This is a genomic window from Gordonia hirsuta DSM 44140 = NBRC 16056, assembly GCF_000333015.1.
GTDB lineage: Bacteria > Actinomycetota > Actinomycetes > Mycobacteriales > Mycobacteriaceae > Gordonia > Gordonia hirsuta.
On sequence record NZ_BANT01000004.1, the window covers coordinates 1 to 228645 of the forward strand.

The window sequence follows — 228645 nt, forward strand, 5'->3', positions numbered from 1 at the left end:
CACCACCGCCCCCACCCCCCTTTTCGGCACTGTGTTCTATATCACCAACATCAGTCTACGCTCATATTCCGATAGCGCAAGTGTTCGAACAAAGAGTTTTCCGTGCTTCCACACCCGAGCAAGACAGGCCTCTGGCATCAGCAAATCCACCGGCCTCGACAGTGGTCTTCAGCGGCTTAAACCTTCAACAGCAAAAGGCCGATCCCCTCCGCTTGATGCGAAGGGGATCGGCCTTGTCTGTAGCCCCGACGGGATTCGAACCCGCGCTACCGCCTTGAGAGGGCGGCGTCCTAGGCCGCTAGACGACGGGGCCCTAGGATCTACCCGCCCCGGACCAGGAGTCCAGGCGGGCAATTCAGTTATGAGGCACGCGGGAATCCCCGGTGTGTCTCGCTGGGGTACCAGGACTCGAACCTAGAATGGCTGAACCAGAATCAGCTGTGTTGCCAATTACACCATACCCCAAGGGTTCTCCGGCCCTCGGCGGCTGATTCTCGGGGAATCCGTCCGCGTCGTTCCGAACCGGAGAGAAGATTACCAACATACTCCCCCCAAACCACAAATCGGCTGGTCAGAGAGCTGGAATCAATGCCTTTTCGCCTCTGCGCGCGCTACTGGGCGGCTGCGGCGGCCTCTGCCGCGACCGCTCGGGCACGGTGCAGCCGGCGCAGGGAGACCTCCCGTCCGAGCACCTCCATGGACTCGAACAGCGGCGGGCTCACCGCCGCCCCGGTGACGCCCACACGCACCGGGCCATACGCCTTGCGCGGCTTGAGCTCCAGACCGTCGATCAAAGCGCCCTGGAGCGCCTCCTCCAGGGCCGGTGTCGCCCACTCCCCGACAGCCTCACAGGCGGCGATCGCGGCGTCCAGGACCGGCACCGCGTCGGCGTTCAGGTTCTTGGCGGCCGACTTCTCGTCGAAAGAGAAATCGGCGTCGGAGACGTAAGCGAACTTGATCAGGTCCCAGGCGTCGCCGAGTACCTGGACGCGTGTCTGGATCAGATCTGCCAGCGGACGGAAGACCGCGTCGTCGATCGGCTCCTGGAGATGCCCGTGCTCCACCAGGTAGTGGCGCAGTCGGCCGGCGAAGTCCGCCGGGGTCAGCCGACGGATGTGTTCGGCGTTGATGGCGTCGGCCTTCTTCTGGTCGAACCGCGCCGGCGCCGATTTCACATCGCGGACGTCGAAGGCCTCGGTCATCTGCTCGAGGCTGAAGATCTCGTCCTCGGTGGGCCCGTTCCAGCCCAGCAGCGCCAGATAGTTGAGCATGCCCTCGGGCAGGAATCCGCGATCGCGATGATGGAACAGGCTCGACTCGGGATCCCGCTTGGACAGCTTCTTATTGCCCTCACCGGTGACGAACGGCAGATGCCCGAATTCGGGAACACCGTCGGCGATACCCAGTGACGTGAGCGCCCGGTACAGCGCGATCTGGCGCGGCGTCGACGAGAGCAGATCCTCGCCCCGCAGGACGTGAGTGATCTTCATCAGGGCGTCGTCGACCGGGTTGACCAAGGTGTACAGCGGGTCGCCGTTGGCGCGAGTGAGTGCGAAGTCCGGCACGGTGCCGGCCTTGATGGTGGTCTCGCCACGGACGAGATCGTTCCAGGTGATGTCTTCGTCGGGCATGCGCAGCCGGATCACCGGCTTCCGCCCCTCCGCCCGGTGCACGGCACGCTGCTCGTCGGTGAGCCCGCGGTCGTAGTTGTCGTAGCCGAGCTTGATGTCGCGGCCGGCCGCCTTGTGCCGCGCCTCGACTTCCTCGGGCGTGGAGTAGGCCTCGTAGGCGTATCCGGCTTCCACCAGACGATCGACGACGTCCAGGTGCTGCTGCTTGCGCTGGGACTGCCGGTACGGCCCGTAGGGTCCGCCGACCTCCGGACCCTCGTCCCAGTCCAGTCCGAGCCACCGCAGGGCATCCAGGATCGCCGCGTAGCTCTCCTCGCTGTCGCGGGCGGCATCGGTGTCTTCGATCCGGAAGACGAAGGTGCCGCCGTCGTGGCGGGCCTGCGCGAAGTTGAACAACGCGGTCCGGGCCAGGCCGACGTGCGGCGTTCCGGTAGGTGACGGGCAGAAACGAACGCGGACAGTCATGCAGGTCAGGGTAGCCGGTAACCGGGTAGGTGCCGCAGTCAGGATCGACGACGCCACTTGCGCATCTTGTTCTAGTTGCACTAGAACTATCCACATGCTGTTGCGCATTCAGCCGTCTGCGTCGACACCGATCTTCCGGCAACTGGCCGACTCGGTGCGCGCCGACGTGGCCACCGGCCGGATCGTCCCGGGCGAACGGCTCCCGGCCGCGCGTCAGGTGGCCGCAGCCCTGGAGGTGAACGTGCACACCGTCCTGCGCGCCTACCAGGAGTTGCGCGACGAGGGTCTGGTGGAACTGCGGCGCGGGCGCGGCGCAGTGATCACCGAAGCCGCCGCCCAGTTGCCGTCTCTTGCCGCCGAGATCCGCGCCCTGGCCGCCAAAGCGTCAGCCTTGAAGCTCAGCCCGGAAACCCTGTCCGCACTCGTACTGGAGGCCGCCCGTGAAGCCTACTGACCAGCCCGCCGCCGATCCGTCGTCATCGCTGCCGCCGGACGAACACGATCGCCGCGCGGCACGCCTGTCGACCCTGGTGGCCCTCATCGTGCCGTTGGTGCTGATCGGCCTCGCCGTCGTGGCGCAACTGGCATTGCTAGGCACCGCGCCCGCGCGGGTCGCGATCCACTGGGACGTGTCCGGCCGCCCAGACGGCTGGGCGCCGGCCTGGAGCGTGCCGATCCTGACCGCCGCGATCGGGGTCTTCGTCATCGCCGTCCTCGGACTCCCGGTGGTCCGGGCGATGCGCAGCGGTGATCGCCGGCCCGGCTATCGGCTGCTGGGCGCGGTAGCCCTCGGCGTCAGTGCGCTGGTCGCGATCCTGTCGACCGGCACCTTCTGGCAGCAGACCGACGGCGAACAGGGCGGGGTTCTGCCGTCACTCATCGCCGCACTGGTGATCGCCGCACTGGCCGGTACAGCCGGCTGGTGGGTGCAACCCGATCTGCCGGCGACGCAGACCCACCGGCCGGTGTCCGCGCTGCCGATCGCCGACGGTGAGCAGGCGGTCTGGCTGCAGAGTGCCGTCGCCGGGCCCGCCGTGGCGATGATTCTGGGTGCGACGGTGCTGCTCACCGTGCTGGCCGGGCTGTTCAGCTGGGCCGGCGGTGCCTCCTGGTCGGTGATCCTCACTCTGGCCGTGGTGACCGCGGTCAGCCTGCTGGTCGCCGCCACCACCCTGGCCTACCAGGTGCGGGTGTCCGCCGACGGCCTGACGATCACCTCGTTCACCGGGCTGCCCCGCTTTCACATCCCGATCGACCAGATCAGCGCGGTCCGGGTGGACGACGATGTGAGCCCGCTCGGCGACTACGGCGGATACGGGATACGGATGCGGCCCGGAACCACGGCGGTGGTCGTCCGCCGCGGAGCGGCGATCGTCGTCGATCGAATCTCCGGACGTTCACTGGCGGTAGTCGTCGACGACGCCGCCACCGGTGCGGCGCTGCTCACCGCCTATCTCGGCGATGCCGTCAGTCGACGCTCCGCAGAAAGTCGATGAGCACCTGGTTGACGGCCTCCGGCTGCTCCAGATAGCCGAAGTGGCCGGCGCGCTCGATCTGCTCGTAGCGGGCACCCGGAATCGCCTCGCCCACTTCGCGGGCCAGGTGCACCGGGAGGGTCCGATCATCGGCGAAGCCGACCACCAGCGCGGGGCGGGCGATACCCCGGTAGTCCGCAAGCCGGTCGTCCTCCCGCTCGTGCAGGGACAGCTGGGCACGCACGCCCGGACTGCGCTGCGGACCGCCGAAGCCGATGATGTCGAGCCAGTCGCGGGCGCTGCGATCATCGGCGAGGGTGTGCGGCGACAGATTCATGTGGGCGGTGACCGCGGCGTAGTACTCGGTCGGCAGCTCGATGTTCTCGTCGTACATGGCGCGCTCACCCCGCGAGAACGCCTCGAGCATCGGCGTCGACCGCCCGTAAGTGGCCAGCATCGCCGCACCGCGCACCAGATCGGGACGGGCCAGCGCCAACTCCTGGGTGATCCGCGCACCGAGCGAGGTCCCCACCACCAGCGCCGGACCAGCCCCCAGGTGCTCGATCAGCGCAGCGGTGTCGGCGACCATATCGGCCATGGTGAAACCGTCGGCGCACTCACTGGACGGTGCGATTCCCCGGTTGTCGAAGGTGACGACGCGGAAGCCGGCGTTGACCAGCGTGGGCTGCTGATGGGCATGCCAGACCCGCCCGGGGCTGCCGGTGCCCATCACCATCACCACCAGCGGCCCCTGGCCGGCATCGGTGTAGGACAGCGTGATCCCGTTGACCTGCGCCGTCTGCGGCTTCGCCGGGACCGGCCGAGTCACTTGTCGACCACCGGATTGCTCAGCGTGCCGATCCCCTCCACGGTGACCGCGACCCGCTGTCCGGCGGTCATCGGCCCGACACCTGCAGGAGTGCCGGTGAGGATCACATCGCCGGGCATCAGCGTCATCACCGACGAGATCCACTCGATGATCTCGCCGATGCTGTGGATCATGAGCGAGGTCCGGCTCGACTGCACCGTCTGCCCGTCCAGGTCGGTCGTGATCGCCAGATCCGCCGGATCCAGGTCGGTGACGATCCACGGGCCCAGCGGGCAGAAGGTGTCGAACCCCTTCCCGCGGGTCCACTGGCCGTCATGCTGCTGGAGATCGCGGGCGGTGACGTCATTGGCGACGGTGTACCCGAGGATCACACTGCCGGCCTGTGCGGCCTTGACGTCCTTGCAGGGCCGGCCGATCACCACGGCCAGCTCACCCTCGTAGTCGACGCGCTGCGACGCCGGCGGCCGGACGATCGGCACGTCCGGACCGATGATGGCGGTGTTCGGCTTGAGGAAGATCACCGGATCGGCCGGCGGCTCCCCACCCATCTCGCGGGCGTGGTCGGCGTAGTTCTTGCCGATCGCGATCACCTTGGACGCCAGGATCGGCGCCAGCAGGCGCGTCTGGTTCAGCGGCCAGCTGCGGCCGGTGAAGGTGGGCTCACCGAAGGGGTGCTCGGCGATCTCGCGGACCACCTCGCCGCCCTGTTCGCCTTCGACTGCCACAAAGGCCATTCCGTCCGGGGTCGCGACACGAGCCAGTTTCATGCCGCCAGATTAGCGCAGGTCCGCAGGTGACCGGAATCGGCCAGTGTATTACACTATGGAATTATGATCTCACCAAATGGGATCCATGGCGATGGAGGCTCCGCTCGGCGCTGGAGTATCCTGCTCTGCGCCCTCGTGGCGGCGATGACAGCCACGGCAGCCACCAGCGGCTTCGCCTATGCGTTGCCCGCCCTGGTGCAGGACGGCATGTCGATGGGCGCGGCCGCGACCCTGGCAGCGGTGCCCACGATCGGGATCACCGCAGCCATCATCGCCTGGGGGTGGGCGCTGGACCGGTTCGGCGAACGGCGGATCCTCCTGCTGTCGCTGCTGATCACCCTGGTCGGCACCCTCGGCGCCGTCGTCGCGGTGGCCACCGATGCCGGGTACCCGGCCCTGAGCGCAGCTCTGCTGGTCGGCGGTATCGGCTCCGGTGCCGCCAACGGCGCCAGCGGGCGGATCGTCGTGGGCTTCTTCCCCGCCAACCAGCGCGGGACCGCGATGGGAATCCGGCAGATGGCTCAACCGCTCGCCATCGCACTCCTGGCATTGACCATGCCCGTGCTGGCCGACCGGTCCGGGGTCGCGGTGGCGCTGGCGATCCCGGTCGCAGTGACCGTCGCCGGTCTGGCCGCGGTATATTTCGGCATCCGCGACCCGCAGCTGCCGCCCTCGGCGTTGACGGCGGCGCCCGACGGCAATCCGTACCGGTCAGGGTCGTACCTGTGGCGGATTCATGCCGCCAGCGTCCTGCTCGTGATCGGGCAGGGTCTGCTGTGGACCTTTGTGCCGGCCTGGCTGATGCTGACTCAGGGCTGGACGCCGCTGGCCACCGGCATGCTGGTGACCGTGACCCAGGTACTGGGCGCACTGGGGCGCCTGGTGGCGGGCCGCGTCAGCGACCTGTGGGGTTCCCGGATGAAGCCGATCCGGGTGATCGCCGCGGCCGCCGCACTCACCCTGGCCGCCCTGGCCCTGGCCGACTGGTTCGGTTCGCCGGTCGCGCCGCTCATGATGGTGTTCGCCTCGATCGCCACGGTCTCCGATAACGGTCTGGCCTTCACTGCGATCGCCGAATCGGCCGGGCCGTCCTGGAGCGGGCGGGCGCTCGGGGTCCAGAACACCGCGCAGTTCATCGCGATCGCCGCGACCACCCCGATCCTCGGCGCGATGATCGAGCGGACCGGCTATCCGGTCGTGTTCGCCGTTTCGGCGCTCGCACCGCTGCTGGCGGTCCCGCTGATCCCGCAGGATCCGCGGCCGCGGGAGCAGCCCGTACTCCCACCACCGGCCCGGTAGCTGCGCGGCACCCCGCTCCGCTACCTGCCGGCGAGCTCGGCCTGCGCCTGGGCGAGCCGGCGGCCGCGACTGCGATACCGGTAGATGAGGAAGCCGATGACTGCGGCCAGCACCGCACCGATGATCACCCCGATCAGCGTGGCACCGCGAAAGGCTGGTGCTTCCACGTCGAGGATCCGCTCCCCGGCATGAGCCGCCTTACTGCTGCCCACCACCACAGACAGGGTCAGCAGATTCGGGATGGAGGCGACCACGCCCAAGACCGCGAGGATCCCCGCGATCACCTTGCGCCGCTGATACAGCGCCAGGGCCGCCAACCCCAGCAAGACCAGGGTCAGGGCGGTACCGAGGATGCCGAACAGCAGTCCGCTGGTGGTGCCCCGGGTGAAGGAGCCGTCCACGTTGGCCCCGACCCGGTTCGCCCACCAGCGCGGCAGGAAGGCCGCGAGAACGAAGTACACGATCACCAGTGCCGCCACACCGGCGAACCAGAGCACCGCAGTGCGCAACCAGTCGCGCATCCGATCACCCAGTTTCGGGCGAGTCTCGGCCGACGGTTCCTGCGCCGGCGCGGGACCGGGCGTCACCGGCAGATCGGCGTTCTGCTGTTCCAGGTTCTGTGGTTGCGGGTTCTGCGGTTCCGGACTCTGCTGTTCCGGACTCTGCTGTTCCATCGCACCTGTCCCCTAACTCTGCACGACCACGCGGGCCGCCTCATGTGGAGTCAGCTTATGCCTTCACTGCGCCGCCGGAATCAGAGCAGCGCCAGGATGCGGTCGCCGACCTCGGCGGTCGCCCCGCGCCGGTCGCCCCGGCTGGCCACATCGCTGGCCACAGCCGCCTCGATGCGCGCGGCACCGGCATCGTCGCCCAGATGGCGCAGCAGCAGGGCCACCGACAGGATCGCGGCGGTGGGGTCGGCCAGGCTCTGTCCGGCGATGTCCGGGGCACTGCCGTGCACCGGCTCGAACATGGACGGATTGGTGCGGGTGGCGTCGATGTTGCCGGACGCCGCCAAGCCGATACCGCCGCTGACGGCGGCGGCCAGGTCGGTGATGATGTCGCCGAACAGATTGTCCGTGACGATCACGTCGAACCGGCCCGGATCGGTGACCATGAAGATGGTCGCCGCATCGATGTGCAGGTAGTCGACGGCCACATCCGGGTACTCGGCGCCGACCTCGTCGACGGTCCGGGCCCACATCGAGCCGGCGAAGGTCAGCACATTGGTCTTGTGCACCAGCGTCAGCTTCTTGCGCCGGCTCTGTGCGCGGACGAAGGCGTCGCGCACCACGCGCTCGATGCCGTACCGGGTGTTGACGCTCACCTCGGTGGCGACCTCGTGCGGGGTACCGACGCGGATCGCGCCGCCGTTGCCGGTGTAGGGCCCCTCGGTGCCCTCGCGGACGACGACGAAATCGATCTGCGGGTCACCGGCCAGCGGCGATGCCACCCCCTCGAACAGCACCGACGGGCGCAGGTTCACGTGATGGTCCAGGATGAACCGCAGCTTCAGCAGGAATCCGCGCTCCAGGACTCCCGAGGGCACCGACGGATCACCGATGGCCCCGAGCAGGATGGCGTCGTGCTCGCGCAGCGAGGCGACGTCGTCGTCGGTGAGCAGCTCACCGGTCGCGTGGTAGCGGCGGGCGCCGAAGTCGTATTCGGTGGTCACCACGTCCGGGTGCAGCACCCGTAGCACGCGCAGGGCCTGATCGACCACCTCCGGGCCGATGCCGTCGCCGGGGATCACTGCCAGCTTCATGAGAAGTCCACCTGCTTGATCAGGGTGGCGTCGACCGATTCGCTGATGGCCTGGAGCACCTCATCGGAGATGTCGCGGTCCACGCGCAGCAGGATCGTGGCGCCACCGCCCTCCAGATCCTGAGCCAGACCGGCGGCGACGATATCGATGCCGGCGTTGCCCAGCAGGGTGCCGATCTTACCCAGCGAACCGGGCTGGTCGGCGTAACTGGCGAGCAGGTTCTTGCCCTCGGCCCGCATATCGAAGTTCCGGCCGTTGATGTTCACGATCTTCTCGACCTCGCGCGGCTCGGTCAGGGTGCCGGCGACGTTGACGTGAGTGCCGTCGGCGAAGACCGCGCGCACATCGACCATGCTGCGGTGGTTGGGGCTCTCGGTGGCGGTGAGCACCTCGTAGGTGACCCCGCGCTCGGCAGCGACCGTGGGCGCATTGACAAAGGTGATCGGCTCGTCGACGACGGCCGAGAACAGGCCGCGCACCGCCGACAGGCCCAGCACGTCGACCGGGCGGGCCGAGAGCTCACCGCGGATCTCGATGGTGATCCCGGTCGGCTGCTGGCCGGCCAGGACGCCCACGAGCCGGCCGAGCTTGCGCGACAGATCCAGCCACGGGGCCACCTCGTCGTCGACCGGTCCACCGGTGATGTTCACCGCGTCCGGGACGAACTGACCCGACAGCGCCAGCTGCACGCTCTTGGCGACATCGGTGCCGGCGCGGTCCTGTGCCTCGGCGGTCGAGGCGCCCAGGTGCGGGGTCACCACGACCTCGTCCAGATCGAACAGCGGCGAATCGGTGCACGGCTCGGTATCGAAGACGTCCAGAGCGGCGGCACGCACGTGACCGGACTTGATGGCCTCGGCCAGGGCGGCCTCGTCGATCAGGCCGCCGCGGGCGGCGTTGACGATGATGACCCCCTTCTTGGTGAGGGCGAGCTCGTCAGCGCCGATCAGACCGGCGGTTTCGGCGGTCTTGGGCAGGTGCACGGTGATGAAGTCCGAGCGCTCGAGCAACTCCTCCAGGCTCACCAGCTCGATGCCCAGCTGCGCGGCGCGTGCAGCCGAGACATAGGGATCGTAGGCCAGCAGGTGGGTTTCGAAGGCGCCCAGCCGCGCGGCGGCCAGCTGACCGATCCGGCCCAGGCCGACCACGCCGACGGTCTTGTCGAACAGCTCGACACCGGTGAACGACGACCGCTTCCAGGTCTTGTCCTTCAGCGTCGCGTCGGCGGCGGGCACCTGGCGGGCGGCGGCCATCATCAGGGCGACGGCGTGCTCGGCGGCCGAATGGATGTTGGAGGTGGGCGCGTTGACCACCATGACGCCGCGCTCGGTGGCCGCGGCCACGTCGACGTTGTCCAGGCCGACGCCGGCGCGAGCGATGATCTTCAGGTTCTTACCGGCGTCGAGCACCTCCGCATCCACGGTGGTCGCCGACCGGACCAGCAGCGCGTCGGCGTCGACCACGGCCTCCAGCAGCTTCGGGCGATCCGGGCCGTCCACCCACTGGACTTCGACGTCGCCGCCGAGGGCCTCGACGGTCGAGGGGGCGAGCTTGTCGGCGATCAGGACAACGGGGCGGCCGGATGCGGTCACTAGGCTTCTCCAGGATTCAGCGGTGCGGCGCACCGGGGGCACGCGCGGGGATACGACGATCACTGTAAGCGCCGAGGCGGCCCGGAGCACACCCGGCCACCTGGCTATGTGGTGCGCAACACGTCTCAACAGGTACATTCAGTAACCGGTGTCTCGATTCGGTCATGGCTTGATTCCGCTATGACTCCTCGCCCCGGGGGACGAGGGATCCGGATTAGAGTCAGACCCGATCCCGGGTCGTCGAACCGAGCAATACGAGCGGAGTTTTTTATATGAAGAAGACAGTCGTGGTTCTGGCGGCGATCGTCGCCACCATCCTGTCCCTCACCGGCATCAGCCAGGGCACCGCCCAGGCCGCGCCCCCCAAGACCGCGCTGGGCGGCGGTTCGGGGATCCTGGTCCTCAAGGGCGGCAACACCGCGTCGGCGTGCACCGTGACCGCCGTGGGCCGTCCCACCTCCGGTCAGCATCGCGGCCGGCTGATCGCCATCACCGCCGGGCACTGCGGGAAGCCCGGCCAGGTGGTGCTCGCCGAGAACGCGCAGAACCGCGGCGCCATCGGCCGGATCGCCTACAGCTGGTCCGACATCGACGTCGCCGTGATCACGCTCGATGAGAGCCGGGTCCGCCCGGTCCGCACCGTCGGCGGCGTGACCATCAACCGGATCAGCACCGCGCCGGTCGGCTTCCCGACGATCGTCTGCAAGGAAGGCCGCACCACCGGTCACACCTGCGGTATCACCTGGTTCTCCGACGGCATGGCGCACTACTCGCAGATGTGCGTGATCGAGGGCGACTCGGGCAGCCCGGTCGTGGTCGGCAACACCCTGGTCGGCATGGTCAACGCCTACTACTTCGTCTCCTGCCTCGGCCCGGAGACCGGCACCAACATGGGCACGATCCTGCGGCGCCTGAGCAGCGTCGGCTACGGCGGCTTCCGCGTCGTCTGACGTCGGCCCCCGCACAACACGGCGGCCCCGGGAGGATGTCCTCCCGGGGCCGCCGTTTCGCTGCTCTGCGGTGCTCCCTGCTCTGCGGTGCTACCGGATCAGCCCAGTGCCGCCTTCTCGGCACCGATCGTGGTGTCCTCGCCGTGTCCGGTGTGCACGATCGTCTCCTCGGGCAGTTCGTAGAGCCGCGAACGGATCGACTCCTCCAAGACCTCGCGGCTGGAGAACGACCGCCCGGTGGCTCCCGGGCCACCGTGGAAGAGGGTGTCCCCGGTGAAGATGCGGCCCAGGTCCGGGGCGTACAGGCAGACCCCGCCCGGGGCGTGCCCCGGGGTGTGGATCACCGTCAGCACGGTGCCGCCGACCTCGATCTGCTGACCGTCGGTCAGATCGGCGTCCCAGGTGCGGCCCGGGTGGGTCAACTCCCACAGCGGCGCATCGTCGGGGTGTAGCCAGATCGGCGCACCGGTGGCCTCGGCCAGCTCCGGTGCGTAGCGCACATGGTCGTCGTGCGCGTGGGTGCAGACGATGGCCTTCACGGTGCGGCCGTCGATCACGGTGAGGATCTCCTCCACCGAATGCGGGGCATCGAGCACAATGCACTCGGTGTCGTCGCCGATCACCCAGACGTTGTTGTCCACCTCGAAGGTCTCACCGTCCAGGCTGAACGTGCCGGAGGTGACGGCGTGGTCGACGCGCGTGCTCATTCGACCACCACCACGCTGCGCAGCACATCGCCTCGGTGCATCTTCTCGAAGGCCTCCTCGACGTCGTCCATCCCGATCTTCTCGGTGACGAAGGCATCCAGATCCAGCCGGCCGTCCCGGTACAGGTCGACCAGCATCGGGAAGTCCTTGCTCGGCAGACAGTCGCCGTACCAGCTGGATTTGAGCTGGCCGCCGCGGCCGAAGACGTCGATCAGTGGGATGTCGGGGATCTTCATATCCGGATTCGGCACACCCACCAGCACCACGGTGCCGGCCAGATCGCGCGCATAGAAGGCCTGCTTCCAGGTCTCCGGACGTCCCACCGCATCGACTACCACATCGGCGCCCTCGGCGCCGGGGTAATACCGGTCGCAGATCTCCGCGATCGCCTCGACCGGATCGACCTTCGAGGAGTCGATGGTGTGCGTGGCCCCCAGCTTCGAGGCGGCGACCAGCTTCTTGGGGTCGATGTCGACGGCGATGATCGGCATCGAACCGGCCAGCGCCGCACCGGCGATCGCCGCCACTCCCACACCGCCGCAGCCGATCACCGCGACGGACTTGCCGCGGTCGGCCTCACCGGTGTTGATCGCTGCACCCAGTCCGGCCATAACGCCGCAGCCGAGCAGACCCACCGCGGCCGGATCGGCCTCCGGGTCGACCTTGGTGCACTGTCCGGCGGCCACCAGCGTCTTCTCGATGAACGCGCCGATACCCAGTGCCGGACTCAGCTCGGTGCCGGCCCCCTCGCCATCGGCGATGGTCATCTTCTGTTCGGCGTTGGCCGAATCGAAGCAGTACTTGGGCTCGCCGCGCAGGCAGGCCCGGCACTGACCGCATACCGCGCGCCAGTTCAGCACGACGAAGTCGCCCGGTGCGATCTCGGTGACCCCTTCGCCGACCGATTCGACGATGCCGGCGGCCTCGTGGCCGAGCAGGAACGGGAATTCGTCGTTGATGCCGCCCTCCCGGTAGTGCAGGTCGGTGTGGCAGACGCCGCAGGTCGCGATCTTCACCACCGCCTCCCCCGGCCCCGGATCGGGGACGACGATGTTCACCGTCTCCACCGGGGCGCCTTTCGCACGGGCGATGACGCCCTGGACGATCTGGCTCATAGTGCTGTCCTCTCGGTTCTGGCAGGCGTCAGTTCTCGCAGGCGGCACGGACCTTGCCATCGGTGTACTTGATGCCCTGGTCGGCGAACGGGCCGATCAGCCCGCCCAATACCTTGCCGGTGATCCCGCCGGGCAGGGTGAAGTCGAACTCCACGTGCATGATCGTGGTGCCCTCCTCATCGCCGTCGCGCATGGACCAGGTGGTGTTGGCGCCCATCCCGGCGATCGACTCGAGTCGGATCTTCTCGTTCTCCACCCACTCGACGCAGCGCACCGTGGACTTGAGCTCCTTGGGGCCCACCTTGATGATCGTCTCGAATTCGGCGCCCAGCCCGTGCACCACATCGGTGGTCGGGCGGAAGCGGCTGATCCCGAACATGTATTCGGGCACGTTCTCGTAGTTGTCGATGTAGGCGAACACCCGCTCGCGCGGGGCTTTGATCACTGCTTCGTGGTTGACTTCGGTCATCGGCCCGTGGACTCCCTCTGGTGGTCTGTTCTGCTGCCCAGACCTTACCGGGTGGCCGAGCACCCCGGGAGCTCCCGGATGCACCGGGCCCCGCACCACTGGCAGGCAGTGGTGCGGGGCCCGGTGACGCGGACCGGATCGGCCCGCACAAGTGAGACTCAGGCGGTCTCGGTGATCGGTCGATCCACCCAGCTCATCAGGTCACGCAGCTTCTGGCCGGTCACCTCGATCGGGTGCTCGGCGTTCTCCTTGCGCAGCGCCTCGAGCTGCTTGTTGCCGCCCTCGACGTTGGCGACCAGCTGCTTGACGAAGGTGCCGTCCTGAATATCGGACAGGATCTCCTGCATGCGCTTCTTGGTGTCGGCGTCGATGACGCGCGGGCCCGACAGGTAGCCGCCGAACTCAGCGGTGTCGGACACCGAGTAGTTCATGCGCGCGATGCCGCCCTCGTACATCAGGTCGACGATCAGCTTGAGCTCGTGCAGGCACTCGAAGTAGGCCATCTCCGGCTCGTAGCCGGCCTCGACCAGCACCTCGAAACCGGTCTTGACCAGTTCCTCGGTGCCGCCGCACAGCACGGCCTGCTCACCGAAGAGGTCGGTCTCGGTCTCTTCCTTGAAGTCGGTCTTGAGCACACCGGCGCGGGTGCCGCCGATCGCCTTGGCGTAGCTCAGGGCCAGTGCCTGGCCGTCGCCGGTCGGATCCTGGTGGACGGCGATGAGCGCCGGAACGCCCTTGCCGTCGACGAACTGGCGGCGGACCAGGTGGCCCGGGCCCTTCGGTGCGACCATGCCGACGGTGACGTTGGCCGGCGGCTTGATCAGACCGAAGTGGATGTTCAGGCCGTGCCCGAAGAACAGGGCGTCGCCCTCGTTCAGGTTCGGCTCGATGTCCTCGGTGAAGATCTGGGCCTGGCTGGTGTCGGGGGCCAGCAGCATGATCACGTCGGCCCACTCGGCGGCCTTGGCCGGGGTCATGACGGTCAGACCCTGCTCCTGAGCCTTCTCGCGGGACTTGGAGCCCTCACGCAGCCCGATCACGACGTCGACGCCCGAGTCGCGCAGCGACAGCGCGTGGGCGTGGCCCTGGCTGCCGTAGCCGATCACGGCGACCTTCTTGCCCTGGATGATCGACAGATCTGCGTCGTCGTCGTAGAACTTCTCGACTGCCACAGTGTTTCCCTTCGAGTGGCGCCGGCGCATCCGTTGCGGCGGCTGGTTGATGGTTGTTGTCGTGCGTTGATTCTTGCGTCAGCGGTTGACGGTCATGCTCTTGGGGCCCCGTCCGAGGGTGACGCCGCCGGACTGGGCGATCTCCCGGATACCGTACGGGTCGAGCATGCGCAGCAGCGCTTCGAGTTTGTCGGCGGTACCGGTGGCCTCCACCGTCACCGACTCCGGGGCGACGTCGATCACCTTGGCGCGGAACAGGTTCACCACGTCGACGATCTCGGCGCGATTGGTCGAATCCGACCGCACCTTGATCAGCATCAGCTCACGGGAGACCGAATGCACCGGATCCTGTTCGACGATCTTGATCACGTTGACCAGCTTGTTGAGCTGCTTGGTGACCTGCTCGAGCGGGAAGTCCTCCACGGAGACCATGATCGTCATCCGCGACATCCCCTTGATCTCGGTCGGCCCCACGGCCAGCGACTCGATGTTGAAGCCGCGCCGGGAGAACAGGCCCGACACCCGGGCGAGCACACCCGGCCGGTCCTCGACCAGAACACTCAGCGTGTGTGTGGTCATCTGCCTCACTCCCCTTCCGGAGCGTCGCCGCGCTCGCGCGCAACGGTCTCGTGGATATCGGCCGGAGTGTCCCCCGCCGACTCGTCGTCGTCGAACAGCGGCCGGATGTCCCGGGCCGCCATGATCTCGTCGTTGCCGCAGCCGGCCGCGACCATCGGCCACACCTGGGCGTCCTTGCCGACGATGAAGTCGATCAGGACCGGGCGATCGTTGATCTCCCGGGCCTTGGCGATCGCCTCGGCGACGTCTTCCTCACGGTCGACCCGCATCGCGACGCAGCCCAGGGCCTCGGCGAGCTTGACGAAGTCCGGGATCATCCGGGAGTGCGTGGCCAGATCGGTGCTGGAGTAACGCTCGTCGTAGAACAGGGTCTGCCACTGGCGGACCATGCCCAGGTTGCCGTTGTTGATCAGGGCGACCTTGATGGGGATGCCCTCGATCGCACAGGTGGCCAGTTCCTGATTGGTCATCTGGAAGCAGCCGTCACCGTCGACCGCCCACACCTCGGACTCCGGGGAGGCGGCCTTGGCGCCCATGGCTGCCGGGATGGCGTAGCCCATGGTGCCCAGACCACCCGAGTTCAGCCAGGTGCGGGGGTTCTCGTACTTGATGAACTGGGCGGCCCACATCTGGTGCTGACCGACGCCGGCACAGTAGACGGCGTCCGGACCGGCGGCCTTGCCGAGCTCCTCGATGACGAATTCCGGCGACAGCGAGCCGTCGGACTGCTTGTCGTAGCTGAGCGGGTAGGTCTTGCGGATCCCGTCCAGGTACTCCCACCACGCGGTCAGATCGGCACGGGTGCCGCCCGCGGCGTCGTCGCTACGCAGCTCCTCGATCAGGTCGATGATCACATTGCGCGCATCCCCGACGATCGGGACGTCGACCGGGCGGTTCTTGCCGATCTCGGCCGGGTCGATATCGGCGTGGATGACCTTCGCACCCGGGGCGAACGAATCGAGCTGTCCGGTGACGCGGTCGTCGAAACGGGCGCCCAGGGTGATCAGCAGATCGCTGCGCTGCAGGGCGGCCACCGCGCCGACCGCACCGTGCATCCCCGGCATGCCCATGTGCAGCTCGTGGCTGTCGGGGAAGGCGCCGCGCGCCATCAGGGTGGTGACGACCGGGATGTTCATCAGTTCGGCGAGCTCGATCAGCTGCGCCGAGGCCTCGGCCTTGATCACACCGCCGCCGACGTACAGCACCGGTCGCTTCGCCTGGGCGATCATCCGGGCGGCCTCGCGGACCTGCTTACCGTGCGGTTTAGTCACCGGCCGGTAGCCCGGCAGCTCGAACTGCGGCGGCCAGGAGAAGGTGGTCTGCGCCTGCAGGATGTCCTTCGGGATGTCGACCAGCACGGCGCCGGGGCGGCCGGACTCGGCGATGTAGAAGGCCTCGGCGATCACCCGCGGGATGTCCGCGGCGGCGCTGACCAGGAAGTTGTGCTTCGTGATCGGCATGGTGATGCCGGAGATGTCGGCTTCCTGGAAGGCGTCCGTGCCGATCAGGGCACGACCGACCTGACCGGTGATCGCGACCACCGGCACCGAGTCCATCTGCGCGTCGGCCAGCGGGGTCACCAGGTTGGTGGCACCCGGACCGGAGGTGGCCATCATGACACCCGCCTTGCCGGCGACCTGCGCGTAGCCGGTCGCGGCGTGGCCGGCACCCTGCTCGTGGCGGACCAGGATGTGCCGGACCTTCTGCGAATCCAGGAGCGGATCGTAGACCGGGAGTACCGCACCGCCGGGGATACCAAAAACGGTCTCGACGCCGAGCTCTTCGAGAGTTCGGACGACGGACTGGGCACCGGTGACGCGCTCGGGGGCCACCGTGTGACCGGAGCGCAGGGATTCGGTGGACGGCGACTGTGGCCGGGCCGACCCGCGGGCTGTTGGAGTGCTCACTGCACGATCCTCATCCTGATAGTCCTGACAAGAAAAAACCCCCGACAGCCATGGCTGTGCGAGGGGCGCGTCGATGAAGTTCGAAAGGTCTGCGAAGTGACCGATCAGGCGTTGACGCGCCGACCGATTACTACGAGAAGATCCGTGTTCATCACGGTCACAAAGTAAAGCAGCAGTCCCCGCCGCGTCAAATCGGACGCGGGTGCCACAATGGCCTTGTGCCCGATCCATCCGTGTCTGATCCTGCCGTGTCTGGTCCCGCTGCATCTGATGCCGCTGTGTCCCGCACCCGGACTCCGGCGTCCTTCACCTTCGCTATCTCGCGCCTGTCGTATCTGACCGTCCTGGTGACCCTGCTGGTGGTGTTCATGATGGTCGGTGTCTGGACGTGGTTCGCCGTGCTGCTGGTCCTGCCGGTCGTGCAGATCTGGTGGATCCGGCGGATCAAGACCGTCGTCGATCACGACGGGCTCACAGCCGTGCACACCTTCGATTCCACCCGCGTGCCGTGGTCGCAGGTCGCCGGTCTGCAGTTCCCGCGCTGGCGCGCGGTGCGGGCGGTGCTGATCGACGGCGGTTACGTCCGGCTGCCGGCGGTGACCTTCGATGATCTGCCGGTGCTGGCACTGATCTCCGACGGCCGGGTGCCCGATCCGTTCGCCGCCGAACGCGCGGCCCGGCTGGCCGCCGAGGCGCGGGACTGATCCTCACCTACCGAGTCTGACCGCCGCCGCGACAAGGCGGCGGCGGTGGGACACAATCGACAGCATGCCCGTCAACACCAGCCGCGCCCTCGATGCCGCCCTGCGCGACGAGCGCCTGTCGGTCGCGTCCGAGATCCTGCACCCGCTCGCGCCGCAGGAAGCTGCCGCTCTTCTGGAGGATCTGCCCGCCAACCTGCGCACCATCGGTTTCCGGTTGCTGCATAAGCACCAGGCACTGGAGGTCTTCGACAACTTCGACACCGACTCCCAGGCCGAACTGATCCACGAACTGGGCAGTTCCGAAGTGGCCCGGGCCTTCGACAACCTCGAACCGGAGGACCGCGCCGAACTGCTCGACGAGTTGCCGTCGTCGGTCGCCAAACAACTGGTGCGCAGCCTGTCCCCCGAGGAACGCGAACTGACCGCGGTGGTGCTCGGTTTCCCGCGAGGTTCCGTCGGCCGCCGGATGAGCCCGGATTTCATCCACGCGTTCTCCGACGACGACGCGGCCACCGTCCTGGACCGGGTCAAGGCGCGCGGGCACCAGGTGCAGTCGATCTACGTGGTTCCCGTCCTCGACCGGTCCCGGCAGTTGGTCGGCGTGGTGAGTCTGCGTGAACTGCTGCTGGCCGCACCCGAGGATCTGGTCGGCTCCTTCTCTCGGCCGCCGATCTTCGCGCACGCCCTCGACGATGCCGAGACCACGGCCGAACGGTGTGTGGACCGCGGGATCTCGGCGATGCCGATCGTCGACGCCGAGGACCGGCTGGTGGGTGTGCTGACCCTCGACGATGCGATCGAGATCGTCGATTCCGCCCGTGATGTGGACGAGGCGCGCGCCGGTGCCCGTGAGCCCCTGCGGGAGTCGTACCTGTACGCCTCGATCTTCGCGATCACCCGCTCCCGCGTGGTGTGGCTGTTCGTGCTGGCCGTTTCGGCCATCCTGACCGTCAACGTGCTGGAGATCTTCGAGGGCACCCTCGAACAGAAGGTGGCCCTGGCGCTGTTCATCCCGCTGCTGACCGGTATCGGCGGCAACACCGGCTCGCAGGCGGCTACCACCGTCACCCGTGCCCTGGCCACCGGCGAGGTGACCCCGCACGATGCCTTACGGGTGGCCGGCAAGGAGGTCCGCGTCGGCTTGACCATGGGTGCGGCCCTGGGTCTGGTCGGCTTCGGTGTCGCCTCGGCGGTCTACGGTCTGGACATCGGCACGGTGATCGGCCTGACCATCGTCTCGGTGTGCACCATGGCCGCCACCGTCGGCGGTCTGATGCCGTTGATCGCCAAGACCATCCATGTGGACCCGGCGGTCTTCTCCACCCCGTTCATCTCCACGTTCTGCGATGCGACGGGCCTGATCATCTATTTCTCGATCGCCAAGGCAATCCTGGGGATCTGACCCGCGTCGCCGCCCCGGATCCACCGTCGCCCCTGATCCCCGCCGTCGCCCCTGATCCCGCCGTCGCCCCTGACTCAGGGTGCCCGGCACCCTGACTTCGTTCTCGCCCCCTCTGCTGAGGGGGCGAGAACGAGATGACGGGCGCCGCGTCGTCCAGTCGCTCCGTCCGGCGCCTACCGCCGGGCGGATCGACGGTGCTCAGGGCCGGGCCGCCTGCTCGGCACGAACGCGTAAACTGGCCGGTAGCCAATATCCGGTCCACCCCGGCCGGCATCGACCACGCACCATCGGTCACCATCAACACCCGTTCACCCACCAACAACGAGGACACCATGCCTGCCTTGCGGTCTCGCACCACCACCGTCGGCCGGGAGGCCGCCGGCGCCCGCGCGCTGTGGCGCGCCACCGGAATGACCGATGACGACTTCGGCAAGCCGATCGTCGCCATCGCGAACTCGTACACCCAGTTCGTGCCCGGTCACGTGCATCTGAAGAACGTCGGCGACATCGTCGCCGAGGCGATCGTCGCCGCCGGTGGCGTGGCCAAGGAGTTCCACACCATAGCCGTCGACGACGGCATCGCGATGGGGCACGGCGGCATGCTCTACTCGCTGCCCAGCCGCGAGATCATCGCCGACTCGGTCGAGTACATGGTGAACGCGCACACCGCCGATGCCCTGGTCTGCATCTCCAACTGCGACAAGATCACCCCCGGCATGCTCAATGCCGCCATGCGGCTGAACATCCCGACCGTCTTCGTCTCCGGCGGCCCGATGGAAGCCGGCACGTCCGTGGTGATCAACGGTGTCGTCCACCCCGGCCTGGACCTGGTCGATGCGATCACCGCCTCGGCCGACGGCTCGGTGAACGAGCAGGAGCTGCTCAAGGTCGAGCAGTCGGCCTGCCCCACCTGCGGCTCGTGCTCGGGCATGTTCACCGCCAACTCGATGAACTGCCTGACCGAGGCGCTGGGACTGTCGCTGCCCGGTAACGGGTCGACGCTGGCCACCCAGGTCGCCCGCCGCGATCTGTTCACCCGGGCCGGCACGCTCATCGTCGAACTGGCCGACCGCTACTACCGGCACGACGACGAGTCGGTGCTGCCTCGCAACGTCGCCACCCGCGAGGCCTTCGAGAACGCGATGGCCCTGGATGTGGCGATGGGTGGATCCACCAACACCGTCCTGCACATCCTGGCCGCCGCCCGGGAAGGCGAGATCGACTTCGATCTGCCGGCGATCGACGAGATCTCCCGCCGCGTGCCGTGCCTGGCGAAGGTCGCCCCGAACTCGCCGAAGTACTACATGGAGCATGTCCACCGGGCCGGTGGCATCCCCGCCATCCTCGGCGAACTGAACCGCGCGGGACTGCTGAACACGAACGTCCATCCGGTGCACGCCCCCTCGCTGGAGGCATACCTGGCCGACTGGGACATCCGCAGCGGCACCGCCACCGACGAGGCCCTCGAGCTCTTCCACGCCGCCCCCGGCGGGGTGCGCACCGTGGAACCGTTCTCCACCAGCAACCGCTGGGAGTCGCTGGACACCGATGCCGCCGACGGCTGCATCCGGGACAAGGAGCACGCCTACACCGTCGAGGGCGGGCTGTGCGTGCTGCACGGCAACCTCGCCGAGGACGGCGCCGTCCTCAAGACCGCGGGCGTCGACGAATCACTGTGGCATTTCCAGGGTCCGGCCCGCGTGGTCGAGAGCCAGGAGGACGCCGTGCACGCCATCTTGTCCAAGGAACTGCAGAAGGGCGAGGTGCTGGTGATCCGCTACGAGGGTCCCGCCGGTGGCCCGGGTATGCAGGAGATGCTGCATCCGACCGCCTTCATGAAGGGCACCGGAATGGGCACGTACTGCGGTCTGGTGACCGACGGCCGCTTCTCCGGCGGCTCGTCGGGGCTGGTGATCGGCCACGCCTCCCCCGAGGCCGCCGCCGGCGGCACCATCGGACTGGTCGAAGACGGGGACCAGATCCTCATCGATGTGGACAGCCGCACGCTCAAGGTGCTGGTCGACGACGAGACGCTCGCGCAGCGCCGCGCCAAGATGGAGGCCTCCGAGCATCCATGGCAGCCCAAGGACCGTCAGCGCCAGGTCTCCCAGGCACTGCGCGCCTACGCCAAGCTCGCGAGCTCGGCCGATAAGGGCGCCGTCCGCGTCGTCGACTGACCTCCTGTCGACTAACCTCCTGTCGACCGAGCGCGTGTCGGCGGAAAGCACCGAGCCCCGGGACCACGCGGTCCCGGGGCTCCGGCCGTTCTTCGTCCGGTACGCAGACCGGCCCGCAGATCAGTGCCCGGCCAGCGGGTTGGCTCCGTTGAAGACCACCCAGATCGCCACGGCCGCGGCGATCGCGATGATCAGCCACGCCGCCGACCCCCAGGCCGGTCGCCACGACCATCCCCAGCGGCGGTCCAGCGAATAGAGTCCGGCCCCGGTCAGGATGATCGCGATACAGGCCGCCGCGATCAGATACTCGTACTCCAGCCCGCCCGAGCCGGCGAAGAAGGAGAAGCCGCCGGCCAGGGTCACCCGGTAGGTGATCGCCACGATCATCACTCCCAGTCCGGCCGCCGCGGCGATCGGGGTGAGCAGCCCCAGAATCAGGAAGACTCCGGCGATGGTCTCGGTGAACCCGCCGGCGATCGCCAGCGCATGGGTGGCATCGGCACTGAACCCCAGGGTGGCGTCCTGCTCGGCGGCATTGTTGGCCAGGAAGCCGGCGAAGCCGTCCACCCCCATCCCGTCGACCCACGACCACTGCGTCAGCTTCTGCAGTCCGTGCATCACGAAGAGGATGCCGACCACCACCCGCAGCACCAGCAGGCCCAGGTCGGCGGTGCCGCGCCGGCCGGGTCCGTCGCTGACCTCCACCGGTCCGGCGGGCGCCGCGACGGGGGTGTCGGCGATGTCGTAAGAGCTGTCGGCGACGATCGGCTCGACGTCGTCGGCGGCCGGCAGCGGCGCCGTGGACTGGGGCTCGATGTAGGGCAGCGGATCGGCGGTGAGGTGTTCGGCGATCCGGCGGCGACGGGCGGCCTCGTCCGCGTCGGTGACATCGTCGTCGGTGTCGGTGAACGGTTCGGTGACCACCGCGGTGGACTCGGTGCGCACATCGGTGCGGGTGACCGGGGCCGAATCGACCCGGTTGATCTCCACCGTGGGCAGGGTGTCGTCGCCGGTGTCGAGGATGACGGTCTCGGGCAGTTCGGTGTCGTCACCGGGTCCGGTCACCACCGGCGCGGGGTTGCGCGCATGTTTGTCGTAGAAGGAATCCCGGTCGGGCTGCGGTCGCCGCGGCGCGCGGGCATCGTCTGGACTACTCACGTCTTCGACTCTAGGTGTGCTCGACAACGGCCCGACCCATCGCCACCCGACGATTTGGTAACGATCGCATACTGTGGGGGCATGCTGCAGCCGCTTCCGGAACGCCGCTCACGCCGGGGATCCCGCGTCACCGTGACCGCCGTCGCCGCCCTCACGGTGCTGTCGGCTTCCGGATGCGCCGACTTCTCCGACCAGGACGCGTCGAGCCGGGCCGGAGCGTTCTCCTCGGTGCCCGAACGGGGCGGTCCGCAGCCGCAGCCGCCCAAGACCCCGGAGCCGGAGGAGACCGATCCGCCCACCGGCCCGTGTGTGGACCCCAATGCCGCGGTGATCGCCACCTGCCTGGGCACCACCGGCGGGGTGCGGCCGGCCGATCCGGAGGGCAAGACCACCTATGTGGCCGAACGCAAGACCGGCAACATCATCATCTCCAAGCGGTACGGACCCCAGCGTGTGGTCGCCACGGTACCGGTCGACGGCGCCGGTGACGGCGGCCTGATCGATTTCGAACTGTCACCGACCTATCTGCAGGACCAGATGATCTATGCGCTGGTTACCACCGGCTCCGACAACCGGATCGTGCGGATCGCCCCCGGCAACTCCGTCAAACCGATCCTCACCGGGATCCCCAAGGGCGCGACCGGAAACATGGGGTCGATCAGCTTCGTCTCCCCGACCGAGCTGCGGGTGGCCACCGGCGATGCCGGCGATGCCCGGGCCGCGAGCGATCCGGGGTCGCTGGCCGGAAAGCTGTTCACCATCGACCCGAATCTGGACTCCCCGCGGCCGACGATCGTGGCCTCGGGATTCGGCTCCAACGTCGCCCTGTGCCCCGACCCGGACACCGGGAGCCTGTTCGTGGCCGACAGCGGACCGGCCGGCGACCGGCTGCAGCAGGTGGAGCCGGGCGGTCTGCGGCTGCTGTGGTCGTGGGCCGACCGCCCCGGCGTGACCGGCTGCGCGGTCGCCGGCGGGGTGATCTCGGTGTCGGTGGCCACCGCCTTCCGCATCGATTCGCTCAAGGCACCGACCAATGCCAGCCCCTCGGCCGGACAGCCGCAGGCGGCCGATGTGAAGAACGACTACGGTGCGGTGGGCCGGATGACCACCTTCGGCGGCGCCATGCAGATCGCCACGATCAACAAGACCGTGAGCGGGGCCCCGGCGACCACCACCAACGACCGGGTCGCCATCTTCTCCGGTTCGGCCAGCGCCGAGGACAACACCTGATCGCCCGGCGCCGCCGCCGGGATCACTGACAGGCGGCCAGCACCAGTTCCTTGACGCGGGCCGGATCGGCCTGTCCGCGGGTGGCCTTCATGACATCGCCGACGATCTTGCCGGCGGCCTGCACCTTGCCGTCGCGGATCTTGTCGGCGATATCGGGGTTGGCGGCCAGCGCCGCGTCGACGGCGGCCTGCAATGCCGAATCGTCGCGCACCACTTCCAGGCCGCGATCGGCGACGATCTGGGCCGGTTCGCCCTCACCGTCGAGCACCGCCACGACCACCTGCTGGGCCAGCTTGTTGGTCAGCTTGCCCTCGTCGACCAGCCCGATCACCTCGGCGACCTGAGCGGGGGTGATGGCCAGTGCGGTCAGCTCGGTGCCGCGGGTGTTGGCCTGCTGGGCCAGGAACGAGACCCACCAGCTGCGGGCGGCATCGGGTGCGGCACCGGCCTCGGCGGTGGCGATGATCAGATCGACCGCCCCCACGTTCACCAGATCGCGCATCACCTCGTCGGACACGCCCCACTCGGCCTGGATGCGGGCCCGTCGCACCCACGGCAGCTCCGGCAGCGTGCCGCGCAGCTGCTCGACCCAGGCCGGTTCGGCGATGACCGGCGGCAGATCCGGCTCGGGGAAGTAGCGGTAGTCCTCGGCGGTCTCCTTGCGGCGGCCGGGCGAGGTGGTGCCGTCGGACTCGTGGAAATGACGGGTCTCCTGGATCACCTCGCCGCCGGCGGCCAGCAGCGCACCCTGACGGCGCATCTCGTAGTCGACGGCCGCTTCGACACTCTTGAGGGAGTTGACGTTCTTGGTCTCGGTGCGGGTGCCGAACTCCGCGGCGTCCTTGGCCATCAGCGACAGGTTCACATCGCAGCGCATGGACCCCTGGTCCATGCGCACATCGGAGACGCCGAGCGAACGCAGCAGATCGCGCAGCGCGGTCACATAGGCCCGCGCCACCTCCGGCGCCCGCTCCCCCGCCCCGGCGATCGGCTTGGAGACGATCTCGACCAGCGGGACGCCTGCCCGGTTGTAGTCGAGCAGGGAATGGCTGGCACCGTGGATACGCCCGGTGGCCCCGCCCACGTGCAATGACTTGCCGGTGTCCTCTTCCATGTGGGCGCGTTCGATCTCCACCCGCCAGGTGACCCCGTCATCGAGCACCACGTCCAGGTAGCCCTCGTAGGCGATCGGCTCGTCGTACTGGCTGATCTGATAATTCTTCGGCTGGTCGGGGTAGAAGTAGTTCTTCCGCGCGAAGACGCTCGACTCGCGGATCGAACAGTTCAGGGCCAGACCGATACGTACCGCCGATTCGATGGCCTCGGCGTTGGCGACCGGCAGGCTGCCGGGCAGGCCGAGGCAGGCCGGGCAGACCTGGGAGTTCGGGTCGCCGCCGAAGGTCGTCGGGCAGCCGCAGAACATCTTGGTCTCGGTGCCCAGTTCCACGTGCACCTCCATACCCATCACGGGATCGAAACGCTCGAGAACCTCGTCGAAGTCCATCAGGTCATCGGTAGCCACACTCATGGTCCTCATCGTATCTGGGGGTCGATCTCGGGGATTCTCCCGATGGCACCGCGGCGCGCAGACCGTAGTTTCAGCAGGGACCGCACACGATAGGAGACACCGATGAGCACCCCCGAGAACCCCCCGTCCACCCGGAAACTACGCCGCTCCCGGCAGGACCGGATGATCGCCGGTATCTGCGGCGGTCTGGCCGAATACTTCGGCGTCGACGCCACCTGGGTGCGCATCGCCTTCGTCGTCTCGATCCTGCTGCCGGGACCGCAGGTGCTGCTCTACCTGCTGTTGTGGCTGATCATCCCGCAGGACTGAGCCGGCCTCAGCCGAACAGCGCGCGGGCGCCGCGGTAGAAGTCCAGCGGCACGTTCTTGGTGTGCCCGACCGCATCGGCGAAGGGCACCCGCTCGATCGCGGTGCCGCGCAGGGCGACCATCTTGCCCCAGTCGCCGTCGGCCAGGACATCGCTGATGGCCTGCCCGAAGCGGGTACCCAGGACGCGATCGAAACCGGTGGGCACACCGCCGCGCTGGATGTGGCCCAGCACGGTGGCGCGCGTGGTGATCCCGGTCCGCTCTTCGATCAGCGGCGCCAGGATCTCCCCGATGCCGCCCAGTCGGGGCCGGTTGAACTCGTCGAGGCCGCGGTCGGAGAAGGCGTCGGTCATATCCGGCAGGGTGAAGCCTTCGGCGACGACGATCAGCGGCGCGCGCCGGCGATCCTTGACCGACTCGACCCACTGGCAGATCTGGTCGAGGGATTCGGGGGCCTCGGGGATCAGGATCGCGTGGGCGCCCGAGGCGATCCCGGCGTACATGGCGATCCAGCCCGCGTGCCGGCCCATCAGCTCGAGCACCATGCAGCGCATATGCGAGTCGCCGGTGGTACGCAGCCGGTCGGCCGATTCGGTCGCGATCTCCACGGCCGTGGAGAAACCGAAGGTGTAGTCGGTGGCCTCCAGGTCGTTGTCGATGGTCTTGGGCACCCCCACCATCGGGATCCCGTCACCCAGCAGTCGGTTGGCCGCGGCCATGGTGCCGTCACCGCCGATGGCGACCACACCGTCGACCTCGAGTTCCTCGAGCACGTTCTTGATCGCGTCCGGGCCGCCGTCCGGTTCGCTGTACGGGCCGAAACGGCTGGTTCCCAGAATCGTTCCGCCGCGGCTGGAGATGCCGCGTACCGCCGAGCGGGTCAGCAGCTTGATATCGCCGTAGACCAGTCCCTTGTAGCCGTCGCGGAAGCCGACGAACTCCTGATCGTGCACCATGTTGCCCTGCAGCACGGCCCCGCGGATCACCGCGTTCAGGCCGGGGCAGTCGCCGCCCGAGGTGAGAATTCCGTATCGAGCCATGGTGCGCGCCTACTCCTTGTGTTCGCCGGGCGGGATCGTCGTGCCCCCATTCGATCAGATGCGGGCAGGGTTGGGAATCGCCCCGGAGAACTCGGCGGCAATCGCCGACCGGCTCAGTCGGCGATCGGCCCGCGGGCAGCCTCGTAGGCCGCGCCCACCCGGTACAGGCGGTCGTCGGCCAACGGCGGCGCCATGATCTGCAGGCCCACCGGCAGTCCGGTGCCGGCACCGCCGTCGTCGGCCAGCCCCGAGGGCACCGACATGGCGGCGTTCCCGGCCAGGTTCGACGGGAGCGTGCACAGATCGAACAGGTACATCGACAGCGGGTCGCCGACCTTCTCCCCCAGCTTGAACGCCGTGGTCGGGGTGGTCGGCGAGATCAGCACATCCACGTCGGCGTAGGCCTTGGCGAAATCGCGGGCGATCAGCGTGCGGATCTTCTGGGCCTGACCGTAGTAGGCGTCGTAGTAGCCGGAGCTGAGCGCATAGGTGCCGATCATGATGCGGCGCTTGACCTCGGGGCCGAAACCGGCGGCCCGCGACAGCGCCATCACCTCGTCGGCGCTGTGGGTGCCGTCGTCGCCGACGCGCAGTCCGTAGCGCATCGCATCGAAGCGCGCCAGGTTGCTGGAGACCTCCGAGGGCATGATCAGGTAGAACGCGCTCAGCGCGTACTCGAAACTGGGGCAGTCGACCTCGACGATCGTGGCACCCAGGCCGCGCAGCACCTCGCAGGCCTGCTGGAACGAGTCGAGCACGCCGGGCTGGTAGCCCTCGCCCTGCAGCTGCTTGACCACACCGATGCGCACACCGGTCAGATCACCGGCGGCGCCGGCGCGGGCGGCGCCGACCACATCGGGGACCGCGACGTCGATCGAGGTGGAGTCGCGCGGGTCGAAACCGGCGATCACCTCGTGCAGCAGCGCGGTGTCGAGGACGGTGCGGCCGCACGGACCGCCCTGGTCCAGCGATGAGGCGCAGGCCACCAGGCCGTACCGGGACACGGTGCCGTAGGTCGGCTTGACGCCGACGGTGGCGGTCACCGCAGCCGGCTGCCGGATGGAGCCGCCGGTGTCGGTGCCGATGGCCAGCGGGGCCTGATAGGAGGCCAGCGCCGCGGCGCTGCCGCCGCCGGAGCCGCCCGGAACCCGCTGGGTGTCCCACGGATTGCGGGTCACCTGGTAGGCGGAGTTCTCGGTGGAGCTGCCCATCGCGAACTCATCCATATTGGTCTTGCCCAGGATCGGCAGACCCGCCTCGCGCAGTTTGCGGGTCAGGGTCGCGTCGTAGGGCGATACCCAGCCCTCGAGCATCTTCGACCCGCAGGTGGTGGGCGCGTCGACGGTGGTGAAGACGTCCTTCAGGGCGATCGGCACACCGGTCAGCGACGAGCCCGCCGTCCCTGCGGCGATGGACTCGTCGGCGGCGCGCGCGGCGGCCAGCGCCTCGTCGACACCCACGTGCAGGAAGGCGCCCAGCTCACCGTCGATCTGCGCGATGCGGTCCAGGTGCGCCTGCGTCACCTCGACCGAGGACAGTTCCCGGCCGGCGATCTTGGCGGCCAGGTCGGCGGCCGACAGGCCGGTGATCTGGTCGGCGGTGCGGGTTCCCATGGTCATTCCTCCCCGAGGATCTGCGGAACGGCGAACCGGTCCTGTTCGACGGCCGGCGCGCCGGAGAGCGCCTCTTCCGGGGTCAGCCCGGGTACGACGACGTCCTCGCGCACCACATGCCGCAGATCGGCCGGGTGGGCGGTGGCCGGAACGTCGTCGGTGGTCACCTCGGAGATCTGGGCGACGTGCCCGAGGATCGAATCGAGTTGGGTGGCGTACTGGTCGAGTTCGTCGTCGGTCAGCGCCAGGCGCGACAGACGGGCCAGATCGGCCACCTCGCCGCGGCTGATGGCCGGCTGGGACTGCGGGGACATCGCGTCATCCTCTCGTACACGTGGACCCGTCCAGGGTAGGCGGTCTTCCGGTTCGCGCGCCCCTCGGCCCCGGCGAGCACCCGCGAACCGCCGGTAGCCTGATGGCATGAGGATCCTCAGCACCGATCGCCGGCCGGGTTCACCGGTCGATCACATCCCCGCCGCGGCACCGTTTCCCCTCGCCGGTGATCGGCAGCAGACTCGTAGCCTGGCGTAACCGCCGCGCAACAAAGGGTGTCGATGATGGGTGGAGTGAGCTTTCTGCTGCGTGTGACGTTGACCGACCGGCCGGGGAGCCTCGGCCTGCTGGCCGTGGCCCTGGGGTCGGTGGGCGCCGATATCCATTCCCTCGAGGTGGTCGAACGCGGTCCCGGCTATGCCGTCGACGATGTGGTCGTGGAGCTGCCCGGCGGCGCGCTGCCGGACACGCTGATCACCGCCGCCGAGAGTGTGGCCGGGGTGCAGGTCGATTCGCTGCGGCCGTTCACCGGGAAGCTGGAGCTGCACCAGGAACTGGAACTGATCGAGGCGGTGGCCGCCGCGCGTGCTGATCGTCTGCAGGTGCTGGCCGACCGGGCCCCGCGCAGCCTGAACGCTTCCTGGGCGATGGTGGTGACCCGCTCCGGGGACGAGGCGATCCGTCTGGCCGCCAGCGGCAGCGCCCCCGAGACACTGCTGACCCGCGCCGACTGGCTGCCGCTGGCCGCGGCGGTCACCTTCGATCCGAACAGCGACTGGATCCCGCAGGGCTGGCGCGAGCACGACACCCTGCTGGCCGCGGCCCCGCTCGGCGACGGCAGCAAGGCGCTGCTGCTGGGGCGGGTCGGCGGACCGGACTTCCGGCGCAGCGAGGTGGCCCGGCTCGGCCATCTGGCCGGGATCGTCTCCGGGCTGATCCACCCGCCCGGGTGACCGGCGCCGGTCAGGCCTGCCCGGTCTCCAGCAGCAGTTTGAAGCCGTCTTCGTCCAGGATGGGCACCCCGAGTTGTTCGGCTTTGGCCGCCTTGCTGCCCGGGGAGGCGCCGATCACCACGTAGTCGGTCTTCTTCGACACCGAGCCCGAGGCCTTGCCGCCGCGAGCCAGGATCGCCTCCTTGGCGCCGTCGCGACTGAAGTCCTCCAGGGAGCCGGTCACCACGATCGTCTTGCCCTCCAGCGTCCGCGGGGTGGACTCATCGGCTTCGTCGGCCATCGACACCCCTGCGGCGCGCCACTTGTCGATGATCTGCCGGTGCCAGTCGACGTCGAACCAGTCGCGGATGCTCGTCGCCAGCGTCTCGCCGATGCCGTCGACCTGGGCCAGTTCTTCGGCGCCGGCCTCCTGGAGCGCATCGAGTGAGCCGAAGGCCCCGGCCAGGGCCCGGGCCGCGGTCGGACCGACGTGCCGGATGGACAGGGCCACCAGGACCCGCCACAGCGGCACGTCCTTGGCGCCGCTCAGGTTCTCCAGGAGTTTGCGTCCGTTGGCCGACAACTCCCCCTTGTTGGTGGTGTAGAAGGCGGTCTTCACCAGATCGTCGGCGGTGAGGGTGAACAGATCGCCCTCATCGGCGATGATCCCGTCGGACAGCAGCGCCACCGCCCCCTCGTAGCCGAGCGCATCGATGTCGAAGGCGCCGCGGCCGGCCAGGTGGAACAGCCGTTCGCGCAGCTGCGCCGGACAGTGGTGGGCGTTCGGGCAGCGGATATCGACATCGCTCTCCTTCTCCGGCCGCAGCGCCGCCCCGCATTCGGGGCAGTGCGTGGGCATGACGAAGGCACGCTGGGTGCCGTCCCGCAGATCCACCACGGGCCCGAGGACCTCGGGGATCACATCGCCGGCCTTGCGGATGGTGACGGTGTCCCCGATCAGCACCCCTTTGCGCACCACCTCGGAGGCGTTGTGCAGGGTGGCCCGCGAGACCGTCGACCCGGCCACCGTGACCGGTTCCATCTCGGCCCACGGGGTCACCCGGCCGGTGCGGCCCACCCCGACCTTGATGTCCAGGAGCATGGTGGTGACCTCCTCGGGCGGGTACTTGTAGGCGATCGCCCAGCGCGGTGCCCGCGAGGTGGATCCGAGCCGGCGCTGCAGGGCCACCTGGTCGACCTTGGTGACCAGGCCGTCGATCTCGTGCTCCACAGAATGCCGGTTGCGGCCCCAGTGATCGATCGCGGCCAGGACGGCGTCGGCGCCGGTGACCTGGGTGGTGTGGGCGCTGACCGGCAGCCCCCAGGCGGCCAGGGCCAGGTAGATCTCGTGCAACGACGACGGCCGCCACGCCGCCTCCAGCGCGCCGACCCCGTGGCAGATCATGTGCAGGCTGCGCTGGGCGGTGATCTGCGGGTTCTTCTGCCGCAGCGAACCGGCGGCACTGTTGCGTGGATTGGCGAACGGCGCCTTGCCCTCAGCGACCAGCGCCGCGTTCAGCTTCTCGAAGTCGTCGAGGCGGAAGTACACCTCGCCGCGCACCTCCAGCAGTTCGGGGACCGGATAGTCCTGGCTGGGGGTCAGCCGGTGCGGGATACCGACGATGGTGCGGGCGTTGAGGGTCACGTCCTCACCGGTGCGGCCGTCGCCGCGGGTCACACCGCGCACCAGGGTGCCGTTCTCGTAGGTGAGCGCCAGGGCGACACCGTCGATCTTCAGTTCGCACAGGAACTCGGTGCCGGCCCCGGTCTCGGCCTCCACCCGCCCGATCCACTCGCGCATCTCCTCGTCGGAGAAGACATTGTCCAGCGACATCATCCGCTCGAGGTGGTCGACCGGGGTGAAGGCCGTGGAGAAGCCGCCGCCGACCAGCTTGGTGGGCGAATCCGGGACCGCCAGTTGCGGATGTTCGTCTTCGAGCCGCTGCAGCCGGCGCAGCATCTCATCGAATTCGGCGTCGGAGATGATCGGCGAATCTTTGACGTAGTAGCGGAACTGGTGGTCGCGGATCTCGTCGGCGAGCAGCGCCCATTCCTGCTCGGGCGCCGCGTCCCGGCTCGGCGGAGACTGGGGTTCGGTCACGCCGCCAAGCCTAGTGGAGCCGCGCCGGCACCCGGCGGCTGCGCGGCGAGCGCACTACGGTGGGGGCTATGCCGCATCCGGTGATGTTCGACGACGCCGATCCGGTGCTGGCCCGCGTGCGGACGATCGCCCTGGGTCTGCCCGAGGCCACCGAGAAGATCGCCCACGGCCGGCCGACCTTCCGGTGCGGCAAGATGTTCGCGGTCTACGGCGGATCCCGGCGGGGCCAGACCGCGACCGTTCTGCCCACCGCGCTGCTGCTGATCCCCGACCCGGCCGAGCGCGCCGCGCTGGAGCAAGACACGCGGTTCTTTGTGCCGGCCTACCTGGGCGCCTACGGATGGCTGGCCCTGGAGCTGAGCGCGGACTGCGATTGGGCCGAGGTGGCCGAGCTCCTCGACGCCAGCTTCCGGCAGGTCGCGCCCGCACGTGCGATAACCCGGCTGCCGGAGTAGACCGGTCAGGCCCGGCGCCGCCATGCCCGCACCGCCAGGATCACCACGATCACCGCGACCAGCGCGGTGACCACCTCCAGGTTCGAGATCGACGAGGCCCAGTCCGCCAGGGCGCCTTGCCAGCGCAGCTGGGTGTCGGCGCCGACCGGTGAACCCAGCGACGCGGTGCCCTCGGTCGCCCAGAGCAGGATCCCGATCACGATCAGAGCCAGTCCCGAGATCAGGGACGTGGTGTGGAAGCTGCGGCCGCCGACGGTGATCTCGCGGCCCCGCAGGACGGCGTTCAGGCGCGGGCCGATCCGTTCCCAGAATAGGGCCAGCAGCAGCAGCGGCGCGGTCATCCCGGCGGCGTAGGCGGCCATCACCGCCGCCCCGTACCACGGGCTGCCACTGACCAGGCCGACCGTGAGCACCGCGCCCAGCAGCGGGCCCGAACAGAATCCGGCGAAGGCGTAGACCGCGCCCAGCAGCACCGTGGACACCGGTCCGGCGACCGAGACCCGGTTCGCCAGCTGCGACAGCGGACCGAAGCCGAAGCCGCTGCCGACGATGATCACCACCCCGAAGGCGATGATCACCAGCGCGCCGACCGCGGTCACCGTGGCGCGGTGGTCGGTGAACAGCGATCCCATCGCCGCCACCCCCGCCCCGATCGGTATCAGCACCGCGGCCAGGCCCAGGAAGAACAGTCCGGTCCGGGACACCAGGGCGCGGGCACCGTCGTAGGTGAAGGCGAACAGCGACGGCAGGAGCAGGGCCGCGCAGGGGCTGAGCAGGGCTAGCAGCCCGCCCAGGAAGGCACCGGCGAGGCCGATCTGTCCGGTCATGATCAGGCTCGCCGGCTCAGCGGGCCGACAGGTGTTCGTCGATGATGCCGGTATAGACCTCCAGCGGGCGGACGCCGATGATCGGTTCGCCGTCGATCACGAAGGCAGGCACCCCGATGATGCCGAACTGCTTGGCCGGTGCGGTGTCCTCGGCGATGTCGGCGGCATGGCGTCCGCTGAGGGTGTCGCGGCGGAACCGGTCCAGATCCGGGACCCCGGCGGCCTTGGCCCGGGCCACCAGTGCCTCGATCGGCAGATCCGGATGCCCGGTGGTGGGCGCATCGCGGTACACCTCGTGCACAAAGGGCCAGAACCGGTCTTGTGCGGCCGCGGCCCAGCCGGCCTGGGCGGCCAGCTCGGACTGCTCGCCGAACAACGGCTGATCGCGCCATTCGATGCGCAGCTGCCCGGAGTCGACGTACCTGTCGATCAGCTTCGGTTCGATTTCGCGCGAGTATTCGGCACAGAACGGGCAGCGGAAGTCGGAGAAGACGACCATCGTGACCGGGGCGTCGACGGGACCGAGGGCGCGGCGATCATCCGGCTCGCGGCGCGACAGGTCTCCCAGCGGGCCGTAGGTCTTGGCCGCATCTGAGGCCCCGGATCGCGCCGGTGCGGCGTGGTCCTGGTCGTCGGAGCCGATCCGGCTGATCACCACCGCGATCACCAGGGCCAGCAGGACCACCGCGGTCCCGCCCAGAAGCCACAGATCCCTGCGTGTGCGGGTGCGCTTCGCGCCGTTCGTCACCTGACCACCTTCACTGCTCGAGCATCGTTTGTGTGTCCGCTGCGGGCCCACCAGAGCACCGGCAGCAACGCCAGCGCCACGACGGCGCCGACATAACCGACCATAGAGAAACCGAAGCCGGCCATCAGAACGCCTGCCAGTGCCCCGGCCGCCGCACCCGACAGGGCGATCAGCACATCGATCGACCCCTGCACTTTGGGCCGCTCCAGGGTGCCGGTGGCGTCGACCACCAGCGCGGTGCCGGAGATCAGACCGAAGTTCCAGCCCAGTCCCAGCAGGATCAGCGCCGTGATCAGCAGCCCGGTCGACTCGGCCGGCGACAGTGCGGCCAGTATCGCGGCCAGCACCAGGGTCGCGCTGGCCGCCACCGCCATCGGCAGCCGCCCGACGCGGTCCACCAGCGGCCCGGTCACCAGGGACGGCAGATACATCGCACCGATGTGCAGGCCGATCACCACCCCGACCGCACCGAGCCCGTGACCGTTGTCGACCATGTGCACCGGCGTCATCGTCATCACCGCCACCATCACGATCTGGGTGGTGACCATCACCGCCGCGCCGATGTAGCGGTCGCTGCGCGGCCGGGTCGCGGCGACTTCGGCGGCGTCGGCGCTGCCGGGATCATCGACGAGCCGCCGGGCCAGCAGGTACGGATCGGGCCGCAGCAGGGCCCAGAAGAACAGTCCGGCGGCACCGAAGGCGACGGCTGCCAGCAGGAACGGTCCGGCCAGGACCGGGATCCCCAGGGCGTCGGCGAGCCGGCCCAGCGGGCTGATCAGATTCGGTCCGGCTACCGCCCCCAGGGTGGTGGCCGCCAGCGAGACGCTGATCGCCTTGCCCCGGCGATTCGGCAGCGCCAGGTCGGTGCCGGCGTAGCGTGCCTGCAGGTTGGTGGCCGTCCCGGCGCCGTAGATCAGCAGGGCGATCAGCAGCAGCGGGATGCTGTCCACGGTGGCCGCCACGACGATGCCCACTGCACCGACCGCACCGGCGCCGAAGCCCAGCGCCAGCCCGGTGCGCCGGCCACGGTGCTGGGCGATGCGGCCCACCCCGAAGGCGGCCAGCGCCGATCCCAGGGTGAACAGGGCCGCCGGGAGCCCGGTGAGCGCGTCGGAGCCGAGCATGTCCTTGGCCAGCAGGGCGCCCACCGAGACGCCGGCCGACAGTCCGGCTCCGCCGAGGATCTGGCTGCCGATGACCACCGACAGGGTGCGCCGCTGCACCCGCTCGATCTCGAGCGGGTGCAGCGGCGCGGCCGGGGTAGTGACGACAGAACGATTCATAGCGTCTAGGATCCTAGTTGTATCCGAGTTTAGCAAACCACTTTCCGAAAGGACCGCACGATGAGCGCCCCGGACACCGCAGGCACCCCGCCGTCCTCGGCCGCCGACCGCGCGCACGCGCATCTGCGCGCGGCTCTGCTGGCCGGGGACCTGGCCCCCGGCACCATGCTCAGCGAATCGGCGCTGGCCGCCGAGCTCGGTGTCAGCCGCACGCCGGTGCGCACCGCGCTGAGCCGGCTGCAGGACGACGGACTGGTGGTGATCTATCCCAAGCGCGGCGCCCTGGTGCGTGAATTGGGCCCCGATGAGATCCGCGAGTGCGCTCAGCTGCGCCACGCCCTGGAGACCGCCGGGGTCCAGTTCGCCGCTCCCGCGGCCCGCGCCCGGTTGCGGGCCCGGCTGACACCGAACCTGCGGGCACAGCAGCAGGCGTTGACCGACGGCGATCCGGCCGCCTTCGCCCGCACCGCGATCGACTTCCACCGCAGTTTCGCCGAGCTGGCCGGCAACGCCCTCATGCTCGACTACTACGATCGCCTGCGCGACCGTCAGCTACTGGCCATCGTCGCCAGCCGGCCCACCTTGTCCGGCGACCCGCAGCAGGTCCTCGACGAGCATCGCCGACTGCTCGACGCCGCCGAGGACGGCGACTGGGTCGAGTTCGCCCGGCAGCTGCGGAACCACCAGGAAGAGCGGGCCCGCCTGCCCTGACAACCGGCCGGCCCGGTCAGAGCCCGTCGGAGTCCGTCCCGGTCAGAGTCCCTCGGCCACGGCGGTGGCCACCACCAGCGCCGTGGCGGCCCACCGGATCCCGGTGCCGGCAAGACCACAGGTCGGGGTGATCAACACCTGCTCGCGCAAGACGCTGCGCGGAAGTCCGATCCGGTCGACCAGCCGATGCAGGCGGGTCACCAGATCCTCGGTCAGCCGACCGGGGTCGACGCCGGGATCGGCGGTGGGCACCACCCCGGCGGCCAGGACCCGCCCGCTGTCCAGCAGCGCACCGAGCTCGTCGTACCCCGACTCGGTCAGCAGCGTCAGATCCAGCGCGCAGCCGAAGGAGGGCAGTCGCCGCACCAGGTCCCAGCGCGGTGGTTCACAGCTGTGCAGCAGCATCGGTCGCCCGAGCCCGGCACCCAAGCGCTCGAGCCCGTCGGCGATCTGCTCGACGGGGATCGGTGCAATCGGGTCCAATCTAGTCAGCGCGGGGACGGTGCCGTCGAGCACCGCACCGATCGCCGGCTCGTCCAGTTGCACCACCACCTGCACACCGAGGCGCCGTTCGAGATCGGCCGCCTGGTCGTGCAGGCCGGCGGTCAGTGATTCGGTGACCGCCCGCACCGCCCCGTGGTCACGCAGAATCTTGTGCCCGCCCCGCAGCTCCACCTGCGCGGCGAAGGTGTACGGCCCGCAGGCCTGGATCTTGAGCACACCGCCCGGGCTCCCGGCCCGCTCCCAGCACTCCTCGATCGCATCGAGGTCCCAGCGCAACAGATCCCGCGCCCGCCGGGTCTCGGCGGTGGGGGCGGCCGACAGGCGGTAGGTCCGGTGGACGAAGTCCACCGGCAGGTCGGTCAGCAGCCCGGCGGTGCGACCCACCAGGTCGGCACCCACTCCGCGGCCGGGCAGCTCCGGCAGAAAAGGCAGCGCCACCTCCCCGAGCGCCACCCGGCCCGCTTCCCGGGGATCGGTGCCGGGCATCGAGCCGATTCCGGTGGCGATCCCGGCCGGAAAGCCTGTGTCTGCGCTGTGGGTCACGGGTTCGAGCCTAACCGGCGGCGCCGGCGGCCTCCCCCTAGGATGAGGCCCATGTCCGCGCCGGAGAACTCTCACCTCGCCGAGGCTTTCCGCCGCGTCTACTACTTTCTCTACGCCAACGGAAAAGCCAGCCGGGCCGAACGGATCGTCGAGGATCTGACCCTGGCGCTGCTGGTGAAACTGGCGACCGAACGATCCGGGCGCACCGGGGCCTGGCAGGCGGTGCTGGCCGGCGACGACGATCCGGCCACCCTGCCGGCACTGGCCCGCGAGGAGTTCCCCGGCGCGATCGGCCCGGCCGAGGCTTTCCACAACGACGCCGCCGTCGTCCGCAGCGCCCTGCAAGCCCTCGACGACGTCGATCTGCGCCACGCCCCCGCCCACATCGTCGGCGAGGCCTTCCAGGCCGTCCTGGGCCCCCGGATCCGGGGCGAGAAGGGCCAGTTCTTCACACCGCGCACCCTGGTCGCGGCGATGACGACCATCCTCGATCCCCGCGAGGGCGAGCATGTGCTCGACCCGTCGGCCGGCTCGGGGGGCTTCCTGGCGCACGCGGTCGCCCACGCCGCCGCGACCGGTGCGACGATCCAGGTGACCGGTGCCGACAAGGACCACGACCTCTATCGCCTGATGACCGCGATGCTGGCCATGGTCGCCGGACAGCACGGGACCGCCCACCACCGCAACTCCCTGGCCCCCGACGCCTGGGTCGACGCGCACGGGCGCCCCGCCCGCTACGACGTGATCCTGACCAATCCGCCGTTCGGCGCACGCATCGGGATCACCGATCCGGAGCTGCTGGCCCGCTACGACTTCGGTTACGGCTGGGTCCGCAGCGCCGACGGACGCTGGTGCCGCACCGACAAGCTCGAATCGGCTCGCGATCCGCAGTTGCTGTTCATCGAACTGTGCGTACGCCTGCTGCGTCCCGGCGGCCGGATGGGCATCGTCCTGCCCGAGGGGGTGTTCGGGAATGTCGGGTCCGGTTTCGTGTGGCCGTGGCTGACCGCACGCGGCACCGTCGACGCCCTGCTGGACTGCCCGCGCACCACCTTTCAGCCCGGCACCGACACCAAGACCAATGTGCTGTTCTTCACCAAGAACGACGACGCCGGCGGAAAGGACGACACCGCCGGGATCACCGGCGAATCGCCCCGGCCCGCCTGGATCGCCTCGGCGCTGTACTGCGGGCACGACCGCCGCGGAAAGTCGGTAACCACCGATGGACGGCCCTACCGCGACGACTTCGCCGACCTGGCCGCCGGCTACCGGCACCGCGCCGACGGCGGCACCGGCTGGACACCGGTGGATCTGACCGGGCACACCTACCTGGTGCCGCGCTACTTCCAGCGGCCCGCCCCGCGCACCGCCGCCGAACAGGAGCTGCTGGCCGGTGCCCACTGGGCCACCCTGGGTCACTTGCGCGATCGGGGGGATCTGGTGATCCGCAAGGGCCGCGAACCCGGTTCGGCGGCCTACGGCACCGGCGACATCCCGTTCATCCGCACCTCGGACCTGAACAACTTCGAGGTCTCCACCGATCCGACCAAATCGGTCAGCGAAGCGGTGTACCTCGAGCATCGGGAGGCGCTGGACCTGCGCATCGGCGATGTGCTGATCGTGGTCGACGGCCGCTACCGGATCGGTACGTGCGGCATGATCACCGCGCGCAATGTGCGCAGTCTGGTGCAGAGCCATCTGCAGATCGTCACCGTGGCGCCCGAGGCCACCGACCTGGATCCGTTCGCCTTCATGTTCGCCCTGACCCTGCCGTCGGTGCGGCTGCGCATCCGGGATCTGGTCTTTGTGCAGAGCACCCTGGGCACCTTGGGCAAGCGACTGTACGAGTTGGAGATCCCGCTGCTCGGCGGCGACGGCCCGTGGGCGGCGCGGGTGGAGGCGTTTCGCCGTACCGTCACCCAGCGGGACCGGCTGCTGGCCGAACTGGAGACCGCCACCCGCGGCGAGGCCTTCGAACTCTAGGTGTGCGAACCCCAGGTGCCCGGCGCGGCCGGCACCGCTGGGCCGGTGGCGACGATGCGGCCCGACCCCAGCACCAGATCGCCGCGGCCGGCATCGGGCAGATACAGTACGGCCGCCTGTCCGCGGGCGACTCCGCGCAGCGGCGCACCCAGCACGATCTCGATACCCGGTCCGTCGGGGCCGTCGATCGGGGTGGCCACCGCCGGGGCCAGACCACCGTGCGCCCGCACCTGCACGACGCACTCGACCGGTCCCTCCGGGGCGGTGCCCGACGACCACACGGCCTTACCGGCCACGATCGAGTGCACATCCAGGTCCGCCGCCCCGCCCACGGTCACCGTGCCGGTGTCCGGGTCGATCGCCGTCACATAGCGCGGACTGCCGTCGGCGGCCGGACCGGCGATTCCCAGTCCCTTGCGCTGGCCGACGGTGAAGCCGTGGACGCCGTCGTGTTCGGCCAGTTGCCGGCCGGTTCCGGCCTCGACCACCGCTCCCGGCCGCACCCCGATGCGGGCGCCGAGGAAGGCCCGGGTGTCCCCGGTCGGGATGAAGCAGATGTCGTGTGACTCGGGCTTGTCGGCGGTCAGCAGTCCGCGGCGCGAGGCCTCGGCCCGGATCTCCGGTTTGGCGGTGTCGCCGATCGGGAACATCGCGCGCCCCAGCTGCTCGCGGTCCAGGACCGCCAGCACATAGGACTGATCCTTGTCGGCGTCGACGGCCCGGCGCAGCTGCCCGTCGGCGAGCCGGGCGTAGTGCCCGGTGGCCAGCGCATCGAAGCCCAGCGCCACCGCGCGTTCGGCCAGGGCCGCGAATTTGATCTTCTCGTTGCAGGTCAGGCATGGGTTCGGGGTCTGTCCCGCGGCGTAGGCGGCGACGAATTCGTCGATCACCTCGTCCTGGAATTCGGCGGCGAAGTCCCACACGTAGAACGGGATGCCCAGGACGTCGGCTACGCGGCGGGCATCGTCGGCATCCTCGCGTGAGCAGCAGCCGCGCGAGCCGGTGCGCAAGGCCCCCGGTGCGGTCGACAGCGCCAGGTGCACCCCGACCACGTCGTGGCCGGCCTCGACGGCGCGGGCGGCGGCGACCGAAGAGTCCACTCCGCCGCTCATGGCCACCAGCACCCGGCGGCGCGGCGGCGTCTGGGCCTGCGCGCCGGTCTTCGTCTGTGCCTGTGCCTGTGTCTGTACGGTCATCAGCGCACCCCCGTCAGTCCGGCCGCCCGCGCCCGGTCCAGGACCTCACCGAGCGCCGTCAGGGCCTGGTCGACGTCGCCGGCGGTGTTGTCCGGGCCCAGCGACAGCCGCAGGGAACCCCGCGCGGCGGCGCGGTCCATGCCCATCGCCAGCAGGACGTGGCTGGCCGAGGCGACTCCGGCGGTACAGGCCGAACCGGTGGAGCACTGCACCCCGCGGGCATCGAGCAGCATCAGCAGCGAGTCGCCCTGACAGCCGGCGAAGCTGACGTGCACCAGCCCGGGCAGACCGTGGTCGCCGGAGTTGACGGTGGCGCCCTCGATGGCGGTCAGACCGGCGACCAGCCGGTCGGCCAGCGCCGTCACCGCGGCGGTGTTGGCGGCCATCGCCTCTACGGCACCGCGCAGGGCGGCGGCCATCCCGGCCACACCGGCCACGTTCTGGGTGCCCGAACGCAGGTCGCGCTCGTGGCCCCCGCCGTGGGCCAGCGACTCGGCCGCCACATCGCGGCCCAGGACCAGGGCGCCCACGCCCTGCGGGCCGCCGAACTTGTGGGCCGACAGACTCATCGCCGACAGTCCGCTGGCCGCGTAGTCGACCGGAACATGACCGACCGCAGCGACGGCGTCCGAATGCATGGGGACATCGTGTTCGCGGGCCAGCGCCGCCAGTTCGGCGATGGGCTGACAGGTGCCGACCTCGTTGTTGGCCCACATCACCGAGATCAGGGCCACCTGGCCGGGGTGGGCCTCCAGTTCGGCGCGCAGATCGGCCGGATCCACCCGGCCGGTGTGGTCGACGGGAAGGATCACCAGTTCGGCGCCCTCGTGGTCGGCGAGCCACTGCGCCGGATCGAGCACCGCGTGATGCTCCACGGCCGAGATCACCAGGCGCCGGCGCCGGTCGTCGGCGGCCCGCCGGGCACGGTAGATACCCTTGACCGCCAGGTTGTCGGCCTCGGTGCCGCCGGAGGTGCAGATCACCTCCGAGGGGCGCGCGCCCACGCAACCGGCGATGGTCTCGCGCGATTCCTCCAGCAGCCGGCGCGACTGGCGTCCGGCATCGTGCAGGGACATCGGGTTTCCGGGGCGGCCCCAGGCATCGGTCATCGCCGCGAGGGCAGCGGGGACCAGCGCGGTGGAGGCGGCGTTGTCGAGGTAGACGGACATGATCGTCGTCCAGGATAACCGCGGGCGGGCCGTGGGGACCAATGCCGGTCCTGCGGCGGTGGCGATCCGATCAGTCGCGCACAGCGGGCCGCCAGCTCCCGCCGCTCCCCGATCGCGGGCACCGGCGCATGCACGGTCACCGTCACGGTCAACCCGCGCATGCCCATCACCCGCCGCAGCGTATCGCCGAGCCCGTCCTCACCCAGATACCCCGGGGCGGTCGCCAGCTGCCCGTGGCGGTGATAGCGCAGCGAGACCGGTTGCACCGGCACGCCGGCATCCAGTGCGGCCTGAAAGAACGCCGGATGGCACCGCCCCGCCGCCCGTCCGCATCGGGTGGTGCCTTCGGGAAAGACGGCCACGGTCCGGCCGCGCCGCAGCAGCTGCGCCGTCCGGTCGACATCGGCGCGCAGGGCGTGCAATCGGCCGCGACGATGCCTCAGCACGCCGAAGCACCGCAGCACGGCCGTCGCCGGCAGCTCGTGTTTGGCGACGAAGCGGGCCGGCAGCACCGCGGCCACCGCCGCGATGTCGAGGTAGGAGATGTGATTGGCCGCCACCAGCACCCCGCGGTCACCACCGGCGCCGCGGGGACGGTGATCGATCACCTCCAGCCGCAGCCCCAGCACCGCCAGCCCGGCCCGGGCGAGGCCGCGCCAGCACCGGTGGCGGGTCCGCCTGCCCAGCAGCACCGTCACCGGTCCGGCACAGACCGAGACCATCAGCACCGCGCCCAGACCCAGCAGCCGACTCAGCCGGCGCAGCGGCTGCGCCCCGGGATCGTCGACCGGCAGACACGAGCTCCCGCACGGGCTGACCGGCAGCCACGGTCCGGGAGCAGCGGGTAGACCCGACACTCAGATCCCGTGGGGATCCGGTGCGGTCAACCGGGTCAGCGCCGCACGCATCCGGGACAGGTAGCGGGTATCGCCGTGTTCGCGGTCCAGGACCGTCAGGAAATCGCCCACATCGAAGACCTCGTCGAACGCCGGTTCCCCACAGACCCGGGCACCCAGGCGCAGATAGCCGCGCAGCAGCGGCGGCAAGACGCTCGAATCGGCCGGGGTCAGCTCGGCCAGGGCCGCGCCGCCGACATGCACGGGCCGGTAGGGGGTCGCCTGCCAGGGCGCGGCGTACTGATCGGTCAGCCGGTCGCAGATACTGCGCAGACGACGGCCGCGCTCGGGTCCGCAGCCCATCGGCACACTGACGCAGCCGATCAGATAGCGATACCCACCGGCGTCGACGTAGCCGAGCACCGCGGTCCACAGCAGCCCGGTCACCGCCCCGCTGCGGTGATCGGGGGCCACGACGACGCGGCCCAGTTCCACCGTCTCCGGGGCGATCGCGGCCAGCTGATCCAGCTGGAATTCGCCGGCGGAGTACCAGCCACCGGCTGCGATGGCCCGGGTCGGCGGCAGCACCCGGGCACACCCTGCCAGCCGGCCGGTCGGCAGGTGACGCACCAGCAGGTGGTCGCAGAAGTCGTCGAAGCGGTCGGCATCGAGACCGGTCTCCTCGTCGCCGATGGCCGCGGAGAAGCCCGGCTCGGTGCGGAAGGTCTGCATGCGCAGCCGCTGGGCGGCGCGCACATCGGCCGGATGGGTGGTGACCACGACGTCGTAGTCGCCCGCCTGCAGCAGTCGGCGACGGGACGGGGAGTCGGACAGGGAACTGTGGATCGGAGTAACCGTCATATCCAGCATGTTCGCCGCCACAGGAGGCGTCGCGAAGACCCGGCGGGAACGCCTGCCGGACCGATGGGTGAACTTCGCGTACTCCCCCGGGACAGACGACGGCCGCCCCGCTGCTCGGTGAGCTGCGGGGCGGCCGGGGTTCTCGCCGGGGCGAGGAGTTCCTCAACGCATCACTTGCGCTTGTTGATCTCCTCGGTCAGCTGCGGGGCGACGTCGAACAGGTCGCCGACCACGCCGAAGTCGCTGATCTCGAAGATCGGCGCTTCCTCGTCCTTGTTGACAGCGACGATGGTCTTACTGGTCTGCATGCCGGCGCGGTGCTGGATGGCGCCGGAGATGCCCAGTGCGATGTACAGCTGCGGCGACACGGTCTTACCGGTCTGACCGACCTGGAACTGGCCCGGGTAGTAGCCCGAGTCGACCGCGGCGCGCGAGGCACCGACGGCAGCGCCGAGCGAATCGGCCAGCGCCTCGACCACCTCGAACTTCTCTGCCGAGCCGACACCGCGGCCACCGGCCACGACGATCGACGCCTCGGTCAGTTCCGGACGGTCGCCGCCGACGTTCGGGGCGAAGCTGGTCACCTTGACGGCGTTCTCGGCCTGCTCCGGAACGGCGACGTCCACGCGGGTGCCCGCGGCGGCGGCCGGAGCGGCCTCCACCGAACCCGGGCGCACGCTGATCACCGCGGTGTCGCCACCGGCCTGCGCGTCGACGGTGAAGGCACCGCCGCGGACCGACTGCACACCAGTGCCGCCCTCGCCGACCGACAGTGCGTCTACCAGCAGACCCGAGCCCAGGCGCACGGCCAGGCGGCCGGCGATCTCCTTGCCCTCGGCGTTGGCGGCGACCAGCACGGCGGCCGGGGAGTTCTCCTCGGCCAGACCAGCGAGCACATCCACCTTGGGGCTCACCAGATAGTTGACGACGTCGTCGGATTCGGCGACGTAGATCTTCTCGGCACCGGCGGCGGCCAGGTCGGCGAGCACGCCGTCTGCCTTGCCCGGGCCGGCGACCACGACGGCCGCCGGGGTGCCCAGACCGCGGGCGGCGGTGATGAGTTCGGAGGTGACCTTCTTCAGCCCACCCTCGGCATCCTGCTCAACGAGCACGAGTACTTCAGCCATGATTTTCTCCTGAATGTCTTTGCTTGTCGGGGTGGGGGTCAGATGATCTTCTGGCCGGCCAGGTACTCGACGACCTTCACGCCGCCGTCACCCTCGTCGGTGATCCGCTCACCCGCAGCGCGCGGCGGCTTCGGGGTCACCGCGGTCACGGTGCTGGCCGAGTTCGCCACGCCGACCACGCCGTCCTCGATGCCCAGCTCGGCAACGGTGAGGACCTCGGGGGTCTTCTTCTTGGCCGCCATGATGCCCTTGAAGGACGGGAAGCGCGGCTCGTTGATCTTCTCGTTGACCGAGACGATGGCCGGCAGCGCCGCCTCGACGGTGAAGATGCCGTCGTCGGTCTCGCGCTCACCGGTCAGGGTGTCACCGCTGACCTCCAGCTTGCGCAGGTGGGTCAGGTGCGGCAGGTCGAGGTATTCGGCGATCATCGCCGGAACTGCACCGGCGCGGCCGTCCGAGGATTCGTTGCCGGCGATGACCAGCTCGACACCCTCGATGGTGCCCAGTGCCGTGGCCAGCAGGTAGGCGGTCTGGATCGCGTCGCTGCCGTGCACCGCGTCGTCCTGAATGTGGATCGCCTTGTCCGCACCCATCGACAGGGCCTTCCGGATGGCGTCGGTGGCCTGGGCCGGACCGGCACACAGGATCGTCACCTCGCCGCCGTTGGCCTCGGTGATCTGCAGCGCGGCCTCCACGGCGCGCTCGTTGATCTCGTCGATGATGCCGTCCACGGCGGCACGATCGAGCGTGAAATCGTCGGCGGACAGCTCCCAGTCGGCAGCGTAATCCGGCACGTGCTTGATCAGAACAACTACGTTCGTCATGGGTCTTCGTCGACCTCCTGCATCGGTTTCGGCGACTTACCAACGGGTAAGGGCCATGGGTCATCGCTTACTTTAACGCCTTACCCGCGTACGGCGTACAGGGGTCCGTCAGTAATACAGGGTCGCCTTACTCAAATCACCGCCCGCCATCGACGCAGCAGCGCGGGGTCCGCGTCGGCCGCGCCATGGCCTACCCTCGTGCGGGTGAGCGATTCTCCTGTCGATCCGGCGCCGTCTCTGAGCGTGGACCAGCACCTGGCCCTCACCGGCGAGCGCACCGTTCCGGGCATCCCCGCCGAGAACTACTGGTTCCGCAGGCACGAGATCGCCTATGAGTTCATGGTGCCGCGCAGTGCCGGTCGCGAGGTGCTCGAGGCCGGCTCCGGCGAGGGGTACGGTGCGGCGCTGTTGGCCCGCCGCGCCGCCTCGGTGACCTGCGTGGACTATGACGCCGCGGCCGTCGAGCACACCCGGCGCCGATATCCGGAGGTGAAAATCCATCAGGGCAATCTGATCGAGCTGCCGCTGGCCGAGGCCTCGGTCGATCAGGTGGTGAACTTCCAGGTGATCGAGCATCTGTGGGATCAGCCCGGCTTCGTCACCGAATGCCACCGGGTGCTGCGCCCGGGCGGGGAGCTGGCGATGAGCACCCCGAACCGGATCACCTTCTCCCCCGGCCTGGACGTGCCGCTCAATCCGTTCCACACCCGCGAACTCAACGCCGCCGAACTGACCGAGCTGCTCGAGAGCGGCGGTTTCGAGGTCACCGAACTGTACGGCGTCTACCACGGCCCGCGGCTGCGTGAACTGGACGCCAAGTGGGGCGGCTCGCTGATCGACGCGCAGATCGAACGCGCGCTGGCCGGGCAGGACTGGCCCGCACAACTGGTCGACGACGTCGCCGCGCTGACGGCCGCCGACTTCGAGATCGTGCCGGCGGCCGACCGGGAGATCGACACCAGCCTGGATCTACTGGCCTTCGCGGTGCGCCGGGATCTGGCATGAGCACCGGCGAGCGCGTTCCGGGCCAGTTCACCCTGGTCTTGCACTCCCACCTGCCCTGGCTGGTCAACCACGGCCGCTGGCCGGTCGGTGAGGAATGGCTTTATCAGTCGTGGGCGCACTGCTATCTGCCGCTGTACGCCATGCTGCGCCGGCTGGCCGCCGACGGCTACACCGACCAGCTCTCCCTGGGGATCACCCCGGTGCTGGCCGCCCAGCTCGACGACCCGGCCGCCACCTCCGCGATGCACGAATGGCTGGCCGACTGGCAGCTGCGGGCGATGGAGGCGGCGATCGACGACGACGCCGACCGGCGGGTCAGCGGCCACCGCGAATACCGGGCCGCCGCCGCTGCGCTGGCCGACTTCGAACAGCACTGGCGCCACGGCGGCAGCCCCCAGATCCGGGCGCTGGCGGCGACCGGGGTGCTGGAGCTGCTGGGCGGTCCGCTGGCCCACCCGTTCCAGCCGCTGGCGCATCCGCGGCTACGGGAGCTGTCCCTGAACGAGGGTCTGGCCGATGCGCATTTACGCTGGGGCACACAGCCTTCGGGCATCTGGGCCCCCGAGTGCGCCTATGCCCCGGGGATGGAGGACCTGTATTCGGCCGCCGGAGTCTCCCACTTCATGGTCGACGGCCCCACCCTGCACGGGGACACCGCGCTGGGCCGGCCGGTCGCCGGTACCGATGTGGTGGCCTTCGGCCGCGATCTGACCGTCAGCTACCGCGTGTGGTCCCCCAAATCCGGCTATCCCGGCCACGGCGCCTACCGCGACTTCCACACCTACGACCACCAGAGCGGCTTCAAACCGTTCCGGGTCACCGGCAAGAACGTGCCCTCGCAGGCCAAGAAGCCCTACGATCCGGCGCTGGTCGACGCGGTGATCGACGCCCACGTCGACGACTTCGTCGACTCGGTCCGCCGGCGGCTGTTCGACGAAGCCGAACGGCTGGGCCGCCCGGCCCTGGTGGTGGCCGCCTTCGACACCGAACTGTACGGCCACTGGTGGCACGAGGGCCCGATCTGGCTCGAGCGGGTCCTGCGCCGGCTGCCCGAAGCCGGGATCACCGTGGGCACCCTGGCCACCGCCCGCCGCGACGGCTATGTGGGCGAACCGGTGGAGCTGGCCGAATCCTCCTGGGGATCGGGGAAGGACTGGCGGGTCTGGGAAGGACCGCAGGTGCAGCATCTGGTGCAGCTCAACAGCGAGGTCACCGATACCGCGCTGGACTGCCTGGACCTGCTGGCCGGCGAGCACCCGGGACCGGCCCGCGACCTGACCGCCGATCAGATCCTGCGCGAGGCGCTGCTGACGATCCAGTCGGACTGGCCGTTCATGGTCTCCAAGGACACCGCCGCCGGGTACGCACAGGACCGCGCCTACAAGCACGCCCACGCCACCCGGGAGATCTGCGGGGCCGCCCGCTCCGGACACCACGATGCCGCCGCGCGTCTGGCCCGCGGCTGGCGGGCCGCCGACAATCTGTTCGGCGCCCTCGATGCGCGACGACTGCCCGGCACCGACGGGAGCGGCCGATGAGAGTCCTGATGGTCTCGTGGGAGTACCCGCCGGTAGTGGTCGGCGGTCTGGGCCGGCACGTGCACCAGCTGGCCGAGGCCCTGGCCGGGCAGGGTGTGGACGTGACCGTCCTGACCCGCCGCCCGCTGGGCACCGACCCGGCCAGTCACCCCACCACCGACACCGTCGTCAACGGGGTCCGGGTGATCGCGGTCGCCGAGGACCCGCCGGAGTTCGACTTCGGCGCCGACATGATGGCCTGGACCCTGGCGATGGGGCACGGGCTGGTCCGCGAGGGGCTGCGGCTGCTGCGCGGCGGATCCGACCCGTGGGAACCGGAGGTGGTGCACGCGCACGACTGGCTGGTGGCTCATCCGTCGATCGCGCTGGCCGACTTCTTCGACGTCCCGCTGGTCGCGACCCTGCACGCCACCGAGGCCGGCCGGCACAGCGGCTGGGTGGCCGGGCAGGTGAACCGTCAGGTGCATTCGGTGGAGTGGTGGCTGGCCAATACCGCCGACGCATTGATCACCTGCTCGACGTCCATGCGCGCCGAGGTCAGCGAGCTGTTCTTTCCCGGTGACGGCGCCACCCCGATCACCGTCATCCACAACGGCATCGATCTGACCGCCTGGGAGTTCGCCGAACGCCCGCCCGCCCACGGGCCCGCCGAACTGCTCTTCGCCGGCCGGCTGGAGTACGAGAAGGGTGTGCAGGATCTGCTGGCCGCCCTGCCGGAGATCCGGCGCACTCATCCGGGGACCACGCTGACGATCGCCGGCGAGGGCACCCAGCTGGACTGGCTCACCGGTCTGGTCGACGAACACGAGCTGGCCGAAGCAGTCACCTTTGCCGGCCGCCAGGACCACGACGGCCTGACCACGCTGATGCACCGCTGCGCCGCGATCGTGCTGCCCAGCCGGTACGAGCCCTTCGGCATCGTCGCCCTGGAAGCGGCCGCCTCGGGGATTCCACTGGTCACCTCGACCGCCGGCGGTCTGGGCGAGGCCGTCGATCACGGCGAGACCGGCTCCACCTTCCCGCCCGCCGATGTAGCCGCGCTGACCGCGGCAGTAGCGCGCACCCTGGACGATCCGGAGGCCGCGGCCGTACGCGCCCGCCGGGCCCGGGCCGTACTCACCGAGGACTTCACCTGGCCGGTGGTCGCCGAGCGCACGGCCGCGGTCTACGCGCTGGCCACCCGGCGCGACCGCCGCCCGCTGGCCCGCCCGCACATCCCACAGCGTCCGCTGCCGCACCGCGACCCGAACAACCCGATCCAGGACGACTCCGCCGGCTGATCATGTCCGGAGCCGGCGGCCGGCCGCTAGTCCGCGGCGGCCTTCTCCCCGCCGGACTGGGCCTTCTTGCGCTCGATATCGGCCAGGGCCCGCTCGAGTTCGGCGCGCTCGTCGGCGCCGGCCTCCCACGCCTCCAGCCGGTTCTTCACCACCCGGGCCGGTGAACCGACCGCGATGGAGTAGTCGGGAATCACCCCGCGGGCCACGGCGTGCGCACCCAGAACGCAGCCGCGGCCGATGATGGTGTTGCGCAGAACCGTCACCTTGGTCGCCACCCAGGTATCCGGGCCGATACGCACCGGGCCTTTGATGATGCCCTGATCCTTGATCGGAATACCGATGTGATCGGTGACGTGGTCGAAGTCGCAGATGTAGCACCAGTCGGCGATCAGCGTGCTGCCGCCGATCTCCAGGTCCAGGTAGGCGTTGACGACGTTGTTGCAGCCGAACACCGTCTTGTCACCGATCTTCAGGTTGCCCTCGTGGCAGCGGATCGAGTTGCCGTCGCCGATGTGCACCCAGCGGCCGATCTCCATCCGCGCCATCTCCGGCGTCGCGTGGATCTCGACGTTCTTGCCCAGGAACACCATGCCGCGCAGCACGATGTGCGGATTGGCCAGCCGGAACCGCGCCAGCCGGTAGTACCGCACCAGGTACCACGGCGTCCACGCCTTGTTCCGTTTGACCCAGCGCAGCGAGTCCAGGGTCAGGAACCGGACCTGGTCGGGGTCCTGGCGGCGCAGCCCGGCCCGCCAGCGGGAGCGGTACGAGGCATTCCACATGGTGGTCATGACCACAAACCCTAATCGACCCGGACCGCCGGGCTTCATCGGACGGGACGGCCCGGCACGATAGAGTCGTGCCCGGACCGCACGAGACCTCCCGTTGCGTCCGGCCTCTGGCCAGAAGTGAAAGGCACGAGCACATGCGGCAGGCAGCGCGAGCACAACGGCCCCGGCGGCGGCTTCTCACGTCGGCTGTGCTGGCCGCGGTCCTCGGTCTGCTGCTCAGCGCCTGCTCCGACGGTCACCAGGAGGTGCGCGCCCTGCCCGGCGCCGGCTGGCCGATGTACGGCGGCGATAACGCCAACGCCAACTACACTCCGCTGACCGCGGCGAACGGACTGGCCCTGTCCTGGTCCCGGGAGACCGGCGGTCCGATCACCACCCCGGTGACCCTGAACCCGCACGGCGAGCTCGGCGTCACCGCCGCCACCGAAGCCGGCTGCAATCTGTTCATTTTCGGCCGCACCGGCGGCCGCAAGAATTGGTGCAAGAAGATGGCTGCGGGGGTCACTCGCAATGCGCCGTCCTTCGACCAGAACAGCCAGCCGTTCATCGGGGAATCGTCGATGCTGCTGGCCTTCAACGGCGGCGGCAACATCCGCTGGCGGATGCCGGTGATCGGTCTGCCGGTGTCGGTCAAGTTCGCCGGGCCCGGCGGGGTCCTGATGGTCACCAACCAGGGACAGATCCTGCTGCTGGATGCGCAGACCAATGTCTTCCGTGCCCCCGAGGTGCGGCTGTGGCCGGACGCCGATCCCGAGCAGCCGCTGGCCGGGATCGCCGAGTGCACCACCGGCGGACCGGGGTGCGCGGTGTCGGCACCGCCGGCGGTCGACGAATCCCGCGAACGCTTCTACCTCAATTTCGTCCCGCCCGGCGCCTCCGCCGCCCGGCTCACTGCGATGAGCTACGGCCGGCCCGACGCTCCCAGCGATTTCGCGCACGAGATCAGCCAGCGCTGGCAGGTCGAGGTCCCCGGCGGCATGATGGGCCCGCCCGCGCTGTCCGCCGACGGCGGCACCGTCTACGCCTTCGGGCGCGACGGCCGGCTACACGCCTTCGACGCCGACGACGGCACCGAGCGCTGGAACCATGATCTGGGCGGTTTCGGATTCGCCACCCTGACCGTCTCCCCCGACGGCGTGATCATCCCGGCCGGCGGGATCGGCGCCCCGCTGACCATCCTGCGCGACCACGGCGATCGCGTCGAAGTGCGCGCGCTGCGCCGGGACCTGAAGACCGTCAGCCTGGCCACCCAGACCGGCGCGGACACCGCCTGGACGGTCGTGCGCACCGGCGGCGCGGCCGATCCGCTGGATCTGATCGAGGTCTCCACCACCGACGGCGCCACCAAACGCACACTGCGTCTGCCCGGGGCCACCGGATTCACCACCGGGGTCGCGGTCTCCCAGTACGGGGACCTGGCGGTGGCCGCCAACAACGGCGAGGTCTTCTACTTCAGTCCGCGCTGACCGGGCCCGGCTGGTTCACTCCGGATCGGCCGGTCCGCGGCGGCCCGGTTCACACAGAAAGGCCACGCCCGAGCGGCCGATGCGGGTCAAGATCAGGGCATAGGGCCGGGTGCCCTTGAGCCGCAGCTTCTTGCGCAACCGGTCCGGGTCCACGTCCAGTCCGCGCACCAGAATCTCCAGGCTGCCGCAGTCGCGCGCGGCGAGCGCACCGCGAAGCACCTTCTCGGTGACCGGAAGCTGTTCGAGGATGCGGAAGCCACGCTCGGCCGCCGGCACCCGGTCACCGGTCAGATAGGCGATGTGCGGATCCAGTTGCCGCAGCCCGTGCCGGTGCGCGTACTGGCGCACCAGTCCGGCGCGGATCACCGCACCGTCGGGATCGATGATCCAGTCGTCGATCCCGGGCGCGGCGAGGTCATCGGGTTCGGCGGAGGTCACCTCGTACAGGTGCGCGCGGCCGTCATCCCCGGTCCGCAGCACACTGGCCCGGTTCGCCGGCTGCCCGGCGGCTTCGGTCCACAGGCAGGCCTCGCGCACACCGCCGTCGAGGGAGACGATCTGCACCTGCCCCTCGAAGCCGAATCGGGTCCGCAGATTCCGGTAGTCCAGACCGGGCGAGCATTTGACCACCAGGGCACGACCTGCGTACACCGCCAGCAGTTCCAGTAGCGGCGGATCGACCTGGGCGATGCCGAACACCCGGCCGCCGGTGCCACGGCGGCCCGGATCGGCGATCACCACATCGGCGGTCGAGGTCGGGGCCAGCGCATCGGCGCGCAGCAGCGTCGGACGGGGTGTGCGGCCGCAGGAGACCTCCAGGTTGTGCTGGGCCATCGCCAGGCGGGCGTGGTCCAGGTCCGAGCCGATCACCCCGGCGATCTCGGGTTCCTCGGCCAGCGCCGCCAGTTCGGTGCCGATCGAGCAGGTGACGTCGTGGACCACGCCGCCGGGATGGCGGGCGGCGATATCGGCGGCCCGCAGCGCGGCCACCGGGGCGGCCGTGGCCTGCTGCACCGAATTCTCGTCGGCGATCAGTTCCGCCGCGAAATCCAGCCGCCCGGCGGCGCGGCGCCGGGCGCGCACCACCTCGGCGACCGCCGCGGCGTGATCGGGATAGCGCGCACGCAACCGGCCGATATCCCCCACCAGCGACGACGGGGTCAGCGTCAGTTCATCGGCCACCTGCAGGGCCCTGTGCCCGTACCGGGTGCGCAGGAAGGCGACATCGTCTTCGCCCAGGTCATAGGTCACCGGGCGAGTCTATCGCGCCGTGCCGAGCTCAGGACTGCGGCTTCACCCCGGTGATGAGCACATTGTAGAAGTACTGCGGCGGCACGATTTTGGACAGCACGTTGTCGTCGAGCCAGGTCATCTTGCGCCAGCCGCCGAAGGCGAACCGCGCCCATCCCCAGCCCAGCTTCTCCGCCGGGACCGCCGCTTCGAAGGTGCGCACCGGCCAGCCCAGCATCGCCGCGGCGAGCTCCTCGCTGGCCGATTCGACCTGCACGGCACCGGCCGCGGTGGACAGCTCCTCCAGATCCTTCGGCGAGAAGGTGTGGATGTCGACGACGGCCTCCAGGGCCGCGGCGCGGGAGGACTCGTCCAGCTCGGCCTGCGGACGCCGCCAGGACTGCAGCGGACCGAATTTGGTCAGGTGGGTGGTGGCCCACCACGTCGCCCGGCTCATCCAGCGGGCGTAGAAGTCACCCAGCGTCGACGGCTCACCGGCGAAGACGAAGCGCCCGCCCGGCTTGAGCACGCGCAGCACCTCCCGCAGCGCCTGCTCGACGTCGGGGATGTGGTGCAGGACCGCGTGTCCGACGACCAGATCGAAGGTGTCGTCGTCGTACGGGATCTTCTCCGCATCGGCGACCCGGCCGTCCACATCCAGGCCCAGGCCCTGCGCATTGCGCAGCGCCACCTTGACCATGCCCGGCGACAGGTCGGTGACCGACCCCTTGGTGGCCACCCCCGCCTGCATCAGGTTGAGCAGGAAGAAGCCGGTGCCGCAGCCCAGCTCCATCGCCCGCTCGTACGGCAGCGGCGCCTCGGGCACGATCCGGTCCAGCCGCCCACGCGCATAGTCGATGCAGCGTTCGTCGAACGAGATGGACCACTTCTCGTCGTAGGTCTCGGCTTCCCAGTCGTGGTAGAGCACCTGCGCCAGTTTGGTGTCGGTGAGCGCGGCCTCCACCTCGGCGGCGGTGGCGTGCGGATTGGGCGCCGGATCCGTGTTCTGGGAATCAGCGGTCTGGGAATCAGCGGTCTGGGGCTCGTCGATCGAGGTCATATGCGTGGTGCTGCTACTTTCCGGTGAATTCGGCCTTGCCCGGGCCGTTCTCGATGAACGACGCCATGCCGATGGCACGGTCGTCGGTGGCGAACAGCGAGGCGAACAGGTGCGCCTCGATCTTCAGCCCGGTCTCCAGGTCGGTGTCCAGACCCTCGTCGATGGCGGCCTTGGCGGCAGCCAGGGCGACGCTGGCACCGCCGGCGAACTTGCCCGCCCAGGCCAGTGCGGCGTTGTACACCTCGTCGGGGGCGACGACCTTGTCGACCAGCCCGATGTTCAGGGCCTCGTCGGCACCGACGAACCGGCCGGTGAAGACCATGTCCTTGGCGCGCGACGGGCCGATCAGGCGGGCCAGCCGCTGGGTTCCGCCGCCGCCGGGGATCACTCCGAGCAGGACCTCGGGCACACCCAGCTTGGCATTGTCCCCGGCGATCCGGCGATCGGCACCCAGAGCGACTTCCAGTCCGCCGCCCAGGGCGTAACCGGTGATCGCGGCCACGGTGGGTTTGGTGATCTCGGCGATCGCCCCCAGTCCGCGCTGCAGCCGCCGGGCGACTTTGGCCATCTCGGCAGCCGACATGTCGACCATCTCTTTGATGTCGGCGCCGGCGGCGAAGACCTTCGGCCCGCCGTAGACCACCACGGCCTTGATGTCGTCGCGGCTGTCGGCCTCCTGCGCCGCAGCCACCAGCTCGTCCTGCACCTGGCGGTTCAGGGCGTTCATCGGCGGACGGTGCAGCATGATGGTGCCGACACCGGGATGGGACTCCGATGTCTCCAGGGTCACGAATTCGGCCATGGGGGCAGGCTACCGGTAACCCGGCCGACCCGCCCAACCGCATCGGTGGGCGCCGGAGGGAAATCTGTTGCCACTCGGCGCCGAGACCGCCATGATGGGAGTCTTCAGAAAGGGGACGATCGTCATGAAGCTGGCCGAAGCGCTGTCGCTGCGGGCCGAGACGTTGCGACGACTCGAGTCGCTGCGCTCACGGATCACCGCCAATGCGCGCTATCAGGAGGGTGAGACGCCTTCCGAGGACGCCGCCGCGCTGCTGACCGAGGCGCAGTCACTGATCGACGAGTGGCAATCGCTGATGCGCCGCATCAACCGGACGAATGCGGCCTCCGACCTGGGCGCCGACGGCACCCTCACCGATGCGCTGGCGCGCCGGGACGCCCTGCGCTTGCATCACCGGCTGCTGACCGGGGCCGCCGATGCAGCCGCCGGCGCCGACCACTCCGGCTTCACCCGGCAGCTGCGTTCGGAGTTGAAGATCCTGGCGGCGCTCCCGGTATCGCAGGTGCGCGCCGAGGCCGATCGGGTCTCCCGCGACCTGCGCGAACTCGATGCGCGGATCCAGCGCGCCAATTGGGAGGTGGATCTGCTCGACTGATCAGGGTGTGCAGGTAGTCGTCACGGAGGCGTGCACAAGCCCCTGACCGGCGGGCCAAGCCGGTCTCCGGCGCGCGGAGAGCAGCGCAGAAGGTTCGATTCCTTCGGTCACACGGCAGCTCCGCATCGCGCACAGGTAATGGTGCAATGCGCACTGTGCATCACCACGTGCAGATCCGGCGACGACGAGGGCGGGCACGGGGCCACACCCGATCGACAGCGCGCTACCGGCCGTCGGCGACGCCGCGCAGCGTATCGAGGCGGCCGTCGCTCAGGGCGTCGAAGTAATCCTGTGAATCGTCGAAACCCAGACCGAGAATGCCCGCACCGTCGGAGACCACCGGCTCGATCGGGGTGATCTCGCGCGGGGCGGCGAGCAGGTCGGCGACGCTGCCGAACCGGGCGATATCGCGCAACTGCGTCCAGGTCGGCGGCAGCAGGAACCGTCGTCCCCGGGTCCAGTCGTCCAGCGCCTGACCGGCGGTCTGCCATTCGGTCGCCTCGGCCTCGGTGGTCGCGCCGTCGGCATCCTGGCCGGACGGCAGCGCGGCCAGAAAGAAGCGGGTGTCGTAGCGGCGCCGCTCGTTCTTCGGCGTGATCCAGTGCGCCATCGGGGCCAGCAGATCGGTGCGCAGCACCAGATCGTGATCGGCCAGGAACTGCGCGAACGAGAGTTCCTTGCTCACCAGCTGCGCGCGCTGGCTGTGGAAGATCGACGGATCCGGGCACACCGCGTCGGTGGTCCCGGCCAACAGCACCCCGCACTCCTCGAAGGTCTCGCGCACCGCCGCCGCGACCAGTGCTCGACCGGTCTCCACATCGGTGGCCAGCTGAGCGGCCCACCATTGCGCATCCGGGCCGGCCCACCGGATCTGGGCATCCCGGTCCCGGTCGTCGACCCCGCCGCCGGGAAAGACCGTCATCCCGCCGGCGAAGGCCATCTGCTGCACCCGGTGCTGGAGGAACACCTCGATCCCCTGCTGGCCGTCGCGCACCAGCACGACGGTCGACGCATCGCGCAGCGGCGCGACTTCGGACGGGAGGTCAGCACTCATGGATCCGACTCTAACCCCGCCGGGTCAGACGCGGCGCCGGTGCCCACCTGCTTGGCGGGCCCGCCGGGCGAAGTACCGCCCGTCGTCGTGGGTCAAGGCGATCGCCTGCCGGAAGGTGGTGGTCAGATTCTGCGCGGTCAGCGTCTGTTCGAGAGCGCCCTGGGCGATCACCTCGCCCTCCGAGAGCAGCATCGCGTTGGTGAACCCGGGCGGCACCTCCTCGACGTGGTGGGTGATCAGCACCATCGCCGGAGCGTCGGGGTCCTGGGCGAGCAGGCTGAGCCGATTCACCAGTTCTTCCCGGCCGCCCAGATCCAGTCCGGCGGCAGGCTCGTCGAGCAGCAGCAGCTCCGGATCGGTCATCAGTCCACGCGCGATCAGGACGCGTTTGCGCTCGCCTTCCGAGAGTGTCCCGAAGGTGCGGTCGGCCAGATGTTCGGCACCCATCGACTCCAGGACGTCGGTGGCGCGGTCCCGATCGAACTGGTCGTATTCTTCGCGCCAGCGACCCAGCACCGAATAGCCGGCCGAGATCACCAGATCGGCGACCACCTCGTCGCCGGGGATGCGGGCGGCCAGCGCCGAACTGACCATCCCGATCCGTGTGGTCAGATCGCGCAGATCGGTGCGTCCGAGCCGTTCACCCAGGACGAACGCCGTCCCCGACGACGGATGCTCCATCGCCGCGGCCATCCGCAGCAGCGAGGTCTTACCCGCACCGTTGGGGCCGATGATCACCCAGCGTTCGTCGAGTTCGACCTGCCAGTCGACCGGACCGACGAGAGTCTTGCCGTCGCGTACCAACGTCACATCGGCGAAGTCGAGGATCAAGTCCGGATCGGTCTGCACATCACTCACCTGTCCCATGATGCCCGATGCGCCGGCCGGGCCCGGCTGCGCAACGCCGGGGAATAGCCGGCCTCGGCGGCGCTGTTGAACACCTGGTGTGAGCGCTGTCAACGATCCCACCCCCGCTGCTTCCACTCCCGCTGCTTCCACCGCCGGTACACCGCCCGGCTACAGCCCGGCCGTCGGCGTCCCGCTGTCTCTGCTCGATCTGGCACAGGTCGGGCCGGGTGAAACCGTCCGCGAATCGCTGGCCCATTCGGTCGCACTGGCCGAGTTCGCCGACACCACCGGCTACCGGCGGCTCTGGTACGCCGAGCACCACAATATGAAGGCCATCGCCTCGGCCGCCCCGGCGGTACTGATCGCCCGCATGGGTGCGGCCACCAGCCGCATCCGGCTCGGTGCCGGCGGGGTGATGCTGCCCAACCATTCCCCGCTGGCCATCGCCGAACAGTTCGGCACCCTGGCCGAGCTGTATCCGGGCCGGATCGACCTGGGGCTGGGCCGTGCCCCCGGCGGTGATCAGGCCACCTTCGCCGCTCTCCGCCGCAGCCCGGCCGCCTCGGACGCCTTTCCCCGCGATGTACTGGAACTGCAGAACTATCTGCGCGGCAACCCGCAGGATTCCGGTGTGACGGCGACCCCCGGCGCCGGCACCGATGTCCCGCTCTACATCCTGGGCTCGTCGCTGTTCGGCGCGCAGCTGGCGGCCTACCTGGGATTGCCCTATGCGTTCGCCTCCCATTTCGCCCCGGCCGCCCTCGAGCAGGCCATCGCCGTCTACCGCAATGAGTTCCGGCCCGCCCAGACCCCGGACGGCGACCTCACCGAGCCCTACCTGATCACCGCCGCCGGGGTCATCGTCGACGACGATCCCGAGCGCGCGGCCCGAGAACTGGAACGGGTCAAACGTCAGCGCGTCAAACTGCTGTTCACCCGCGGCAGGTCGTTGACCGACGACCAACTCGACGAACTACTGGCCGGGGCGGCCGGCGCACAGGTGGAGGAGATGCTGCGCCATAGCGCGGTCGGCACCCCCGCTCAGGCCGCCGCACAACTCAGCGAATTCGCGGCCCACTGCGGAGCCGACGAGCTGATGCTGGCACCGATGGCCGGTGACCGCGAGGTCTGGATGGGGACCGTGCGCGCCCTGGCACCGCCGCTGGGCTAACGCCATTCGGCGATCACGGTGCACGAACCGGGTCTCACCTCAGTGAAGCCGGCGTCGTGCACCGCCACGGCCCGGCCGGCGGCCGCGGCGGCCCGCAGCCGTGACCAATACCCGGTATCGGCCTGGCGCACCGCCAGCGGACACCCGTCCCGATACCAGTCGTCGACCACCTCCGCCGGGAGCAGCGGCACCGCGAGCATCGCCGCATGAGCCACCTGCGCAGCCGCCTTGCCGACGGTCATCGGCAACTCCGGGGCCAGCCACAGGCACAGTCCGGCCTCCGACGGCGCAGTCGGCAGCTCACCGGGAACATCGGTTCCGCCGATCTGCAGCCGGGACAGCCGGCGATCCAGTTCACCGACCGGACCGGGCACATACGCCCGCGCCTGGGCGCCGTCGATACCCACGGTGACCCCCGGCAGGTCCTGCGCCGCCGACCACTGTGCTCCGCGGGCCCGCCGCACCACCTTCCTGATCGCACCTGCGCACCAGGCGTCGAATGCCGGAGCCCACGGCCCGTCCGGTGCCGCCCGCGGGTCCAGGCAGGCTGCTGCGCACGCCCGCGCCGCCGCCTCCAGCAGCCCCTGCCGCGACGGCGGTGCCGATTTCTCGATCCGCAGCACCATCGGCATGGCCCGAACCAGGGCCGGATCGACCGGATCGGGCATCACCGCACCGCGGGCCGACAATCGCGCAATACTCTCCTGGGCAACCACCGCGCTCACGCTAGCGCACGTGCCCGCTGGCTACACTGACTCTCGGCAGTCACGCGGAAGGGACCGATGATGCGGACGATACGGCCCCGGCGGCAGCGTTCTGCGCGCCTGCGCACCCTGCTCGCGGCGACCGCTCTCGCCGCTGCCACCGCCCTGACGATGAGCGCCTGCGCACCGCAGATCGCCGGTGAGCCGCTCCGCGCCACCACCGATGCCCCGGCCGAGCCGCCGGCACCGGTCCGCAAGAGCTCGAATGTGCAGATCGCCCCGCTGGCGCAAGGCCAGAAGCCACCGCAGTTCATCCTCTTCTCGTTCGACGGCGTCGGCGTGAGTAAGAACTGGGATCTGTTCCTCGACACCGCCGATCAGGTCGACGCCCGCTTCACCGCACTGATGACCGGGCTCTACTTCCTGACCGACCAGGCCCGCACCAAGTACCGCGGACCCCGTCACCGGCCGGGTGAGGCGGCGATCGGCTTCGGCGGCACCAAGGCCGACGTCGTCGAACAGATCGAATACCTCAATCGGACCTGGTACGACGGCCATGAGATGGGCACGCACTTCGTCGGGCATTTCTGTGCCGGCACCCGGCATCCGGGCAAGGACTGGACCACCGCGGACTGGAACCACGAATTGGATCAGTTCTTCTCGCTGATGGTCCACTGGCGGCAGAACACCGGAATCACCACCGGCCCGGACCTCGCCTTCGGTCCCGACGTGGTCAAAGGCGGCCGCACCCAATGTCTGGAGGGCACCCCCAAGACCCTGTTTCCGGCACTGCGGCAACACCACATGACCTGGGATTCGTCGATGGATGCCCACAAGCCGGGCATCTTCTGGCCCACCAAGGAGCGCGGGATCTGGGAGTTCCCGATCCCCTATGTGTACTCCCCGGCCCTCAAACATAAGCAGACCGCGCTGGACTACAACTTCTGGTACACCTACAACGGCGCCAAGAACGATCCGAAGGCCGCACCGAAGCTGCGACGCATCGTCAAACAGAGCTACGACTACATGTACCGGCGCGCCTACGAGGGCAACCGCGCACCGCTGGTGATCGCCAATCACTTCAACGATTGGAGCGGTAACGCCTTCAATCCCGGCACGGCCGATTTCATGCGGGAGGCGTGCGTCCGGCCGGAGACCGTCTGCGCCACCTATCTGGACGTGATCGCCTGGATGGAGGCGCAGGATCCAGCGATCCTGGCCGAACTGCAGAAACTACCGGCCGTCGCCGTCGACGCACACACCTGACCGGCACCTCTGATCGGCACGGGTGCGGCCTGTGGACCGCGGCGCCGGCTACGACCCGGCTATTGTTCCGGCGCCGGGTCCAGCGGTACGCGTCGCAGGGTGCCGTCGACGGCGTCGGCGGCCTCCACCTCGTTGCGGGTGACGCCGAGCATGTAGAGCACCGCATCCAGATACGGATAGTTCACGCTCGCATCGGCGACCTCGCGCAGCGCCGGCTTGGCGTTGAAAGCGATTCCGAGCCCGGCCGCGGCGAGCATGTCGATGTCGTTGGCACCGTCGCCGACGGCGACCGTCTGTGACATCGGGACGCCACGCTCGGCGGCGAAGGCGGCCAGCGCACGGGCCTTGCCCTCCCGGTCGACCACCTCACCGGTCACCCGGCCGGTGAGCTTGCCGTCGACAACCTCCAGAGTGTTGGCGCGCACGAAGTCCAGCTCGAGGTCTTCGGCCAGCGGCTCGATCACCTGGCGGAAGCCGCCGGAGACCACACCGCAGTGATAGCCGAGACGGTTCAGCGTCCGGATGGTGGTGCGCGCCCCGGGTGTCAGTTCGATGCGTTCGGCGACCCGATCGATCACCTCGGCGTCCAGGCCCTCCAGCGCCCGCACCCGCTGGTGCAGGGACTCGGCGAAGTCCAGTTCGCCGCGCATGGCTGCCTCGGTCACCGCGGCGACCTCCTCCTCGCGGCCGGCCTCGGCGGCGAGCATCTCGATCACCTCACCCTGGATCAGGGTGGAGTCGACGTCGAAGACGATGACCCGCTTGGCGCGCCGGGCCAGTCCCCCGCGTTCGACCGCCACGTCGATCGGGTAGTCGGCGGCCACGCCGCCCAGGCTCGCACGCAGCGCCGCATCGGCCTTGGGGCCGGGCGCCACCGAGACCATCAGTTCCAGTCCGGTCAGCGGATAGTCGGCGATACCGCGGATCGAGTCGATATTGCCGTCCTGGGCGGCCAGGGCCCCGGCCACCGCACCGAAGGCCGCCGCCGAGACGGGACTGCCCAGAATCACCACCGCATGGGTGGAGGGGGCATGCCCGACCGCGTCGTCCTTGCGGGCGGCCGACACGTCCATCCCGTGTGGGGTCATCGTCTCGGTCACCGCCGCCGCGAGCTCGTCCACGGGACGGTCGCAGGCCACCAGGACGCCCAGGGTCAGATGATCGTTGATCACCACCTGCTCCACATCGAGGAGATCCACTTCGCACTCGGCGAGCACGGCCATCAACGCCGAGGTGACGCCGGGCTTGTCCGGGCCGCTGACGGTGAGCAGGACCGACGGTTCGAGCTTCGCATTTGCCACGTGCGTCATTATGCAAGAGCACCGCGATGCACAAAGCAGCAGGCCCACCCGAGGAGGACTCGGGTGGGCCTGGTGCTTTGTCTCTGCGGGTGTAGCGCCGCGACTACTGCTGGTAGTGCTTGTCGCTACCCCAGCCGACGTGGGCCTCTGCGCGCATGCGCTCGACCATGTGCGGGTAGTGCAGTTCGAACGCCGGGCGCTCCGAACGGATCCGGGGCAGCTCGGTGAAGTTGTGCCGCGGCGGCGGGCAGCTGGTGGCCCACTCGAGCGAGTTGCCGAAGCCCCACGGGTCGTCGACCGTGACGACCTCGCCGTAGCGGTAGCTCTTGAAGATGTTCCACAGGAACGGGAACATCGACAGACCCAGGATGAACGCTCCGACCGTGGAGATCACGTTCAGCGTGGTGAAACCGTCGCTGGCCAGGTAGTCGGCGTAGCGACGCGGCATGCCCTCGTTACCCAGCCAGTGCTGGACCAGGAACGTGGTGTGGAAACCGATGAAGGTCAGCCAGAAGTGCCACTTGCCCAGAGTCTCGTCGAGCATGCGGCCGGTCATCTTCGGGAACCACAGGTAGATACCGGCGTAGGTCGCGAAGACGATCGTGCCGAACAGGACGTAGTGGAAGTGCGCCACGATGAAGTACGTGTCCGAGATGTGCCAGTCCATCGGCGGGCTGGCCATCAGCACACCGGTCAGACCACCGAACAGGAAGGTCACGATGAAACCGATCGAGAACAGCATGGGTGTCTCGAAGGTGATTCGGCCCTTCCACATGGTGCCGATCCAGTTGAAGAACTTCACGCCCGTAGGCACCGCGATCAGGAAGGTCATGAACGAGAAGAACGGCAGCAGGATCGCGCCGGTCACGTACATGTGGTGCGCCCAGACTGCCACCGACAGTGCGGCGATCGCCAGGGTCGCGTAGACCAGGCCCGAGTAGCCGAAGATCGGCTTGCGGGCGAACATCGGGAAGATCTCCGAGACGATGCCGAAGAAAGGCAGGGCGACCACGTAGACCTCGGGGTGACCGAAGAACCAGAACAGGTGCTGCCACAGGATCACGCCGCCGTTAGCCGGGTCGTACAGGTGCGCACCGAACTGGCGGTCCACCTCCAGGCCCATCAGGGCCGCGGTCAGCAGCGGGAAGATCAGCAGGATCAGAACACTGGTGACCAGGATGTTCCAGGTGAAGATCGGCATGCGGAACATCGTCATACCGGGCGCCCGCAGGCAGACCACGGTGGTGATCATGTTGACCGCACCCAGGATGGTGCCCAGACCCGCGGCACCCAGACCCATGATCCACAGGTCGGGACCGAAGCCCGGTGCGTGCACCGCGTCGGCCAGCGGGGTGTAGGCGGTCCAGCCGAAGTCGGCCGCGCCACCCGGAGTCAGGAAGCCGCCCAACGCCACCAGGTTGCCGAACAGGAACAGCCAGAAGCCCATCGCGTTCAGCCGCGGGAAGGCCACGTCCGGGGCGCCGATCTGCAGCGGCAGGACGTAGTTGGCGAAGCCGATGACCACCGGGGTGGCGTACATCAGCAGCATGATCGTGCCGTGCATGGTGAACAGCTGGTTGAACTGCTCATTCGAGAGGAACTGCAGACCAGGCTGAGTCAGTTCGACACGCATGAGCAGTGCCATCAGGCCGCCAACCAGGAAGAACCCGAACGACGCGACCAAGTACATCTGACCGATCAGTTTGTGATCGGTCGTGGTGATCATTTTATGGAAGAACGAACCCTTCGCGCCGTAGCGCTCCGGGTAAGGACGAACCGGAGTCACCACGGTCGTCGGTTGGTCTAGTGCGGTCACAGATCCTCCTCCTGGGCGCCGGCCTGACGCCTGGACTCTAACCCTGCAAGCACCGGCAACGGCCATGATGCCGTCGGTGCCGTCCTCTGATCGTAAACCAGTCACGGCCGGTCTGCCGAGCGGGTCCTACGATCTGTCGTATTCAACCTTACGCTGCAATGATTTTCGCTGGTAGTGGCGTCTGTCTGACCGACGCGCCCACCGCAGAAACGCCACCGCGCTCTGCTAGCGTAGGCGCGTGCTCGACAACTCCCCGACCACCGGCCGCCGCTGGCGCCTGCTCGCGGCCGCTGCGACGGCGTTCATGCTGGCAGCCGGACTGACCGCGTGTGCCGAGTCCGACGATGAGCTGCGCACCCCCGACGGCTCGATCATCTCCACGGTCACCAGCCGGATCGCCCGGGTCGACATCGTCAACGCGGGCCGCGACTACGCGCAGACCTGCCTGGCACCGACCGCCGCGGCCGATCCCGCAGCCGATATCTCGCGGGTCATCGTGACCGATCCGGCCCTGCTGGATGCCTTCTGCGCCCTGGGTGTCGGCCCGAAGGTGCGCGCGGTGACCGCAGCCGACGGCAGCATCCCCGCATACCTGGGCCCCCAGCTGGGCGCAGTGCCCACCCTTGGCCACTCCCCCACCGCCGCCCAGGTGCGCACCGCCGACCCGCAGCTGGTCCTGGCCACTCCCGGTACCGCCGCTGCGGTGGGTGCACTGCACGCCACCGGGGTCCTGGGCTCCACCGAGGTGGTGACCATCGGCGGCGGTGATGACTGGCGCGCCGTCTTCACCGAGGTCGCCAAGGCTCTGGACCGGTCGGCCGCCGCCACCGAGCGGCTGGCCGAATTCGATGCCGAGGCCGCGCGCATCGGCCGGGTGATGGATGCCCCGCACAGTCAGGTCTCCCTGGTGCGTTTCACTCCGGACGCCGAACTGATCGAAGGCACCGGAGGCTTCGCTCCGGCCCTGCTGACGCAGATCGGGGTGGCCCGGCCGGCCGCCCAGCGCACACCCGAACCCACGGTGGTGACCGATGCGAACTTCACCGCCGCCGACGGCGACCTGATCTACGTCAGCGCACAGGGCCAGCGGGGGCTCGACCGCGGCGTCGAGGTGCTCGAGAGCGACCGCTGGCAGGAGATGGGCGCTCCGAGCTGGAGCCGGGTGCTCTGGGTCGACGACGCCGTCTGGTACCAGACCTCCGGTCTGGCCGCGGCCTGGCTGGTGCTCAACGACGTGAAGAGTTCGCTGAACTCCACGTCGTCCTGACCGGACGTTCCGGCCGTGCCCGACCGCCCCGTCCTGGGTCTGCGTGCCCTGTGGCGACCGGGTCTGGGACTGGCGCTGTGGCCCGACACACCAGGGCCCGACACACCAGGGCCCGCCGCCACTTCTCCGGTATCCCCGGCCCGCGCGGCCGGGACACCCACCGCCGCGAGTCCGCCGCCGCTGGAGGATCTGATCGACCTGCCGGCCTCGGTCGCCGATCTGCTGGCGCGCCGCAAACCGCGGCATACCGTCGATCAGCGCGGCCCCGACGGTGTGCGGACGCTGCGCAGCGCCGTCGTGATCGGGGTTCCGACGGCGGTGGAACTGCTCGACCGCTGCGAACATCTCTCGGTCGGCGGTGACCTGGCCTTCTACCGTTATCTCCTGAGCGGCGCACGGGCACTGCGTGATGCCGGGGCCGTCGCACCGGGGGTCCAGGTGACCGCCGAAGAAGCCGTCGTCACCTGGTCGGCGCTGCCCACACCCGCCTGGCGCAGCTGGGAGACGGTGATCGCCGCCTCGGCCCCGCCCGCACTGGTCGCCGACGGTGTCCCCGCCCTGCTGGACTTCGTGGCCCAGATCCTGGACGCCGAATGCCGGCGGATCCTGGCCCCCGAATACGGCCGGTCGCAGATTCCGCTGATCGATGCGCTGGCGGCCCCGGCCGCACTGCCACTGCCCGATCACGCCGGTGCCGCGGCCTCGGCGTGGCGCAGTTGGTGTCAGACCGGGCCCCAGTCCGGGCCGTCACTGGTGCTGCGGCTACACGAACCCGAGGACACCGGCGATACTCGATCCGATCCGGTATCCGCCGAAGCTCAGCTGCCGGCCGAGGCGCAGTTGTGGCGACTGCAGGTGTGCCGCCGGCAGGACGAGATCAGCGAGAATCCCGCGCTGCCCGCCCGGCTGACCGAGGTGGTCCCGCACCGTCTGAGTGCCCACGACCTGGATGAGCTCACCAGCGAACTCGCCGTCGCCTTACAGGCCTACGGCGAACTGTCCCGGGCCCAGACCGATCCCCACAACCTGGATTTCCTGCTCACCACCGAGCAGGTCGCGGACTTCTTCGCCGAGGGCGCCGCGCTGATCGGCCAGGCCGGGATCCCGGTCCTGCTGCCGCGGACGATCGCCGAGGTGACACCGGAGGTCACCCTGCGCGCCGCCCCCGTCCCCGGCGGGCAGAGCCGTCCTGGTCTGGTCGGACTCGACGAGATCTCCGACTTCCAGTGGCGCCTGGCCCTCGGCGACGGCAGCGCACCGTTGAGCCAGGACGACCTCAACGAGCTGGCTCGTCAGCACGGCGACCTGGTCCGGATCCGCGGCCGCTGGGTGCGCGCCGAGGGCGCGGCCCTGACCCGCGCCGCAGCCTTTCTGACCACCCGGGCCGCGACCGACGACGGCGCCGCCGTCGACCTCGCCGAGTTGATGGCACTGATCGGCGGGACCGATGATCGGCTGCCGGTACCGGTGACCGGGGTACAGGGCCTGGACTGGCTCGACGACATCGCCACCGGCGGTGCCCTGCGGCCCGAACCCGTCGCGGTGCCCGGCACTCTGCGAGCCACACTGCGCCCCTATCAGCAGCGCGGCCTGGACTGGCTCGGTGCGCTGGCGTCGATCGGGGCCGGTGGTGTGCTGGCCGACGATATGGGCCTGGGCAAGACCGTCCAGGTGATCGCCCTGATCGCCCGGCGCCGGGCCGACACCGCCCAGGCCCCGCCGGCCCTGGTGGTCTGCCCCATGTCGGTGATCGGCAATTGGCAGCACGAGCTGGCCCGGTTCACCCCGGACCTGCGCGTCGTCGTTCATCACGGTCCGCATCGGCAGGCGGCCCTGCTCTCGGACGCGGCCACCGATGTGGTGGTGACCACCTTCGCGACCCTCACCCGCGATCGGGAGCACTTCGCCGCCGCATCGTGGGATCTGCTGGTGGTCGACGAAGCGCAGCACGTCAAGAATGTGCGCACCGCGGCCGCCAAGGCCCTGCGCTCCCTGCCGGTCCGCCGCCGCATCGCCTTGACCGGCACTCCGGTGGAGAACCGGCTGGAGGATCTGCGTGCGGTGATCGACCTGGTCAACCCCGGTCTGCTGGGCACGGCGTCGTCGTTCCGGGCCCGATTCGCCGAACCGATCGAACGCGACCGTGATCCGGCGGCCTTGGCCCGTCTCAACGCGCTCACCCGGCCGTTCATCCTGCGCCGCCTCAAGACCGATCCGGCGATCGCCCCGGACCTGCCCGAGAAGAGCGAGTTGACGGTGCGCACCAATCTGACCGCCGAACAGGCCGGGCTCTATCAGGCCGTCCTGAACGAGCTGCACGAAGCGCTGGCCGATGCGCAGCACCACGGGCAGCGGCGCAAGACGGTGCTGGCCGCGCTGACCCGGCTCAAGCAGATCTGCAACCATCCGGCGCACTATCTGGGCGACGGGTCGCCGATGCTGCGTCGCGGCCGGCATCGGTCGGGCAAGTTCGAACTGCTCAGCGATATCACCACGACGCTGGTCGACGAGGGTGACCGCGCCCTGATCTTCACCCAGTTCGCCGCCTTCGCCGATCTGCTGAGCCGCTGGCTGAGTCCGCTCGTGGACCGGCCGGTCCCGGTGCTGCACGGCGGGCTGCCGCGCACCCAGCGGGATGCGCTGGTGTCCGGATTCGGCGCCGACGACGGTCCACCGATTCTGGTGGCCACCCTCAAGGCCGGCGGGACGGGACTGAATCTGGTGGCCGCCAACCAGGTGATCCACGCCGACCGCTGGTGGAATCCGGCGGTCGAAGAACAGGCGACCGACCGCGCCTACCGGATCGGCCAGACCCGGGCGGTGCAGGTCCGCAGATTCGTCTGCGTCGGCACCCTCGAGGAGCGGATCGACGAGCTGATCGCGGCCAAACGGGAGCTGTCGTCGCTGACGGTGGCCACCGGCGAGAGCTGGCTGGCCGATCTGGGCGACGATGCCCTGCTGGATCTGCTGTCACTGCGCGATGCGGCGGTGGGCGAATAGTGGCCCGCCGCAGAGGCCCCGCGCCGCCGGTGCGCGGTTACGGACTCACCCCCTGGGGCCGGGCGCTGGCGGCCGTGGTCGAGGCCGGTGCCGATCACCGCCACCTCAGCGGAGCACGCCGCTACTTCCGGGACCGGCACGTGGAGCAACTGAGCATCGCCGACGGCGAGATCACCGCGCTGGTCCGCGGCAGCCAACTCGATCCTTTCGGAGTGACCCTAGTACCGCGCCCGGTGGACCCGGCGACCGTGGTGCAGCTGCTGCGCCGCTCCGGAAAAGTCGAGGCGCTGCTGGCACTGGCCCGCGGGGAGCAGCCCGCGGCCCTCGGGGAACTGCTGGCGCCGACCGAATCGGCCGATCTCGCCTCCGGGTGTTCCTGCCCCGATGAGGCACCGCGCTGCATCCACGTCATGGCTGTCGTCTTCGAGCTGTCCGCCCAGATCGACAAACAGCCGCTGACGCTGCTGCGCGTGCTGGGCACCGATCTGCCCGAGCTGCTGGATCTGGCGCGCGATCGCGCCGAAGCCCCGCCATCCGACCCGGACGACCACACCCCGGCACCGGCGCCCCAGCCCGTGACCGACTTCTACGGCGACGGCGCTCCGCTGCCTCCCGTCCCGGAGTTTCCCCGCATCGATGCACTCGCCGAACTCGATCCGGGCGGCCTGCGGTCGGCGCTGCGCGCCTCCGGCGTCGGGGCGACCGAACTGGCCGAGGCTCTCGACGATCTGGCCGAGCTCTACGCGGTGTTTCGGGAGCATCGCTGAATCAGCCCGACACCGTCCGGCGGGCCGTCAGGATGTCGGCGAGGAGCTCCCGGGCGTCGGCCACGGTCAGATCCCGGGCGATCACCTGTGCTGGACCGGCCACGACCGCCGCACGCACATCGGCGATCCCCAGCAGTCGCTGCACCGGGTTCTGGGACAGTGCCGCACCCTGGACATGGCGCCACGGCACTACCGCATACTGACGGTTCAGCCGCCCCCAGGTCACCGAGATGCCGGTCCGGGAGATGGTCACGCCCTGTTCCTGCCAGTCGATCGGCGAGACCCACTTGGCTGCGGCCGGCGATTGCCGGCTCCGGAGCGGCGTGCGCTCGTCGTCACCGATCCGCCACAGGATCTCGTTCATCGCCCCGACGACATCGTCGGTCTGGCCCACCGCAATGAGCCGGGTGACCCCGGACTGCTCCTGCGCATCCCCGTACCCGGCGATCGACGACTCCAGCTCCGCCCAATCCGGGATCTGCCACAGCAGTGGGCGGCGCAGTCGCAATGCATGGATGCGGCGCAGCGGAACGGTCTGCCGGCGGGTCGAGGCCAGCCCCGCGGTGATCTGCAGGCGTTCGGTGTCGTCGTGCAGGGTCAGCTGCTGATTCCAGAAGCGGTCGAGCGGCACCCAGAGCAGGGCGACCGCACCCACCGCGGCGAACACGGCGCCGAATGCGCCGCCACCGAGGATCCCTACGACGATCACCGCGAGCAGCGCCGCCAGCGCCCCCACACCGAACGTCAGAATCACCATGCCCACCAGCCGCGGCGGTGGAATGGGGCCGGCCAGCACTCGTCCCGGCAGTCCGGGTGCCGCGGTCCGCCTCTCGACGGCTCCGTGCTCGACCGGACCAGGCTCCACCAGACCGGGATCGACAACACCGGGCTCGGGCACCGACTGCGCCCTTCGCCTTCCGGTGGCTGCCAGGACCTCGGCGCGCAGTCGCTCCAGCGTCGGGACATCCAGGTAGCCGATCACCAGTGCCGAATCCGCGCCGCCGGCCGTCTCCACTGTGAGCTCACCGAGCCCGAACAGGCGCGGCAGCAGTGGCTGGCGGATGTCGACGGACTGGATCCGGTCGTAGCGCGCGGTACGACGCTGCCGGAAGAAGATCCCCGATCCGGTGCGGATCTCCTGGGCGTCCAGCTCGTAGAAGCGCTGATGCCAGCTCCAGGCGGCGATCCCGGCGATGATCCCGCCGACGATCACGATCAGCAGCAGCGTCATCAGCGCCGCCAACAGCGGAGCATCCGCCGCGGCACCGCCGACCGCCGCCAGTGCCGCCATTAATACCGCCCCGGCATTGATCACCACGATGACCAGCACCACCACCAGCGTTTTCCAGGCACGCAGCGGCGGGGTGAGCGGATGAACCCGCTGCCGTCCGGCACCGGCGTAGCGAACCGGGATGGTCACAGTCCTTCCATCCGGACTCGTGCCGCCTCCGACAATCGCGCCCGCAGCGACTGAGCGTCCTCGCGGGTCAAACCGTGGAGCACCGCGTCTGAGGTCGCGCTGGCGGTGTGCAGTTTGAGGGTTGCCAGCCCGAACAGCCGCAGAATCGGCCCCTCTTCCAGGTCCACGAACTGAATGCGGCCGTACGGGACGACGGTGACCGAGCGCCACAGCAGCCCGCGGGCCACCACCAGGTCGTCGTCGAGCTCGGCATAGCGGTGCGCATCGGCGCGGCGCAATGAGATCCACACCAGCATGACGAAAGCGACCGCGAGGACTCCCACGACCGGCCACAGCCACCAGCGGCCGACGACGACAGCCGCGACCACCGCCGCCAGCAGCGGCACCCCGGCGGTCACCACTGCCGAGAGCGCCTCGGACAGCCGATAAGCCGGTGCCATGCGCATCAGCGCCGCTGAATGCGGATCGAGGAAATCGGCGGTCTGAGCGGTCATGGGTCCACCCTAGGTGGAACGATGCGGTGACCTGCACGACGGGCCAGGGAGGCAAAGACCCGCCCGCTCGCTGCGTTTCGACGTTCGCATTGCCGATTCGAACATTGCTCACCCCACACGGCGTCCACTCCGCCACGCTCCACCCCCGACCGCTTCGCCTCGACCGGGATTCCACCACTGAGAGATTGTCGGTACCAGCAATTATGCTCGCCCACAGGCAACCACATATGAGGTGGCGCACATCTGGATGGGCGTGTAGTATAGATCATAATCATTTCGAACATAGAAGCGGTCCGGGAACCGAAAGCGGGGGTGGTTCGCATGACGCACGCAGAGTCAGCGCCGCCGCCGAATGCCGACCGCTGGGAGCGAGTCGACTTCTCCCCCGCCGGAATGACCGCCCCCGAGCGCACGGAAGATACAGCCGAGGCTCTCGCCTGGATGGTGTACGCGGCCGGCGCACAGCAGGGTCAGTCCTACCTCTACTGGGTGCAGCTCAAGGCGATCGGCGAGTACCTCGACATCGCCCTGGCGGAGGTGGCCGAGGCGGTGTCCGACGGCCAGGATCAGCGCACACTGTTCGATCCATACACGGTCACGATCGCCGAGATCGGCGCCCTGTTCGCCGTTCCGCAGCGCCGCGCCAGCCAGCTTCTCGCGCAGGCCGAGTCCGCCTCGCAACGTCTGTCCAAAACCGCGGAGCTGTTGCGGAAGGGCTCGATCTCCCCGGAGATCTTCACCACCGTCGTCGACCGCACCGATATCGTCGTCGACCGCGAGCTGATCGATGCGATCGACGACGACCTGAGCGAGGGCCTTTCCGGGGCCGGCCACATCTCGGCTAAGAATGCCGAGAAGATCGCCGACCGCGTCGTCGCCCAGCACGACGCCGACGCCGTCCGGCGGCGCCGGGAAAAGGCCCGCCGGCGCAAGAACGTCACGTATCGGGACTACGCCGAAGGGATGGCCGGCATCTCGATCAGCGGCGATGCCGAGGAGATCCGCCTGGCATATGAGGCGAACGAAGATCTGGCTCGCGCCGTCTGCCCCAATGATCCGCGCACGCTCGGCCAACGCCGTTCGGCGGCAGCTCTGGCCGGGCTGCGCCGACTCCCCTTCACCTGTGGCTGTCCCGATAAGAGCACCTGCACGGCACAGCTCGACGACGCCGCGATCTCCGAGCGCCAGGCCCGCATCGTGGTCCACGCGATCTGCCAGAAGTCGACGCTGGAGGGGCTCGACGAAGAGCCCGCACATCTGGACGGACACGGCCCGATCGACGCCGATCACGTGCGCGATCTGGCACGACGACCCGATGCGATCGTTCGCGACCTGAATCTGGACGATCTGACCGCCACGGCCGACGACCCCGGCGACCGCCAGAATCCCGCCACCCATCAGGGTCCCGCCGCGCACCAAGAGCCTGCTACCGATCATGCCCCCGCTGCAGACCCGGCCCCCGACCAGCAGCAGAAGTCCGAGGCATCCGAGACCGACGGGGACTCTTCACCGCACGGCCGGGCCAAGCCCGCCTGCGAACATCCCCGCCCGGACAACTTCACTGACCCCAGCAACGAACACCCCCGCGAAGACGCCCACCCCGACCAGGCCAACCAGGAAGACCAGGAAGACCAGGAATCCCACCCACGCGAAACCGTCGAACTCGACGCTCAGTCCAATAACCGCCACGCTGAATCCGGCCACCGTCACCCGGCGAAGAAGAGGCTCACCCGCACCGCCCTACCCAGTGACCCCTACCGCCCCACTGCCGCACTCGACGCCCTGATCCGCGGACTGTTCCCCACCTGCACCGTGCCGGGCTGTCCACGCCCGTCCTACCGTTGCGAGCTCGATCACGTCGAGGAGTTCAATCAGATCTGTCCGGCATCCGGCGGCCCGACGTGCATCTGCAATATCAGCCCCAAGTGCAAGTTCCACCATCTCCTGAAAACCCATCTGGGCGCCCGCCGTCCCGAGGACGGCTGGGTCGACGACCAGTGGTGGAACGAGGACGGCGAGCTGTGGACGGGCGTGACCCTGTCGTTCGGCATCACCGTGGAGACGCGTGCCGCCAACCAGTGGCTGTTCCCCCAGTTGGCCGGCCTGTGCTGCAGCCACCAGGGTCCCGCACCGCCGGCGAACCCCGGCCCCGCACCACCGGACCATCCGCAGGCCGGTGGACGATCGGCCGGCGGTGGCCTGCAGGCCACCACCGAGTACAAGCACGCGTGGCGCCGCGCCCAACGTGCCCGATTGGCGGCCGATCGCCGCCGCATCGATCGCGAGGGCGGACCACCACCGTTCTGATCACTCCTCTTCTGCGCACTCCCCTCGCCGTGCTCATCGACGCAGTCGGGCACGGCGAGGAGGTGACCAGAGGTCCTTGCCATCGCCAACCGTTACATTTGCCATTGACAAGGTTCCGGTCGCGGCTTATGGTTCGAGAAAGGAGCCCGCGAGGATCGCTCGGCTGCGCGGGCCCACGATCCCGGAGGTGCCGCCGTGACCACGACAGAGAATCCGCTGACCCGTACCGAACAGGACGAGGCTGTCTACGACCGTGCAGGTCGCCTCGCCGTCGCCGGCCGCCTGCTGAAGGGCTCGTCGAACCGGTCCTACGACCCCATCGTCGACCTCGACTTCGACGCACCCCTTGTCGACGGCAAGTTCTTCTTGCCGCCGAAGGTAGTGACGCTCTACGGCACACCGCTGTGGGAGCAGATGACACAGGAGCAGCGCATCGAGCTGTCACGGCAGGAGATGGCCAACATCCTGTCGGTGGGCATCTGGTTCGAGAACCTGCTGAACCGGGCCCTGCTCATCCGCCTGATGCGGGAGGATCCGGCGGCCGCGACCTCACACTATTCGCTTACCGAGATGGGTGACGAGTGCCGGCACATGACGATGTTCGGCAAGGTGATCGAAAGGACCGGGACTCGCGCCTACGCCATGCGCCGCTGGCAACGCGGCGCCATGCACGTGCTGCCGTTGCTGATGCGCGGCACCATGCTGTGGGTGATCACGCTGGTCGGCGAAGAACTCTTCGACGCCATGCAGCGCGAGATCAAGGACGATCCGGACCTGCAGCCCCTCGTCGCTCAGCTGATGACGATTCACGTCACCGAGGAGGCACGGCACATCGGGTTCGCCCGCGACGGGATCGTCCGTCGCGCGCCGATCCGGTCCCGCTGGGAAACGCTGGTGTCGGCCAACCTGCACGGCCTGGGCGGACCGGTCTTCCGCCGGCTCTTCACCAACCCGGAGATGTACGCCCGTGCTGGGCTGACTGACCCGGCGGAAGCGGCCAAGCTCGCCCGCGCCAACCCGAACTTCCATGCGGTGCAGCTTCAGTCGTTCCTGCCGCTGTCGACCTTCCTGGACAAGAACGGCCTGATGGGACCGCTGGGCAGGCGGCTGTGGCGACGCGCAGGGTTCCTGAAATGACCGTCATCGCACTGACCGGATCGTCCCCGGCGATCGTCGAGTTGCGTCGCCGCCTGACGGCCTCGCCCCTGGGCTTCGAACTGACCGACGACGCGGCCGACGCCGACCTTCGGGTGACCGATGAGGCCGCGCCGACGCCGAATCACCTGGGGGTGGCTGCCGCCGCGATCCCGCACACCTTCTTCGTGCGCGAGGACACCGTCGACTACGTTGCCGCGGCCCTGACCGAGGCGCAACTGGCCGGGGCCTACGGCGCCGCCGTCCGGCTGCCGGTCCAGAATCGGCCCGACCAGCCGGTGATCGGGCTGCGCTCGCGCCTGCGCAAGGCCGTGGTGGCCGCGCTGCACCGCCGCACCGCCTTCGACCCGAGCCACTACGATTGGTTCACCGAGGAATCGGTGGAGGCCGAGGTGTTCGACGACGAGGTCCGGGTGACCGTTCGCGATGAGCAGTTCACCGGCCGGCTGCGCGCCCGCGGGCACATCGACGGCAACGACGGGCGGTTCCACTGGGCTGGAATCCTGCACTCCGACCACGCTGCCGAGCTGAAACGCGATGGCCGTTCACGCGCGCAGATCGCCGTGGGCGACGGGCCGGCGTTCGACGCCAAGCTCGCCGAGCTGACCCCGTGGGGCACCGTCCGGATGACCGGCGTCGACGCCGCACCCTGGATGACCCCCGCCGACCACTGACGGCCGCCAACGGCCACCGGCAGCTGCGGCCCCCGCTCCTGGATGAGGAGATGGGGGCCGCAGTACTGACGGCAGGTTGTCAGAAGTCCCAGTCGTCGTCTTCGGTGTTGACGGCCTTGCCGATCACGTACGAGCTGCCCGAGCCGGAGAAGAAGTCGTGGTTCTCGTCGGCGTTGGGCGACAGCGACGACAGGATCGCCGGGTTCACATCGGTCTCGTCCTTGGGGAACATCGCCTCGTAGCCCAGGTTCATCAGGGCCTTATTGGCGTTGTAGCGCAAGAACTTCTTGACGTCCTCGGTCAGGCCGATCTCGTCGTACAGCGCCTCGGTGTAGTCGGCCTCGTTGTCGTAGAGGTCGTACAGCAGCTCGAAGGTGTACTCCTTCAGCTCGGCACGACGCTCGGGCGTCTGGTCCTCCAGCCCGCGCTGGTACTTGTAGCCGATGTAGTAACCGTGGACGGCCTCGTCACGGATGATCAGCCGGATCAGGTCGGCGGTGTTGGTGAGCTTGGCGCGTGAAGACCAGTACATCGGGGCGTAGAAGCCCGAGTAGAACAGGAACGACTCGAGCAGCGTCGAGGCCACCTTGCGCTTGAGCGGGTCGTCGCCGCGGTAGTAGTCGAGGATGATGTTCGCCTTGCGCTGCAGATGCGGGCTCTCCTCCGACCAGCGGAAGGCGTCGTCGATCTCCTTGGTCGAGCACAGCGTCGAGAAGATGGAGCTGTAGCTCTTGGCGTGCACCGACTCCATGAAGGCGATGTTGGTCAGCACCGCCTCCTCGTGCGGGGTCACCGCGTCCGGGATCAGCGAGACCGCACCGACAGTGCCCTGAATGGTGTCCAGCAGCGTCAGACCGGTGAACACCCGCATCGTCATCAGCTTCTCGGGCTCGGTGAGCGTGCCCCAGGACTGGATGTCGTTGGACAGCGGCACCTTCTCCGGCAGCCAGAAGTTACCGGTGAGGCGATCCCACACCTCGGCGTCCTTCTCATCCGGAATGCGGTTCCAGTTGATGGCGCTGACGCGGTCGATCAGTTTGATCGGCGCGCCTTCGGCAGGACTGTGAGCGGACGCAGACATGGCACCTCTGGTTCATAGGAGTCACGGATGGAGCAACGCCGTCAACACTACCCGTTGGGATCAGCGGCGGGCACGACCACAAGATGGTGTGTCTCCCCCGCACCCGGCGTGTCGCAGACATCCATCCGTCGGGCGTGTCGCGGGTCCGGCGCGGCGCCCCGCTACCCCGGCGCCTCGCCGAGCACCCACCGGAACCCACGAGTAACCGCTGATCGGTGGCAGTCTGACACTGTGACGGTCCTGCCGATGTTCCCGCTGGAGCATCCGCTGCTGCCCGGCGAACCCCTGCATCTGAACGTCTTCGAGCCCCGCTACCGGGCCCTGGTCCGCGATGTCCTCTCCGGCGACGGCGACTTCGGGGTGGTGCTGATCGCCCGGGGCAGCGAGGTCGGCGGCGGCGATGAGCGCCACGATATCGGCACCGTCACCCGCATCGTCGGGCATCGCCAGCGGGCCAGCGGCCAGATCGAACTCGCCTGCCGCGGCATCGACCGGCTGCGGGTGATCCGGTGGCTCGACGACGATCCCTATCCGCGAGCCCAGGTCGAGCCGTGGCCGGACGCGGAGCTACCGGCCGGACAGGCCTGGACGCACGTGCGTGGCCCGTTCCTGTCGATCCTGGCCGAGATCCAGGGGCTCTACGACGACCTGGCCGTCCGCCGCGGCCGGCCGTCGACGACGCTGGGCGCACCCGAGTCGCTCCCGGCGACCGATTACACGTTCCTCACCGCCGCGAACCTGCCGCTGGGTGCGGCCGACCGCTATGCGGCGCTGTGCGCCGCGGGTCCGGCCGAGCGCCTGGACGTGCTGGTCAGGGCGCTCGACGATGTGCAGCCGCTGCTTCAGGACCGGCTCCAGACCTGAGGGGCCGCGCCCACGGCGGCGCAGGCGCGGCACGGACGTCTACATACCGACGGGCCCGTTATCGTTCCGCCACACCGCGACGACCGCCGGTCTCGGCTGGGAGCGGCCGCCGTCGGGCCAATGCGACAGCGGCCGGTCCACGGTGGCGTCGTCGCTCTCGCCCGGGTGCTGGACGCACACCACCACGCGCCGGTCGGTGATGATCGGCCCGCAGGTCTCGGCACCGCGCGGCACCGTGAGGAACTGCCGCGTCTGCCCGCGGCGCGGCCCGTCCAGTGCGACGGCGAACAGTCCGTCGTTGCTGCCCAGCGCATTGCCGTCGGTGGAGATCCACAGGTTGCCGTGCGGATCGAAGGCCACATTGTCCGGGCACGAGATGGGGCTGACCCGGGTCTTGTCGTAGCCGCCGTAATAGGTGTCGGCCGCAGCCGGATCACCGCACACCAGCAGCAGATCCCAGCGGAAGTCCGTCCCGGCGTGCGCATCGGTGATCTCCAGGATCTGGCCGTTCTTGTTCTCGGTGCGGGGGTTCACACCGTCGGTTCCGGGATTGCCGTCGATCCCGCGGGCGTCGTTGTTGGTCAGGGCACAATACACCTTGCCGGTGAACGGATTGGCCTCGATGTCTTCGGGGCGGTCCATCTTGGTGGCCCCGGCCCGGTCGGCCGCGAGCCGGGTGAATACGGCCACCTCCGCCGGGGTCATCCCGGCGATGTGCGAGGTGGCCGAACCGTCGGCGTCGACGGTGAGGAGCTTGTGCCACCGGCCCGATCCGGTGGCACCGGTGACGGTCGGCGGCTCGGCGCTGGCGAAGGACGCGACATAGAGCGTGCCCTCGGCCAGGATCCGCTGATTGTGCCGGCGTGCCTGCGGCGACAGCCCGTCGCGCATCTTCCGGCTGGAGACGAACTTGTAGATGTACTCGAAGCGCTCATCGTCGCCGGTGTAGGCGACCACGGTGCCGGCGTCCACACCGTCGGGCACCACATAGATGTTGGCCGATTCGTGTTTGAGCCGGCCCAGCGCCGAATGTTTAAGCGGCACCGATTCGGGGTCGTGCGGATCGACTTCGACGATGTATCCGAAACGGTTGGCTTCGTTGGGTTCGCGAGCCAGGTCGAAGCGCGATTCGTACAACCCCCACCGGTGATAGTCGGCGTCGTCGCCGAATCCGTACCGTGCCAGACGCTCGGCTGCGGGCGAGCCTGCCACCGCCCGCGCATTCATGAAGTAGTTGTGGAAGTTCTCCTCCCCCGACAGCATGGTGCCCCACGGGGTGATGCCGCCCGAGCAGTTGGCGATCGTGCCCAGCAAGATCCGTCCGTCCGGATCGGCGGAGGTCCGCACCAGATCGCTACCGGCGGCCGGACCCGTCATCCGGAACGGCGAGGCGGCCGTCAGGCGCCGATTGCGCCGCCCGATCACCGGGGTGAGGGAGCCGTCGCCGGTACCGGCCTGCACCTCGAGCACCGTGATGCCGTGCGCGGCCATCGCCACACGCGCCTGCCGCTCGGTGGGCTTCTTCTCCCGATAGTCGCGGAACATCATCGCCTCGGTGGTGTACTCCTGATTGCACACCAGGTAGAAGCGGTCCGGCGCACCGTCGACCGGGATCAGCCCGGCGAAGTCGTTGTTGAAACCGAACTGCTGCGCCTGCGCCTGCGGGGTCTGATTCTCGAAGTCGAACTCCGGTGCGCCCGGCAGCACCGGATCGCCCCAGCGGATCACCACCTGCTGCCGGTAGCCGTCAGGAACGATCAGCGCATCCTCGGTATTGGGGGCCACGGCACCGAAACGCATACCCGGCGGCAGGCCCGGATCGGTCGGGGTGCTGGCGGGACCGGGGTCCCCGCAGCCGGTCAGGACCGCGCCGGCCCCGGCACCGGCCGCCGCGGCCAGCGACCCCTTCAGGACGGCCCTCCGCGACAGCGCGGTGCGGGCGATCTCCCGGAAGTAGGCATTGTCACTGGTGTTTCCGGGCCGGTGCCAGCAGGCTTCACCGCACTTGTACTTGCAGGTCATCCGGGCCCGGGACGATCGGCCGGGCGGACCGCCGGCGGGGGCGAACAACGGTAACGAGATGCGCATGCGAGGGTCTCCAGGAGGTCGGTGGGGCCCGTGTTACGGGCCGATACGCGAGCCAGGTTAGGAAGACCGAAGCAATGGGCGACGACGCCGTCGTGAATCATCGCTGAACGTCCGGCGACACCGTCGTAGACTCCGCAGTCACCGGGTAGACACCCGGCGGACAGGGGTGGGAGGCTATGCGGCGCGAATGGAGCAGTCTGCGGCGCGGCGCCCCGCGCACTCCCGGCGGCCGGCTGGTCCGCCGCCGCGTCGGCTTCTACCGCGCCCTCCTCGGGCTGATCGCGGTGATGTTCGCCGGCGAGATCACGATGCATTTCACCGGCTCGACGTGGTCGCGGTGGATCATCGCCGCGATCGCCCTCGCGGCGACCGGACTGGCCCTGGGGGCCGGGCTGACGCCCGACGATCTGGGGTTGTCCCGATCCAGTCTGCGACGCGGCGCCGGCTGGGCGGGGGTGATCGTTGTCGTGGTGGTGCTGGTGATCGCCGTGGGTCTGGCGGTACCGCCGATCCGCGAGCTGTTCCGCAACGAGGCGTATTCGTCGTTGCCGTGGGCGGTGCTGTCGGCACTCGTGCTGATTCCACTGCAGACGGTGGTCCCCGAGGAGTTACTGTTTCGCGGGATTCTGCTCGGCGCACTCGCCCGCCGGCATCGCGCCTGGGTCGCGGTGCTGGTCCAGGCGCTGCTCTTCGGTCTGTGGCACATCGTCTCCTCGACCGGACTGGCGGCGGGGAATCCGGGCATCGGCAACACCGTCGGCGACGGCACCGCCGGTGTGCTGCTGGGGGTGCTGGGGGCGGTCGTGTTCACCACCGTGGCCGGTGCCTTGTTCGGCTGGCTGCGGATGCGCACCGGCAGTCTGCTGCCGTCGATCGCCATGCACTGGGCCGCCAACGGGGCCGGTGCGATCGCCGCGGCCCTGGCTTGGCAGCTGTCCTGACGCCGTCCGGCACGACGAAGCGGGCCAGGGGATGATTCCCCTGGCCCGCTTCTGTGCCGGACGTGATCGCCCGCGCCTGCCACGCGCAGGCTAGAGCATGCAGGACACGCAGCCCTCGACCTCGGTGCCTTCCAGCGCCATCTGCCGCAGGCGGATGTAGTAGAGCGTCTTGATGCCCTTGCGCCAGGCGTAGATCTGGGCCCGGTTCACATCGCGCGTGGTCGCGGTGTCCTTGAAGAACAGGGTCAGGCTCAGACCCTGGTCGACGTGCTGCGTGGCCGCGGCATAGGTGTCGATGATCTTCTCGTACCCGATCTCGTAGGCGTCCTGGTAGTACTCCAGGTTGTCGTTGGTCAGATACGGCGCCGGGTAGTAGACACGGCCGATCTTGCCTTCCTTGCGGATCTCGATCTTCGCCGCGACCGGGTGGATCGAGCTGGTCGAGTGGTTGATGTAGCTGATCGAACCGGTCGGCGGCACCGCCTGCAGGTTCTGGTTGTAGATCCCGTACTTCTGGATCGAGGCCTTCAGCTCCCGCCAGTCGTCCTGCGTCGGGATCTTGATCCCGGGCGCGTCGAACAGCCCGTTCTCGCCGTCGGAGGCACCGGCGGTGGCGAACAGTTCACGGACCCGCTCGGTGGCCGGCTCCCACTTCTGGTCGATGTACTTGTCGAAGAACTCGCCGCTGGCGTAGGTGCTCTTCTCGAAGCCGACGAACGGCCGGCCCTGCTCCTTGGCGATCTTGTTGGAGGCGCGCAGGGCGTGGAACAGCACCGTGTAGAAGTACATGTTCGTGAAGTCGATGCCCTCCTCGCTGCCGTAGAAGACGCGTTCACGGGCCAGGTAGCCGTGCAGGTTCATCTGGCCCAGCCCGATCGCGTGCCCCTCCTCGTTCGCGCGGCGGATCGACGGCACCGAGTCGATCGAGGTCTGGTCGGCCACGGCGGTCAGACCTCGGATCGCGGTTTCGATGGTCATCCCGAAGTCGGGCGAGTCCATCGCCTTGGCGATGTTCAGCGAACCGAGGTTGCACGAGATGTCCCGACCGATGTGCTTGTAGGACAGGTCCTCGTTGAAGGTCGACGGCGTCGACACCTGCAGGATCTCCGAGCACAGGTTCGAGTGGGTGATCTTGCCTTCGACCGGGTTCGCCCGGTTCACCGTGTCCTCGAACATGATGTACGGGTAGCCGGACTCGAACTGGAGCTCTGCCAGGGTCTGGAAGAACTCGCGCGCCTTGATCTTGGACTTGCGGATCCGCTTGTCCTCGACCATCTCGTGGTACTTCTCGCTGACGTTGACGTCGGCGAACGGCTTACCGTAGACGCGCTCGACGTCGTACGGACTGAACAGGTACATGTCGTCGTTGTTGCGCGCCAGCTCGAAGGTGATGTCCGGGATCACCACACCCAGGCTGAGCGTCTTGATCCGGATCTTCTCGTCGGCGTTCTCCCGCTTGGTGTCCAGGAAGCGGTAGATGTCCGGGTGGTGGGCGTGCAGGTACACCGCACCGGCACCCTGGCGGGCACCGAGCTGGTTGGCGTAGCTGAACGAGTCCTCCAGCAGCTTCATGATCGGGATGACGCCCGAGCTCTGGTTCTCGATCTGCTTGATCGGGGCGCCGTGCTCGCGGACGTTGCTCAGCAGCAGGGCCACACCACCACCGCGCTTGGACAGCTGCAGCGCGGAGTTGATCGAGCGGCCGATCGACTCCATGTTGTCTTCGATACGCAGCAGGAAGCAGGAGACCGGCTCGCCGCGCTGCTTCTTGCCCGAGTTCAGGAAGGTCGGGGTGGCCGGCTGGAAGCGGCCGTCGATGATCTCGTCGACCAGGTTGCGCGCCAGGGCGGTGTCGCCGGCGGCCAGCGTCAGGGCCACCATGCACACGCGATCCTCGAAACGCTCCAGGTAGCGCTTCCCGTCGAAGGTCTTGAGCGTGTAACTGGTGTAGTACTTGAACGCCCCGAGGAAGGTCGGGAAGCGGAACTTCTTGCCGTAGGCGTGGCCGAACAGCAGCTTCACGAACTCGCGGTCGTACTGGTCGAGGACCTCGGGCTCGTAGTAGTTCTCCTTGACCAGGTAGTCGAGCTTCTCGTCCAGGTCATGGAAGAACACGGTGTTCTGGTTGACGTGCTGCAGGAAGTACTGCCGCGCGGCCTGCTCGTCCTTGTCGAACTGGATCTTGCCGTCCGCGTCGTACAGGTTGAGCATCGCGTTGAGCGCGTGGAAGTCGAGCTCACCCGGGTCGTGTCCGGCCGGGTCGGCGTGCACCCCGGAGAGGCTGGCCGAAACGGTCTCCCCGGCGGGCGGGATCTCAGACACGGGAACTGCGGTAGGCGACAAGACGACTCCTGCTGAATAAAAAAGGGATGAAGCTGGTACTGCTGGTGTCAGGACCGGCGGAAAGCCGGGCCTGCGGCGAACTCGGCGAGTCCGCTGCGGACGCGTTCGACGTCGTCCTCGGTGCCCATCAGTTCGAACCGATACAGGTAAGGCACCTGGCATTTGTTGGAGATGATGTCTCCGGCGAGACAGAACTCTTCGCCGAAGTTGGTGTTGCCCGCGGCGATGACTCCGCGGATCAGCGACCGGTTGTGCTCGTTGTTGAGGAACCGGATCACCTGTTTGGGCACATAGCCGCCGCCGGCATGCGCACCCTCGGCCCGGGCGGAGGACTTACCCCCGCCGTAGGTCGGGCTGATCAGAATGTAGGGCTCGTCGACCCGGAACTCGCCGTTTCGGTCGAACAGCGGAATCCGCAGCGATCGCGCACCCGTCTTGTCGACGAATCTGCGCGTGTTCTCCGACACCGACGAGAAGTAGACGATCAGGGGCAGTCCTGCAGCGAGGTCGTCGTGCGAACTCGGTGTGCCCGTCTCCGGCGAAGCGATGACTGACATGACCACGGTCCGTATCGAATCGCTCAGGCGGCCCGTCCGGCGACGGCCTTGATGCGGTCGGGACGGAAACCCGACCAGTGCTCATCGTCGACGACGACGACGGGGGCCTGCAGGTAGCCCAGCGCCATCACGTAGTCACGGGCATCGTCGTCCAGGCTGATGTCGACGACGTTGTAGTCCAGACCGTGCTTGTCGAGCGCCTTGTACGTCGCATTGCACTGCACACAGGCCGGCTTGGTGTAGACGGTGATGGCCATGGGCGGAACTCTCCTTGGGACGCGATCTGGACGGATATGCCCGGCGGGGCGGAGAGGCCTCCGGTGGCGAATCACATCGCTGTGACCCGGCACCTTCGAACGCTTCTCCGGCTGTGGGAAAAATCTCCCGGCCGAACACCATGAACACTACACCTTGTGTCCGACAAGTCGAGCCACCACAAGAACTTGTGAACAACATTCATGGTATTCCCTGGTCGCCGTCGAGTAATCCACAGGCTGATCGGCGTGTCTCGGCGTGTTGGGCGTGTCGCGGCAGACCGGCTCCGGCGACCCATCCGAGCCCCGTGACCACCCTCTTCCGGCGGGCTCGCGATACCCTGGCGATATGCCTGCTGAACCCGCCCCTGCCCTCACTCTGACAGTGGTGGACGGGCCGAGCGGAACCGAGCGCGCCGATGCGGCCCGCAACCGGCAGCTGCTGCTGGCGGCGGCCAAATCACTCATCGATGCCCGGGGCGCCGCCGCGGTGACCATGGAAGCGGTCGCCCGGGAGGCCGGCGTCGGCAAGGGCACCGTCTTCCGCCGCTTCGGCAGTCGCACCGGTCTGATGATGGCGTTGCTGGACCACTCCGAACGGGAACTACAGCAGAGCTTCCTGTCCGGTCCGCCGCCACTGGGACCGGGAGCCGCCCCGCTGGACCGGCTCATCTCCTACGGACGGGCCCGGCTGAAGATGACCGTCGATCACCTGGACATCCTGCTCGAGGCCGGCGCCGACGACCCCGACCGCCTCAGCCACCCGGTATGGGCGATGTCGACCCGGCACGTCGAACACCTCCTGGCCGAGCTGGGCTATCCCGGTTCCCTGGCGTCGGCGGCAGTCGCCATCCAGGCGCCCCTGGAGGCGATCGCCGTGCGCCATCAGCTCGATGTGGTGGGGCTGACCCCGGCCGAACTGGCCGACGACTGGCAGCGTCTGGTCACGATCGTGGCCACCGGCCTGCGCTGAGACTGCCCGCGCGGCCCTTTTCCGGGACGACTCTGCGGTCAGCGGGGCAGGTCGCGAGCCACCAGTGCCGCCTCCCGGGACAGCTGCGGCCCGGCCGGCAGCAGCGCGAACACCGGCCACGGCGCCGACCGGGCGGCCCCCAGCCCCAGAACCGAGGCGATCTGCGCGTCGGCGAGCCGATAGCGCACCCCGGCATCGGTCACGTAGTAGTCACCGCCGCCGGCACTGACCCGCTCCCCCGTCCCGGGCCGCAGATACACCCCGTCCAACCCCGGACCCGCACCGTCGGCGGCGCTGAGCGAGACCACCCGCGCACCCGCCGGCAGCGGCAGCTGCGCACTGACGATCAGCCCCTCGCGCACCGCCCCCGTCCCGGTCTGCACCCATGACCGGCACAGCACCGACTCGGCGGCCACCAGCGCCGGCCGCCGCTGCGGGAAGTGACCCAGCGGCAGCCGATGCACCACCGGAACCGTACTGAGCAGCCCCGGCGCGACGTCTCGCACCACCGCCGGCGCCGACGGATCGGCCCCGCGCAGCGCCTCTGCCGCCGTCGCCGACACCGGCTGCACTCCGTCGCGCAGAACCACGAAGTAGGAGGCCTGCCCGTCTACGCCGAGCGAGCGGATCACCGCGCCGGCACCGAACCCGGCCAGGGGTCCCGGACCGGGTGTCCCGGCCTCCGGCACCGGCGGCACTGCCAGCTGCGGTTCCGCCGGAAAGGCGTTGAGTAGGCCCTGACTGATCGGGCGGACGGCGGCGCCCTCCAGTCCCAGGGCCCGGCGTACCGCCACCGCATCCGGGTCGAGGGCGGCCCGGACCGGACGCGGACGGCCGTCCCGGACATGCTGGTACACCAGCCACTGCCCCGTCGCGGTGCGCACCAGGGCGCCCACCGGCAGCGGTGCCGGGTCCACCGCGGGCAGCCCGGCCAGGACCGCGGTCCCGGCAGCGGGGTCGTCGCACACGCTCCATGCCGCAAGCTGCTCATCGGCCGGTCCCGGCAGCGCCGCCGGGGCGCCGGGGATACCCAGCGCCGGACCGCGCGGATAGGCACTGACCGAGCGCTGGGCCACCGTCTTGGCCGGTAGCGGCTCCCCGACCACCAGCCGCGCCGACGCCAGGTTCGGCACCGGATGCATCACCTCGTCGACCAGGACGAACAGCCCACCCGCATCGGAGACCACGATCCGGGCGTCGGCCACCGACGGCGCGGGCCGGATCAGACCGTAGATCCCCGCACCGGCCACCAGCAGGACCGCCACCACCGCCCCGGCCAGCAGCGCCCGCAGCTGGGCCCGCATCGGATCGTGCAGCATGCGCGTATCGCGCCGGATGAGTGCGTGCTCGGCCCGCGCCACCCCGAAGCGGTACCCGCTCACCTGCGCACGCGTCGTCAACTGTCTGGACATCTCGACCCCCCGATCAAAATCCCGTGAAGAACACGGTTGTCGCAACGACACCGTATTCCCCCGTTAGGGTTGCCCCAGACGCTTTGGGGGAGAAAGCGTCGGCGAACACCGCGGCGCGATGTGTTCGGCAGCCTTCGGGAGGGCGTTCATGAGCAGGTTCGGCACCCGGCGCGACCGGGCGGCGTCGGCGCCCTTCGATGCGCCCTGCGACGACGGCTACCTGGGGGTCCGGCACGAGCACGGCACGCTGCTGACCGTCCTGGCGATCCACCCCGGGCCGGCGCGTCCCACACCGCTGGACCGGCCCTGGCACGGCAACGGCGACCACGGACTGTCGTGGGCGGCACTGACCCAGTGGATGAACCGTCCGGAGTCGGCGGCCACCGATGTGACCGTCCTGACCCACGGCACCTCCGTCGGCGACGACGGACCCGCCGGCCGCGCCTACCGCACACTGCTCGGTCCGCTCTCGGTGGCCGCCGACCGGACGGTGCACGTGGCGATCCGGTTCGCTCCGTTGCGTCACCCCGATCTGGTGGCCCGTCACGGCCACGGATCGGCCGCGGCGCTGCGGGCCGCACTGTCGGCCACCCGGCGCCTGGCCGGGCTGCTGCGCGCCGACGGTCTGGCGGTGACGGGCCTGACCGCCGCCGAACTGAGCGGGATGGCTCAGCGTCTGCATCCGGGCACCACCGCGGTCGACATGTACGCCGTCGAGCCACCCGATCCGGCCGAGCTACCCGAGGCGCTGGAGGCGATCTGGCGGCACTCGGCCGCCGCGTGCACCATGCTGCGCTGGCGTCCCGGCGAGCAGGGTCCGACGGTCCGTGCCGTGGCCAGGATCGACGACGGTCCCGGCGTCTACCTGCGCGGCGACCTGCCCCCGCACTGGACGCCGCTGTCCACCGCCGCCGACAAAGCAGCCGGCACCGGGCCCCGGCGGCACCGGCCTCGGCTCACCGCCGCCGCACCCGGTCTGGCGTCGGCGATGCTGCCGATCTCGGGTGCCGGGGTCATCCTGGGCGCCGACGATGCCGGCCGCCCGGTCGCCGTGCGCCTGACCGGTCCCGACGTCCCGGTGGCCGAGATCTCCGGCGGTCCTCTCACCGCTCAGCGCATAGCTGTCCGGCTGGCCGCACTGGGTCTGACCGCCGCCGTCTTCACCGACCGTCCACAGCAATGGCAGCCGGTGATCGATGCCGTCGACGACCGCAGACTGCTGCACCCGGCGGCCGACGGCGCCGCGCAGATCCTCATCGATGATCGCCCCGACAGCAGATTGGGTCCACTCGCCGAGCACACGGTCCTTCGCGTGCACCGCGGCCAGCGCGAGACCGGCCACGATGCCGGGGTCCCGGGAGTCCACCAGAACCCGGCGAACCCCTCCCGGGCGGTGCTGACCGGGGGTGGCCGACGGCTGGCGGTGGAACTGGTGACCACGCCCGCCGAGAACGCGCTGCTGCACCGGGCCTGAGGCCCGTGGAAGCGCACGATCAAGGGGCGGGACTCTCCAGCGGGACGCGAGTCCGGAAGAAGGTCGCCTGGGAGGAGGCCGCGTACACCGTCACATCGGGGTCGTCGTCGGCCAGCCAAAGCGCTTCCCCGCACTCCACGGTGGTGCGGGTGCCGTCCGGCCCGGCCACCTCGATGCGGCCGGCGGTCACCGCCAGGATCTGCGGTCCCGGCATATCGAAACTGATCGACGAGGCCAGGCGCAGGCCGGTCCCGTCCAGTTCCACCCGCGAGAGCCGGAACTCCGGCGCCGGGGTCAGGTAGATCAACTCGGCGCCCAGCGGCTCCACCGCGGGCACCATCTGTTCCCGGGACACCGGCCGGAAGTCCAGCACCCGCAGCAGCTCGGGAACGTCGATGTGCTTGGGCGTCAGACCGCCGCGCAGCACATTGTCGGAGTTGGCCATCGCCTCCACCGCCGAACCGCGCAGGTACGCGTGCAGATTGCCGGCGTCGAGGAAGATCGCCTCCCCGGCCTGCAGCCGCACGAAGTTCAGCAGCAGTGCCGCCAGCACTCCTGGATCGTTGGGATAGACCTCGCCCAACTCCAGGACCGCGCGCAGCTCGTCGGCGAACGGGGTCTGGCCGCCCTCGAGCAGCCGCACCGCACCGGCCAGCACATCCGGCACCAGTTCGGCGATCACCCGCTCGGGCAGGGTCAGCCAGGTGGTGAACACCGCCCGCAGCCCCGCCTCGTCGGGCGATCCGGCCAGCAGTCCCAGCGCCGAGTCCAGACCCGGCACCTGCAGGCTGCGCAGCAATTCGACGGTCTGCGCGGGGTCGCGGAATCCGGCCAGCGCCTCGAAGTCGGTCAACGCCACCACGATCTCCGGCTTGTGCCAGCGATCCTTGTAGTTGCGGCGCGGGTCGTCGGCGGCCAGACCGGCCTCGTTCTCGGCGGCGAAGCCGGCTCGGGCCTGCTCTTTGCTCGGATGGGCCTGCAGCGACAGCGGCTCGTCGGCCGCCAGGATCTTGATCAGGAACGGCAGCCGTCCCTCGAACGTCTGCACCGTGGCCTCACCCAGCGCCGCGATCGGATCGTCGTCGATCAGGGTCAGCAGATCGCCGGTGCAGTCCGTGCAGATCGCCGGGGAGACCGGATGCGAACCGAACCACAGTTCGGCCTCCGGATGCGCCGACGGGGACGGCCGGCCCTGCATCTCCGCGATCACGGTCCGCGAGCCCCACGCGTAGGGGCGGATGACACCCTTGAGGATCTTCATGGTCACATCATCTCCCGATCACCGCTCAACGCGCAGTAGGCCGCGGCCAATTGGGCGCGTACGACGATGATCAGGTACGCCGCCAGGTCGGTCGGAGTGTCGCCGAACGCCTCCCGGGCGTCCGCGGGCAGGGCCGGCAGCTGCTCGGCGGCGTCGACCTGTTCGGTCAGCACATCGACATCCCGGTCGCCCAGGCGCCGGTGCACCTGCGGACTGCGCGCGGCGGTACTGACCAGGAACACCCGCACCGGATCGGCCGGTGCGGGCCCGTCGAACTCGGGGTCGTAGAAGAGCGGATCGACGCCGCCGGCCGCGGAGCTCTGCTGCAGTGCGGCGATCGCCCGGCTCTCCTCGGTGACGGCACCCCCGAGGCCGGCGATCTCGAAGAAGGCCGCCGCCGCCTGCGCCGCAGCGACCCGCGCGGCCGGGGTGTCTCCGGTCCAGACGGGCCGATGATCGGCGGTGCGCAGAGCCAGCAGTTTGGCCTGATTGTGGAAGCTCTCCTGCCCCGGATGATCGGCGGCGGCTTCGGCGTCGAGCAGATCGGCCAGCTCGGCCAGCCCCGGCGGGGACGGACGCAGGCGTACCGAGGACAGTGCGGTCAGCACCGCGATCACCGCGGCCACCAGGCCGGTGAACCGGAACCGCGGATCCACCGGCAGCCGCGGAGACAGATCCAGCAGCGGCACACCGCCGCGTTCGCCGATCCCGGCGGCCTCGCGCAGCGGCCCTTCCAGCGGCGCGGAGACGACGATCTCGCACCGTCGCAGCGCCGCTCGCGAGAGGGCATCGGCCAGCAAGGGGTCACCGGCATCGCCGCCGGCGATCAGGACCACGTCCAGGGGGCCGATCCAGCCCGGCAGCACGGGCACCGGCACGATCGGCACATCGAGGTCCGCAGCACAGACCGCGATCGCCAGCCGGGCGGCACGATCGGCCAGCAGATCACTGCCGGTCACCACGACCACGGCGCGCGGCCTCGCGGTGGCCAGGGCGTCCAGGACGCCCTCGCGCTGGGCTTCGGCGACCGCCCGGATCTGGGCACCGGCCATTGCGGCACTGCGCAGCAGACCGTCCTGGTCGGCGGCGGACAGGGCCGCCGAGTCGTCGAGGTCGTCGATGGTGACGGGCATGCTCACACGATGCGCGAGGCGCCCCGGTCAGTCAACCGGATCGGGGAGAACCCGCAGGTGGCCGCGGCGCCCGGGCCGGGGTCCGGCCGCCTCAGCACCCGACGGCGGACGGCGATCGGCGCGGTGGCGTCCGGGGGCCGGGGCATCGAAGTCGGCGTCGGCGCGCGCGGCGAACGAGGGCAGCGGCGGCAGTGCCGATCGGCCCGCACCACCGACTTCGCGCACCAGATCCGCCAGTGCGGTCAGCTCCTGGTCTTCGGCCGGCTGCACGAACTCCCGCTCGCTGCGCAACAGCTCCCAGCCGCGCGGCACGGTGATCCGGTCGGCGTGCTCGGAACACAGATCCCACGAATGCGGTTCATCGGCGCCGGCCAGCGGTCCGATCACCGCGGTGGATTCGGCGTACACGAAGGTCAGGGTCGCCACAGCGAGGCGCGAGCACCCGGGACGGCAGCACTGACGGGGAGAGTTCACACCGCTGAGCCTATCGCGCACCCGCCGCCGGGGGCGCATCGACACGCGACGACGGTCGGCCGACGGCTCCCCCTTGCGCCGATCGGCGCCGACCTAGACTTGCCGCTATGGCTAATCGAGCGACCGACCCGCAGCACCTGCTGGCACCGCCCCGGCGCACCCGGGACCGGCGCGGACGCGGTCTGCGAGGACCGCTGCTGCCGCCCGGAGTACCCGCCCGCCGCACCGAGGCCGCGCGGTTCGACCGGGCGGCGATCACCGCCTTCGCCGAGATCGACAGCCGCTGGCACGACCATCTGACCGATCTGGACGTGGCCGTCGACGACATCCCCCGGATGCTCCCGCGGGATGCGGCCACTGTGCAGTGGCCGGACGAGGTGACCGCCGACGGACCGGTGCCGCTGGCCCGGCTGATCCCGGCCGGCGTCGACGCACTCGGCCGGCCGACCCGCGCCCAGCTGATCCTGTTCCGCCGGCCCCTTGAGCTGCGCAGCCACGACGACGCCGACCTGCCGGAGATCCTGCGGGAGGTCCTGATCCAGCAGGTCGCCACCTATCTGGGGCTGGACGAGGAGACGATCGAAAGCGGGCCGGACGATTGAGCGTGCGTCGGCGCGGGCCGATCCGCCGACGACGCACACGCCGCAGACGACTCGTCCCCCGCAGTGGGAGGCTGCAGGGGACGAAAAGAGACTTCGCTGGTGCGGTGCCGGTCGGGTCAGACGATGCCGCGCTTGAGGCGCCGGCGTTCCCGCTCGGACAGTCCGCCCCAGATACCGAAACGCTCGTCATTGCCCAGCGCGTACTCCAGGCATTCGGCCTTCACTTCGCAGCCGTGGCAGATGCGCTTGGCTTCGCGGGTGGAGCCGCCCTTCTCCGGGAAGAACGCCTCCGGATCGGTCTGGGCGCACAGGGCACGGTCTTGCCACTGCTCGTCGGGGTCGTCGAACAGGGCATCGAAATCGTTGGGTACCGCGGACAGGTGACTGCCGTTGCCGGTGAACGCCGACGGCGGTCCCAGTGGGCTCCCGTACTGCGTACCGTTCTCCGCGAACGTCATCCGTCGCCTCCCTGCTCGATGATCAATCCGTCTCGCCGGTGACCCCGCACGGCCCGTCGCCGAGCTCCCCGACCGTGGAATCACACAGTTGTGATTAGACACGCACTCGGTGGCCGGGGTCAAGCGAACGCCGATATTCGCTGATATCACTTCCCCGCCCCCGCAGCCGGACACACCGCATCTCTTGAGTCCCTGCGGCGTGTCGCATCCTCCGCACGCCGCCCCGTCGGCCTCCCGCAGCCGACGTCGCGCACGCGTCGTCGTAGGGTGATCGCTGTGAAGGTGACGGTACTGGTGGGCGGCGTCGGCGGCGCCCGATTCCTGCAAGGTGTGCGCGAGGTCTTCGGACCCACGCCGTTCCCGGCGACCGAGGAGACCGTCGCGGGACCGCACACGGTCACCGCGGTGGTCAACGTCGGTGACGACGCCTGGATCCACGGGGTCCGGATCTGCCCGGACCTGGACACCTGCATGTACACCCTGGGCGACGGCATCGACACCGAGCGCGGCTGGGGCAGGATCGACGAGACCTGGCACGCCAAAGAGGAACTCGCCGCCTACGGCGCCGATCCGGACTGGTTCGGACTGGGCGACCGCGATCTGGCCACCCATCTGATCCGCACCCAGATGCTCGATGCGGGTTTCCGCCTCTCCGACATCACCGCGGCCCTGTCCCGGCGCTGGCAGCCCGGGGTCCGGCTGCTGCCGGTCACCGACGACCGCCACGAGACGCACGTGCTGATCGACAACCCCGGCGGCGAGCCCGGCGAACGCCTGGCCATCCACTTCCAGGAATGGTGGGTCCGCTACCGCGCCCAGGTCACCACCCACGGGTTCGCGCAGGTCGACGCCAATGCCAAGCCGGCGCCGGGGGTCCTCGAGGCCATCGCCGAGGCCGACGTCGTGCTGATCGCGCCGAGCAATCCGGTGGTCAGCATCGGCGCGATCGTCTCGGTGCCGGGGCTGCGCGGGGCGCTGCGCACCACGGACGCACCGGTGGTCGGGATCAGTCCGGTGATCGACGACAAGCCGCTGCGCGGCATGGCCGACGAATGCCTGTCGGTGATCGGGGTGGACACCACCTCCCGGGCCATCGCCGAACACTACGGTGCCCGCAGCGACACCGGGCTGCTCGACGGATGGCTGGTGGCCCCCGGGGACGCGGCCGTCAACGATCCGGTACCCGGGATAACCACTGCCGCCGCTCCCCTGCTGATGACCGATCCGGCCACCACCGCGCAGATGGTGCGCGCCGCCTGCGCGCTGGTCGGTGTGTCCGCCCCATGAACATCCCCGACCACCGGGCGGCCGGCGGCCTGACGGTTCTGCCGGTCACCGGCCTCGGCGAGTTCGGCCCCGGCAGCGATCTGGCCGGCGCGATCCTGGCCGCGGCCCCCTGGCTGGCCGACGACGACATCGTGGTGGTCACCAGCAAGGTGATCTCCAAGATCGAGGACCGGCTGGTGCCGGCCCCCGACGACCCCGAGGAACGCGAGACACTGCGCCGCACGCTGATCGGCGATGAAGCCGTGCGTATCGTCGCCCGGCGCGACCAGTTGATGATCACCGCCAACCGCAACGGGCTGGTGCAGGCCGCCGCCGGTATCGACGGCTCCAATGTGCCCGGCGACCGGCTGGCCCTGCTGCCGCGTGACCCCGATGCGAGTGCGGCGCGCCTGCGCGCGGAGCTGGCCGGCCGCGGCCGCCGGGTGGCCGTGGTGATCACCGATACGATGGGGCGGGCGTGGCGCTCGGGCCAGACCGATGTGGCCATCGGGGCGGCCGGACTCGCGGTGCGCCATTCCTACGACGGCACCGTCGATGAGTACGGGAACCCGTTGCGGGTCACCGATATCGCGGTCGCCGACGAGGTGGCCGCGGCGGCAGATCTGGTCAAGGGCAAGCTCGCCGGGGTACCGGTGGCCGTGGTGCGGGGCCTGGTCCCCGTCGACGACGGCAGCAGTGCCGCCGACCTGGTCCGCGACCCCGCCGACGACCTGTTCCGGCTCGGCACCGACGACGCCCTGGCCCAGGGGCGCGCGCAGGCGCTGCTCACCCGTCGCTCGGTCCGGCGGTTCGCGCCCGGGCGCATCGAGGCCGAGGTGATGCACGCGGCCTTCGCCGAGGCCCTGACCGCCCCGGCCCCGCATCACAGCCACCCGATCCGTTTCCTGTGGCTGCGCGACGACGCCCGGCGGCAGACCCTGCTCGAGGCGATGGCGGCGGACTGGCGCGCCGATCTGGCCGCCGACGGACGCTCGCGCGAGTCCATCGACGCCCGCGTCGCCCGCGGTCAGATCCTGTACGACGCCCCAGAACTGGTGATTCCGGTGCTCACCGGCGACGGCATGCACACCTATCCCGACGAGCGTCGCAACCGGTGCGAGCAGACGATGTTCACCGTCGCCGCCGGCGCCGCGGTGGGCTCGCTGCTGGTGGCGCTGTCGGTGCGCGATGTCGGCAGCTGCTGGGTGGGTTCGACGATCTTCGCCGCGCCGACCGTGCGGCGCGTGCTGGACCTGCCCGAGGACTGGGCGCCGTTGGGGGCGATCGCGATCGGCCGGCCGGCGGCCGAGAGCGGACTCCGTGGGCCCGCCGGCATCGAAGGACTGGTGATGGAGCTGTGACCGCCGCACTGACCGCCTCTGCGCGGCAGATCCTGGGCGCCTGGCAGGCCCCCGATCCCGACCAGGATGCGCTCCGGCACGCGTATCTGGCCTTCGTCGACGCCGCGACCGATCCGTGCGTCCGCGCCTGCGTTCCCGGCCACCTGACCGCCTCGGCGATCGTCTTCGACGCTACCGGCCGGCACGTCCTGCTCACCCTGCACCCGCGGGTGGGCCGCTGGGTCCAGCTGGGCGGACACTGCGAACCCGGCGACACCGGGCTGGACGCGGCTGCGCTGCGCGAGGCCACCGAGGAGTCCGGGCTGGCCGGCCTGGTGCTCTCGCCGTCGCCGGTCCAACTGCACACCCATCCGATCACCTGCTCGCTGGGCGTGCCGACCCGGCACCTGGACGTGCGCTACGGCGCGGTGGCGCCGCCCACCGCCGACGGGACACCGCCCGAACCGGTCTGCAGCGACGAGTCGATCGATCTGGCGTGGTGGCCGGTCGATGCCCTGCCCGAGAACGTCGACGCCGAGTCGGTTCCCGCGCTGATCACCTTGGGCCACGACGCACTGCGCGGCACCGAGCTAATTTCCTAACACCCGCGCCGACGGCAAGGTCCGTTACATCGGGCCGAGTCTTCGGTAGTAGTCAATGTCGCTGTCGAGGCCCTCGCCCACCCAGTTATCGACCTTTGTGTAATGGCCATGACGGAACCGCGGTCCGGTTATCGGAGGTGGACTGCTATCGATGTGCGGCAACAAAGACTGGTCGAATCGCTGATTCATTCTTCCACCCCGTGCCCTAACGTAAATGACGTCCGCCAGCACGATCAGATCCTGGTGGACTCGATACACCATGGTTCGCTCAACGTTAGACCTAATTGCGGCCCATTCAGTGCCGCTGCGCGGTCTTGGCGGAACATGGAGGAGCACAAGCATCTTCACTTTAAGGCCCTGCGCCGCGGCTTCAAGAGCAACGTTCCCCCCGTGGCTGTGGGCATAGATCGCTTCGACTTCGAGTGAACCACGCCGCCGCTGTACCCAATCGAGCAGCATTCGGGCGCCCTGGGCTCGATCAATGTCCGAATAGCCACCGGACCAACGGGGATAGTCGGCGCCGACATAGAGTTCTGGCGAAACGCAGTTACGGATGTGACCGTGGAGTGGCTCACCTGGCCGATACCAGGACGGGATAGTCAGTCGCCTCCACGTTCCGTGCAAAGTGAAACTGACATCTTCCTCACCATCGTCAGCGTCTTCCGCCTCGTCAGGAAGGGGATCTCCACCCGTTCTTCCGCCCGGACTGCCCGGACTGTCAGCATGACCGCTTTCCGGAACCGGTTGGCGATCGCCGACGGAGGACACCTCAGCTAGGAAGCGGATATCGTCGTAAGGGGATCGAATCGCTTGTTCAAGAACCTCGAGCGCCGACGCGTGAGCACCACGTGCCAGTGAGTCGAGGATCTGCGCGCTCGCTACACGCTCGATGGTCGTGGGCCCGAACGCGAGCATATGCTCCAGCAAGGATCTAAAACCCTGAACACTCGCCGAGCGACTGGTTTGCTCCTGCAATGCCACATATTGCGCGCGTGATAGAGCGGTTGGAGGTCTCCGATCTCCAACGAAGTCCCAGGGACCAGTGACCCCAGGCAATTCCCGGCCGTCAGCACCTGTTTCCCCTCGTATTACACCAGCTTCCTGCTGCCAATCTGTTGGCGAGTACCGCCCACGCACTCTCGGCACCGGCTGATAGGCAACCCGCTCTTCGGCGACGGCATCACCAACTTGTTCAAGCGCCTCGAACTCGGCGTCAAGCGGAGCGATCTGAGCCGAGAGTGGATCAGGATCCCTATCCGCTAGAGTTGATCCGAGGAAGTCAGCGGCGATTAACTGGATCGTCTCGATTCGCGAGGCGGCTGCACCCGCCTCGCGCGAGGAGAACGCTGCATCAGAACGCATAGGATCTGTGACGATTCTCAGTTCCATTTTCATACCCCCGTCACCGACCGGAGCCCAGGCACCGGCCGAAAGCTAAAGAGAGACCTTTAGATGACCGTGCTCTTGGCGACGGCGACGATACCGGCGGCGCTGACGGTGAACAGTTCGCGATCGTGTTCCAGGTCCACCCCGACCTGACCCTCCTCGCGGACCACCACGTTCTTGTCCAGGATCGCATTGCGGACCACCGCGTTGCGGCCGATCCGCACGCCCGGCATCAGGACCGAACCCTGCACCACCGCACCCTCCTCGATCACCACATCGGTGGACAGCACCGAGCTGTGCACCATGGCCCCGGAGACGATGCAGCCGGCACCGACCATCGAGTCGTTGGCCGCACCGCCGTGGATGAACTTGGCCGGCGGCAGGTGGGAGGTCTCACCGCGGATCGGCCAGCGGTCGTTGTAGAGGTTGAACGCGGGTTTGGCCGAGACCAGGTCCATGTGTGCCTCGTAGAAAGCGTCGATGGTGCCCACGTCTCGCCAGTAGCCGATGTCCGCGGGTGTGGATCCGGGTACCTCGTTGTCGTTGAAGTCGTAGACGTAGGCCTCCCCGCGTTCGACGAAGGCCGGGATGATGTCGCCGCCCATATCGTGGTCGGAGTCCGGATCGGCGGCGTCGGCGCGGAGCATCTCCACCAGGGCCGCCGTGGTGAAGACGTAGTTGCCCATGGAGGCGTAGGTGACCTCCGGATCGTCCGGGGTCCCCGGGGGATCGCTGGGCTTCTCCACGAAACCGGTGATCAGTCCGTCGGCGTCGGAATCGATGCAGCCGAAGGCCCGGGCCTCGGCCCGCGGAACCCGGATGCCGGCGACCGTCACCGCCGCACCGGTGGCGATGTGCTGCTCCACCATCTGCGACGGATCCATCCGGTAGACGTGGTCGGCGCCGAAGACGACGATGTAGTCGGGTTTCTCGTCCTCGATCAGGTTCATCGACTGGTAGATCGCATCGGCACTGCCGGTGTACCAGCGCGGCCCCAGCCGCTGCTGGGCCGGGACGGGGGTGATGAACTCACCGTGAAAGCCCGACGACCACCAGGTCTGGGAGATGTGTTTGTCCAGCGAATGCGACTTGTACTGCGTCAATACGCAGATGCGCTCGTAGCCGGCGTTGACCAGGTTCGAAAGAACGAAGTCGATGAGGCGGTACGAACTTCCGAAGGGCACCGCAGGTTTGGCGCGGTCCTTCGTCAGCGGATAGAGCCGCTTGCCCTCGCCCCCTGCAAGAACGATTCCGAGAACGTGCGGTTGAGATCTCACCTCTCCAACATATCCGGTAGCCCGGTGCGGTGGGCGCCGGCTGGTTGAGTTCAGGTCCTTAGACCACACCCGGGTCACACCCGAGCACCTCGTCAGCTCCGGCCGGCGACACTCAGGGTCACATCGATGGTCGCGGTGGCGGTCTCCCCCGGCCCGGCCAGCCGCGCAGCGGCGGCGGCCAGTTGTTCTCCGGTCCGGTGGAAACCGGCCGGACCCATACCCGCCAGATCTGCCAGCGACTCGGCGGTCAGCGCGACGCATGCGGTCACGGACCGGCTGCGCCGGACCGCCAGACCGGCGGCGGCCAGGTCCTTGTGCAGCCTGGCGAGTTTGCCCGATCCGATGTCCAGCATGCCCAGCGGCTCACGCACCTGCGCCAGATGCGCGGGATTAGGCGTGATGATGAGCCAGTGTCCGCCGGGTGCCAGAATGCGCGCGGTCTCGGCAGCATTGCGCGGCGCGAACACCGAGAGCACAGTGTCGGTCGACGCCGAGGCGATCGGCAGGGGCGACCAGACATCGGCGACCACCGCCAGCGCCCGCGGATGTGCCCGGGCCAGTGCCCGTGCACAGTATTTGGACAGGTCGGCGCCGATCCCGCCCGCCGTCGGGGCAGCCTCCAGCGCTGCGGCCAGATAGTGACCGGTACCGGCCCCGGCATCGACGATCAGCCTCGCGGCCGGATCGATCTCGCGGGCCAGCGCACCGGAGACGGCGTTGAAGACGCCCGCGTCCAGGATGCGCCGGCGTGCGGCGACCATGGTCGCGGTGTCGCTCAAATGCCGACGCGGCGCGCCGCCGAGCAGCGAGAGGTATCCCTGCCGGGCACGGTCGAACCGATGCCCGGCAGGACAGATGATTCCTCCGCCGACCTCGTCGACGGCTGCGCTGCAGACCGGGCAGCGCAACGCCGCCAACGCGCGCTGCCTCGGCGGCGGTGCGGCCTGGGTCAGGCCACGACCTCGCGCAGCGCTTCGCCCAGAGCCGACGCTTCTTCGTCGTTCAGCTCGACGACCAGACGGCCACCGCCGTCGATCGGAATGCGGACCACGATGCCACGCCCTTCCTTGACCGCCTCCAATGGACCGTCACCCATGCGGGGCTTCATCGCCGCCATTCTCGCGCTCCCTTCACGCCGACACACGTCGAACTAATTCGATGTCATGATACGTGGCGCAGCTCTCGTCAGCGATTCCGGGACTGGTCGACCACGTGCTCGGCGCCGTCACGGACCGACAGGTCGTGCACTGTGGCGCGCAGATCGTCGATCTCCCGGGCCAGCTTCTCCAGCGCCCAGTCGACCTCCTCCGGCTTGTAACCGCGCACGGTCTGCTGGAATACCAGCGCACGCGCATCATCGCCGGTGATCCCGGCCAGCGGCAGCCGGGTCAGGGTGGTGCCGCGCGGCACCGGGGGCAGATCCTCTCCGCGACCGAAGACCACCCAGACCAGTGCGAAGAGCACCGCCACGGCGACCGCCAGGCCGATGACGTACAAACCGATCGTCAACACGCTGTCAGCCTAACCGGCGCGCCGCCTCGGCGACCGGCGGTCGCTCGGCGACGGTCAGTTCGACCGGATGCGGGACAAAGCTGCCGTCGTCCCGTGGCAGATACTGCGTCAGTCCGACCCCCGAATCGGCGATCCCGCAGCGGCCCAGCAGCGTCGCGATGATCTGCCGGCTCATCACCGCCAGTTCGGTCAGCGGCCGGTTGCGGTGCGCCCGCACCCCGAGATTCACCTGGCCGATACCGGCCAGGCCGTAGCGGTCGTAGGTGTCCACCAGCAGGCCGATCTCCACACCGTAACCGGCGGCGAAGGGCACCGACGCCAGCAGTTCCCGGGTGCCGGCGTATTCGCCGCCCAGCGGCTGGATCACCTCGCCCAGTTCGGGTTTGAGCGCGGTCAGCAGCGGGCGCGCCATCAATTCGGTGACCCGGCCGCCGCCGTCGTCCAGCAGCGCCCCCGCCTCTCGCAGCGGGCGGCGGTAGTAGCCCTTGACCAGGTGGATCTGCGGATCCAGCAGCAGTGGACCCAGCAACCGCGGCACGAACATCGGATCGGGATCGACCAGATCGGCATCGACGAAGGCGATCAGATCGCCGGTGGTGGCAGCCACCGAACGCCACAGCGCTTCACCCTTTCCCGGCCGCGGTTCCAGATCGGCGAAGACCTCATCGCGCGCGACCACCCGGGCACCGGCCACGCGGGCACGTTGCGCCGTCCGGTCGGTCGAACCCGAGTCCAGAACCACCAGCTCGTCGACGAGACCGCCCAGGAGCGGACGGATCGAGCCGACCACACCGGCCACCGTCGCCTCCTCGTCCAGAGCCGGCAGCACCACCGAGACGGTGCGGCCGCCCTTGGCGGCGACCAGCTCCTCGACCGTCCAGGCCGGACGGTCCCAGGCGTGGGTATGCGACCACGGCGCCTGCGTACCCAGTGCGGCCGGGTTCGGGTCGGGAATGTTCATGCCAATCCTCTGACGGTGCGGGCAGGCGGTCGCGTGCCGGCGATGGAGGCGACCATGTCCACCACTCGGCGGGTCTCGGCGACCTCGTGCACCCGGAAGACACGGGCACCGGCGGCGGCGGCCAGGGCCGTCGACGCCAGCGTACCGGCCACCCGCTCGGACAGTTCCACGCCCAGGGTCTCGCCGATGAAGTCCTTGTTACTCAGGGCCATCAGCACCGGCCAGCCCGTACCGGTCAGCCGGTCCAGATGCCGCAGCAGTGTCAGCCCGTGGTGGGTGTTCTTCCCGAAGTCGTGCGTCGGATCGATCAGGATGCCGTCGCGACGCACCCCGGCGGCCAGGGCGCGTTCGGCCGCGGCGGTCAGCTCGTCGGTCACCTGTCCGACGATGTCGTCGTAGGCGATGCGGTGCGGCCGGGTCCGTACGACGGCCCCGCCGGTATGCGAGCAGACCAGTCCGGCGCCGACCTGCGCGGCCACGTGGACCAGGTCCGGGTCGGTGCCGGCCCAGGTGTCGTTGATCAGGTCCGCCCCGGCCGCGCAGGCGGCCTCGGCCACCTCGCTGCGCCAGGTGTCGACACTGATCAGGACCTGGGGATACCGCTGCCGGACCCAGCCGATCATCGGGACCACGCGGGCGGCTTCGGTGGCCGCATCCACCTCCTCGCCCGGACCCGCCTTGACCCCGCCGATGTCGACGATGTCGGCGCCGTCGGCGATCACCTGGTCCACCCGCTCCATCGCGGCCGCATCGGTGAAGGTGGCACCGCGGTCGTAGAACGAGTCCGGTGTGCGGTTGACGATCGCCATGATCAGCGCTCGATCGGCGGCCACCGGGCGCCCGCACAGGGTGGTCTCCGACACGGTCAGCGCGGCACCGTCGCCGCGGCCACCTCGGCGGGGTACCCCTCGTAGAACCGGACGTACCCGTCGGTGCGGCCCTGGAGCACCCACACCGGATCGTCGCCGACCTCGGCGAAGGACTCCTCGCGCAGTTCCACCTTCCGGTTCTTGAAGGTGGCGGTCGCCTCGATCTGGCCCACCTCGCGCAGGAACAGCGGTACCGCATATGCGGGCAGCTCCCGGTACAGGTGCGCTGCCAGCGCCTTGCCGTCGATCGCTCCGTCCACGGTCACCGCAGCCATCCCCGCGCGGCCGTCGCAGCCGGGGACCTCGACGCCGTAGACGACCGCCTCGGTGATGGCCGGGTAGCCGCCGAGGGCGCCCTCGACCTCGGTGGTGGCCACGTTCTCCCCCTTCCAGCGGAAGGTGTCGCCGAGCCGGTCGACGAAGGCGATGTGCAGGTATCCCTGCTGCCGGACCAGGTCGCCGGAGTTGAAGTAGGCGTCGCCGTCCTTGAAGGCGTCACGGATGATCTTCTTCTCGGTTTCCGAGCCGTCGGTGTAACCGTCCACCGGCACGCGCTCGGTGATCTGGCTGATCAGCAGGCCCGGCCGGCCCTTGCGGACCTTGCGCAGGCGCCCGTCCGGGTATCGCTTCGGGCTGCCGTCGGCCTCGTATTCGACCACCTTGAACGGCAGCGGGCAGAAGCCGGCGGTGCGCTTGGCGTTGAAGGCGTTGACGAAGACCAGGTTCAGTTCGCTCGAGCCGTAGAACTCGACGACCCGGTCGACTCCGAACCGGTCGGCGAACTCGTCCCAGATCTCCGGACGCAGGCCGTTGCCGACCATGATGCGCACCGCGTGCTGACGGTCGGTCGGCTTCTCCGGCTGAGCGAGCAGATAGCGGCACAGCTCGCCGATGTAGCAGAAGGCGGTGGCCCGGTTGGCGATGATCTCGTCCCAGAACCGGGAGGCCGAGAACTTCCGGCCGATCGCAATGCAGGCGCCGCCGGCGAGCACCGAGCCCAGGGACACCGACAGGGCGTTGTTGTGGTACATCGGCAGCGCCACGTACATGGTGTCGCTGGGCCGCAGCCGCACCGCCAGGCCGCCGATGCCCGAGTAGTTGGCCAGCCAGCGGCTGTGGCTCATCACGCTGGCCTTGGGCAGGCCGGTGGTACCGGAGGTGAAGATGTAGAACGCCAGCGTCGACGCCGGCAGGGTCGCGGTGACCGCCGGATCGGTATCGCGCTGATCGGCCGCCGCGGCATCGAGCTGGGCGAAGTCCAGCACGTGCTCGGGATGGCGCTCCGGGCTCATCGATTCCCAGGCCTGCACGCACTCGGGATCGCGGATGAGCACCTTGGCGTCCAGCAGCGACATGCTGTGGTCGATGGTCGTGCCGTGCTGGTTGTAGTTGAGCATGCCGGCCACCGCCCCGAGCTTGAGTGCGGCCAGGACCACCAGCAGATCGGTGCTGCTGTTCTCGGCGAGGATGCCGACCACATCGCCGGTCACCACGCCCCGGTCTGCCAGCACTCCGGCGTAGCGGTTGACCCGGCGGTTTGCCTCCCCGTACGAGAGCGTCTCGCCCTCGAACCGCACGAACGGGCGATCGGGGTGTTTGGCGGCCAGATCGGCGAAGACGCTGCCGATGGTCTTGCGGTCGTCGTGGGAACGCAGCAGCATGCCCGGGGCGTGGCGCAGCATCGACAGCGCATCGGGGGCCATCTGGAGCACGCCCTTCACCAGATCGCCGATGCCGACGGTGTTCTGCGTGGCCGGCTGGGCTTGCGCGTCCGGGGTGGTCGCGGTCTGGGTCATGATGTGTTCGTCCTTACTCGATCCAGCGAACGGTGCCGCTACCTTACCGCCGAGTCAGCTACCGCGAGCGCGGTACCCACGTCGGTGACCACTTGCAGCCGCTGCAGTGAATGCGGGGTCACGAAGCCGCGGCCGGCCAGATCGTCCAGCCAGCGAAGAATCGGCGTGTAGAAGTCGTCGTGGTTGAGCAGTGCCATCGGTTTGCCGTGCACGCCCAGAAACCCTCCGGTCCAGGTCTCGAACAGTTCCTCCAGCGTGCCGATACCGCCGGGCAAGGTGATGAACCCATCGGAGAGCTCGTCCATCAGCCGTTTACGTTCACGCATGGTGTCGGTGACGATCAGCTCATCGGAGTCGGTGTCGGCGACCTCGGCCTTCATCAGATGCTCGGGGATGATGCCGATGGTGTAGCCGCCGGCCTCGCGCGCACCCCGCACCAGTGCCCCCATCATGCCCACGCGACCGCCGCCGGAGACCAGGGTGTGTCCGGCCTCGGCGATGGCCGCGCCGGTCTGGGCCGCCAGGTCCAGGTAGGAGCGGTCGACCGGACCGGACGCGCAGTAGACGCAGATCGCGCTCACTGCCGGGGACCCGGGATCGCAGGGCTCATCGGACACCGACCGAACGAACGACGTCGACGGCCTCCTCGACCGTGTCCACCAGCGAGATCAAACCCATGTCCTCGGGGCTGATCATGGAGCCGGCCAGTAGGGACTCGCGCATCCAGTCCAGCAGCGGACCCCAGAACTCGCGGCCGACCAGCACGATCGGGAAGCGGGTCACTTTACCGGTCTGCACCAGCGTGACCGCCTCGAACAGCTCGTCGAGGGTGCCCACACCGCCCGGCAGACAGATGAAGGCCTGCGCGTACTTGACGAACATCGTCTTGCGGACGAAGAAGTACCGGAAATTCATTCCGACGGTGAGGTAAGGATTCATGTGCTGCTCGAACGGCAGCTCGATGTTCAGCCCGATCGATTCGCCGCCCGCCTCGAAGGCGCCCCGGTTGGTGGCCTCCATCGCGCCCGGACCTCCGCCGGTGATCACCGAATAGCCGGCCTCCACCAGGGCCCGGCCCAGGTCCACGCCCATCTGATACTCGGGCGATCCTTCCTTTACCCGCGCGGATCCGAAGACGGTGACCGCCTCGGAGACCTGGCTCAGAGCATCGAACCCGGCGACGAACTCGGACTGGATCCGCAGGACCCGCCAGGAGTCCTTGACGGTGGCCTCCAGCGCCAGCTCACGATCGGCGGGATCGACCCAGGCCAGCAGCTTCTCATCGTGGGTGATGTACTCCTGGCCCTCGGGTACCAGGAGTTTGGCGGCGCCGGCATAGCGGACCTCGGTGTCGTCGACGGGACGATCGTCGTCGAGGGGCTCGGGTGTCAGTGCGGTCATGGGCCTCACGCTAGCAACTCGCCGCCGGCGCCCGCCGGGGCGGACAGATAGCCGCGCAGCAGCTCTGTGACCTCACGGATCTGATCGACCGGCACGCGCTCGTCGGCACGGTGGGCCAGACTCGGATCGCCTGGCCCCAGGTTCACCGCAGGCACCCCCAACGCCGAGAACCGCGCCACATCGGTCCAGCCGTACTTGGCGCGGAAGCGTCCGCCGGCGGCGGCGACCAGTGCCGCAGCGGCCGGATGGCGCAGGCCCGGCAGGGCCCCCGGCGCCGAATCGGTGAGCTGTGCGCTCAGGACGCCGTCAGCCAGGTCGGCGGCGAACACCTCGCGCACATGCGCGAAGGCCTGCGCCTGGCTGCGATCGGGAGCGAAACGAAAGTTCACGTCCAGGTGCGCCTGATCGGGAACGACGTTGCCGGCCACTCCCCCGCCGATGCCCACTGCCGTGAGGCCCTCGCGGTACCGGCAGCCGTCGATGTCGACGCTGCGCGGCACGTATTCGCGCAGGGTGGTCAGCGCGTCGGCGAGTTTGTGAACGGCGTTCTCACCCATCCAGGCGCGCGCCGAATGCGCACGTGTCCCCTCGGCGGTCAGCCGGACGCGCAGGGTGCCCTGACAGCCGGCTTCGATCAGGCCGCCGGTGGGCTCGCCGAGAACCGCGACATCCCCGGCCAGCCAGTCCGGCTTCTCCCGCTCGATGAAGCCCAGGCCGTTGTGCTCGGCGGCGATCTCCTCGCAGTCGTAGCAGATCAGCGTCAGATCGTGCACCGGGTCGTCCAGCGTCGCCGCCAGATGCAGAAAGACCGCCAGCCCCGATTTCATGTCCACGGTGCCGCAACCGAGCAGCACGTCGCCTTCGTCGGGGGTGCGGGTCCGCCTCGACGGCACGTTGCCGGCGATCGGCACGGTGTCCAGGTGGCCGGCCAGGACGACCCGGGTGGGCAGGTTCCGGTGGGTGCGTGCCAGCACCCGGTTCCCGAACCGGCTGATCTCGAAGCCGCGGGTCTGGGCCCGCAGCGCCGCTTCGACCGCGTCGGCGATCAGCGACTCGTCGCCGCTGACGCTGCGGATGTCCACCAGTGCGGCGGTCAACTCGACCGGGTCGGCGCGCAGGTTCAGGTCCGGGACGCTCACGAGAACCACTGTAGCCGCGGCGAACTGCGGCGATAAACTCTTCCGGTGACCCCTACAGGTGCTGTTGCCATCGGAATCGCCACCCTCACGCACGACGACGTCGTCCTGGACACCTGGTTCCCCGATCCGGGGCTGACGACCGGCGGCCACCGGCCCGCCGGGACCACCGTCCTGAGCGATGTCGACACGCCGCGCGAGCTGCTCGATGCGGTCGGAGTCGACGGTGCGCGCGGTGTCCGCACGGTCGCGGTGCGCACCGTCGTCGCCGACCTGAACGACGACCCGGTCGACACCTACGACGTCTACCTGCGCCTGCACCTGCTCTCCCATCGCCTGGTCGCCCCGCACGGGCAGAACCTGACCGGCATCTTCGGGCTGCTGGCGACCGTGGTGTGGACCAACTTCGGGCCCTGCGCCGTCGACGGCTTCGAGGCCACCCGGGCACGGCTGCGCCGCCGCGGACAGGTCACCGTGTTCTCGGTCGACAAGTTCCCGCGGATGGTCGACTACGTGGTTCCCGGCGGAGTCCGCATCGGCGATGCCGACCGGGTCCGGCTCGGTGCCCACCTGGCGCCGGGCACCACCGTCATGCACGAGGGCTTCGTCAACTTCAATGCCGGTACTCTGGGCACCTCGATGATCGAGGGCCGTATCTCCTCGGGTGTGGTGGTCGGCGACGGCGCGGACATCGGCGGCGGCGCGTCGACGATGGGCACCCTGTCCGGCGGCGGGACCGAGGTGATCTCCATCGGCCGGCGCTGTCTGCTCGGCGCGAATGCCGGCTGCGGCATCCCGCTGGGCGACGATTGCGTGATCGAGGCCGGCCTCTACATCACCGCCGGAACCAAGGTGACCGATGCGCACGGCGCCGTCGTCAAGGCACGGGAACTGGCCGGGCGCAGCAATCTGCTGTTCCGTCGCAATTCGCGCACCGGCACCATCGAGGTGCGCACCGCCCGCGGCATCGAGCTCAACCAGGCCCTGCACACGAACACCTGAGCAGCCGTCTCGCCAGGCTCGCCTCGCCGGGGACCCGTGGATCTGCGCGCCGACGGTCGTTCGCGGCGCTGGATTCACGTCCGCGGCCCTCGCCCGGCGTTCGCGGCGCTGGATTCACGTTCGCGGCCCTCGTCCGACATTCGCGGCGCTCGGCTACAGGCGCAGCTCTCGCGAAGGCCGCGTTCGGACCGGGCGCCGCGAACACACGACGAGCGCCGCGTCCGCGTCGACGAGCGCCGCGAACACACGCTCAGCGCCGCGAACAGCCGGCCTGCTCAGGTCAGCCGGGCCGCAGCCGCCTCGACGCGTTCGTCGGTCGCCGTGAACGCCATCCGGATGTGCTCGGTGCCGCGCGGGCCGTAGAAGTCGCCGGGGGCCACCAGGATGCCACGGTCGGCCAGCCAGTCCAGGGTGGCCCGGGAGTCCTCGCCGCGGGTGGCCCACAGGTACAGCCCGGCCTCGGAGTGGTCGATCGTGAAGCCGGCCGATTCCAGTGCCGCCCGCAGGACCTCGCGGCGGCGCCCGTAGCGCTCACGCTGCGCATCGACGTGGACGTCGTCGTTCAATGCCGCGATCATCGCGCCCTGCACGGGGAACGGCACCATCAGCCCGGCGTGTTTGCGCACGGTCAGCAGCTCGGTGATCAGCGCCCGGTCACCGGCCAGGAAACCGGCCCGGTACGACGCCAGGTTCGACACCTTCGACAGCGAGTGCACCGCGATCAGTCCGGTGTGGTCGCCGTCGCAGACCGCCGGATCAAGCACCGAAACGGCCGGCTGATCCCAGGCCAGCCCCAGATAACACTCGTCGGAGATCACCACGACGCCGCGCTCGCGCGCCCAGGCGACCACCTTGCGCAGGTGGTCGACCGGCAGCACTTTGCCCGTCGGGTTCGACGGCGAGTTCAGGTACAGCACCACCGGTGTCTCGGGTCCGACCGCGATCGTCGAGTCCGCCCGCAGCACCCGCGCACCGGCCAGCAGCGCACCGACCTCGTAGGTCGGATAGGCGATCTCGGGGATCACCACCAGACCCCCGGCGGGCACCCCGAGCTGACCGGGCAGTCCGGCGATCGCCTCTTTGGTGCCGATGACCGGCAGGATCGACGACTCGTCGAGGCCGCCGACCCCGAACCGGCGAGACAGTGCCCCGGCAGCGGCTTCGCGCAGTGCCGGGGTGCCGGCGGTCGCCGGATATCCGGGGAACTCCGCCGCCTCGGCCAGCGCCGCCTGGATCACCGGATCCACCGGGTCCACCGGCGTGCCGACCGACAGGTCCACGATCCCGCCCGGATGGGCGCGCGCGGTCGCCGTCGCCTCGGCGAGGGTGTCCCAGGGGAATTCCGGAAGGGTGACGCTGACCGGGTTCAACCGAGCGGCGGGCACTTAGCCCTCTTCGCCCATCGGCGGCAGGTTCTTCACGAACGGCGGGTCGTAGTCGGTCTTGCCGACCTTGGCGGCACCGCCCGGCGAACCCAGATCGTCGAAGAAGTCGACGTTGGCGCTGACATACGGCTCCCACTCATCGGGGACGTCGTCCTCGTAGAAGATCGCTTCGACGGGGCACACCGGCTCGCAGGCACCGCAGTCGACGCACTCGTCGGGCTGGATGTACAGCATGCGCCCGCCCTCATAGATGCAGTCGACCGGGCACTCCTCCACGCACGCCCGATCCAGGACATCCACGCAGGGCTCAGCGATGATGTAGGTCACTCTCGGTTCTCCTTCACGTGCCAGGTCCACCGCCACCGGGGCTGATCGCGACGCGGACACCTTGACAGACGGCTACAGCCTATCTGCCCGGCCCCCATGCCGGGGAACTCGACGGGCGGCCCCGGAGTCACTCGTCCTCGCTCACCGGGCTGTATTTATATTCAGCCTGAAGAAAACATCGGAACGACGACGATCTGCGTCACATTCACTTGGAGGAATATATACCCCGAGGGGTATGGTTCATTCCATGAGGAGGCAGGCATGAGAATTGTGGTCGTCGGCGGGGTCGCCGGTGGAATGAGCGCAGCCGCCCGGGCCCGTCGCCTGGACGAGAACGCGGAGATCATCGTGTTCGAGCGCGGGGAACACCCCTCGTTCGCCAACTGCGGTCTGCCCTACTACGTCAGCGGTGAGATCGAGCAGGAGCAGGATCTGCTGGTGCAGACCCCCGAATCGCTGCGCGAGACCCTCGCCATCGACGTGCGCGTCCGGCACGACGTCATCGGCGTCGATCCGGCCGCCAAGACCGTGCTGGTCCGCAACGCCGACGGTGTCTCCACGGTCGCCTACGACGAGTTGATCCTGTCCCCCGGTGCGGTCGCCAACCGGCCCCCGATTCCGGGGCTGGACTCCCCGCGGGTGCAGACGCTGCGCACCGTCGGCGATGCGGTCCGCCTGAAGGACACCGTCACCGACGGCGCCACGCGAGCGGTGGTCCTCGGTGCCGGTTTCATCGGACTGGAAGCGGCCGAGGGGCTGCGCCTGCAGGGCCTGACCGTCGACATCGTCGAACTGGCCGCGCACGTACTGCCCGCACTGGAGACCGAGATCGCCTCCCTGGTCACCGCCGAACTGCGCGACAACCTGGGCATCACCGTCCACGACTGCGTGAGCGCCACAGCCATCGAAACCGGTCCGGTCCGGGACGTGGTGGTCCTGTCCGACGGGACCCGCCTGCCCGCCGATGTGGTGGTGCTCTCGGTCGGGGTCACCCCCGACACCGCGGTCTTCGCCGAGGCCGGTGTCGAGACCGAGCGCGGCGCGATCGTGGTCGACGGGCGCGGTCACACCAACCTCGACGGCATCTGGGCGGTCGGCGATGCCACCGTGAGCACCGATGCGGTGACCGGTCTGCGCCGGCCCGTGCCCCTGGCCGGCCCGGCCAACCGAGCCGGACGCCAGGTGGCCGATCACATCCTGACTCCCGAACGGGCCCGACCCATCCCGGCCACCGTCGGCACGGCGATCGTGCGGGCCGGCGGGCTGACGGCCGCGATGACCGGCGCCAACCGCGCCGCCCTGGCCGGCTCGGACAACGACTACTTCACCGTGCACCTGCATCCGGCCAACCACGCCGGGTACTTCCCCGGCGCCGAGCAGATCCACATGCTGATGCACGTGCGCACGTCCGACGGCCTCATTCTCGGTGCCCAGGCCGTGGGCCTGGACGGCGTGGACAAGCGGATCGACGTGCTCGCCACCGCCATCCGCAACCGGATGACCGCACCCGAGCTGATCGACCTGGACCTGGCCTACGCGCCGCCGTACGGGTCGGCCAAGGATCCGGTGAATCTGGCCGGGATGATCGCCGAGAACGTGCTCGACGGTGAACTGAAGCTCTGGTACGCCGAGCAGCTCGACGCCGACGACGCCGACGACTACCTGATCCTGGATGTGCGCAACCAGGACGAGTACGACCAGGATCATCTCCCCGGCGCCATGCTGGTGCCGGGCACCCAGGTCCGCGAACGTCTGGAGGAGATCCGCGAGGCCGCGGCGGGACGCCCCATCCGGGTGCACTGCGCCAGCGGCAAGCGCAGCTACCTGGCCTGCCGCACCCTGACCGCGGCCGGCCTGGAAGCCGCCAACCTGTCCGGCGGACTGGAGACGCTGCGCGCCCTGATTCCCGGCGAACCGGCGCTCGTCTGAGTCCGGTCCGGCTGTCGGCGGGCCACCGTCGACGACGATGAACCATCCCAACAACCCATCCTCACAAGGAGTACCACCATGTGTTCTCAGGCCACCTGCAAGACCTGCGGAAAGATCACCTGGCGCGGCTGCGGCGCCCACGTCGATCAGGTGATGCGCGGCGTTCCCACCGCCCGTCGCTGCCAGGGGCATCCCAAGGAGCCCAGCCGTCTGGCCAAGATGTTCGGTCTGGGCTGAGCCCGGCCACAGCTTCCCCACCGCTCGGTCCGCCGAGCACTAGAGACGGCGCCGGTCCCGCCACGGGACCGGCGCCGTCTGCCGTCGAAGCGAGGTCTGATCAGTCGACGACGGCCGGCGAGGTGCGGGCCGCCACCGGATCGGACACCGGCCCGTAGTCGGTGGTGCGCTGGCGCGGGATGCGGCCGATGCCGGTGACGATATCGTGCAGTTCGGCGACCGTCTTCTCGCTGCCGTGCTGGGAGCCGGCCATCCGGGAGATCGTCTCCTCCATCAAGGTGCCACCCAGATCGTCGGCACCGCCGCGCAGCATCACCCGGGTGCCCTCGATGCCGAGTTTGACCCACGAGGTCTGGATGTGGTCGATCCGGCCGTGCAGCATGAGCCGGGCCAGCGCGTGCACGGCCCGGTTGTCGCGCCGGGTGGGACCCGGGCGTGCCGCACCGGCCAGGTACAGCGGTGAGGACTGGTGGACGAACGGCAGCGGCACGAATTCGGTGAACCCGCCGGTGCGGTCCTGGATGCCGCGCAGCACATTCAGGTGCGCCACCCAATGGTGCGGCGAGTCGACGTGGCCGTACATCATCGTCGAACTCGAGCGCAGACCGACCTCGTGCGCGGTGGTGACCACCTCGATCCAGGAGGCGGTGGGCAGCTTGCCCTTGGTGAGCACCCAGCGGACCTCGTCGTCGAGGATCTCCGCGGCGGTACCCGGAATCGTGTCCAGGCCCGCCTCTTTGAGTCCGGTCAGCCAGTCCCGGATCGATTCACCGGCGCGGGCGGCACCGTTGACCACCTCCATCGGACTGAAGGCGTGCACGTGCATCTCCGGAACGCGGGCCTTGACCGCGCGCACGATGTCGGCATATCCCGAGGCCGGCAGTTCCGGGTCGATCCCGCCCTGCATGCAGACCTCCGTCGCCCCGGCCAGGTGGGCCTGGAAGGCCCGGTCGGCGACCTCGTCGGTGGACAGGGTGAAGGCGTCCGCATCCCCCTTACGCTGGGCGAAGGCGCAGAACCGGCAGCCGGTGTAGCAAATGTTGGTGAAGTTGATGTTCCGGTTCACCACGTAGGTGACCTCCTCACCGTTGACCTGTGCCCGCACCGCATCGGCCAGGGCGGTCAGCGCCTCCAGACCCTCGCCGTCGGCCGTGGCCAGGGCCAGATACTGCTCGTCGGACAGGCCGCCCGGATCGTTCTCGGCATGCCGCAGCGCCGCACGCACCTCACTGTCCAGGCGCCGCGGGGCACTCTGATCGCCCAGCGCCAGGACCTGTTCGCGGATGGTGTCCCAGTCCCCGAAGGCGCTCGACAGATCGCTGCGCGTCTGCGCATTGCGGCCGTCGACGTCGATTCCGGTGTGCAGATCCACCCGCCCGGAGGAGTCCCACTGCTCGTCGGGCTCCTGCCACGGCAGCCCCACGGGGATCGCCCCCGCGCGGGCCAGGCCGGTGACCGGATCTGCCAGGGCACCCACATGGGCGGCGATGCGCGGATCGATCCACGGCTGCCCGGCCAACACATACCGCGGCTGCGCCGCGATGCGCTCGGTGAGCGTGAAGCCGGCCGAGGCGGTGATCTGCGCCAGATCATCCAGATTCGGCCAGGGCCGCTCGGGGTTGACGTGGTCGGGGGTCAGCGGGGAGACCCCGCCCCAGTCGTCGATGCCGGCGGCGATCAGCGCCCGGCACTCGTGCTCCGAAACCAGATTCGGCGGTGCCTGGATCGGCATCCCGGGGCCCAGCAGCAACCGGGCCACCGCGATCGAGGCGAGGAACTCGCTCATCTCGGCGTCGGGGATCTTGCCCATCGCGGTGTCCGGTTTGGCCCGGAAATTCTGCACGATGACCTCTTGCACATGCCCGAAAGCCTTGTGCACCTTGCGGATCGCCAGAATCGAGTCGACCCGTTCGGCGCGCGTCTCCCCGATGCCGACCAGAATGCCGGTCGTGAACGGTACCGCCAGCCGGCCGGCGTCGACCAGCACCTGCTCGCGGACCACCGGATCCTTGTCGGGGCTGCCGTAGTGGCACTCCCCCTTGTCGGTGAAGAGCCTGCGGGCGGTGGTCTCGAGCATCATGCCCATCGACGGCGCCACCGGCTTGAGCCGGTTGATCTCCTCCCAGCTCATCACCCCCGGATTCAGATGCGGCAGCAGTCCGGTCTCCTCCAGGACCCGGATCGCCGCGGCCCGGACGTAGTCGAGGGTGGAGTCGTAGCCGCGCTCGTCGAGCCACTGGGCGGCCACCTCCCAGCGGTCCTCGGGACGGTCGCCGAGGGTGAACAGCGCCTCCTTGCAGCCGATCTCGGCGCCGCGCCGGGCGATCTCGACCACCTCGTCGAGCTCCAGATAGGCGCCCTGACCGGCGCGCGCGAGTTTGCCCGGCACCGTCACGAAGGTGCAGTAGTGGCAGCGGTCGCGACACAGCCGCGTCAGCGGGATGAACACCTTGCGCGAGTAGCTGATCTGCCCGCTGCGCCCGTCCTCGGCCAGTCCGGCGTCGCGAACCCGGGCGGCGGCGGCGCACAGTTCCTGCAGATCGTCCCCGCGGGCGGCCAGCAGCACCGCCGCCTCGTCGGGATTGAGCGTGACACCGTCGCGGGCACGGCGCAGAGCCCTGCGCATCGCGGACGGCGACGGAACGGTTTCTGGGGTCACGCTCCCACTGTAGACATGCCGCCACCGCACCCGGTCGGCACCGATGCCGCAGGCGTCAGGGGAAGCGGGCGGCGATGGTCGACGGGATCCCCAGCCCCAGCGCCAGGATCAGCAGCAGCGGCAGTCCGCTGATCCACTGTCCGCTGCCGTGCAGGCCCGGAAGCATGGCGAGCACCACCACCAGCGTCCACGCCCCCAGCGGGGCGAAGCGCCAGCCCGATTCGGTGTACTGCCCGGCCAGCCACAGCAGACCCAGATTCCCCACTCCGGCCACCAGGGCGGTGATCGGAAACGGGATCGACCCGAGATAGATCATCAGGAAGCCGCAACACAGGATGCCCAGCAGTGCGCCCGCAACGGTCAGCAGCGCCAGCTCCAGTCGCTCGGTCACGTTCACGGCAGCCCCTGGAACAGATCGGTCTCCAACTCGCCGGGCACCGGTTCCGGGGTGACCCGGCGGAAGTGTTCGACGGCGGAGATCGGCTGCACGACGTTGTTGCTCAACACGAACTCCGTGCCCGATCCGGCCACGGTGATCTGGGTGGCGTGGGCGGCTAGGGCCGCGACCTTGGCCGCGTAGACCGCCGAGACGTCGACGGCGGCGTGCACCTGATCGTCGGGGTAGCTGGGCAGCTCGCCGACGGCCGGTCGGCGCCAGCCGGCCGGGACGTGGTCCACGGCGGCCAGGCCCGCGATCAAGGCGCTGCGCTGGGTCACCACCTCGTAGACCTTGAACCGGTGTCCCAGCTGTTCGGCGGCCACCGGGATCGCCCGCCGGGAGATCTCGTGCACCCGCCGGTGGTCGGGATGGCCGTAGCCGCCGTCGACGTCGTAGGTCACGATCACCTGCGGGTCGAAGGCGACGATCTCCTCGGCCAGCACCGCCGTCAGTTCGGCGGCATCGGCCTGCGCCAGCGCCCGCGGGTGGTCGGCCGAGGGGGTTCCGGCCATCCCCGAGTCCCGCCATCGGCCCGCCCCGCCGAGGAAGCGCGGCACCAGCACGGGCCCGCCGGCCGGGCTCAGAGCCGTCAGTGCCGCCTGCAGCTCCCCGATCCGGAAACCGCCGAGCTGATCGGCTGCGGCGGCGACCAGCTGCGCCCACTGCGCACCGATCACCTCGCCCTCCTCGCCGAGGGTGAAGGTCACCACCTGTACCTGCGCGCCCTCGGCCAGATAGCGGGCGATGGTGCCGCCGGTCAGGATCGACTCGTCGTCCGGATGTGCATGCAGCACCAGCAGCCGGCGGCCGGTCACGGCTGCGACCACCGGGCCGCATCACCGAAGATCGCGACCTGCACCGGCCCGGTCAGCGGTACACCGTCGACCTTCTCGCTGACACCGACGAAGATGCTGTCCTGGAACAGCGGGAGATAGACCGCGCGCGCGGCCAGCACCGATTCGGCTTCGGTGAGGGTGGCCGCCGGATCGGTCTGGGTCATCGCCCGGGCCGCCAGATCCTGCAGCTGCGCATCGCAGAGCCCCGAGGTGTTGCCGATGTAGCTGATGTCCGGGGGCGGTTTGCGCGTGGACGGTGCGGCCGGCCCGGCGGTGCGGGTCGGGGTGGGCAGCACGCTCTTGTCCACGGCCGGATCGGTTTCGGGTTCGACGGTGTGCGCCCCGGACTCGGTGCCCTCCGGCGGCGGCCGGCAGCCCACCTCCGAGGCCAGCGCGGTCGCCGGATCGATACTCGCCGAATTCCAGCCGACGATCAGATCCACGGCGGCGTCCTTGAGCGCCTGTCCGTACAACTCGGTGTTGGTCATTCCGCGCACCGTCGCGCGCACACCCTGCCCGCGCAGCAGGTCGGCGATGCTCTCGGCAGCCGACATCGTGCGCTGATCGGTATCGGTGGCGCCGATCCGGACCACCAGCGGCTGTCCGTTCCGCAGCAGCGGAGCCACTCCCGTGGGCAGCTCCGGCACGTCGTTGACCTCGAGGGTCGGATCGGCGGGCTGCGGCGACGACGGGGACTCGGCCGTACCGGAAGCCGGCGCCGGTTCGGGTCCGCGCGGTGCTCCGCGGGTGTAGCCGGCCTCGGTGAGCCAGGCGTTCACCTGTTCTGCGGACGGACGCGCGCGCTGGACCGGGAAGTAGCCGCTGTCCGACGGCGTGTACACCGTATTGGCGAAGCGGCTGACCACGTCGTCACCGGCCGCGGCAGCGGTGACGATATCGGCGTTGAGCATGCCGAAGACGGCGCGCCGCACCGGCAGTGACGTCATGACCTCGGCCCGGGTGTTCAGATTGATCGCCAGCACCCGGCTCGACGGCACCCGGCCGTGGCGCACCCCGGGGATCGCCGAGACCTCGGCGGCCCGGGCCGCCCCGGCCGACAGGGCGACGATGCCGGTGTCGCCGTTACGCACCGTCTGCGCCATCTGCGGGAGCGTTCCGGCGCGCCGCAGCACCACCTGGTCCAGGACCGGCGGGGTGCTCCAGTAGCGGTCGTTGCGGATCAGCCGCACCTCATCGCGGGCCCGGTCGATCGAATAGATCGCGAACGGGCCGGCCGTGACCGGCTTGCCCTTGTCCATCCCGGTCTGGAATCCCGAGGGGTCCGAGCGCAGTTTGTGGCTGGGCAGCAGATTGTTGAACAACTCCCGCCAGGCGGGGTATTCGGCGTCGAAGACCACCGAGACCACCTTGCCTCCACCGGAGGTCTGCACCTGGGTGATGGCCCGGTACCCGGCCTGCCCGACCACATTCGGCTGGCGGGCCATCTGCTGCCAGAGGTAGGCGAAGTCGTCGCCGGTCACCGGCAGGCCGTCGGACCACTGTGCGTCGTTGACCAGTTTGTAGGTGACGGTGAACGGCGCGGTCGAGGTGACCTCGGCCGAGGTGACCAGCGTCGGGTTCGGCTCCCAGCGGTCCCCCTCGGGGGTGCTCACCGGGACAAAGGGGCTCGGCAGCGTCATCGCCGCGATCGCCGTGGTGACGGTGCCCTGGTCGGCGCCCAGGTGCGGGTTGAATCCGGCCCCGATCGCGTCGGTGGCCAGGTACACGGTCCGCTCATCGGGATACTCGTTGGGCGTGGGTGTGGGCAGCGTCTCACGCACCGGCGGCGGCGGATCGGCCATGCAGGCCGTCGCCGACAGTGCCAGCAGTCCGGCCGCCGCTCCGACGGCCAGTCGCCGGCGCAATCCGCGTCCCATCGAGCTCACTCCTGTCGTCAGGCGTTCGCGTCCCGGGCCTTGGCCCGCGAGCGCTCCCGGGCCCGGGTCGAGCTGTCCAGGTTGACCTTACGCACCCGGCAGACCTCCGGCGTGACCTCCACGCACTCGTCGACGGCGCAGAACTCCATCGAGCTCTCCAGGTCCAGATCCATCGGCTTGGCCAGCGTCTCCATCACATCGGCGGAGGAGGCCCGCATGTTGGTCTGCTTCTTCTCACGGGTGACGTTGATGTCGAGGTCCTCCAGTCGCGGGTTGATCCCGACGACGTGGCCCTCGTAGGTGTCGTCGCCCGGATGGACGAAGAAGGTGCCGCGATCGGCCAGCTGGATCATCGCGAACGGGGTGACGCTGCCGGCCCGGTCGGAGACCAGCGAGCCGGTGTGGCGCGCCCGGATCTCCCCGGCCCACGGCCCGTACTGCAGGAAGACCGCATTGGCGATGCCGGTCCCGCGGGTCTCGGTCATGAAGTCGGTGCGGAAGCCGATCAGACCGCGCGAGGGCACCTCGAACTCCATCCGCACCCAGCCGCTGCCGTGGTTGGTCATCTGCTCCATCCTGCCCTTGCGGGCGGCCAGCAGCTGGGTCACCGATCCCAGGTACTCCTCGGGCACGTCGATGGTCAGGTGCTCGAACGGCTCGTGTACCTTGCCGTCGACCTGCCGGGTCACCACCTGCGGTTTGCCGACGGTCAGCTCGAAGCCTTCGCGGCGCATCTGCTCGACGAGGATGGCCAGGGCCAGCTCACCGCGGCCCTGCACCTCCCAGGCATCGGGGCGGCCGATGTCCAGCACGCGCAGGGAGACGTTGCCGATCAGTTCGCTGTCGAGACGATCCTTGACCATGCGGGCGGTCAGTTTGTGTCCCTTGACCCGGCCGGCCAGCGGCGAGGTGTTGGTCCCGATGACCGCCGAGATGGCGGGCTCGTCGACCTGGATGCGCGGCAGTGCGACGGCATTGTCGGGGTCGGCCAGGGTGTCGCCGATCATGATCTCCGACATCCCCGCCACGGCGACGATGTCGCCGGCGTAAGCGATCTCGGCGGGTTCACGCTCGACGCCCACGGTCTGCAGCAGTTCGGTGATCTTGGCCTTCTCGATCACCGGCTGGCCGTCGACCTCCCGGCACCAGGCCACCTGCTGACCCTTGCGCAGGGTGCCGTTATGGATGCGCACCAGGCCCAGCCGGCCCAGGAACGGCGAGGCGTCGAGGTTGGTCACATGGGCCTGCAGCGGTGCGGACGGATCGCCCTTGGGTGCGGGCACGTTCTTGATCAGGACGTCGAACAGCGGGCCCAGGTCGTCGCCGTCGGGCACCGAGCCGTTGGCCGGCATCTCGGTGCTGGCGATACCGGCGCGGCCGGAGGCGAACAGCACCGGCAGGTCCAGGGCCAGTTCGGCGGCCTCGGCCGCCTCGTCGTCCAGTCCGGAGGCCAGATCCAGCAGCAGATCCTGCGCCTCGGTGACGATCTCGGCGATACGGGCGTCGGGGCGGTCGGTCTTGTTGACCACCAGGATCACCGGCAGCGAGGCGGCCAGCGCCTTGCGCAGCACGAATCGGGTCTGCGGCAGCGGTCCCTCGGAGGAGTCGACCAGCAGCACCACGCCGTCGACCATCGACAGTGCCCGCTCCACCTCGCCGCCGAAGTCGGCGTGGCCGGGGGTGTCGATCACGTTGATGACGTACTCGGTGCCGTCGGGCTGGCGGCGATGGACCGCGGTGTTCTTGGCGAGAATGGTGATGCCCTTCTCGCGCTCGAGGTCGCCGGAGTCCATGACCCGGTCGACCAGTTCGGCGCGCTCGCCGAAGACGCCCGACTGGCGCAGCATCGCATCCACCAGCGTGGTCTTGCCGTGGTCGACGTGCGCCACGATCGCGACGTTGCGGAAGTTGGTGTCAGCGCTCACTGAAGGTCTCTCTCGCTCTCTGTTCCCACCGCCGCGATCCGTGCTCTTGGTGCCGGACCGGTCCGGGGTGAAAATGAACCTCATCAGGGTAGCGGCATCGCCCCCTTCTGCGCGATCTGTGACCGCATCCGGCGATCTTACGGGCGTAACCTCGACGGTATGGGCAAGAAGAAGCCGGACCCGGCCAAGGTCGCGCGCCTGAAGCCGAAGAAGAAGTGCTGCAAGAAGAGCACCCGGTGCCTCAAGTGTCCCGTCGTCGTGCACAAGATGCAGAAGCTCGACTTCGATGCGATGACCAAGAAGCAGGCCCGCAAGGCGTTGGAGGCCGCCCGGGTCAATCCGGCCCGCCGGGGGCAGTGACCTGCACGGACGCTCCGCCGCGGGGATCTGGCGCACGCCGGACGGCGGTCGTGGCCGGCCGCCGCACCGGTGCGGCACCCTGAGCTGGGGTGCCCGGCATCCCGAGTACGTTCTGGCCCCCTCAGCCCAGGGGGCGAGACGAGTTCACGGGCACACAGGCGCCGCCGGGCGGGCGGGCGGTCCGAGCGTGCGGTTCGCACGATCCCGCCGGCGGCACGGTGGCGACGGTCTGCGCGGCTACGACGAATCTCACATCCCCGCCCGCGGCCGGGGTCAGCGAACGTCGAGTGCGACGGTCAGCGAACGTCAAGTGCGACGGTCAGCTCCGGCAACCAGGCGGTGTCGGCCGGGACCAGGGCTCCGCGGGCGGCCAGGGCCGCCAGCTCGGCGGCGTCCACCCAGATCAGATCCTGATGTTCGACGGCGCGCGGGGTGCCGGCCACCAGCTCGGCCCAGTGGGCCACCAGCAGCAGATCCTCGCGCAGACGCACCTGTTCGGTCAGCGGCGCACCGGCCACGACCCTCACGTCCAGTTCTTCGTCCAGTTCCCGTTCCAGAGCGGCGGCGCGCGTCTCGCCGGGACCGCATTTGCCGCCGGGCAGCTCCCACAATCCGGCGACCTCGGGCGGATAGCTGCGCTGGGCCAGCAGCAGTTCGCGGCCACCGCCGGCGCGCTCGCGCAGCAGGGCACCGGCCACCACATACCTCACCGGCCGATCACCGCGATCTGCCGCGGATCCAGGCGCAGCCGCACCGGTTCCCCGGCGGCGTACGGTTCAGCAGCCATCGCCTCCACCTCACCGGCATCGGTGGCCACCCGCAGTCGGGTGCCACCGGGCAGCACCGCGGCGTGGGTGATGGTGCCGTCGGCCCGCCCGGCCTCGGCGGGGGCGGCCCACAGCGACTCCGGGCGCAGCGCCACCCGGCACGGTCCCTGCGCCGGCAGCCCCTCGACGGCCTGCGCCGCGGCCTGCCCGAACGGTGTGTGCAGGACAGATCCGGTCACGGAGGCGTCGACGATCAGGCTCGCGCCCAGGAACCCGGCCACCCAGTCGTCGGCGGGCCGGTGCCACAGTCGCTGCGCCGGAGCGGTCTGCACGATCTCCCCGGCCCGCATCACCGAGATGCTGTCGGCCAGCATCGCCGCCTCGGCCCGGTCGTGGGTGACCACAACGGTCGGGGTCTCGGCGGCGCGGACGATATCGCCGATGGCGAATGCCAGGTCTTCCCGCAGCCGGGCGTCCAGGGCGGCCAGCGGCTCGTCGAGCAGCAGCAGACGCGGGCGCGGGGCCAGCGCCCGGGCCAGGGCGACTCGCTGAGCCTGCCCACCGGACAGAGCGGTCACCCGCCGCTCGCCGATGCCGGGCAGTTGCACCAGCTCGAGCATCTCCTCCACGCGCTGGCTGATCCGGGTGCGCGGCCAGCGGCGGCGCGCCAGCCCGTAGGCGATGTTGGCGGCGACGGTGCGCCCGGAGAACAGCTGGCCGTCCTGGAAGACCACCCCGAAGTCGCGGCGGTGCACCGGGACCGGGGCCAGGTCCACACCGTCCCAGGCGACGGTGCCGGCGGACAGCGAAGTCAGGCCGGCGATGGCACGCAGCAGAGTCGATTTACCGCAGCCGGACGGGCCCAGCAGCGCGCTGACCGGTGCCGTCGCCGCACCGACCGCCCAGTCGAGATCGTCGATCACCGTGGTCGTGCCGTACCGGACGGTGACCCCGCGCAGCGTCAAGATGCCCATATCAGCGGCCTCCGGCGACCTGCCGCGCCGCGCGCGGCGCCGCCAGCTCGACGAAGAAGACCACCACGGCACTCACAGCGACCAACAGTACGGAGGCCGCCATCGCCGCGGCGAGACTGTCGGCACCGGGGCGGCCCATCAGCGTGCCGATCAACACCGGCAGGGTGGTCGTGTTGGGCCGGGCCAGAAAGGTGGTGGCCCCGAACTCGCCGATCGCCATGACGAACGCGAATCCGGCCGCTGCACCCAGGGAGCGGCCGATCACCGGCATGTCGACGGTCCAGAAGACCCGCACCGGCCCGGCGCCCAGAACGGCAGCGGCCTCCCGGCGGCGCTGGGGCACCTCACCGAGGGCCGGCACCAACAGCCCGATCACCACCGGGATGGCGATCAGCGCCTGCACCGCCGGGATCAGCAGCGGCGAGGTGCCTATCTGCCGCGGCAGATAGGTGGTCAAGACGACGAAGCCGAAACCCAGGGTCACCGCGCTGACCCCGAGCGGCAGGATCGCCAGGGCGGCGCCAGACCGGGCCAGGACAGTGCCGCCGAAGCGGGTCACCGCCAGGGCGGCGAGCAAGCCCACCACCACCCCGATCACCATGGCCACCAGTGCGCTGGTCACCGAATACCAGAGTGATCCGGCCACCGAGGTGCCCGAGTCGTTCTCCAGCAGCAGGCGGTAGCCGGCCGCCGACCACCGGCCGCCGGGACGCAGCGAGCGCACCACCAGCGAGGCGATCGGGACCACCAGGACCGCCGTCGTCCAGATCAGGACCGCGATCACCGGCAGCCAGCCGAGCCCGCGAGGGCGCCGCAGCCGCACACCCCGGTCACTGGTCGACGGCGCACCGCGGCGACCCAGGAACCGGGCCAGCACCAGGGCACCGACCACCAGCAGAATCTGCAGGAACGACAGCGCCACCGCCTCGGGGATGCGGAAGTAGCCCACACCCTGCTGATAGATCTCGGTCTCCAGCGTCCGCAACCGGCCGTCGCCCAGGATCACGATGACACCGAAGCTGGTGGAACAGAACAAGAACACCAGTGCCGCGGCGGCCGCGACCGCCGGGGCCAGCCGCACCAGCACCACATCGGCGAACGCCCGCAGCGGGGAGGCGCCCAGACTGCGCGCGGCCTCGATCGCCTGCGGATCGATCTGCTGCCAGACCGCAGAGACCACGCGCACCACCACCGCGACGTTGAGAAAGACATGCGCCAGCAGAATCGCACCGAGCCCGGATTCAACCCCCCATCCGTCGAGCAGTCCGGTGCCCAGCGCACGGAAGGCCACGCCGACCACGACGGTGGGCAGGACGAAGGGCAGGGTCACCACCACTCGCAGCATCAGCGCACCGGGGAAGTCGACGGTGGCCACCAGCCACACGATCGGTGCGGCCACCAGCACCGCCAGCACCGCCGAGGCGGCGGCCTGGCCGACGGTGACGCCCAGCAGAGTCAGCGCCTCGGTCCGCCGCCACGCCTCGATCGGGGAGATCGCATCGGCATCGTCGAACGCCCGCTTGAGCAGGGCGCCCAGCGGCGCCAGGAACAGGGCGCCGACGAACAGCAGCGGGATCAGCGCGGCCAGCCCGCCGAGCATCCGCGGCGCGCGGGCCCGCAGGGTCTGTGTCCGGCTCACCGGCGAACGGTCTCGCGCCACTCCTTGAGCCATTGCTCACGGTTGTCGTTGATGTACTGCGGGGACATGCTGACGGTGTACTGCGGTGCCGGGGCACGACGCTGCCAGTCCTGCGGCAGCGGCGTCCCTTCCTGGACCGGGTAGACGAACATGGAGGTCGGCAGGGCCGTCTGCACCGCCGGGCTGAGCATCCAGTCGATCACCTTGCGGGCGCCGTCGGGATTGGCCGCCCCACGCAGAATGCCCATGTACTCGATCTGCGAGAAGCAGCCGGACAGGATGGCGCTGGTCCCGGGGGTGGCCGCCGGGGAACTGGCGTAGGAGACGACGATCGGCTTGCTGCCGTGCCCCTCCCCCGCACTGAACAGCTGGTTGTAGGCGATCTCCCAGCCGGAGACCACCTGCGCACCGTTGTCCATCAACGCCCGCCAGTAATCGGGCGCCTTGTCCTTGTAGGTGCCGATGGTGGCCAGCAGGAAACTCATCCCCGGCGACGAGGTCGCCGGATCTAGGAGGACCGCCTGATCGGCGTACCGGCTCTCCCGAAGATCCGCCAGACTGGTGGGGGCCGGCAGATTCTCGCGCTCGTACCATTGATCGTCGACGTTGAGGCACACGTCGCCGCGGTCGATGGCGGTCAGCTCGTTCTTCGATTCGGGCACCGCGTACCGGTCGGCACCGCCGGCGGCCAGCGGAGAGAGGTAGGGCTCGAGCGCCTCGGCCTCGATCGGCCGGGCGGCGAAGGTGTTGTCGATCCCGAAGACCGCATCGCCCTTGGGTTTACCGGCGCTGAGCGAGACCACCGACGACAGCTGCCCGGCGTCACCGGAACGGACGAAGTCCACCTTCAGTCCCGATTCTGCGGCGAAATCGTCGATCAGCCGCTGCGGCAGCGAGAACGAGTCGTGCGTCAGGACGGTGACCGTCGTATCCGGGGAGTCGCTAGTGCAGGCGGTCAGCGTGGCGACCAGCGCCCCGACCGCGAGCAGGGATATCGGAAGGCGTCGGAAGTGCTTCTTCACTGGGGCTCCTGCGGAATGTCAGCGGCGGCGGAATGTCAGAGGCGAATGCATCAGCAATGTACCGACCCGCCTGCACCGGCGAGGAGACCGGTGCGAAAACCACAGGCACCAATTGCCCCATTAGATAACAATTTCAACACCAGTCACAGCAGTTTCTTATTCTTCGGGTTAGACTCCCTCATCAACGACTGTTCTCGACTGTTAGGAACCTGCCGTGCGCATTGCACGAACTCGCCGCACCCTGGTGGCCGCTGCTTCTCTGGCCGCCGCGCTCACGGTCGCCGCTCCGATGGCCCATGCCGACCCGGCCGCACCCCAGACCCAGCAGACTCAGGACTTGGGCATTCCCGACGCGGCCAACGCCCCCGATGTGGACAAGCAGGTTCTGGACGCCCTGGGCGCCTTCGCCCCGGCCCTCATCGGCTCGGCCGCCACCAAGGACGAGAACGGCAAGGTCAACACCAAGCTGCTCGCCGAGGCGCGAGCGATGGCCGACAATCCGCTGCTGCCCGCAGAGGCCGCCGCCACCTTCCGCAGCCTGATCGACTTCCTCGGTGAGCCCGGCGCCACCGAGGCGGTCCGCGTCCAGGCCGCCGACGATCTGATCGCCGCCGTGCCGGCCGCCGAGAAGGCCGACTCGGATCCCACGATCCCCAAGGGCCCGAACAAGCCGCGCATTCAGCAGTTCCTCTACCCGACCATCGGCCTGGGCTGCATGCCCGAGGGCGGCAACTCGGTCGGCATGGCACTGATGACCGCCGGCCCGCAGGAGGCTCCGGCCCCCGGCCCCAAGCGCGGTGAGGCCGGCGTGGTCTACACCAGCCTGGGCACCGGTCCGGCCCTGAAGAACACCGCCCGCTCGCTGTGGATCTCCTGGATCAACATCGACAACGGCCGCGAAGGCCGTCAGCGACTGCTGCCGAACCCGAAGATCAATGCCGAGGACGGCCCCGGCACGTTCACGACGATCCTCAAGAGCGGCCGCGGCCGCGTCGTCGCCACCATTCACGGCGACGTCACGACCAAGTCCAAGGGCAAGCGCACCACCTGCACCATCGCCCCGACGATCGGCACCGCGATCATCTGATCGCTCAACCCTTCCCAGACGGACCCCACACTGCCCGCCGGCGGTGCGGGGTCCGTCTGTTTTCCCGCCACCTTCGCCCCTCACTCCCCGGCGAGTGAGAGCCACCACCCTCGGCGGCGGCCAGATTTCCCGAGAGTCGCGATCGGGTCACGAGACGGACTCGGCACCTTGCATTCACGCAACATAAGTGCTGTTCTTTAACTTGAACCTCATTGGTCACATCAGCCCCATGCTTTTCAGGAGTTCCGCCGTGGTCGCCCGTTCCCGTTTCGCTGCCCGCACCGGCCTGGTCGCCCTGGCCCTGGCACTGGCGGCGGCCACCACCGCACCCGCGCCGGTGCACGCCGAACCGACCACCCCCGACCTGGGCGCCCTGACCTCCCTGCTCGGCGGCGCCGGCGGCGACGGCTTCTCGCTGAGCTCGATTCCCGGCGACGCCGAACTGGCCGAGGCACTGCGGACCCTCAAGGCGGTGGGCGCCGAACAGAAGATCGTCGAGGTCTTGCAGGCCATCATGGGCGCCGAGGGCAGCCCCGATCTGGGGACGCTGGTGCCCGGCGGCGATGCCCCCGGCACCACACCGACGGTCCCGGGCACGCCCGATCCGGCCGATCCGGATCAGACCACCGACCCCGAGGCATCCGATCCCCCGGCGAGCAGCTCTCCGGCACCCGAGGATCCCGACGCGAGCACTCCGGCCGCCGCCCCGGTGCGGCGCACGGTCGACGCCCCGGTGACCACCGCGACCGACGGCCTGGCGGTGTTCGAGAAGCTGACCGGCGCCAAGGTGCTCACCCCGGCGTTCGCACCCTTCTGCGCCGCGACCACGGCCGACAATCCGCTGGGACTGGTCAGCGCCCCCGCTGCGGCGCTGCCCGGTCCGTTCCCGAAGGCCGGCAACACGACGGTCAAGGAGGCCCTCACCCAGGCCCTGCAGGCACTCAACATCGGCGTACTGGCCGACATCCTCGCCGAGAACCAGGATATCGACGAACTGACCGCGGCGCTGACCGCCGAACAGACGGCATTCGCCCTGGTTCCGCCGCCGGCCCACACCAACGAGAACTTCCAGGTGGCCTGGTTCAACACCGGCACTCTGCAGGGCGGCATGGCCGAGCTGAAGCCGCTGGCCGAGGTGACCGATTCCCAGCTCCTGTCCGCACTGGCCGGACAGGCCCCGCTGCGGCTGGCCCGGGTAGACACCGGTCAGGGGTCCATCCTGACCGCCGTCTTCGGTACCACCTCCAATGCCGGCCGCACCTGCTACTTCCTGCCCGCGGTGGGCATCGTCGATACCCCGTCGGCCTAGGTCGATACTCCGTCGGCCTAGTCCGCCCGGACCGAAGCGAATCGAGAAACCATGACTCCCCGGCAGCCCCGACTGCGTAAGACCCTGGCCGCAACGACCGCGGCGGCAGCACTGACCGCGGGAATCCTGACCGCGACCCAGGCCTTCGCCGACCCCGAAGCCGCGCGCCCGGCTACCGGCTCACCCGGCCAGACCGCAGGCGCGGTCTTCGCCAATCAGCCGCTGCCGACCGCTGATCTGCCCGCCGCTGCCGTCTCCGGTCAGCGGTACAGCTACTGGACCGAGGGCACCGACGACCGGATGCACCTGGCCGTGGCCACCATGCTCGAACCCAAGGGCAAAGCTCCGGCCGGCGGCTGGCCGGTGGTCGTCAACGCCCCGGCCGGTTACGGCCTGGGCGATGACTGCAACGCCTCCACCAACAGCAAAGCCGGCGATCCCGATACGGCCGGCCGGCTGCTGCGCAACGGCTTCGCGGTGATCACGCCCGATTACGGCATCATCGGCGATCAGCACTCGCCGCAGTACATCAACCATGCCGTGGCCGCCCAGAACATGGTCGACGCCGTGCTGGCCGGAGTCGTCGTCGACGGCTCGGTCTCCCCTCGCTGGGCGGTCCTGGGTGAAGCTCAGGGCGCGGCTGCGGCCATCACCCTGGCCCGCAAGGCGACCGATCAGAAGAACGCCACCGACTTCCGCGGTGCGGCCGCTACCAGCATTCCGGCAGGCGTGGACGTACTGATCAGCAGCCTGAGCCCGACCTCCCCGGCCGCCTCCGAAGCGGTGACCGCCGATGTGGTCTATGCGCTGGCCTCGCTCGAGGCCGACCAGGTCGAGCCGTTGCTGACCAAGAAGGGCCGCGAGCTGGTCGGCAAGGCGGCGACGTTGTGCAAGCCGGACCTGCAGAAACAGGTCCGGGGCGTCGCCCTCGGCGATCTGATGCTCAAGCCGGTGTCGTCGAGCCCGAAACTCCAGGCCAAGCTCAAGCGGTCGCTGGAGCTGCCCCGCAACGGCTACAGTCGTCCGCTGCTGCTGAGTCAGACGCTGCAGGACGATTCGATCCTGCTGCACGAGGCACTGCGTTTCCTGGCCGAAGCCCAACTGTCCAGCAACAAGGTTCAGGCTGTCAGCTACCTGACCGGGGACCCGGTCGATGCGCAGCGGCAGGAGCAGGCGGCGGTCCTGAAGTACCTCGACGGGCTCTTCTAAGACGCCGGGGCGTCTTAGGCGACGGCCGAACCGCGGCAGCTCGAGTACTGCGGATTCACCATCGGCACCAGTGCCAGCACGCCGATCTTCTGCCGGACGGTGAAGTCCACCCGGCCGTGACCGGGATGGATCACCGCCTGCCAGGTGACATGCGAGGCGCGGGTGGGCACCCGCACCACTCCCCGTTTACCGGTGGTCACGTTGCGCCAGTTGACCGTGGTCTCCATCGTGTAGATCCCGGCATTGGGGAAGATCCCCTGCTTCCGGTTGTTGCTCGCGATCAGCGCGATCGCAGGCGCCGGCAGCCCGTCGGACGGATGCTTCATCTTGTTCCACACATCGACGGTGATCCGCAGCGGCGGGCCGGGGAACGGGTCGGGGCTGTCGCAACGCAGGGTCTTGACGTAGTTGCCCTGATCGGCGTGTGCCTGGCCGGCGGCCAAGCCCCCGCCGGTCAGACCGGCGGCCAGAGCCAGCGCGGTGAGGGAACGAGCGGTACGAGACAGACGAGCCATGACAGCAGAGTCTGCCAGGCCCGACCCGACTAGCATGGCGACATGGCCGATCTGCACCTGACGATGGACCCTGCCGCCGACGAACTGCTCTCCCGCGATCCGTTCGCGCTGCTGGTCGGCGGACTGCTCGACCAGCAGTTTCCGATGGAACGCGCCTTCGCCGGTCCGCTGCGGATCCTCGAACGCTTCGGCACCCTGGAGCCGGCGGCCATCGCCGACGCCGACCCGGAGGCCTTCGCCGATCTGTGCTCACAGACCCCGGCGATCCACCGGTACGCCCGGTCGATGGCCGAGCGGATCCAGCAGCTGGCCCGCCTGATCACCGACCGCTACGACGGTCACGCCGAGCGGGTGTGGACCGAGGCCGCTTCGGGCCGCGATCTGGCCAAGCGACTCGAAGAGCTCCCCGGCTACGGAAAAGCCAAGGTCAAGATGTTCGTCGCCCTGCTGGCCAAACAACTCCACTGCCGCCCGCCGGGCTGGGAGGACATCGCCGGCGACTTCGCCCAGGAGGGCTTCCGCTCCATCGCCGATGTCGTCGATCCCGAGTCGCTGCTCAAGGTTCGCGACTACAAGAAGGCCCTCAAGCAGAGCGGGGCCAAGAAGTAGTGGCTGCTGAAATAGTGCCTGCTGGGACGGTAAAGTCCTCTCGCATGAGTGTCCCGAAGAAGGAACTGCGCGTAGTGGAGCCGAAGGATCTGCGCACCGCGGGTCTCAAGTTCACTCCCCGGTCCCTGGCGACGATGCCGATCCGCCTCGGATTCGCCGCGACCGGTATCGCGCTGAGCACCGTCGAATCGGCGATCAACGTCGCCCGGCTGGCCACCAGCAGCGTCGAGAACGAGATCACTCACGCCCTCGGCGTCGACAGCGAGATCGACCGCACCAATGTCGGTGCGCCCCTGGTGCTGCTGGCCCAGGTCGCTGATCTGCTGAGCCCGGACCGGCCGTTCGGCCGGCTGCTGGCGGTCGGCGGACCGTTGGACCGGCTGATTCAGAAGGGCGGGGTGATCGACCGGCTGACCGCGCCCGACGGGCTGTTGGAGAAGCTGACCGCCACCGGCGGCATCCTCGACCAGCTCACCGATGAGCGCAGCGCCCTGATGCGCCTGGCCGCCAAGGACGGCCCGATCGACCGGCTGACGCGCCCCGGCGGCGTGGTCGATCAGTTCACCGAGAACGGCGGCATCCTGGATCGGCTGACCAAACCCGGCGGCGCCATCGACATGCTGACCGACGAGAACGGCGCCCTGATGCGCATGGCCGCCAAAGACGGCCCGCTGGACCGGCTGACGCGCCCCGGCGGGGTGGTGGACCAGATCACCGAAAACGAAGGCATCCTCGAGCGGCTGACCACCGAGGGTGGCGTCGTGGACAAGCTCACCGCACCCGACGGTGTCCTGACCAAGCTCGCCCAGCCCGGCGGCGTTCTGGACCGCGCGGCCACCGATGAGGGTCTGCTCGATCAGCTCGTCGGCGAGGGCGGGGCGCTCGAGCAGCTGATCGCACCGGACGGCCCGCTCGACAAGTTCAACGACCTCGCTCAGACCCTGGCGGCGCTGCCGCCGAACCTGGCTGAAATGCACGAGGCGATCGACCAGCTCAATGAGGTGGTGGTGATGCTCAACAACTCGGTGGCTCCGCTGGGCAACCTGGCCGAGCGGGTGCCCCGGCGGTTCACCCGAGGCGGCGGCCGGTCGGCCACCGCCTCGGATAACTACCAGCCGTAGACCGGCTATCCGCTGACCCGGCTCAGCCGCAGGTTGGCGAATTCGCCCAGGCCCCACGGACCCAGCTCCCGGCCGTAGCCGGAGGCCTTGACGCCGCCGAAGGGCAGACCCGGCAGCGAGGTGCCGTGCTCGTTGACCATCGCCATGCCCACGTCCAGCCGGTCGGCGAGGGCGGTGGCCCGCTCCACATCGGAGCTCCAGACCGAACCGGACAGGCCGTAGTCGACGTCGTTGGCCAGTTCGATGGCCTCGTCGTCGTTGCTGACCGAATAGACCATGGCGACCGGACCGAAGATCTCCTCGCGGTAGGCGGCCATCTCCGGGGTGACCCCGGTCAGCACCGTCGGGGTCATGAAGGCGCCGGGGCCGTCGACGGCCTGCCCGCCGGTATGCAGGGTGGCCCCCTGGGCGACGGCCTCCTTGACCTGTTCGATGACGCGATCGCGGGCCGTGACCGAAGACAGCGGGCCGACGTCGGTGCCCGGATCGGTGGGGTCGCCCACCGTCATCGCCTCCACTGCCGCGGTCAGGTTCGCGACGAAGTCGTCGTAGATGTTCTCGTGCACGATGAACCGTTTGGGTGAGTTGCAGGCCTGGCCGCAGTTCATCATGCGGCCGACGGCTGCGCCCCGGGCGGTGGCCGCGACATCGGGGGTGTCGAGCAGAATGAACGCGTCCGAACCACCCAGTTCCAGCACCGACTTCTTCAGATGCGCCGCGGCGGTCTGGGCCACAGCCGCTCCGGCGCGGCCGCTGCCGGTCAGCGAGACACCCGCGATCCGCTTGTCACCGATCATCGTGGCCGCCTGCTCGTTACTGGCGTAGACGTTGATGTAGGCGTCGGCGGGCACACCGGAGGCATGGGCGATCTCCTCCATCACCGCCGAGGAGGCCGCGCAGATCGGCGCATGCTTGAGCACGATCGTGTTGCCCAGCAGCAGGTTCGGTGCCGCGAAGCGCGCCACCTGGTAGTAGGGGAAGTTCCACGGCATGATGCCCAAGAGCGAGCCGATGGGCTCGCGGGTCACGGTGGAACTGGTCGCACCCTGCGGATCCAGTTCCTGCGTCTCCAGCTGGGCCGGACCGTGTTCGGCGTACCAGTCGTAGATCATCGCCGTCAGCGCCAGCTCGCCGTGGGCCTGCTTGAGCGGTTTACCCATTTCGCGGGCGATCAGCTCGGCCAGTTCGTCGGCGCGCTCGCGGTAGGCGGCCGCGGTCTGGCGCAGCATGCGGACGCGCTCGTCGATGGAGGTGGTGCGCCACTGCCGGTACGCGGCGGCACTGCGGGCCAGTACATCTTCGACGTCCGCATCGCTCATGGTCGCGAACGTCTGCTCGATGGTTCCGGTGGCGGGATTTTCAGTGAGGTAGGCCATATCCTCGACTGTACGACGCACGGCGGCGGCCAGCACCCGGACCAGACGATCTGCGTCGACGGCCGCCGGATCGGTGGTCAACGAGACCGCAACGGTCTGCCCGATCCCGTGCACGCCGAGACTGGCCGCATGCACCGACGACAGCGCCGGGAAGCCGGCGGTGAACAGCACCGGGCCGCCGCCCAGCCGCAGATCGGCCGGTCCGCGGTACACCGAGGAGACCACCAGCGCTCCGGCGACCTCTCCCGGTACCTGCGACGCGGCGGCGGTGAGCCGGGCCGCCAGCGCCCGCAGGACCGGCGGTGCGGCGGTTGCGGCACGACGGCCGGCTCGCGCCGCGGCCGTCCGGTCGGCCCTGTCCGCATCGGCGATCTGTGCGGTGATCGCCGCCGCACGTCGCGCCGGCGGCAGCTGCGGGTGCAGGGCTATGCCGACGTTGTGGAAGCTGTTGCGGGCGGGCCGGCGAGTCCCCTGGGCGGGCCGGGCCATCGTCAGTTCGACCTGCAGAGCCGCATCGCCGCTGCCCAGGTAGGCGGCCAGAGCCGGGCCGAGGCGGGTCAGGACCGAGGCGGTGACCGTGGCACCGTCGACCACCAGATCGGTTTTGTCCACCAGCAGTACGTCGATTCGCCGGTCGGCGCCGGGGGCCGCGTTGAGGGCAGTGGCCGCCGCCGGTCCCGTCGGCCGCCGACCGCTCCCGACCGGATCGGCTGGCTGCCGGTACCACGCCCACAGTCCCAGTCCCAGCGCCGCAGCCAGACGCAGCGGGGTGGCCAGCATTCCGGCGACGGTCCGCACCGGCCCGGGCCGACGCCCGGGGCGCACGGGCCGACCCGGTGGCCGGTCACCGCCGAACAGGAACCGGGCCAGGTCGGCCACCCCGCGCCCGTCGGCCAGTGCATGGGAGACCTGCAGTACCACCACCCACACCCGACCGCTCGTGTGCGGAGCGCCGGTGAGCGGGCCGAACAGATGTACCCGCGTGGTCGCCGTCGTCGGATCCAGTCCGTCGGTGAGCAGTCCGGCCACCGACTGCAGACACTGTTCCCAGGTCGCCGGGCCGCGATGGCAGCGGACCGGTTCGGGTGCAAGATCCGGCTCGGTGCGGCACCAGCGTGGATAGGCCAGATCACCCGGCGCCGGCGCCACCCGAACGGCGAAGTCGTCGAGGCCCCGCATCCGGGCGGCCAGCTCCCGCGCGATCATCTCGGGATCGCTATCTGCTTGGGCCGCAAAGCAATACAGGCCGAACTGGTCGCTGACCCGATGCCGGGAATGCCAGAACATATCGGCATCGGCCGGGGTCAGCGCTGACATGACGACTCCTCGCAGTTCGCGGCGACCGCCACGGTAGGGTCGCGATATCCACCGTACGAGGGAGCTCGCACCATGCCCGAGGGCACCGTCACACAGTCCGTTCCGGTGATCGTGGGGGTCGGCCAGGCCTCCGAACGGATCGACGATCCCGACTATGCCGCCCTGGGCGAGGCCGACCTGGCCGCCGCCGCGGTACGCCAGACCCTAGCCGACACCGGCGCCGATCCGGCGGCCGTGGTCGCAGCGGTCGAGGTGATCGCCGCGGTGCGCTCGTTCGAGAAGTCCAGCCCCGCCGCCCATTCGCCGTTCGGCCGGCCCGACAACTTCCCCCGGGCCGTGGCCGCCCGCACCGGTATGGATCCGGCGCGAGCCGTCGAAGAGGTCACCGGCGGTCAGAGCCCGCAACATCTGGTGACCGAGTTCGCCGCCGAGATCGCCGCCGGCCGCGCCGGCGCGGTGCTGCTGGTCGGCGCCGAGGCGATGTCGACGGTGCGCCAGGCCGCCCGCTCCGACGGCGACAAGCCCGATTTCAGCGAACAGGTCGGCGGACAGCTGGAGGACCGCGGCTACCAGATCGCCGGGATGGTATCGGTGGAAGAGGTCAAACACGGCATCATCGCCCCGCCCACCCAGTACGCACTGCTGGAGAATGCCCGCCGGCACCGGTCGGGCCTCTCGCGCAGCGACTACGTCCGGCAGATGGGCGAGCTGTTCGCCCCGATGACGACGGTGGCCGCCGCCAATCCGCATGCGGCCGCCCCGCGCGCGTACACCGCCGACGAACTCATCGAGGTCTCGTCGAGCAACCGGATGATCGCCGACCCGTATCCGCGGCGGCTGGTGGCTCGCGATCAGGTCAACCAGGCCGCGGCGGTGTTGCTGATGTCGGAGGACGCGGCCGCTGCCGCCGGTATCGACCGCAGCCGATGGGTGTATCTGCACGGGCACGCCGACACCGTCGAACAGCCGCTGCTGGCCCGGCCGGACCTGTCGCAGGCCCCCGCTCAGCCTGCCGCCGTGCGCGAAGCCCTGGAGATGGCCGGCCTGACCATCGACCAGATCGACGCCTTCGACCTGTACAGCTGTTTTCCGGTGGCCGTCTCGGTGATCGCTGATGCCTTCGGGCTGGCCGCCGACGACCCGCGCGGCCTGACCGCCACCGGCGGGCTGCCCTACTTCGGCGGCCCCGGGAACAACTACTCGATGCACGGGATCGCCGAGATCGTGCAGCGCGTGCGCCGCACCCCCGGCTCACACGGTCTGGTCACCGCCAACGGCGGCATGCTGAGCAAACTGTCGGTCGGCATCTACTCGACCGAACCGGTGCCCTGGCGACCGTCCACCTCACCGGCCCTGCAGGCAGGCCTCGATGCCCGCCCGCGGGTGCCCCTGTGCCGTTTCCCCGACGGTCCCGCCACTATCGAGACCTTCACCGTCACCGATCCGGACCGGGATTCGCGCACCGGACTGGTGATCGGACGGATGGCCGACGGCTCGCGCTTCGTCGGTGCCGTCGATCCGCGCGATGAGGCGCTGTTCACCCGGTTGGCCGGCGAAGACGACCCGGTCGGCACCGGCGTGTGGGTGCGCTCGGCACCCGACCGCAACCACGTCACCGTCGACGAGGCGACCATGGACCGGCTCCATCCGCGCCGTCCGGTCGGTTTCCGCGACTCCTACGAGGACGTCCTGGTGCGCCGCGAGGGCCGCGTTCTGGAGATCGTCATCAACCGCCCGCAGTCGCGGAACGCGTTGAGCCCCAAGACAAACGACGAACTCGACGAGATCTTCGACGCCTACTTCGCCGATCCGGAGTTGTGGGTGGCGATCCTCACCGGTGCCGGCGACAAGGCCTTCTCCTCCGGTAACGACCTGGCCGCCAGCGCCGGTACCGGCGCGCTGGCCACTCCGGCGAACGGTTTCGGCGGGCTGACCAGCCGGCGCGACAAGCCCAAGCCGATCATCGCCGCAGTGAACGGCTACGCCCTCGGCGGCGGCCTGGAGGTGGCCCTGGCCTGCCATCTGATCGTGGCCGATCCGGCGGCGACCTTCGGGCTGCCGGAGGTGAAGGTCGGGCTGGTCGCCGCCGCCGGCGGGCTGGTGCGGCTTCCCCGGGCGGTCCCCGAGGCCCTGGCCCGGGACATGATCCTGACCGGCCGGCGGTTGACGGCGCCCGAGGCACTGGCGCACGGGTTGGTCTCCCGGGTCGCCGAACCCGGCGATGTGCTGGCCCTGGCCCGCGAGGTGGCCGCCGAGATCCTGGCCGCGTCCCCCACCTCGGTGCGCGAATCGATCGCGGTGATGGCCGAGTCCGACGGTCAGCCGGATACCGTGACCGCGGTGCGCGAGAGTCTGTCGGTACTCGACCGGGTGCTGGTCAGCTCGGACACCCGCGAGGGAATCCTGGCTTTCGTGCAGAAACGCGCACCCCGCTGGACCGGCCGCTGAGACTGCGCGGACCGGCTGCGCCGCCCGGTGTCCCCTCGGTACCGTCGAGGTTGCCGCGACCCGCGCGGCCCCGGCCGGCGACGGTCGAGCCGAACACCACCAGGAGAAGCACCATGAGTTTCACCGACAAGGCGAAGAACAAGGCCGAAGACCTCAAGGGCCGGGCGACCGAAGCCGCGGGCGCCCTCACCGGAGACGAGGAACTCAAGGAGAAGGGCGAGCAGGAGCAGGTGCTCGCCGAGGCCAACGAGATTGTGACCGACGCCGCCGACAAGGTCAAGGGCGGCGTCGATGCGCTGAAGGACAAGCTTACCGGACGTTAACCGGCCAGTTTCAGACCGATGACCCCGGCGATGATCGCCGCGACGCACAAGATCTTGACCGTCGAGACGGTCTCGGCTCCGGTGGCCATCGCATAGGCGACGGTGCCGATGGCGCCGACGGCCACCCAGACCGCGTACGAGGTACCGGTCGGCAGCTCCCGCATCGCATAGGCCAGTCCGCCCATCGAGATCACCAGGGCGCCGAAGAAGATCAGGGTCGGTCCCAACCGGGTCAGACCGTGGGAGCGGCCCAGGGCCGTCGCCCAGACGGCTTCGAAGGCACCGGAGACCAGCAGCACAAGCCACGACATGATGGATCCCTTTCGAACCACCGTCTTGTCGCGGACCGGGTACGGCGGGCTCGTCCGGGTGCCGGGATGCCCGGCGCACGCTGACGATCCTATCGGTCGCGCGCCGGGATCGGTAGCGTGGTCTCGACGACATCTGCCGCCCGCACCCCAGGAGGTCACATCATGGCTCAGAGCGATCCGTTCGGGCCCGACGACGAGGACTTCGACCGCTTCACCCGCGAGGTGGGCGACGGCCTCAAGGATCTGGTCGGGCGATTCCTGGCCGGACAGGCCGGACAGGCCGCCTGGTCGACGTTCACCGACGCCACCGCCCGCGCCAAGGCGCGCCCGGACCGCGAGGACCGGCCGGCCGAGCGCGAGGTCTCTGCCGACGCCACCAGCGGCGTCTGGGCGGTGATCACCACCACCGCGGGCGGGCCGCGGGTGGACCAGGTGTTTCCCACCGAGCTGGCGGCGCTGCGCGCCAACCAGCACAACACCGAAGCCGACCGACGCGTCCGTTTCCTGCCCTACGGCATCGCCGTGACCGCGCTCGACGGCGAGTGAGCGGGGACCGGGGTGCCCCACTGGTGGCAGCTGAACATCGTCGACGGCGGTAAGGGGCCGCTGCTGCTGGCGTTCTGCGCCTTCGTGGTGACCTTTCTGATCACCCGCACCATCACCCGGCTGATCCGGGCCGGTAAGGGTCCGTTCACCAACGTCTCCGCCGGCGGGGTGCACCTGCATCACTCGACGCCGGGACTGATCCTGCTCATCATCGGGGCCTTCACCGCGGTGGGGGCACCGACTCATTCGGTCTGGCCGTATGTCGCGGCGACTCTGGTCGGTGTCGGCTCGTCTCTGGTGCTGGACGAGTTCGCGATGATCTTCCGACTGCAGAACGTCTACTGGACGCAGGAGGGACAGCTGTCGGTAAATATGGTGACCCTGGCCGGCGCCTGCATCGGGCTGGCGGTGGTGGGCTTCTCACCCGCCCGCGTTCCCGAGCTGAGCGATCGGGTGATCACCACCCGCTGGGCCGTCGCCGCCGCCCTGGTGGTGCACTTCGGGCTGCTCGCGGTCACCGCCCTCAAAGGCAAGTCGGCGACGATGCTGATCGGACTGTTCCTGGCACCGGTGGCCTGGGTCGGTGCGGTGCGACTGGCCCGGCCCGCCCCCCCTGGGCGCGCTGGTTCTACGGCGACGGCGAAGTCGCCGCCGCCGCGCGCCGCGAGGAGCACTTCGACCAGCGCTGGGGTGCGGTGCGCACCCGATGGGACGATTTCATCGGCGGCACCCCCACCCCGCCGGCCACCGGCGCCCAGGGCTGAGCACCGACCGCATCGCCCCGATCCGGCTCAGGCCATCGCGGCCAGCGCAGCCAGCGCCTTGTCGGCATGCACGGTCATGTTGACCTCCGACGAGATGATGCCGGCGACCCGGCCGTCGGCAGTGATGGCGAAGGTGGTGCGTTTGATGGGCAGACCTGCGAGTTTGAGCAGGCCGCTGCGGGAGACGCCGTAGCGCTGAGACACCGCCCCGTCGACATCGGCCAGCAACGGATAATCCAGGCCGTGTTCCTCGGTCCAGCGGCCCTGCTTGGCCACGTCGTCCCGGCTGATCCCGATGCGCTGCACGCCGGCGGCGGCGAACTCGGCGGCCAGATCCCGGAAGTGGCAGGCCTCCTTAGTACAGCCGGGGGTGAACGCCGCCGGATAGAAGAAGAGCACCACGGGGCCGTCGTTCAGCAGTTCCGACAGGGTGCGGACGGCTCCGGTCTGGTCGGGCAGTGCGAAGTCGGGGGCCTGATCACCGATTCTCATACCTTCAGTGTGCCGCACCACAGGCTTGTGTGCTCACCGGTCCCGGCCGTGTGTCCACACCGGGGTGCGCTTGTCCAGGAATGCGCCGATCCCCTCCTGCGCATCGCAGGAGACGGCATTGGCCGCCATCGTCTGCGTCATCAGCCGGTAGGCCTCCGGTTCGGTGACGTCGATCTGCTCGTAGAAGGCGCGTTTGCCGATCGCCAGGGTGTGGCTGCTGGCGTCGGCGATGCGGGTGGCCAGCTCGTGCACGGTCCCGGCCAATTCCCCGGCCGGGACGGCCCGGTTGATCAGGCCCCAGTCCACGGCGGTGGCGGCATCGATCATCTCGCCGGTGAGCAGCATCTCCATGGCGCGTTTACGGCCGATCGCACGGGTCAGCGGCACCATCGGGGTGGAACAGAACAGCCCGATCCGGACGCCGGGTGTACTGAACCGGGCGTCGTCGGCGGCCACCGCGAGATCGCAGGTGGCCACCAACTGGCAGCCCGCCGCCAGCGCCATACCCTGGACCTGCGCGATCACCGGCTGCCCGATCTGGTGGATCACGCTCATCAACTCCGCGCACGCCTGAAAGATCTGGTCCTGGCGTTCGCGGGTGGCACCGTGCACCTCGGCCAGATCGTGTCCGGCGGAGAAGGCCGGCCCTTCGGCGTCGATCACGATCACCCGGACCCGCTCGTCGGCGCTGAGCTCGCGCAGCAGACGGGTCGCCTCACGCATGGTCTGCTCCGACAGCGGATTGCGCCGGCGCGGTTCGGCGAGGGTCACGGTGCCGATCGGCTCCTCGATACGGGCGGTCACGGCGGCAGTCGTCTCGGGCATATCCCCATGGTGTCGCGCCCGGCCCCGGTCCGCAGCCGGATGCCCGGAACACCCCCCGCCGGACCGCTCTCACGGGACCGGTCCGGCTCGAGATTCCGCCGCCGCCGCGTCCCGGCGGCCCCGGGCCGCGGCATGCCTACACTCGGGGTTGTGCCCACCAGAACACGATTCCGCTGGCTGTGGTGGTTGGTCGCGTACCTGTCGCTGGGGCTGGGCCTGATCGGAATCGTGCTGCCGCTGCTGCCGACAGTGCCCTTCCTCCTGCTGTCGGCCTATGCGGCCGCACGCGGTTCGCAGCGGCTGCACGCCCGGCTGCTGTCGGACCCGCGGATCGGCCCGATGATCACCGACTGGCAGCGCAGCGGCGCGATCTCCCGGCAGGCCAAATGGCTGGCCGCCGGGACGATGACCTTCGCGGCGGCCCTGCTGTTTCTTCTTGCCCCGATCATCTGGGTGGCGGTCGGCGCCACGGCCATCATGGCCGTGGTGTGCACCTGGATCTGGCTGCGACCCGAGCCCGACCGGCCATCGTCCGACCCCGAATGAGTGGCCGGGTAGATTCACCCGCATGGCGATCAAGGGACTGGCTGCCGTCGGCGCCACCATCGCCGTTCTGACCGCCGGCTTCGGCGCCACCCTGGGTACCGGCACCGCCGAGGCTGCCCCCAACCCCTCGGTCCGGGTATGCGCAGTGCTGGCCGGCAAGCCGTACCACGGCCCGCTCAACCTGCGCAGCGACGACTGGTGGGATATCTTCGGCCGCACCCAGAACACCGCCGGCAACGGCTGCACCGAATTCCGGAACGTCCAGGCACACAAGGGATACCGCGCCGTGGTCCGGGTGGAGAACATGCCGTGCCAGCACGGACTGCGCCCCGACGGCACCTGGTATCGCTGGGGTGTGCGCGGTGAACGCATCGGCCAGTCCAAGCGCGCGGTGACCAAGTCGACCGGCCGCACCGACCTGGGGCGCATGGTGGTTCGCCAGCACTACACCCAGTGTTTCTGACGCTCCCGGCACCCTGACTTGGGGTGCTCGGCACCCCGAACTCGTTCCTGGGCGACGGAGCGGCGTTCGGCGCGGGCTACCCGGAATCAGCACCCGGCAACGCCGACCGATCGACCGGTGACAGACCACGAGGGCGGCCACCGGGAGATAGTCCCGGTGGCCGCCCTCAGTGTTCCCGTCAGATCGCGTCGTCCATCCGACTCGGGATGTTCGATCCGGTCAGGACGTCATCGACGCCAGATCTGCGTTCAGCGTCCGGCTCGGACACATCGCATCGTGCAGCTTCTGGGTGTCCGGCTTGTAGTAGCCGCCCAGATCCACGGACTTGCCCTGGACCACCGACAGCTCCTCGAGGATCGTGTCCTTGTCGGCGGCGAGCTTCTCGGCGAGCGGAGCAAAGTGCGCGGCCAGTTCCGCGTCCTCGGTCTGCGCGGCCAGTGCCTCCGCCCAGTACAGGGCCAGCCAGAACTGGCTGCCGCGGTTGTCCAGCTCGCCGGTATTGCGCGAGGGCGACTTCCGATTCTCCAGCAGCTTGCCGGTGGCCTCGTCGAGGGTCTCGGCGAGCACCGTCGCCTTGGGATTGTCGTTCTTGCGACCGACGTCGTCCAGGCTAGCGGCCAGGGCAAGGAACTCCCCCAGGGAGTCCCACCGCAGGTGGTTCTCCTCCACCAGCTGTTTGACGTGCTTGGGAGCACTGCCGCCGGCGCCGGTCTCGTACAGTCCACCGCCGGCCATCAGGGGCACGATCGACAGCATCTTGGCGCTGGTGCCCAGTTCCAGGATCGGGAACAGGTCCGTCAGGTAGTCGCGCAGGATGTTGCCGGTCACCGAGATGGTGTCCAGCCCGCGCATCGCACGTTCGAGGGTGTACCGCATGGCCCGGACCTGCGACATGATCTGGATGTCCAGACCCTCGGTGTCGTGGTCGGCCAGGTACTTGTTCACCAGCGTGATCAGGTTGTTCTCGTGCGGGCGGTACGGGTCGAGCCAGAAGACCGCCGGCATCCCGGAGGCCCGGGCGCGCTCCACGGCCAGCTTCACCCAGTCCTGGATCGGGGCATCCTTGACGATGCACATGCGCCAGATATCGCCGGCTTCGACATCCTGGCTCAGCAGCACCTCTCCGGTGGTGGAGTCGACGATGTTGGCCACACCGTCGTAGGGGACCTCGAAGGTCTTGTCGTGCGAGCCGTACTCTTCGGCCTTCTGCGCCATCAGTCCGACATTGGGCACGGTGCCCATCGTGGTCGGGTCGAAGGCGCCGTTGGTCTTACAGAAGTTGATGATCTCCTGGTAGATCCGGGCGAAGGTGGACTCGGGCATGACGGCCTTGGTGTCCTTCTTGCGGCCGTCGGCGCCGTACATCTTGCCGCCGATTCGGATCATCGCCGGCATGGAGGCGTCGACGATCACATCGCTGGGCGAGTGGAAGTTGGAGATGCCGCGGGCCGAGTCGACCATCGCCAGCTCCGGCCGCTGCTCGTGGCAGCGGTGCAGATCCTCGATGACCTCTTCCTTCTTCGACGCCGGCAGGGTGTCGATCTTCTCGTACAGGTCGACCATGCCGTTGTTGACGTTGACGCCCAGTTCCTCGAAGAGTTCCCCGTGCTTGGCGAAGGCGTCCTTGTAGAACACCTTGACCGCGTGACCGAAGACGATCGGGTGACTCACCTTCATCATGGTGGCCTTCACGTGCAGCGAGAACATGACACCGGTGTCGCGGGCGTCGTTGAGCTGCTCCTCGTAGAACTCCAGCAGCGCCTTCTTGCTCATGTACATGCTGTCGATCACGTCGCCGGCGTCCAGCGGAACCGTCTTGAGCAGGTGGACCTCACCGTCGGGGGTCACCACCTCCATACGCGCATCGCAGGCATGGTCCAGGATCATCGACTTCTCACCGGCGTAGAAGTCGCCGTGGGTCATATGGGCGACGTGGCTGCGTGAGGCCATCGACCACTTGCCCATGCTGTGCGGATTGGCGCGGGCGTACTCCTTGACCGCCTTGGGTGCCCGACGGTCGGAGTTGCCTTCGCGCAGAACGGGGTTGACCGCGCTGCCCAGGCAGGTCTGGTAGCGATCGTGGATCTCCTGCTCTTCGGGGGTCTTGGGATCCTCCGGGTAGTCGGGGAGGTCGTAGCCCTTGGCCTGGAGTTCGGCGATGGCGGTGTTCAGCTGCGGCACCGAGGCACTGATGTTGGGCAGCTTGATGATGTTGGTCTCGGGGAACTGCGTCAGGCGACCGAGTTCGGCGAGGTTGTCCGGGACGCGCTGTTCCTCGGTGAGCCGGTCGGGGAAAGCGGCCAGAATGCGGGCGGCGACGGAGATATCACTCGTCTCGACGTCGATTCCGGCGGCCGCGACGAAGGTGCGCACGACCGGAAGGAATGCCTCCGTCGCCAGTCGCGGTGCCTCATCGGTCAGCGTGTAGATCATCGTCTGGTTTTCGGAGGTCATAGGGTATCGACTCTTTTCAGCTCGTGCGGATCGCGTTCTTGTGGAACTCCGTTGTCTCACTGACCTCCATTCTGGCCTCAGAAACACGTTTGTGGGTACCGGCCCGCAGAATGCGAGGTGACCCACACCACGCCACATCGTTGACCTGCATTGCTTGCAGTAGTACGCAGCCGGATCGTTGCTCTGGTAGGGCGACGCCGGGGCGACCGGAAAATGGCCGGGCGATGGACGGGAGGCAAGCATTTGCGCCCCAGCCGACGGGGCGCGAAGCTGTCTGTCGTGACCCGCATCCGGCTGCTCGTCGTCAGCCTCCTCAGCGCCCTGGCTCTCCTCGCCCCGACCGTTCCGGCACTCGTCTCCGCGGCACCGGCCCCCGCCGGTTTCACGCCCGGCCAACTGATCGGTCCGTTCGAATCCGATCTCCCGCCCGGCGGCAGCTACATTCCGGTATTGAACGGATTCACCGTTCTGCGGGACCGGCATCCGCAGGTGATCGCACAGAACCTGAACACCACCGTCGAGATCAACCGGTCGGCGGACCCGGCTCAGCGCCGCGATGCGATCGCAATCAACTACGACGACCGGATCATCTCGCTGTCGTACGCCCTCGGCGACACCGTCGGCGGCGAGTTCCGCACGCTGCTCGCGGCGGGCAAGCTCCCCAAGGTCGCGGCTCTGGTCTCCGGATACACCGCCCGGGCCATGCTGCCGATGGGCACCACGCTGCTGGAGAAGGAATACTTCGACAACCCGCGGCCGTTCGAGGTCGCACCCGGCCGGATCACACGCTACGACCGTCCCGGCGGAACCGCCTACACCGATGTCGCGGGCAGCGGCTCCTACCCCTCCGGTCACACCGCGATGGGCTACTGGCAGGGCGCCCTGCTCGCCTCGTGGCTTCCCGAGCTCGGTCCGCAGATCATCGCTCGCGCCGGCGATATCGGCCGCAGCCGGGTAGTGCTCGGTGTGCACTATCCCCTCGATGTGATGGGTGGACGGATCTTCGGGCAGGACCTCGCGGCCGCACGCCTGGCCGACCCCGGTTTCTCGCCGCTGCTGACCCAAGCCGGGGCGCAGCTGCGCCGGGAACTGTCGGCGGCGCTGGGCACGCCGGTCGCCAAGGCCATCGCAGCCGATCCCACCGTCGGCTCAGCCGACGAGGCCGTGCGGGCCCATCGTGCGGATATGACCTACGGATTCGACCGGATCTTCCCGTCGATGCGCAGCACCATCCCCGCCTCGGCCGCTGCACTGCTGCGCACACGCTTTCCGCAGCTGACCGATGCGCAGCGGCTGGACATCCTGCGTCGCACGGCGCTGCCCGCCGGTTACCCGCTGGACCAGTCCGGGCCCGACGGCGGCTGGGTCCGCATCGATCTGGCCGCCGCCTATGCGGCGATCCCCTGATCCTCCAGCGGGTACAGACGCGTTCGCCGACCCGGCCGGGGACCCCGCCGGCGCCCCCGGCGCCGGGGCCCGGTGCCGTCGACGGTCACGGTGGAACGACGACCCCCTGTCAGGACGGTTCACGCAACACGCTGAAGTGCCGCACCGTACCGGAAACGCCCGGTAGCTCCTGGGGTTCAGACCAGGTCTTCATTCCGTCGGCGCTGTCGGAGTAGAGGTACTTACCGCTCTTGTAGGCGTCGAAGTACAGGCGCCAGTGGCCGTTGGGCAGCGCAGTCACGGAAGGACCTTCCACCAACTCTCCCCAGGGCCCCGGTTCGACGAACGTGTACGGTCCACGCAGCGCCGGAGCGGTCGCGTGTTCGAGTACTTTCTTGGTCTCGTTCTTGACGAAGGCGTGATAGGTGGCGCCGACTTTGACCACCGTGGTGTCGATGCGGTCGGCGCCCAGCCCCTGCAGCGGGATCGGCACGCTCCAGTTCCGCAGCGACGAGTCCCGCGCCGTCAGCAGGTAGGGAACGAAACCGCCACCGGTCGACATAGACATGATGAGGTGGGTTCTGCCTCCGTCGACGACGAACTCGGGCGCCCAGGCTTTGGTGGTGAACGGCGAGAGCGACGGCCCGTCCTGCCACCCCGCAGACCCGGTGATGCCCAGCGGGTTCACCGGTCCCGTGCCGTCACCGGTGCCGGGCAGCAGTGCGCAGCACAGCGGTGTGGGGTGATTACCGAGGAACTCCCAGGTGAGACGGTCGGTGCTGCGGGCGAAGCCGATGTTCGCACCGTCGGCGGTGGTGTAGGTGACGTAGTACTGGCCGTCGGTGTGCCTGAGGAGGCTGGCGTCGCGGACGTAGCCGGCCGGCGGCCGATACGCCGCGCGTTTGAGCAGTCGGAACACCGTGCCGTCGCTGGACTCGTAGACGTCCATATCGCGCGCGCTGGCATTGCTGAACGCCACCATCGTGTACCGCCACTCGGCCGGAGCGTCAGCGGCGGCGACGGCCGGCCGGGACACTGCCCCGCCGACCAGCATCGCCACCACGGCGACCAGAACCACTCTGCCTCGATGACCCCGTTTCACCCCACCAGTATCAACAGAATCACCTGACACAGCGGAATAGGTGGCGGCAAACCGCGTCGAAACCGTGACCAACCCGCGGTCCCCGGCTACTCGGCCACCGCACCCGGCACTAGGGTTGCTGCATGACCACCAGGCCGTATCGTCCGCCCGGGGACGTTCTCGTCGTCTCGGCCACCCGCGCGGAGGCCGCTCACGTCCCCGACGGGACACAGCTGCTGATCGCCGGTCTGGGAAAGGTCCGGTCGGCGACCGCGCTGACCCGCCACCTGGCGGCGATGCCCGGTCGCTACCGGCGCGTGGTGAACATCGGCACCGCCGGAGCGCTGCACGACCATCACGCGGGCCTGTACGTCCCCTCGCGGGCCGTCGAACACGATCTATCGGCGACCGCCCTGGCCGCGCTCGGCTACCCCACCCCCGACAGCTGGGACATCCCGGCCGGCGACGGTTCGGTGCTGGCCACCGGCGACACCTTCGTCAGCGATCCTGCCGCTCGTGAGCGACTGTCCCGGCGGGCAGATCTGGTCGATATGGAAGGCGCCGCCCTGGTGCACGTCTGCACCGAATTCCAGCTGCCCATCCGGTTGGTGAAGGTGGTCAGCGACAACGCCGACGATGCGGCGATGGATTGGCCCAGTGCGATCGACGCAGCCGCCCGCGACCTGCGTGACTGGCTCACCGCGACAGACTTCGGCCGCGAACCGGGCCCGCGTTAGCGGCAACGGCCAGGTCCGGTTCGACACGGGCGCCGCGTTGTGAGTACATGACGGGGTGAACACCTCTGCCTCTGCCGCCCAGCCCGCGGCAGGCCCTCCGGCCCGGGAGATCACGGCTCCGCTGCTGCTGGCACTGGCGCTGCTGTCGGCGGTCGCCCCGTTCGCCATCGACCTCTATCTCCCGGCCTTCCCGGAGATGACCACCGAGCTGGACACCTCCGCCACGGCGGTACAGCTGACCCTGACGGCCTTCCTGCTCGGCGTGATGCTCGGGCAACTGGTCTTCGGGCCGTTATCAGACCGCTTCGGCCGGGTGCCGCCGTTGCTGGCCGGTGCCGTGCTCTGCGTCGGCGCCGGAGCGGTAGCCGTGTTCGCCCCGAACATCACGATCCTGGTGGCCGCACGTTTCGCACAGGGCCTCGGCGGCGCGGCAGGCATGGTGATCGGCCGGGCGATCATCGCCGACCTGGCCTCCGGCAAGGGCGCTGCCCGAGCCTTCAGCCTCATGATGATCGTCGGCGGTATCGCCCCGGTCATCGCACCGACGGTCGGCGGCTTCCTCGTCGACCCCCTCGGCTGGCGCGGATTGCTGGCCGTGGTGCTGGCGATCTCTGTCCTCATGCTGATCACGGTGATCGGCGTGATCCGCGAGACCCACCCACCGGAGGCCCGCGGCGCTCGCGTCGGCCGGCCGCAGTCTGATTCGGTCTGGCGCACCCTGGGCAATGTGACGTTTCTCGGCTACAGCGGAACGTTCGGATTCGCCTTCGCCACGATGATGGCCTACATCGCCGCTTCGCCCTTCGTCTATCAGGACATGATCGGCCTCAGCAGCAGCGGCTACGGTCTGGCGTTCGGCGCCAACGCGCTGGCGCTGACCGCGGTCAGTGCCCTGGCCGCCCGGCTGGTCTCCTCGCACGCGGTCGAGCATCTGGTCGGCATCGGGCTGGGGATAGTCGGTACCGCAACAGCGGCCTTTGCCGTCCTGGTGTTCGTCGCCGCGCCGGCGTGGACCCTGGCACTGCCGTTACTGGTCGTCCTCGGCGGCCTGGGACTGATCTTCGGCAATGCCACGGCCCTGGCGATGTCGGCGGTCGACGCGCATGCCGGTGGGGCGTCGGCGTTGCTGGGCGCGTTGCAGTTCGGACTGGCCGCACTCGTCTCCCCACTGGTCAGCATCAACGGCGAGGACACCGCCGGTCCACTGGCCGCGGTGATGCTCTCCACGATGGCCATCGCCGCTGGGGCCTTCGCGCTGGCCCGCCGCAGCGACCTCAGGCCCGGCGGCGGCAGTGCCCGGGAGATCGCGGTTCCGCTCCCGGACTGAGCCGCTGTCCGGTCTCCGGGAGCGGCGCCTCACTCAGGCTGCGCCGAGTGACGAAGCGGTGCGGCGCGCCCGTGAGCGGGTCGGCGAAGGCCAGCTCGCATGCCAACAGTTGCAGCGGGAGTTCGTAGTCGTCGGGCGCCTCCGGCAGCAATGTGGGGTACAGGCGGTCGCCGAGGATGGGGGCGCCGACCGCCGCCAGATGCACCCGCAACTGGTGCATACGTCCGGTGTGCGGATGCAGCCGTGTCTGCACCACGCGGCGCCCCGATGCCGCAGTGCCCGAGGCGAGCACGTCGATCGTCGTCTCCGCCTCGCGCGCGTTCGGGCCGTCGACGATCGCCCGCAACTGGCCGCGGCGAGACTCGATCCGGTTGCGGTAGACCACGGGCACCGGCCGACCGGCCAGTTCGGGTGACTGCCGATTCCAGTCGGCCGGCTCGGCGGAGACCGCCTGATACACCTTGTCGACCCGGCGCTGAGCGAACAAGGACTGGTAGGCCCCGCGCGTCTGGGGCCGGGCCGAGAACATCACCAGTCCGGCCGTGGCGCGGTCCAGGCGGTGGATCGGCGTCAGGTCTGGGTTGTCCAGCCGAATCCGCAAGCGGACCAGAGCCGATTCACGCAGATACCGTCCGCCCGGGGTGGTGGACAGAAAGTGCGGCTTGTCGACGACCACCAGATCGTCGTCCCGGTAGAGGATCTCCTCGGTCACCGGGATCGGCTCCTCCGCGGGCAGTTCGCGGTAGTACCAGACACAGCGGTGCTCCCCCAGCGGCGTCGAGCGATCGATCAGCCGACCGTCGTCGCCGACGATCTCACCATCGTCGACTCGGCGATACAGGTCCTGCGGATCCAGGTGCGCGAATCGCTCCACGACGAACTGCGCGATCGTCGGCCACGGACCGGACAGCGGCACGCGCAGCCGGGTGGGCCCGACGCCGTCCCGCACCGGCAGCGGCGGGCTCATCGGCGGCCCGGCGGATCGTAAGACGGCACGGCTTCCCTCCTGACGGCGGCGACTCCTGACAGCGGTGAGTGGATGCATTCTCTCACCGCCGGCCTCCAGCTCCGGCCCCCGTGGCCGGGCACCGCTGAACCGGCACCTGACACAACCGTCACGCACAACCGTCACGGATGTGGGTAGCTGTCGCCGAATTCACCGATCAGTGACACCTGTGCACACCCGTGACGGTTGTGCGTGACGTTTCTGCCCGCGGAGACCTCGACGGCCACCTGACGGGTCTCCGATCCGGAGACTCAGCGCCTGCAGCACCGAGTTCGTCCGACCCGGGCCACCCGACCAGATAGAAGAACCCTTCCATCAATACCCCTGTAGGTATATAGTCGGACATACCCCACGGGGTATTTTGGTCGAGTGATTCACCCCGGGTCCCGTAGTCAAGGAGTCCTCATGGCGACAACGGTCATCCTCGGAGCCGGCGTCAGCGGCCACGCGGCCGCGCAGCATCTGTCCCGCAAGCTCAAACGCACCGGCCACCAGGTCGTGATGATCTCGCCCAACAGCGAGTGGAACTGGATTCCGTCCAACATCTGGGTGGGCACCGGCGCGATGCCCGGCCGCAAGGTGGTCTTCGATCTGGCTCCGGTGTACCGGAAGATGAAGGTCACCTTCCACCAGGGACGCGCCACGCAGATCCATCCCGAGGGCGACGGCACGGGCAGACCCTTCGTCATATTCGAGCGCACCGATCCCGGCCACGAGGGAGAGCTCGGCCAGGTCGAATACGACTATCTGATCAACGCGACCGGTCCGCAGCTGACCTTCGACAAGACCCCGGGACTGGGGCCCGACGGCGGCCACTCGCTGTCGGTGTGCACCCGCGAACACGCCGAGGAGGCGGCCGGCGCGCTGCGCACGCTGATCGAGGAGATGCGGGTCACCGGCCGCCGCGCCACCCTGGTGGTCGGGATGGGGCACGGACAGTGCACCTGCGAGGGCGCGGCGTTCGAGTACGTCTACAACGTCGATCACGAGCTCCGCAAAGCCGGCGTCCGCAGCCAGGCCCAGCTGGTGTATCTGACGAACGAGGCGGAGCTGGGCGACTTCGGCGTCGGCGGCATGACCTTCTCCGAACGCGGCTTCCTCACCGATTCGCGAATGTGGACCGAGTCGCTGTTCCGGGAACGACAGGTCGAGGCGATCGTCGGCGCCGGTGTACAGCGCGTCGAGCCCGGCCGCGTGGTCTACGAGAGCCTCGACGGCACCATGCACGAGCTGGAGTTCGACTTCGCCATGCTGCTGCCCCCGTTCACCGGGGTGCCGCTGCAGGCGATCGGCGCGGGCGGCCGGGATCTGAACGACGAGCTGTTCGCACCCAACGGGATGATGAAGGTCGACGCCCGCTACGGCGTCACCGATCCGGGCCAGTGGTCGCCGCAGGACTGGCCCGAGACTTACCAGTCGCCGTCGTACGACAACATCTGGGCCGTCGGCATCGCCTTCGCGCCGCCGCACGCGATCTCCACCGGACACGTGACCCCGAACGGCACGGTCATCGCCCCGGCTCCCCCGCGCACGGGTATGCCCTCGGGGGTGATGGGCAGGGAGGTGGCGCTCACGATCGCCGACCGGATCCTCCATCCGGAGAAGGCCGTCGAACGGCACGCCTCGATGGCCCGGATGGGCGCGGCCTGCGTGGCTTCCACCGGCGTCGGACTCAAGGGCGGATCGGCGGCCTCCATGCTGATGCATCCGATCGTCCCGGACTTCAGCACCTACCCAGAGACCGGTCGCAGCCCGGCCACCACCGGTGAGATCGGACTGGCCGGGCACTGGGTCAAGCTGCTGCTGCACTACCTGTTCCTGTGGAAGGCCCGTCACCGGCCGTTCTGGTACCTGATCCCCGAATGACACGAAAGGAGATCGCGATGACTGTCCCCGATCCCACGGATGCGGCCTCGGTCGAGGTCGCCGCGCGTATCGCACGCGCCCCGCTGCCCACCGCGAAGACACTGCGCAAACGGCAGGCGATTCCGACGCAGCTCTTCAAGGCCGCGCAGTTCAGCGCGCGCATCATGAAGGTGGTCCTCTCCGGGCACTGACCGACCGGAACCCTCCACTGGGGACAATGGACTCCATGGACGATCTGCTCATCCCACCGGGTCCCGGCGCGCCGCGCGGTCTGCGCATTCCGGCGGCCGAGCTGGTCGAGCAGTTCTCGCGGTCCTCCGGCCCCGGCGGGCAGGGCGTCAACACCACCGATTCCCGGGTGCAACTCAGCATCGATCTGGCCGCGACGACAGCGCTCGACGAGACGCAGCGCCGCCGCGTGCTGACGAACTTGGCCGCCCGGCTCGACGGCACCGTCCTGACGATCACTGCGTCGGAGGAGCGTGCGCAGCGGCGCAACCGGTCGGCGGCGCGGCGGCGCCTGGCCGAGTTGCTGCGAGAGGCCCTCGCCCCGGCGGTACGCCGGCGGCCGACGCGTCCGACGGCCGGTTCCCGGCGGCGACGGCGCGAGGCCAAGGTCCGGCGCAGCGCCGTCAAGAGAGACCGGCGCAGGCCCGGCGACGACGATTAGCGCCACGAGGTCAGCCGCCGAGTGGTCAGTCGTCGAACGCGGCCTTCATGCAGCGCATCGCAGCCAGCGTCTTGGGCACCCCGATGTAGGGCATCAGGTGCACAAAGCATTCGGCGACCTGTTCCTTGGTCATCCCGGCGACCTCGACGGCGGTCTTGATATGGCCGGTCAATTGCGGTTCGGTACCGCCCATCGCCGCCAGCGCCGCCATGTTGAGCATCTGCCGGTCGGCCAGCTCGAGCCCTTCCCGCTGATAGGTGCCGCCGAACACCGCGCCGACCACCCAGTCCGAGGCGCCGGGAGCGAACTCGTCGAGTTGGCGTTTCCAGGCCGCAGCCCCTTCCGGAGACTGTGTCTGGGCGATGAACTCCTCGCCCTTGTCCATGCTCAGGTCCATCGGAGTCACCCCTTGAGGACGTAGCGCAGGATTTCCACGACCTGGTCGGTGGTGGTGCACCAGGCCTGGGCCTGGGCGTCGACCTCCTTGAGCGGATGGACGATGTCGTCGTCGTGCAGCGTCACATACGGCTTGCCCAGGGCGGCGCAGTAGCCGGCGTCGAAGGCGGCGTTCCACTGCTTGTACTTGTCACCGAAGCGCACCACCACCAGATCGGCTTGCTCAATCAGGGTGCGCGTGCGGATGGCGTTGACCTTGGCGGACTGGTGGTCCCGCCAGAACCCGCTGCCGGTCTCGGCCAGGTGGTCGCCGGCGGCGTCGCTGGCGGGATGATCGGTCACCGGGGCGGTGAAGACCACGTCCAGTCCTGCGGCCTGTGCGCCGCGCGCGATCTCCTCACGCCAATCGGTGTGGATCTCACCGGACAGGTAGACAGAAAAACTCATCACTGAATCCCTTGCACTCGGGGTGGCAGATTCGGTCTGCGCGTTCTGTTTCGACACCATCCTAGTGACCCGGCGGACACGAGCCGATCACCGATCGAACCGCAGCCCGCCCGAGCGGGAAGGTCCGCTAGGACTGAGACGCTGCGGTGAACACCGTCTTCGCGACACCCCCGCCAGGCGCTGTCGCGACCAGTTCGAAGGTGCCGTCGACGAGGGAGCCGCGCAGCGCCAGACCGGCAACGGATGTGCCCGGAGCGGCCTCCCACAAGGTCGTGCCGTCGCGGCTGATCAGCCGGAGAGAGCCTCCGTCAGCGACCAGGGTTCCGGGCAGACTCGCCGGCGCCTGAGCCAATGCCTCCCACAAGGCCTTCCCGTCCGCCCCGGACAGCACCGGTCCCCGCGCGGGATGGTTTGTCAGTGTCGCCGAACCGTCCAGTGCTTTCAACGATTCGCCCGGCAGCAAGCGTGTTCGCCCAAGCTCACCGACCCTGTCGGTGACTGCGCACTCACCAACAAGGCTCTGTCCGATCAGGGACCGGACGGTACCGGCGTCCCACTCGTTGCCGCCCCATCCCTGCTCGGCCAGCAGGACCATGGTCTTCGTGAACGCCGCGATCGCCGTCATGTCACCGATGCCGATCGCGCCCGCCCAGGGCAGCCACGCGCCCGAGGCGTACGCAGAGGCATTCACGGTTCCCGCTTGCACCTGAGTCGCGGCGACGACCGCGACCCCCGCCTGCGTCGCCGCCCTCAGTGCCCGCGCGACAGCACCGTCCTCGGGGCTGTCCGGGGCCCCGGAGGGGAAGTTCCCCTCGCCGCAAGACTCCAGGACGATGCCCTTGGCACCCGCCGACACGAGGGCATCGACGATCTCGGCGATGAAGGCCGTCGAGCCGCTCGCTGCGAACGGAGCCGGAAACGCGGGAAGGGGCACGACGGGGGTGCCGCCGATGTGGTCGGCAATGTGGGACAGGCGCTCCTGTGCGCGAGTCCGGACGGCGGGATTGCTCAGCGCCACATCGTCGCTGACCGGCCCGGGCAACACCACCGGGGTGTCGAGTTCGAAGTTGATTCCCACCTGTGCCAGCGAAGCAAAGTTCGGCAACGAGAAAGCGTTGTCCTCGCTGGCGTTGGACTTGATGACCCGGGGCCCGCGGAAGATGTGGCCGCGGAAGGCGACGCCCACCTCCGGGATCTCCGCATGTGCGGCCGCGACGGCAGCGCACACGTTCTGGAACGCATCGGTGTTGTACCGCAGCGTCAACGGCGAATCCGGAGTTTCCTGATCGAACAGCGGAACTTGAGAACCCGTGATGATGACGGGCTTGTCCAGAGCGACCGTCGCGTTGCCGTACTTGCCGGTCTCGTGGCACGTCGATGGTGAACGACCCCACCTCGGACTCGATCGTCTTCGACGTCGTGCCATTACGCGCGTTGGGGCGCTTGACCGGCCCGTGTTCACCCTTCTCGTAGCCCAGGTGCCCTGACATCTCGGCCTGCAGGCCCCGTTCCAGCGAAGTCTTCAAAAGTGCCGGCAGCAGCCCATCGGAGCCGGTGATAGCGACCTCTCCGGAGTCGATCTTGGCGAACAACTCATCCAGCGCATCGCTGGCCTGAAGCTGGGCGACGAGCTCGTTGCCCGACGCCGGCGAAGCGTTCGTCTCTTCGGTCATAGTAATCAGTGTTGCGCGTCCTTTCAGAACGGCTTACACAGACAATCAAACACGCCCTCCAACGACGCGCTGACGTCGTGGAGATCTTCCCCAACGACGCGGCGTTCCTGCGGCTAGCGACCGCGGTCGTGATCGAGCAGCACGACGAATGGCAAGTCGGCCGCCGCTACCTGTCAGAGACCTCCATGAACGAGCTGCGGGCGGTGATCAAACAGAAGGAACACGCCGAAGCAGCGGCCCTCGTTGCAGCCGCCGGCACCACAACCGAATAACGTCAACAACGACTCACTCGTTGATCACTGACTCAAAGCTGATCCGAAGTCCACCACCCCAAGGGGGGCTATCGTACTCGGGCCACTTCGGCTCACCCATCGGCTCGTTTACTTCGGTACCCACCCAGACATTGAACCTGAACTCCACCGAATTCCAGCACGTATGACCATCTGCCATGACGTCACGTCGAAGCGCTACTCCACCAGAAGCAACGTCACGGGTGACATCTCAGCACGGCCGTGATGTCCGCGTGGCGGCGACTTCCCGGATCTCCTCGGGTGTGCGTACCCACGACCTGGAACCCCGCGCGCTCGAGCTCGCTCGCCATCTCATCAACAGGCCAGAAGTATGCGGTGGTGACAGCCTGGCCGAAGAGCTCGACACGGGAGCCCGCGAAGAAGCCAACAAACAACGAACCCCGGGGCGCCAGACATCGAGCGGACTCCGCCAGGAGCGTCTGCATGCGGTCAGGCGCGGTGTGGATCATCGAATACCGAGGACACGCCCTTCAAGACTTCCAGCCCAGGTAGCGATGCGCTCGCTGTCCACCGGGGACATCACCTCGATACTACCGAGCGCCGCGACGTACTCAGCGGACCGCGCAGAGTATGCGCGACAAACGCCCGAGACTTCGGATATCACGCGATCTTCAGCGGAGTGATCGCTGCGATCTGTTCACCCGCGAGGTCTTCGGCTCGGTCGAGCTCGTAGTGGCTCTGCAGGTTGATCCAGAACTCGGCCGACGTACCGAAGTACTTCGCAAGGCGCAACGCGGTGTCTGCAGTGATCCCCCGCTTGCCGTGCACGATCTCGTTGATCCGACGCGGCGGCACGCCGATCGACACCGCGAGTTTGTTCTGAGTGATCCCGAAGCCCTCGATGAAGTCCTCCATGAGGACCTCTCCCGGGTGGATCGGGGCGATCTTGTCAGTGATAGTCAACGATCTCCACCTCCTCCGGTCCGGCGTCCGTCCACACGAAACAGATCCGCCACTGGTCGTTGATCCGGATGCTGTGCTGCCCGGCCCGATCACCCTTGAGCGCTTCGAGCCGGTTTCCGGGAGGGATGCGGAGGTCCTCGATGGACTCCGCGGATCCCACCTGACGAAGCTTGCGCAGTGCGACCCGATGGGCCCTTGGATCGATCGACCGCACGCGCTCGCGACGCCACAGCCGTTCGGTCTCCTTGCTACCGAACGATCTGATCACGAGACCAGCATATAACGCGAAGCGTCAATAACGCTATACGTTAAATCGGAACTCGACATAACTCCCGCACGACGAATCCCGCGAAGCCGCCGGTCCGCACAGGCAGAGTCTCGACAAATCCACGCCGTGGGTATAGCGTCGGTCACGTACCGATAACCCACGGCGTGGATTTAATCGAGGAGTTGCGATGGGATTCCCACTGACCGATGTCGCCGACTTGCCGACGGTTGGCGACCGCGTTGAGAGCTTGACCGATCTGACTGAAGTCGAGGGCGGGCCAGGCGCGAAGCTCGCTACGGTCCGTTTGCAGGGACGTGCCTTCCGGCAGGAGTTCGCTGCATCGGGCACACCGGACAGGATCGATACCTGCGACCTGATCACGCTGCCCTACCCCACGCGGTTCGGACTCTTCCGCGCGTCCCGGGCCATTGCTCCGTTCCTGTCGATCACCAACCGAATGATCGTGATCCGCTGGACCGAGTCCGACGGCCGCAAGCGCGTACTCCTCTTCGAGCCCAGCGATCACGAGCTGGGCCGGTACACGCCGTACTTCGACACGCTGTCTGCTCGCACCCCCGACGTGATCGAGAACCGCATGGTGCGCCCCCATGGCACCGTCCTCGGCCACCTGACCGCCCTAGGGATCGCGCCGAACGAGGTCGACTACCTGATGTTCGACCACCTTCACACGCAGGACCTCCGCCGGTGGATCGGCACGTCGTCCTACCAGGCCGACCTCAACGAGCATCCTGAGGCCGCGTTCCCCAATGCCAAGGTGATCGTCCAGCGCGACGAACTCGCCGGCATGGCCGATCTTCACCCTCTGCAGAAGCCCTGGTACCAGCCTGACACCTTCCGCGACGTCCCGCCCGAGGCGTTCCTGCCTATCGACGGGTCAGTGATCCTCGGCCCCGGCGTCGCCGCGGTGAAGACACCCGGTCACGTCTTCGGCAATCAAAGCCTGGTCGTGAACACCTCCACCGGCATCTGGGTCAGCAGCGAGAACGTCATCGCCGCCGAAGCGCTCAAGCCCGAGCACTCCAAGCTCCCCGGATTGGCTCGCTGGAGTCGCGACTGGCAACAGGAGATCGTCCTCAACGCCAACACCATCGAGACGACCGCCGACCAGTACAACTCGATCATCCTCGAGAAGACGATCGCCGACCGCAGCCAGAAGGACTCGCGGTTCCTCCAGTTCTTCCCGTCGAGTGAGCTGACCGGCGCGTGGACCAACCCCGGCACCACCCCGACCTTCACCCACGGTGCCATCAGCCATACCGCCTAGACCGCGTCCCCGATCAACAGCCCCGAATGGATCAAGGAGTCCCAGTCATGACCGATCGCTTCCACCTGCCACCTGAAGACGTCCTCCGCGCCCGCGAGAAGCTCGTCCTGGATCACTTCCACGACGAGGTGATCCAGGACTGGGACGCGACCCTGTCGACGTTCCCGCACCCGCATTACGAGCTGATCGCGCAGATGGTCGTCCACGACGGTGATCAGGAAGTACGCGACTACTACAACGACACTCGTGTGGCGTTTCCCGATCAGGACCACGAGATCATCGCGTTCCGTCACAGCGTCGATGCAGTGATCGTCGAGTTCTGGCTGCTCGGAACCCAGAAGGGTTACCTCGGCAAGATCCCGCCGACCGGCAGTAAGCACCGCACCCGGATGACTGCGTACTTCGTCTTCGACGAGAACGAGAACCTGATCATCGAACGCATCTACTTCGACCAGCTCACCATCCTCAAGCAACTGGTCGGCGGCCTCGACAAGAGGAACCCGAAAGACCTGGCCAAACTCGCCGGAGTCCTCAAGGGCGCCCTGGCCATGGCCGGATCCGAACCCGACCCGCGCCTGATGAACACCACCCCGCCGGACCAGTCCCACTGAATCGCGAACATCTAGGAAACGACATGACCACCACCGTTGACACCCCGACCATGCGCGCCTTGATTGGCGGCAAAGGCGACGACTGGGCCCTGGAACAAGCACCACTTCCCGACCAGCTGGGAGCGCTGCGGATCCAGGTTCACGCCGCGGGGATGAACCGGGCTGACCTCTACGCGCTGGAAGGCTCGTACACCGCGAACTCGCAGGAGGAGGACGGCCCGTTCACCGCCGGGATGGAGATCGCCGGAATCGTTGAGCGCGGCAGCTTGCTCGCACCCGACCTGCCCGTCGGTACGCGAGTCATGGGCATCACCACTGGCGGCTTTGCCGACTACGCCCTGGGCCACCCGCGTCTGATGGTGCCGATCCCTGAGAACCTCTCGTTCGAGGAGGCCGCCACCCTGCCGGTCGGCCTGATCACCGAACACGACGCTCTGGTCACCCAGGCTGGGTTCACCGAACGCGAGACAGTCCTCATCGTCGGCGGCACCAGTTCGATCGGGATGGTCGGCATCCAACTCGCCAAAGCCCTCGGAGCGGGAAAGGTGATCGCCACGACCACCAGCACAGCCAAGCGCGGCGCACTCACCGACGCCGGCGCCGACGTCACGATCGACACCAGCAGCGAAGACCTCGTCGAGGCGGTACTCGCCGCCACCGACGGAGCGGGCGCCGATGTCGTCCTCGATCACGTCGGCGGCGAACAGTTCGGCTCACTGCCCAACGCGACCGCGATCGGCGGGCGAATCGTCAGCATCGGCCGCCTGGCCGGACCGGCCACGAACCTCGACCTCGACACCGTCGCCTTCCGCCGGCAGAAGCTGATCGGCACTACCTTCAGCATCCGAACGCGTGCCGAACTCGGCGAAGTGGTCGCCGCACTGTCCGATAGGGTCCTCCCGGCCGTCGCGGACGGCAAGATCACCCCGAGACTCGACAGTGTCTATCCGGTAGATCATGCGAGCGAAGCGGCGCAGAAGCTCCGCGAGAACGGTGCAATCGGCAAGATCGCGCTCTCGTTCGCCGACGCCCACACCGGCGCAGCGCCCGCGCCGGCGCCCGTCGCGAACTTCTTCGGCACCATCCGGCAGATCGGCTACGTCGTCCGCGACCTCGAAGCCTCGATGCAGGGCTTCATCAACGCCGGCATCGGACCCTGGTTCTACCTCAAAGGCGTCCGACCGGGTGACTTCACCTACCACGGTCAGCCGTCCGACATGGTCATGGACGTCGCAGTAGCCAACAGCGGCGACATCCAGATCGAGCTGATCACCCCGGTCAACGACGCCCCCTCGATGTACAAGGACTTCCTCGACGGCGGCCATGAAGGAGTCCAGCACATCGCCTACTGGGCCGAGGACTACCAGGGCCTCTACGACCGCGCACTGGCGGCCGGATTCACCGTCGGGCAGGAAGGCCGCATCGGCGGCGAAGACGGACGCTTCGCTTACCTGGCCACCGAACACCATCCCGGAACCGTCATCGAGATCAGCGACCTCGGCGGCAGCAAAGCGTTCATCTTCGGCCTGATCAAAATGGCCGCCGACAACTGGGACGGGTCCAACCCGATCCAGGAAATCGACGCCAACCTGATCGGCGGCGACCCGGAAGCCGCCGCCAAACTGATGGCCGAGTTCGGGTGAGCGGTATGAAGGTCCATCACCTCAACTACGGAACAATGCGCCCTCGGTTCACCCCGGACGGGCTGGTCTGTCACGTGCTCCTCATCGAGACACCGCGCGGCCTGGCCCTCGTCGACACCGGAATCGGTACAAGTTACGCCCGCGCACCCGGCAAGACGTTCGGCTCGGTGCGGCACTACGTACGGCCACTGTACGACGACGCAGAGACGGCCCTCGCTCAGGTCAAGGCACTCGGCTTCGACCCGCACGATATCCGCGACATCGTTGTCACCCATTTCGACGCCGACCACATCGGCGGCGTCGCCGACTTTCCGTGGGCCCGCATCCACCTGACCTCGGACGAGGCCGACGCGGCGCTGTCGCCGAAGACGCTCGTCGAAAAGGAGCGCTACCTGCCGGCGAACCATGAGCCGCTCCCAACTCTGGTCCGGCACAACCCTGCCGCCGGCGACCCCTGGCGCGGATTCGCGGCCGCCACCGAATTGACCGAGATCAACGAGGGGATCGTGCTGCTGGCCCTGCCCGGCCACAGTCGAGGCCACGCCGCCGTCGCGGTCGACGCCGGAACGCATTGGGTCCTCCATGTCGGCGACTCCTTCTACCACCACGGCCAGCTCGACGGCGGAAAGGCGCCCCTTGCGCTGACCGCGATGGAGCGGGTCATCGCTTACGACTGGCCCAAAGTGAGGGAGAACCATGCCCGCCTCGCCGAACTCTGGCGTGCTGCGGACCCCGACCTCCTCCTCGTCAACGCCCACGACCCGCAATTGCTCACCACCGCGCAGAACAGGAACACCCCATGAAAATCGCCATCCTCGGAGCCACCGGCAACCTCGGCTCCCACGCATTGACCGCAGCCGTCGACGCCGGTCATTCCGTCGTCACCTACGCCCGCCGCCCAGAGGCCGTCCAGCAGCGCGACGGCGTCACCGTGATCGACGGGGAACTCGATGACACCGCGGCCCTCACGGCAGCGGTCGCCGGTACCGACGCCCTCATCGTCAGCCTGACCGGACCGATGAAGGACAAGACCTTCACCCAGCGCACCCTGCCCGGCATCCTGACCGCCGCACGCGACGGCGGCGTCGGGCGAGTCGTGCTTGTATCGGCCTTCGGCGCCGGCGACACGGCAGCCAAGGCCTCCCCCTTTGCCCGCCTCATCTACCGCACCGCCCTCAAAGGCTTCTTCGACGACAAGGCCACCGCCGAACAATTGCTACCCGCGGCAGGCGTTTCGTACACGCTGGTCTACCCGGTCAACCTGAAGGAGGCGGCCGCCAGGGAGTCAGCGGCGATCGAGCCACTCGACCAGGTGTCGCGGGTACCCGGCCTACCCACTCTCCCATTCGCCAACGCCGGCCGCGCGCTGGTCACGATCGCGACCAACCCCGCAACCAAGGGGCAACGCCTCCTGGTAACCACCGCAACGGGCTGGAAGCCGGTCGGGCGGTGACAGGCGTGAAGCCTGATGTCATCCGGCGAACGATCGCCAACGTCGAATGAGTAGCAGGCGGAAGGCAGCCAGTCGATCCTCGTCCGGCGTCTAACCGAGGCCCGGCGCGCCGCCTTACGCCAGCGCTCGGCGCGCCACCGCGTCAAGCGTGAGATCAAGCGCGAACTCGAACTCCTTGTCGGCGTCGAATGTCGCCAGCTGTGGCGCCGCGGCGGCAACAGCGGGCAAACCGCTGGATTCCAGGGCCGCAGTACGCTCGGCGATCCCTGCGGCGTCGTCTGACCCGTGGGTCGGACCCGCGTTGACTTCCCGCAGCAAAGTGCCGATGAGCGCCGCAAGTACGACACGCAGGAGATGGACCGATTCCTCGGCATCAAAGCCCGCGTTCTGCAGGATGCTGAGAACAGCCTCGACAGGCGCCAGCCCTTCGAACGAGGCCAGTTGACGCGTCAGAACGAGTGAGGCCGCCTCAGGATGGGTGAGAGCTCGATCGCGGAACGCGTAGGCGATCGCCCTCAGATCTGCCACGAGATCCCCCGACTGCTCCGGAAGATCCAGTGCGCCGAGAAGTGCCTCCGCCACCGAATCCAGGAGACCTTCCTTGCCGTCGACGTGGTTGTACAGGCTCTTGGGGTCAACCCCGAGAACACGGCCCACTTCCCGCATGCTGACGCCGCTGACGCCGTCCGCGTCGATGACCTGAAGCGTGGCGCCGACGATCACGTCACGCGACAGGACAGACGCCCCTTTGGGCGGGCGGCCCCGACGGGCGCTCGAACCGTTCTTCATAACACCGATACTAGCCGTAAATCCACGCAGTGGGTTATTAGAGTCTGGTCACGTCGGCACTCTGGCCTCAACGATGCGGTAGTGGCGGACACGGTGACGTAGGACCACGGTAGCCAGGACTGTGGCCATCAGAGTTCCGAGCAGAACCCCGCCTTTGGCGTGGTCGAGGTGGTCTGAGACTTCGGGGTATGACAGTTCGCTGATCAGGAGGGAGACGGTGAAGCCGATTCCCGCGAGCTGCGACATTCCCAGGACGTCCATCCACGACAGACTCGGGTCCAGCCGGGCGGGCGTCACGCGTGTTGTCAGCCAAGCGCCGCCCAGGATACCGATGAGCTTGCCGAGCACCAGGCCGGCGACGATACCCAGAGTGACCCGGTCAGTGAGTGCCTGGCCGAATCCGTCGAAACTGACTCCGGCGGCGAACAGGGCGAAGACCGGGAGCGCCAGCCCCATCGCCAGCGGTCTGGTGATTCGCTGCGCTGCGCTACACGGGTCCTCGTACTCGCCTGGCCGCGTCCGAGTTCGCATGAGCAGCCCCATCGCGACACCGGCGACGGTGGCATGGATTCCAGCCGCATGCACCAGCACCCAGATCGTGACCGCCAGGGGCAGGTAGAGACACAAGGCAGAGGTTCTCGTCCGCGGGATCGAACTCTGTTGAAGGCAGCCGAATACCGCGAGCAGGGCCTACGCGAGCACGAGTGGAAGCACCTTGATTCCGTCTGAGTAGAAGGCGGCAATCACGATGATCGCGACAAGGTCGTCGACGACCGCGAGCGTGAGCAGCATCGTCCGCAGGGCAGAGGGAAGTCCACGACCGACGATGGCGAGAACCGCGACGGCGAAAGCCGCATCGGTGGCCATGGGGATACCCCAGCCGGCCGACGACCCGGATTCGCCCGGCGCGGTGACGGCGAAGAAGATAACGGCCGGGATCACCGCGCCGGTTACCGTGGCGACCATCGGCACCAGTGCGGTCCGCGGGTCGCGCAGGACACCGTGCGTGAACTCATGCTTCAGCTCACTACCCACGAGGAAGAAGAAGACGGCGAGCAGACCGTCGGAGGTCCAGGCGTGCAGCGTCAGATGAAGGTCCAGAGAGTCGGGGCCGAAGGAACTGTCACGGAGCGCGGTATAGGCGTCCAACCATGGCGAGTTTGCCCACAGGATCGCAATCAGCGCAGCGCCGATGAGCAGGAATCCTCCGACCACGTCGGACCGCAAGAATTGAGGAATTGTCGTGAGGGCAGCCCTCACGGAAGCAGGTGCAGACACCCGGTGATCTCTTTCGTTCAGAAGGATCGACGTCGGCCACTACACATAAGGAGAGCCGCGCCGACGAATGCTGGAACGGCGAGGCGGGCAGGTCTGGGCAGACCGCGACCTCGTCAGAGATCAGTTGCCCGGAGGGCAACCGGCGATGCTTCCGTGAGCGCAGGTGCCGAACGAACTGAGCCATCCGTTGGTACCCGGGTGCCGATCAGCGCCAGCGAGCAGAACGGGGATTCGGCCCAAGGCATCGTCACTGCCCGCGAGGCGCGGGTGGATCTGCCAGGGAGCGTTCACGCGAACAGAGTACGTCATCACCGACTCACAGGCTGATGCCGCAGTAGAAGTGCTGCCGGTGCCTGACCACCACGCCCTGAAGGGTTTCGGGCCCTTCAGCGGGCTGGAAGTTGATCAAACTTCGCGGATTCGATGGTGTTTTCACTGGTAGAGGCGCCGGATCGCCCCTATCGCTTAGATGGCACTCCGCTGCGGAACTCGACCACGTCTCCGTCGACCATCACGTAGTCCTTGCCCTCCATGCGAACCTTGCCCGCCGCCTTGGCGTCGTTCATCGAACCGGCAGCATCGAGGTCCTCGAAGGAGACGATCTCGGCCTTGATGAAGCCCTTTTCGAAGTCGGTGTGGATCACCCCGGCCGCCTTGGGCGCGGTATCGCCGCGGCGGATAGTCCAGGCGCGGGCCTCCTTCGGTCCGGCCGTCAGGTAGGTCTGCAGGCCCAGGGTGTGGAAGCCGGCGCGGGCGAGCTGGCGCAGACCCGGCTCGTCCTGCCCGATCGAGTCGAGCAGCTCCTGGGCGTCGTCCTCGTCGAGTTCGAGCAGCTCGCTCTCGACCTTGGCATCCAGGAACACGCAGTCGGCCGGGGCGACGGCATCGCGCAGCTGCTGCTTGCGCTCCTCGTCGGTGAGCACCGACTCGTCGGAGTTGAACACGTACAGGAAGGGCTTAGCCGTCAGCAGATGCAGTTCGCGCACACTGCTCAGATCGAAATCTTCTTTGGCCGAGAACAGGGTCTTACCCGAGTCCAGAATCTCCTGGACCGTGCGGGCGGCCTCGAGCGTGCCGACCAGCTCCTTGTTCTTCTTGGCGTCCTTCTCCATCCGCGGCAGCGCCTTCTCCAGGGTCTGGATGTCGGCCAGGATCAGCTCGGTCTCGATCACCTCGATGTCGGCCAGCGGATCGACCCGGCCGTCGACATGCACCACATCGTCGTCACCGAAGACCCGCACCACCTGGCAGATCGCATCGGCTTCACGAATGTTGGCCAAGAACTGGTTGCCCATCCCCTCGCCCTCCGACGCACCCTTGACGATGCCGGCGATGTCGACGAACGAGACCACCGCAGGCAGGATCCGTTCGCTGCCGAAGATCTCGGCCAGCCGGTTCAGGCGCGCATCGGGAAGCTCCACCACACCGATGTTGGGCTCGATGGTGGCGAACGGATAGTTCGCAGCGAGAACATCGTTGCGGGTCAGGGCATTGAACAGAGTGGACTTGCCGACGTTGGGCAGTCCGACGATTCCGAGGGTGAGACTCACGGGTGATGAGTCTATCGCCTGGCCATCAGCCCTGGTGATCGCCCTTGCGTCCGGGGCGCCACCGCGCGAGCACGCCGCCGCCGGCACTTGCGGCCTTCGCCGCTGCTTCGGCGTCCTCCTGCACGATCTTCTCCCCGGCTGCCAGACCGATCCGCTCCAGGACGTACCGGAACAGCACGGTCAGGCACGACGCGGCCGGCACCGCGAGGAAGGCGCCGATGATGCCGAACAGCGCGCCGCCCAGCATCACCGACAGCAGCACGATCACCGCATGCAGTTCCATCGCCTTGGCCTGCAGCCACGGTGACAGGACGTTGCCCTCCAACTGCTGCACGGCCAGGATGACGGCCAGCAGGATCAGCGCCGTCGTCGGACTGTTGGCGACGAGCGCGATCAGCACCGCTAGGGCGCCGGCCACGAAGGCGCCAACGATCGGGATGAAGCCGCCCAGGAAGGTGATGATCATCAGCACACCGGCCAGCGGAACCTTGAGCACCACCAGACCGATACCGATCAGCACCGCATCCACGGCACTGACGACGGCCTGCGTGCGGATGAAGCCGCCCAGGGTGTTCCACATCCGGATGAGCACTTCGCTGATGTGCGAGCCGGCCGGCAGACCGACGGTCCGGTCGATCCAGGGAATGAACTTCGGACCGTCCTTGAGGAAGAAGAACACCAGCACCAGGGTGGTGAATCCGGTCAGCAACACCGAAGTGGCCGCACCGACGCCGCTGAACACGCCCGAGGCGATGGCCGTCGAACTCTTCTGCAGCTTCTCGATGATCGTGTCGACGAACCCGGCCATCTGCTGATCGTCGACGTTGAACGGCGGACCCTGGATCCACTTCTGCACCTCTTTGATGCCGTCGATCGCGTGACCGACCAGTTCCGGGGTCTGGTCGATCACCGACGGCACCACCAGCGCGAGCACCAGGGCGACCAGACCGAAAGCGGCCAGCAGGGAGGCCAGCGCCGCTGCGGCGGCGGGCAGCCCACGGCTCCGCATCCAGCGCACCGGCGGCCAGAGCACCGTCGCGATGATGATCGCCAGGACCACCGGCAGCACGATCACCCACAGCTTGCCCAGGATCCACATCAGGACCCACAGGAACAGCAGCACGATGATGGCCTGCAGGCATACCGTCGCCGAGGAGCGCAGGCCGGTCAGGAAGACCCGCGACCGACTCGGATACGGCTTACCGGTACGCGGATCGGTCATCACCCGTTCGGTGACCGCAGCCAGGTTGTCGGGCACGCCGACGGATTCCTCTTCGGCCAGGTCGATGGCCTCGGCCTCGCCCTCGTCCACCCCGGTCAGGTCACGGAGATCGTCGTCGTCGCTCACGCGGACATATTCACACACCGGCGCCGTCGATGCGACGGTACGCCACGAGGAAATTGTCGGAGGGCCGATGCAGCATGGGGACCATGACCGCCTCCCTGGCCATCACCGCGCTCGTCTGCCTGCTGATCGGCATCGCGATCGGCTGGTTCGCCCACCAGTCCGCCACCCGGTCGGCGGGCGCCGCCACGGCCGCTGCGACCCGTGAACAGTCCGAGTTTCTGGGCGACGAGGTCAACGACATCGTCCAACCGCTGCGGCAGACCCTCGACCAGTTGTCGCAGGAGCTGCGGCGCACCGAGAACAATCGCATCCATGCCTATGCCGGCCTGACCGAGCAGGTACGCGGCATGCAGCAGGCCTCCTACCGCCTGCACGAGCAGACCAGCCGGCTCAGCAGCGCTCTGCACACCCCGCAGGTCCGGGGCCGCTGGGGCGAGGTGCAGCTGGAGCGCATCGTCGAACTGTCAGGCATGTCACGGCACTGCGACTTCACCACCCAGCAGACCACCGGCGACGAGACCGGCTCGCGCCTGCGGCCGGATCTGGTGGTTCACCTGGCCGGGGGCCGCTCGATCGTCGTCGACGCCAAGGCCCCGCTGCAGGCCTACCTGGAGGCCGCCGCGGCCGAACCGTCCCGACCCGGCGGTCCGGCCGCACCCGACGACCGGGCACTGTCGGCCCGGCACGCCCAGGCGGTGCGATCGCATGTGGCGACCCTGTCGAGCAAGGCGTACTGGTCGGCCCAGCCCAGTTCCCCGGAGTTCGTGGTCCTGTTCCTGCCCGGCGACGGCGTTCTGGAGACGGCCACTCGCGCCGACCCAAGCCTGCTCGAGTACGCCTTCGGACGCAATGTGGTCCTGGCTACGCCCAGCACGCTGATCGCGCTGCTGCGCACCGTGGCGCTGGGATGGCGTCAGCATGCGCTCGCCGAGGACGCCGCAGTCATCCACACATTGGGACGCCAGCTGTACCAACGGCTCGACGGAGTGCTCGGCCATCTGGAGAAGACCGGCACCGCGCTGCGCCGGGCGGTCGAGTCGTACAACTCGGCGATCGGGGCGATCGACAGCCGGTTGTCGGTCACCGCCCGACGGCTGGCCGAACTGGAGGCACTGGGCGACTCCGGCGACAGTCGACGAGATCCCCTGACCCCGATCGACGTTCCGGTCCGAGTGCCACCGTCGGCGTGAGGTCGATCACCGAGGCGACACTTCTTGCCGCGCCACGCCCACGCCTGAAGCGCCCCTGCCGACAGAACCGGTACCGTTGACACGTGGCTTCACGCATCCTCAGCAGCACCCCCGTGCCGGCAGACACGCAGAGCGTGCTGCCGCGGATCGCCGGTGTGCCCTGGTGGGGCGCTGTGCTCATCGCGGCGGTGTTCACCTCCGTCGGTGCGACGATCGATGTGCTGGTCAACTCCTCACTCGGCCCCACCTACAACAGTTTCTTCCTGGTCGGCTGCATCTTGGCCGTTCTGGCCGTCCGCCGCCGCGCCCTGTTCACCGCGGCGGTTCAGCCGCCCCTGATCACGGTCTCGATCGGCATGATCTCGCTCTACGCGATGGTGCTTTCGACTAAGGATTCCAGCGCCCCGCAGGGGATGCGCAAGGCCGTGCTGAAGGTGGCACTGCCGTTCTCGAACATGTTCCCGTGGATTCTGGGCACCTTTGTGCTCTGCGTGCTGATCGCGGTGGTCCGCTGGCTGGTGACCCGGTCGATCGCCGTCGCCGACCGTCCACAGCACACATCGCCCCGGTCCGGTGAACGCGGTAAGGCCAAGCCGGCCCGTCCGGCGCCGGCGGCCGGCGACTCGAAGAAGACCGCCCGGGACCAGAAGACAGCCGCCCAGGACAGACGGGGCCGAGGCGCACCCGGCAAGACCAAGCCGGGCAAGATCCAGTCCGGCAAGAGGAAGCCCGGCACCCCCGGGGCCGGCCAGTCCGACTCGGCTCAGCCGCAGCCTGCGCGCAAGAAGACCGCACCGAAGAAGGCCGCACCGAAGAAGGCCGGGGCCACGAGCGCCGGCCGGCCCGCGCCCCGACCGCAGTCGGCGGATCAGGGGCAGCGGCCCGCCCAGAAGCCGGCACCCGCGAAGTCGGCACCCGCGAAGTCGGCATCCCAGAAGCCGGCACCCCGCCAGGCCATGCCCTCGCAGGCCGCACCCCGGCCGCCGGCCGCCCCCGGCACAGAGGGCCCGTCGACCGGTACCGCGCGCCCTGTACGCCGCAGCCCGTCGATCGTCGGGCAGGGCGACCGTCCGGTGCGCCGCGCCGAGCCGCAGGTGATTCCGCCGCGGCCGGATACCGCAGCTCGACCCCGCCGGACCGCCGCACAGCAACTGCGCGAACAGCAGGGCACCGACGACGTCCCCGTCAACCGGCGCGACTGAGTCCGGTTCCTTCGGGGTGTTCCCGGACCGTCAGGTCCGCGGGCCGGTGGCGCTTCAGTCGTTCTTCCGGCTGCCCACCGACGGCTGCGAACCGCTGCCGTCGCGGGGATCGGCACCGATCTCACTGATCCTGGCCAGCTGATCGAAGCGGTTGTTCGCGATCCGCATCACGATCTCGTAGGGCAAGGCGAACTTGCGCGCCCACCAGAAGCCGAATCGGGTATCGAACGAGGTGTATACCATGAACTTGTTGCGCAGCACGCCTTTGCAGATCGCCTGCGCGGCCTGCTCAGGGGTCACCGCGATCCGGTGAAAGCCGCCGATCTGCTTCTGGATCACCGGATTACTGCGGTCCAGGCCGCTGATTTCGACGGTGTCGACCAGCGGCGTGGACACCGCACCCGGGCACACCAGACAGACGCCGATGCCGTGGCGGCGCAGATCAAACCGCAGAACCTCCGAGATACCCCGCAGCCCGAACTTGCTGGCGCTGTAGGCCGCATGCCAGGGCAGAGCGAGCAGCCCTGCCGCCGAAGAGACGTTGACCAGCTGGCCGCCGTCGCCGCGCCGGACCATCGGCGGGACGAAGCACTCGATGATGTGGATCGGCCCCATCAGGTTCACATCGACCATCCGCCGCCACTGCCGGTGCTCGAGCTTCTCCACCGGACCCCACGCCGAGACGCCGGCGATGTTCATGACCACGTCCATGACCCCCACCTCGGCCTCGACCTCGCGGGCGAAGGCGGCGACCCACTCGTAGTCGGAGATCTCACCGGGCCGGTGGTAGAGGATGTGGCCACCACGCCCGTTGATCTCGGCGACCACCTGATCCAGCGCGCCGGTCTGCACATCGGTGAGCACCAACTGACCACCCTGCGCCGCGACCGCCTCGGCGGTCGCCCGGCCGATCCCGCTGGCCGCACCGGTGATCAATACCTTGCGGCCGGCGAAGCTCGGTACCGGAACCGGCACGTAGAACAGCTCACGGATGGTCTTCAGACTCGGCAGATTCAGGCCCATGCCTCGACAGTAACGCGTTCTGCAGAGCTGTGGCAGGTCAGATCGGCAGCTTGCCGCCGAAGAGCGTGTACACCACCGCGAGCATCGCTTTGAGAACCTGCGCCGAGACGTCGGCCCCCTGTGCCAGCAGCAGCGCCTGCGCCTCTTCCAGGCTCGTGGCACCAGCCAGTTCCTCGATCAGCGGGCCGACCGCGGCCAGGGCCGCCAGGTCCTCCAGTTCCGAACCATCCACCTGCGGATCGGCTTCCCCGGGAGCCAGCGGCACCGGGGCGGGCGCCGGGGCGGTGGCCAGGTAGCTCTTGATCCCGTTGGTGATCGCCAGCGCATAGGCGGACGAGCCCTTGGCCTCCGACAGGTTCTTGGCGTCCTCCGGATTCGACAGGTTGCCCATCTCCACGAAGACGGCCGGCACCCGGGTCAGATTCACTGCCGCGATGTCCGAGCGGGTCTGAATACCGTCTTTGACTCCGGCGTAGTTGGCCGGCTTGAAACCGGCCCGCTTGAAGGCATCCCGCATGGCTTCGCTGGCTTTGCGGCCGTTGCCGGCCTGCACTGAGGCCACCGTGGCATCGGGTACCGGCAGGGACGGCACGATCATGTGGAATCCGGATTTGCCTCGGTCGGCGCCGACACTGGTGGAGTCGGCATGCAGACTCACCGCGACATCGGCTTTGGACCGGTTGGCCGCCTCGGCACGCTCGTCGACGCAGCCGCCCCAGCCGGTGTCGTCGGCACGGCTCATCACCACGCGCGCACCCTGCGATTCCAGACCGGCCTTCACCAGCTGGGCGATGTCCCAGTTGATGGTGTGTTCCTTCTTGCCGGTGACGGCGGTGGCGCCGGTGGTCTGGCAGTCCTTGGTGCCGCCGCGCCCGTCGGGAACCTGCTTGGTCAGACGGTTGCCGTCGGCCGAACCCTGGTGCCCGGGGTCGAGAAAGACGGTCCGGCCGGTGAGGGAGCCGGCAGCGGGGGCCTCGCTGTTCGGCTCGGCTGCCACCGGTGCGGCCACCAGCGTGCCGGCCGTCACGGCCAGCGCCGCCCCGACACCGATCCACCGGCGGACCGAGCCGCCGTGGGTGCGGACACGACGAACACTTGCTGCAGACATTCACTAACCCCTTAGATCACCAGAAGTCACACTGGTCACTTCTGTACCAAGTGAACCAGCGACGGGTAAGCAGAGGCAACCCGGTTCCCGTCGCAGCCGGGGAATCGTTAGCGCCTCGTGATCGTCAGGACTCTGCGGCCAGGTATCTGGTCAGGTGCAAGATCCCGTTCTCATCGGCCGGGTCGGCCGGTTCGAGAACCTGCTCGAGGGCGGTGCGGGCGGCCGGCACATCCAGACCGGCGCCGATGAGCACCAGGCTGGTGGCCGGTTGCCCGTCCGGCCAGTCGCGGGTGCCGACATGGATGAAGCCGCCGACTCCGTGGACCTCGTAGGCATATCGGCGATGTCCGGGAAGGTCGACGAAGGCCAGTCCCTTGCACCGGTAGGTCCCCGCCGGCGGGCGCTCGAGCAGGGCCGCCAGCCGTCGCGGATCCACCGGCCCGGGCCGGCTCACGGCCACCGATTCGAAGGCCTCGTGCAGATGGTCGTGGTCGTGCACATCCTCGTCGTCGAACAGCTCCCCGATGGTGAGCTGGCGGGGCAGCTCCTGCGCCGCCTCCCGCGCTCCGTCGGCCAGCAGCGCCGGATCCACGGTGCCGCGCACCACGGTCAGGATCGGCGCGGTCGGATTCACCTCGCCGACACGGGCACGGACCCGCTCCCGGATCTGCTCACCGGCCAGATCGATCTTGTTGCACACCACCAGATCGGCAACCGCCAGATGTTCGGCGACCACGGGGTGCTCGGCCAGGGTCCGCTCCAGCGCGGGCGTATCGACCACGTACACCAGCCCGCCGTAGGCCACGGCGGCATCACGGGCGGCCAGCACCATCCGGATCAGCGCCTTGGGTTCGGCGATACCGCTGGCCTCGATCACGATGGCGTCGACGCCGGAGACTGCCAAGCCGGCCAGCGCCTCGGTCAGGCCTTCGGCGTCGGTGGTGCAGCAGATACAGCCGTTGGCCAGATTCAAGGTTCCCGCCGATTGTCCGGCGACCAGTAACGCGTCGATGTTCACCGACCCGAAATCGTTCACCAGAACCCCGAACCGACGGCCACCGGAATTGCGCAGCAGATGGTTGAGCACCGTCGTCTTTCCGGCACCGAGAAAGCCCGCCAGAATGATGACGGGAACCGCGGGACGACTCATCCCGAAACCGGTCGGCACCCGGTGCAGAGAACCGCCAGTTCCCGCCCGAGCTCATCGGGATGATTGGCGATCCGGTTGGTGGGCGCGGCACACTCCGAGCACTTCCCAATCACCTGCGCGCGGTCGGAGAAGTCCACACTCATCCGGCTGTCGAACACATACAGCGACCCCTCCCAGAGGCCGTCGTCGCCGAAAACCTGTCCGTATCGGACGATGCCGCCGTCGAGTTGATAGACCTCACGGAATCCCCGATTACGCAGCAATGCACTGAGTACTTCACAGCGCACACCACCGGTGCAATAGGTGATCAGCGGCCGGTCCTTGTACGCATCGAAGGCACCGCTGTCGATCAACGGCAGAAAATCGCGCGTGGTCTCCACCGGCGGAATCACCGCCCCGGAGAATCGCCCGATCTGCGCTTCGATCGCATTGCGGCCGTCGAAGAAGACCACCTCGTCACCCCGCTCGGCGACGAGTCGGGCGTCGACCGACACCTCCCCGGGCACACCGAAGGTGACGATCTCGGGCCGGACCTTGACACTGAGCCGGGGAAAATCGTCGCCGAGCCCTTCCGACCACTTGATATCGGCGCCGGCGAAAGCCGGGTAGGTTCGTAGCGTCCGGACATAGCGTTTGACCTCGGGCAGATCCCCGCCCACGGTCGCATTGATGCCGTGCGGTGAGACAATGATCCTGCCCCGCAGGCCGAGCGACTCACACACAGCCAGCTGCCATAGCCGGATCGCATCCGGGTCCGGAAGCGGTGTGAACACGTAGAACAGCACGATTTTGGGAGTGGCCACAGTGCAAGCGTACGGATTTCTCCGGCGAGCGCCGATTCGGCGACTGGCCACCGGACTGATCGCGGCGACCCTGCTGGCCGCCACCGCAGGCTGCGGACTGCTCGACCAGTCTTCGAGCAGCCCCGCAGCGATCGAGATCCCCGGTACCGACGCCCCGGTCACCGAGACCTCACCGGCCTCCCTGCCGGCCCCGTCGCCGGAGTCGTCGGCGCCGGCGTCGCGGTCGTACACCGTGGCCGAAGCCGACAGCTACCGGAAGGTGATCGGCGATGCGCCCCGCGTGGGTCTGGGCGCCTTCCACATCGGCGCCACCACCGCCACCGGCGAACGGATGGACGACGTCTCCGGCGTCCACTTCTCCACTCCCGACCGGGCCATCCGCTGCTCCACCGGCAATAACGGCGCCAATGCACTCGTCTGCGCCGGAGAGCGCATCGACGGCCGCAAGACGCCGGCTCCCCATAGTCCCGACGGCTGCGCATGGGAATCACATCTGGCCGTGCTGAGTGGTTCCGGCGCCGCCGCCGGTGGATGCGCAAACCTTTATCCGGTTCTCTTTCGGACCCATATCCTCGAGTTCGGGTCGGCACTGTCCGCCGGAAGTTTCTCCTGCCTCAGTGACGTCTCGGGCTTGTACTGTCTCGATTCTGGTTCGGCCGCCGGTTTCGCACTGACCCGCACCGGATATCAGCCGATTCACGCCGACCAACAGGCCGCCGATGCACTGCTGAGCAAATCGGGCCGATAATCGCTGTTCGGCAGCATTTCGCTGCCTTGTCTCCTCTCGAGGAATCCTTGTAGACTCACCCACATACATGCATCCTGCAAATATCGGACAAACCATCAATAGCGAAGGGCATTTCATGGCAAAGGTCACCAAGATCCAGATCGTGGACGACATCGACGGCGCCGAACTGGACGATTACGAGACCGTCCGCTGGAGCCTGGACGGTAAGAATTACGAATTCGACACCTCCCCCGCCCATGCCGCCGAATTCCGTGAACTCCTGGACCGGTACCAGAAGGTTTCCCGCACCATCAGCAGCCGGCCGGTCCGGCGGGCCGCCGCCAAGGCCGGCGACACCCGTGCGATCCGCGCCTGGGCCACCGAGAACGGTTTCGCCGTGAGCGACCGCGGACGCATCCCCGCCGATGTGGTCGCCGCGTACGAGGCTGCCCACTGAGGCCGACCCAGCGCTGACTTCCGGGCCCGGAACGCCGCATCGCCTGCGACTCCTCGTCTGCACGGCCGCGGCGCTCCGGGCTCCGCCGTTTCCGGCGCCCGCGGGCGCCGATCCGGCCGAATCGACCGCTCGCGGTACGAATTGCCGCCGCTGGCACACCGGGATATCGTCGCGGCGATGAGCGCCCCGCAGCGCTCCGCTCGCCGGTACTACTTGATTTTCGTTCGGCCGGTCCGAACGCGGCACGCGGAGGTGACGACATGGACGGTCGAAGTCGACAGTCGATGGGCGGCGCCGCATACTCCCGCGCTCTCGCCCTGACCAAGTAGCAATTCTTCACGCCCGCCTCTGCGCGGTCGTTCCCTCTTCCGCAGGACCGTCTCCTCACCGCCCCCGGCCGCCGACGCCGATCGGGCCCGGCCGACGCGCGGTGGAACCCGCCGTCTATCCGGTGCCACCGCCGTCTCGCCGTGCCGCCGGCCGATGAGCTGGGCAGACGTCCGCCTGCGCCGCTTCATGGAAGAAGTCGCTGTGTACCGCAACGAAATCGAATCTCTAGCCGTCCTGGGCCGCATCCCCACCCTCGCCGAACGTATCGACGACGATCCCGCGTGCGATCTGGCCGCCTGGCGCACCGAGATCCGCGGCCGCAACAATCGCTCCGAGCAGGCAGTCGACCTGTCCGGCAATCAGTCCCGCGCTCTGGTCGCCGCACACACCCTGTCCGAATTGGACGAGCTGTTCGCGGCGATCCGCAACAGTGCCGGCGCCCGCCTGCTCCGCCGTGTCGACCCGGCCGCCGCCGCGGCGCTGTCGACGATGACCCCGTCGACAGCCGGCCGGATCCTGCGCCAGATGGGCAGCCGGCAGGAGGCCGTGCTGGCCGCCATGAGCGGGCCGCGGCGAACCGAACTGGAAACGCTGCTGACCTACCCGGCCGAATCGGTGGGCGCGCACATGACACTGTCCCTGCTGGCGATGCCGGCCACCGGCACCGCACACGAGGCGGTGGAGATGATGCGCGGGGCGGGTCCGCACACCGAATCGGCCCACTACGTGCACCTGCTGGGTCCGGGCGGCGAACTCGTCGGCGTGGCCGGGGCGCGCGATGTGATGTTGAGCCCGTCCGACACCGAGCTGGGCACCCTGGCCGGCGGGGACATCGTCAGTATCGACGCCTTCGAGGACCAGGAGGTGCTCGTCGGTGTCTTCGCCGAGTATCCGTACGCCTCGATTCCGGTGATCGCCGACGGACGGCTGGTCGGCGTGGTCACCGCCGAGCGTGCCGCCGAGATCCAGGCGACCGAGACCACCGAGGACTTCCGGCGTATGGGCGCGGTCGGCGGTCTCCCGATGTCCCTGCGCGATGCCGGTGTCTGGGCGCTGTACCGGTCCCGGGTGGGCTGGCTGGTTCTGCTGGTCTTCGGCAACATCTTCTCCGGTGCCGGGATCGCGCACTACGAGGATCTGATCGCCGCGACGGTGTCCCTGGTCTTCTTCCTGCCGCTGCTGATCGACTCCGGAGGCAACGCCGGTTCGCAGTCCTCGACGCTGATGGTCCGCGCCCTGGCGATCGGCGACGTCAGGATGCGCGACTGGGGCAAGCTGCTGGGCCGTGAGGTGCTCGTGGCCCTGCTGCTCGGCGTGTCGATGGCCGCGGCGGTCTCCCTGCTGGGGCTGGCCCGCGGTGGCACCGAAGTGGCGCTGGTCGTGTCGCTCTCGGTGATCCTGATCGTGGTGGTCGGCGCCGTGATCGGCATGTCCCTGCCGTTCCTGCTGACGAAGCTGAAGCTGGATCCCGCGAGCGCTTCGGCACCGCTGATCACCAGCATCTGCGACGGTGTCGGCGTGCTGATCTACTTCTTCATCGCCTCGCAGATCATGCTGTGACTCTGCCGGCCGGCCTCCCACTCGCGCGCGGTGATTTTTATTCGCCGCCGCAGCCGCCGGAGGCATTAACGTCAGACCTCATGCCCTCCCATCGTCTCCGGAGGCGCCTGCCGGCGCTGATCCTGGTCGCCTTCGCCGTCCTGGCCCTGGCCGCCTGCGGCTCGTCGTCCTCCGGGGACGACGGGCTGTGCGCCCCGCCCGGTCTGCAGAGCGCCACGGCCGCCCCGGCGAATCTGAACACCGATGAGCAGACCACCGACCAGTTCACCACCGCCGCGACGGTGCCTCTGGCACAGGTCGACGTCTCGGCGTTGCGGCTGGCCAAACCCGGCACCCTGACGGTCGGGACACTCTCGGATGCCCCGCCGAGCATCTGCCTCAACTCCGCCGGCGTCTACACCGGCTTCGACAACGAACTGCTCAAGGCGGTCGCCGACCGGCTCGGTCTACAGATCGAGTTCGTCGGCACCGAATTCTCCGGACTGCTGTCCCAGGTGGCCAATCGCCGCTTCGACGTGGCCTCGTCGTCGATCACCACCACCGAGGATCGCCGCAAAACGGTCGGCTTCACCAACGGCTACGATTTCGGATATTTCTCGCTGGTCGGCGCCCAGAACGGTGCCGTGGACGGCTTCGCTCAACTCGGTCCGGCACACCGGATAGGCGTCGTGCAGGGCACCGTCCAGGATGATTTCGTCACCCACACGCTGAACCTGGATCCGGTCAAGTTCCCCGACTACGCCACCGCCTACGCCAACCTGCGCAACGGACAGATCGATGTCTGGGTGGCCCCCAGCCAGCAGGCCGACGGGGCCATCGCCGACGGGGACGGAATGGCGATCCTGGAGGACACCTTCAGCGTCAACAACTTCGTCGGGTGGGCCACCCCGCTGGGTGATCAGCCCCTGATCGACGCCCTCAACGCCGGCCTGGACGCGGTGATCGCCGACGGCACCTGGGCCCGCTTGTACAGCGACTGGGTGCCGCGCGAACTGCCGCCGGGCTGGAAGCCGGGGTCCCGTGCCGCACCGGCCCCGACTCTGCCGGACTTCCGGGAGATCGCCGCCGCGCATGCGACCGATCCGCAGTCGCCCGCCGTGGCCGCCAAAGGCACCCTGGCTCAGCTGAAGGACACCTTCTTCAACTGGGAGCTGTACCGCAAGGCCTTCCCCGAACTGCTCACGACCGGCTTACCCAACACCATCATCCTGGCGCTGGCCTCCGGGGTGATCGGCACCATCGCCGGCATGCTGCTGGCCGTGGCCGGCCTCTCCCGGACCCGCTGGCTGCGCTGGCCGGCCCGGATCTACACCGACGTCTTCCGTGGTCTGCCCGCCGTCGTGGTGATCCTGATCATCGGGCTGGGGATCGGGCCGGTGGTCAAGAACTTCACCGGCGGCAATCCGTACTGGCTCGGCGCACTGGCGCTGGCGCTGCTGGCCGCGGCGTATATCGGCGAGATCTTCCGCTCGGGAATCCAGAGTGTGGAGGCCGGGCAGCTCGAGGCCGCCCGCGCCCTGGGCTTTCCCTACCGGCAGTCGATGGCGCTGGTGGTGATTCCGCAGGGCGTACGGCGCGTGCTGCCGGCCTTGATGAACCAGTTCATCGTGCTGATCAAAGACTCGTCGCTGATCTACTTCCTCGGGCTACTGGCCAGCCAGCGAGAACTGTTCGCCGTCGGCCGCGACCTGAACGCGCAGACCGGCAACCTCTCCCCGCTGGTGGCCGCGGGCCTGGTCTATCTCCTGTTGACGGTTCCGCTGACCCATCTGGTCAACTACATCGACACGCGGCTGCGCACCGGAAAGGCCTGAGATGAGCACCCCTGACCTCCCGCTGACCCAGCAGCAGCCGGTCTCCCTCACCGGCCGCGATCTGCACCTGTCGTTCGGCGACAATCAGGTGCTGCGCGGCGTGGACATCCATGTCGAGGCCGGAACCACCACCACCGTGATCGGCCCGTCGGGGTCGGGAAAGTCCACGCTGCTGCGGGTCCTCAACCGGCTGCACGAACCGCAGTCCGGAGACATCCTGATCGACGGACGTTCGGTGCTGCGGGACAACCCCGACCGGCTGCGCCGCCGGATCGGCATGGTCTTTCAGCAGTTCAACCTGTTCCCGCACATGAGCGTGCTGGACAACGTCGCCCTCGCCCCGCGCAAACTCCGCGGCCTGGACAGCGAACAGGCCCGCGCTCTGGCCCTCCGCGAACTCGGCAAGGTCGGCCTGCAGGCCAAGGCCGAGGTCCGCCCGGCCACCCTGTCCGGCGGCCAGCAGCAGCGGGTGGCCATCGCCCGGGCGCTGGCCATGAAACCGCAGATCATGTTCTTCGACGAGGCCACCAGCGCGCTGGATCCGGAACTGGTCAAGGGTGTGCTGGCGTTGATGACCGAACTGTCACAGGAGGGGATGACGATGGTGGTGGTCACCCACGAGATGGGTTATGCCCGCGAGGTCAGCGACAGCGTGCTGTTCATGGATCACGGCCGTGTGATCGAGACCGGTCCACCGGTGCAGCTGTTCGAGGCCCCGGCCACCGAACGGCTGCAGAACTTCCTGGCCGAGGTTCTCTGAGCGGCCTCGCCCAGCCGCCGATCAGGACTGTACGGCGGTGCGGAACTGCGGGGAGGCGTAGAACGGTTCCAGCCGCCGCCGCACGATCGCGGCCAGAATCCCCTGCTGGTCCAGGCGGCGGATCACCGGCGGCCCGAAACGCATCCCCTCCTCGCGCAGATCCGCCTCGCCGATCCCCAGATCCTCGATCACATCGGCGATCGGGGTGGCCCCGTAGGTGTCGAAGACCTCGTCGATGGCTTCGTCGAGCAGCGCCCGGAAGTAATCGGTCTGCCGGAAGGTGCGCCAGAACTCGAAGATGAGCACCACCGTGTCTTCGACGTCGACCTCGGAAACGGTGTCCCGGAAGCTGCTGACCCGGCCGTCGGCGCGCGAGCGCCAGAAATCCCGGACGGTGTCGATGATCAGGTCGTCGGCGTCCTCCTGCGCTGACTCGAGCACGAACACCGCACCGCGGCGGGTCCATTTCTCCACCGGCCGGGCCAACCGGCGCGCCGTCTTGGTACCGAAGCGGTTCTCCACGGCTCGCTGGACCACCTCGACCAGGGTGTCGGTGGTCGCCGGCGATTCCAAGACCTGATCGACGGTGCGGCGGGTCAGCGGCAGCCCGGTGGCGATGGCCGCCAGCTCGTCGAAACGCCGGGTCTCCACCACATCCGAGAGCCGGGTGCGCTCGTGCACCGGATGCCGGTACAGCCGGGCGGCGACCTGGCCCACCAGCTCCGGTATGGCCCCCTCCACCGGGAACTGCATCGTGTACTTGCGGGCGACGTCCTTGATCAGCGCACGCGGCATCACCACCTCGAGCGGGATGGTGCCCGACTCGGTCAGGAAGTGGCCGATCTCGTCGTCGATCAGCGCGGCCAGCGCATCGTCGTCGGTGAGCTGACTGAGCTCGAAGGCGATCTGCGCCTCGAGCAGTCTCGCCCCGAGTTCCTCGGTGGTCTCCGCCATAGCTGTCAGCCTAGGCCAGCGCAGGGCCTCGGCCGGCGCAGGGCGCGGACCTACCGGGGCGGCCCGAGGCGTTCTTGCCGCAGTCCCGGACCCAGCACCTGGATCTCGCGGCGCTCCCGTTTGACGGCGAAGACACCGCGCCGGTGCCGGTCGACCGCGACGATCACCGTGATCACCGCCAGCAGGACGGCCGGCACCCACAGGGCGGTCGCCAGCCCGAAACGGCGCAGGATCACCGTGCCGATCACCCCGCCCACCAGCAGCGCCGCCCACAGCGACAGATGCCGCAACCACAGCAGTTTGGGGCCGCCGAAGAAGGCGTCGACCAGTCGCTGACCGGCCTTGACCAGCGCGCCGGTCATGTAGGTCAAACCGATGCTGGCCTCCCCCGCCACCAGGAAGGTCGCATTGAGTACGCCCATCGCCAGGGGCAACAGCACCGCCACCGGCCACCGCTCGGCCACGGTCACATCCAGGAGCGCGGTGATCGCCACCAGGATGCTGGTGGCCGCCAGCACCGTTGTGCGTCCGTCACGGACCCGCACGAGAAGTGCGCCCAGGACCGTGCCGGCGAAGAACAGCCCGATGATCGACGCGGCCGTCCCGGCCGCCGACCAGTCGCCCATCCCCGATCCGGTGGCCAGCTCGGTGGTGTTCCCACTCATGAACGAGACGAAGAATCCGCCGAGCACGACGAAGCCGACCGCATCGAGGTAGCCCGCGGCCGACGACAGCACCACGGCCAGCGTCACCTCACGTCTCTGGATGCTCTTCATGCCGCACATTCTCGCATCTGCCCCGTGCGGCTCCTCTCCCGTGGAGAATTCCGCAGCTCGCGCAAGGGGATTGCGCACCGCCGGACTTGCGCGCAGGCACCGACGTCGGTTTGCATCTGCCACGTGCGTTCACGATTGCTCTTCGGTGCCGGTGCCCTCGGCTGCGCGATGGCGCTGACCCTGTCTTCCTGCGCGGCTCCGGCCGACGCTCCGTCGGCGTCGTCGGTGACATCGGCGATCGGCGCCACCGGAGACTCCGCCACCGGAAACTCCGCCACGGCACCGAACTCCCACCGCCCCGACGGCGCCTCGGGCACCATCACCCTGAGCTGGGCCGGTGACAACATCCTGGGCACCGACCCGAAGTTCGGCGGTCTGACGCTGCCGGTTGCCTGGGAACGCAGCGGCCGAGATCCGGGCTACTTCTTCCAGAACGTCAAGAAGTACTTCGCCACCGACGATCTGACGATCGCCAACTTCGAGGTGGTGCTCACCGGCGACACCCGCAATCCGCGTCCCAAGGAGGGCACCGAGTTCTACCATTTCGCCGGTGATCCGGCGATGGCCAAGACGCTGCCGGCCGGCGGTATCGATGTGGTGACCGTGGCCAACAACCACACCTGGGATTACGGGCGCAAGGGCTTCACCGAGACCACCCGCGCCCTGGCCGCGGCCGGAATCAAGTACGTCGGCACCGGCAACCCCGGCTACGACGGCTCCGACTACGACTACTCGCTGATCGAGGACGTCAAGGGCATCAAGGTCGGTCTGGTCAGCTACCAGACCTGGGCCGACACCCCGCAGACCCGCAAGAAGATCCGTACCGACCTGGCCGATCTGCGCCGTCGCGGCGCGCAGGTGGTGATCCCCTACTTCCACTGGGGTATCGAGGCGGTGCACGAACCGTACGAGGTGCAGCGCGATCTGGCGCGCGTGGCCATCGACGCCGGCGCCGACGCGGTGATCGGCACGCACCCGCACGTGCTGCAGTCGATGGACGTGTACAAGGGCAAGCTGATCGCCTATTCGCTGGGCAACTTCGCCTTCGGAGGCAACACCGATCCGACCGATAAGCGCACCGCGATCCTGCAGACGCGGCTGAGCGTGAACGACGGGGCCGTGCGCGGTGTCGAGTACCGGGTGATCCCGACGCGGATCTCCCGCACCGAGGCGTACAACGACTACGTGCCCACCCCGTACACCGGCACCCAGCGCACCCAGGTCCTGGGCTTCCTCAACCAGATATCCCCGGCACTGAACGGCACCGTCTCCGACCGGTTCACCCCGGTCCCCCGATAGCGCCGCTCAGCGCAGCGGCACCGCGACGTCCGAACCGCCCTCGCGGGTCAGCCGCCGCCCCATCTGCACCAGCTCCGGGCGGTCGATGAACCCGCCGGCGAAGAGCACCTGCCCCTGGACGAAGTCGCTCGCCTGCCGCAGCAGCTCCTCGGGGGCGTAGCCGAAGATGCCCGCCAGCTCGTCCAGGTCCCGCGGGGAACTCATCTTCATCAGCCCGAGGTTGTCGCACTGCGACAGTGCATTGGGGTGCACCTTGGACGGACGCTGCGTGGACATCAGCAGCCACAGACCGTATTTGCGGCCCTCGGCGGCGATCTGCACGATCCGCTCGGTCAGCAGCCGTTCGACCGGGGTCGCCGGCGCCGGCGGACACAGGTTGTGGGCCTCGTCGATCACGATGAGCCGGCCGATCCGTTCGTGGCGCCGGGCCCAGAGCTCGTCGAGCACCGCCAGCGCGGCGGCCCGCGGTTCGGCGGCGGTATCGAAACCGCCCAGATCGATCACCGTGGCATCCGGGCGTTCGGCCACGATCGCCGGGGCGGCGACGTCGGTGAACGCCCACAGATCCCAGTCGGCCACCCCCAGGTTCTCCAGTCGCATCGCCAGTTGCACGAACTCGGGAACCCCGCTGGCCTGCAGACGCGGCAGCAGTGACCGGCGCATCGTCATCAGCTCGTCCCCGTCGGACCCGCCGGTCAGGTTGTCCACGGCCTGGCGCAAGACCGCCTCGGCCCGCAGTGCCGCATTGAACTCGGCGGCGTCGTCGACCGGATCCAACTGGATCACCGCCGCGCGCGACGGCAGCTCCATGTCCACAAACCGCACCCGCAACGGCAGTTCCCCGCGATATCCGTCGGGTGTGCGCCGCAGCACCCGGATGTCGCGGTCGGCCAGTTCGGCGGCCGCCGCCGGTGGCGCATCGTCGGCGCTCTGCCGCAGATGTACGAAGTCGCTGTTCGGGTCCAGGATCACCATCGGCAGCCGGGTGTGCAGCAGGACCTGTTCCAGCAGCACACCGAGTGCGTAGGTCTTGCCCGAGCCGCTCTGCCCGCACCAGAAGGTGTGCCGATTCAGGCGGGAGGCGTTCAGCCGGGCCGGCGTGGCTTCACCGAAACGGGTACCGATCGGCAGTTCTGCGCTCATAGCCGATGATGCTAGGCCGCCGGCGCCGGCGACGCGGGTGCTCGGCCGAAGCCCCGACGTGTTCTCCTCAGTGCCCCAGGAGTGCTTGCAGCACGGTGATCACACCCTGGTCGGTATTGGGCGGGGCCAGATAGCGTGCCCGCTCACGCACCTGCGGGTGGCCGTCGGCCATCGCGAACGACCAGTCGGCGGCGTCGAGCATCTGCAGGTCGTTGAGGTAGTCGCCGAAGACGACGGTCTGGGCGGGACCGACGCCCAGGACCTGCTGCAGGGACCGCAGTCCGACACCCTTGTCGACACCCGGCGCCATCAGATCGAGCCATTTGGGGCCGGAGATCACCACCTGGCAGCGGTCGGCGAAGACGTCGAAGTGTTCGCGCGCGGCCGCGGCGGCATCGTCACCGTCGTAGATGGCGAGTTTGAGGATGTCATCGTCGACCGTCGTCAGATCCTCGACGTGGGCGAGCCGGTGGTAATACTTGGCGAACTCGTCGACGAACACCGGATCGTCGCGTTCGGCGTAGCCGCCGCCCACCCCGCACACCACCAGGCCCAGGTCACGATCGGCAGTGGCGCGGCGCGAGGCGGCGATCACCTCGGCCGCCAGCTGCGGATCGATGACGGTCCCGGCGGTCAGCGTGCCCTCGTGGGCCACCAGATTGCCGTTCTCGGCGATGTACGAGATCCCCTCCGGATCGCGGGCGAACAGATCGGCCAGCGTGTAGTACTGGCGGCCGCTGGCCGGGACGAAGCGGATTCCGCGCCGGCGCATCTCGGCCAGCAGCGGCCAGAAGGCGTCGGGCACCTGTCCGGTCGGGGTCAGCAGCGTCCCGTCCATATCGGCGACGACCAGGCGCAGATCGTCCGGCGGCATCGGCAGCGAGTACTCAGGCACCCTCCGATGGTCTCATCGCCGGCGCCTGCCCCGCGCGTGCTTCCCGCTTTCCAGGACCGGTCGCTGCGGGGTCAGGCCTCTGGGGCCGGGTCCTCGGGGGCCGTGGCTGCGGGGGTCGTGGCTGCGGGGGTCATCTGCCGCGCGATCCACTCCGGTACCGGAGTGTCCCCGACCAGGTGTCGCTCGACCAGCTGCTCCACCCGATCCGGTCTCATCCCCGAGTACCAGACGCCGTCGGGATAGACCACCATCACCGGGGCCTGTCCGCACGGGAAGAGGCAGCCGGTGAGGGACTGCAGCGCCTGGTCGTCGCCCAGATCCCGGGCCGCCAGGGCTGCGGCCAGGGCGACCGAGCTCTCCCGGGCCCCCTCGACGCTGCAGCGCGGTCCGCGGCAGACCAGGACATGCCGGGCGAATCCGGGGACGTTCTCCCAGGCCGGCGACTGGATCGGCGCGGTGGTCTGCCGGGCCGGGACGCCGCCCCCGGCGATGGCCGCCTCCAGCAGCTCGGCGTACCCGTCGTGCTCGGTGAGCAGCGGAGCGATCCGCACCTGCGGCCCGGTGGAGCCGGCCGGGCGGGTGCGCAGCCAGTGTCCGACGAGGCGCGCGCACCACGCGTCCTGTTTGGTGTCGCCCAGGGTCTGGCCGCTGACCAGCAGCACGCATCGCGCTCCGGCGGTGGCCGCCTCGTCGAGCGCCTCGGTGATCGGGACCTCCGTACCGCCGAGCACCGCCACCCGCACGGGCACCTGCGGGCGGCGCGCGGTCAGTGCGACCACCGCCCGTTCCAGCGCGGGTGCCGGCAGGCCGCCCCGGTCGGTCGGTGCGGTGATGATGATCCAGTCGATGGTCATATCTGCTCCGTTTCAGGTTGTGCCCCGCCGTGTCGCTGCACTCCGTTGAGGATCACCAGCGGAGCACCCGACCGCGGGTGCGGCATCACCTCGGCATCCAGGCCGTACACGCGGTCCAGCAATGCCGGGGTCAGTACCAGCGCCGGCGGGCCCTCGGCGACGACGCGGCCGCCGGCGAGCACGATCAGGTGGTCGCAGTACAGTCCGGCCAGCTGCAGATCGTGCAGGGCGGCCACCGCGGTCACCGGAAGATCCCGCAGCTGCGCGAGCAGTTCCAGCGAGGCCGCCACGTCCAGGTGGTTGGTGGGCTCGTCCAGGACCAGCACCCGTGGTTGTTGGGCCAGGGCGCGGGCCATCTGCGTCTTCTGCCGTTCCCCACCCGACAGCGACTGCCAGGTGCGGGTGCGCAACTTCTGCAGCCCCAGCGCGGTCAGGGCATCGTCGACGATCTCTCGGGTGTCGATGCGGCGCAGCCGTCCGCCGGCTCGCGGGATGGTGCCCAGATCGACCACCTGCTCCACGGTCAGATCGGCTTCGGTGACCGAATGCTGTTCCACGGTGGCCATCACCCGGGCCAGTTCCCGCCCCGAGTAGGCCCGGACCGGCGTCCCGTCCAGCAGCACCTGTCCGGTGGCCGGGGTGATCCAGCGGGCCACCGTCGACAGCAGCGTCGTCTTGCCCGACCCGTTGGGCCCGATGATGCCGGTGAAGCCGCCCGCCGGGACGGTCGCGCAGACGTCGTCGAGCAGCACCTTGGCACCGATGCGCACGCCGACACCGGCCAGTTCGATCTGCGGCGGTCGGCGGTCCGGCCCGCCCCGGCGGCCGCTCGTGGTGCGGTCGCCGCTCATGCCGGTGCCCCGTGCCGGCGCAGGATCACCACGAAGACCGGAACACCCACCAGCGCGGTCACCAGGCCCAGCGGCAGTTCCCGGCCGGGCAGCACCACCCGGGAGGCGATGTCGGCGCCCACCAGCAGCAGCGCCCCGACCAGGGCGGTGACCGGCAGCAGCCGCCGATGCAGCGGGCCGACGGCGAAGCGGGCCAGATGCGGGATCACCAGTCCGACGAACCCGATGATGCCGGTGTCGGCGACCAGCACGGCGGTGCAGATCGACACCGTCAGATACAGAATCCAGCGGGTGGCGGTGACCGGGACACCCAGGCTGGCGGCGGCCCGATCGCCGAAGGTGAACGCGTCCAGGACCCGGGCGTGCCACCACACCACCGCCAGTGTGGCCGCCACCGCGATCAGCACCACCAGGGTCGAGGGCCAGCGGGCACCGGCGACCGAGCCCAGGGTCCAGCGCAACACGATCGCAGCGGCGTCCCGGTCGCCGAAGTAGATCATCGCCGAGGTGAGCGCCGCTCCCCCTTGGGCGACGGCCACACCGGCCAGGATCAGCCGGTTGGGCAGCAGCGCACCGCTACGGGTGGTGGCGATCGCGAAGACCAGCGCCAGCGCCCCCAGAGCGCCGATGAAAGCGGCCACCGACACCGCCCCGATCCCGGCGGTCAGCCCCACGCCCAGCCCGGTGGTGATCACCAGCACCGCACCCACCGAGGCCCCCGAGGACATGCCCAGCAGATACGGGTCGGCCAGAACGTTTCCGGTCAGCGACTGCAGCACCGCCCCGCAGACCGCCAGGCCCGCGCCGACCGCGGCCGCTGTCACCACCCGCGGCATCCGCAGGTTCACCACGATGTGGACGGTGTTGGCGTCGATTCCGCCGGCCAGCCCCAGCCGCGCACCGATCGCGGTGAACACCTCGTCCAGACTCAGCCCGACCGAACCGACGACGATGCCCGCAGCCATGCTCAACACGAGCGCGGCGGCCAGCACCACCGTCAGGATCAGCAGGCCGCCGGTGGTACGACGGTCCAGCAGCCGAGCGGTCAGCGCGAACCCAGATGGTCCGACAGCGCCACCGCGCCGTCGATGGTGCGGGCCCCCGGCGTCGACTCGGAGAACGGCAGCACCAGATACGACTGCTCGCGCACCGCCGTCAGGTTCTTCAGTACCGGGTCGGCCTGCAGATAGGCCTTCTTCGAGTCGGCGGAAGAGAAGTCGGCATCGATCAGCACGATCACCTCCGGATCGGCGCGCAGCACCTGTTCCCAGCTGACATCGGCCCAGTTGCCGGGCTGATCGGCGAAGACGTTAGTGGCACCGACCGCGTCCATGATCAGCTGCGGGCCGCCCTGTCCGGCACCGGCCGACGGGGTGTCGGTGCCGTTGTCCCACCAGAAGATCCGCACACCCTTACCGTGCGCATCCCGCTCCAGGTCGCTCAGCTGCTGACGCATCCGGGTGTTCACCTCATCGGCTTGCGCGGAGCGGCCGAACAGGACTCCGTAGTCGGAGACCTCGCCGGCGATCGCCTCCCACGAGGCCGCCGGACGGTCGTCCTTGTTCTCGCATCCGAACGGGGAGACGTAGGTGGCGATCCCCAGCCCGGCCAGTTCCTCGCGGGTGCCGATGCCCTTGTCCCCGAACGCCGAGGAGTAGGAGGCGGCCACCAGATCGGGGTGAACCGTCAGCACCTGCTCGAGGCTGGGGTATTTCGGCGCCAGCACCGGAACCTTGTCGTAGGCGGCCTGCAGCGCCGGGGCGATCGCATCGTCGAGGTAGGCGGTACCGACCAGCTGGTCGCCGGCGCCGACGGTCAGCGCCGATTCGGTGGCCCCCTGGTTGACGGTGACGCCGCGCGCGGCCGGGGCCGGCAGCGTCACCGTCCGGCCGCAGTTGGTCAGGCTGACGGTGCCGCCGTCGGCGGAGGGTTCGTTGGTGCCGCAGGCACTCAGCCCCAGGGACAGCGCCGCCGCGGTGGTGACGGTGACGACGGTTTGCAGGGTGCGCACGGCTACCCGCCTTCCATTCTCGTGGAATCGTGGTGTGCGCTACGGCCGGTCTCCTGGCTCGGCAGGGACTTCCGGCGACGGCGCCTTCCCGGGGCCGTCCCGCGCGGGGTGCGGCGCCCAGTGGCCGGGAGGTTCCCGAAGCCGTCGTCGGACCTGCTCACAGTGGCGAGAACCGCGCCGGTCTTGCACCGGACTTCCCGAACACCGCAGCGTCGGAATCATCCTAGCCTCGCGCGCGGAATAATCGCGCGCCGACCGGGCTTGATCCAGAGTATGAGTGACGTCGAATTCGGATTGGACACCTTCGGTGGAGTCACCACCGACGAGCACGGCCGGCAGGTGTCGCATCCGCAGGTGATCCGGGACCTGATCGACGATGCGGTCGTCGCCGACGAGCTGGGCCTGGACTTCTTCGGTGTCGGCGAGCACCATCGCCCGGATTTCGCCGTGTCCAGCCCCGAGATGGTGCTGGCGGCGATCGCGGGGAAGACCTCGACCATCCGCCTCGGCTCGGCGGTGACGGTGCTCAGCTCCGACGACCCGGTACGGGTGGTGGAACGTTTCGCGACCCTGGATGCGGTCTCGGACGGACGCGCCGAGATCGTGGCCGGCCGCGGCTCGTTCATCGAATCGTTCCCGCTGTTCGGCTACGACCTGTCCGACTACGAGGTCCTGTTCGAGGAGAAACTGGATCTGCTGTCGAAGCTGATCGAGCAGGAGCCGGTCACCTGGAGCGGCACCACCCGGGCCGCGCTGACCGATCAGCGGGTCTTCCCCACCACCGGCCAGCGGCTGCCGGTGTGGGTCGGTGTCGGCGGGACCCCCGAATCGGTGGTGCGCACCGCCCGTTACGGCTTCAACCTGTTCCTGGCGATCATCGGCGGCGATCCGGCGCGGTTCGCCCCCTACATCGACCTGTTCGATCGGGCCCAGGACGAGTTCGGGGTGCCCCGCGCCCCGGTCGCCGTGCACTCCCCCGGCCTGGTCGCACCCACCGATGAGCAGGCCCGCGAGACCGTCTACGACGGCTGGCTGGCGTTCCGGACCCGGCTGGGCGCCGAGCGCGGGTGGGGCCCGCCGCGGCCCGGCGAGTTCGAGGACGAGATCGAACACGGCTCCCTGTACGTCGGCTCGCCGCAGACCGTGGCCACCAAGATCGCCCGCACCCTGCGGGCGCTGCCGGTGAACCGGTTCGACTTCAAGTACGACCAGCCGGTCCCCCATGCCGCCCAGCACCGTTCGGTCCAGCTGTACGGCGAACAGGTGGTGCCGATGGTCAAGGACATGCTCGCCTGAGCCGGCCGGGACGGCCGGGGCGCGGCTACCGTTCGCTGACCCGGCCGTCCTCCACCTGCCAGCGGCGATCGGTCTGCACCACTTGAAGCATGCGCCGGTCGTGCGTCACCAGCAGCAGAGCGCCGTCGTAGGTCTGCAGGGCCGATTCGAGTTGTTCGATGGCGGCCAGGTCCAGGTGGTTGGTGGGTTCGTCGAGCACCAGCACGTTGACGCCTCGGGCCTGCAGCAGCGCCAGGGCTGCGCGGGTGCATTCCCCCGGGGACAGCTTCTCGACGGCGCGATCGACGTGATCGGCGCGCAAACCGAACTTGGCCAGCAGCGTCCGCACCCGTTCGGTGGTGTAGTCGGGCACCAGCGACTCGAAGCGGGCGGCCAGCGGCTGGGTTCCGGTGAACAGGGCCCGCGACTGATCGATCTCGCCGATCGCGACGCTGGCACCCAGGTGCGCGGTGCCCTCGTCGGGAGCCTGCCGACCCAGGAGCAGCCGCAGCAGCGTCGATTTTCCGGCTCCGTTGGGTCCGGTGATCGCGATCCGTTCGCCGGCGTTGACCTGTAATGACACCGGTCCCAGGGTGAAATCTCCCTGTCGTACGACGGCCTGGTTCACCGTCGCCACCACCCCGCTCGAGCGGGGTGCAGAGCCGATCGTGAACTCCAGGACCCACTCCTTGCGCGGTTCGGCGACCTCCTCGAGCCGGGCGATACGGCTTTCCATCTGCCGGACCTTCTGCGCCTGCTTCTCGCTGGATTCGGTCTCCGCCCGGCGACGGATCCTGTCGTTGTCGGGCGCCTTGCGGACGGCGTTGCGCACCCCTTTGCTCGACCATTCGCGTTGCGTGCGCGCCCGAGCCACCAGATCGGCCTTCTTCTCGGCGAACTCCTCGTACTCCTGACGGCGGTGGCGCCGGTCCACCTCGCGTTCTTCCAGGTAGCTATCGTAGCCGCCGCCGTAGACGGTGCTGGTGTGCTGGGCCAGGTCCAGTTCCAGCACCCGGGTCACGGTTCGGGAGAGGAACTCGCGGTCGTGGCTGACCAGCACCACCCCGCCGCGCATCGCCGTGACCACCTCCTCCAGGCGGGCCAGCCCGTCCAAGTCCAGATCGTTGGTCGGCTCGTCGAGCAGCACGATGTCGAACCGGGAGCACAGCAGTGCCGCCAGTCCCACCCGCGCGGCCTGCCCGCCGGATAGTTCGGTCATCGCCGCAGATGCGCCGACGGTCAATCCCAGTTCGGACAGCACCGCCGGCAGTCGTTCGTCCAGGTCGGGAGCCCCGGTGGCCAGCCAGTGGTCCAGGGCCGCGGCGTAGCGGTCGTCGGCCCCGGCCGGCGGCGACGGCTCTGCCAGTGCCGCAGCGGCCGCGTCCATGGCCGCCGTCGCGGCCGTGCCCCCGGTGCGCCGGGCGACGTACTGCGCGATGGTCTCTCCGGTGCGGCGCTCGTGTTCCTGCGGCAGCCAACCGACGAAGGCGTCGGCGGGGGTGCGTGAGACGGTTCCGGCCAGCGGTGCCAGCTCCCCGGCGAGTATCTGCAGCAGGGTCGTCTTACCCGCCCCGTTGGCACCGATCACCCCGATCACATCGCCGGGTCCGACGGTCAGGTTCACGTCGTCGAACAGCACGCGGTGGGCGTAGCCGCCGGCCAGATCCTTGGCCACCAGGGTCGCCGTCATCGCTGCCGCACCTGTCCGCGGTCGTCCACCACGGTGATCCGGCCGCCGGTGCCCGGATCCGGGTCGGGCAGCACCTGATCGGGATCGAGGACGAACACCTCGTGGCCGTCGATCGTCAGGCGGCGCACCGCCTCGAGCAGCATGCGCCGCCCGACGTCGTCGATTGTCCCGATCCGGGCCAGATCGAGCAGGATCGACGAGGTCACCGGCGGGCGCACCTCGAATTCGCGGACCACGTGTTCGGCGGCGGCGAATCGCAGATCGCCCTGCAGTTCGATCACTTCGATCGCATCGGGTCCGTCACCGTCGACGTACCGGTCGGCGATCGCCTCCCGGGCGGTGCCGGGCACATCCATCAGGTGCATGCCCATATCGGCGGTGAACCGCTGGAACAGATCCACCCCGCGCACACTGTTGCCGTGCCGGTCCAGCCGGGGCGAGAAGGTCGCGATCCCGGCCTGGCCGGGCAGCGCACCGATCAGACCGCCGGACACCCCGCTTTTGGCGGGCACCCCCACCCGCGTCATCCAGTCGCCGGCGCCGTCGTACATCCCGCACGTGGACATCACACTGAGGACCTGCCGGACCACCGGCGCCGAGACCACCGGCCGTCCGGTGACCGGGTTGACGCCGCGGTTGGCCAGCGTCGCCGCCATCACCGCCAGATCGTCGGTGGTCACCAGCAGCGAGCACTGGCGGGTGTAGCCGGCGACGGCCACCAGCGGGTCCTCGGCGATGATGTCGTGGGCGCGCAGCATGTTCGCCAGCGCCCGGTTGCGATAGGCGTGGTGCAGTTCGGATTCGTACACGGCCTCGTCGACCTCAAGCCGGCGGCCGGCGAAGGCGCTGAGCCCGTCGACGATCCGCTCGAACCGCTGATCCGCACCCGCTCCGGGAGGACCGCTCAGGCTGGTGGCCACCAGCGCACCGGCGTTGATCATGGGGTTACGGGGACGACCGCTCTCGGGTTCCAGGGAGATCTGGTTGAAGGAGTCCCCACTGGGCTCGACCCACACTTTCGACAGCACCTCGTCGAAACCGCGGTCGGCCAGCGCCAGCGCGTAGACGAACGGTTTGGAGATGGACTGGATGCTGAACTCGACATCGGCGTCGCCGGCCGAGTAGACGTGCCCGTCGACGGTGCACAGGGCCGCCGCCAGCCGGTCCGGGTCGGCCTGCGCCAGTTCCGGGATGTAGTCGGCGGTGGCCCCGGAGGTGTCGGCGGCCACCGAGCGCAGGGCGTCGGTGAGGTAGTCGGGGATCGGTGAGCGCACGCGCTCAGCCTACGGCGCTCACCGATCCGGTTCAGTACCGGAAGGTGGCCAGCGCTTCGCCGTCGAGGTCGCCGAGGGTACGCACCGTACCGCCGGCTTTGAGTGTGCCCAGCAGGCCGCGGTTGGCCAGCTCGCGCGGCTGCTCGCCGGTGATCTGCGCGTCATCGCGCGACAGGAACAGGGTGTCGACCCGTCCCTCGCCGGCCGCGCGTGCGATCTCGGCGAGGTCGAAGGCGCCCTTGCCCGAGTGCGCCAGCGACCGGGCACGTTCCTGTTCGGCCTGTTCGCGGGCGGTCTCTTCAGTGTTGACCACCTGCCAGGCGGCCGAGCGCAGATCGTCGGGCTGGGCGTGTTCGGGATTGCCGGCGATCACCCCGTCGACGATCGCCGGATACGGGCAGGAGGCCGTGAAGATCGGCAGGTATTCGGCGACGGCGGCCAGCACCAGGGCCTGGGAACGGGCCGTGCCCAGCCGGGTGCCGATAGCCTGGCCGACGGCCCGGATGTACTTCTCCACCAGGGTGCGGTCGATATCGCCGCCGCTGCCCTGGAAACTCGGGACGCCGTCGGCGCCGGCCGAGCCCGAGCGCACATCGATCACCCGCTCGGGCAACTCGTCGATCACCTCGTCGAACGAGGCGGGCACGTTCTCCAGCGGCAGTTCCTCGATCACGTTGCGGGTGGAGTCGAACAGCCGCACCGAGTTCTGTGCCAGCGCCAGGACATAGAGTTTGCGGTCGCTGGCGATCACGGGGGCCACCGGCAGCAGGTTGAACTCGTCCCCGACGGTCAGGCTCTCGGTCAGTTCGATCGGCACCCGCAGCGGCAGAAAGAAGCCTTCGGCCAGGAAGACGATCAGACCGCGGCTCTGCAGCCGCCAGTACGACGGATCCTCGGCCAGCGCGGTGACCGGAGCCAGGAACGCGTCGGCGGCGGCCTCGCGCATCCCGTCCTCGACCAGCCGGGCCTTCGCCTCGCGAAGATGGCTCTTGAGCGTCAGCGCCGAGACCTTGTCGCTTTGGCCGGTGACATCGGTCGGAACGGTAAACGTGAGCTTGACACCTCCCTGATCCTGGCGTTCGAGGACCGCACTGAAGTCGATCTCGTCAACGATTCCCTGGGAGTTCTTGGTCAAGGTCTGCACCCTTCTCGACATTCGGGCCGGTGTGAGGCTGATAACACCTCCAGCCTAGCCAGATCGTCGGCCCCGGGGCACAGACACAGATATCGGCTCGATCGGAAACCAGAGGGCGCATCCGGTCCGATCAACCAGATCCGTGCCAGAGCGCACCAGGGCGAGCGCTGAGCTTGTGAGCACAGAGTTGGCGCAGGTAGCCGCCGCAGGCATGGCCCGAATAAGAACCAGAATAAGAAGAAGTCCCCTCCGAACAGGTCGGAGGGGACTTCATTCTGTGGAGCTAAGGGGACTCGAACCCCTGACCCCCACACTGCCAGTGTGGTGCGCTACCAGCTGCGCCATAGCCCCGTATTCGGTTTGTGCTCTCTCTCGAGTGCGCTACCGAAACTACCCCATCGCCCCCGCCCCGGCAAAATCGGCGGACCCCGCGGCCATCGATGGGGCCGTCCCCGCAGCTCACCGCCGGCCCGCGGCGCGAAAACGCGGGGACCGAACGTCCGCTACTTGCCGGTGCCGCCGGCGATCAGTGTGGCCACCCAGCCGTCGCCGTCGAGGATGCCGCTGACCGGCTCACCGGCCACCAGAACGGTCGGGGTAGCCACCCGGCCCTTGTTCGAGTTGTACAGCTGCTGCTGCGAGGTGCGGCCCATCTCCTGTGCCTGGGACACCAGAGCCCCCTCGGCGATGCAGTCGCGGGTCTGCTGGTCGGCGCCGACCGTTCCGGCCAGTTCGGCCATCTGGGCATTGGTCAGATCACCGTTGGAGTCCGGCCCCGGCGCCTGCGCGAACAGGGCTGCGTGCAGGCGGGTGAAGACCTGGCGGTCGTCGTGGCGAGCGGCGCACAGCACCGCTCCGGCCCCGCGCGAAGAGTAACTGTCCGACGGCGACTGGTCGTCCATGAAGGTCAGCAGGTGGTAGCGCACCCGCAGCTCGCCGGCCTGCGCGGCCGCGGACAGTGCGTGACCGGACTGCTCCTCGAACTCGCGGCAGTGCGGGCAGGTGAAGTCCTCGAAGACGTCCACGGTGATCGGGGCGGTGCGCTCCCCGACGATGAAGGCCGCGTTCTCGGCGAGCACCGCATCCTCGACGTCCGGGTACTCCTTGTTCGCATTCCACACCAGCCCGCCCACGATCAGCGCGATCACCGCCACCCCGACGCCGATCAACACATAGGCCGACCGGCTCGAGGTGGCGCGCGGCTGATAGTCCGGGTTCTCCCGCGTTACGGGCGTCTTCTTGCTCACGGTCTCGACTGTAGCGGGCGCCGACGACGGCGGGGCAGTCCCGCCCGGCCGCCGCGTGCGGTCACAGGACGCTGTCGACGAGTTGCTGGGCGGCGGCCTGCACCTGCGCCAGATGGTCGTGTCCCCGGAAGCTTTCGGCGTAGATCTTGTAGACGTCTTCGGTGCCCGAGGGCCGCGCGGCGAACCAGGCGTTCTCGGTGACCACCTTGAGACCGCCGATCGGTTCGCCGTCACCGGGGGCCTCGGTCAGGATCTCGATGATCGGTTCGCCGGCCAGTTCGGTGGCCTGCACCTGATCGGCCGACAGCGCGGCCAGGGCCGCCTTCTGTGCGCGGTCGGCCGGCGCATCGATCCGCGCGTAGGCGCTGGTGCCGTAGCGTTCGGCGAGCTGTGCATACCGCTGCGACGGCGTCTGACCGGTCACCGCCAGGACCTCGGCGGCCAGCAGGTTCATGATCAGCCCGTCCTTATCGGTCGACCAGGGCGAGCCGTCGAACATCAGGAACGAGGCTCCGGCGCTCTCCTCTCCCCCGAAGCCGATGGTGCCGTCGGCCAGGCCGTCGACGAAGTACTTGAAGCCGACCGGCACCTCGATCAGCCGGCGGCCGATCCCGGCGACCACCCGGTCGATCAGCGACGAGGACACCAGCGTCTTGCCGACCGCGGTGCCGTCTTCCCAGCCGGGCCGGTGGGTGAACAGATAGTCGATCGCCACGGCCAGGTAGTGGTTGGGATTCATCAACCCCGCATCGGCGGTGACGATGCCGTGCCGGTCGGCGTCGGCGTCGTTGCCGGTGGCGATGTCGAAATCCTGCCGCCGGGCGATCAGCGAGGCCATCGCATCGGGCGAACTGCAGTCCATCCGGATCTTGCCGTCGGTGTCCAGGGTCATGAAACCGAATGCCGGATCGACGTCGGGGTTGACCACCGTCATCTTCTCGAGCCCGTAGTGCTCCTTGATCGCGGCCCAGTAGGCCACCGAGGCGCCGCCGAGCGGATCGGCACCGATCGCGATGCCGGCCTCGGCGATCGCGGCCATGTCGACCACCTGTGTCAGTGCGGCGACGTACTCGTCGATGAAGGAGTAGTCACGCACCAGATGACTGTCCCGCGCCTGCGCGAAGGGCACCCGCTGCACCCCGGCCAGCTCGGCCTCCAGATATTCGTTGGCCGACTCGGCGATCACCGAGGTGATCGAACCGTCGGCCGGGCCACCGCTGGGCGGGTTGTACTTGAAGCCGCCGTCGGCGGGCGGATTGTGCGAGGGCGTCACCACGATCCCGTCGGCCTGCTCGCCGGGGTGCTCGGCGTTGTACTGCAGGATCGCCCGGCTCACCGCGGGTGTCGGGGTGAACTGATCGTCGGCGGCGGTCCGCACCTGCACCCCGTTGGCCACCAGCACCTCCAGTGCGCTGCGCCAGGCGGGAATCGACAGCAGATGGGTGTCGAAACCGATGAACACCGGTCCGGTGATGCCGGCGGCATTGCGATGGTCGACGATCGCCTGCGTCATGGCCAGCACGTGAGCCTCGTTAAAGGCCCCGTTCAGGCTGCTGCCACGATGTCCGGAGGTTCCGAACACCACGCGCTGGTCGGGGTTCGCCGGATCGGGCTCGATATCGTAGTACGCGCGCCGGACGGCGTCGACGTCGATCAGATCCTCTGCCAATGCCGGGCTACCGGCTCGCGGGTGCACCATGCCCCGATTCTGCCACCTCCTGGCGCGATCGGGCCGCATGCGCAGGACCCGCCCGGCCCCCGCAGCAGGCCGGAACCGGGCCACTAGAGTGCAGACATGCGCTCACCCAAGCTCGCAGTCCTGGTGCTGCCCGGCGGCACCGACTTCAGCTACCGGCCGTTCTCGCGCACCCAGCCGTCGGCGCTGCGGATGTACCCGTTCACCCTGTCCATCCAGGCCAGGTTCGGTCGCGCGGTGCGCGTGCACCAGGGCAGCTACCGCGTGTACGGCTGGAACGGCGGCCAGGCCAGTCCGATGCCGTACGCACGCCACTCTCTGCAACAGATCAAGAGCCGCTACCCCGACACACCCATCGCCCTGGTCGGCCATTCGATGGGCGGCAGGATCGTGGCCCACCTCGGTGCTGACCCGCAGGTCAGCGACATCCTGGCGCTGGCCCCCTGGTGGCAGTTCGCCGATTGGCGCCATATTCACGACGGCGCCCGGGTTCTGGCGATCCACGGCGACAACGACACGGTGACCCGCCCGCATCGCACGGCCAAGGGTGTGCGCGAGCTGCGGGCGCGCGGGCTGGACGCCGAGTATCTCGCGGTCCCCGGCGGGGGTCACGCCATGCTCGACCATCTGACGACCTGGCACGGACGCTCGCTGGCCTTCGTCGATCAGGCGCTGCAGCGCACCTGACCGGCAGGCGGCGACCCGCCGATGCTCAGCCGGCCGGCGAGCGGCCGGCCGACAGCTGGGCCAGTTCGCGCCGCAGCACCTTCCCGGTGGCGTTGCGGGGCAACCGATCGACGAAGACGACCTCGCGCGGGGCCTTGTAACCGGCGAGGTTCTTCTTGACCTCGGCGATCAGTTCCTTCTCACCGGTGTGGGCCCCGTCGCGCAACACCACGTAGGCGCGCAGTCGCTGCCCGAAGTCCTCGTCGGGCACACCGATACAGACCGCCTCGGACACCTCGGGCCGGGCGCTGAGTAGATCCTCGACCTCCTGCGGAAAGACGTTCTCGCCGCCGGAGACGATCATGTCGTCGTCGCGGCCTTCGACGAACAGCCGGCCGGCCGCGTCGAACCGGCCGATGTCGCCGCTGGCCATCAGGCCCCCGATCCGCTGCTTGTCGCCGCCTTCGGTGTAGCCCTCGAAGAGCTGCGCATTACCCACGAAGATGCGGCCGAGTCCGCCCTGGGGAACCTCCAGCCCGTCATCGTCGAACAGTTTGATCGTGGTCCCCCGGGTCGGGCGCCCAGCGGTGCCCGGTGCGGTCCGCAGATCGGCGGGGGTCGCGATGGTCGCATTGGCCACCTCGGTGGAGCCGTAGAGGTTGTAGAGGTTCTCGCCGAAGGCGTCCATCCACTCGTCCGACAGTCCACCGGGCAGCGCCGACCCCGAGGCGGCGACCACCTTGAGCGAGGAGGTGTCGTAGCGTTCGCGGACCTCGGCGGGCAGATCCAGGATGCGCGAGAGCATCACCGGGACCACGATCAGCGCCTCGATGCGGTGCTCCTCGACGGCGGCGAGCCAGTCCTGCGCGTCGAAGACGGGCAGGGTGATCAGCTGTGCGGTCAGGCCGAGCCCCAGCAGCAGATTCGACAGTCCCCAGGCGTGGAACGCCGGTGCGGCCAGTCCGATGCGGATGCCCGCACGCAGCGGGATCCGCGACAGCAGCGCGGCCGGCGCCTCCAGGGTCGGCAGGCCGCCGCCGGAGACCGCGCCCCGGCTGGCGCCCTTCGGGGTGCCGGTGGTGCCGGAGGTCAAGATGATGACCTTGCCCGAGCGTCCCGGTGAGCGCAGAGTGGCCCGGGTGAAACCGTCGGCCAGTTCGGTCAGCGTCGGGATCTGCACCGACGGTGACGCGTCGGTGAGAATCCGTTTGCGGTTGACCGAGGCCTCCGCCAGCAGAGTGGTGAACTCGGCATCGTGCACGATGGCCGAGGCCCCCTCCCGCCGGCAGACGTCGGCGATCTGGGGCCCGGCGAAGCCGGTGTTGAGCAGCAGCAGATCGCACCCGAGTTTGGCGATCGCGGCGGCAGCGAGCACGAATTCGGGGTGGTTGCGCGAGAGCAGCGCCACCGCATCACCCTCACCGATTCCCAGCGCGCGCATCCCCGCCGCGATCGCCGTCGACCGCCGATCGGCTTCGACATAGGTCAGGGTCCGGTCCGGGGCGATCACCAGCGGCCGGTCGGGTTCGCGGACCGCCCCGATGGCCAGCAACGCCCCGGGAGTCAGGCCCCAGGAGCGGGCCGCCCCGGCCACCCGCAGCAGCCGGTCCGGGCGCATCGCCGAGACGATGCCGGCGCGGGCCAGCACCTCCAGGCTGCCGGCCTCCTCGGCCAGTCGCCGGGGGACCGCCAGCCACGACGGTTCGGCTACGACGGCGCCTTCGGCTTGACGTTTGAGTCCGGCGACGGCGTCCTTGACGAAGCTGTGGATGGCCGGAGCCGAGACCAGGTCGGCCAGGCCGCCGAACACGCCGGGTGCATCGTAGGACAGCCGGACGGTGAGCCGGGTTCCGCCGGGCACCGGCCGCAGCCGCAGTCGTACCCGGTGCGAGACCCCCGAGTACGACGCCCAGGCCAGTTCCCACGGCCGCTGGCAGGCCACGATGATCGCATCGCCGCCGACCACGGCCGCACCCATCGTGACCATGATGCGGTATCGGGCGTCCAGTTCGACGCCGCGGCCCGGGTCGTGCGCGGTGACCCGCAACCCGCGCCCGGCGTAGCGGGCCAGCACCAGCGGATCGGCGCACAGATCCCAGACGTGCTCCGCATCGGCGGCGATGACGGCGCTGTGTTCGATCTTCATCCGATCACCGGCAGCTTCCGCTCGGCCTGCAGCGAGGACAGCACATCCTGCATGGTGGCCACCAGATCGTCGTACACCCGATCCAGATCCGGGTCGTCCCCGTAGGTCTCGCGCAGGTGGATCGGCGGGAGATAGGCGATCACGATCTTCGACGGCAACGGCAGGAAGGGCGCGAAGGGCACGGTGATCCCGAACGGCGCCGACAGCATCACCGGCAACACCTTGAGACGCAACGCCCGATCGAGCCGCAGGAACTCGGCGATCTTCTCCCCGCGCGAGAGGAACAGCGCGGTCTCCTGCCCGCCGATGGTCACCTGCGGAACGATCGGGACGTCGTGCCGCAGCGCCAGCCGCAAAAAGCCCTTCCGGCCGCCGAAGTCGATGAGCCCGGACTGACTGGTGGGGCGGTACACCTCGTAGTCGCCGCCGGGGAACACCTGCAGCAGACCACCCTGCTCCAGCACGGCGTGCCCGTTGTCCGGATCGGCCTCCACGGTGCCGAAGCGGCGCAGGATCGGGGCCAGCGGCGAGTTGAGCACCATCCGGTGGGCCAGCTGGTAGAAAGGCCGCTCGACCCCGCAGTAGGAGGTGATGGCCAGCTGGCTGATCAACACCTCCGGCGACATGATCCCGCCGGTGTGGTTGCCGACGATCAAGGCCGGGCCGTCTTCGGGCAGGTGATGCAGTCCGCGGACATCGGGCCTGAACCAGGCGCCGATCAACAGCCACAGCCCCGGCAGCAGCTCGCGGATGGCATCGGGATCGCGGTCGTCGACGTCCCCGCGGCGCAATCGAGGCGCCAGCCTGCGCAGCCGGTCCCCCGCGAACGACAATGCACCCACGACGGGGTTGTCTCCCAGATCCATACGACTCCTCTCCCCGGGCAGTGTCTCAGATCACGGTGGAAGCCGAAGCCGATCCGTGCCTCGACTCGTGTGCAATACCCGCACGCAAGCGAAAGGCAGACTAGTTTCGAGCTATGGGAGAAATCAAGAAGGTCCTCGTCCTCGGCACCGGTGTCCTGGGGAGCCAGATCGCTTATCAGACCGCTTATTCCGGGTTCGACGTCGCCGTGTACGACATCAGCGATGAGGTGATCGGCAAGGCCCGCGACACCACGTTCCCCGCGCTGGCCCAGACATACTTGTCCCAGGTGAAGGGAGCCACTCAGGAATCGGTCGATGCCGCCCTGGCCCGGCTTTCCTACCACTCGGACATGGCCTCGGCGGCCGCCGACATCGACATCGCGATCGAGGCGGTTCCGGAAGTTCCCAAGATCAAAGAGCAGGTGTTCGGGGAGCTGAACAAGGTCGCGCCCGAACAAGCCATCTTCTGCACCAACTCCTCGACACTGCTGCCCAGCGAACTGGCCCCCTACACCGGTCGCCCCGATCGCTTCCTGGCCCTGCACTTCGCCAACCGGGTGTGGCAGTTCAATACCGCCGAGGTGATGGGCACACCGCAGACCGACCAGGCCGTCTTCGACCGGGTCGTCGAGTTCGCCAAGCAGATCGGGATGGTGCCGATCCCGCTGCACAAGGAGAAGTCCGGGTACGTCCTGAACTCGCTGCTGGTGCCGTTCCTGTCGGCGGCGGCCGAGTTGGCCGAGGGCGGCTACGCCGATCCGTCGGCGGTCGATGATGTGTGGCGGATCGCCACCGGCGCACCGCTGGGTCCGTTCCAGATCTACGACATCATCGGCCTGAACACGCCCTACAACATCATGATCCACGGCGATGCGGAGCAGCAGAAGCTCGGGCGGTGGCTCAAGGAGAACTACATCGACAAGGGTTACCTGGGGCTGGCCGCCGGCCGCGGTTTCTACGACTACTCGGGCAAGTAGCGCCGGGGCACCGCACGCCCGACCGTGCGACCTCGGTCGGCGCCGGCGGCGACCGGGTTGTCGAAGATCCCCTCGTGCACCGCACCCGGGAACCGTTACCGTGAGGTGTCTCACCGTCGTGGGATGATCGGGTTGTAGATCACTTACCGAAGGAGCCAGTCTTCATGATTCAGTCGACGATGCAAGAGGGTGCGCTGACGATCACCAGCCTTCTCGAGCACAGCCGCAAATTCTTTCCCGAGGCCACGGTCAGCACCTGGACCGGCACGGAGTTGCGCACCGCGACCTTCGGCGAGATCGGCGACCAGTCCGCACAGGTCGCCCACGCGCTGGCCAAGCTCGGCATCGGGATCGGCGACCGCGTCGCGACCTTCATGTGGAACAACAACGAGCACCAGGTGCTCTACGCCGCGATTCCGTCGATGGGCGCGGTGCTGCACACCCTGAACCTGCGGCTGTCCCCCGAGCAGGCGATCTACATCATGAATCACGCCGAGGACAAGGTGGTCTTCGTCGACGCCAGTGTCGCGCCGCTGCTGCAGAACTACGTTCCGCACGCCCCGTCGGTCAAGCATGTCGTCGTCACCAACGGGCCCAAGGAGTCGTTCGAGGCTCCCGAAGGCGTCACCGTGCACGCCTGGGACGAGTTGCTCGCCGGCGAGCCGACCCAGTACGACTGGCCGGAACTGGACGAGCGCGCCGCCGCCGCGATGTGCTACACCTCCGGCACCACCGGTGACCCGAAGGGCGTGGTCTATTCACACCGCTCCATCTACCTGCACTCGTTCCAGGTGACCGCCTCCAACGGCATGGCACTGGCCAACGACGACACCGCGCTGGTGATCGTGCCGATGTTCCATGCGATGAGCTGGGGGATGCCCTACGCCGCGCTGATGAGCGGCTCGAGCCTGCTGCACCCGGACCGTTTCCTGCAGCCCGAACCGCTGCTGGCCATGATGGCCGCCGCCCGTCCCACCATGGCCGCGGCGGTGCCGACCATCTGGTCGGGGGTGTCGGCGCTGCTGGACGCGCAGCCGCAGGACATCTCGCATCTGCGCGAGGTGGTGGTCGGCGGTTCGGCGGTGCCGCCGTCGATGATCCGCAAGTTCGACGAGTACGGCGCCCCGATCATCCACGCCTGGGGGATGACCGAGACCTCCCCGCTGGGTTCGGTGGCCCGCGTGCCGGCCGGGGTGACCGATGACGAAGAGGCCTTCGCCTACCGCGTCACCCAGGGACGGTTCCCGGCTCCGGTGGGCGCCCGGATCGTCGATGCCGACGGCAACGTCCTGCCCAACGACGGTGAGACCAGCGGCGAGCTGGAGGTCTCGGGCCCGTGGATCACCGGCGCCTACTACTCCCCCGAGGGCAACGTCTCCGATCCGTCGAAGTTCCACGACGGCTGGCTGCGCACCGGTGACGTCGCGACCATCAGTCCCGACGGCTACATGACGATCGTCGACCGCACCAAGGACATCATCAAGACCGGCGGCGAATGGATCTCCTCGGTCGACCTGGAGAACACCATCGCCGCGCACCCGGAGATCCTCGAGTGCACGGTGATCGGTGTGCCCGATCCCAAGTGGGACGAGCGGCCGTTCGTCCTGGCGGTGACCACCGAGGGCTCCACCCTGGACGTGCCGACCATCCGCGCCTGGCTCGAGGAGCGCATTCCGCGCTGGCAGGTGCCCGAGCGCTGGTCGTTCGGCGAAGAGGTCCCCAAGACCTCGGTGGGCAAGTTCGACAAGAAGCGGGTCCGCCAGCACTATGCGGAGGGCCTGTACGAAGTGGTGAGCAACCTGGATCTGTGATCCGGGCCGGAGCAGCCGATGTCTGGGTTCTTCGCATTCCTCGCCGATAATCCACTGCTGCTTCTGGGCATCTTCATCATCATCGGCGGTTCCGCCGGCAAGCTCGCGATCGGTCCGGTGACCCTCGGACCGATCGCGGTGCTCCTGGCGGCCATCGCTCTGACCGCCTGGGGCACCGTCTACGACCAGACCCTGCAGATCCCGGAGGTCCTGGGGAATCTGGGGCTGGCGATCTTCGCCTTCGCCACCGGGCTGCTGGCCGGCCCCAGTTTCTTCGCCGCACTGCGGTCCTCGTGGACGCTGATGCTGGCGGTGGTGCTGGTGCTGATCGTCGCCGCCGGAGTGGGCATCGGTGTGGGCGGGCTCTTCGAGCTGCCGGGGGATGCCATCGCCGGCACCTTCGCCGGGGCGCTGAACAACACCCCGGCACTGGCGGCGGCCGGCAGCACACCGGCCGCCACCGTCGGCTACGCCGTGGCCTACCTGTTCGGGCTGGTCGCCATGCTGGGGCTGACCCAGGTGGCGCTCTCGCGGGGCCCCGCCGACCGGGACGATCCCGAACCGCTCGTTACCGCCACGGTGCGCATCGACACCTCCGAGCCCACCACGATCCGGGATCTGCACCGCAGATTCGGCCGCACGATCGCCTTCACCCGGGTGAGCCGCTCGTCGACCGATCCGGTGCTCGGCGTCGACGACGACACCGTTCTGGGGCCCGCGGACCTGCTGACGGTGGTCGGTCCGGAGAATCTGGTGGAGCAGGTGATCTCCGACCTCGGGCATCGGTCCTCCCACGATCTGGTGGCCAGCCGCGCAGACCTGGACTTTCGCCGCATCACCATCTCCGATCCACGGCTGGCCGGTCGCCGCGTGGCCGACCTGCGGCTGGAGCAGCGTTTCGAGGCGACGATCGCGCGGATCCGCCGCGGCGACACCGACTTCATCAGCACTCCCGGCGAACGCCTGCAGTTGGGTGACCGCGTCCGCGTGGTGGCCCCGCCGGAGAAGATCGACGAGGTGACCCGGTATCTGGGGGATTCGGCGCGAGGGCTGTCCGATATCAATCCGGTGGCCCTCGGCGGCGGCCTGGCGCTGGGACTGGGCCTGGGCCTGATCCAGGTCCCCGTCCCGGGCCTGGGTGCACTGTCGGTCGGCGCCGCCGCCGGCACGCTGATGGTCGGGCTGGTGATGGGCAGGGTGGGCCGGATCGGCCCGGTCCACGTCTCGATGCCGCACACCGCGGCCACCGTGCTGGTCGAGCTCGGACTGCTGATCTTCCTCTCGTTCGCCGGGACCCGGGCCGGTTCGCAGATCCTCGAGGCGTTCACCGACGGCGCCGCCCTGGACTATTTCGTCACCGGCGCCCTGGTCACCCTCGTCGCCGGCCTGGGCGTACTGCTGGTCGTCGGACGCCTGTTTCGGGCCGGGCGCACCCGCCTGGGCGGCATCGTCGCCGGCGCCCAGACCCAACCGGCCCTGTTGGCCTTCGCCAACAACCGGACCTGCTTCGATCCCCGAGTCGCGATCGGCTACGCGCTGGTCTACCCGGCGGCGATGATCGTCAAGGTGGTCCTGGCCCAGATCATGGCCGGCGGGTGACCTGGCCCCGTGCACGCAGCGCCGGTCGTCGCTACGGTGGTGTTGTCCATCGAACGGACTACACGAGAGGAACCCGATGATGTTGGATCAGCAACTGTGGACCCTGCTCCAGGACAACCCGCAGGCACTCGAAGCACTGCTCTTCGTCTTCTCCGGCACCAAGTAGCCACCCGAACGCGCCGCCGGCGGCGATGAGCGCCAGGACCGCGCCGGTTCATGCCAGGTTCGCCACCGGAATCGCCCACCCGAACGCCGGCGTCTATCCTGGTCAACGTTGTCTGCATTCTCAGTTGCGAGGAGACCGTCGATGGGTCTGAAGGGCACACCCGGAACCTGGCTTCGGCACCTGCTGTCGGCTCTGGCCGCAGTTCTACTCGTCATCGTCGCCGGTGCCTCGGGCGGCCTGGCATTGGCCGCCGGGCCGACCCTGTCGGTCACGCCGAACAAGGAACTGTCCTCCGGCGACGAGGTCGCCGTGGCTGGGAGCGGGTTCAAACCGAAGACCCGGCTGGCGGTGATGCAGACCGTCGCGCTGCCCCGGACCGGTGTGCCCGTGGTGCACTCGGGCCGAACACTGCTCACCACCGACGCCAAGGGCCGCTTCACCACCGCGATCAAGGTGCGCCAGAGTTTTGCGGCCATCGACTGCGCGAAGACCGACTGCTTCGTCACCGCCGTCCCGATCAATCGCACGGCACTGACCCGGGGCCAGACCACCTCCACTCCGATCGCCTTCGAGAAGCAGAAGCCGAAGCTGGTCCTGTCGCCTGCCGACGGCCTGCAGCACGGCAACGAGGTGACCGTCACCGGCACCGGCTTCGCCAAGAACAGCGGTCTGCTGGTCGCCCAGACGCTGGCACGGCCGGACAACGGCCGCCCGCAGACCCACCTGGAACCGGTCGCGGTCACCACCGACCAGGCCGGCAGCTTCACCACCACGGTCAAGGTGCAGCCCAAACTCCGCGATACCAACTGCCTGCAGACCGAATGCTTCATCGCCGCCTATCCGGCCGCCCAGGCGCCGACCGACCGGGTCAACGACGCCTGGGCGGCGATCGCCTTCGACCCCTCCGATAACACCGCTCTGCGCGTGGACGAAGAGAAGATCGAGCAGGCCGGCACCGTGCGCGTCCACATCAGCGGCGGCCAGCCCCAGGACCGCTACACCATCGCCACCGAGGGTGCGGGCGATCTGAGCGTCCAGCCCTTCGTCCGGGCCGACGACGAGGGCAATGCCACGGTGCTGCTGATGACCCCCTTCGATCAGGTCGCCGGCGACTACAAGGTGCACCTGACCAACGAGCGCACCGGTAACCAGACCGAGATCGGCTTCACGATCAGCACCAACGCCCTGCTCAACCCGGCCCAGACCCAGGGCAGCCCGATCGCCGGAGCCGACCAGGCCACCGGGCAGGTACCGGCCGGACTGGACGGCGAACCCGAGCACACCGGCAACTGGACGACGTGGTGGACGATCGTCGGCGCCATCGTGACGCTGGTCGCCATCGGATTCCTGGGCTGGTTCGCCCGCGACGAACGTTCCTCGGCCCGCAAGTGAATCGCGGCGAAGACGCCGTATGTGAACCGATTCGCATCGACTCGGGGATATCTGCAAGACGTCTACCAGAACAGACTGATAGACCATTGCCATGAGCGAATACTCGATCGAAGAGATCACCGCCGACCACCTGGCCCACATCACCGCCGTCGCCCAAGGCCTGGCCGGTGACGTCCGTGCCCTGGTCGATGCGACGGTGCGGACGCAGGTCGGCGACGACGATGTGGCCGCGGCCCGCGAACACATCGCCGCCGCCACGGCCCTGCTGCGCCGCGAACAGCTGCCCGGGGCGTTCGGGATCCGCTTCAGCGCGACCGCCGGCAAACGCAACTGGGGCAATGCCATGGTCGGGCTGCGCAATCCGGTCGCGCCGCCGATGCACATGAGCTACGACGGCGAGAAGATCACCGGCACCGTCGATCTGGGCGCCGCCTACGAGGGACCGGCCGGTCTGGTGCACGGCGGCATCCTCGCCGCTCTGCTGGATCAGGCCCTCGGTTCGGCCGCCGAGAACGCCGGTGTCCCGGGGATGACCGGAACGCTGAACGTCCGCTACCGGCAGGCCACCGTATTGGGACCGGTCACCGTCAGCGCCTGGCTGGACCGGACCGAGGGCATCAAATCCTTCGCCAAGGGCACCGTCAGCACCGCCGACGGGGTCACCGTCGAGGCCGACGGGGTCTTCATCCTGCCGCGCTGGGCCCGCGGACAATCCCAGGAGGACGCCGTCCGGACGGTCGGCGAAGGCTGACACCGCCGGCCCCGGGACACACCCGCGCGAGCGCGTCGTCGTTCATCGCTTCTGCCCACTCGCGCCACACAGTCCGGCGCGCTCACATACCGTGGCGTGCAACACACCACACCGCAAGGAGCGCACCGTGTACCCAGGCAAGTTCGCAGCCGCTACCCCCGACAAGCCGGCACTGATCCGGCCGTCGACCGGTGAACAGGTCACCTACGGGCAGCTGATGGACAACTCCACCAGGATCGCCCACTACCTGCGCGACGATCTGGGGTTGCGGCCCGGCGACACCATCGCCATCGTCTCCGACAACGACCTGCGGATCTTCGACGCCTACTGGGCGGCGGTGCGCAGCGGCATGTACGTCACCGCGGTGAATCACCACCTCACCGCCGGCGAGGTGAACTTCATCCTCGGCGACTGCGAGGCGCAGGCGCTGTTGGCCTCGGCGAGCGTCGCCGAGGCCGTCTCGGCGGCGCACGAGCTCGACGGGCTGGCCGATCCGGCGCGCCGCATCGTCTGGGGCGGGCGGCTCGACGGTTTCACCGACTACGCGAGCGTCCTGACCGCCGCGAGCGATGCGCCGTTGACCGATCAGCCGCGCGGCACCGACATGCTGTACTCCTCGGGCACCACCGGGCGGCCCAAAGGCATCAAGCCGGTGCTGCCGGCCGGCCAGGTCGACCAGATCCCCGATCTGATCAGCGCCGTCTTCGGCCCGGTCTACGGCTTCGGGGAGGACTCGGTGTACCTGTCCCCGGCGCCGCTGTACCACGCGGCACCGCTGCGGTACTGCGCGATGGTCAACTCCCTGGGCGGCACCGTGGTGGTGATGGACCGCTTCGATCCCGAGGAGTCGCTGCGGCTGATCGAGCAGTACCGCATCACCCACAGCCAGTGGGTGCCGACCATGTTCGTGCGCATGCTGAAACTGCCCGAGCAGGTCCGCAGCAGATACGACGTGAGCTCCATGCGGGCAGCCGTCCATGCCGCGGCCCCGTGCCCGGCGCAGGTCAAGGCCGAGATGATCGCCTGGTGGGGGCCGGTGATCAACGAGTACTACGCGGCCACCGAGGCCGCCGGGGTGGCGCTGATCGGCTCGCAGGAAGCGCTCGAGCGCCCCGGTTCGGTGGGCCGGGCCGCCCTGGGCATCGTGCACATCTGCGGGCCCGACGGCGAGGACCTGCCGGCCGGTGAGGTCGGCGTGGTCTACTTCGAACGCGACGAGATGCCGTTCGTCTACCACAACGATCCGGAGAAGACCGCCGCCGCCCAGCACCCGGCGCACCCGAATTGGGCCACCACCGGCGATCTGGGGTACCTCGACGAGGACGGTTACCTGTACCTGACCGACCGCAAGGCCTTCACCATCATCTCCGGCGGCGTCAACATCTACCCGCAGGAGGCCGAGAACATCCTGATCAATCACCCGGCGGTCTTCGATGTGGGCGTGATCGGTCTGCCCGACGACGAACTCGGCGAGGTGGCGGTGGGCTTCGTGCAACTGACCGACGACGCGCAGCCGTCCGACGACCTGGCCGACGAGCTGATCGCCTACGCCAAGGAGCACCTGGCCGCATTCAAGGTGCCCCGGCAGATCCGCTTCGTCGAGGATCTGCCACGCACCCCCACCGGTAAGCTGGTCAAGGGTGACCTGCGCACCCAGGTCCTCGGCGGCTGACCCGCCGACCCGACTTCGATCCGTCGGCCCAGCGTCGATGAGGAGGCTCGCCGCCCCATGACCCGGCCGATCACCGGCAGCGAGCAGCTGGCCACCGTCGTCGTGATCGGCGCCGGTCAGGCCGGGCTCTCGGCCGGCTACCACCTGCTGCGCGCCGGTCTGGTCCCGGCGACGTCGCAGGCCGATCCGGCTGTCGCGAGCTTCGTGATCCTCGACGCCGAGACCGGTGCCGGCGGGGCGTGGCGGCACCGCTGGGAGTCGCTGCGGATGTCGACGGTCAACGAGATCTTCGATCTGCCCGGCTTTCCGAAACCGCCGATCGATCCCGCCGAACCAAGCAGCACCGCGGTGCCGCGGTATTTCGCCGCCTTCGAGGACCGTTTCGCCCTGCCGATCCTCCGTCCGGTCACCGTCTGGACCGTCCGGTACGACGACGACGATCCCGATGGGGATCTACTGGTTGATACCGACCGCGGCCGCTGGCGCACGCGTGCGATCATCAACGCCACCGGTTCGTGGAACAACCCGGTCCTGCCGGTCTACCCGGGCGGCGACGGTTTCCGGGGGCGGCAGCTGCACACCCGCGACTACGTCTCCGCCGACGAGTTCGCCGGCCAGCGGGTGGCGGTGATCGGCGCCGGGATCTCGGCGCTGCAGCAGCTCGAGGAGATCTCCCAGGTGGGCACCGTGTTCTGGTACACCCGGCGGGAACCGGACTTCCGCGGCGGCCACTTCCGGGCCGAGGTCCAGGGCCGCGAGGTGATCGCCGCCGTCACCGCCGATGTGGAGGCCGGACGGCCCACCGGCAGCGTCGTCTCCTACACCGGGCTGCCGCGCCTGCCCTATGTGGATGCGGCGGCCGAGCGCGGTGCGTTGCAACGCCGGCCGATGTTCACCGCGATCGAACCGGACGGGGTGCACGAAGCCGACGGCACCGTCACCGCCGTCGATGCGATCCTGTGGGCCACCGGTTTCAAAGCGGACCTGCGGCATCTGGAGCCGCTGTATCTGCGCAACGAGCTGGGCGGTGTCACTATGCGCGGTACCGCGGTCGCCGGGGAGCCGCGGGTGCACCTGGTCGGTTTCGGCCCGTCGCAGTCCACGGTCGGGGCCAATCGCGCCGGGCGCGATGCGGTCCGTGAACTGACCGCCCACTTGGGTATCGAGACCGGCAGATAACCCCGACGCGGCCTGCTCACGCCCGCCGGTCAGTTGCCGTCGGTGACCGGCGAGGTGCCCATCGTGTCGGCCTCCCCGGTCACCGCGTACACCTCCCACGGTTCGGCGCCGGGTCCGTGCACCCACACCTTGTCCTGCACCGCGTAGCAGCAGGAGGTGTCGTTCTCTTCGAAGGTGGCCAGGCCCGACTCGGTGAACCGGCGGCCGGCCGCGGCGACCTGCCCGGTGTCGGCCACCTCGACGCCGAGATGGTCCAGCCGGGTGGCCTGACCCTGCTCCCCCTCGATCAGCACCAGCTTCAGCGGCGGATCGGCGACGACGAAGTTGGCGTATCCGGGCCGGCGTTTGGCCGGTTCCACTCCGAACAGCGCGGTGTAGAAGGTGATCGACCCCTCCAGGTCGGCGACGTTGAGTGCTAGTTGGACACGGGACATGACGGACTCCTCTTCTTATTTTCGACGGTTTTCGGTGTGGGTTCGGGCCTCGGCCGTGGCCGCCAGGTGCGGGCCGAGTGCGGCCACGGCGTCCCGCGCGGTGCGGCCGACGCCGATCAGCGTTGCCGAGGCCGGTCCGGTCCAGTCTCCGTAGCCCAGAAAGAGCAGCCCGGGCTCGGCTGGCACATGGTTGTGGTGCAGGGGGATCCGGCCGGAGGCTGCTGCTCGGCCCGGACGGGACCGATCGGGACGCCGCAGGGCCAAGGGACGCAGATGATTCAGGACCGGCCGGAAGCCCGTGCACCAAATGATCGCGTCCACCTGTTCGTGACGATCGGGGTAGACCAGTCCATCGGCGGCGATCGACGAGAACATCGGCTGGGGCACCAGCACACCGCGATCCCGCGCCGCCTTGACCGGCGGCACCATGACGATGTCGCCGAGTCCGGCGACGCCGTCGGTATCCGCCCGGCCCGAGGCCAACGCCTGCGCGCGGGCCGAGGCGACGTCGAACAGCACCCGGCCGTCGACGTCGTCAGGCATCAGCCGGGGCGGGTGCGGCGTGGCCCCGAGGGTGTCGGCGACGGTGAAGACCTCGGCGAGGATCTGGGCGGCGGAGTTGCCCCCGCCGACCACGGCGACCCGCTGCCCGGCGAAAGCCTCGGGCGTGCGGTAGCCGACGGTATGGACCTGCGTGCCGGCGAAGCGACTCATCCCCCGATAGCGCGGCCAGAAGGGGCACCGCCACGTACCGGTCGCATTGACCACCGCGCCGGCCCGCCAGGTACCGCGGTCGGACTCGACCAGGTAGCGGCCGTCACCCGTGCGGCTGACCGCGGTGACCCGGACGGGACGGTGGATCGGCAGCCGGTAGCGCTGCTCGTATGCGGTCAGGTAGTCCACCACGTGTCCGGCGGGCGGGAAACCCCGACGCCACACCGGCATCGGGATGCCGGGCAGCGACGAGTGCTCGGCCGGTGAAAACAACCGCAGCGACTCCCAGTAGTGCGGCCACGAGCCGCCCGGAGCGGCCTCGGCGTCGAGGATCACGAAGTCGTGTCCGGCCCGGCGCAGATAGTAGCCGGCCGCCAGCCCCGCCTGACCGCCTCCGACGACCACCACGTCGACCGCCGTGGACGCGCGATCACCCTCCGGACTCACGGCGGCGTGAATCTTTTTCGCAATGCCAGCGACAGGTACGCCAGGCCCACCAGGATCGGCACCTCGATCAACGGCCCCACCACCCCGGCGAGCGCCTGGCCCGAGGCGATGCCGAAGGTGCCGATCGACACGGCGATGGCCAGCTCGAAGTTGTTCCCTGCCGCGGTCATAGCCATGGCGACGGTGCGCGGATACCCCAGACCCATCGCCGCGCCGGCGCCGAAGGACACCGCCCACATCAGGATGAAGTACAGCAGCAACGGGATGGCGATCCGTGCGACGTCGCCGGGCCGGGAGGTGATCGCCTCCCCCTGCAGGGCGAACAGCATCACCACGGTCAACAGCAGCCCGTACAGCGACCACGGACCGATGCGCGGCAGGAAGGTCTGCTCGTACCAGACCCGCCCTTTGAGTCGCTCGCCGTAGTAGCGGCTCAGGAAGCCCGCCACCAGCGGTATCCCGAGGAACACGAGCACCGATTTGGCGATCTGCCACGGTGAGGCCTCGATCGAGGTCTGTTCCAGACCGAGCCAGCCGGGCAGCACATCGAGGTAGAACCAGCCCAGGACCGCGAACATGGCCACCTGGAACACCGAGTTGATGGCCACCAGCACCGCGGTGGCCTCCCGGTCGCCGCACGCCAGATCGTTCCAGATGATCACCATCGCTATACAGCGGGCCAGCCCGACGATGATCAGGCCGGTGCGGTACTCGGGCAGGTCCGACAGGAACACCCAGGCCAGGGTGAACATCAGGGCCGGTCCGATCAGCCAGTTCAGCACCAGCGAACCGGCCATCAGGCGCCGGTCGCCGGTGACGGTGTCGAGGCGGTCGTACCGGACCTTGGCCAGCACCGGATACATCATCACCAGTAGACCAAGGGCGATCGGCACCGACACCCCGTCGATCTGCACCGCATCCAGCGCGGTGTTCAGCCCGGGAACCCACCGCCCCAGCAGCAGGCCCGCCGCCATCGCCAGACCGATCCAGACCGCGAGGTACCGGTCCAGGGTCGACAGCTTCGGCGGGGCCGTCAGCGTCGTCATGCCGATTCGGCTTCCCGGGGCGGCAGGTGTCCCAGCAGCAGCGTCGACAATTCGGCCAGAGCGCCGGGGCTGATCCAGTAGTAGACCCACGTTCCGCGTCGTTCACAGTCCAGCAGGCCCGCTTCCCGCAGGACCTTCAAGTGGTGAGAGACGGTCGGCTGCGAGAGCTCGAAACCGGTCGAGATCTCGCACACGCACGCCTCACCCCCGGGGCCGGCGGCGATCAGCGCGAGCATGCGCAGACGGATCGGGTCACCGAGCGCTTTGAACTTCTGGGCCGCACCGGTGAGGTCGTCGGACTCGGGCGCCGCCGTCGGCGGAGGACAACACGGCCGCCCGGACTGCTGCTTCGACATTCTTCTATATTGACACCTGTCAAATCAGTCGCGCAACATCGTTCAGTCGGCCAAGACCGGTGGCTACCGCACTCAACGCGCCGTCGGATGCCAGCGACTACGGAGAGTGCTCGCCGCCGCATCGGACGCAAACGCCGACGCCTCGAACGGCTCGGCAGCGATACGCTGTCCGGTCGACGGATTGAGCACGGTCATCCGCTGCACGCGATCACCGAGGGTGCGCGAGATCGCGACCTCACGTGCCACCGCCGTCGCCGCGTCCTTCGTGGTATCGAGCTGTGCACCGGGACCACACAGGTGCACCTCCACGAGTAGCGTGTTCGTCCCGGCCGCCGGTACAGCCGTACCTGTTCCGGTACTGAAGCGAGGAGACAGCGAGGTCAGAGCCGACAGGGATGCTCGAATCGCATCGCCGAGCCCGTAGTCACTGGTGGCAACGCCTTCGCACGGCGGCATGGTTTCACCGGCGGCTGCGCTGACCGGCTCGTCGTTCTGCCCACAGCCCAGCACCATCAGCCCCAGCGCTACCGCCCCGGCCGTTGCCGCCACTCGCCGCTGAACCGTCATCAGAAACCCCGTCTCAAGTATTCGACACGATCATCCCCGCCCGTGGCCGACCCATTGCAGCCGGCCCCGGCGAGCCGGGGGTCAGCAACGGGGACAGTCGCCGGCGGCCGGAATGGGAAACGCCTCCCACCTGTGTCGACAGGTGGGAGGCGTCTGGTGGAGCTGCCGGGAATTGAACCCGGGTCCTCCGTCACTTCAGTAGGGCTTCTCCGTGTGCAGTCCGCTGTGTCTCTACTTGGATCTCCGGGTCTCACGGACGAGCCCGGATGACGATCCCAGTCGCTGTTTGTTGTCCCGCCTTCGCCCGCGACCGACGACGACGGTGAGTTCCCTAGCTGATGCCGGCATCCGGGTGCGGGAACATCACCCGGGCCGACAGACTAGCCTCGCTGATCAGGCAGCGAGAGCGTAGTCGCGCTGATTGGAATCGGCGCTTAATTGGTTGCTACGACGCTTACGGTGGTCTCTAGCCTGCACCGACACGCTTCCCCTACCTCGATGTACGTAGTCGAAACCGATCAGCCCCGAGGTAGTGCCCACCGCTTTGGCGGACTACCTATAGTAACGCCGCCGCCGCGGAAAATCATCCCGGTATCGTCGCCGCGGCTGCCATCTGGCGTGTCTCGGCCCCGCCGCTCGGCGTGTCGCGACCTGTTTGGGCGTGTCGAGCTCGTCGCAGCGTCGCGCCATGCCGAGATGAACCGCGACACGCCGGCGCGCGGAATCAGAGCAGTCTGCGGCAGTCCGACGCGGGAACGTCGGACGACGGCGCCCCGGGTTTCACATGCCTTTGATGCGCCGGCCCAGCTCGCGTTCGGCCTCCCGCTTGGCGGTGCGGGCGGCGATGTCGCGGCGCTTGTCGTGCGCCTGCTTACCGCGCGCCAACGCCAGTTCCACCTTGGCGTAGCCGTCGGAGAAATACATCGACAGCGGCACCAGCGTCAGATTGCCGTCCTGCAGTTTGCCGATCAGCTGATCGATCTCGCGGCGATGCAGCAGCAGTTTCCGCTTGCGACGCACCGGATGGTTGGTCCACGAACCCTGCCCGTACTCGGCGATGTGCAGCGCATGCAGCCACACCTCGCCGTCCTCGGCGGTGGCGAAGGCGTCGACCAGCGAGGCCTTCCCCTGCCGCAGCGCCTTGACCTCGGTGCCCTGCAGCACGATGCCCGCCTCGTAGGTGTCGAGGATGGTGTAGTTGTGCCGCGCCTTCCGGTTGGTGGCGATCACCGACCGGCCCTTCTCCCTGGGCACGTTGACTCCTTCTCGTCGGTCAGGTCTTCTCAGTCAAGTCTTGTCGGTCCGGGTCGTCTCGGTCCGCTCTATTCGCGCACGTACACCCGCAGCGTAGCCAAGATGTTCACACCGTAGAGGTCGCCGAGGGCTTTGTCGAAGAAATAGATCCGCGCCAGGAACAGTCCGCCGATCGCCAGGACCGCACCGATGATCGCCGCCAGCACCGCCTCGAGCAGGAACGGCAGCTGGGTGTACCAGCGGGTGGCACCGACCAGGCGCATGATCGAGACCTCCGTGCGCCGGGTGTAGGCGGCGATCTGCACGGTGTTGACGATCAGCAGGATCGCGGCCACCCCGAGGACCGCGGCGATCACGAAGGCCGCATCGCGGGCGCCGTCGAGCACGGCGAAGATGCGTTTGACCATGTCCCGTTGATCGAGCACCCCGTCGATGCCCGGCGCCCGGGCGAACTTGTCCAGGACCGGGCCGAACCGGTTCTGGTCGGACACCCGCACCCGCAGCGCCGCCTGGTACGGGTCGGGCCGGATGAACTCGGCGACCTCCGGTGAGCTCTCCTCCCACGCGGCCTTACCGGCCTCGTAGGCCTGCTGTTTGGTGATGTAGGTGACCGAGGCGACGCCGTCCTCGTTTTCCAGGTCGCGCTTGACCTGCGCACACGGGTCCTTGGTGCAGTTGGGGTCGGCGTCGGTCACCGCGTCGGTGATGAAGAACTGCATCTCGACGCGGTCGAGGAAGATCTTCTGGCTCTTATCGGCCATCTGGATCACCAGCAGCCCGCCGCCGAGCATGCCCAGGGTCACCGCGGTGGTCAGGATCATGGCCAGAGTCATGGTGAGGTTGCGGCGGAAGCCCGTCCAGACCTCGGAAAGAATGAAGTTCAGTCGCACGTGAGGTCCCTATCCGATTCCGTAGACGCCGGTCTCGTCGTTGCGCACCAGCTTGCCGCCGTCGAATTCGAGCACTCGCCGCCGCATGGCGTCGACGATGTGCCGGTCGTGGGTGGCCATCACGACGGTGGTTCCGCGCCGGTTGACCCGATCGATCACCTCGACGATCTCCTCGGAGGTCTCCGGATCGAGGTTGCCCGTCGGCTCGTCGGCCAGCAGAACCGCCGGCCGGTTGACGATGGCCCGGGCGATCGCCACCCGCTGCATCTCGCCACCGGACAACTCGTGCGGCATGCGGTCGGCCTTACCCGACAGGCCCACGTAGTCGAGCACCTCGGGGACGGCTTCACGGATCACCCCGGCGGGTTTCCCGATCACCTCCAGCGCGAAGGCGACGTTGTCGGCGACGTTCTTCTTCTGCAGCAACCGGAAATCCTGGAACACCGCGCCGATCGACTGCCGCAGCTTCGGCACCTGCCGGCCCCGCAGCTTGTTGACGTGGTAATCGCCCACCCAGACGTCACCGGAGGTCGGGGTGTCCTCTTTCAGCAGGAGCCGGAAGAAGGTGGACTTACCCGAGCCGGACGGCCCGATGAGGAACGCGAATTCGCCGCGCTCGATCTCCAGGGTGAGATCGGCAAGGGCAGGCCGCGTCGACTTCGGGTACTGCATCGTCACATCGGACAGCTTGATCACAGGAGAAAGTCTAACGACGCCGCCTGAGAGGCAGGCTCAGGAGGCGCTCAGCGTGCCGGGACCGGATCGTTGGATTGCGGCGCCTGCCCCAGGTCGCCGGTGGCCGGCGGTGAGGTCGGCGCCTCGGTCCTGCCACGACCCGGCCACAGCGGCTGGGTGGACTCCTCCGACGGCGAGGTCTCCTCTTCCTCCGACGGTGTCCCCTCCGGCGAGGAGCCGGACGGTTCGGTGCTGGGCACCGACGTCTCGGGTTCGGGTTCGGGCTGGTATTCGCTGGTCTGCACCGGCACCTGCCGGTTCTGCGGCGGCGCCGGGATGGTGCCGTAGTGATTGGCGGTGAACAGGTACAGGATCATCCCGCCGATGAAAGCGATCACCAGCAGCACCGTGGTGGTCCGCACTCGCGTGCGGTAGACGTGGCTGATCCGGCCCCACTGCCGCCTGAAACGACCCGGCACCGCGTCCTCGGACGCGGGCGCGTCGGGGGTCGGCTGCTCGTCAGGAGTCGGCTGCTCAGCGGGGGTCGGCTGCTCAGCGGGGGTCGACTCTTCGGTCACGCCGAACCACTCCCCTCGCCGACATGGGTCGCTGCGGCCTTCATCAGGATCCCGTTGCGGGCCAGCGCCTGCAGGATCTGTACCCGCAGCGCGCGGCTGACCTCGAACTGCTTACCGGGCAGGGTGCGCGCAACCATGCGTACGGTCACCGAATCGAGTTCCAGGCCCGTGACACCCTGCGGTTCGGGCGCGTCCAGCAGCAGCTTGTGCCAGGCGGCCTCTTCGAAGAAGTCCTGGCCCACCTGGCGCAGCACATCGGTGACCTTCACGATGTCGGCATCGGCGGACACCGGCACGTCCACCACCGCACGGGCCCACTCCCGCGACAGGTTGTTCACCTTGATCACCTGCCCGTTGGGCACCGTGATCATCTCGCCGTCGCTGGTGCGCAGTTTGGTCACCCGCAGCGTCACATCCTCCACGGTCCCCTCGGCGATGGCCGACGAGCCGACGGTCAGCACCACCAGGTCGCCGTAACCGTACTGCCGTTCGGCCACGACGAAGAAGCCCGCGAGCACGTCCTGCACGATGCGCTGGGCACCGAAGCCCAAGGCGGCGCCCAGCACCGCGGTGGGCCCCACCAGGCTGGAGGTGGTGATGTTCATCAGCGACATCACCTGTAGAAAGACGATCACCGCGACGATCGCGACCAGGGTCCAGGCCACGACGTCGACCAGGGCCCGGCGGTGTTTGGCGTCCTCGGTGCGCACCAGCGCATCGGAGTGGACGAACTTGCGGTCCACATGGCGCTCGTACCGCGCCGCGATCCAGCGGATGAACCGGGAGGCCAGGATGCCGCCGATGATCCACAGCATGATCGCCAGCCCCTTGGTGGCCAGGACCTGCTCGAGGTAGGCCATCCACTCCGGTAGGCCAAGAGCGGTGCTCACATGGGTGGCGGCGGGATTAGGCGTCGCCATCGTCGTCCATACGCCAGCGGATGCCGGCCTCGATGAACTCGTCCAGGTCACCGTCGAGGACCTGTGTCGGGTTGTTGCCCTCCACGCCGGTCCGCAGGTCCTTCACCATCTGATACGGGTGCAGAACGTAGGAGCGCATCTGGTTGCCCCAGCTGCTGCCCGAGTCGGACTTGAGCGCATCGAGCTGGGCGCGCTCCTCCTGACGCTTGCGTTCGAGCAGCTTGGCCGCCAGCACGCGCATCGCCGAGACCTTGTTCTGCAGCTGACTCTTCTCGTTCTGGCACGTGACGACGATGCCGGTGGGGATGTGGGTCAGCCGGACCGCCGAGTCGGTGGTGTTCACCGACTGGCCGCCGGGCCCGGAACTGCGGTAGACGTCGACCTTGACCTCGTTCTCGTCGATGTCGATGCGGTCGGTGGTCTCGACCACGGGCAGCACCTCGACCTCGGCGAACGAGGTCTGCCGCCGGCCCTGGTTGTCGAACGGACTGATGCGCACCAGCCGGTGCGTACCCTGCTCCACTGACAACGTTCCATACATGTACGGCGCCTTGACCACGAAGGTCGCCGATTTGATGCCAGCCTCTTCGGCGTAGCTGGTGTCGTAGACCTCGACCGGATAGCCGTGCTGTTCGGCCCAGCGGATGTACATGCGCATCAGCATCTGCGCCCAGTCGGCCGCATCGATGCCGCCGGCGCCCGAGCGGATGTTGACCACGGCCTCGCGCGCGTCGTACTCACCGGCCAGCATCGTCTTGACTTCCATGGCCTCGACGTCGGCGCGCAGCCCGGCACGTTCGGCGTCGGCGTCGGCCTGGGCCTGCACCTGGGCCTCGCCCTCCTCCATCTCGACCAGCTCGTACAGGACCGGCAGATCGTCGAGGCGCTCACGCAGTTCGGTGACCCGGCGCATCTCCGACTGGGCGTGAGACAGGCGGCTGGTGACCTGCTGAGCGTGGTCCTGGTCGTTCCACAGTTCCGGATCGGAGGCTTGCATCTCCAGCTCCGCGATGCGGCTGGCGAGCTCGTCGAGATCCATCACCTTCTCGACGGTGGTGAGGGTGGCGTTCAGGGCTTCCAGGTCAGCGGAGACATCGGGGTGCACAACGACCCAGCGTACCGACCCGGCCGCGGATTCACACGCTCAAGGTGCCGAATCGCCAGGTGGTCGCGGCCTTACCTGGCTTGTAGATCACCGGGACCTCTTGTCCGACGTACGGATCGGCATCCCCGGTGTCCAGGGTCAAAGTGCCGTAGACCTCCGTCGGCGACGTCGACGGTCCGATGATGGTGCCCGACACGGTGAAATAGGCGACACCGTTCTTATCGGCGGCCCCGCGTCCACTGACTCCGGTCACCGTCAGTGTTCCGCTCTCGTAGCCCGAAGCCGCGGTGGTTCCCGGTCCGGCCGACATCCGGCCGCGCCCGAAGAAGAACGACGCCAGCACCGCCGCGATCAGCACGATGAACACGATCGTGACCCAGTTCGACATACGACTACTCTAAGCGATCATGGAGCAGACCCACGGAGGCGACCATCGGGCCGGTCCCGGTCCCAGCACCGGTTTCGCGGCGGATCTGGCGCTGGCGCAACAACTGGCAGACGCGGCCGACGAGCTGACCTCGGCACGGTTCGGTGCCCTGGATCTGCAGGTCGACGACAAACCCGATCTGACGCCGGTCACCGATGCCGATCTGGCCTGCGAGCGACTGCTGCGCGAGCACCTGGCCCGCCAGCGTCCCGCCGATGCGGTGCTCGGCGAGGAGTTCGGCGGCGATGCCGCACTGAGCGGACGTCAGTGGGTCATCGATCCGATCGACGGCACCAAGAACTTCGTGCGGGGAGTGCCGGTTTGGGCCACCCTGATCGCCCTGCTGGACGACGGCGTCCCGGTGGTCGGAGTCATCAGTGCCCCGGCGCTGGGCCGGCGCTGGTGGGCGGCTGCAGGCGGCGGCGCCTTCACCCGCGCCCCCGGCCGGGAGCCGCAGCCGATCACCGTCTCCGGTGTCGGCGAGTTGAGCTCGTCGTCGCTGGCCTTCTCCAGTCTGTCCGGATGGGCCGATCGCGGGATCCGCGATCGCTTCGTCGACCTGACCGACGCGGTGTGGCGGGTGCGCGGCTACGGCGACTTCTGGAATTACTGCCTGGTGGCCGAGGGCGCGGTCGACGTCGCGGCCGAACCGGAGGTCTCGCTGTGGGATCTGGCTCCGCTGGATGTGCTGGTGCGTGAGGCCGGCGGGCGGTTCACCGCCCTGGACGGCACCCCCGGTCCGGCCGGCGGCAGCGCGGTGGCGACCAATGCACTGCTGCACGACGATGTGCTGGCCGCCCTGCAGTGACCTCATCGCTGGGCGACTACCTGGTCGTGGCGGCACTCTTCCTGCTCGTCTTCGCACTGATCCTCGCAGTCGTGCACCTGATGAACCGGCTGATCCGAGCGGATCTGTAGTCCGGCGAGCAGGTTCTGCGCGCCGGACCGGCGAACTCGATGCGCGGTGTGGAGGGCGTCGGCGGACGCCTCTTCCGCACCGATCGATAATCTTCGTTTCCACGCACACGCCGTCAACGTGCAGCGGCGGCCCTTCCTGCTGCCTCTTGCCGAATTGCGCCACGTCGATACGTGCTGGACACGGATATTCAGTGCCATCCCGGTGATTCCGAACGGCCTGGCGGTTTTCGGCACTGGGGCAACGAATACCGATTCGCGGGCTACGGCCGGGGCGCCTGGGTGCGCGCAATCAATCACGCACTGCGCTGAGCCACGATTTCGGCCGAACAGCCGGTGGGGTCCCGCCGCACGCCGCCGCGGACTACGGTCGAAGTCGGTAACCGTCACCACTGCGAAGGGAACCCGCCATGGCTGAGAACGACGTGAAGATGATCATGCTGTCCACCGACGACCTGGACGCCTCGATCGACTTCTACACCCAGGCCCTCGGCTTCACGCTGAAGTTCCGTGACGGCACCCATTTCGCCGCCCTCGACGGCGGTGCGGTGACGCTGGCGCTGGCCACCGAGGTGGATCATCCGATTCCCGGCAAGGTGGTGGTCGGCGTCAAGACCGACGACGTCGATGCGGCCGCGGCTGCCGCCGTGGAGGCCGGGGGCGGCATGGTGACCGCGCCGTACGACGATGCCCACGAGCGCCGGGCCGTGGTCTACGACGCCCAGGGCAACGGACTGGTGTTCTACCGGCCGCTGGCCCGCTGACCGTCGATCACTCCAGGTCCAGGGCGATCTCGACCATCTCGGTGAACGCGGTCTGGCGTTCCTGCGGCGTGGTGCGCACACCCCGCAGGATGTTGTCGCTGACGGTGAAGATGCCCAGCGCCTCGACCGGGTGTCCGAGCTTGCCGGTGGCATAGGCCGCATTGGCGAACAGCGCCGCCGATTCCATCTCGATGGCCAGGATGCCCATCGACGCCCAGTCGGTGTTGTGCGCGGTGTCGGCGTTGTAGAAGACGTCGGAGGAGAAGACGTTCCCGACGTGGTGGGTGATGCCGCGCTCGGTCGCCAGCCGCGCCGCCTGGGACAGCAGCCGGAACGACGACAGCGGCGCATAGGTACCGGTCAGGCCGAACTGCTCCATGTAGTTCGAGTCGTGCGAAGCGCCCTGGGCGATCACCACGTCGTAGGTGTCGATGTAGGGCTGCACGGTGCCGCAGCTGCCCACCCGGATCAGGTTCTTCACGCCGAAGAAGTGGATCAGTTCGTAGCTGTACAAGCCGATCGACGGCAGTCCCATGCCGGTGCCCATCACCGAGACCTGCCGGCCGCGGTAGGTCCCGGTGTAGCCGAGCATGCCGCGCACCCGATTGAAGCAGCGCGGATCCTCCAGGTAGGTCTCGGCGATGAACTGTGCGCGCAGCGGATCGCCGGGCAGCAGGATCGTCTCGGCGATCGGGACGCCCTGCGGATCGATGTGCGGCGTCGAGGTGAGGGTCATCGGGGCGGTTTCCATTCTGTACGTCTGGTCGCGGTACATCTGGTCTCAGTACATCTGAGCAGGCGGTCGGCTACCAGCCGAGGGCGGCGGTGAGCTCGGTCTTGATCATCTCCAGCCGCTCGCCGGCGGCGGCGCGCGGGATCGTCTGCCCGACCGGAAGCACACATTCCAGATAGCACTTGAGTTTGGGTTCGGTGCCCGAGGGCCGCACGATCACGCGGTCGTCGGCGGCGGTGCGCACCAGTAGCCCGTCGGTGGGCGGCAGCCCACGGTAGCCGTCGGCCAGGTCCCGGTACTCCACCACCGGGGAGCCGGCCAACTGCACCGGCAGCGCCCCCCGCAGCCGGGCCATCCCGTCGGACAGCGCGGCCGGGTCGGCCACCCGGAAGGACAGCTGGGCGCTCGCGTACAGCCCGTGGCGGCGGGCCAGCTCGTCGAGCTGGTCGAGCAGCGTCTTCCCGTGGGCAGCCAGCGTCTCGATCAGCGTGATCACCTGTACCGCGGTCCCGATCCCGTCCTTGTCGGCCACCGCCTGCGGGTCGGTGCAGTAGCCGATCGCCTCTTCGTAACCGAAGCGCAGACCGGGCGTCCGGGCGATCCATTTGAAGCCGGTGAGGGTCTGAACGCCGGTCAACCCGTGGTGCTCGGCGATCGCCATCAGCAAACGGCTCGACACGATCGAGCAGGCCAGGGTGTCGCCGGGCCGGGTGGGGTCGGCGGCGGCCTGCTCCCCCAGCAGTGCACCGAGCTCATCACCGGTCAGCTGCTGCCAGCGCCCCCGGGGTCCGGGTACGGCGACCGAGCAGCGGTCGGCATCGGGATCCAGCGCGATGACCACATCGGCCTGGGTGCGCCGGGCCAGTGCCAGCGCACGATCCAGCGCTCCGGGTTCCTCCGGATTCGGGAAGGCGACGGTGGGAAACCGCGGATCGGGGTCGAACTGTTCGGGCACCGGGTGCACCCGGGTGATCCCGGCGGCGGCCAGCACCGCCAGCGCGGTGGCGCCGCCGACGCCGTGCATCGCGGTGAGCACCACCGTGACGGGCGACTCGGCGGCCGAATCGCGATGGCCGGCCATGCGGGCGATGTAGCCCGCCGGCAGCCAGGCCGGCGCCGGGGTGATGGTGGCAGTCGAGCGCGGTACCGCATCGGCCGGCGGGCAGGCGGCGATCCGCGCGGCGATCTCGCTATCGGCCGGTGCCACGATCTGCACACCACGCCCGGCCGGGTCGCTGGCCGCACCGCCCAGGTACACCTTGAAGCCGTTGTCGGCGGGCGGATTGTGCGAGGCGGTGATCATGATCCCGGCCTCGCAGTCCAGGGCGCGCACCGCATAGGCGGTGACCGGGGTCGGCAAGCGTTCGGGCAGCGCGACGGCGGTCAGGCCGGCGCCGGAGAGCACCTGCAACGCGGCCGCCATGAACTCGCTCGATCCGCGCCGGCCGTCACAGCCCACCACGACGGTGGCCGACGGGCCGACGGTGTCGAGCAGATATCGCGCCAACCCAGCGGTGGCCCGGATCACCACGGCGATGTTCATCCGCGACTCGCCCGCGCCGACGGGGCCACGCAGCCCGGCCGTACCGAAGGTCAGCGGTCCGCTGAACCGCGCGGACAACTCAGCGGCCGCCGCGGCGTCACCGGTCTGGGCCGCGTCGATCACTGTCGTCAATTCCGCCCGGGTGACCGGGTCCGGATCGTGTTCACGCCACAGGTAGGCGGCGTCGATCAGGGCACGCATCCTCGTCCCTCCGCTCCGGCGACTCAGAACTCCCGCGATTCTCCCGGTTCCAGGACGGTGAACTCGGTGCCGTCCGGGGCCATCTCGGCCAGCCGGGCGTTGTGGATGGTCCGGCCTGCCGCCGAGAGCACGCCCTGATGGATCGGGACGGCGGTGCGCGGACTCGCTCCGCGCAGATAGTCCACCGCCTCGCTGAGTTTGAGCCACGGGGCGGCCGCAGGCAGGGCGAGCACATCGATCGGCTCGAACGCGATGTACAGACTGTCGCCGGGATGCATGAAGGCCCCCGGCCGATCCGGCGCGTCCAGAATGTAGACGGTGTTGTCGACCACCGGCAGCGAAGGGTGGATCACCGCATGCCGGCCACCGGTGCCGCGCACGGTCACCGCGCCGAGGGCGACGGTGCCGCCGGGCGCGAGCACCGACCACTGCCCCGGGCCGTCGGGGTCGTCGTTGAACAATTGCGCGGTCTGCGGGTCGGCGTAGCGCACCGCCTCCGGATTGGCGGCGATCAGCCCCGGCAGCCGGGCCGGATCGGCGTGATCGGCGTGCTGATGGGTGATCAGGATGGCATCCAGCCCGGTCAGGTCTTCGAAGCCGGCCGCCAGAGTTCCCGGGTCGAAGAGGATCCGCGCGCCGGCCAGTTCGACGAGCAGGCAGGAGTGTCCGAACGAGGTGATCTTCATGGATGCCATGCTGCCACGTGACAAGCTCCTTACCGCGAAGTAAGGTACATCCTTACCGCGGAGTAAGATTCCGCCCGAAGCGACTATCCGTCCCCTCGAGAGAATGCAGGCCATGACTCAGAAGACCAAGAACCGCGAAGCCGGGCCCAAGGACACCAGTTCGGTGGGCGCTCAGCAGCACAAGGTCAGCCCGATCGGTGCCGCCATGCGGGCACTGACCGCGCTGACCGGCTCGGAGTTCGTCGACAAGTACAAGCTGCGCGAGCCGATCAATCGGGTCGCCTATGAAGCCACCAAGACCGGCTTCAAGACCCTGGGTGCCGCCAGCCGGGCGTTCACCCCGTCCTCCGGCGGCGGCGATCCGCAGCGCCCGGTGATCAGCCCGAAGGGGTACTTCAACCTGACTCCGGACGACGAGCAGGAGATGATCGCCGAGACCGTCGCCGACTTCGCCGACTCGATTCTGCGCCCGGCCGCCTACGAGGCCGATAAGAACGCCACCGCGCCCGGGGACATCCTGGCCCGCTCGGCCGAGCTGGGCATCACCATGATCAACGTCCCCGAGGCCTTCGACGGCGCCGCCTCCGAGCGCGGCGTGGTGACCAATGCACTGGTCGCCGAGGCGATGGCGCACGGCGATATGGGTCTTGCCCTGCCACTGCTGGCCCCCTCCGGTGTGGCCACCACCCTGACCAACTTCGGCAGCGACGGGCAGCAGAAGACCTACCTGCCCGACTTCGCCGGCGAGAACGTGCCCGCCTCGGCCGTCGTCATCGCCGAACCGCGGCCGCTGTTCGACGCCTTCGCGCTGCAGACCAAGGCCACCCGCGTGCCCAGCGGCTACCGCCTCGACGGCGTGAAGAGCTTCGTGCCCAACGCCGGCAACGCCGAACTGTTCCTGGTCGGCGCCATGCTCGACGGCCGCCCGGTGCTGTTCATCGTCGAATCGGACACCAAGGGCCTGTCCGTCGAAGCCGATCCGGGTATGGGTCTGCGTGCGGCCGGGATGGGCCGGCTGATCCTGGACGGCGTCTCGGTGCCCGAGCACGCGATCGTCGGCGTCGACAGCGCCGCCGATCTGGACGCCGCCGCGGCCGCCTACACCGATGTGGTCCGCCTCTCGCGCCTGGGCTGGTCGGCACTGGCCGCCGGCACCGCCAAGGCCGTCGTCGACTACGTGATCCCCTACGTCAACGAGCGCGAGGCTTTCGGCGAGCCGATCTCCAACCGCCAGGCGGTGGCCTTCATGGTCGCCACCATGGCCACCGAGGTCGACTCGATCCGGCTGGTGACCCTGCGTGGCGCCTCCCGCGCCGAGCAGGGCCTGTCGTTCGCCCGCGAGGCCGCTCTGGCCCGCAAGCTGACCATCGACAAGGGCCTGCAGATCGGCCTGGACGGTATCCAGCTGCTGGGTGGCCACGGCTTCACCAAGGAGCATCCGGTCGAGCGCTGGTACCGCGACCTGCGCGGCGCCGGCATCGGCGAGGGGATCGTGGTGCTCTGATGGCTATCAATCTGGAACTGCCCCGCAAGTTCGCCGCCAACATCGACCAGGCCCGGCAGGCCGGCCTGCAGGTGTTCCGCCCGATCTCGCGCAAGTACGACCTCGCCGAGCACGACTATCCGGTCGAGCTGGACACCCTGGCGGCCCTCTACGACGGTCTGGCCGCGGCCGGTCAGGCCGGGGCCGGTGCCGCCGGCGGGCGCGGCGACACCCAGGAACGCCCCGAGGGCTACAACGCCAACGGCGGCAACATGCAGTCGATCATCAACTCGATGGAGGCCTCCTACGGCGATGTGGGCCTGATGCTCTCGATCCCCTATCAGGGGCTGGGCAACGCCGCGATCGCCGCGGTGGCCACCGACGAGCAGCTCGAGGCCTTCGGCAAGGTGTGGGCCGCCATGGCCATCACCGAACCGAGTTTCGGCTCCGATTCGGCCGCGGTGACCGCCACCGCCGACCGCGACGGCGACGAGTACGTCCTCAACGGCGAGAAGATCTTCGTGACCGCCGGCTCGCGCGCCAGCCACATCGTCGTGTGGGCCAGCGTGGACAAGAGCCTGGGCCGGGCGGCCATCAAGAGCTTCGTCGTCCCGCGCGAGCACCCCGGCGTCACCGTCGAACGGCTCGAGGAGAAGCTGGGCATCCGGGCCAGCGACACCGCGGTGATCCGCTTCGAGAACTGCCGCATCCCGGCCTCACATCTGCTCGGCTCGCCCGAGGTGGACGTCAAGAAGGGCTTCGGCGGGGTGATGCAGACCTTCGACAACACCCGCCCGATGGTGGCCGCGATGGCCGTCGGTGTGGCGCGGGCGTCGCTGGAAGAGCTGCGCAGCGTGCTCGAGGACGCGGGCCTGGAGATCGACTACGACCGTCCGGCCGCCGATCAGCCGGCCGCCGTGGCCGAGTTCATCCGTCTGGAGTCGGACTGGGAGGCCTCGTACCTGATGACGCTGCGCGCCGCCTGGATGGCCGACAACAAGATCCCGAACTCGCTGGAGGCCTCGATGAGCAAGGCCAAGGCGGGGCGCACCGGCACCGACGTGACCAACAAGGCCGTCGAACTGGCCGGCACCGTCGGCTACTCGGAGCGCTCCCTGCTGGAGAAGTGGGCGCGCGACTCGAAGATCCTGGACATCTTCGAGGGCACCCAGCAGATTCAGCAGCTGATCATCGCCCGGCGCGTGCTGGGTAAATCCAGCGCCGAGCTCAAGTGATCGGTATCGACGCAACGGCCTGAGAGCACGCGCCACGAACAAGCCCCGGCGGAGGAGAGGCCCCTCCCCCGGGGCTTGTTCGCATCCTGGGCCACATCACGGGCGCGATTGTGTGCCGCACCACTGCTGGGGTAGCGTCGACCCCACAGTGAAACATCGATGTTTCACTGTGGGGTTTCCGTTCGCCTTTCACCTGTCCCAGGGGGTCAGTTCAGATGAAGTTCCCGATTCGCGCTCGGACCGTGACCGCGGCGCTGGCCGTGACGATCACCGGCGTACTGCTGCCGGTTGCGCCGACGGCGTCGGCAGCACCCTCGGCGTCGGCACCGGTACCCGTCGCTCCGGCGCCGATGATTCCGCTACCGCAGGAACTGGATCGCTCCTTCTACGAGCCGCCGGCCGCGACGGTGGCCGCGGCCTCCCCCGGCCAGATCCTCGCCGCCCGACGCATCCACGCCGCGACCCTCGGCCTGGCCCGGCTCAACGTCGACGCCTGGCAGCTGTCGTACCGGTCGACCGACACCCGCGGGAAGCCGCTCGCCGCGGTCACCACGCTGCTCAAGCCCCGTGGCGCCGGTAAAGGCCCGCGCAAGGTGGTCTCGATGCAGCTTGCAGAAGACTCCACCGCCGGCTACTGCGCTCCGTCGTACGTCCTGCAGCAGTGGTCGGCCGGTCCGGCGGTCGGGCAGATGGTGATCCCGGCCGAGATGGTGATCGCCCAGGGCATGCTCGCCCAGGGCTGGGCACTGTCGCTGCCTGATCATCAGGGCCCCAAACATGCGTACGCTGCGGGCCCGCTGGGTGCGCGGATCACCCTCGACGGCCTGCGCGCGGCGAAGAGCTTCACCCCGATGGGCCTGTCCGAGCAGTCGCCCATGGCCCTATACGGCTATTCCGGCGGCGCCATCGTGACCGGCCACGCCGCCGAGCTGAAACAGACCTACGCACCCGAACTCAACGTGGTCGGCGCCGCGCAGGGCGGTGTCCCGGCCGATCTGCGCGCGGTGCTGAACTACGCTCAGCACGGCGCCACCAGCGGATTGATCCTGGCCGCGATCGCGGGCCTGGCCAACGAATACGACGACTTCGCCCGGTTCCTGGACCGGCGGCTCAACCCCGAGGGCAAACTGCTGATGGCCGCCAAGCGGCCGCTGTGCGTCGGCCACACGTCGATGCTGCTGCCGTTCCTGAACAACAAGGGCTTCATCTCCTGGCCGGGCGACCCCCTGGACGCCCCCGCGGTGGAGCGGGTGCTGCGGGAGACCAAGATGGGCGCGAGCGTTCCGGATATGCCGCTGTACATCTGGCAGTCCCAGCTCGACGAGATCATTCCCGTGGGCCAGGTCAACACCCTGGTGAAGACCTACTGCCGCGACCCCGAGGCCTCGGTCCGCTACACCCGCGACCACCTGTCCGAGCACATCCTGGCCGAGATCGCCGGTGCACCGGCGGCAGTGCTGTGGCTCAAGGACCGGCTCGACGGCATACCCGCCGACCCCGGATGCACCACCCACGACGTGTTGTCCAAGGCGACCGACGCACGCTGGTGGCCGGCCTTCGCCGAGACCGTCGGGGCCAATGTGGCAGCGATCTTCGGCGCACAGATCGGCCGCGGCAAGTAGTCGGTCCATCCGCGGGGCACTAACCTGGCCGGTGTGAACACCTCTCGGGTCTACGGTGGTCAGGCGGTGACCGATCGGCGGCGTGAACGCCGCGAACGCTTCCTGGCCGCGGCCGTCGAACTGTTCGGTACCACCGGCTACACCGGGACCTCGGTGCCGCAGGTCTGCCGGGCCGCCGGACTGTCGACCCGGCAGTTCTATCAGGAGTTCAGCGATCGCGAGGATCTGCTGCGAACCCTGTACGACCAGAACCAGGACCGGGCGATGTCCGCGGTGGCCACCGTCGTGCTCGAGCGGATCGCCACCGACGACGACCTGGATACGGTCCTCGACGCCGGGGTGCGGGCCTTCGTCGAGGCCTTCGACGATCCCCGGCAAGCGCGGATCGCCTTCGTCGAGGTGGTCGGGGTCAGTCCCGCCTTCGAGGAGTACCGGCACTCCCGCCGGGCACGCTGGGGCGAATTACTGCAGACCGCGCTGCAGGCCGGTGCCGAACGGGGACTGGACGTCGGGACGTCCACTCCCCTGCAATGGACCGCCTACATCGGTGCGGTGAACTCGGTGATCGTCGAACGGTCTCTGGATCCGACCATCGGTCCGGAGCAGATCGTCTCGACCATGCGCACGCTGCTGCGGCCGGGGCTGCTGGGCTGAGCTGAGCGCCGTACCGGAGCACTACTGCTTGGGCGCCAGCTGCTCGGCCAGGACCTCCAGAACCGACATGTCCTCGATCGTCGACGGTACCGCGTACTCCTCACCGTCGACGATCTGGCGCATGGTCTTGCGCAGGATCTTGCCCGACCGGGTCTTGGGCAACGCCGCCACCACGGTCACGTCACGGAAGGTGGCCACCGCCCCGATCTCCTCGCGCACCAGTGCCACCAGTTCGCTGCGCAGCGTGTCCTCATCCAGATCAGCGCCGGCCTTGAGGACCACATAACCGCTGGGCCGCTGCCCCTTGAGGTCGTCGCGGATGCCGACCACGGCGCATTCGGCTACGGCCGGATGACTGGCCACCACCGCTTCGATGCTGCCGGTGGACAGCCGGTGCCCGGCCACGTTGATCACATCGTCGGACCGGCCCAGGACGAAGACGTAGCCGTCGTCGTCGATGTACCCGGAATCGCCGGTCAGATAGTAGCCGTCGAAGGTGTTCAGATACGACGACCGGTAGCGCTCCTCATCGCGCCACAGTCCGGCCAGCGTGCCCGGCGGCATCGGCAGCGCGATGACGATATTGCCTTCGGTTCCCGGCTCGACGGCCTTACCGCCGGCGTCGACCACCTCGACGCGGTATCCGGGTACCGGCACCGTCGGTGAGCCCGGCTTGATCTCCATCTGTTCCAGACCGCGCAGATTGGCCACGATCGACCAGCCGGTCTCGGTCTGCCACCAGTGGTCGACCACGGGGACGCCGAGCTTCTCACTGGCCCAGAAGAAGGTGTCCGGGTCCAGCCGCTCCCCCGCGGCGAACAGCGTGCGCAGCGAGGAGACGTCGTAGGCGGCCAGTTCGGCGGCCTCGGGATCGGCCTTGCGGATGGCTCGCAGCGCGGTCGGTGCGGTGAACAACGCCACCGCCCGGTGTTCGGCGATCACCCGCCAGAATGCGCCGGCGTCCGGGGTGCCGACCGGCTTGCCCTCGTACATCACCGTCGTCGCACCGATCAGCAGCGGCCCGTAGACGATATAGGAGTGGCCGACCACCCAGCCGACGTCGGAGGCCGTCCACCACACCTGCCCCGGTGAGATGTCGTAGATGTTGCGCATCGACCAGCACAAGGCGACGGCGTGGCCGCCGTTGTCGCGGACCACGCCCTTGGGTTTTCCGGTGGTGCCGGAGGTGTAGAGGATGTAGAGCGGGTCGGTGGCGGCCACCTCGACCGGAGCGGCCGGAGCGGCCCGATCGAACTGCTCGTCCCAGTCCAGCCAACCGTAGTCGGCGGCGCTCCCGGCCACCTGCGGGCGGTTCTTGACGATCACCGCCGGCGGGGGGGTCGCGCTCAACTCCACGGCGGCCTGCACCATCGGCAGGTATTCGACGGTGCGCCCCGGTTCCAGCCCGCCCGAGGCCGTCACAATCGCGACCGGCTCGGCATCGTCGATGCGGGTCGCCAGTTCGGGTGCGGCGAAACCGCCGAAGACCACCGAATGCACTGCGCCGATCCGCGCACAGGCCAGCATCGCGATCGCGGCCTCGGGGATCATCGGCAGGTAGATGATGACGCGGTCGCCCTTGGCGACCCCCTGGGCGGTCAGGACACCGGCGAACGTGGCGACCGCATCGCGCAGTTGGGCATAGGTATAGGTGCGCTGCTCGCCGACCATCGCCGAGTCCCAGATCAGCGCCGGCCGGTCACCGTGACCGGCCTCCACATGCCGGTCCAGGGCGTTGACACAGGTGTTCAGTGTGGCGTCGGGGAACCACCGATAGAGCGGGGCCGCCGAATCGTCCAGCGCCCGGGTCGGCGGGTCGATCCAGTCGACGGCAGTGGCCGCATCGAGCCAGAACCCCTCCGGATCGTCGATACTGCGAGTGAATTCGTCGTTGTATGCGCCCACGGTCCTCACGCTAGCCAGATCCATGCGTGTTCACCGTCACTTTTCGGGTATGGGACGCCTCACATTCGGACTCCTGAAGGTCACGGATTGATTACGGCCGAACGTGCCCCGTGACCAGCGCAGACGACGCGAGACGACCGCTTGCAAAAGTTAGCGACCGGTGTTCTGAGTCACACAACCGGGCGTGACCTTTGCTTTTGTTTCTCGTAACGTCGCCGAAGTCCGCGATCACCGGGAAACAAAGGCTCCCGGTAAGAGATGGAGGAAATGACTTATGAGCATCAAGAAGCTCGCGACCCGCGCCGCTCTGACCGGCGCCCTGGCCATCGTCCCGATGAGCGCCCTGGCGGGCACCGCTTCGGCCGCCAGCGGCAACTGGGATGCCGTGGCTCAGTGTGAGTCCGGCGGCGACTGGGCCATCAATACCGGCAACGGCTACTACGGCGGCCTGCAGTTCTCGCTGCCGACCTGGCAGTCCAACGGCGGTGCCGGCATGCCGCACCACGCCAGCCGCGCTGAGCAGATCCGCGTCGCCGAGAACGTGCTGTCGACGCAGGGCGTCGGCGCCTGGCCGACCTGCGGTGGCCTGCTGTACTCCTGATCAGCCCGACTGATCCTCGCTCGCGACGGGCCCGGTAGACCAACCGGGCCCGTCGCCGGCATCTATGGTGAAGAGATGGCTGGACTGACTCTCACCTCGCTGGGCGGCGCCGGCACCGTCACCGGCTCCAAACACCTGCTGCAGGGCGGCGGCCGCACGGTCCTGGTCGACTGCGGGCTGTTCCAGGGCATCAAGAATCTGCGCGAAGCCAACTGGCGGCCGCTGCCGATCGCCGCAGACAGCATCGACGCGGTGATCGTGACCCACGGCCATCTGGATCATGTCGGCTATCTGCCGCGACTGGTCCGCGAGGGTTTCACCGGCCGGATCTACGCCACCCCGGCCACCCGGGCCGTCGCCGAGATCATCCTGCGCGACAGCGCCCACATCCAGCAGCGTGACGCCGACTTCGCCAACCAGCGCAAGAGCTCGCGTCACCACCCAGCGCTGCCGCTGTACGACGTCGACGACGTCGAAGCCACCCTGCCGCTGTTCCAGACCCGGCCGCCCCACGTCCCCTTCACCCCGCTGCCCGGCGTCGACGTGGTCTACCGCGGAGCCGGACACATCCTGGGCGCGGCCACGGCGACCATCACCTGGGACGAGAGCCCCGGGGCGCCCGGCGGCAGGCAGACCACCGTGGCCTTCACCGGCGATCTGGGCCGGTACGACGATCCACTGATGTTCGATCCCGAACCGGTCCGGCGCGCCGACGTCCTGGTCACCGAGTCCACCTACGGGGATCGGCTGCGCCAGGCCACCTCTCCGCTGGACGAGCTCGAGCGCATCGTCACCGGAACCATCGGGCGCGGCGGCACCGTGCTGATCCCGGCGTTCGCCGTCGGCCGGACCCAGACCATCCTCTATTACCTGTGGCAGCTGCTGCGTCAGGGCCGGATCGCGCCGGTGCCGATCTACGTCGACTCGCCGATGGCCATCAACGCCGGTGAACTGCTGCGCCATTTCCCCGATCAGCATCGGCTCGACCCGGCGCTGACCGAGCAGCTGTTCGCCATCGCCGACTACACCCGCGATCCCGAGGCCTCCAAGGAGATCTCCGCCGACCGCTCCCCGAAGATCGTGCTGTCAGCCAGCGGGATGGCCACCGGCGGACGGATACTGCACCATCTGGCCGCCTTCGCCGCCGATCCGCGCACGTCGATCGTGCTGGCCGGCTACCAGTCGGTGGGCACCCGCGGCCGGTCCCTGGCCGACGGCGCACGCTTCCTCAAGCTGTACGGCGAATGGGTACCGATCAATGCCCGAATCGAGGACCTGCACATGTTCTCCGCGCACGCCGACGGCGACGAACTGATCCGCTGGATGCGCGGGTTCACGCACGCGCCCGAACGTAGTTTCATCGTGCACGGCGAGCCCGCGGCCGCCGAGGCCCTGCGCCACCGCATGCACCGCGAACTCGGCTGGCAGGCCACCGTCTCGGTGCCCAACCAGGTCTACGCCCTCTGACGAACCGGCCCGGCAGGGGAAGCGTGCGCCGCTCAGCCGGCCCAGCCGCCGATCACCTCGGCCAGAAAGCCGCTGAAGATCACCACGGTGCCGCCGAGCTCGCCGACGATCAGGGCGTAGGTGGCCAGCGTCAGCGACCGGTCGGCGGGGTGGTACTGGTTGGTGGTGTCCCGGCGCCAGCCGTGCAGACAGTACGCGCCGATCGCGCCGGCGAAGAAGGCCACGACCACCGCCAGCGCAGCGATGTTGAGCCAATCCGGCCAGGCACTGAACTGCACCAGTGCCGCCAGCAGCAGTGTGGCGAACGAGTACATCAGTGCGGCCCGGTGGGCGATGTCGACGTAGATGTGTGCATGTCCCTCGGGGCTGGCCGAGATCTGCGCGAACTTCCACACCCCCAGGACCAGGCCCCACAGGAAGATCAGCCCGGCCGCGATGAGCGCCAGCTCCGTGGCGAGTTCCAGTTCCACGCCCTCAGCCTACGGGGCACTAGGCTGGGCCCGAATGCCCAGCCGCAGCGGTCGGCAGGTACCCGAACCAGAGGGGAGGAACGAGGATGTCTCGTGTGCAGGCCGCTGTGAGGGCGGGGCAGGTGGCGCGGGCCGCCCGCCGGATCCTCTCGCGCCGGGGAGTCGCGCGCACCTCGCTGCGCGACATCGCCGCCGAGGCGCGGATCCCCCTGGGCACCTTGCAGTACGTATTCCCCAGCCGCCAGCAGCTGCTGCGACGAGTGACCGAGGATGCCGTCGCCGACCTGGCCGGGGTCATCACCGACACCGCCTCGACCGGCAACGGCCTGGAGTACGCGCTCCGTACCGGCGTCCCGCAGATCTGGGCGCAGCTGGTCACCGACCCGGATCTGCAGCTCATGCAGTACGAACTCACCGCCTACTCCCTGCGAGAGCCGGGCCAGCACGAGTTGGCCCGCACCCAATACCAGGCCTATACCCAGGCGGCGGCCGACTGGTGCCGGGCGGCAGCGCACGAGGCCGGGGAGGTCTGTGCGGTTGGCTTCGACCAGCTCGGCCGGATCCTCCTGGCCTCCCTGGACGGGCTGATGCTCCAGTACCTGAGCGATCCCGATGCGCAGCGGGCCGCCGCAGACCTGCAGTCGCTCATCGACATGCTGGTGCAGCTGGCCGATCCGCGGCCGGACCACGCCTGAGACGCCCGGCTCGTGGCGATGGCCATGCACCGGGAAAGTAAGGTTAGCGTAACTACATACTCCCTGTTCAGAACGGGTTTAGGGTAGACAAAACTTGCTAGCGGAATCGAAAGGACGTCACTACCGTGGCCGTTATGAAGATGAATGAACAGCTTGAAGACGCCTTCAGCACGCAGATCACTCTCGAGTTCGAGTCCGCCATGCTGTATCGGCAGCTGGCCATTGAATTCGAACTCCAGGACCTGCCCGGCATCGCCTCCTGGATGCAGGCGCACGCTGCCGAAGAGCTCGGCCACGCCGACCGGCTGATCAAGCACCTCACCGACCGCGACAACCACCCGGTGATCGGCGACATCACGCTGCCCTCGATCAAGATCAACAGCATCGCCGAAGCCTTCGAGATCGCCCTGGAGGCCGAAGAGAAGGTCTCCGAATCCATCCGCGGCCTCTTCCGCCTCGGCCGGGAGACCGACGACATCGATTCACGCCCGGTGATCGACTGGTTCATCGCCGAGCAGGTCGAGGAGGAGGCGACGGTCCGGGAGATCCTCGGGCGCGCCAAGCTCATCAACGACGACGGCTCGGGCATTCTGCGCCTGGACGCCGAGCTCGGCTCCAGCGCCTGACGGCTGCGCCGGCACGCTGCGACGACGGCTCGACCCCTTTCCGGCGGTCGGGCCGTCGTCGTCTCCCGGGAGAAACAGGCCGTGCTCCGGAAGATCTGATTCCGCGCCTCGACCGGCGCGAGTGTGGGCTATGGTTCGGATCAACCGGAGAAATGAACAGCCGATGTCTTCCAGGTAGACATCAGGTCACATCCCGGCCAGGTGACTCGACCACCGCAGTTGACGACGGGGAGGTGAATCATGGGGAAGAAGAAGGACACGAAGGACAAGAAGAAGAAGGACAAGAAGAAGAAGGACAAGAAGAAGAAGGACAAGAAGAAGAAGAGCAAGAAGGGCAAGAAGAAGTAGCCCGCTCTCTTCGCATGCCTTCGGGCCCGGAATCGCTCGCGATGCCGGGCCCGAAGGCATCGCCGGGGTCCGGCCGTGCGGATCAGGCTGCGGTGATCAGGCTGCGGCAGACCGGCGCACCGGCGTTCACTGTTCGGTGACCGGAAGCAGCAGGCCCAGCAGCGCGCGTTCGAGTTCTTCCGGTGTCGGCGTCGGCAGACCCTCGTGGCCGTGAATGAAGCCGATCCCCGCGTACACCAGCAGGCCGGCCAGCAGCCGCGCCTGGTCGTTGCTGATCTCCAGCTCCGACAGGGTCGCATAGACGACGTTGAAGACCTCGGAGTCGATCTGCCGAACCGTTTCGGCCACCTGCTCGTTGATGCGGGCCCAGTCGCGGATCGCCGTCTCCACGGTCAGGTGATGCTCGCTGATGAGCATCGTGGACAGGGTGAGCAGACGTCGCTCCGGCGGGAGTTCGGCCAGTTGATGTAATTCGCCGATCCGGGCGGAGTTCAGCGTCCGCCAGCGCTCGGCCATCGCCTCCCACAACGCATCGAGGTCTTTGAAGTGCCAGTAGAAGCTGCCCTTGGTCACCTCGAGGACCTCGCACAGCCGGGAGATCTTGAGACCGGCCACCCCTTCTGCGGTGATGAGCGTCAACGCTGCATCCACCCAGTCATCAGCCGATAACCGGTTCCGTGGTGCAGCCATCTGTCACCGACTCCCTATCGCCGTGCGGACCAGCGCGCCGACTGCAGGTTCAGACAGCAACGCGAAGTGATTCGCCGTGTGAATATCGACGGTGTCGAGCGTGTGGTTGCGCGCTCCCGGCAGCGCCGCCGACCGGGGATCGCTGACCAGACCGTCGACCGGCGAGATGACATTAGTGTAACGGACATCGGCCGACGGCAGCCCGTCCCGGTGCAGGTCGGTCAGCAGGTCCGAGCCGGCGATCAGTTCACGGCAGCCGCCGCACCACGGGTCGATCAGCGGTTTCTCCACCGCCA

At 68.9% G+C, this 228645-nt stretch carries 211 protein-coding genes, 3 tRNA genes, 1 other RNA gene, 4 pseudogenes and 2 riboswitches (1 of these 221 only partly in view); of the genes and pseudogenes, 88 read left to right on the top strand and 131 right to left on the bottom strand.

All coding sequences use genetic code 11. The features are described 5' to 3' along the window. Positions 1 to 240: 240 nt before the first annotated feature. The 3 genes from GOHSU_RS01545 to gltX all read right to left on the bottom strand — a co-directional run bounded on the left by GOHSU_RS01545 (position 241) and on the right by gltX (position 2096). Positions 241 to 313 (bottom strand) — tRNA-Glu (locus GOHSU_RS01545). Between the two features lie 80 nt (positions 314 to 393). Beyond that, positions 394 to 465: transfer RNA gene (locus GOHSU_RS01550), tRNA-Gln, on the bottom strand. 146 nt (positions 466 to 611) lie between these two features. Further along, positions 612 to 2096, bottom strand: a complete 1485-nt coding sequence (gene gltX / locus GOHSU_RS01555) for a glutamate--tRNA ligase (RefSeq protein ID WP_005935749.1) — start codon at positions 2094 to 2096, stop codon at positions 612 to 614. A 94-nt stretch (positions 2097 to 2190) separates the two neighbouring features. On the opposite strand from gltX, the gene GOHSU_RS01560 reads away from it, so the two are divergent. Both GOHSU_RS01560 and GOHSU_RS01565 read left to right on the top strand, forming a co-directional pair. Then, positions 2191 to 2550, top strand: coding sequence for a GntR family transcriptional regulator (locus GOHSU_RS01560; RefSeq protein ID WP_005935752.1), 360 nt, complete (start codon positions 2191 to 2193; stop codon positions 2548 to 2550). Continuing rightward, entirely contained in the window at positions 2537 to 3592 is a 1056-nt protein-coding gene (locus GOHSU_RS01565; protein WP_005935755.1) for a DUF1648 domain-containing protein, read from the top strand. Before GOHSU_RS01560 ends, GOHSU_RS01565 begins: the two co-directional genes overlap by 14 nt. On the opposite strand, the gene GOHSU_RS01570 is transcribed toward GOHSU_RS01565, so the two are convergent. Both GOHSU_RS01570 and GOHSU_RS01575 read right to left on the bottom strand, forming a co-directional pair. Continuing rightward, complete coding sequence (locus tag GOHSU_RS01570; RefSeq protein ID WP_005935759.1) at positions 3564 to 4400, bottom strand: alpha/beta fold hydrolase; 837 nt, start codon at positions 4398 to 4400, stop codon at positions 3564 to 3566. The two genes, GOHSU_RS01565 and GOHSU_RS01570, sit on opposite strands and share 29 nt — an antisense overlap. Beyond that, positions 4397 to 5167, bottom strand: coding sequence for a fumarylacetoacetate hydrolase family protein (locus GOHSU_RS01575; protein ID WP_005935762.1), 771 nt, complete (start codon positions 5165 to 5167; stop codon positions 4397 to 4399). Before GOHSU_RS01575 ends, GOHSU_RS01570 begins: the two co-directional genes overlap by 4 nt. A 144-nt stretch (positions 5168 to 5311) precedes the next feature. Between GOHSU_RS01575 and GOHSU_RS01580 the strand changes: the two genes are divergently transcribed. Then, positions 5312 to 6466: an MFS transporter gene (locus tag GOHSU_RS01580; RefSeq protein ID WP_005935765.1), complete on the top strand. Its 1155-nt coding sequence runs from the start codon at positions 5312 to 5314 to the stop codon at positions 6464 to 6466. A 20-nt stretch (positions 6467 to 6486) separates the two neighbouring features. On the opposite strand, the gene GOHSU_RS01585 is transcribed toward GOHSU_RS01580, so the two are convergent. The 3 genes from GOHSU_RS01585 to serA form a co-directional block, all read right to left on the bottom strand. Then, positions 6487 to 7140, bottom strand: coding sequence for a hypothetical protein (locus GOHSU_RS01585; protein WP_005935768.1), 654 nt, complete (start codon positions 7138 to 7140; stop codon positions 6487 to 6489). 80 nt (positions 7141 to 7220) lie between these two features. Further along, positions 7221 to 8231: a 3-isopropylmalate dehydrogenase gene (locus tag GOHSU_RS01590; RefSeq protein ID WP_005935771.1), complete on the bottom strand. Its 1011-nt coding sequence runs from the start codon at positions 8229 to 8231 to the stop codon at positions 7221 to 7223. Beyond that, positions 8228 to 9823: a phosphoglycerate dehydrogenase gene (gene serA, locus GOHSU_RS01595; RefSeq protein WP_005935775.1), complete on the bottom strand. Its 1596-nt coding sequence runs from the start codon at positions 9821 to 9823 to the stop codon at positions 8228 to 8230. The genes GOHSU_RS01590 and serA overlap by 4 nt, the downstream gene beginning before the upstream one ends. Before the next feature lie 272 nt (positions 9824 to 10095). Between serA and GOHSU_RS01600 the strand changes: the two genes are divergently transcribed. Continuing rightward, complete coding sequence (locus GOHSU_RS01600; RefSeq protein ID WP_005935780.1) at positions 10096 to 10773, top strand: chymotrypsin family serine protease; 678 nt, start codon at positions 10096 to 10098, stop codon at positions 10771 to 10773. 98 nt (positions 10774 to 10871) lie between these two features. Here the strand turns inward: GOHSU_RS01600 and GOHSU_RS01605 are convergent, their stop codons facing one another. The 6 genes from GOHSU_RS01605 to GOHSU_RS01630 all read right to left on the bottom strand — a co-directional run bounded on the left by GOHSU_RS01605 (position 10872) and on the right by GOHSU_RS01630 (position 16722). Next, positions 10872 to 11480 (bottom strand): MBL fold metallo-hydrolase, encoded by a 609-nt coding sequence (locus tag GOHSU_RS01605; RefSeq protein WP_005935783.1) that lies wholly within the window; start codon positions 11478 to 11480, stop codon positions 10872 to 10874. Beyond that, positions 11477 to 12595 (bottom strand): S-(hydroxymethyl)mycothiol dehydrogenase, encoded by a 1119-nt coding sequence (locus GOHSU_RS01610; protein ID WP_005935786.1) that lies wholly within the window; start codon positions 12593 to 12595, stop codon positions 11477 to 11479. Before GOHSU_RS01610 ends, GOHSU_RS01605 begins: the two co-directional genes overlap by 4 nt. Positions 12596 to 12623: 28 nt before the next feature. Further along, positions 12624 to 13064, bottom strand: coding sequence for an SRPBCC family protein (locus tag GOHSU_RS01615; RefSeq protein ID WP_005935790.1), 441 nt, complete (start codon positions 13062 to 13064; stop codon positions 12624 to 12626). Positions 13065 to 13222: 158 nt separating this feature from the next. Further along, positions 13223 to 14236 (bottom strand): ketol-acid reductoisomerase, encoded by a 1014-nt coding sequence (ilvC, locus tag GOHSU_RS01620; protein ID WP_005935792.1) that lies wholly within the window; start codon positions 14234 to 14236, stop codon positions 13223 to 13225. A 78-nt stretch (positions 14237 to 14314) separates the two neighbouring features. After that, complete coding sequence (gene ilvN / locus GOHSU_RS01625; RefSeq protein WP_005935794.1) at positions 14315 to 14815, bottom strand: acetolactate synthase small subunit; 501 nt, start codon at positions 14813 to 14815, stop codon at positions 14315 to 14317. A 5-nt stretch (positions 14816 to 14820) separates the two neighbouring features. Beyond that, positions 14821 to 16722: an acetolactate synthase large subunit gene (locus tag GOHSU_RS01630; RefSeq protein ID WP_005935798.1), complete on the bottom strand. Its 1902-nt coding sequence runs from the start codon at positions 16720 to 16722 to the stop codon at positions 14821 to 14823. Between the two features lie 278 nt (positions 16723 to 17000). Here GOHSU_RS01630 and GOHSU_RS01635 point away from each other — a divergent pair, with 278 nt between their 5' ends. The 3 genes from GOHSU_RS01635 (at position 17001) to ilvD (ending at position 21005) form a co-directional block, all read left to right on the top strand. Then, entirely contained in the window at positions 17001 to 17426 is a 426-nt protein-coding gene (locus tag GOHSU_RS01635) for a PH domain-containing protein (RefSeq protein WP_005935801.1), read from the top strand. 64 nt (positions 17427 to 17490) lie between these two features. Next, positions 17491 to 18828, top strand: a complete 1338-nt coding sequence (gene mgtE, locus GOHSU_RS01640) for a magnesium transporter (protein WP_005935805.1) — start codon at positions 17491 to 17493, stop codon at positions 18826 to 18828. Positions 18829 to 19160: 332 nt separating this feature from the next. Further along, positions 19161 to 21005, top strand: a complete 1845-nt coding sequence (ilvD, locus tag GOHSU_RS01645) for a dihydroxy-acid dehydratase (RefSeq protein ID WP_005935808.1) — start codon at positions 19161 to 19163, stop codon at positions 21003 to 21005. Between the two features lie 120 nt (positions 21006 to 21125). On the opposite strand, the gene GOHSU_RS01650 is transcribed toward ilvD, so the two are convergent. Then, the gene (locus GOHSU_RS01650; protein ID WP_005935811.1) at positions 21126 to 22163 is read right to left on the bottom strand and encodes a DoxX family protein; all 1038 of its coding nucleotides are present in this window, start codon (positions 22161 to 22163) and stop codon (positions 21126 to 21128) included. Positions 22164 to 22244: 81 nt separating this feature from the next. Here GOHSU_RS01650 and GOHSU_RS01655 point away from each other — a divergent pair, with 81 nt between their 5' ends. After that, positions 22245 to 23393 (top strand): PQQ-dependent sugar dehydrogenase, encoded by a 1149-nt coding sequence (locus tag GOHSU_RS01655; RefSeq protein WP_005935814.1) that lies wholly within the window; start codon positions 22245 to 22247, stop codon positions 23391 to 23393. Between the two features lie 22 nt (positions 23394 to 23415). On the opposite strand, the gene gatB is transcribed toward GOHSU_RS01655, so the two are convergent. Continuing rightward, entirely contained in the window at positions 23416 to 24921 is a 1506-nt protein-coding gene (gene gatB, locus GOHSU_RS01660; protein ID WP_005935817.1) for an Asp-tRNA(Asn)/Glu-tRNA(Gln) amidotransferase subunit GatB, read from the bottom strand. A gap of 102 nt (positions 24922 to 25023) precedes the next feature. Between gatB and GOHSU_RS01665 the strand changes: the two genes are divergently transcribed. Beyond that, entirely contained in the window at positions 25024 to 25230 is a 207-nt protein-coding gene (locus GOHSU_RS01665) for a PspC domain-containing protein (protein WP_005935820.1), read from the top strand. Positions 25231 to 25237: 7 nt separating this feature from the next. Here the strand turns inward: GOHSU_RS01665 and GOHSU_RS01670 are convergent, their stop codons facing one another. From GOHSU_RS01670 to gatC, 3 genes are all read right to left on the bottom strand, one after another. Further along, a complete protein-coding gene (locus GOHSU_RS01670; protein ID WP_005935823.1) occupies positions 25238 to 26269 on the bottom strand; it encodes an ATP-dependent 6-phosphofructokinase in 1032 nt (343 codons plus the stop codon). Between the two features lie 113 nt (positions 26270 to 26382). After that, complete coding sequence (gene gatA / locus GOHSU_RS01675) at positions 26383 to 27888, bottom strand: Asp-tRNA(Asn)/Glu-tRNA(Gln) amidotransferase subunit GatA (RefSeq protein ID WP_024332704.1); 1506 nt, start codon at positions 27886 to 27888, stop codon at positions 26383 to 26385. After that, on the bottom strand, positions 27885 to 28196 hold the full coding sequence (gene gatC, locus GOHSU_RS01680; RefSeq protein WP_005935829.1) for an Asp-tRNA(Asn)/Glu-tRNA(Gln) amidotransferase subunit GatC: 312 nt from the start codon (positions 28194 to 28196) through the stop codon (positions 27885 to 27887). The genes gatA and gatC overlap by 4 nt, the downstream gene beginning before the upstream one ends. 243 nt (positions 28197 to 28439) lie before the next feature. On the opposite strand from gatC, the gene GOHSU_RS01685 reads away from it, so the two are divergent. Then, the gene (locus tag GOHSU_RS01685; protein WP_005935832.1) at positions 28440 to 29108 is read left to right on the top strand and encodes an ACT domain-containing protein; all 669 of its coding nucleotides are present in this window, start codon (positions 28440 to 28442) and stop codon (positions 29106 to 29108) included. 10 nt (positions 29109 to 29118) lie between these two features. Here the strand turns inward: GOHSU_RS01685 and ligA are convergent, their stop codons facing one another. Next, positions 29119 to 31188: an NAD-dependent DNA ligase LigA gene (gene ligA / locus GOHSU_RS01690; protein ID WP_005935835.1), complete on the bottom strand. Its 2070-nt coding sequence runs from the start codon at positions 31186 to 31188 to the stop codon at positions 29119 to 29121. 68 nt (positions 31189 to 31256) lie between these two features. Here ligA and GOHSU_RS01695 point away from each other — a divergent pair, with 68 nt between their 5' ends. Continuing rightward, positions 31257 to 31643, top strand: coding sequence for an MmcQ/YjbR family DNA-binding protein (locus GOHSU_RS01695; RefSeq protein ID WP_005935839.1), 387 nt, complete (start codon positions 31257 to 31259; stop codon positions 31641 to 31643). 5 nt (positions 31644 to 31648) lie between these two features. Here the strand turns inward: GOHSU_RS01695 and GOHSU_RS01700 are convergent, their stop codons facing one another. From GOHSU_RS01700 to GOHSU_RS01710, 3 genes are read right to left on the bottom strand one after another with little or no spacing between them, the layout of a single operon-like run. Then, positions 31649 to 32470: a cytochrome c biogenesis CcdA family protein gene (locus GOHSU_RS01700; protein WP_005935843.1), complete on the bottom strand. Its 822-nt coding sequence runs from the start codon at positions 32468 to 32470 to the stop codon at positions 31649 to 31651. 16 nt (positions 32471 to 32486) lie between these two features. Further along, complete coding sequence (locus tag GOHSU_RS01705; RefSeq protein WP_005935846.1) at positions 32487 to 33218, bottom strand: DsbA family protein; 732 nt, start codon at positions 33216 to 33218, stop codon at positions 32487 to 32489. Next, entirely contained in the window at positions 33215 to 34501 is a 1287-nt protein-coding gene (locus GOHSU_RS01710) for an MFS transporter (protein ID WP_005935849.1), read from the bottom strand. Before GOHSU_RS01710 ends, GOHSU_RS01705 begins: the two co-directional genes overlap by 4 nt. Positions 34502 to 34561: 60 nt before the next feature. On the opposite strand from GOHSU_RS01710, the gene GOHSU_RS01715 reads away from it, so the two are divergent. Next, the gene (locus GOHSU_RS01715; RefSeq protein ID WP_005935852.1) at positions 34562 to 35212 is read left to right on the top strand and encodes a GntR family transcriptional regulator; all 651 of its coding nucleotides are present in this window, start codon (positions 34562 to 34564) and stop codon (positions 35210 to 35212) included. Between the two features lie 42 nt (positions 35213 to 35254). Here the strand turns inward: GOHSU_RS01715 and GOHSU_RS17095 are convergent, their stop codons facing one another. Then, positions 35255 to 36259: a uroporphyrinogen decarboxylase/cobalamine-independent methonine synthase family protein gene (locus GOHSU_RS17095; protein ID WP_005935855.1), complete on the bottom strand. Its 1005-nt coding sequence runs from the start codon at positions 36257 to 36259 to the stop codon at positions 35255 to 35257. A 51-nt stretch (positions 36260 to 36310) separates the two neighbouring features. Here GOHSU_RS17095 and GOHSU_RS17130 point away from each other — a divergent pair, with 51 nt between their 5' ends. Continuing rightward, the gene (locus GOHSU_RS17130) at positions 36311 to 38242 is read left to right on the top strand and encodes an N-6 DNA methylase (protein ID WP_005935859.1); all 1932 of its coding nucleotides are present in this window, start codon (positions 36311 to 36313) and stop codon (positions 38240 to 38242) included. Here the strand turns inward: GOHSU_RS17130 and mnmA are convergent. The 6 genes from mnmA to GOHSU_RS01755 all read right to left on the bottom strand — a co-directional run bounded on the left by mnmA (position 38239) and on the right by GOHSU_RS01755 (position 44255). Continuing rightward, positions 38239 to 39438 carry a tRNA 2-thiouridine(34) synthase MnmA gene (gene mnmA / locus GOHSU_RS01730; RefSeq protein WP_005935863.1) on the bottom strand — a complete coding sequence of 400 codons (1200 nt, stop codon included), beginning with the start codon at positions 39436 to 39438 and terminating at the stop codon, positions 38239 to 38241. The genes GOHSU_RS17130 and mnmA overlap by 4 nt on opposite strands. After that, complete coding sequence (locus tag GOHSU_RS01735) at positions 39438 to 40607, bottom strand: cysteine desulfurase family protein (protein ID WP_005935867.1); 1170 nt, start codon at positions 40605 to 40607, stop codon at positions 39438 to 39440. Before GOHSU_RS01735 ends, mnmA begins: the two co-directional genes overlap by 1 nt. After that, positions 40544 to 41464 carry a lysophospholipid acyltransferase family protein gene (locus tag GOHSU_RS01740; protein WP_005935869.1) on the bottom strand — a complete coding sequence of 307 codons (921 nt, stop codon included), beginning with the start codon at positions 41462 to 41464 and terminating at the stop codon, positions 40544 to 40546. Before GOHSU_RS01740 ends, GOHSU_RS01735 begins: the two co-directional genes overlap by 64 nt. Next, the gene (locus tag GOHSU_RS01745; protein ID WP_005935871.1) at positions 41465 to 42313 is read right to left on the bottom strand and encodes a GNAT family N-acetyltransferase; all 849 of its coding nucleotides are present in this window, start codon (positions 42311 to 42313) and stop codon (positions 41465 to 41467) included. 161 nt (positions 42314 to 42474) lie between these two features. Continuing rightward, entirely contained in the window at positions 42475 to 43431 is a 957-nt protein-coding gene (locus tag GOHSU_RS01750) for an electron transfer flavoprotein subunit alpha/FixB family protein (RefSeq protein ID WP_005935874.1), read from the bottom strand. Between the two features lie 38 nt (positions 43432 to 43469). Then, positions 43470 to 44255 carry an electron transfer flavoprotein subunit beta/FixA family protein gene (locus GOHSU_RS01755; protein WP_005935877.1) on the bottom strand — a complete coding sequence of 262 codons (786 nt, stop codon included), beginning with the start codon at positions 44253 to 44255 and terminating at the stop codon, positions 43470 to 43472. 204 nt (positions 44256 to 44459) lie between these two features. On the opposite strand from GOHSU_RS01755, the gene GOHSU_RS01760 reads away from it, so the two are divergent. Genes GOHSU_RS01760 through GOHSU_RS01770 form a run of 3 tightly spaced genes read left to right on the top strand, consistent with a single transcriptional unit; the run spans position 44460 to position 48078 of the window. Next, positions 44460 to 45260 (top strand): class I SAM-dependent methyltransferase, encoded by an 801-nt coding sequence (locus GOHSU_RS01760; protein WP_029759903.1) that lies wholly within the window; start codon positions 44460 to 44462, stop codon positions 45258 to 45260. Continuing rightward, positions 45257 to 46798 carry a 1,4-alpha-glucan branching protein domain-containing protein gene (locus GOHSU_RS01765; protein WP_005935883.1) on the top strand — a complete coding sequence of 514 codons (1542 nt, stop codon included), beginning with the start codon at positions 45257 to 45259 and terminating at the stop codon, positions 46796 to 46798. The genes GOHSU_RS01760 and GOHSU_RS01765 overlap by 4 nt, the downstream gene beginning before the upstream one ends. Then, positions 46795 to 48078: a glycosyltransferase family 4 protein gene (locus GOHSU_RS01770; protein WP_005935887.1), complete on the top strand. Its 1284-nt coding sequence runs from the start codon at positions 46795 to 46797 to the stop codon at positions 48076 to 48078. The genes GOHSU_RS01765 and GOHSU_RS01770 overlap by 4 nt, the downstream gene beginning before the upstream one ends. Before the next feature lie 26 nt (positions 48079 to 48104). Here GOHSU_RS01770 and GOHSU_RS01775 read toward each other — a convergent pair whose 3' ends face one another. Next, positions 48105 to 48869: an acyltransferase gene (locus GOHSU_RS01775; RefSeq protein WP_005935890.1), complete on the bottom strand. Its 765-nt coding sequence runs from the start codon at positions 48867 to 48869 to the stop codon at positions 48105 to 48107. Between the two features lie 134 nt (positions 48870 to 49003). Here GOHSU_RS01775 and GOHSU_RS01780 point away from each other — a divergent pair, with 134 nt between their 5' ends. Further along, entirely contained in the window at positions 49004 to 50335 is a 1332-nt protein-coding gene (locus GOHSU_RS01780) for an outer membrane protein assembly factor BamB family protein (protein WP_024332707.1), read from the top strand. Positions 50336 to 50350: 15 nt separating this feature from the next. On the opposite strand, the gene GOHSU_RS01785 is transcribed toward GOHSU_RS01780, so the two are convergent. The 3 genes from GOHSU_RS01785 to GOHSU_RS01795 are packed head-to-tail and all read right to left on the bottom strand — an operon-like array spanning position 50351 to position 53427. Further along, positions 50351 to 51586 (bottom strand): class I SAM-dependent methyltransferase, encoded by a 1236-nt coding sequence (locus tag GOHSU_RS01785; RefSeq protein WP_005935896.1) that lies wholly within the window; start codon positions 51584 to 51586, stop codon positions 50351 to 50353. A gap of 28 nt (positions 51587 to 51614) precedes the next feature. Continuing rightward, positions 51615 to 52625, bottom strand: coding sequence for a class I SAM-dependent methyltransferase (locus GOHSU_RS01790; protein ID WP_005935898.1), 1011 nt, complete (start codon positions 52623 to 52625; stop codon positions 51615 to 51617). Positions 52626 to 52638: 13 nt separating this feature from the next. Then, a complete protein-coding gene (locus GOHSU_RS01795; protein WP_005935900.1) occupies positions 52639 to 53427 on the bottom strand; it encodes an enoyl-CoA hydratase/isomerase family protein in 789 nt (262 codons plus the stop codon). Positions 53428 to 53521: 94 nt separating this feature from the next. Here GOHSU_RS01795 and GOHSU_RS01800 point away from each other — a divergent pair, with 94 nt between their 5' ends. Beyond that, complete coding sequence (locus GOHSU_RS01800; RefSeq protein ID WP_428829739.1) at positions 53522 to 54022, top strand: DIP1984 family protein; 501 nt, start codon at positions 53522 to 53524, stop codon at positions 54020 to 54022. 223 nt (positions 54023 to 54245) lie between these two features. Here GOHSU_RS01800 and GOHSU_RS01805 read toward each other — a convergent pair whose 3' ends face one another. Together GOHSU_RS01805 and GOHSU_RS01810 are read right to left on the bottom strand one after the other, a co-directional pair. Then, a complete protein-coding gene (locus GOHSU_RS01805; RefSeq protein WP_005935904.1) occupies positions 54246 to 55076 on the bottom strand; it encodes an NUDIX hydrolase in 831 nt (276 codons plus the stop codon). Between the two features lie 24 nt (positions 55077 to 55100). Next, positions 55101 to 55943, bottom strand: a complete 843-nt coding sequence (locus GOHSU_RS01810) for an ABC transporter ATP-binding protein (protein WP_029759904.1) — start codon at positions 55941 to 55943, stop codon at positions 55101 to 55103. 79 nt (positions 55944 to 56022) lie between these two features. On the opposite strand from GOHSU_RS01810, the gene GOHSU_RS01815 reads away from it, so the two are divergent. Beyond that, entirely contained in the window at positions 56023 to 57096 is a 1074-nt protein-coding gene (locus GOHSU_RS01815) for an LLM class flavin-dependent oxidoreductase (protein WP_005935910.1), read from the top strand. On the opposite strand, the gene GOHSU_RS01820 is transcribed toward GOHSU_RS01815, so the two are convergent. Further along, on the bottom strand, positions 57093 to 57764 hold the full coding sequence (locus GOHSU_RS01820) for a peptidyl-tRNA hydrolase (RefSeq protein ID WP_081597691.1): 672 nt from the start codon (positions 57762 to 57764) through the stop codon (positions 57093 to 57095). The genes GOHSU_RS01815 and GOHSU_RS01820 overlap by 4 nt on opposite strands. A 114-nt stretch (positions 57765 to 57878) precedes the next feature. On the opposite strand from GOHSU_RS01820, the gene GOHSU_RS01825 reads away from it, so the two are divergent. Next, positions 57879 to 59066 (top strand): polysaccharide deacetylase family protein, encoded by a 1188-nt coding sequence (locus GOHSU_RS01825; protein ID WP_005935916.1) that lies wholly within the window; start codon positions 57879 to 57881, stop codon positions 59064 to 59066. Positions 59067 to 59125: 59 nt separating this feature from the next. Here GOHSU_RS01825 and serB read toward each other — a convergent pair whose 3' ends face one another. Together serB and ctaD are read right to left on the bottom strand one after the other, a co-directional pair. Beyond that, positions 59126 to 60367, bottom strand: a complete 1242-nt coding sequence (serB, locus tag GOHSU_RS01830) for a phosphoserine phosphatase SerB (protein ID WP_005935919.1) — start codon at positions 60365 to 60367, stop codon at positions 59126 to 59128. A 103-nt stretch (positions 60368 to 60470) separates the two neighbouring features. Beyond that, on the bottom strand, positions 60471 to 62183 hold the full coding sequence (gene ctaD, locus GOHSU_RS01835) for an aa3-type cytochrome oxidase subunit I (RefSeq protein WP_005935922.1): 1713 nt from the start codon (positions 62181 to 62183) through the stop codon (positions 60471 to 60473). Between the two features lie 238 nt (positions 62184 to 62421). Here ctaD and GOHSU_RS01840 point away from each other — a divergent pair, with 238 nt between their 5' ends. The 3 genes from GOHSU_RS01840 to GOHSU_RS01850 are packed head-to-tail and all read left to right on the top strand — an operon-like array spanning position 62422 to position 67217. Continuing rightward, complete coding sequence (locus GOHSU_RS01840; RefSeq protein ID WP_005935925.1) at positions 62422 to 63450, top strand: ABC transporter substrate-binding protein; 1029 nt, start codon at positions 62422 to 62424, stop codon at positions 63448 to 63450. A gap of 15 nt (positions 63451 to 63465) precedes the next feature. Beyond that, positions 63466 to 66450, top strand: a complete 2985-nt coding sequence (locus GOHSU_RS01845; RefSeq protein WP_005935927.1) for a DEAD/DEAH box helicase — start codon at positions 63466 to 63468, stop codon at positions 66448 to 66450. Beyond that, the gene (locus GOHSU_RS01850) at positions 66450 to 67217 is read left to right on the top strand and encodes an SWIM zinc finger family protein (RefSeq protein WP_005935930.1); all 768 of its coding nucleotides are present in this window, start codon (positions 66450 to 66452) and stop codon (positions 67215 to 67217) included. The genes GOHSU_RS01845 and GOHSU_RS01850 overlap by 1 nt, the downstream gene beginning before the upstream one ends. A gap of 1 nt (position 67218) precedes the next feature. On the opposite strand, the gene GOHSU_RS01855 is transcribed toward GOHSU_RS01850, so the two are convergent. Next, the gene (locus GOHSU_RS01855) at positions 67219 to 68637 is read right to left on the bottom strand and encodes a PH domain-containing protein (protein WP_005935933.1); all 1419 of its coding nucleotides are present in this window, start codon (positions 68635 to 68637) and stop codon (positions 67219 to 67221) included. Continuing rightward, positions 68634 to 69131: a PH domain-containing protein gene (locus GOHSU_RS01860; RefSeq protein WP_005935937.1), complete on the bottom strand. Its 498-nt coding sequence runs from the start codon at positions 69129 to 69131 to the stop codon at positions 68634 to 68636. Before GOHSU_RS01860 ends, GOHSU_RS01855 begins: the two co-directional genes overlap by 4 nt. A gap of 321 nt (positions 69132 to 69452) precedes the next feature. Between GOHSU_RS01860 and GOHSU_RS16170 the strand changes: the two genes are divergently transcribed. The 3 genes from GOHSU_RS16170 (at position 69453) to GOHSU_RS01875 (ending at position 73267) form a co-directional block, all read left to right on the top strand. Further along, a complete protein-coding gene (locus tag GOHSU_RS16170) occupies positions 69453 to 71438 on the top strand; it encodes a DUF222 domain-containing protein (protein ID WP_024332710.1) in 1986 nt (661 codons plus the stop codon). Between the two features lie 195 nt (positions 71439 to 71633). Beyond that, a complete protein-coding gene (locus GOHSU_RS01870) occupies positions 71634 to 72575 on the top strand; it encodes an AurF N-oxygenase family protein (protein ID WP_005935942.1) in 942 nt (313 codons plus the stop codon). Then, on the top strand, positions 72572 to 73267 hold the full coding sequence (locus GOHSU_RS01875) for a DUF4873 domain-containing protein (protein WP_005935944.1): 696 nt from the start codon (positions 72572 to 72574) through the stop codon (positions 73265 to 73267). Before GOHSU_RS01870 ends, GOHSU_RS01875 begins: the two co-directional genes overlap by 4 nt. A 79-nt stretch (positions 73268 to 73346) precedes the next feature. Here the strand turns inward: GOHSU_RS01875 and nrdF are convergent, their stop codons facing one another. Further along, a complete protein-coding gene (gene nrdF / locus GOHSU_RS01880; protein ID WP_005935946.1) occupies positions 73347 to 74348 on the bottom strand; it encodes a class 1b ribonucleoside-diphosphate reductase subunit beta in 1002 nt (333 codons plus the stop codon). 231 nt (positions 74349 to 74579) lie between these two features. Between nrdF and GOHSU_RS01885 the strand changes: the two genes are divergently transcribed. Next, positions 74580 to 75212, top strand: coding sequence for an LON peptidase substrate-binding domain-containing protein (locus GOHSU_RS01885; RefSeq protein WP_024332711.1), 633 nt, complete (start codon positions 74580 to 74582; stop codon positions 75210 to 75212). Positions 75213 to 75251: 39 nt separating this feature from the next. Here the strand turns inward: GOHSU_RS01885 and GOHSU_RS01890 are convergent, their stop codons facing one another. After that, the gene (locus GOHSU_RS01890; protein WP_005935950.1) at positions 75252 to 77300 is read right to left on the bottom strand and encodes a PhoX family protein; all 2049 of its coding nucleotides are present in this window, start codon (positions 77298 to 77300) and stop codon (positions 75252 to 75254) included. Positions 77301 to 77476: 176 nt separating this feature from the next. Between GOHSU_RS01890 and GOHSU_RS01895 the strand changes: the two genes are divergently transcribed. Then, positions 77477 to 78241, top strand: coding sequence for a CPBP family intramembrane glutamic endopeptidase (locus GOHSU_RS01895; RefSeq protein WP_005935952.1), 765 nt, complete (start codon positions 77477 to 77479; stop codon positions 78239 to 78241). Positions 78242 to 78331: 90 nt separating this feature from the next. Here the strand turns inward: GOHSU_RS01895 and nrdE are convergent, their stop codons facing one another. The 3 genes from nrdE to nrdH are packed head-to-tail and all read right to left on the bottom strand — an operon-like array spanning position 78332 to position 81398. Next, positions 78332 to 80584, bottom strand: a complete 2253-nt coding sequence (gene nrdE / locus GOHSU_RS01900) for a class 1b ribonucleoside-diphosphate reductase subunit alpha (protein WP_051139506.1) — start codon at positions 80582 to 80584, stop codon at positions 78332 to 78334. Positions 80585 to 80631: 47 nt separating this feature from the next. After that, the gene (gene nrdI / locus GOHSU_RS01905; RefSeq protein ID WP_005935956.1) at positions 80632 to 81141 is read right to left on the bottom strand and encodes a class Ib ribonucleoside-diphosphate reductase assembly flavoprotein NrdI; all 510 of its coding nucleotides are present in this window, start codon (positions 81139 to 81141) and stop codon (positions 80632 to 80634) included. A 23-nt stretch (positions 81142 to 81164) separates the two neighbouring features. Further along, on the bottom strand, positions 81165 to 81398 hold the full coding sequence (gene nrdH / locus GOHSU_RS01910) for a glutaredoxin-like protein NrdH (RefSeq protein ID WP_005935958.1): 234 nt from the start codon (positions 81396 to 81398) through the stop codon (positions 81165 to 81167). A 346-nt stretch (positions 81399 to 81744) separates the two neighbouring features. Here nrdH and GOHSU_RS01915 point away from each other — a divergent pair, with 346 nt between their 5' ends. Beyond that, positions 81745 to 82368 carry a TetR/AcrR family transcriptional regulator gene (locus tag GOHSU_RS01915; protein WP_005935960.1) on the top strand — a complete coding sequence of 208 codons (624 nt, stop codon included), beginning with the start codon at positions 81745 to 81747 and terminating at the stop codon, positions 82366 to 82368. 38 nt (positions 82369 to 82406) lie between these two features. On the opposite strand, the gene eccB is transcribed toward GOHSU_RS01915, so the two are convergent. Beyond that, positions 82407 to 83780 (bottom strand): type VII secretion protein EccB, encoded by a 1374-nt coding sequence (eccB, locus tag GOHSU_RS01920; protein WP_005935962.1) that lies wholly within the window; start codon positions 83778 to 83780, stop codon positions 82407 to 82409. Between the two features lie 148 nt (positions 83781 to 83928). Here eccB and GOHSU_RS01925 point away from each other — a divergent pair, with 148 nt between their 5' ends. Beyond that, complete coding sequence (locus tag GOHSU_RS01925; protein WP_005935964.1) at positions 83929 to 85254, top strand: type VII secretion protein EccE; 1326 nt, start codon at positions 83929 to 83931, stop codon at positions 85252 to 85254. A gap of 19 nt (positions 85255 to 85273) precedes the next feature. Here GOHSU_RS01925 and manA read toward each other — a convergent pair whose 3' ends face one another. Genes manA through GOHSU_RS01940 form a run of 3 tightly spaced genes read right to left on the bottom strand, consistent with a single transcriptional unit; the run spans position 85274 to position 88122 of the window. Then, positions 85274 to 86515: a mannose-6-phosphate isomerase, class I gene (gene manA / locus GOHSU_RS01930; protein WP_005935966.1), complete on the bottom strand. Its 1242-nt coding sequence runs from the start codon at positions 86513 to 86515 to the stop codon at positions 85274 to 85276. A gap of 2 nt (positions 86516 to 86517) precedes the next feature. Continuing rightward, positions 86518 to 87648 carry a hypothetical protein gene (locus tag GOHSU_RS01935; protein ID WP_005935969.1) on the bottom strand — a complete coding sequence of 377 codons (1131 nt, stop codon included), beginning with the start codon at positions 87646 to 87648 and terminating at the stop codon, positions 86518 to 86520. Between the two features lie 27 nt (positions 87649 to 87675). After that, entirely contained in the window at positions 87676 to 88122 is a 447-nt protein-coding gene (locus GOHSU_RS01940) for a DUF3499 domain-containing protein (protein WP_211220454.1), read from the bottom strand. Between the two features lie 107 nt (positions 88123 to 88229). On the opposite strand from GOHSU_RS01940, the gene GOHSU_RS01945 reads away from it, so the two are divergent. After that, the gene (locus GOHSU_RS01945; RefSeq protein ID WP_005935974.1) at positions 88230 to 88724 is read left to right on the top strand and encodes a metallopeptidase family protein; all 495 of its coding nucleotides are present in this window, start codon (positions 88230 to 88232) and stop codon (positions 88722 to 88724) included. 116 nt (positions 88725 to 88840) lie between these two features. Here GOHSU_RS01945 and GOHSU_RS01950 read toward each other — a convergent pair whose 3' ends face one another. After that, positions 88841 to 89182 carry a WhiB family transcriptional regulator gene (locus tag GOHSU_RS01950; protein WP_005935977.1) on the bottom strand — a complete coding sequence of 114 codons (342 nt, stop codon included), beginning with the start codon at positions 89180 to 89182 and terminating at the stop codon, positions 88841 to 88843. 276 nt (positions 89183 to 89458) lie between these two features. On the opposite strand from GOHSU_RS01950, the gene cofD reads away from it, so the two are divergent. From cofD to GOHSU_RS01965, 3 genes are read left to right on the top strand one after another with little or no spacing between them, the layout of a single operon-like run. Continuing rightward, the gene (gene cofD / locus GOHSU_RS17135) at positions 89459 to 90469 is read left to right on the top strand and encodes a 2-phospho-L-lactate transferase (RefSeq protein WP_024332715.1); all 1011 of its coding nucleotides are present in this window, start codon (positions 89459 to 89461) and stop codon (positions 90467 to 90469) included. Continuing rightward, complete coding sequence (locus GOHSU_RS01960; RefSeq protein WP_005935982.1) at positions 90466 to 91809, top strand: coenzyme F420-0:L-glutamate ligase; 1344 nt, start codon at positions 90466 to 90468, stop codon at positions 91807 to 91809. The genes cofD and GOHSU_RS01960 overlap by 4 nt, the downstream gene beginning before the upstream one ends. After that, the gene (locus GOHSU_RS01965) at positions 91806 to 92390 is read left to right on the top strand and encodes an NUDIX hydrolase (RefSeq protein WP_005935986.1); all 585 of its coding nucleotides are present in this window, start codon (positions 91806 to 91808) and stop codon (positions 92388 to 92390) included. Before GOHSU_RS01960 ends, GOHSU_RS01965 begins: the two co-directional genes overlap by 4 nt. Positions 92391 to 92414: 24 nt before the next feature. On the opposite strand, the gene GOHSU_RS16690 is transcribed toward GOHSU_RS01965, so the two are convergent. The 11 genes from GOHSU_RS16690 to dapE form a co-directional block, all read right to left on the bottom strand. After that, on the bottom strand, positions 92415 to 93785 hold the full coding sequence (locus GOHSU_RS16690; RefSeq protein ID WP_005935990.1) for a hypothetical protein: 1371 nt from the start codon (positions 93783 to 93785) through the stop codon (positions 92415 to 92417). A gap of 53 nt (positions 93786 to 93838) precedes the next feature. Further along, positions 93839 to 95053, bottom strand: a complete 1215-nt coding sequence (gene glgC / locus GOHSU_RS01975) for a glucose-1-phosphate adenylyltransferase (RefSeq protein ID WP_005935993.1) — start codon at positions 95051 to 95053, stop codon at positions 93839 to 93841. A gap of 92 nt (positions 95054 to 95145) precedes the next feature. Next, positions 95146 to 95970, bottom strand: a complete 825-nt coding sequence (locus GOHSU_RS01980; RefSeq protein WP_005935997.1) for a putative RNA methyltransferase — start codon at positions 95968 to 95970, stop codon at positions 95146 to 95148. 32 nt (positions 95971 to 96002) lie between these two features. Next, entirely contained in the window at positions 96003 to 96170 is a 168-nt protein-coding gene (locus GOHSU_RS16440; RefSeq protein ID WP_005935999.1) for a DUF3117 domain-containing protein, read from the bottom strand. A gap of 68 nt (positions 96171 to 96238) precedes the next feature. After that, on the bottom strand, positions 96239 to 96565 hold the full coding sequence (locus tag GOHSU_RS01985; protein WP_005936002.1) for a DivIVA domain-containing protein: 327 nt from the start codon (positions 96563 to 96565) through the stop codon (positions 96239 to 96241). A gap of 4 nt (positions 96566 to 96569) precedes the next feature. Further along, positions 96570 to 97526, bottom strand: a complete 957-nt coding sequence (locus tag GOHSU_RS01990) for a glucosyl-3-phosphoglycerate synthase (protein ID WP_005936005.1) — start codon at positions 97524 to 97526, stop codon at positions 96570 to 96572. Further along, positions 97523 to 98395 carry a dihydropteroate synthase gene (gene folP, locus GOHSU_RS01995; protein ID WP_024332718.1) on the bottom strand — a complete coding sequence of 291 codons (873 nt, stop codon included), beginning with the start codon at positions 98393 to 98395 and terminating at the stop codon, positions 97523 to 97525. The genes GOHSU_RS01990 and folP overlap by 4 nt, the downstream gene beginning before the upstream one ends. After that, positions 98392 to 100191 (bottom strand): long-chain-acyl-CoA synthetase, encoded by a 1800-nt coding sequence (locus tag GOHSU_RS02000; RefSeq protein ID WP_005936009.1) that lies wholly within the window; start codon positions 100189 to 100191, stop codon positions 98392 to 98394. Before GOHSU_RS02000 ends, folP begins: the two co-directional genes overlap by 4 nt. Before the next feature lie 38 nt (positions 100192 to 100229). Further along, a complete protein-coding gene (locus tag GOHSU_RS02005; protein ID WP_024332719.1) occupies positions 100230 to 100772 on the bottom strand; it encodes an LOG family protein in 543 nt (180 codons plus the stop codon). Between the two features lie 25 nt (positions 100773 to 100797). Further along, complete coding sequence (locus GOHSU_RS02010; RefSeq protein WP_005936013.1) at positions 100798 to 101592, bottom strand: LOG family protein; 795 nt, start codon at positions 101590 to 101592, stop codon at positions 100798 to 100800. Positions 101593 to 101597: 5 nt separating this feature from the next. Continuing rightward, on the bottom strand, positions 101598 to 102731 hold the full coding sequence (gene dapE, locus GOHSU_RS02015) for a succinyl-diaminopimelate desuccinylase (RefSeq protein WP_005936015.1): 1134 nt from the start codon (positions 102729 to 102731) through the stop codon (positions 101598 to 101600). A 45-nt stretch (positions 102732 to 102776) separates the two neighbouring features. Here dapE and dapD point away from each other — a divergent pair, with 45 nt between their 5' ends. Then, positions 102777 to 103730, top strand: coding sequence for a 2,3,4,5-tetrahydropyridine-2,6-dicarboxylate N-succinyltransferase (dapD, locus tag GOHSU_RS02020; protein ID WP_005936016.1), 954 nt, complete (start codon positions 102777 to 102779; stop codon positions 103728 to 103730). Between the two features lie 275 nt (positions 103731 to 104005). Here the strand turns inward: dapD and dapC are convergent, their stop codons facing one another. Further along, a complete protein-coding gene (gene dapC / locus GOHSU_RS02025) occupies positions 104006 to 105115 on the bottom strand; it encodes a succinyldiaminopimelate transaminase (RefSeq protein ID WP_005936019.1) in 1110 nt (369 codons plus the stop codon). Then, entirely contained in the window at positions 105116 to 105442 is a 327-nt protein-coding gene (fdxA, locus tag GOHSU_RS02030) for a ferredoxin (RefSeq protein ID WP_005936021.1), read from the bottom strand. A gap of 261 nt (positions 105443 to 105703) precedes the next feature. Between fdxA and GOHSU_RS02035 the strand changes: the two genes are divergently transcribed. Both GOHSU_RS02035 and GOHSU_RS16970 read left to right on the top strand, forming a co-directional pair. Then, positions 105704 to 107371: an FAD-dependent oxidoreductase gene (locus tag GOHSU_RS02035; protein WP_005936023.1), complete on the top strand. Its 1668-nt coding sequence runs from the start codon at positions 105704 to 105706 to the stop codon at positions 107369 to 107371. A gap of 78 nt (positions 107372 to 107449) precedes the next feature. Then, entirely contained in the window at positions 107450 to 107608 is a 159-nt protein-coding gene (locus GOHSU_RS16970; protein ID WP_005936025.1) for a DUF8730 family Cys-rich protein, read from the top strand. Between the two features lie 100 nt (positions 107609 to 107708). On the opposite strand, the gene GOHSU_RS02040 is transcribed toward GOHSU_RS16970, so the two are convergent. Genes GOHSU_RS02040 through typA form a run of 5 tightly spaced genes read right to left on the bottom strand, consistent with a single transcriptional unit; the run spans position 107709 to position 115344 of the window. Next, positions 107709 to 110267, bottom strand: a complete 2559-nt coding sequence (locus tag GOHSU_RS02040; RefSeq protein ID WP_345917285.1) for a bifunctional FO biosynthesis protein CofGH — start codon at positions 110265 to 110267, stop codon at positions 107709 to 107711. Between the two features lie 55 nt (positions 110268 to 110322). After that, positions 110323 to 110664 (bottom strand): hypothetical protein, encoded by a 342-nt coding sequence (locus tag GOHSU_RS02045; RefSeq protein ID WP_005936029.1) that lies wholly within the window; start codon positions 110662 to 110664, stop codon positions 110323 to 110325. Continuing rightward, positions 110661 to 111533, bottom strand: coding sequence for an N-acetyl-1-D-myo-inositol-2-amino-2-deoxy-alpha-D-glucopyranoside deacetylase (gene mshB, locus GOHSU_RS02050; protein ID WP_005936031.1), 873 nt, complete (start codon positions 111531 to 111533; stop codon positions 110661 to 110663). Before mshB ends, GOHSU_RS02045 begins: the two co-directional genes overlap by 4 nt. Then, complete coding sequence (locus GOHSU_RS02055; RefSeq protein ID WP_005936034.1) at positions 111518 to 113419, bottom strand: ABC transporter family substrate-binding protein; 1902 nt, start codon at positions 113417 to 113419, stop codon at positions 111518 to 111520. The genes mshB and GOHSU_RS02055 overlap by 16 nt, the downstream gene beginning before the upstream one ends. A 17-nt stretch (positions 113420 to 113436) precedes the next feature. Beyond that, on the bottom strand, positions 113437 to 115344 hold the full coding sequence (typA, locus tag GOHSU_RS02060; protein WP_005936036.1) for a translational GTPase TypA: 1908 nt from the start codon (positions 115342 to 115344) through the stop codon (positions 113437 to 113439). A 159-nt stretch (positions 115345 to 115503) separates the two neighbouring features. On the opposite strand from typA, the gene GOHSU_RS02065 reads away from it, so the two are divergent. Further along, positions 115504 to 115704 (top strand): hypothetical protein, encoded by a 201-nt coding sequence (locus tag GOHSU_RS02065; protein ID WP_005936038.1) that lies wholly within the window; start codon positions 115504 to 115506, stop codon positions 115702 to 115704. Positions 115705 to 116000: 296 nt separating this feature from the next. On the opposite strand, the gene GOHSU_RS02070 is transcribed toward GOHSU_RS02065, so the two are convergent. The 4 genes from GOHSU_RS02070 to GOHSU_RS02085 are packed head-to-tail and all read right to left on the bottom strand — an operon-like array spanning position 116001 to position 120106. Further along, the gene (locus GOHSU_RS02070) at positions 116001 to 116414 is read right to left on the bottom strand and encodes an NUDIX domain-containing protein (RefSeq protein WP_005936040.1); all 414 of its coding nucleotides are present in this window, start codon (positions 116412 to 116414) and stop codon (positions 116001 to 116003) included. After that, positions 116411 to 117439, bottom strand: coding sequence for an ABC transporter ATP-binding protein (locus GOHSU_RS02075; RefSeq protein ID WP_024332720.1), 1029 nt, complete (start codon positions 117437 to 117439; stop codon positions 116411 to 116413). The genes GOHSU_RS02070 and GOHSU_RS02075 overlap by 4 nt, the downstream gene beginning before the upstream one ends. A gap of 7 nt (positions 117440 to 117446) precedes the next feature. Further along, positions 117447 to 119045, bottom strand: coding sequence for an ABC transporter permease (locus GOHSU_RS02080; RefSeq protein ID WP_035739849.1), 1599 nt, complete (start codon positions 119043 to 119045; stop codon positions 117447 to 117449). 35 nt (positions 119046 to 119080) lie between these two features. Beyond that, complete coding sequence (locus GOHSU_RS02085; protein ID WP_005936047.1) at positions 119081 to 120106, bottom strand: thiamine ABC transporter substrate-binding protein; 1026 nt, start codon at positions 120104 to 120106, stop codon at positions 119081 to 119083. A gap of 214 nt (positions 120107 to 120320) precedes the next feature. On the opposite strand from GOHSU_RS02085, the gene GOHSU_RS02090 reads away from it, so the two are divergent. The 3 genes from GOHSU_RS02090 (at position 120321) to GOHSU_RS02100 (ending at position 123711) form a co-directional block, all read left to right on the top strand. Further along, complete coding sequence (locus GOHSU_RS02090) at positions 120321 to 121193, top strand: Rv1157c family protein (protein ID WP_005936050.1); 873 nt, start codon at positions 120321 to 120323, stop codon at positions 121191 to 121193. Between the two features lie 250 nt (positions 121194 to 121443). Beyond that, the gene (locus GOHSU_RS02095) at positions 121444 to 122502 is read left to right on the top strand and encodes a hypothetical protein (protein ID WP_005936053.1); all 1059 of its coding nucleotides are present in this window, start codon (positions 121444 to 121446) and stop codon (positions 122500 to 122502) included. Positions 122503 to 122553: 51 nt separating this feature from the next. Then, positions 122554 to 123711 (top strand): hypothetical protein, encoded by a 1158-nt coding sequence (locus GOHSU_RS02100; protein ID WP_005936055.1) that lies wholly within the window; start codon positions 122554 to 122556, stop codon positions 123709 to 123711. Positions 123712 to 123725: 14 nt separating this feature from the next. Here the strand turns inward: GOHSU_RS02100 and GOHSU_RS02105 are convergent, their stop codons facing one another. Then, positions 123726 to 124226 (bottom strand): hypothetical protein, encoded by a 501-nt coding sequence (locus GOHSU_RS02105; RefSeq protein WP_005936057.1) that lies wholly within the window; start codon positions 124224 to 124226, stop codon positions 123726 to 123728. A gap of 42 nt (positions 124227 to 124268) precedes the next feature. Between GOHSU_RS02105 and GOHSU_RS02110 the strand changes: the two genes are divergently transcribed. Then, the gene (locus GOHSU_RS02110) at positions 124269 to 124835 is read left to right on the top strand and encodes an HhH-GPD-type base excision DNA repair protein (protein ID WP_005936060.1); all 567 of its coding nucleotides are present in this window, start codon (positions 124269 to 124271) and stop codon (positions 124833 to 124835) included. Between the two features lie 44 nt (positions 124836 to 124879). Beyond that, a complete protein-coding gene (locus tag GOHSU_RS02115; protein ID WP_005936063.1) occupies positions 124880 to 125956 on the top strand; it encodes a hypothetical protein in 1077 nt (358 codons plus the stop codon). A gap of 5 nt (positions 125957 to 125961) precedes the next feature. Here GOHSU_RS02115 and GOHSU_RS02120 read toward each other — a convergent pair whose 3' ends face one another. Further along, a complete protein-coding gene (locus GOHSU_RS02120; RefSeq protein WP_024332721.1) occupies positions 125962 to 127332 on the bottom strand; it encodes an NAD-dependent succinate-semialdehyde dehydrogenase in 1371 nt (456 codons plus the stop codon). A gap of 1389 nt (positions 127333 to 128721) precedes the next feature. Here GOHSU_RS02120 and GOHSU_RS02125 point away from each other — a divergent pair. Together GOHSU_RS02125 and GOHSU_RS02130 are read left to right on the top strand one after the other, a co-directional pair. Continuing rightward, positions 128722 to 131097, top strand: coding sequence for an acetyl-CoA acetyltransferase (locus GOHSU_RS02125; RefSeq protein WP_005936069.1), 2376 nt, complete (start codon positions 128722 to 128724; stop codon positions 131095 to 131097). A gap of 113 nt (positions 131098 to 131210) precedes the next feature. Further along, entirely contained in the window at positions 131211 to 131420 is a 210-nt protein-coding gene (locus tag GOHSU_RS02130; protein WP_005936072.1) for a CsbD family protein, read from the top strand. Here GOHSU_RS02130 and GOHSU_RS02135 read toward each other — a convergent pair. Beyond that, the gene (locus GOHSU_RS02135) at positions 131417 to 131731 is read right to left on the bottom strand and encodes a DMT family transporter (protein ID WP_005936076.1); all 315 of its coding nucleotides are present in this window, start codon (positions 131729 to 131731) and stop codon (positions 131417 to 131419) included. The two genes, GOHSU_RS02130 and GOHSU_RS02135, sit on opposite strands and share 4 nt — an antisense overlap. A 14-nt stretch (positions 131732 to 131745) precedes the next feature. Continuing rightward, a riboswitch (guanidine-III (ykkC-III) riboswitch) is annotated at positions 131746 to 131811 on the bottom strand. An 82-nt stretch (positions 131812 to 131893) separates the two neighbouring features. On the opposite strand from GOHSU_RS02135, the gene GOHSU_RS02140 reads away from it, so the two are divergent. Both GOHSU_RS02140 and GOHSU_RS16445 read left to right on the top strand, forming a co-directional pair. Then, positions 131894 to 132277: an Rv0313 family protein gene (locus tag GOHSU_RS02140; RefSeq protein WP_005936079.1), complete on the top strand. Its 384-nt coding sequence runs from the start codon at positions 131894 to 131896 to the stop codon at positions 132275 to 132277. Positions 132278 to 132289: 12 nt separating this feature from the next. Further along, positions 132290 to 133041: pseudogene (locus tag GOHSU_RS16445) on the top strand (hypothetical protein). A gap of 27 nt (positions 133042 to 133068) precedes the next feature. On the opposite strand, the gene GOHSU_RS02145 reads toward GOHSU_RS16445, so the two are convergent. Both GOHSU_RS02145 and GOHSU_RS02150 read right to left on the bottom strand, forming a co-directional pair. Continuing rightward, on the bottom strand, positions 133069 to 133533 hold the full coding sequence (locus GOHSU_RS02145; protein ID WP_024332723.1) for a peroxiredoxin: 465 nt from the start codon (positions 133531 to 133533) through the stop codon (positions 133069 to 133071). A 33-nt stretch (positions 133534 to 133566) separates the two neighbouring features. Next, on the bottom strand, positions 133567 to 134358 hold the full coding sequence (locus tag GOHSU_RS02150; protein WP_005936088.1) for an enoyl-CoA hydratase: 792 nt from the start codon (positions 134356 to 134358) through the stop codon (positions 133567 to 133569). Positions 134359 to 134508: 150 nt separating this feature from the next. On the opposite strand from GOHSU_RS02150, the gene GOHSU_RS02155 reads away from it, so the two are divergent. Together GOHSU_RS02155 and GOHSU_RS02160 are read left to right on the top strand one after the other, a co-directional pair. Further along, a complete protein-coding gene (locus GOHSU_RS02155; RefSeq protein ID WP_005936091.1) occupies positions 134509 to 134904 on the top strand; it encodes a YbaN family protein in 396 nt (131 codons plus the stop codon). 22 nt (positions 134905 to 134926) lie between these two features. Continuing rightward, complete coding sequence (locus GOHSU_RS02160) at positions 134927 to 135367, top strand: hypothetical protein (RefSeq protein WP_005936094.1); 441 nt, start codon at positions 134927 to 134929, stop codon at positions 135365 to 135367. A gap of 219 nt (positions 135368 to 135586) precedes the next feature. On the opposite strand, the gene GOHSU_RS02165 is transcribed toward GOHSU_RS02160, so the two are convergent. Beyond that, positions 135587 to 137821: an NADP-dependent isocitrate dehydrogenase gene (locus GOHSU_RS02165; protein WP_005936098.1), complete on the bottom strand. Its 2235-nt coding sequence runs from the start codon at positions 137819 to 137821 to the stop codon at positions 135587 to 135589. 279 nt (positions 137822 to 138100) lie between these two features. Here GOHSU_RS02165 and GOHSU_RS02170 point away from each other — a divergent pair, with 279 nt between their 5' ends. Beyond that, positions 138101 to 139228 carry a phosphatase PAP2 family protein gene (locus GOHSU_RS02170; RefSeq protein WP_005936101.1) on the top strand — a complete coding sequence of 376 codons (1128 nt, stop codon included), beginning with the start codon at positions 138101 to 138103 and terminating at the stop codon, positions 139226 to 139228. A gap of 109 nt (positions 139229 to 139337) precedes the next feature. Here GOHSU_RS02170 and GOHSU_RS02175 read toward each other — a convergent pair whose 3' ends face one another. Then, positions 139338 to 140261: a glycoside hydrolase family protein gene (locus GOHSU_RS02175; protein WP_051139512.1), complete on the bottom strand. Its 924-nt coding sequence runs from the start codon at positions 140259 to 140261 to the stop codon at positions 139338 to 139340. A 170-nt stretch (positions 140262 to 140431) separates the two neighbouring features. On the opposite strand from GOHSU_RS02175, the gene GOHSU_RS02180 reads away from it, so the two are divergent. Beyond that, on the top strand, positions 140432 to 141025 hold the full coding sequence (locus GOHSU_RS02180; RefSeq protein ID WP_005936109.1) for a nucleosidase: 594 nt from the start codon (positions 140432 to 140434) through the stop codon (positions 141023 to 141025). Between the two features lie 55 nt (positions 141026 to 141080). Next, positions 141081 to 142352 carry a multidrug effflux MFS transporter gene (locus tag GOHSU_RS02185; protein ID WP_005936112.1) on the top strand — a complete coding sequence of 424 codons (1272 nt, stop codon included), beginning with the start codon at positions 141081 to 141083 and terminating at the stop codon, positions 142350 to 142352. Here GOHSU_RS02185 and GOHSU_RS02190 read toward each other — a convergent pair. Next, entirely contained in the window at positions 142300 to 143319 is a 1020-nt protein-coding gene (locus GOHSU_RS02190) for a pseudouridine synthase (protein ID WP_005936115.1), read from the bottom strand. The two genes, GOHSU_RS02185 and GOHSU_RS02190, sit on opposite strands and share 53 nt — an antisense overlap. A 444-nt stretch (positions 143320 to 143763) precedes the next feature. Between GOHSU_RS02190 and GOHSU_RS02195 the strand changes: the two genes are divergently transcribed. Genes GOHSU_RS02195 through arfB form a run of 3 tightly spaced genes read left to right on the top strand, consistent with a single transcriptional unit; the run spans position 143764 to position 145894 of the window. Further along, positions 143764 to 145224 carry an NAD(P)/FAD-dependent oxidoreductase gene (locus GOHSU_RS02195; protein ID WP_005936118.1) on the top strand — a complete coding sequence of 487 codons (1461 nt, stop codon included), beginning with the start codon at positions 143764 to 143766 and terminating at the stop codon, positions 145222 to 145224. Positions 145225 to 145241: 17 nt separating this feature from the next. After that, positions 145242 to 145415: a hypothetical protein gene (locus GOHSU_RS16975; RefSeq protein WP_005936122.1), complete on the top strand. Its 174-nt coding sequence runs from the start codon at positions 145242 to 145244 to the stop codon at positions 145413 to 145415. 35 nt (positions 145416 to 145450) lie between these two features. Continuing rightward, positions 145451 to 145894, top strand: a complete 444-nt coding sequence (gene arfB, locus GOHSU_RS02205) for an alternative ribosome rescue aminoacyl-tRNA hydrolase ArfB (RefSeq protein ID WP_005936125.1) — start codon at positions 145451 to 145453, stop codon at positions 145892 to 145894. 25 nt (positions 145895 to 145919) lie between these two features. Here the strand turns inward: arfB and GOHSU_RS02210 are convergent, their stop codons facing one another. The 4 genes and pseudogenes from GOHSU_RS02210 to GOHSU_RS16450 all read right to left on the bottom strand — a co-directional run. Continuing rightward, positions 145920 to 146291: a carboxymuconolactone decarboxylase family protein gene (locus GOHSU_RS02210; RefSeq protein ID WP_005936128.1), complete on the bottom strand. Its 372-nt coding sequence runs from the start codon at positions 146289 to 146291 to the stop codon at positions 145920 to 145922. 5 nt (positions 146292 to 146296) lie between these two features. Then, entirely contained in the window at positions 146297 to 146737 is a 441-nt protein-coding gene (locus GOHSU_RS02215) for a YtoQ family protein (protein WP_005936131.1), read from the bottom strand. A 127-nt stretch (positions 146738 to 146864) separates the two neighbouring features. Continuing rightward, the gene (locus GOHSU_RS02220; RefSeq protein WP_081597694.1) at positions 146865 to 148163 is read right to left on the bottom strand and encodes an asparaginase domain-containing protein; all 1299 of its coding nucleotides are present in this window, start codon (positions 148161 to 148163) and stop codon (positions 146865 to 146867) included. Then, positions 148096 to 148410 (bottom strand): annotated as a pseudogene (locus GOHSU_RS16450) (transposase); the annotation flags it as partial. The pseudogene GOHSU_RS16450 and the gene GOHSU_RS02220, both read right to left, overlap by 68 nt. A 26-nt stretch (positions 148411 to 148436) precedes the next feature. Here GOHSU_RS16450 and GOHSU_RS02225 point away from each other — a divergent pair. Then, positions 148437 to 148682: pseudogene (locus GOHSU_RS02225) on the top strand (transposase); the annotation flags it as partial. Between the two features lie 639 nt (positions 148683 to 149321). Here the strand turns inward: GOHSU_RS02225 and GOHSU_RS02235 are convergent. Together GOHSU_RS02235 and GOHSU_RS02240 are read right to left on the bottom strand one after the other, a co-directional pair. Continuing rightward, positions 149322 to 149576, bottom strand: a complete 255-nt coding sequence (locus tag GOHSU_RS02235; protein ID WP_245551668.1) for a HigA family addiction module antitoxin — start codon at positions 149574 to 149576, stop codon at positions 149322 to 149324. Positions 149577 to 149610: 34 nt separating this feature from the next. Further along, complete coding sequence (locus GOHSU_RS02240) at positions 149611 to 149892, bottom strand: type II toxin-antitoxin system RelE/ParE family toxin (RefSeq protein ID WP_005936145.1); 282 nt, start codon at positions 149890 to 149892, stop codon at positions 149611 to 149613. Between the two features lie 187 nt (positions 149893 to 150079). On the opposite strand from GOHSU_RS02240, the gene GOHSU_RS02245 reads away from it, so the two are divergent. From GOHSU_RS02245 to GOHSU_RS02270, 5 genes are read left to right on the top strand one after another with little or no spacing between them, the layout of a single operon-like run. After that, positions 150080 to 151177: an MBL fold metallo-hydrolase gene (locus GOHSU_RS02245; protein WP_005936148.1), complete on the top strand. Its 1098-nt coding sequence runs from the start codon at positions 150080 to 150082 to the stop codon at positions 151175 to 151177. A 47-nt stretch (positions 151178 to 151224) separates the two neighbouring features. Further along, positions 151225 to 151788 (top strand): ester cyclase, encoded by a 564-nt coding sequence (locus GOHSU_RS02250; protein WP_005936152.1) that lies wholly within the window; start codon positions 151225 to 151227, stop codon positions 151786 to 151788. A 23-nt stretch (positions 151789 to 151811) separates the two neighbouring features. Next, positions 151812 to 153431: a zinc-binding dehydrogenase gene (locus GOHSU_RS16455; RefSeq protein WP_005936156.1), complete on the top strand. Its 1620-nt coding sequence runs from the start codon at positions 151812 to 151814 to the stop codon at positions 153429 to 153431. Positions 153432 to 153436: 5 nt separating this feature from the next. Continuing rightward, complete coding sequence (locus GOHSU_RS02265; protein WP_024332727.1) at positions 153437 to 154234, top strand: MBL fold metallo-hydrolase; 798 nt, start codon at positions 153437 to 153439, stop codon at positions 154232 to 154234. After that, positions 154231 to 154884 (top strand): NAD(P)-dependent oxidoreductase, encoded by a 654-nt coding sequence (locus GOHSU_RS02270; protein ID WP_005936163.1) that lies wholly within the window; start codon positions 154231 to 154233, stop codon positions 154882 to 154884. The genes GOHSU_RS02265 and GOHSU_RS02270 overlap by 4 nt, the downstream gene beginning before the upstream one ends. A 114-nt stretch (positions 154885 to 154998) precedes the next feature. Here the strand turns inward: GOHSU_RS02270 and GOHSU_RS02275 are convergent, their stop codons facing one another. The 4 genes and pseudogenes from GOHSU_RS02275 to GOHSU_RS02290 form a co-directional block, all read right to left on the bottom strand. Next, positions 154999 to 155673, bottom strand: a complete 675-nt coding sequence (locus tag GOHSU_RS02275; RefSeq protein ID WP_005936166.1) for a TetR/AcrR family transcriptional regulator — start codon at positions 155671 to 155673, stop codon at positions 154999 to 155001. Between the two features lie 48 nt (positions 155674 to 155721). Beyond that, positions 155722 to 156951, bottom strand: a pseudogene (gene nhaA, locus GOHSU_RS17140) (Na+/H+ antiporter NhaA). Between the two features lie 458 nt (positions 156952 to 157409). Next, positions 157410 to 158501, bottom strand: a complete 1092-nt coding sequence (gene ychF / locus GOHSU_RS02285) for a redox-regulated ATPase YchF (protein ID WP_005936175.1) — start codon at positions 158499 to 158501, stop codon at positions 157410 to 157412. A gap of 25 nt (positions 158502 to 158526) precedes the next feature. After that, complete coding sequence (locus GOHSU_RS02290; RefSeq protein ID WP_081597699.1) at positions 158527 to 159723, bottom strand: AI-2E family transporter; 1197 nt, start codon at positions 159721 to 159723, stop codon at positions 158527 to 158529. 200 nt (positions 159724 to 159923) lie between these two features. Between GOHSU_RS02290 and GOHSU_RS02295 the strand changes: the two genes are divergently transcribed. Then, entirely contained in the window at positions 159924 to 161039 is a 1116-nt protein-coding gene (locus tag GOHSU_RS02295) for a DNA recombination protein RmuC (protein WP_005936179.1), read from the top strand. Positions 161040 to 161122: 83 nt separating this feature from the next. Beyond that, on the top strand, positions 161123 to 162241 hold the full coding sequence (locus GOHSU_RS16175) for a DUF6542 domain-containing protein (protein WP_005936182.1): 1119 nt from the start codon (positions 161123 to 161125) through the stop codon (positions 162239 to 162241). A gap of 54 nt (positions 162242 to 162295) precedes the next feature. Here the strand turns inward: GOHSU_RS16175 and GOHSU_RS02305 are convergent, their stop codons facing one another. From GOHSU_RS02305 to trhO, 4 genes are all read right to left on the bottom strand, one after another. Continuing rightward, a complete protein-coding gene (locus tag GOHSU_RS02305) occupies positions 162296 to 163264 on the bottom strand; it encodes an SDR family oxidoreductase (RefSeq protein ID WP_005936185.1) in 969 nt (322 codons plus the stop codon). A gap of 37 nt (positions 163265 to 163301) precedes the next feature. Beyond that, positions 163302 to 164372, bottom strand: coding sequence for an N-acetylmuramoyl-L-alanine amidase (locus GOHSU_RS02310; protein WP_005936188.1), 1071 nt, complete (start codon positions 164370 to 164372; stop codon positions 163302 to 163304). Positions 164373 to 164496: 124 nt separating this feature from the next. Beyond that, entirely contained in the window at positions 164497 to 165522 is a 1026-nt protein-coding gene (locus tag GOHSU_RS02315) for a CobW family GTP-binding protein (protein WP_005936191.1), read from the bottom strand. After that, positions 165519 to 166325, bottom strand: a complete 807-nt coding sequence (gene trhO, locus GOHSU_RS02320; protein WP_005936195.1) for an oxygen-dependent tRNA uridine(34) hydroxylase TrhO — start codon at positions 166323 to 166325, stop codon at positions 165519 to 165521. The genes GOHSU_RS02315 and trhO overlap by 4 nt, the downstream gene beginning before the upstream one ends. Here trhO and GOHSU_RS02325 point away from each other — a divergent pair. The 5 genes from GOHSU_RS02325 (at position 166318) to GOHSU_RS02345 (ending at position 171973) form a co-directional block, all read left to right on the top strand. Continuing rightward, positions 166318 to 167073: a hypothetical protein gene (locus GOHSU_RS02325; RefSeq protein WP_024332730.1), complete on the top strand. Its 756-nt coding sequence runs from the start codon at positions 166318 to 166320 to the stop codon at positions 167071 to 167073. The two genes, trhO and GOHSU_RS02325, sit on opposite strands and share 8 nt — an antisense overlap. Positions 167074 to 167188: 115 nt before the next feature. After that, positions 167189 to 167509 (top strand): histone-like nucleoid-structuring protein Lsr2, encoded by a 321-nt coding sequence (locus GOHSU_RS02330; protein ID WP_005936200.1) that lies wholly within the window; start codon positions 167189 to 167191, stop codon positions 167507 to 167509. A 531-nt stretch (positions 167510 to 168040) separates the two neighbouring features. After that, the gene (gene mgtE, locus GOHSU_RS02335; protein WP_005936202.1) at positions 168041 to 169399 is read left to right on the top strand and encodes a magnesium transporter; all 1359 of its coding nucleotides are present in this window, start codon (positions 168041 to 168043) and stop codon (positions 169397 to 169399) included. A gap of 80 nt (positions 169400 to 169479) precedes the next feature. Continuing rightward, entirely contained in the window at positions 169480 to 171213 is a 1734-nt protein-coding gene (locus GOHSU_RS02340; protein WP_005936205.1) for an ABC transporter substrate-binding protein/permease, read from the top strand. A 1-nt stretch (position 171214) separates the two neighbouring features. Next, complete coding sequence (locus GOHSU_RS02345; RefSeq protein ID WP_005936208.1) at positions 171215 to 171973, top strand: amino acid ABC transporter ATP-binding protein; 759 nt, start codon at positions 171215 to 171217, stop codon at positions 171971 to 171973. 21 nt (positions 171974 to 171994) lie between these two features. Here GOHSU_RS02345 and GOHSU_RS02350 read toward each other — a convergent pair whose 3' ends face one another. Together GOHSU_RS02350 and GOHSU_RS02355 are read right to left on the bottom strand one after the other, a co-directional pair. After that, positions 171995 to 172927 (bottom strand): hypothetical protein, encoded by a 933-nt coding sequence (locus GOHSU_RS02350; RefSeq protein ID WP_005936211.1) that lies wholly within the window; start codon positions 172925 to 172927, stop codon positions 171995 to 171997. A 50-nt stretch (positions 172928 to 172977) separates the two neighbouring features. Next, positions 172978 to 173679, bottom strand: a complete 702-nt coding sequence (locus tag GOHSU_RS02355; RefSeq protein WP_174293519.1) for a YoaK family protein — start codon at positions 173677 to 173679, stop codon at positions 172978 to 172980. Positions 173680 to 173826: 147 nt separating this feature from the next. Here GOHSU_RS02355 and GOHSU_RS02360 point away from each other — a divergent pair, with 147 nt between their 5' ends. Next, complete coding sequence (locus GOHSU_RS02360; protein WP_245551664.1) at positions 173827 to 175002, top strand: CapA family protein; 1176 nt, start codon at positions 173827 to 173829, stop codon at positions 175000 to 175002. A 6-nt stretch (positions 175003 to 175008) separates the two neighbouring features. On the opposite strand, the gene GOHSU_RS02365 is transcribed toward GOHSU_RS02360, so the two are convergent. The 6 genes from GOHSU_RS02365 to GOHSU_RS02390 all read right to left on the bottom strand — a co-directional run bounded on the left by GOHSU_RS02365 (position 175009) and on the right by GOHSU_RS02390 (position 180756). Further along, positions 175009 to 176145, bottom strand: coding sequence for an ATP-binding protein (locus tag GOHSU_RS02365; RefSeq protein ID WP_005936221.1), 1137 nt, complete (start codon positions 176143 to 176145; stop codon positions 175009 to 175011). 67 nt (positions 176146 to 176212) lie between these two features. Further along, on the bottom strand, positions 176213 to 177040 hold the full coding sequence (locus GOHSU_RS02370; protein ID WP_005936224.1) for a Cof-type HAD-IIB family hydrolase: 828 nt from the start codon (positions 177038 to 177040) through the stop codon (positions 176213 to 176215). Positions 177041 to 177111: 71 nt separating this feature from the next. After that, the gene (locus GOHSU_RS02375; protein ID WP_005936227.1) at positions 177112 to 177894 is read right to left on the bottom strand and encodes a (2Fe-2S) ferredoxin domain-containing protein; all 783 of its coding nucleotides are present in this window, start codon (positions 177892 to 177894) and stop codon (positions 177112 to 177114) included. Next, positions 177891 to 178745 carry an ABC transporter ATP-binding protein gene (locus GOHSU_RS02380; protein ID WP_005936230.1) on the bottom strand — a complete coding sequence of 285 codons (855 nt, stop codon included), beginning with the start codon at positions 178743 to 178745 and terminating at the stop codon, positions 177891 to 177893. Before GOHSU_RS02380 ends, GOHSU_RS02375 begins: the two co-directional genes overlap by 4 nt. Then, positions 178742 to 179737: a FecCD family ABC transporter permease gene (locus GOHSU_RS02385; RefSeq protein WP_345917287.1), complete on the bottom strand. Its 996-nt coding sequence runs from the start codon at positions 179735 to 179737 to the stop codon at positions 178742 to 178744. Before GOHSU_RS02385 ends, GOHSU_RS02380 begins: the two co-directional genes overlap by 4 nt. A gap of 53 nt (positions 179738 to 179790) precedes the next feature. Further along, the gene (locus GOHSU_RS02390; RefSeq protein WP_005936236.1) at positions 179791 to 180756 is read right to left on the bottom strand and encodes an ABC transporter substrate-binding protein; all 966 of its coding nucleotides are present in this window, start codon (positions 180754 to 180756) and stop codon (positions 179791 to 179793) included. A gap of 26 nt (positions 180757 to 180782) precedes the next feature. Further along, a riboswitch (cobalamin riboswitch) is annotated at positions 180783 to 180980 on the bottom strand. Positions 180981 to 181029: 49 nt separating this feature from the next. Here GOHSU_RS02390 and GOHSU_RS02395 point away from each other — a divergent pair. After that, positions 181030 to 182052: an LLM class flavin-dependent oxidoreductase gene (locus tag GOHSU_RS02395; protein ID WP_005936239.1), complete on the top strand. Its 1023-nt coding sequence runs from the start codon at positions 181030 to 181032 to the stop codon at positions 182050 to 182052. A gap of 25 nt (positions 182053 to 182077) precedes the next feature. Here the strand turns inward: GOHSU_RS02395 and abc-f are convergent, their stop codons facing one another. The 6 genes from abc-f to pgm form a co-directional block, all read right to left on the bottom strand. After that, complete coding sequence (gene abc-f / locus GOHSU_RS02400; RefSeq protein WP_005936242.1) at positions 182078 to 183721, bottom strand: ribosomal protection-like ABC-F family protein; 1644 nt, start codon at positions 183719 to 183721, stop codon at positions 182078 to 182080. Next, entirely contained in the window at positions 183718 to 184995 is a 1278-nt protein-coding gene (locus GOHSU_RS02405; RefSeq protein WP_005936244.1) for a glutaminase, read from the bottom strand. Before GOHSU_RS02405 ends, abc-f begins: the two co-directional genes overlap by 4 nt. Positions 184996 to 185026: 31 nt before the next feature. Continuing rightward, a complete protein-coding gene (locus GOHSU_RS02410) occupies positions 185027 to 186130 on the bottom strand; it encodes a baeRF3 domain-containing protein (protein WP_005936247.1) in 1104 nt (367 codons plus the stop codon). Between the two features lie 278 nt (positions 186131 to 186408). Continuing rightward, positions 186409 to 186481, bottom strand: a tRNA-Ala gene (locus tag GOHSU_RS02415). A 152-nt stretch (positions 186482 to 186633) separates the two neighbouring features. Then, a complete protein-coding gene (locus GOHSU_RS02420) occupies positions 186634 to 187377 on the bottom strand; it encodes a DsbA family protein (protein ID WP_005936251.1) in 744 nt (247 codons plus the stop codon). Between the two features lie 61 nt (positions 187378 to 187438). After that, entirely contained in the window at positions 187439 to 189076 is a 1638-nt protein-coding gene (gene pgm, locus GOHSU_RS02425; protein WP_005936254.1) for a phosphoglucomutase (alpha-D-glucose-1,6-bisphosphate-dependent), read from the bottom strand. 96 nt (positions 189077 to 189172) lie between these two features. On the opposite strand from pgm, the gene GOHSU_RS02430 reads away from it, so the two are divergent. Then, positions 189173 to 189760, top strand: coding sequence for a prolyl oligopeptidase family serine peptidase (locus GOHSU_RS02430; RefSeq protein ID WP_005936256.1), 588 nt, complete (start codon positions 189173 to 189175; stop codon positions 189758 to 189760). 25 nt (positions 189761 to 189785) lie between these two features. On the opposite strand, the gene GOHSU_RS02435 is transcribed toward GOHSU_RS02430, so the two are convergent. Together GOHSU_RS02435 and GOHSU_RS02440 are read right to left on the bottom strand one after the other, a co-directional pair. After that, positions 189786 to 191885, bottom strand: a complete 2100-nt coding sequence (locus tag GOHSU_RS02435; RefSeq protein ID WP_005936259.1) for an AMP-binding protein — start codon at positions 191883 to 191885, stop codon at positions 189786 to 189788. Next, positions 191882 to 192751 (bottom strand): 1-acyl-sn-glycerol-3-phosphate acyltransferase, encoded by an 870-nt coding sequence (locus GOHSU_RS02440; protein ID WP_005936262.1) that lies wholly within the window; start codon positions 192749 to 192751, stop codon positions 191882 to 191884. Before GOHSU_RS02440 ends, GOHSU_RS02435 begins: the two co-directional genes overlap by 4 nt. Before the next feature lie 113 nt (positions 192752 to 192864). On the opposite strand from GOHSU_RS02440, the gene GOHSU_RS02445 reads away from it, so the two are divergent. The 7 genes from GOHSU_RS02445 to GOHSU_RS02475 all read left to right on the top strand — a co-directional run bounded on the left by GOHSU_RS02445 (position 192865) and on the right by GOHSU_RS02475 (position 202298). After that, positions 192865 to 193728, top strand: a complete 864-nt coding sequence (locus GOHSU_RS02445) for a 3-hydroxyacyl-CoA dehydrogenase (protein ID WP_005936266.1) — start codon at positions 192865 to 192867, stop codon at positions 193726 to 193728. 164 nt (positions 193729 to 193892) lie between these two features. Next, complete coding sequence (locus GOHSU_RS02450; RefSeq protein ID WP_005936269.1) at positions 193893 to 195539, top strand: long-chain fatty acid--CoA ligase; 1647 nt, start codon at positions 193893 to 193895, stop codon at positions 195537 to 195539. Between the two features lie 18 nt (positions 195540 to 195557). Then, positions 195558 to 197138 carry an aspartate:alanine exchanger family transporter gene (locus GOHSU_RS02455; RefSeq protein WP_005936272.1) on the top strand — a complete coding sequence of 527 codons (1581 nt, stop codon included), beginning with the start codon at positions 195558 to 195560 and terminating at the stop codon, positions 197136 to 197138. Positions 197139 to 197445: 307 nt separating this feature from the next. Then, positions 197446 to 198696: a neocarzinostatin apoprotein domain-containing protein gene (locus GOHSU_RS02460; protein ID WP_005936276.1), complete on the top strand. Its 1251-nt coding sequence runs from the start codon at positions 197446 to 197448 to the stop codon at positions 198694 to 198696. A 91-nt stretch (positions 198697 to 198787) separates the two neighbouring features. Beyond that, on the top strand, positions 198788 to 199447 hold the full coding sequence (locus GOHSU_RS02465) for a PaaI family thioesterase (RefSeq protein WP_005936280.1): 660 nt from the start codon (positions 198788 to 198790) through the stop codon (positions 199445 to 199447). 127 nt (positions 199448 to 199574) lie between these two features. Beyond that, entirely contained in the window at positions 199575 to 201119 is a 1545-nt protein-coding gene (locus tag GOHSU_RS02470; protein WP_005936282.1) for an acyl-CoA synthetase, read from the top strand. A gap of 57 nt (positions 201120 to 201176) precedes the next feature. Beyond that, positions 201177 to 202298, top strand: coding sequence for a flavin-containing monooxygenase (locus GOHSU_RS02475; protein WP_005936286.1), 1122 nt, complete (start codon positions 201177 to 201179; stop codon positions 202296 to 202298). A gap of 29 nt (positions 202299 to 202327) precedes the next feature. Here GOHSU_RS02475 and GOHSU_RS02480 read toward each other — a convergent pair whose 3' ends face one another. The 13 genes from GOHSU_RS02480 to GOHSU_RS02535 form a co-directional block, all read right to left on the bottom strand. Then, positions 202328 to 202732, bottom strand: a complete 405-nt coding sequence (locus GOHSU_RS02480; protein ID WP_005936289.1) for an ArsI/CadI family heavy metal resistance metalloenzyme — start codon at positions 202730 to 202732, stop codon at positions 202328 to 202330. Positions 202733 to 202747: 15 nt separating this feature from the next. After that, a complete protein-coding gene (locus tag GOHSU_RS02485) occupies positions 202748 to 203893 on the bottom strand; it encodes an ArsO family NAD(P)H-dependent flavin-containing monooxygenase (RefSeq protein WP_005936292.1) in 1146 nt (381 codons plus the stop codon). Next, positions 203890 to 204939 (bottom strand): ACR3 family arsenite efflux transporter, encoded by a 1050-nt coding sequence (arsB, locus tag GOHSU_RS02490; RefSeq protein ID WP_005936296.1) that lies wholly within the window; start codon positions 204937 to 204939, stop codon positions 203890 to 203892. Before arsB ends, GOHSU_RS02485 begins: the two co-directional genes overlap by 4 nt. After that, positions 204936 to 205295: an ArsR/SmtB family transcription factor gene (locus tag GOHSU_RS02495; RefSeq protein WP_005936299.1), complete on the bottom strand. Its 360-nt coding sequence runs from the start codon at positions 205293 to 205295 to the stop codon at positions 204936 to 204938. Before GOHSU_RS02495 ends, arsB begins: the two co-directional genes overlap by 4 nt. Before the next feature lie 72 nt (positions 205296 to 205367). Further along, positions 205368 to 205844 carry a hypothetical protein gene (locus tag GOHSU_RS02500; protein ID WP_155820879.1) on the bottom strand — a complete coding sequence of 159 codons (477 nt, stop codon included), beginning with the start codon at positions 205842 to 205844 and terminating at the stop codon, positions 205368 to 205370. A 172-nt stretch (positions 205845 to 206016) separates the two neighbouring features. Further along, positions 206017 to 206388, bottom strand: a transfer-messenger RNA (tmRNA) gene (ssrA, locus tag GOHSU_RS16460). A gap of 254 nt (positions 206389 to 206642) precedes the next feature. Further along, the gene (gene smpB / locus GOHSU_RS02505) at positions 206643 to 207116 is read right to left on the bottom strand and encodes an SsrA-binding protein SmpB (protein ID WP_005936305.1); all 474 of its coding nucleotides are present in this window, start codon (positions 207114 to 207116) and stop codon (positions 206643 to 206645) included. A gap of 68 nt (positions 207117 to 207184) precedes the next feature. After that, a complete protein-coding gene (ftsX, locus tag GOHSU_RS02510; RefSeq protein ID WP_005936308.1) occupies positions 207185 to 208006 on the bottom strand; it encodes a permease-like cell division protein FtsX in 822 nt (273 codons plus the stop codon). A gap of 9 nt (positions 208007 to 208015) precedes the next feature. Further along, on the bottom strand, positions 208016 to 208702 hold the full coding sequence (gene ftsE / locus GOHSU_RS02515) for a cell division ATP-binding protein FtsE (protein ID WP_005936311.1): 687 nt from the start codon (positions 208700 to 208702) through the stop codon (positions 208016 to 208018). Positions 208703 to 208749: 47 nt separating this feature from the next. Further along, on the bottom strand, positions 208750 to 209259 hold the full coding sequence (locus GOHSU_RS02520) for an Rv3103c transmembrane domain-containing protein (RefSeq protein WP_005936313.1): 510 nt from the start codon (positions 209257 to 209259) through the stop codon (positions 208750 to 208752). Continuing rightward, entirely contained in the window at positions 209256 to 210119 is an 864-nt protein-coding gene (locus GOHSU_RS02525) for a mechanosensitive ion channel family protein (RefSeq protein ID WP_245551669.1), read from the bottom strand. The genes GOHSU_RS02520 and GOHSU_RS02525 overlap by 4 nt, the downstream gene beginning before the upstream one ends. Before the next feature lie 46 nt (positions 210120 to 210165). Continuing rightward, the gene (gene prfB, locus GOHSU_RS02530; protein WP_005936319.1) at positions 210166 to 211284 is read right to left on the bottom strand and encodes a peptide chain release factor 2; all 1119 of its coding nucleotides are present in this window, start codon (positions 211282 to 211284) and stop codon (positions 210166 to 210168) included. 31 nt (positions 211285 to 211315) lie between these two features. Then, positions 211316 to 211672: a hypothetical protein gene (locus GOHSU_RS02535; protein ID WP_005936322.1), complete on the bottom strand. Its 357-nt coding sequence runs from the start codon at positions 211670 to 211672 to the stop codon at positions 211316 to 211318. A gap of 19 nt (positions 211673 to 211691) precedes the next feature. Between GOHSU_RS02535 and hisN the strand changes: the two genes are divergently transcribed. Beyond that, positions 211692 to 212519 carry a histidinol-phosphatase gene (hisN, locus tag GOHSU_RS02540; protein ID WP_005936327.1) on the top strand — a complete coding sequence of 276 codons (828 nt, stop codon included), beginning with the start codon at positions 211692 to 211694 and terminating at the stop codon, positions 212517 to 212519. A gap of 517 nt (positions 212520 to 213036) precedes the next feature. Then, positions 213037 to 213390, top strand: a complete 354-nt coding sequence (locus GOHSU_RS02545) for a VOC family protein (RefSeq protein WP_005936331.1) — start codon at positions 213037 to 213039, stop codon at positions 213388 to 213390. A 7-nt stretch (positions 213391 to 213397) separates the two neighbouring features. On the opposite strand, the gene deoD is transcribed toward GOHSU_RS02545, so the two are convergent. The 3 genes from deoD to GOHSU_RS02560 form a co-directional block, all read right to left on the bottom strand. After that, on the bottom strand, positions 213398 to 214126 hold the full coding sequence (gene deoD, locus GOHSU_RS02550; RefSeq protein WP_005936333.1) for a purine-nucleoside phosphorylase: 729 nt from the start codon (positions 214124 to 214126) through the stop codon (positions 213398 to 213400). A gap of 70 nt (positions 214127 to 214196) precedes the next feature. Then, positions 214197 to 215867, bottom strand: coding sequence for a phospho-sugar mutase (locus tag GOHSU_RS02555; RefSeq protein ID WP_005936335.1), 1671 nt, complete (start codon positions 215865 to 215867; stop codon positions 214197 to 214199). A 23-nt stretch (positions 215868 to 215890) separates the two neighbouring features. Further along, positions 215891 to 216553, bottom strand: coding sequence for an MBL fold metallo-hydrolase (locus GOHSU_RS02560; RefSeq protein ID WP_005936338.1), 663 nt, complete (start codon positions 216551 to 216553; stop codon positions 215891 to 215893). Positions 216554 to 216665: 112 nt separating this feature from the next. Here GOHSU_RS02560 and GOHSU_RS02565 point away from each other — a divergent pair, with 112 nt between their 5' ends. The 4 genes from GOHSU_RS02565 (at position 216666) to GOHSU_RS02580 (ending at position 221547) form a co-directional block, all read left to right on the top strand. Continuing rightward, entirely contained in the window at positions 216666 to 218057 is a 1392-nt protein-coding gene (locus tag GOHSU_RS02565; protein WP_005936341.1) for an acyl-CoA dehydrogenase family protein, read from the top strand. Beyond that, positions 218057 to 219271: an acyl-CoA dehydrogenase family protein gene (locus tag GOHSU_RS02570; RefSeq protein WP_005936345.1), complete on the top strand. Its 1215-nt coding sequence runs from the start codon at positions 218057 to 218059 to the stop codon at positions 219269 to 219271. The genes GOHSU_RS02565 and GOHSU_RS02570 overlap by 1 nt, the downstream gene beginning before the upstream one ends. A 215-nt stretch (positions 219272 to 219486) precedes the next feature. Beyond that, the gene (locus GOHSU_RS02575) at positions 219487 to 220893 is read left to right on the top strand and encodes a lipase family protein (RefSeq protein ID WP_005936348.1); all 1407 of its coding nucleotides are present in this window, start codon (positions 219487 to 219489) and stop codon (positions 220891 to 220893) included. Positions 220894 to 220926: 33 nt separating this feature from the next. Further along, complete coding sequence (locus GOHSU_RS02580) at positions 220927 to 221547, top strand: TetR/AcrR family transcriptional regulator (protein ID WP_005936352.1); 621 nt, start codon at positions 220927 to 220929, stop codon at positions 221545 to 221547. A 21-nt stretch (positions 221548 to 221568) separates the two neighbouring features. On the opposite strand, the gene GOHSU_RS02585 is transcribed toward GOHSU_RS02580, so the two are convergent. Then, positions 221569 to 223476, bottom strand: a complete 1908-nt coding sequence (locus GOHSU_RS02585; RefSeq protein ID WP_005936355.1) for a propionyl-CoA synthetase — start codon at positions 223474 to 223476, stop codon at positions 221569 to 221571. 250 nt (positions 223477 to 223726) lie between these two features. On the opposite strand from GOHSU_RS02585, the gene GOHSU_RS02590 reads away from it, so the two are divergent. Both GOHSU_RS02590 and GOHSU_RS02595 read left to right on the top strand, forming a co-directional pair. After that, the gene (locus GOHSU_RS02590) at positions 223727 to 224053 is read left to right on the top strand and encodes a transglycosylase family protein (protein WP_005936358.1); all 327 of its coding nucleotides are present in this window, start codon (positions 223727 to 223729) and stop codon (positions 224051 to 224053) included. A gap of 75 nt (positions 224054 to 224128) precedes the next feature. Then, positions 224129 to 225520 carry an MBL fold metallo-hydrolase RNA specificity domain-containing protein gene (locus tag GOHSU_RS02595; RefSeq protein ID WP_005936361.1) on the top strand — a complete coding sequence of 464 codons (1392 nt, stop codon included), beginning with the start codon at positions 224129 to 224131 and terminating at the stop codon, positions 225518 to 225520. A 32-nt stretch (positions 225521 to 225552) separates the two neighbouring features. Here GOHSU_RS02595 and GOHSU_RS02600 read toward each other — a convergent pair whose 3' ends face one another. Next, positions 225553 to 225990: a hypothetical protein gene (locus GOHSU_RS02600; RefSeq protein WP_005936364.1), complete on the bottom strand. Its 438-nt coding sequence runs from the start codon at positions 225988 to 225990 to the stop codon at positions 225553 to 225555. An 86-nt stretch (positions 225991 to 226076) separates the two neighbouring features. Between GOHSU_RS02600 and GOHSU_RS02605 the strand changes: the two genes are divergently transcribed. Both GOHSU_RS02605 and GOHSU_RS02610 read left to right on the top strand, forming a co-directional pair. After that, on the top strand, positions 226077 to 226685 hold the full coding sequence (locus GOHSU_RS02605) for a TetR/AcrR family transcriptional regulator (RefSeq protein WP_024332738.1): 609 nt from the start codon (positions 226077 to 226079) through the stop codon (positions 226683 to 226685). 134 nt (positions 226686 to 226819) lie between these two features. Continuing rightward, positions 226820 to 227311: a ferritin gene (locus GOHSU_RS02610; protein WP_024332739.1), complete on the top strand. Its 492-nt coding sequence runs from the start codon at positions 226820 to 226822 to the stop codon at positions 227309 to 227311. A 474-nt stretch (positions 227312 to 227785) separates the two neighbouring features. Here GOHSU_RS02610 and GOHSU_RS02615 read toward each other — a convergent pair whose 3' ends face one another. Together GOHSU_RS02615 and GOHSU_RS02620 are read right to left on the bottom strand one after the other, a co-directional pair. Next, a complete protein-coding gene (locus GOHSU_RS02615; protein WP_005936373.1) occupies positions 227786 to 228349 on the bottom strand; it encodes a TetR/AcrR family transcriptional regulator in 564 nt (187 codons plus the stop codon). A gap of 3 nt (positions 228350 to 228352) precedes the next feature. After that, a protein-coding gene (locus GOHSU_RS02620; protein WP_005936377.1) for a lipase family protein crosses the window boundary here: on the bottom strand, positions 228353 to 228645 show its end. The gene runs 532 nt beyond the window's last position; the window shows 293 of its 825 coding nt (coding positions 533–825); its start codon lies off the right edge, out of view — the gene reads right to left on this strand; it ends in the stop codon at positions 228353 to 228355.

Excerpts from the sequence above, each read along its gene's own strand:
- GOHSU_RS02235 (WP_245551668.1), bottom strand. The coding sequence starts at position 149,576 with ATGGAGGACTTCATCGAGGGCTTCGGGATCACTCAGAACAAACTCGCG.
- GOHSU_RS02290 (WP_081597699.1), bottom strand. The coding sequence starts at position 159,723 with ATGACCGATCCGCGTACCGGTAAGCCGTATCCGAGTCGGTCGCGGGTC.
- GOHSU_RS02525 (WP_245551669.1), bottom strand. The coding sequence starts at position 210,119 with ATGGCCTACCTCGAGCAGGTCCTGGCCACCAAGGGGCTGGCGATCATG.
- GOHSU_RS02365 (WP_005936221.1), bottom strand. The coding sequence starts at position 176,145 with ATGAGCGCAGAACTGCCGATCGGTACCCGTTTCGGTGAAGCCACGCCG.
- GOHSU_RS01665 (WP_005935820.1), top strand. The coding sequence starts at position 25,024 with ATGAGCACCCCCGAGAACCCCCCGTCCACCCGGAAACTACGCCGCTCC.
- GOHSU_RS01895 (WP_005935952.1), top strand. The coding sequence starts at position 77,477 with ATGCGGCGCGAATGGAGCAGTCTGCGGCGCGGCGCCCCGCGCACTCCC.
- GOHSU_RS02120 (WP_024332721.1), bottom strand. The coding sequence starts at position 127,332 with ATGGCCTACCTCACTGAAAATCCCGCCACCGGAACCATCGAGCAGACG.
- GOHSU_RS02585 (WP_005936355.1), bottom strand. The coding sequence starts at position 223,476 with ATGGATCTGGCTAGCGTGAGGACCGTGGGCGCATACAACGACGAATTC.
- GOHSU_RS01825 (WP_005935916.1), top strand. The coding sequence starts at position 57,879 with ATGATGCGGACGATACGGCCCCGGCGGCAGCGTTCTGCGCGCCTGCGC.
- gatA (WP_024332704.1), bottom strand. The coding sequence starts at position 27,888 with ATGACCATGGGAACCCGCACCGCCGACCAGATCACCGGCCTGTCGGCC.
- GOHSU_RS01790 (WP_005935898.1), bottom strand. The coding sequence starts at position 52,625 with ATGACCTCGATCGACGAGCCCCAGACCGCTGATTCCCAGACCGCTGAT.
- GOHSU_RS01560 (WP_005935752.1), top strand. The coding sequence starts at position 2,191 with ATGCTGTTGCGCATTCAGCCGTCTGCGTCGACACCGATCTTCCGGCAA.
- eccB (WP_005935962.1), bottom strand. The coding sequence starts at position 83,780 with ATGTCCAGACAGTTGACGACGCGTGCGCAGGTGAGCGGGTACCGCTTC.
- gltX (WP_005935749.1), bottom strand. The coding sequence starts at position 2,096 with ATGACTGTCCGCGTTCGTTTCTGCCCGTCACCTACCGGAACGCCGCAC.
- GOHSU_RS02475 (WP_005936286.1), top strand. The coding sequence starts at position 201,177 with ATGACCCGGCCGATCACCGGCAGCGAGCAGCTGGCCACCGTCGTCGTG.
- GOHSU_RS02350 (WP_005936211.1), bottom strand. The coding sequence starts at position 172,927 with ATGGCGGAGACCACCGAGGAACTCGGGGCGAGACTGCTCGAGGCGCAG.
- GOHSU_RS16690 (WP_005935990.1), bottom strand. The coding sequence starts at position 93,785 with ATGAAAATGGAACTGAGAATCGTCACAGATCCTATGCGTTCTGATGCA.
- GOHSU_RS01575 (WP_005935762.1), bottom strand. The coding sequence starts at position 5,167 with ATGAAACTGGCTCGTGTCGCGACCCCGGACGGAATGGCCTTTGTGGCA.
- GOHSU_RS02145 (WP_024332723.1), bottom strand. The coding sequence starts at position 133,533 with ATGAGAATCGGTGATCAGGCCCCCGACTTCGCACTGCCCGACCAGACC.
- gatC (WP_005935829.1), bottom strand. The coding sequence starts at position 28,196 with ATGTCCCCGCAGTCCCAGCCGGCCATCAGCCGCGGCGAGGTGGCCGAT.
- GOHSU_RS02035 (WP_005936023.1), top strand. The coding sequence starts at position 105,704 with ATGAGAATTGTGGTCGTCGGCGGGGTCGCCGGTGGAATGAGCGCAGCC.
- GOHSU_RS02545 (WP_005936331.1), top strand. The coding sequence starts at position 213,037 with ATGGCTGAGAACGACGTGAAGATGATCATGCTGTCCACCGACGACCTG.
- GOHSU_RS01685 (WP_005935832.1), top strand. The coding sequence starts at position 28,440 with ATGGGTGGAGTGAGCTTTCTGCTGCGTGTGACGTTGACCGACCGGCCG.
- GOHSU_RS02460 (WP_005936276.1), top strand. The coding sequence starts at position 197,446 with ATGGGTCTGAAGGGCACACCCGGAACCTGGCTTCGGCACCTGCTGTCG.
- GOHSU_RS01780 (WP_024332707.1), top strand. The coding sequence starts at position 49,004 with ATGCGGCAGGCAGCGCGAGCACAACGGCCCCGGCGGCGGCTTCTCACG.
- GOHSU_RS01800 (WP_428829739.1), top strand. The coding sequence starts at position 53,522 with ATGGGAGTCTTCAGAAAGGGGACGATCGTCATGAAGCTGGCCGAAGCG.
- GOHSU_RS01710 (WP_005935849.1), bottom strand. The coding sequence starts at position 34,501 with ATGAATCGTTCTGTCGTCACTACCCCGGCCGCGCCGCTGCACCCGCTC.
- GOHSU_RS02210 (WP_005936128.1), bottom strand. The coding sequence starts at position 146,291 with ATGGACCTGAGCATGGACAAGGGCGAGGAGTTCATCGCCCAGACACAG.
- GOHSU_RS02340 (WP_005936205.1), top strand. The coding sequence starts at position 169,480 with ATGCCCTCCCATCGTCTCCGGAGGCGCCTGCCGGCGCTGATCCTGGTC.
- GOHSU_RS02330 (WP_005936200.1), top strand. The coding sequence starts at position 167,189 with ATGGCAAAGGTCACCAAGATCCAGATCGTGGACGACATCGACGGCGCC.
- GOHSU_RS02305 (WP_005936185.1), bottom strand. The coding sequence starts at position 163,264 with ATGGGCCTGAATCTGCCGAGTCTGAAGACCATCCGTGAGCTGTTCTAC.
- manA (WP_005935966.1), bottom strand. The coding sequence starts at position 86,515 with ATGAAGATCCTCAAGGGTGTCATCCGCCCCTACGCGTGGGGCTCGCGG.
- abc-f (WP_005936242.1), bottom strand. The coding sequence starts at position 183,721 with ATGACGGCGACCCTGGTGGCCAAGGATCTGGCCGGCGGCTACGCCCAC.
- GOHSU_RS02495 (WP_005936299.1), bottom strand. The coding sequence starts at position 205,295 with ATGTCGAAGCAGCAGTCCGGGCGGCCGTGTTGTCCTCCGCCGACGGCG.
- GOHSU_RS02110 (WP_005936060.1), top strand. The coding sequence starts at position 124,269 with ATGGCCGATCTGCACCTGACGATGGACCCTGCCGCCGACGAACTGCTC.
- GOHSU_RS02595 (WP_005936361.1), top strand. The coding sequence starts at position 224,129 with ATGGCTGGACTGACTCTCACCTCGCTGGGCGGCGCCGGCACCGTCACC.
- mnmA (WP_005935863.1), bottom strand. The coding sequence starts at position 39,438 with ATGACCGTACAGACACAGGCACAGGCACAGACGAAGACCGGCGCGCAG.
- pgm (WP_005936254.1), bottom strand. The coding sequence starts at position 189,076 with ATGGTGCACCCGCGAGCCGGTAGCCCGGCATTGGCAGAGGATCTGATC.
- GOHSU_RS02445 (WP_005936266.1), top strand. The coding sequence starts at position 192,865 with ATGGGAGAAATCAAGAAGGTCCTCGTCCTCGGCACCGGTGTCCTGGGG.
- GOHSU_RS02435 (WP_005936259.1), bottom strand. The coding sequence starts at position 191,885 with ATGAAGATCGAACACAGCGCCGTCATCGCCGCCGATGCGGAGCACGTC.
- GOHSU_RS01890 (WP_005935950.1), bottom strand. The coding sequence starts at position 77,300 with ATGCGCATCTCGTTACCGTTGTTCGCCCCCGCCGGCGGTCCGCCCGGC.
- GOHSU_RS01745 (WP_005935871.1), bottom strand. The coding sequence starts at position 42,313 with ATGCTGGATATGACGGTTACTCCGATCCACAGTTCCCTGTCCGACTCC.
- GOHSU_RS01945 (WP_005935974.1), top strand. The coding sequence starts at position 88,230 with ATGGCTAATCGAGCGACCGACCCGCAGCACCTGCTGGCACCGCCCCGG.
- GOHSU_RS02375 (WP_005936227.1), bottom strand. The coding sequence starts at position 177,894 with ATGACCATCGACTGGATCATCATCACCGCACCGACCGACCGGGGCGGC.
- GOHSU_RS01700 (WP_005935843.1), bottom strand. The coding sequence starts at position 32,470 with ATGACCGGACAGATCGGCCTCGCCGGTGCCTTCCTGGGCGGGCTGCTA.
- nrdI (WP_005935956.1), bottom strand. The coding sequence starts at position 81,141 with ATGTCAGTCATCGCTTCGCCGGAGACGGGCACACCGAGTTCGCACGAC.
- GOHSU_RS02215 (WP_005936131.1), bottom strand. The coding sequence starts at position 146,737 with ATGAGTTTTTCTGTCTACCTGTCCGGTGAGATCCACACCGATTGGCGT.
- GOHSU_RS01775 (WP_005935890.1), bottom strand. The coding sequence starts at position 48,869 with ATGACCACCATGTGGAATGCCTCGTACCGCTCCCGCTGGCGGGCCGGG.
- GOHSU_RS02115 (WP_005936063.1), top strand. The coding sequence starts at position 124,880 with ATGAGTGTCCCGAAGAAGGAACTGCGCGTAGTGGAGCCGAAGGATCTG.
- arfB (WP_005936125.1), top strand. The coding sequence starts at position 145,451 with ATGGACGATCTGCTCATCCCACCGGGTCCCGGCGCGCCGCGCGGTCTG.
- GOHSU_RS01755 (WP_005935877.1), bottom strand. The coding sequence starts at position 44,255 with ATGACGAACGTAGTTGTTCTGATCAAGCACGTGCCGGATTACGCTGCC.
- GOHSU_RS16975 (WP_005936122.1), top strand. The coding sequence starts at position 145,242 with ATGACTGTCCCCGATCCCACGGATGCGGCCTCGGTCGAGGTCGCCGCG.
- GOHSU_RS02440 (WP_005936262.1), bottom strand. The coding sequence starts at position 192,751 with ATGGATCTGGGAGACAACCCCGTCGTGGGTGCATTGTCGTTCGCGGGG.
- GOHSU_RS01810 (WP_029759904.1), bottom strand. The coding sequence starts at position 55,943 with ATGGGACAGGTGAGTGATGTGCAGACCGATCCGGACTTGATCCTCGAC.
- GOHSU_RS01765 (WP_005935883.1), top strand. The coding sequence starts at position 45,257 with ATGAGCACCGGCGAGCGCGTTCCGGGCCAGTTCACCCTGGTCTTGCAC.
- GOHSU_RS02275 (WP_005936166.1), bottom strand. The coding sequence starts at position 155,673 with ATGAAGAACGGTTCGAGCGCCCGTCGGGGCCGCCCGCCCAAAGGGGCG.
- GOHSU_RS16440 (WP_005935999.1), bottom strand. The coding sequence starts at position 96,170 with ATGGCGGCGATGAAGCCCCGCATGGGTGACGGTCCATTGGAGGCGGTC.
- GOHSU_RS02565 (WP_005936341.1), top strand. The coding sequence starts at position 216,666 with ATGACTCAGAAGACCAAGAACCGCGAAGCCGGGCCCAAGGACACCAGT.
- GOHSU_RS02535 (WP_005936322.1), bottom strand. The coding sequence starts at position 211,672 with ATGTCGAACTGGGTCACGATCGTGTTCATCGTGCTGATCGCGGCGGTG.
- GOHSU_RS02135 (WP_005936076.1), bottom strand. The coding sequence starts at position 131,731 with ATGTCGTGGCTTGTGCTGCTGGTCTCCGGTGCCTTCGAAGCCGTCTGG.
- GOHSU_RS01820 (WP_081597691.1), bottom strand. The coding sequence starts at position 57,764 with ATGCCCGATCCGGTCGATCCGGCCCTGGTTCGGGCCATGCCGATGGTG.
- GOHSU_RS01605 (WP_005935783.1), bottom strand. The coding sequence starts at position 11,480 with ATGAGCACGCGCGTCGACCACGCCGTCACCTCCGGCACGTTCAGCCTG.
- GOHSU_RS01990 (WP_005936005.1), bottom strand. The coding sequence starts at position 97,526 with ATGAACATTCCCGACCCGAACCCGGCCGCACTGGGTACGCAGGCGCCG.
- GOHSU_RS02575 (WP_005936348.1), top strand. The coding sequence starts at position 219,487 with ATGAAGTTCCCGATTCGCGCTCGGACCGTGACCGCGGCGCTGGCCGTG.
- GOHSU_RS16170 (WP_024332710.1), top strand. The coding sequence starts at position 69,453 with ATGACGCACGCAGAGTCAGCGCCGCCGCCGAATGCCGACCGCTGGGAG.
- gatB (WP_005935817.1), bottom strand. The coding sequence starts at position 24,921 with ATGAGTGTGGCTACCGATGACCTGATGGACTTCGACGAGGTTCTCGAG.
- GOHSU_RS02150 (WP_005936088.1), bottom strand. The coding sequence starts at position 134,358 with ATGCCCGAGACGACTGCCGCCGTGACCGCCCGTATCGAGGAGCCGATC.
- ilvN (WP_005935794.1), bottom strand. The coding sequence starts at position 14,815 with ATGACCACACACACGCTGAGTGTTCTGGTCGAGGACCGGCCGGGTGTG.
- GOHSU_RS02100 (WP_005936055.1), top strand. The coding sequence starts at position 122,554 with ATGACTCCCCGGCAGCCCCGACTGCGTAAGACCCTGGCCGCAACGACC.
- GOHSU_RS02250 (WP_005936152.1), top strand. The coding sequence starts at position 151,225 with ATGACCGATCGCTTCCACCTGCCACCTGAAGACGTCCTCCGCGCCCGC.
- GOHSU_RS02000 (WP_005936009.1), bottom strand. The coding sequence starts at position 100,191 with ATGACCCAGACCGCGACCACCCCGGACGCGCAAGCCCAGCCGGCCACG.
- GOHSU_RS02080 (WP_035739849.1), bottom strand. The coding sequence starts at position 119,045 with ATGCTCGGCGGGCTGGCCGCGCTGATCCCGCTGCTGTTCGTCGGCGCC.
- GOHSU_RS01600 (WP_005935780.1), top strand. The coding sequence starts at position 10,096 with ATGAAGAAGACAGTCGTGGTTCTGGCGGCGATCGTCGCCACCATCCTG.
- mgtE (WP_005935805.1), top strand. The coding sequence starts at position 17,491 with ATGCCCGTCAACACCAGCCGCGCCCTCGATGCCGCCCTGCGCGACGAG.
- GOHSU_RS01950 (WP_005935977.1), bottom strand. The coding sequence starts at position 89,182 with ATGACGTTCGCGGAGAACGGTACGCAGTACGGGAGCCCACTGGGACCG.
- GOHSU_RS01860 (WP_005935937.1), bottom strand. The coding sequence starts at position 69,131 with ATGACCGCTCAGACCGCCGATTTCCTCGATCCGCATTCAGCGGCGCTG.
- GOHSU_RS01715 (WP_005935852.1), top strand. The coding sequence starts at position 34,562 with ATGAGCGCCCCGGACACCGCAGGCACCCCGCCGTCCTCGGCCGCCGAC.
- ilvD (WP_005935808.1), top strand. The coding sequence starts at position 19,161 with ATGCCTGCCTTGCGGTCTCGCACCACCACCGTCGGCCGGGAGGCCGCC.
- GOHSU_RS01795 (WP_005935900.1), bottom strand. The coding sequence starts at position 53,427 with ATGGCCGAATTCGTGACCCTGGAGACATCGGAGTCCCATCCCGGTGTC.
- GOHSU_RS02555 (WP_005936335.1), bottom strand. The coding sequence starts at position 215,867 with ATGCGTGCCCTGATCGACGCCGCCTACCTGTGGCGTGAACACGATCCG.
- GOHSU_RS02195 (WP_005936118.1), top strand. The coding sequence starts at position 143,764 with ATGGCGACAACGGTCATCCTCGGAGCCGGCGTCAGCGGCCACGCGGCC.
- GOHSU_RS01960 (WP_005935982.1), top strand. The coding sequence starts at position 90,466 with ATGAACATCCCCGACCACCGGGCGGCCGGCGGCCTGACGGTTCTGCCG.
- GOHSU_RS02125 (WP_005936069.1), top strand. The coding sequence starts at position 128,722 with ATGCCCGAGGGCACCGTCACACAGTCCGTTCCGGTGATCGTGGGGGTC.
- GOHSU_RS16970 (WP_005936025.1), top strand. The coding sequence starts at position 107,450 with ATGTGTTCTCAGGCCACCTGCAAGACCTGCGGAAAGATCACCTGGCGC.
- GOHSU_RS01610 (WP_005935786.1), bottom strand. The coding sequence starts at position 12,595 with ATGAGCCAGATCGTCCAGGGCGTCATCGCCCGTGCGAAAGGCGCCCCG.
- arsB (WP_005936296.1), bottom strand. The coding sequence starts at position 204,939 with ATGACGACGCTGACGGCCCCGCCGAAGCTGTCGACCCTGGACCGGTAC.
- GOHSU_RS02270 (WP_005936163.1), top strand. The coding sequence starts at position 154,231 with ATGAAAATCGCCATCCTCGGAGCCACCGGCAACCTCGGCTCCCACGCA.
- GOHSU_RS02105 (WP_005936057.1), bottom strand. The coding sequence starts at position 124,226 with ATGGCTCGTCTGTCTCGTACCGCTCGTTCCCTCACCGCGCTGGCTCTG.
- GOHSU_RS17130 (WP_005935859.1), top strand. The coding sequence starts at position 36,311 with ATGTCCGCGCCGGAGAACTCTCACCTCGCCGAGGCTTTCCGCCGCGTC.
- hisN (WP_005936327.1), top strand. The coding sequence starts at position 211,692 with ATGGAGCAGACCCACGGAGGCGACCATCGGGCCGGTCCCGGTCCCAGC.
- GOHSU_RS02315 (WP_005936191.1), bottom strand. The coding sequence starts at position 165,522 with ATGAGTCGTCCCGCGGTTCCCGTCATCATTCTGGCGGGCTTTCTCGGT.
- GOHSU_RS02430 (WP_005936256.1), top strand. The coding sequence starts at position 189,173 with ATGCGCTCACCCAAGCTCGCAGTCCTGGTGCTGCCCGGCGGCACCGAC.
- GOHSU_RS02245 (WP_005936148.1), top strand. The coding sequence starts at position 150,080 with ATGGGATTCCCACTGACCGATGTCGCCGACTTGCCGACGGTTGGCGAC.
- nrdF (WP_005935946.1), bottom strand. The coding sequence starts at position 74,348 with ATGTCTGCGTCCGCTCACAGTCCTGCCGAAGGCGCGCCGATCAAACTG.
- GOHSU_RS01655 (WP_005935814.1), top strand. The coding sequence starts at position 22,245 with ATGCTGCAGCCGCTTCCGGAACGCCGCTCACGCCGGGGATCCCGCGTC.
- GOHSU_RS02380 (WP_005936230.1), bottom strand. The coding sequence starts at position 178,745 with ATGAGCGGCGACCGCACCACGAGCGGCCGCCGGGGCGGGCCGGACCGC.
- GOHSU_RS02220 (WP_081597694.1), bottom strand. The coding sequence starts at position 148,163 with ATGGCACGACGTCGAAGACGATCGAGTCCGAGGTGGGGTCGTTCACCA.
- GOHSU_RS02345 (WP_005936208.1), top strand. The coding sequence starts at position 171,215 with ATGAGCACCCCTGACCTCCCGCTGACCCAGCAGCAGCCGGTCTCCCTC.
- GOHSU_RS02310 (WP_005936188.1), bottom strand. The coding sequence starts at position 164,372 with ATGTCTGCAGCAAGTGTTCGTCGTGTCCGCACCCACGGCGGCTCGGTC.
- GOHSU_RS01925 (WP_005935964.1), top strand. The coding sequence starts at position 83,929 with ATGAGCAGGTTCGGCACCCGGCGCGACCGGGCGGCGTCGGCGCCCTTC.
- GOHSU_RS02610 (WP_024332739.1), top strand. The coding sequence starts at position 226,820 with ATGAAGATGAATGAACAGCTTGAAGACGCCTTCAGCACGCAGATCACT.
- GOHSU_RS02190 (WP_005936115.1), bottom strand. The coding sequence starts at position 143,319 with ATGAGCCCGCCGCTGCCGGTGCGGGACGGCGTCGGGCCCACCCGGCTG.
- GOHSU_RS02160 (WP_005936094.1), top strand. The coding sequence starts at position 134,927 with ATGGCGATCAAGGGACTGGCTGCCGTCGGCGCCACCATCGCCGTTCTG.
- GOHSU_RS02295 (WP_005936179.1), top strand. The coding sequence starts at position 159,924 with ATGGGGACCATGACCGCCTCCCTGGCCATCACCGCGCTCGTCTGCCTG.
- GOHSU_RS16455 (WP_005936156.1), top strand. The coding sequence starts at position 151,812 with ATGACCACCACCGTTGACACCCCGACCATGCGCGCCTTGATTGGCGGC.
- GOHSU_RS02130 (WP_005936072.1), top strand. The coding sequence starts at position 131,211 with ATGAGTTTCACCGACAAGGCGAAGAACAAGGCCGAAGACCTCAAGGGC.
- GOHSU_RS01805 (WP_005935904.1), bottom strand. The coding sequence starts at position 55,076 with ATGAGTGCTGACCTCCCGTCCGAAGTCGCGCCGCTGCGCGATGCGTCG.
- nrdH (WP_005935958.1), bottom strand. The coding sequence starts at position 81,398 with ATGGCCATCACCGTCTACACCAAGCCGGCCTGTGTGCAGTGCAATGCG.
- GOHSU_RS01670 (WP_005935823.1), bottom strand. The coding sequence starts at position 26,269 with ATGGCTCGATACGGAATTCTCACCTCGGGCGGCGACTGCCCCGGCCTG.
- GOHSU_RS02450 (WP_005936269.1), top strand. The coding sequence starts at position 193,893 with ATGATTCAGTCGACGATGCAAGAGGGTGCGCTGACGATCACCAGCCTT.
- GOHSU_RS02165 (WP_005936098.1), bottom strand. The coding sequence starts at position 137,821 with ATGACCTCCGAAAACCAGACGATGATCTACACGCTGACCGATGAGGCA.
- GOHSU_RS02615 (WP_005936373.1), bottom strand. The coding sequence starts at position 228,349 with ATGGCTGCACCACGGAACCGGTTATCGGCTGATGACTGGGTGGATGCA.
- GOHSU_RS02570 (WP_005936345.1), top strand. The coding sequence starts at position 218,057 with ATGGCTATCAATCTGGAACTGCCCCGCAAGTTCGCCGCCAACATCGAC.
- GOHSU_RS02175 (WP_051139512.1), bottom strand. The coding sequence starts at position 140,261 with ATGCTGGTCGGCGGGGCAGTGTCCCGGCCGGCCGTCGCCGCCGCTGAC.
- GOHSU_RS01590 (WP_005935771.1), bottom strand. The coding sequence starts at position 8,231 with ATGAAGCTGGCAGTGATCCCCGGCGACGGCATCGGCCCGGAGGTGGTC.
- GOHSU_RS02395 (WP_005936239.1), top strand. The coding sequence starts at position 181,030 with ATGAGTGACGTCGAATTCGGATTGGACACCTTCGGTGGAGTCACCACC.
- GOHSU_RS01615 (WP_005935790.1), bottom strand. The coding sequence starts at position 13,064 with ATGACCGAAGTCAACCACGAAGCAGTGATCAAAGCCCCGCGCGAGCGG.
- GOHSU_RS01695 (WP_005935839.1), top strand. The coding sequence starts at position 31,257 with ATGCCGCATCCGGTGATGTTCGACGACGCCGATCCGGTGCTGGCCCGC.
- GOHSU_RS01935 (WP_005935969.1), bottom strand. The coding sequence starts at position 87,648 with ATGCCCGTCACCATCGACGACCTCGACGACTCGGCGGCCCTGTCCGCC.
- deoD (WP_005936333.1), bottom strand. The coding sequence starts at position 214,126 with ATGACCCTCACCTCGACGCCGCACATCGATCCGCAGGGCGTCCCGATC.
- GOHSU_RS01770 (WP_005935887.1), top strand. The coding sequence starts at position 46,795 with ATGAGAGTCCTGATGGTCTCGTGGGAGTACCCGCCGGTAGTGGTCGGC.
- GOHSU_RS02590 (WP_005936358.1), top strand. The coding sequence starts at position 223,727 with ATGAGCATCAAGAAGCTCGCGACCCGCGCCGCTCTGACCGGCGCCCTG.
- GOHSU_RS02180 (WP_005936109.1), top strand. The coding sequence starts at position 140,432 with ATGACCACCAGGCCGTATCGTCCGCCCGGGGACGTTCTCGTCGTCTCG.
- GOHSU_RS02065 (WP_005936038.1), top strand. The coding sequence starts at position 115,504 with ATGGGCAAGAAGAAGCCGGACCCGGCCAAGGTCGCGCGCCTGAAGCCG.
- GOHSU_RS01580 (WP_005935765.1), top strand. The coding sequence starts at position 5,312 with ATGACAGCCACGGCAGCCACCAGCGGCTTCGCCTATGCGTTGCCCGCC.
- GOHSU_RS01875 (WP_005935944.1), top strand. The coding sequence starts at position 72,572 with ATGACCGTCATCGCACTGACCGGATCGTCCCCGGCGATCGTCGAGTTG.
- GOHSU_RS02010 (WP_005936013.1), bottom strand. The coding sequence starts at position 101,592 with ATGACCGCACTGACACCCGAGCCCCTCGACGACGATCGTCCCGTCGAC.
- GOHSU_RS02605 (WP_024332738.1), top strand. The coding sequence starts at position 226,077 with ATGTCTCGTGTGCAGGCCGCTGTGAGGGCGGGGCAGGTGGCGCGGGCC.
- GOHSU_RS01585 (WP_005935768.1), bottom strand. The coding sequence starts at position 7,140 with ATGGAACAGCAGAGTCCGGAACAGCAGAGTCCGGAACCGCAGAACCCG.
- GOHSU_RS02560 (WP_005936338.1), bottom strand. The coding sequence starts at position 216,553 with ATGAAGATCACCTCGTTCGGACACTCCTGCCTGCTCGTCGAACTGGCC.
- GOHSU_RS02140 (WP_005936079.1), top strand. The coding sequence starts at position 131,894 with ATGGCTCAGAGCGATCCGTTCGGGCCCGACGACGAGGACTTCGACCGC.
- GOHSU_RS01735 (WP_005935867.1), bottom strand. The coding sequence starts at position 40,607 with ATGTCCGTCTACCTCGACAACGCCGCCTCCACCGCGCTGGTCCCCGCT.
- GOHSU_RS01915 (WP_005935960.1), top strand. The coding sequence starts at position 81,745 with ATGCCTGCTGAACCCGCCCCTGCCCTCACTCTGACAGTGGTGGACGGG.
- GOHSU_RS02265 (WP_024332727.1), top strand. The coding sequence starts at position 153,437 with ATGAAGGTCCATCACCTCAACTACGGAACAATGCGCCCTCGGTTCACC.
- GOHSU_RS01750 (WP_005935874.1), bottom strand. The coding sequence starts at position 43,431 with ATGGCTGAAGTACTCGTGCTCGTTGAGCAGGATGCCGAGGGTGGGCTG.
- GOHSU_RS02455 (WP_005936272.1), top strand. The coding sequence starts at position 195,558 with ATGTCTGGGTTCTTCGCATTCCTCGCCGATAATCCACTGCTGCTTCTG.
- GOHSU_RS02480 (WP_005936289.1), bottom strand. The coding sequence starts at position 202,732 with ATGTCCCGTGTCCAACTAGCACTCAACGTCGCCGACCTGGAGGGGTCG.
- GOHSU_RS02465 (WP_005936280.1), top strand. The coding sequence starts at position 198,788 with ATGAGCGAATACTCGATCGAAGAGATCACCGCCGACCACCTGGCCCAC.
- GOHSU_RS02055 (WP_005936034.1), bottom strand. The coding sequence starts at position 113,419 with ATGGGACGCGGATTGCGCCGGCGACTGGCCGTCGGAGCGGCGGCCGGA.